The organism is Paenibacillus albicereus (genome assembly GCF_012676905.1).
Classification (GTDB): Bacteria; Bacillota; Bacilli; order Paenibacillales; family Paenibacillaceae; genus Paenibacillus_O; species Paenibacillus_O albicereus.
Window position 1 is genome coordinate 4733898 of record NZ_CP051428.1, and the last position, 230686, is coordinate 4964583.

At 63.4% G+C, this 230686-nt stretch carries 188 protein-coding genes, 3 pseudogenes and 2 riboswitches (2 of these 193 only partly in view); of the genes and pseudogenes, 54 read left to right on the forward strand and 137 right to left on the reverse strand.

The genetic code is table 11. The features are described 5' to 3' along the window. The 15 genes from HGI30_RS21185 to fabZ all read right to left on the reverse strand — a co-directional run. Positions 1 to 98: the start of a sigma-70 family RNA polymerase sigma factor gene (locus HGI30_RS21185; protein WP_168909319.1), read on the reverse strand. The gene continues 937 nt to the left of window position 1, outside the view; the window shows 98 of its 1035 coding nt (coding positions 1-98); its start codon is at positions 96 to 98; the stop codon falls past the left edge of the window. Between the two features lie 13 nt (positions 99 to 111). Continuing rightward, a complete protein-coding gene (locus tag HGI30_RS21190) occupies positions 112 to 594 on the reverse strand; it encodes a carboxymuconolactone decarboxylase family protein (RefSeq protein WP_168909320.1) in 483 nt (160 codons plus the stop codon). A gap of 133 nt (positions 595 to 727) precedes the next feature. Next, positions 728 to 5098 (reverse strand): Ig-like domain-containing protein, encoded by a 4371-nt coding sequence (locus HGI30_RS21195; protein ID WP_168909321.1) that lies wholly within the window; start codon positions 5096 to 5098, stop codon positions 728 to 730. A gap of 159 nt (positions 5099 to 5257) precedes the next feature. Continuing rightward, the gene (metK, locus tag HGI30_RS21200) at positions 5258 to 6463 is read right to left on the reverse strand and encodes a methionine adenosyltransferase (RefSeq protein ID WP_168909322.1); all 1206 of its coding nucleotides are present in this window, start codon (positions 6461 to 6463) and stop codon (positions 5258 to 5260) included. Positions 6464 to 6705: 242 nt separating this feature from the next. Then, positions 6706 to 6978 (reverse strand): alpha/beta-type small acid-soluble spore protein, encoded by a 273-nt coding sequence (locus HGI30_RS21205; RefSeq protein ID WP_168909323.1) that lies wholly within the window; start codon positions 6976 to 6978, stop codon positions 6706 to 6708. A 121-nt stretch (positions 6979 to 7099) separates the two neighbouring features. Then, on the reverse strand, positions 7100 to 7699 hold the full coding sequence (locus tag HGI30_RS21210) for a hypothetical protein (protein WP_168909324.1): 600 nt from the start codon (positions 7697 to 7699) through the stop codon (positions 7100 to 7102). Positions 7700 to 7822: 123 nt separating this feature from the next. Then, positions 7823 to 10372, reverse strand: a complete 2550-nt coding sequence (locus HGI30_RS21215; protein ID WP_168909325.1) for a hypothetical protein — start codon at positions 10370 to 10372, stop codon at positions 7823 to 7825. A 149-nt stretch (positions 10373 to 10521) separates the two neighbouring features. After that, positions 10522 to 13275, reverse strand: a complete 2754-nt coding sequence (locus HGI30_RS21220) for an S-layer homology domain-containing protein (RefSeq protein ID WP_168909326.1) — start codon at positions 13273 to 13275, stop codon at positions 10522 to 10524. 625 nt (positions 13276 to 13900) lie between these two features. Then, a complete protein-coding gene (locus HGI30_RS21225; protein ID WP_168909327.1) occupies positions 13901 to 17986 on the reverse strand; it encodes an S-layer homology domain-containing protein in 4086 nt (1361 codons plus the stop codon). 170 nt (positions 17987 to 18156) lie between these two features. Continuing rightward, positions 18157 to 19290, reverse strand: coding sequence for a glycosyltransferase family 4 protein (locus HGI30_RS21230; RefSeq protein WP_168909328.1), 1134 nt, complete (start codon positions 19288 to 19290; stop codon positions 18157 to 18159). Between the two features lie 102 nt (positions 19291 to 19392). Continuing rightward, the gene (locus HGI30_RS21235) at positions 19393 to 20187 is read right to left on the reverse strand and encodes a WecB/TagA/CpsF family glycosyltransferase (RefSeq protein ID WP_168910031.1); all 795 of its coding nucleotides are present in this window, start codon (positions 20185 to 20187) and stop codon (positions 19393 to 19395) included. Between the two features lie 140 nt (positions 20188 to 20327). After that, complete coding sequence (csaB, locus tag HGI30_RS21240) at positions 20328 to 21479, reverse strand: polysaccharide pyruvyl transferase CsaB (RefSeq protein ID WP_168909329.1); 1152 nt, start codon at positions 21477 to 21479, stop codon at positions 20328 to 20330. Beyond that, on the reverse strand, positions 21472 to 23649 hold the full coding sequence (locus HGI30_RS21245; RefSeq protein ID WP_168909330.1) for a DUF5693 family protein: 2178 nt from the start codon (positions 23647 to 23649) through the stop codon (positions 21472 to 21474). Before HGI30_RS21245 ends, csaB begins: the two co-directional genes overlap by 8 nt. Positions 23650 to 23740: 91 nt before the next feature. Next, positions 23741 to 25450, reverse strand: a complete 1710-nt coding sequence (locus tag HGI30_RS21250) for a phospho-sugar mutase (protein WP_168909331.1) — start codon at positions 25448 to 25450, stop codon at positions 23741 to 23743. 104 nt (positions 25451 to 25554) lie between these two features. Continuing rightward, positions 25555 to 25986 carry a 3-hydroxyacyl-ACP dehydratase FabZ gene (fabZ, locus tag HGI30_RS21255; RefSeq protein WP_168909332.1) on the reverse strand — a complete coding sequence of 144 codons (432 nt, stop codon included), beginning with the start codon at positions 25984 to 25986 and terminating at the stop codon, positions 25555 to 25557. A gap of 359 nt (positions 25987 to 26345) precedes the next feature. Between fabZ and HGI30_RS21260 the strand changes: the two genes are divergently transcribed. Then, the gene (locus HGI30_RS21260; RefSeq protein WP_168909333.1) at positions 26346 to 28511 is read left to right on the forward strand and encodes an Ig-like domain-containing protein; all 2166 of its coding nucleotides are present in this window, start codon (positions 26346 to 26348) and stop codon (positions 28509 to 28511) included. Between the two features lie 158 nt (positions 28512 to 28669). Here the strand turns inward: HGI30_RS21260 and HGI30_RS21265 are convergent, their stop codons facing one another. The 16 genes from HGI30_RS21265 to HGI30_RS21340 all read right to left on the reverse strand — a co-directional run bounded on the left by HGI30_RS21265 (position 28670) and on the right by HGI30_RS21340 (position 45787). Then, on the reverse strand, positions 28670 to 28990 hold the full coding sequence (locus tag HGI30_RS21265) for a DNA-directed RNA polymerase subunit beta (protein WP_168909334.1): 321 nt from the start codon (positions 28988 to 28990) through the stop codon (positions 28670 to 28672). A 63-nt stretch (positions 28991 to 29053) separates the two neighbouring features. Continuing rightward, positions 29054 to 29905, reverse strand: a complete 852-nt coding sequence (locus tag HGI30_RS21270) for a flagellar hook-basal body protein (protein ID WP_168909335.1) — start codon at positions 29903 to 29905, stop codon at positions 29054 to 29056. A 14-nt stretch (positions 29906 to 29919) separates the two neighbouring features. Beyond that, on the reverse strand, positions 29920 to 30780 hold the full coding sequence (locus tag HGI30_RS21275) for a flagellar hook-basal body protein (protein WP_168909336.1): 861 nt from the start codon (positions 30778 to 30780) through the stop codon (positions 29920 to 29922). 209 nt (positions 30781 to 30989) lie between these two features. Continuing rightward, a complete protein-coding gene (gene mreB / locus HGI30_RS21280) occupies positions 30990 to 31994 on the reverse strand; it encodes a rod shape-determining protein (protein ID WP_168909337.1) in 1005 nt (334 codons plus the stop codon). Between the two features lie 91 nt (positions 31995 to 32085). Then, positions 32086 to 32370: a sporulation transcriptional regulator SpoIIID gene (gene spoIIID, locus HGI30_RS21285; protein ID WP_021880270.1), complete on the reverse strand. Its 285-nt coding sequence runs from the start codon at positions 32368 to 32370 to the stop codon at positions 32086 to 32088. Between the two features lie 208 nt (positions 32371 to 32578). After that, entirely contained in the window at positions 32579 to 33463 is an 885-nt protein-coding gene (locus HGI30_RS21290) for a M23 family metallopeptidase (RefSeq protein WP_168909338.1), read from the reverse strand. A 118-nt stretch (positions 33464 to 33581) separates the two neighbouring features. Beyond that, positions 33582 to 34895 (reverse strand): stage II sporulation protein D, encoded by a 1314-nt coding sequence (spoIID, locus tag HGI30_RS21295; protein ID WP_235680234.1) that lies wholly within the window; start codon positions 34893 to 34895, stop codon positions 33582 to 33584. A 464-nt stretch (positions 34896 to 35359) separates the two neighbouring features. Next, positions 35360 to 36871, reverse strand: a complete 1512-nt coding sequence (locus HGI30_RS21300; protein WP_168909339.1) for a sensor histidine kinase — start codon at positions 36869 to 36871, stop codon at positions 35360 to 35362. Next, on the reverse strand, positions 36868 to 37551 hold the full coding sequence (locus tag HGI30_RS21305; RefSeq protein WP_168909340.1) for a response regulator transcription factor: 684 nt from the start codon (positions 37549 to 37551) through the stop codon (positions 36868 to 36870). The genes HGI30_RS21300 and HGI30_RS21305 overlap by 4 nt, the downstream gene beginning before the upstream one ends. Before the next feature lie 29 nt (positions 37552 to 37580). Next, on the reverse strand, positions 37581 to 38762 hold the full coding sequence (locus HGI30_RS21310) for an ABC transporter permease (protein WP_235680235.1): 1182 nt from the start codon (positions 38760 to 38762) through the stop codon (positions 37581 to 37583). Beyond that, a complete protein-coding gene (locus HGI30_RS21315; protein ID WP_168909341.1) occupies positions 38713 to 39492 on the reverse strand; it encodes an ABC transporter ATP-binding protein in 780 nt (259 codons plus the stop codon). Before HGI30_RS21315 ends, HGI30_RS21310 begins: the two co-directional genes overlap by 50 nt. After that, positions 39492 to 40949 carry an efflux RND transporter periplasmic adaptor subunit gene (locus tag HGI30_RS21320; RefSeq protein WP_168909342.1) on the reverse strand — a complete coding sequence of 486 codons (1458 nt, stop codon included), beginning with the start codon at positions 40947 to 40949 and terminating at the stop codon, positions 39492 to 39494. Before HGI30_RS21320 ends, HGI30_RS21315 begins: the two co-directional genes overlap by 1 nt. Positions 40950 to 41114: 165 nt before the next feature. Beyond that, positions 41115 to 42536: a UDP-N-acetylglucosamine 1-carboxyvinyltransferase gene (murA, locus tag HGI30_RS21325; protein WP_168909343.1), complete on the reverse strand. Its 1422-nt coding sequence runs from the start codon at positions 42534 to 42536 to the stop codon at positions 41115 to 41117. A 366-nt stretch (positions 42537 to 42902) separates the two neighbouring features. After that, positions 42903 to 43160 (reverse strand): DUF1146 domain-containing protein, encoded by a 258-nt coding sequence (locus tag HGI30_RS21330; protein WP_168909344.1) that lies wholly within the window; start codon positions 43158 to 43160, stop codon positions 42903 to 42905. A gap of 184 nt (positions 43161 to 43344) precedes the next feature. After that, positions 43345 to 45087, reverse strand: a complete 1743-nt coding sequence (locus HGI30_RS21335) for a S8 family peptidase (RefSeq protein WP_168909345.1) — start codon at positions 45085 to 45087, stop codon at positions 43345 to 43347. Positions 45088 to 45316: 229 nt separating this feature from the next. Next, positions 45317 to 45787 (reverse strand): Dps family protein, encoded by a 471-nt coding sequence (locus HGI30_RS21340; protein WP_168909346.1) that lies wholly within the window; start codon positions 45785 to 45787, stop codon positions 45317 to 45319. 238 nt (positions 45788 to 46025) lie between these two features. On the opposite strand from HGI30_RS21340, the gene HGI30_RS21345 reads away from it, so the two are divergent. Beyond that, positions 46026 to 46823 (forward strand): YheC/YheD family protein, encoded by a 798-nt coding sequence (locus HGI30_RS21345; protein WP_168909347.1) that lies wholly within the window; start codon positions 46026 to 46028, stop codon positions 46821 to 46823. Between the two features lie 139 nt (positions 46824 to 46962). Beyond that, on the forward strand, positions 46963 to 47316 hold the full coding sequence (locus HGI30_RS21350; RefSeq protein WP_168909348.1) for a protein YmzB: 354 nt from the start codon (positions 46963 to 46965) through the stop codon (positions 47314 to 47316). Here the strand turns inward: HGI30_RS21350 and HGI30_RS21355 are convergent. The 24 genes from HGI30_RS21355 to HGI30_RS21470 form a co-directional block, all read right to left on the reverse strand. Beyond that, positions 47313 to 48104 carry a tyrosine-protein phosphatase gene (locus HGI30_RS21355; protein WP_168909349.1) on the reverse strand — a complete coding sequence of 264 codons (792 nt, stop codon included), beginning with the start codon at positions 48102 to 48104 and terminating at the stop codon, positions 47313 to 47315. The genes HGI30_RS21350 and HGI30_RS21355 overlap by 4 nt on opposite strands. Before the next feature lie 284 nt (positions 48105 to 48388). After that, positions 48389 to 48784 (reverse strand): F0F1 ATP synthase subunit epsilon, encoded by a 396-nt coding sequence (locus HGI30_RS21360; RefSeq protein ID WP_168909350.1) that lies wholly within the window; start codon positions 48782 to 48784, stop codon positions 48389 to 48391. A gap of 23 nt (positions 48785 to 48807) precedes the next feature. After that, positions 48808 to 50226 carry a F0F1 ATP synthase subunit beta gene (gene atpD, locus HGI30_RS21365; RefSeq protein ID WP_168909351.1) on the reverse strand — a complete coding sequence of 473 codons (1419 nt, stop codon included), beginning with the start codon at positions 50224 to 50226 and terminating at the stop codon, positions 48808 to 48810. A 74-nt stretch (positions 50227 to 50300) separates the two neighbouring features. Further along, positions 50301 to 51161 (reverse strand): ATP synthase F1 subunit gamma, encoded by an 861-nt coding sequence (atpG, locus tag HGI30_RS21370; RefSeq protein WP_168909352.1) that lies wholly within the window; start codon positions 51159 to 51161, stop codon positions 50301 to 50303. A 73-nt stretch (positions 51162 to 51234) separates the two neighbouring features. Continuing rightward, positions 51235 to 52749 carry a F0F1 ATP synthase subunit alpha gene (gene atpA / locus HGI30_RS21375; RefSeq protein WP_168909353.1) on the reverse strand — a complete coding sequence of 505 codons (1515 nt, stop codon included), beginning with the start codon at positions 52747 to 52749 and terminating at the stop codon, positions 51235 to 51237. Between the two features lie 15 nt (positions 52750 to 52764). Continuing rightward, positions 52765 to 53313, reverse strand: a complete 549-nt coding sequence (locus HGI30_RS21380; protein WP_168909354.1) for a F0F1 ATP synthase subunit delta — start codon at positions 53311 to 53313, stop codon at positions 52765 to 52767. Then, complete coding sequence (gene atpF, locus HGI30_RS21385; protein WP_168909355.1) at positions 53310 to 53792, reverse strand: F0F1 ATP synthase subunit B; 483 nt, start codon at positions 53790 to 53792, stop codon at positions 53310 to 53312. Before atpF ends, HGI30_RS21380 begins: the two co-directional genes overlap by 4 nt. Before the next feature lie 123 nt (positions 53793 to 53915). Further along, entirely contained in the window at positions 53916 to 54128 is a 213-nt protein-coding gene (gene atpE, locus HGI30_RS21390) for a F0F1 ATP synthase subunit C (protein ID WP_168909356.1), read from the reverse strand. 98 nt (positions 54129 to 54226) lie between these two features. Continuing rightward, on the reverse strand, positions 54227 to 55003 hold the full coding sequence (atpB, locus tag HGI30_RS21395; protein WP_407944998.1) for a F0F1 ATP synthase subunit A: 777 nt from the start codon (positions 55001 to 55003) through the stop codon (positions 54227 to 54229). Further along, a complete protein-coding gene (locus HGI30_RS21400) occupies positions 55000 to 55380 on the reverse strand; it encodes an ATP synthase subunit I (protein ID WP_168909357.1) in 381 nt (126 codons plus the stop codon). Before HGI30_RS21400 ends, atpB begins: the two co-directional genes overlap by 4 nt. Next, positions 55373 to 55594, reverse strand: coding sequence for an AtpZ/AtpI family protein (locus HGI30_RS21405; protein ID WP_168909358.1), 222 nt, complete (start codon positions 55592 to 55594; stop codon positions 55373 to 55375). Before HGI30_RS21405 ends, HGI30_RS21400 begins: the two co-directional genes overlap by 8 nt. 186 nt (positions 55595 to 55780) lie before the next feature. After that, complete coding sequence (gene wecB, locus HGI30_RS21410) at positions 55781 to 56926, reverse strand: non-hydrolyzing UDP-N-acetylglucosamine 2-epimerase (protein ID WP_168909359.1); 1146 nt, start codon at positions 56924 to 56926, stop codon at positions 55781 to 55783. 22 nt (positions 56927 to 56948) lie between these two features. Next, positions 56949 to 57578, reverse strand: coding sequence for a uracil phosphoribosyltransferase (upp, locus tag HGI30_RS21415; RefSeq protein WP_168909360.1), 630 nt, complete (start codon positions 57576 to 57578; stop codon positions 56949 to 56951). Between the two features lie 244 nt (positions 57579 to 57822). Beyond that, positions 57823 to 59070: a serine hydroxymethyltransferase gene (locus HGI30_RS21420; RefSeq protein ID WP_168909361.1), complete on the reverse strand. Its 1248-nt coding sequence runs from the start codon at positions 59068 to 59070 to the stop codon at positions 57823 to 57825. 42 nt (positions 59071 to 59112) lie between these two features. After that, positions 59113 to 59709 (reverse strand): TIGR01440 family protein, encoded by a 597-nt coding sequence (locus tag HGI30_RS21425; protein WP_168909362.1) that lies wholly within the window; start codon positions 59707 to 59709, stop codon positions 59113 to 59115. A gap of 121 nt (positions 59710 to 59830) precedes the next feature. Then, positions 59831 to 59912: riboswitch (ZMP/ZTP riboswitch) on the reverse strand. Positions 59913 to 60107: 195 nt separating this feature from the next. After that, positions 60108 to 60689, reverse strand: coding sequence for a low molecular weight protein arginine phosphatase (locus HGI30_RS21430; RefSeq protein ID WP_168909363.1), 582 nt, complete (start codon positions 60687 to 60689; stop codon positions 60108 to 60110). 33 nt (positions 60690 to 60722) lie between these two features. Continuing rightward, positions 60723 to 61292, reverse strand: coding sequence for a manganese efflux pump MntP (locus HGI30_RS21435; RefSeq protein ID WP_168909364.1), 570 nt, complete (start codon positions 61290 to 61292; stop codon positions 60723 to 60725). A gap of 764 nt (positions 61293 to 62056) precedes the next feature. After that, positions 62057 to 63202, reverse strand: a complete 1146-nt coding sequence (locus tag HGI30_RS21440; protein WP_168909365.1) for an L-threonylcarbamoyladenylate synthase — start codon at positions 63200 to 63202, stop codon at positions 62057 to 62059. 225 nt (positions 63203 to 63427) lie between these two features. Further along, positions 63428 to 64192 (reverse strand): stage II sporulation protein R, encoded by a 765-nt coding sequence (gene spoIIR / locus HGI30_RS21445; protein ID WP_168909366.1) that lies wholly within the window; start codon positions 64190 to 64192, stop codon positions 63428 to 63430. Between the two features lie 169 nt (positions 64193 to 64361). Next, a complete protein-coding gene (gene prmC, locus HGI30_RS21450; RefSeq protein WP_168909367.1) occupies positions 64362 to 65432 on the reverse strand; it encodes a peptide chain release factor N(5)-glutamine methyltransferase in 1071 nt (356 codons plus the stop codon). 221 nt (positions 65433 to 65653) lie between these two features. Continuing rightward, positions 65654 to 66727 carry a peptide chain release factor 1 gene (prfA, locus tag HGI30_RS21455; protein ID WP_168909368.1) on the reverse strand — a complete coding sequence of 358 codons (1074 nt, stop codon included), beginning with the start codon at positions 66725 to 66727 and terminating at the stop codon, positions 65654 to 65656. A 165-nt stretch (positions 66728 to 66892) separates the two neighbouring features. Next, the gene (ychF, locus tag HGI30_RS21460) at positions 66893 to 67993 is read right to left on the reverse strand and encodes a redox-regulated ATPase YchF (protein WP_168909369.1); all 1101 of its coding nucleotides are present in this window, start codon (positions 67991 to 67993) and stop codon (positions 66893 to 66895) included. 78 nt (positions 67994 to 68071) lie between these two features. Beyond that, positions 68072 to 68293, reverse strand: coding sequence for a hypothetical protein (locus tag HGI30_RS21465; RefSeq protein WP_168909370.1), 222 nt, complete (start codon positions 68291 to 68293; stop codon positions 68072 to 68074). A gap of 89 nt (positions 68294 to 68382) precedes the next feature. Then, positions 68383 to 69411, reverse strand: a complete 1029-nt coding sequence (locus tag HGI30_RS21470; protein WP_168909371.1) for a DUF6612 family protein — start codon at positions 69409 to 69411, stop codon at positions 68383 to 68385. 365 nt (positions 69412 to 69776) lie between these two features. Here HGI30_RS21470 and HGI30_RS21475 point away from each other — a divergent pair, with 365 nt between their 5' ends. Beyond that, entirely contained in the window at positions 69777 to 70562 is a 786-nt protein-coding gene (locus HGI30_RS21475) for a YHYH domain-containing protein (protein WP_235680236.1), read from the forward strand. A 57-nt stretch (positions 70563 to 70619) separates the two neighbouring features. Here HGI30_RS21475 and HGI30_RS21480 read toward each other — a convergent pair whose 3' ends face one another. From HGI30_RS21480 to HGI30_RS21490, 3 genes are all read right to left on the reverse strand, one after another. Continuing rightward, positions 70620 to 71879 carry a molybdopterin-dependent oxidoreductase gene (locus HGI30_RS21480; RefSeq protein WP_168909372.1) on the reverse strand — a complete coding sequence of 420 codons (1260 nt, stop codon included), beginning with the start codon at positions 71877 to 71879 and terminating at the stop codon, positions 70620 to 70622. A 146-nt stretch (positions 71880 to 72025) separates the two neighbouring features. After that, positions 72026 to 73291, reverse strand: a complete 1266-nt coding sequence (locus HGI30_RS21485) for a stalk domain-containing protein (RefSeq protein ID WP_168909373.1) — start codon at positions 73289 to 73291, stop codon at positions 72026 to 72028. Positions 73292 to 73457: 166 nt separating this feature from the next. Further along, a complete protein-coding gene (locus tag HGI30_RS21490; RefSeq protein ID WP_168909374.1) occupies positions 73458 to 73619 on the reverse strand; it encodes a hypothetical protein in 162 nt (53 codons plus the stop codon). 212 nt (positions 73620 to 73831) lie between these two features. Between HGI30_RS21490 and HGI30_RS21495 the strand changes: the two genes are divergently transcribed. The 3 genes from HGI30_RS21495 to HGI30_RS21505 all read left to right on the forward strand — a co-directional run bounded on the left by HGI30_RS21495 (position 73832) and on the right by HGI30_RS21505 (position 77298). Next, entirely contained in the window at positions 73832 to 74959 is a 1128-nt protein-coding gene (locus HGI30_RS21495) for a hypothetical protein (protein ID WP_168909375.1), read from the forward strand. Beyond that, positions 74952 to 75050, forward strand: a riboswitch (purine riboswitch). Its footprint overlaps the gene before it by 8 nt. A 44-nt stretch (positions 75051 to 75094) precedes the next feature. Further along, positions 75095 to 76438, forward strand: coding sequence for a 5'-deoxyadenosine deaminase (locus tag HGI30_RS21500; RefSeq protein WP_168909376.1), 1344 nt, complete (start codon positions 75095 to 75097; stop codon positions 76436 to 76438). A gap of 326 nt (positions 76439 to 76764) precedes the next feature. Further along, positions 76765 to 77298 carry a DoxX family membrane protein gene (locus tag HGI30_RS21505; protein ID WP_168909377.1) on the forward strand — a complete coding sequence of 178 codons (534 nt, stop codon included), beginning with the start codon at positions 76765 to 76767 and terminating at the stop codon, positions 77296 to 77298. A gap of 178 nt (positions 77299 to 77476) precedes the next feature. Here the strand turns inward: HGI30_RS21505 and trxA are convergent, their stop codons facing one another. From trxA to HGI30_RS21570, 12 genes are all read right to left on the reverse strand, one after another. Then, complete coding sequence (gene trxA, locus HGI30_RS21510) at positions 77477 to 77788, reverse strand: thioredoxin (protein ID WP_028598946.1); 312 nt, start codon at positions 77786 to 77788, stop codon at positions 77477 to 77479. 46 nt (positions 77789 to 77834) lie between these two features. Further along, positions 77835 to 78260 (reverse strand): RrF2 family transcriptional regulator, encoded by a 426-nt coding sequence (locus HGI30_RS21515; RefSeq protein WP_168909378.1) that lies wholly within the window; start codon positions 78258 to 78260, stop codon positions 77835 to 77837. A gap of 141 nt (positions 78261 to 78401) precedes the next feature. Next, complete coding sequence (locus HGI30_RS21520) at positions 78402 to 79181, reverse strand: aldo/keto reductase (protein WP_168910036.1); 780 nt, start codon at positions 79179 to 79181, stop codon at positions 78402 to 78404. A 682-nt stretch (positions 79182 to 79863) separates the two neighbouring features. Beyond that, complete coding sequence (locus HGI30_RS21525) at positions 79864 to 81186, reverse strand: ABC transporter substrate-binding protein (protein WP_168909379.1); 1323 nt, start codon at positions 81184 to 81186, stop codon at positions 79864 to 79866. Positions 81187 to 81314: 128 nt separating this feature from the next. After that, a complete protein-coding gene (locus HGI30_RS21530; RefSeq protein WP_168909380.1) occupies positions 81315 to 82529 on the reverse strand; it encodes an AGE family epimerase/isomerase in 1215 nt (404 codons plus the stop codon). After that, on the reverse strand, positions 82530 to 83513 hold the full coding sequence (locus HGI30_RS21535) for a glycoside hydrolase family 113 (protein WP_168909381.1): 984 nt from the start codon (positions 83511 to 83513) through the stop codon (positions 82530 to 82532). A gap of 41 nt (positions 83514 to 83554) precedes the next feature. Next, positions 83555 to 84391: a carbohydrate ABC transporter permease gene (locus HGI30_RS21540; RefSeq protein ID WP_168909382.1), complete on the reverse strand. Its 837-nt coding sequence runs from the start codon at positions 84389 to 84391 to the stop codon at positions 83555 to 83557. 3 nt (positions 84392 to 84394) lie between these two features. Then, positions 84395 to 85273, reverse strand: a complete 879-nt coding sequence (locus tag HGI30_RS21545) for a carbohydrate ABC transporter permease (protein ID WP_168909383.1) — start codon at positions 85271 to 85273, stop codon at positions 84395 to 84397. 1228 nt (positions 85274 to 86501) lie between these two features. Further along, complete coding sequence (locus tag HGI30_RS21550) at positions 86502 to 88022, reverse strand: response regulator (protein ID WP_168909384.1); 1521 nt, start codon at positions 88020 to 88022, stop codon at positions 86502 to 86504. Further along, positions 88015 to 89928, reverse strand: coding sequence for a cache domain-containing sensor histidine kinase (locus HGI30_RS21555; protein WP_168909385.1), 1914 nt, complete (start codon positions 89926 to 89928; stop codon positions 88015 to 88017). The genes HGI30_RS21550 and HGI30_RS21555 overlap by 8 nt, the downstream gene beginning before the upstream one ends. Continuing rightward, positions 89921 to 91189, reverse strand: a complete 1269-nt coding sequence (locus HGI30_RS21560) for a LacI family DNA-binding transcriptional regulator (protein ID WP_235680237.1) — start codon at positions 91187 to 91189, stop codon at positions 89921 to 89923. The genes HGI30_RS21555 and HGI30_RS21560 overlap by 8 nt, the downstream gene beginning before the upstream one ends. A gap of 363 nt (positions 91190 to 91552) precedes the next feature. Continuing rightward, positions 91553 to 92425 carry a DUF72 domain-containing protein gene (locus HGI30_RS21570; protein WP_168909386.1) on the reverse strand — a complete coding sequence of 291 codons (873 nt, stop codon included), beginning with the start codon at positions 92423 to 92425 and terminating at the stop codon, positions 91553 to 91555. A gap of 116 nt (positions 92426 to 92541) precedes the next feature. Here HGI30_RS21570 and HGI30_RS21575 point away from each other — a divergent pair, with 116 nt between their 5' ends. After that, a complete protein-coding gene (locus HGI30_RS21575; protein ID WP_168909387.1) occupies positions 92542 to 92808 on the forward strand; it encodes a hypothetical protein in 267 nt (88 codons plus the stop codon). Between the two features lie 255 nt (positions 92809 to 93063). Next, positions 93064 to 93705: a DsbA family oxidoreductase gene (locus HGI30_RS21580; protein ID WP_168909388.1), complete on the forward strand. Its 642-nt coding sequence runs from the start codon at positions 93064 to 93066 to the stop codon at positions 93703 to 93705. A 4-nt stretch (positions 93706 to 93709) separates the two neighbouring features. Here the strand turns inward: HGI30_RS21580 and HGI30_RS21585 are convergent, their stop codons facing one another. The 6 genes from HGI30_RS21585 to HGI30_RS21610 form a co-directional block, all read right to left on the reverse strand. After that, a complete protein-coding gene (locus tag HGI30_RS21585; RefSeq protein ID WP_235680238.1) occupies positions 93710 to 94441 on the reverse strand; it encodes a serine/threonine protein kinase in 732 nt (243 codons plus the stop codon). Positions 94442 to 94499: 58 nt separating this feature from the next. Beyond that, positions 94500 to 95495: a glycosyltransferase family 2 protein gene (locus HGI30_RS21590; protein WP_168909389.1), complete on the reverse strand. Its 996-nt coding sequence runs from the start codon at positions 95493 to 95495 to the stop codon at positions 94500 to 94502. Next, positions 95485 to 96912: an undecaprenyl-phosphate glucose phosphotransferase gene (locus HGI30_RS21595; protein ID WP_168909390.1), complete on the reverse strand. Its 1428-nt coding sequence runs from the start codon at positions 96910 to 96912 to the stop codon at positions 95485 to 95487. The genes HGI30_RS21590 and HGI30_RS21595 overlap by 11 nt, the downstream gene beginning before the upstream one ends. Positions 96913 to 97032: 120 nt before the next feature. After that, the gene (locus tag HGI30_RS21600; protein ID WP_168909391.1) at positions 97033 to 98175 is read right to left on the reverse strand and encodes a glycosyltransferase family 2 protein; all 1143 of its coding nucleotides are present in this window, start codon (positions 98173 to 98175) and stop codon (positions 97033 to 97035) included. After that, on the reverse strand, positions 98176 to 99522 hold the full coding sequence (locus HGI30_RS21605) for a GH1 family beta-glucosidase (protein ID WP_168909392.1): 1347 nt from the start codon (positions 99520 to 99522) through the stop codon (positions 98176 to 98178). A gap of 75 nt (positions 99523 to 99597) precedes the next feature. Next, entirely contained in the window at positions 99598 to 100977 is a 1380-nt protein-coding gene (locus HGI30_RS21610; protein WP_235680239.1) for a glycoside hydrolase family 30 protein, read from the reverse strand. 348 nt (positions 100978 to 101325) lie between these two features. On the opposite strand from HGI30_RS21610, the gene HGI30_RS21615 reads away from it, so the two are divergent. Beyond that, positions 101326 to 102189 carry a helix-turn-helix transcriptional regulator gene (locus HGI30_RS21615; protein WP_168909394.1) on the forward strand — a complete coding sequence of 288 codons (864 nt, stop codon included), beginning with the start codon at positions 101326 to 101328 and terminating at the stop codon, positions 102187 to 102189. A 200-nt stretch (positions 102190 to 102389) separates the two neighbouring features. Next, positions 102390 to 103979: an ATP-dependent RNA helicase DeaD gene (locus HGI30_RS21620; RefSeq protein WP_168909395.1), complete on the forward strand. Its 1590-nt coding sequence runs from the start codon at positions 102390 to 102392 to the stop codon at positions 103977 to 103979. 18 nt (positions 103980 to 103997) lie between these two features. On the opposite strand, the gene rfbD is transcribed toward HGI30_RS21620, so the two are convergent. The 11 genes from rfbD to HGI30_RS21675 form a co-directional block, all read right to left on the reverse strand. Beyond that, positions 103998 to 104843, reverse strand: a complete 846-nt coding sequence (gene rfbD / locus HGI30_RS21625) for a dTDP-4-dehydrorhamnose reductase (RefSeq protein WP_168910038.1) — start codon at positions 104841 to 104843, stop codon at positions 103998 to 104000. Between the two features lie 11 nt (positions 104844 to 104854). Next, positions 104855 to 105883 (reverse strand): dTDP-glucose 4,6-dehydratase, encoded by a 1029-nt coding sequence (gene rfbB / locus HGI30_RS21630; RefSeq protein WP_168909396.1) that lies wholly within the window; start codon positions 105881 to 105883, stop codon positions 104855 to 104857. Positions 105884 to 105953: 70 nt separating this feature from the next. Continuing rightward, entirely contained in the window at positions 105954 to 106511 is a 558-nt protein-coding gene (rfbC, locus tag HGI30_RS21635; RefSeq protein ID WP_168909397.1) for a dTDP-4-dehydrorhamnose 3,5-epimerase, read from the reverse strand. Between the two features lie 57 nt (positions 106512 to 106568). Further along, positions 106569 to 107312, reverse strand: a complete 744-nt coding sequence (locus HGI30_RS21640) for a sugar phosphate nucleotidyltransferase (RefSeq protein ID WP_168909398.1) — start codon at positions 107310 to 107312, stop codon at positions 106569 to 106571. A gap of 415 nt (positions 107313 to 107727) precedes the next feature. Beyond that, positions 107728 to 108582 (reverse strand): hypothetical protein, encoded by an 855-nt coding sequence (locus HGI30_RS21645; RefSeq protein WP_168909399.1) that lies wholly within the window; start codon positions 108580 to 108582, stop codon positions 107728 to 107730. Then, positions 108554 to 109690 carry a glycosyltransferase gene (locus HGI30_RS21650; RefSeq protein WP_168909400.1) on the reverse strand — a complete coding sequence of 379 codons (1137 nt, stop codon included), beginning with the start codon at positions 109688 to 109690 and terminating at the stop codon, positions 108554 to 108556. Before HGI30_RS21650 ends, HGI30_RS21645 begins: the two co-directional genes overlap by 29 nt. Before the next feature lie 13 nt (positions 109691 to 109703). After that, the gene (locus HGI30_RS21655; protein WP_168909401.1) at positions 109704 to 110936 is read right to left on the reverse strand and encodes a glycosyltransferase family protein; all 1233 of its coding nucleotides are present in this window, start codon (positions 110934 to 110936) and stop codon (positions 109704 to 109706) included. Next, on the reverse strand, positions 110933 to 113614 hold the full coding sequence (locus HGI30_RS21660; RefSeq protein ID WP_168909402.1) for a glycosyltransferase: 2682 nt from the start codon (positions 113612 to 113614) through the stop codon (positions 110933 to 110935). The genes HGI30_RS21655 and HGI30_RS21660 overlap by 4 nt, the downstream gene beginning before the upstream one ends. Positions 113615 to 113640: 26 nt before the next feature. After that, positions 113641 to 114654, reverse strand: a complete 1014-nt coding sequence (locus tag HGI30_RS21665) for a class I SAM-dependent methyltransferase (RefSeq protein ID WP_168909403.1) — start codon at positions 114652 to 114654, stop codon at positions 113641 to 113643. 2 nt (positions 114655 to 114656) lie between these two features. Next, positions 114657 to 115913 (reverse strand): ABC transporter ATP-binding protein, encoded by a 1257-nt coding sequence (locus tag HGI30_RS21670; protein ID WP_168909404.1) that lies wholly within the window; start codon positions 115911 to 115913, stop codon positions 114657 to 114659. 27 nt (positions 115914 to 115940) lie between these two features. Continuing rightward, positions 115941 to 116750: an ABC transporter permease gene (locus tag HGI30_RS21675; RefSeq protein WP_168909405.1), complete on the reverse strand. Its 810-nt coding sequence runs from the start codon at positions 116748 to 116750 to the stop codon at positions 115941 to 115943. A 166-nt stretch (positions 116751 to 116916) separates the two neighbouring features. On the opposite strand from HGI30_RS21675, the gene HGI30_RS21680 reads away from it, so the two are divergent. Continuing rightward, a complete protein-coding gene (locus tag HGI30_RS21680; protein WP_168909406.1) occupies positions 116917 to 119403 on the forward strand; it encodes an O-antigen ligase family protein in 2487 nt (828 codons plus the stop codon). A gap of 263 nt (positions 119404 to 119666) precedes the next feature. Next, positions 119667 to 121322 carry an S-layer homology domain-containing protein gene (locus HGI30_RS21685; RefSeq protein WP_168909407.1) on the forward strand — a complete coding sequence of 552 codons (1656 nt, stop codon included), beginning with the start codon at positions 119667 to 119669 and terminating at the stop codon, positions 121320 to 121322. A gap of 229 nt (positions 121323 to 121551) precedes the next feature. Here HGI30_RS21685 and HGI30_RS21690 read toward each other — a convergent pair whose 3' ends face one another. The 3 genes from HGI30_RS21690 to HGI30_RS21700 form a co-directional block, all read right to left on the reverse strand. Further along, entirely contained in the window at positions 121552 to 123216 is a 1665-nt protein-coding gene (locus tag HGI30_RS21690; RefSeq protein WP_168909408.1) for a glutamine--tRNA ligase/YqeY domain fusion protein, read from the reverse strand. Between the two features lie 127 nt (positions 123217 to 123343). Continuing rightward, a complete protein-coding gene (locus HGI30_RS21695; protein WP_168909409.1) occupies positions 123344 to 123880 on the reverse strand; it encodes a glutathione peroxidase in 537 nt (178 codons plus the stop codon). Beyond that, complete coding sequence (locus HGI30_RS21700) at positions 123858 to 124418, reverse strand: MarR family winged helix-turn-helix transcriptional regulator (protein ID WP_168909410.1); 561 nt, start codon at positions 124416 to 124418, stop codon at positions 123858 to 123860. Before HGI30_RS21700 ends, HGI30_RS21695 begins: the two co-directional genes overlap by 23 nt. 178 nt (positions 124419 to 124596) lie before the next feature. Between HGI30_RS21700 and bioB the strand changes: the two genes are divergently transcribed. Then, positions 124597 to 125679: a biotin synthase BioB gene (gene bioB, locus HGI30_RS21705; RefSeq protein WP_168909411.1), complete on the forward strand. Its 1083-nt coding sequence runs from the start codon at positions 124597 to 124599 to the stop codon at positions 125677 to 125679. Between the two features lie 202 nt (positions 125680 to 125881). Here bioB and HGI30_RS21710 read toward each other — a convergent pair whose 3' ends face one another. After that, positions 125882 to 126379, reverse strand: a complete 498-nt coding sequence (locus HGI30_RS21710) for a CcdC family protein (RefSeq protein ID WP_168909412.1) — start codon at positions 126377 to 126379, stop codon at positions 125882 to 125884. A gap of 293 nt (positions 126380 to 126672) precedes the next feature. Further along, the gene (locus HGI30_RS21715) at positions 126673 to 127206 is read right to left on the reverse strand and encodes a type 1 glutamine amidotransferase domain-containing protein (protein WP_168909413.1); all 534 of its coding nucleotides are present in this window, start codon (positions 127204 to 127206) and stop codon (positions 126673 to 126675) included. A gap of 222 nt (positions 127207 to 127428) precedes the next feature. Here HGI30_RS21715 and HGI30_RS21720 point away from each other — a divergent pair, with 222 nt between their 5' ends. Continuing rightward, complete coding sequence (locus tag HGI30_RS21720) at positions 127429 to 128553, forward strand: stalk domain-containing protein (RefSeq protein ID WP_168909414.1); 1125 nt, start codon at positions 127429 to 127431, stop codon at positions 128551 to 128553. 129 nt (positions 128554 to 128682) lie between these two features. Here HGI30_RS21720 and HGI30_RS21725 read toward each other — a convergent pair whose 3' ends face one another. From HGI30_RS21725 to cls, 5 genes are all read right to left on the reverse strand, one after another. Continuing rightward, positions 128683 to 129111 carry a DUF2188 domain-containing protein gene (locus HGI30_RS21725; RefSeq protein ID WP_168909415.1) on the reverse strand — a complete coding sequence of 143 codons (429 nt, stop codon included), beginning with the start codon at positions 129109 to 129111 and terminating at the stop codon, positions 128683 to 128685. Between the two features lie 43 nt (positions 129112 to 129154). Then, on the reverse strand, positions 129155 to 129694 hold the full coding sequence (locus HGI30_RS21730; RefSeq protein WP_168909416.1) for a general stress protein: 540 nt from the start codon (positions 129692 to 129694) through the stop codon (positions 129155 to 129157). A gap of 67 nt (positions 129695 to 129761) precedes the next feature. After that, positions 129762 to 131858, reverse strand: a complete 2097-nt coding sequence (locus HGI30_RS21735) for an ATP-binding protein (RefSeq protein ID WP_168909417.1) — start codon at positions 131856 to 131858, stop codon at positions 129762 to 129764. A gap of 5 nt (positions 131859 to 131863) precedes the next feature. Next, the gene (locus HGI30_RS21740; RefSeq protein ID WP_168909418.1) at positions 131864 to 132931 is read right to left on the reverse strand and encodes a cobalamin B12-binding domain-containing protein; all 1068 of its coding nucleotides are present in this window, start codon (positions 132929 to 132931) and stop codon (positions 131864 to 131866) included. Between the two features lie 115 nt (positions 132932 to 133046). Further along, a complete protein-coding gene (gene cls / locus HGI30_RS21745; protein WP_235680240.1) occupies positions 133047 to 134492 on the reverse strand; it encodes a cardiolipin synthase in 1446 nt (481 codons plus the stop codon). A 274-nt stretch (positions 134493 to 134766) separates the two neighbouring features. Here cls and rpiA point away from each other — a divergent pair, with 274 nt between their 5' ends. The 3 genes and pseudogenes from rpiA to HGI30_RS23395 form a co-directional block, all read left to right on the forward strand. Next, positions 134767 to 135453: a ribose 5-phosphate isomerase A gene (rpiA, locus tag HGI30_RS21750; protein ID WP_168909419.1), complete on the forward strand. Its 687-nt coding sequence runs from the start codon at positions 134767 to 134769 to the stop codon at positions 135451 to 135453. Between the two features lie 3 nt (positions 135454 to 135456). Continuing rightward, positions 135457 to 136023 (forward strand): annotated as a pseudogene (locus HGI30_RS23715) (glycosyltransferase); the annotation flags it as partial. A 594-nt stretch (positions 136024 to 136617) separates the two neighbouring features. After that, positions 136618 to 136989, forward strand: a pseudogene (locus HGI30_RS23395) (glycosyltransferase); the annotation flags it as partial. A 357-nt stretch (positions 136990 to 137346) separates the two neighbouring features. Here the strand turns inward: HGI30_RS23395 and ptsP are convergent. The 5 genes from ptsP to HGI30_RS21780 are packed head-to-tail and all read right to left on the reverse strand — an operon-like array spanning position 137347 to position 142472. Continuing rightward, a complete protein-coding gene (gene ptsP / locus HGI30_RS21760) occupies positions 137347 to 139245 on the reverse strand; it encodes a phosphoenolpyruvate--protein phosphotransferase (RefSeq protein WP_168909420.1) in 1899 nt (632 codons plus the stop codon). 8 nt (positions 139246 to 139253) lie between these two features. Next, positions 139254 to 139514 carry an HPr family phosphocarrier protein gene (locus HGI30_RS21765; RefSeq protein WP_235680241.1) on the reverse strand — a complete coding sequence of 87 codons (261 nt, stop codon included), beginning with the start codon at positions 139512 to 139514 and terminating at the stop codon, positions 139254 to 139256. A 40-nt stretch (positions 139515 to 139554) separates the two neighbouring features. Continuing rightward, entirely contained in the window at positions 139555 to 141024 is a 1470-nt protein-coding gene (gene nagE / locus HGI30_RS21770; RefSeq protein ID WP_168909421.1) for an N-acetylglucosamine-specific PTS transporter subunit IIBC, read from the reverse strand. 28 nt (positions 141025 to 141052) lie between these two features. Then, on the reverse strand, positions 141053 to 141547 hold the full coding sequence (locus HGI30_RS21775; RefSeq protein WP_168909422.1) for a PTS sugar transporter subunit IIA: 495 nt from the start codon (positions 141545 to 141547) through the stop codon (positions 141053 to 141055). Between the two features lie 13 nt (positions 141548 to 141560). After that, on the reverse strand, positions 141561 to 142472 hold the full coding sequence (locus HGI30_RS21780) for a BglG family transcription antiterminator (RefSeq protein WP_168909423.1): 912 nt from the start codon (positions 142470 to 142472) through the stop codon (positions 141561 to 141563). A gap of 426 nt (positions 142473 to 142898) precedes the next feature. On the opposite strand from HGI30_RS21780, the gene HGI30_RS21785 reads away from it, so the two are divergent. Then, a complete protein-coding gene (locus HGI30_RS21785; RefSeq protein ID WP_168909424.1) occupies positions 142899 to 143852 on the forward strand; it encodes an L-lactate dehydrogenase in 954 nt (317 codons plus the stop codon). Positions 143853 to 144127: 275 nt separating this feature from the next. Further along, a complete protein-coding gene (locus HGI30_RS21790) occupies positions 144128 to 145438 on the forward strand; it encodes a deoxyguanosinetriphosphate triphosphohydrolase family protein (RefSeq protein ID WP_168909425.1) in 1311 nt (436 codons plus the stop codon). A gap of 1036 nt (positions 145439 to 146474) precedes the next feature. On the opposite strand, the gene HGI30_RS21795 is transcribed toward HGI30_RS21790, so the two are convergent. Continuing rightward, positions 146475 to 148745: an MMPL family transporter gene (locus HGI30_RS21795; protein WP_168909426.1), complete on the reverse strand. Its 2271-nt coding sequence runs from the start codon at positions 148743 to 148745 to the stop codon at positions 146475 to 146477. Between the two features lie 158 nt (positions 148746 to 148903). Here HGI30_RS21795 and HGI30_RS21800 point away from each other — a divergent pair, with 158 nt between their 5' ends. The 5 genes from HGI30_RS21800 to HGI30_RS21820 all read left to right on the forward strand — a co-directional run bounded on the left by HGI30_RS21800 (position 148904) and on the right by HGI30_RS21820 (position 155502). Continuing rightward, complete coding sequence (locus HGI30_RS21800) at positions 148904 to 149569, forward strand: TetR/AcrR family transcriptional regulator (protein WP_168909427.1); 666 nt, start codon at positions 148904 to 148906, stop codon at positions 149567 to 149569. Between the two features lie 64 nt (positions 149570 to 149633). After that, positions 149634 to 151928: an ATP-binding protein gene (locus HGI30_RS21805; RefSeq protein ID WP_168909428.1), complete on the forward strand. Its 2295-nt coding sequence runs from the start codon at positions 149634 to 149636 to the stop codon at positions 151926 to 151928. Between the two features lie 77 nt (positions 151929 to 152005). Further along, positions 152006 to 152197 carry a hypothetical protein gene (locus HGI30_RS21810; protein ID WP_168909429.1) on the forward strand — a complete coding sequence of 64 codons (192 nt, stop codon included), beginning with the start codon at positions 152006 to 152008 and terminating at the stop codon, positions 152195 to 152197. A 74-nt stretch (positions 152198 to 152271) separates the two neighbouring features. Continuing rightward, a complete protein-coding gene (locus HGI30_RS21815) occupies positions 152272 to 154095 on the forward strand; it encodes an ABC transporter ATP-binding protein (RefSeq protein WP_235680242.1) in 1824 nt (607 codons plus the stop codon). A gap of 96 nt (positions 154096 to 154191) precedes the next feature. Further along, positions 154192 to 155502: an MFS transporter gene (locus HGI30_RS21820; protein ID WP_235680243.1), complete on the forward strand. Its 1311-nt coding sequence runs from the start codon at positions 154192 to 154194 to the stop codon at positions 155500 to 155502. 203 nt (positions 155503 to 155705) lie between these two features. Here the strand turns inward: HGI30_RS21820 and HGI30_RS21825 are convergent, their stop codons facing one another. From HGI30_RS21825 to HGI30_RS21840, 4 genes are all read right to left on the reverse strand, one after another. Continuing rightward, complete coding sequence (locus HGI30_RS21825) at positions 155706 to 156767, reverse strand: oxidoreductase (RefSeq protein WP_168909430.1); 1062 nt, start codon at positions 156765 to 156767, stop codon at positions 155706 to 155708. Between the two features lie 241 nt (positions 156768 to 157008). After that, positions 157009 to 157938, reverse strand: a complete 930-nt coding sequence (locus tag HGI30_RS21830) for a winged helix-turn-helix domain-containing protein (protein ID WP_168909431.1) — start codon at positions 157936 to 157938, stop codon at positions 157009 to 157011. A gap of 260 nt (positions 157939 to 158198) precedes the next feature. Beyond that, positions 158199 to 159917 carry an ABC transporter ATP-binding protein gene (locus tag HGI30_RS21835; protein WP_235680474.1) on the reverse strand — a complete coding sequence of 573 codons (1719 nt, stop codon included), beginning with the start codon at positions 159915 to 159917 and terminating at the stop codon, positions 158199 to 158201. Positions 159918 to 161350: 1433 nt separating this feature from the next. Then, positions 161351 to 162991: a stalk domain-containing protein gene (locus tag HGI30_RS21840; RefSeq protein ID WP_168909433.1), complete on the reverse strand. Its 1641-nt coding sequence runs from the start codon at positions 162989 to 162991 to the stop codon at positions 161351 to 161353. A 409-nt stretch (positions 162992 to 163400) separates the two neighbouring features. On the opposite strand from HGI30_RS21840, the gene HGI30_RS21845 reads away from it, so the two are divergent. The 4 genes from HGI30_RS21845 (at position 163401) to HGI30_RS21860 (ending at position 171365) form a co-directional block, all read left to right on the forward strand. After that, positions 163401 to 168938, forward strand: a complete 5538-nt coding sequence (locus tag HGI30_RS21845; protein WP_168909434.1) for a DEAD/DEAH box helicase — start codon at positions 163401 to 163403, stop codon at positions 168936 to 168938. Positions 168939 to 169060: 122 nt separating this feature from the next. After that, on the forward strand, positions 169061 to 169846 hold the full coding sequence (locus tag HGI30_RS21850) for a helix-turn-helix transcriptional regulator (RefSeq protein WP_235680244.1): 786 nt from the start codon (positions 169061 to 169063) through the stop codon (positions 169844 to 169846). A gap of 661 nt (positions 169847 to 170507) precedes the next feature. After that, positions 170508 to 171152 (forward strand): hypothetical protein, encoded by a 645-nt coding sequence (locus tag HGI30_RS21855; protein ID WP_168909436.1) that lies wholly within the window; start codon positions 170508 to 170510, stop codon positions 171150 to 171152. A 51-nt stretch (positions 171153 to 171203) separates the two neighbouring features. After that, on the forward strand, positions 171204 to 171365 hold the full coding sequence (locus HGI30_RS21860; RefSeq protein ID WP_168909437.1) for a hypothetical protein: 162 nt from the start codon (positions 171204 to 171206) through the stop codon (positions 171363 to 171365). Between the two features lie 298 nt (positions 171366 to 171663). Here the strand turns inward: HGI30_RS21860 and HGI30_RS21865 are convergent, their stop codons facing one another. Further along, complete coding sequence (locus tag HGI30_RS21865; RefSeq protein WP_168909438.1) at positions 171664 to 174957, reverse strand: choice-of-anchor I family protein; 3294 nt, start codon at positions 174955 to 174957, stop codon at positions 171664 to 171666. Between the two features lie 160 nt (positions 174958 to 175117). Between HGI30_RS21865 and HGI30_RS21870 the strand changes: the two genes are divergently transcribed. Together HGI30_RS21870 and HGI30_RS21875 are read left to right on the forward strand one after the other, a co-directional pair. Next, positions 175118 to 175888, forward strand: a complete 771-nt coding sequence (locus HGI30_RS21870) for an ABC transporter ATP-binding protein (protein ID WP_168909439.1) — start codon at positions 175118 to 175120, stop codon at positions 175886 to 175888. Positions 175889 to 176272: 384 nt separating this feature from the next. Further along, complete coding sequence (locus HGI30_RS21875; protein ID WP_168909440.1) at positions 176273 to 176728, forward strand: hypothetical protein; 456 nt, start codon at positions 176273 to 176275, stop codon at positions 176726 to 176728. A 105-nt stretch (positions 176729 to 176833) separates the two neighbouring features. Here the strand turns inward: HGI30_RS21875 and yidC are convergent, their stop codons facing one another. Next, entirely contained in the window at positions 176834 to 177685 is an 852-nt protein-coding gene (gene yidC / locus HGI30_RS21880; protein WP_235680245.1) for a membrane protein insertase YidC, read from the reverse strand. A gap of 21 nt (positions 177686 to 177706) precedes the next feature. Beyond that, a complete protein-coding gene (locus HGI30_RS21885) occupies positions 177707 to 177970 on the reverse strand; it encodes a hypothetical protein (RefSeq protein WP_168909441.1) in 264 nt (87 codons plus the stop codon). 162 nt (positions 177971 to 178132) lie between these two features. On the opposite strand from HGI30_RS21885, the gene HGI30_RS21890 reads away from it, so the two are divergent. From HGI30_RS21890 to HGI30_RS21900, 3 genes are all read left to right on the forward strand, one after another. Further along, the gene (locus HGI30_RS21890; protein WP_168909442.1) at positions 178133 to 178978 is read left to right on the forward strand and encodes a phosphotransferase family protein; all 846 of its coding nucleotides are present in this window, start codon (positions 178133 to 178135) and stop codon (positions 178976 to 178978) included. Between the two features lie 81 nt (positions 178979 to 179059). Then, positions 179060 to 179248 (forward strand): hypothetical protein, encoded by a 189-nt coding sequence (locus HGI30_RS21895; RefSeq protein ID WP_168909443.1) that lies wholly within the window; start codon positions 179060 to 179062, stop codon positions 179246 to 179248. A 257-nt stretch (positions 179249 to 179505) separates the two neighbouring features. Further along, the gene (locus HGI30_RS21900; protein ID WP_168909444.1) at positions 179506 to 179658 is read left to right on the forward strand and encodes a hypothetical protein; all 153 of its coding nucleotides are present in this window, start codon (positions 179506 to 179508) and stop codon (positions 179656 to 179658) included. Between the two features lie 121 nt (positions 179659 to 179779). Here HGI30_RS21900 and HGI30_RS21905 read toward each other — a convergent pair whose 3' ends face one another. The 7 genes from HGI30_RS21905 to HGI30_RS21935 all read right to left on the reverse strand — a co-directional run bounded on the left by HGI30_RS21905 (position 179780) and on the right by HGI30_RS21935 (position 187191). After that, positions 179780 to 180202 carry an OsmC family protein gene (locus HGI30_RS21905; protein ID WP_168909445.1) on the reverse strand — a complete coding sequence of 141 codons (423 nt, stop codon included), beginning with the start codon at positions 180200 to 180202 and terminating at the stop codon, positions 179780 to 179782. A gap of 52 nt (positions 180203 to 180254) precedes the next feature. Further along, positions 180255 to 181004 (reverse strand): amino acid ABC transporter ATP-binding protein, encoded by a 750-nt coding sequence (locus tag HGI30_RS21910; protein ID WP_168909446.1) that lies wholly within the window; start codon positions 181002 to 181004, stop codon positions 180255 to 180257. Positions 181005 to 181029: 25 nt separating this feature from the next. Continuing rightward, positions 181030 to 181674, reverse strand: a complete 645-nt coding sequence (locus HGI30_RS21915; RefSeq protein ID WP_168909447.1) for an amino acid ABC transporter permease — start codon at positions 181672 to 181674, stop codon at positions 181030 to 181032. Between the two features lie 38 nt (positions 181675 to 181712). Continuing rightward, positions 181713 to 182582 (reverse strand): transporter substrate-binding domain-containing protein, encoded by an 870-nt coding sequence (locus HGI30_RS21920; RefSeq protein ID WP_168909448.1) that lies wholly within the window; start codon positions 182580 to 182582, stop codon positions 181713 to 181715. A gap of 143 nt (positions 182583 to 182725) precedes the next feature. Continuing rightward, positions 182726 to 183349 carry a TetR/AcrR family transcriptional regulator gene (locus tag HGI30_RS21925; RefSeq protein ID WP_168909449.1) on the reverse strand — a complete coding sequence of 208 codons (624 nt, stop codon included), beginning with the start codon at positions 183347 to 183349 and terminating at the stop codon, positions 182726 to 182728. 168 nt (positions 183350 to 183517) lie between these two features. Then, positions 183518 to 185470, reverse strand: a complete 1953-nt coding sequence (locus HGI30_RS21930; protein WP_168909450.1) for an ABC transporter ATP-binding protein — start codon at positions 185468 to 185470, stop codon at positions 183518 to 183520. Beyond that, positions 185467 to 187191, reverse strand: coding sequence for an ABC transporter ATP-binding protein (locus HGI30_RS21935; RefSeq protein ID WP_206110116.1), 1725 nt, complete (start codon positions 187189 to 187191; stop codon positions 185467 to 185469). The genes HGI30_RS21930 and HGI30_RS21935 overlap by 4 nt, the downstream gene beginning before the upstream one ends. A gap of 221 nt (positions 187192 to 187412) precedes the next feature. On the opposite strand from HGI30_RS21935, the gene HGI30_RS21940 reads away from it, so the two are divergent. The 3 genes from HGI30_RS21940 (at position 187413) to HGI30_RS21950 (ending at position 189278) form a co-directional block, all read left to right on the forward strand. Continuing rightward, complete coding sequence (locus HGI30_RS21940; RefSeq protein ID WP_168909452.1) at positions 187413 to 187895, forward strand: GAF domain-containing protein; 483 nt, start codon at positions 187413 to 187415, stop codon at positions 187893 to 187895. A 67-nt stretch (positions 187896 to 187962) separates the two neighbouring features. Continuing rightward, the gene (locus HGI30_RS21945) at positions 187963 to 188388 is read left to right on the forward strand and encodes a hypothetical protein (protein ID WP_168909453.1); all 426 of its coding nucleotides are present in this window, start codon (positions 187963 to 187965) and stop codon (positions 188386 to 188388) included. A 68-nt stretch (positions 188389 to 188456) separates the two neighbouring features. Then, positions 188457 to 189278, forward strand: a complete 822-nt coding sequence (locus HGI30_RS21950; protein WP_206109971.1) for a DUF817 domain-containing protein — start codon at positions 188457 to 188459, stop codon at positions 189276 to 189278. A gap of 146 nt (positions 189279 to 189424) precedes the next feature. Here HGI30_RS21950 and HGI30_RS21955 read toward each other — a convergent pair whose 3' ends face one another. The 4 genes from HGI30_RS21955 to HGI30_RS21970 form a co-directional block, all read right to left on the reverse strand. Beyond that, on the reverse strand, positions 189425 to 189943 hold the full coding sequence (locus tag HGI30_RS21955) for a DinB family protein (RefSeq protein ID WP_168909454.1): 519 nt from the start codon (positions 189941 to 189943) through the stop codon (positions 189425 to 189427). Between the two features lie 82 nt (positions 189944 to 190025). After that, positions 190026 to 190712: a queuosine precursor transporter gene (locus HGI30_RS21960; RefSeq protein WP_168909455.1), complete on the reverse strand. Its 687-nt coding sequence runs from the start codon at positions 190710 to 190712 to the stop codon at positions 190026 to 190028. A gap of 334 nt (positions 190713 to 191046) precedes the next feature. Further along, on the reverse strand, positions 191047 to 192678 hold the full coding sequence (locus HGI30_RS23400) for an exosporium glycoprotein BclB-related protein (protein WP_407944999.1): 1632 nt from the start codon (positions 192676 to 192678) through the stop codon (positions 191047 to 191049). Between the two features lie 179 nt (positions 192679 to 192857). Beyond that, positions 192858 to 193436 carry a class I SAM-dependent methyltransferase gene (locus HGI30_RS21970; RefSeq protein WP_168909457.1) on the reverse strand — a complete coding sequence of 193 codons (579 nt, stop codon included), beginning with the start codon at positions 193434 to 193436 and terminating at the stop codon, positions 192858 to 192860. Between the two features lie 183 nt (positions 193437 to 193619). On the opposite strand from HGI30_RS21970, the gene HGI30_RS21975 reads away from it, so the two are divergent. Both HGI30_RS21975 and HGI30_RS21980 read left to right on the forward strand, forming a co-directional pair. Next, a complete protein-coding gene (locus tag HGI30_RS21975; RefSeq protein ID WP_168909458.1) occupies positions 193620 to 194825 on the forward strand; it encodes a glycosyltransferase family 2 protein in 1206 nt (401 codons plus the stop codon). A gap of 108 nt (positions 194826 to 194933) precedes the next feature. Then, positions 194934 to 195407: an Lrp/AsnC family transcriptional regulator gene (locus HGI30_RS21980; protein WP_168909459.1), complete on the forward strand. Its 474-nt coding sequence runs from the start codon at positions 194934 to 194936 to the stop codon at positions 195405 to 195407. Between the two features lie 161 nt (positions 195408 to 195568). On the opposite strand, the gene HGI30_RS21985 is transcribed toward HGI30_RS21980, so the two are convergent. The 3 genes from HGI30_RS21985 to HGI30_RS21995 are packed head-to-tail and all read right to left on the reverse strand — an operon-like array spanning position 195569 to position 200836. Next, a complete protein-coding gene (locus tag HGI30_RS21985) occupies positions 195569 to 198499 on the reverse strand; it encodes a transglutaminase-like domain-containing protein (protein ID WP_168909460.1) in 2931 nt (976 codons plus the stop codon). Beyond that, positions 198496 to 199527, reverse strand: a complete 1032-nt coding sequence (locus HGI30_RS21990) for a carbohydrate-binding family 9-like protein (protein WP_168909461.1) — start codon at positions 199525 to 199527, stop codon at positions 198496 to 198498. Before HGI30_RS21990 ends, HGI30_RS21985 begins: the two co-directional genes overlap by 4 nt. A 22-nt stretch (positions 199528 to 199549) precedes the next feature. After that, positions 199550 to 200836: an alpha-L-fucosidase gene (locus HGI30_RS21995; protein ID WP_168909462.1), complete on the reverse strand. Its 1287-nt coding sequence runs from the start codon at positions 200834 to 200836 to the stop codon at positions 199550 to 199552. A gap of 508 nt (positions 200837 to 201344) precedes the next feature. Between HGI30_RS21995 and HGI30_RS22000 the strand changes: the two genes are divergently transcribed. From HGI30_RS22000 to HGI30_RS22010, 3 genes are read left to right on the forward strand one after another with little or no spacing between them, the layout of a single operon-like run. After that, a complete protein-coding gene (locus HGI30_RS22000) occupies positions 201345 to 202268 on the forward strand; it encodes an ABC transporter permease (RefSeq protein WP_407945049.1) in 924 nt (307 codons plus the stop codon). Between the two features lie 37 nt (positions 202269 to 202305). Beyond that, positions 202306 to 203220 (forward strand): carbohydrate ABC transporter permease, encoded by a 915-nt coding sequence (locus HGI30_RS22005; protein WP_168909464.1) that lies wholly within the window; start codon positions 202306 to 202308, stop codon positions 203218 to 203220. A 43-nt stretch (positions 203221 to 203263) separates the two neighbouring features. Beyond that, positions 203264 to 204913, forward strand: a complete 1650-nt coding sequence (locus HGI30_RS22010) for an extracellular solute-binding protein (RefSeq protein WP_235680246.1) — start codon at positions 203264 to 203266, stop codon at positions 204911 to 204913. Between the two features lie 1025 nt (positions 204914 to 205938). On the opposite strand, the gene HGI30_RS22015 is transcribed toward HGI30_RS22010, so the two are convergent. Further along, entirely contained in the window at positions 205939 to 208224 is a 2286-nt protein-coding gene (locus HGI30_RS22015; RefSeq protein ID WP_168909465.1) for an AraC family transcriptional regulator, read from the reverse strand. A 179-nt stretch (positions 208225 to 208403) separates the two neighbouring features. Here HGI30_RS22015 and HGI30_RS22020 point away from each other — a divergent pair, with 179 nt between their 5' ends. Genes HGI30_RS22020 through HGI30_RS22030 form a run of 3 tightly spaced genes read left to right on the forward strand, consistent with a single transcriptional unit; the run spans position 208404 to position 211934 of the window. Continuing rightward, a complete protein-coding gene (locus HGI30_RS22020) occupies positions 208404 to 210023 on the forward strand; it encodes an alpha-L-fucosidase (RefSeq protein WP_235680247.1) in 1620 nt (539 codons plus the stop codon). Position 210024: 1 nt separating this feature from the next. Then, on the forward strand, positions 210025 to 210903 hold the full coding sequence (locus tag HGI30_RS22025) for a sugar phosphate isomerase/epimerase family protein (protein ID WP_168909466.1): 879 nt from the start codon (positions 210025 to 210027) through the stop codon (positions 210901 to 210903). After that, positions 210900 to 211934 carry a glycoside hydrolase family 18 protein gene (locus HGI30_RS22030; protein WP_168909467.1) on the forward strand — a complete coding sequence of 345 codons (1035 nt, stop codon included), beginning with the start codon at positions 210900 to 210902 and terminating at the stop codon, positions 211932 to 211934. The genes HGI30_RS22025 and HGI30_RS22030 overlap by 4 nt, the downstream gene beginning before the upstream one ends. 207 nt (positions 211935 to 212141) lie before the next feature. Here HGI30_RS22030 and HGI30_RS22035 read toward each other — a convergent pair whose 3' ends face one another. Further along, positions 212142 to 213209, reverse strand: coding sequence for an amino acid dehydrogenase (locus HGI30_RS22035; protein WP_168909468.1), 1068 nt, complete (start codon positions 213207 to 213209; stop codon positions 212142 to 212144). Between the two features lie 423 nt (positions 213210 to 213632). Between HGI30_RS22035 and HGI30_RS22040 the strand changes: the two genes are divergently transcribed. From HGI30_RS22040 to HGI30_RS22050, 4 genes and pseudogenes are all read left to right on the forward strand, one after another. After that, positions 213633 to 213800, forward strand: coding sequence for a hypothetical protein (locus HGI30_RS22040; RefSeq protein ID WP_168909469.1), 168 nt, complete (start codon positions 213633 to 213635; stop codon positions 213798 to 213800). Between the two features lie 235 nt (positions 213801 to 214035). Then, positions 214036 to 214155: a YjcZ family sporulation protein gene (locus HGI30_RS23405; RefSeq protein ID WP_235680248.1), complete on the forward strand. Its 120-nt coding sequence runs from the start codon at positions 214036 to 214038 to the stop codon at positions 214153 to 214155. A 255-nt stretch (positions 214156 to 214410) separates the two neighbouring features. Next, positions 214411 to 214506 (forward strand): annotated as a pseudogene (locus HGI30_RS22045) (YjcZ family sporulation protein); the annotation flags it as partial. Positions 214507 to 214636: 130 nt separating this feature from the next. Next, positions 214637 to 214780: a hypothetical protein gene (locus HGI30_RS22050; RefSeq protein WP_168909471.1), complete on the forward strand. Its 144-nt coding sequence runs from the start codon at positions 214637 to 214639 to the stop codon at positions 214778 to 214780. A gap of 901 nt (positions 214781 to 215681) precedes the next feature. Here the strand turns inward: HGI30_RS22050 and HGI30_RS22055 are convergent. From HGI30_RS22055 to HGI30_RS22065, 3 genes are all read right to left on the reverse strand, one after another. Beyond that, the gene (locus tag HGI30_RS22055; RefSeq protein WP_168909472.1) at positions 215682 to 215855 is read right to left on the reverse strand and encodes a CsbD family protein; all 174 of its coding nucleotides are present in this window, start codon (positions 215853 to 215855) and stop codon (positions 215682 to 215684) included. Between the two features lie 196 nt (positions 215856 to 216051). Beyond that, the gene (locus HGI30_RS22060) at positions 216052 to 217230 is read right to left on the reverse strand and encodes an NAD(P)/FAD-dependent oxidoreductase (RefSeq protein ID WP_168909473.1); all 1179 of its coding nucleotides are present in this window, start codon (positions 217228 to 217230) and stop codon (positions 216052 to 216054) included. Between the two features lie 54 nt (positions 217231 to 217284). Beyond that, entirely contained in the window at positions 217285 to 217722 is a 438-nt protein-coding gene (locus HGI30_RS22065; RefSeq protein WP_168909474.1) for a DUF1641 domain-containing protein, read from the reverse strand. Between the two features lie 517 nt (positions 217723 to 218239). On the opposite strand from HGI30_RS22065, the gene HGI30_RS22070 reads away from it, so the two are divergent. Next, the gene (locus HGI30_RS22070) at positions 218240 to 219154 is read left to right on the forward strand and encodes a phosphotransferase (protein WP_168909475.1); all 915 of its coding nucleotides are present in this window, start codon (positions 218240 to 218242) and stop codon (positions 219152 to 219154) included. Positions 219155 to 219334: 180 nt separating this feature from the next. Here HGI30_RS22070 and HGI30_RS22075 read toward each other — a convergent pair whose 3' ends face one another. From HGI30_RS22075 to HGI30_RS22090, 4 genes are all read right to left on the reverse strand, one after another. Next, positions 219335 to 219817, reverse strand: coding sequence for a hypothetical protein (locus HGI30_RS22075; RefSeq protein ID WP_168909476.1), 483 nt, complete (start codon positions 219815 to 219817; stop codon positions 219335 to 219337). 46 nt (positions 219818 to 219863) lie between these two features. Beyond that, positions 219864 to 221066, reverse strand: a complete 1203-nt coding sequence (locus HGI30_RS22080) for a ParM/StbA family protein (RefSeq protein WP_028598869.1) — start codon at positions 221064 to 221066, stop codon at positions 219864 to 219866. A gap of 198 nt (positions 221067 to 221264) precedes the next feature. Continuing rightward, on the reverse strand, positions 221265 to 221519 hold the full coding sequence (locus HGI30_RS22085) for a hypothetical protein (RefSeq protein ID WP_168909477.1): 255 nt from the start codon (positions 221517 to 221519) through the stop codon (positions 221265 to 221267). 149 nt (positions 221520 to 221668) lie between these two features. Next, the gene (locus HGI30_RS22090) at positions 221669 to 221974 is read right to left on the reverse strand and encodes a hypothetical protein (protein WP_168909478.1); all 306 of its coding nucleotides are present in this window, start codon (positions 221972 to 221974) and stop codon (positions 221669 to 221671) included. 148 nt (positions 221975 to 222122) lie between these two features. On the opposite strand from HGI30_RS22090, the gene HGI30_RS22095 reads away from it, so the two are divergent. The 4 genes from HGI30_RS22095 (at position 222123) to HGI30_RS22110 (ending at position 226310) form a co-directional block, all read left to right on the forward strand. Further along, on the forward strand, positions 222123 to 223415 hold the full coding sequence (locus HGI30_RS22095) for an NAD(P)/FAD-dependent oxidoreductase (RefSeq protein WP_168909479.1): 1293 nt from the start codon (positions 222123 to 222125) through the stop codon (positions 223413 to 223415). Between the two features lie 350 nt (positions 223416 to 223765). After that, positions 223766 to 224422, forward strand: a complete 657-nt coding sequence (locus HGI30_RS22100; RefSeq protein ID WP_168909480.1) for a nucleotidyltransferase family protein — start codon at positions 223766 to 223768, stop codon at positions 224420 to 224422. A gap of 3 nt (positions 224423 to 224425) precedes the next feature. Continuing rightward, positions 224426 to 225271 carry a D-amino-acid transaminase gene (gene dat, locus HGI30_RS22105; RefSeq protein WP_168909481.1) on the forward strand — a complete coding sequence of 282 codons (846 nt, stop codon included), beginning with the start codon at positions 224426 to 224428 and terminating at the stop codon, positions 225269 to 225271. A gap of 115 nt (positions 225272 to 225386) precedes the next feature. Beyond that, positions 225387 to 226310: a methyl-accepting chemotaxis protein gene (locus HGI30_RS22110; RefSeq protein WP_168909482.1), complete on the forward strand. Its 924-nt coding sequence runs from the start codon at positions 225387 to 225389 to the stop codon at positions 226308 to 226310. A gap of 62 nt (positions 226311 to 226372) precedes the next feature. Here HGI30_RS22110 and HGI30_RS22115 read toward each other — a convergent pair whose 3' ends face one another. From HGI30_RS22115 to HGI30_RS22130, 4 genes are all read right to left on the reverse strand, one after another. Further along, complete coding sequence (locus HGI30_RS22115) at positions 226373 to 227140, reverse strand: sporulation protein (protein ID WP_168909483.1); 768 nt, start codon at positions 227138 to 227140, stop codon at positions 226373 to 226375. Between the two features lie 141 nt (positions 227141 to 227281). Then, the gene (locus HGI30_RS22120) at positions 227282 to 228865 is read right to left on the reverse strand and encodes a phytoene desaturase family protein (protein WP_168909484.1); all 1584 of its coding nucleotides are present in this window, start codon (positions 228863 to 228865) and stop codon (positions 227282 to 227284) included. Next, complete coding sequence (locus HGI30_RS22125; protein WP_328805193.1) at positions 228862 to 230133, reverse strand: glycosyltransferase family 2 protein; 1272 nt, start codon at positions 230131 to 230133, stop codon at positions 228862 to 228864. Before HGI30_RS22125 ends, HGI30_RS22120 begins: the two co-directional genes overlap by 4 nt. Next, positions 230100 to 230686, reverse strand: the 3' portion of a protein-coding gene (locus tag HGI30_RS22130) for a lysophospholipid acyltransferase family protein (protein WP_168909486.1). The gene runs 175 nt beyond the window's last position; the window shows 587 of its 762 coding nt (coding positions 176-762); the start codon falls outside the window, past its right edge; the stop codon is at positions 230100 to 230102. The genes HGI30_RS22125 and HGI30_RS22130 overlap by 34 nt, the downstream gene beginning before the upstream one ends.

Genomic DNA, 230686 nt, shown 5'->3' on the forward strand with positions numbered 1-230686 from the left:
TCCGTCCGGTACAAGCCCTCCAGCGCCAGCTCCCCTTCCCGGCCCTCCGCTCCATCCGTCCGCCGCTCCCGTCCACCGCCGGCTTCCTCCTTCTCCATCCCGCTCTCCTCCTTATCGATCCAGGCCGGAACCGTCTCCCTTCCCAATCGGTCCGTCGAAACACCCCGGGTACATGCCGGTCGCGATCGCGATCCGGTTCCACGCTCCGATCGTATTGACGACCAGCAGCAGATCCACGACGCCGGCCTCTCCGTACCAGCGGACCGCCTCTTCGTAAACGTCCTCCGGCATGCCGCCGTCCGCGATGAATGCCGCGCGCTCGGCAAAAGCCAGCGCCGCCCGCTCCGCCTCCGTGAACGCGGGGACCTCCCTCCATACCGGGAGGAGCAGCAGCCGCTCCGCCGGCTCGCCCTTTCCGAGCAGGTCCTTGCTGTGCATGTCGACGCAGAACGCGCACCCGTTCATCTGGGACACGCGAGTCTTGACCAGCTCCTTCAGGAGCGGGTCGAGGCCTCGTCCCGCTGCGGCCTCCAGCCCCTGCATGGCGCGGTAAGCCTCCGGCTTCGCCTCTCGGTAATTCATTCTCAGCTTCATGTCGAACTCCTCCTTTTCGCAGGCTCTGCCCGCGTCTAGGAATGAAGACCGAACAGCCCGAGCGAGTGTGACAGCAAGACGAAAAAAACCGGCCTGCTGCCAGGCCGGCGAAAATCAAGTCGGGCAAATATCCCTAGACGTCGATCATGTTCAAGTATTGCAGCATGCGCTTCATCATCACGACGGCCTCGGCCCTCGTCGCCTTGCCGGCGGGGACGAACTGATCGGCCTTCTGGCCGTTCAGCACGCCGATATAGACCGCCTTGGCCGCATAGCTCTTGGCCCAGCTCCCGATCTTGCCGCGGTCCTTGAATTTTTCCAGGTAGCTCAGCTCCTGCTGCGGCGGAACGATCTTCATCTCGGCCGCCTCGACAGCCCGGATAATCATGGCGGCCATCTCCTGGCGGGAGACGGGATCGTTCGGCCGGAACTGGCCGCCGCTGCCTTCGACGATGCCGGCGGCGGAGGCGGCGCCGATGTAGGCGGCGGCCGCTCCGAGACCGTTCGTATCGCGGTAGGCCGAGGAGGCGGCAGCCATGTTGCCCTTCAAGCCGAGCGCCCGCGAGATGAACTCGGCCAACTCCGCGCGGGTGATCGTCTTTTTCGGCTCGAACGAGCTGTTCGTGCGCGGACGCACGATCGCTTTGGCCGCCAACGCGGAAATGTCGTTCTTGGCCCAGTGGCCCGCGATGTCGCTCAGCACCGCACTGCCCCGGGCGATGGCGAAGACCCCGCCGTCCCGGTGCTTCAGCACGACCGCGGAGCCGCTGCCGGCGCTCTGCGTCTTGGTCGGCACGTAGCTCATCAGACTCGTCTCCGCATCGTAGAAGACGCCTGCCGCCTGCGCGGCTGGAATCGGGGAAGCGGAGCGGATCGTCGTCGTCATCATCCGCTTGAGGCCGCTGTAGGCGACCTTGGCCGCGCTGCTGCCGCTGACGAGCGATAGATCGATGCTGATCGGGCCGGCCAGCAGGCTGGCGCCCGCGCGGCTCATTGCGAATTGCAGCGTGCCGGCCAGCGAGCTCGCGCCCGAGTCGAGCGAGAGCAGCAGATAGCCGGTCGTGCCGCCCGCATTGAGCAGCTTGGCCGTTTTTTCATAGTCGATCGCCTGCAAAGGAAGCTCTACGGTCAGCGTATCGAACTGCACCTCGAACGAGGCGTTCCCGGCGCTGCCCATCGCCTGCTGCAGCGACGCGAGCGGAAGGGCGACCAGACCGGCCTTGTTCGCGTCCGGCACCTTGAAGCTCACCTTGGACTGGCCGGCGGCGCGCGCGGCCTGGAAGGCCGCCGCCAGCCGCTCGTTGAGCACCGTATAGCGGGTTGCGACGCGGCCGGCGGGAGAGACGTCCGAGCTCGTCGAGACGTCCATCTGCGTCAGCTGGCCCGGAGTCGCGCCGCTGGCGCCGCCTCCGGACCCGGTGCTGTCGCCTGCGGAAGCGTTGGCGATCGCGACGGAGGAAAGGGCAGGCGCCGCGTCGCCCCCTGAAAGCCGCAGCGCATTGTAGGTCGGAGGGCTGTACGTCAGCGTCAGCGTCTGTCCCGGCGCGACCGGGCTGCTCAGCTGCAGCGATACGGCGAGGCCGGAGATGCTCACGCTGGACACGGGAATGAGCGTGCCGTTCGCGCGGAACGAAAACTGCGCAGGCGACGGAACGGCTGTCGGATCGAGCGCCATGCTGTACAGCAGCGTGACGGCCGTGCCGGAGGCGCTGCCGGACAGGAATGCGGGATAGGTGCCGCTGACGCCAGCCTCGCGGTTGCTGAAGCTCTCGGCGGCATTGCCCGCCAGATCGGCGAGCGGCGGCACGCCCTGGACATAGCTTACCTTGACCGTCGTGCCGGTCGTCAGAGAGCCGGCCAGCGTCAGGATCAGCTTGTTGCCCTCGACGGTCACGCCGCTGATGCTCATCGAGCTCGAGCCGTTCAAGACGGCGAACTGGCTGCGCAGCGGCAGCAGCGTTCCGTTCAGCCCTTCATTGTACGTAAGGGTGACCTTGCTGCCGGAGGCTGTCACGTCGGTCAGCATGGGCCGGCTCGTGTCAAGCAGGTTCTGGATGTAGGCGCCGCTGAATGCCGCCAGCAGGTTGCCCGATTGGTCCATGACCGGGTTCGTGCCTGGCGCATAGTTGATGTAGGCACCGCCCGCTCCTCCTGCCGCCGAAGTCAGCTTGAACGTCAGCGCGTTGCCGCTGACGGACGGCTCGGCCAGCGTATGGTAGCGCCCGTCCACATAAAGCGAGAACTGCGAAGTCCACTCCGCCTTCGCCGGACCGAGCGCATCGCTGAACAGCAGCCTGAGCTGGCTGCCCGAAACGGTTCCGCCCGTCAGCTTGGGCTGAGCCGCCTGGGCGTCATAGGTCGCCTGGCGGCCGGAGAAGCCGGCTGCGCGGGCGCCGCCGAGACCGCGGATCGCGCGCATGCTGTCCGGGTCCGTCGGAGCGGTATAGGCGACCGTGACCTTTTGCCCGTTCAGGATGCCGCTGCGCAGCTCAAGCACGACCGTGTTGCCCGCCACGCTCGCCTGGCTGATTTCCCGCGCTGCGGAAGCATCGTTGACCGTCACGTAAAAGCTCGCCGGGTAAGGCACCGCGGCCGGGTCCAGCTCATTGTCGTAGGTGAGGCGGATTTTGGAGGGGCTGAGCATCTCCACCTTGCTCAGAGCGGGCGCTGCCGCCGTCGCGCGCAGCGTCTTGAACCGCCACTGATGCTCGTTGAGGATGCCGCCGAAGCCGTTGCCCGCGCCGTCGCGAATGCTGTTCACGCCGATCTCCATATAGTATTCCCCGCCGCCCGGCAGAGGTGCGTCCGGACGGATGACGACCGTATCCGGGCGATCCGCCGGCACGTGGGCCTGGACCGCATAGGTGTCGGACGAACCAGCCCTGCGGATTCGGATCTGATGGCCGTCGCTCAGCCGCACCGGCTCCGTGAATACCGCCTCGAACGAGGCGATCGTCGACACGGAATCGCTGCCGCTGGCGGGCCGCAGCATCAGGATGGACGGCGGCGTCCAATCGCGGGTCGCGGTGAAGCTCCAGGCCGAGCTGCCTGACAGGCCAGCGAAAGCGGTCCCGGCCGCGTCGCGGACAGCCTGCGTGCCGATCTCGACGTAATAGCGCGCTCCTTCCTGGAACGCGAAGCGCGGATTGATCTGGATCCGGCTGCTGCCGAAGCCCGTGACCTGGTCGGACGTGACCGGGATCGTCGCCGCGATCGCCGAATCCGGCAAGCTGCGCACGATGATGCTGCCCGATCCCGGATAGACGGCCCGGTCGAAGCTGATCGCCAGCTTGCTTTCGCCGGCCGCGATCGTCTCCCCGCCGCCCGGAGACAGGCCGGTCAGCGACGGCCCCTTGCTGTCGCTGACCGCGCGGGTCGCGAATGTCCAGGCCGCCGCGTCGCGGATGCCGGCGAACAGCAGGTCGCCGCTGCGGAATGCGGCGGCATCGACCAGCACATAATAAGCCGTGCTGCCGGCAAGGCCGTTATGCGGAAGCGCGACGCTCCTGCCGCCGTCGGCGTAGCTCAGCTGATCCGCGCTCCAGCTTTGGACCGTGCTGTTGTCGGATACTTTTTTCAGCTCGATGCGCTTCGGCGAGGCGGCGCTGCTGTTCGGGCCGACCGGCTTGTCGAACGTGAGCCGCAGCGCCGTCCCGACGTCGACGCCTTGACTGGCGTTGGCGGGGCTCATGCCTGTCACTCCAATCGGCGAAGCCGCCGTCTGGAAGCTCCAGCTCATCGGTCCGGACCGGTTGCCGGAGCCGTCCTGCACGAGGCCCGCCGGGGCGCTGACCGTGTACGACTGACTCGGCAGCAGGCCGCTCGGCGGCGCGATCGACAGCACAGTCGTCCCTCCGCCGCTGACCAGCGTCGAGGTGATGCCGATCGGCGCCGTGTCTCCGGTCGATGCGTTCGTCAGCTGGAGGAAGCCCTCGGCCGGAAAAACCGCTTCGTTGAAGGTGACGCGCAGCGCCGAGAACACCGATGCTGCCCCTTGGCCCGAATTCGGACTGTATTCCGTCGCATACGGCGCGGAGGTGTCCGGCTGAGCGGCGGTGAAGTTCCACTCTGTCGCGCTCGAAATGCCGGCAAAGGCTCCGCTGCCCGACTGGCTGACGAAGCTGCCGCCTTCGATGAGCACATAATAAGACTGCCCCGGCTCGAAGGGCCGATCCGGCTGGATCGTCACCCGCGACGCGTTCGAGGAGTCGACCGCCACCCGGCTTTCCGAAACGGCATAGCTCGCCCATACGGCGTTGTCCGAGACCTTGCGGATGGAGATCGCCGCGGCACCGTTGCCTTTTAGGACCGGCTCGTCGAAGAACAGCGAAAGCCAGACGTTCGCCGGTGCCGCCGCAGCGTCGTCAGCCGGATACTTGCCCGCTGCGACAGGCCCCCCTTGGGCCGCATAAACGGTTCCGGCCTTCCATCCGGCCGCAGGCAAAAGCGTATGGACGAGAACGAGCAAAGCGACAAATCCTTTCAACCACATTCGTTTTCCCACGATCATTCCTTCACTCCCCGAGTTGAACATTCGTAGTTACTTTGTCGGTCGCGGCGGAGGGAATGTTTAGGAAAAATGGGGAAAGCGATAGCAGCTGCACGCAAAAAAGCCCCTGTTCCATAAGGATGGAAACAGGGGCTTGCCATACGCTTCGATCGTTTAGACCAGTGCTTCCTGCTTGAGCAGGGAAGCCTTGTCCACGCGCTCCCACGGAAGATCCACGTCCGTACGGCCGAAGTGTCCGTAAGCGGCAGTCTTGCCGTAGATCGGGCGACGCAGGTCCAGCATCTTGATGATGCCGGCCGGACGCAGGTCGAAGTTGGCGCGGATGAGCTCGACGAGCTTCTCCTCGGCTACTTTGCCCGTGCCGTACGTGTCGACGTTGATCGAGACCGGATTGGCCACGCCGATCGCGTAGGCCAGCTGGATCTCGCACTTATCGGCGAGGCCAGCGGCCACGATGTTCTTGGCTACGTAGCGGGCTGCGTAAGCGGCAGAACGGTCGACCTTCGTCGGATCCTTGCCGGAGAACGCGCCGCCGCCATGGCGAGCGTAGCCGCCGTAGGTGTCGACGATGATCTTGCGGCCGGTCAGGCCTGCGTCGCCTTGCGGTCCGCCAATGACGAAGCGGCCGGTCGGGTTGATGAAGTATTTCGTTTCGGCGTCGAGCCACTCCGCCGGAACGGCAGGAGCGATGACATGCTCGCGGATGTCCTTCTGTATCTGCTCCAGCGTCGCCTTTTCGTCATGCTGCGTGGACACGACGATCGTATCGACGCGAACCGGCTTGCCGTTCTCGTCGTACTCGATCGTGACTTGCGTCTTGCCGTCCGGACGAAGGTAGTCCAGCGTGCCGTCCTTGCGCACTTCGGCCAGACGACGGGCGATGCGGTGCGACAGCGCGATCGGAAGCGGCATGAGCTCCGGCGTCTCGTTCGTCGCGAAGCCGAACATGAGGCCTTGGTCGCCGGCGCCGATGTCTTCGTTCTCTTGATGGACATCCTTGCCTTCGCGCGTCTCGATCGCAGCGTTGACGCCTTGAGCGATGTCGGCCGACTGCTCGTTGAGCGAGGTCAGCACGGCGCAGGTCGTGGAGTCGAAGCCATACTTGGCGCGGGTGTAGCCGATTTCCTTGATCGTGCGGCGCGCGATCGCGGAGATGTCGACGTAGTCCGCACGGCTGCTGATCTCGCCGATGACGAGCACGAGACCGGTCGCGACGGATACCTCGCAAGCTACGCGGGCATGGGGATCCACTTCAAGGAAAGCGTCGAGAACTGCGTCAGAAATCTGGTCGCATATTTTATCGGGATGGCCTTCCGTTACGGATTCCGAAGTAAACAGGTGTCTTCCTTTAAGGGACAAGCTGATCGACCTCCTAGAACCATGGAATGAGAAAAGGATGATGTCTTAACAAAAAATCAACCTTTTCCCATTGGAAAAGGTCGGGTAGACAACTCTTCTAGGACACTATGATAGCCCAACTGTCGGATCGTGTCAATGGACGGAATCCCTTGGCAGAAGGCGGCTTCCGGCAGTTTAGCGCCTAGTGCGGCAGAGGAGTTCATCGCAGGAAAAGAACGTGAACTCCTTCTGCTCGCGCTGCTTTATAGCCCGAGCATCGATTGCTCGGCTTTCGCGACCAGACGCTTCGTCATTTCGCCGCCGATCGAGCCGGCTTGACGGGTCGCAAGCGATTTCCAGTGGACCGTGCCATAGCTGGACGCGTGTCCGGCTGCCCCAAGCTCACCGGCAAATTCCGTATCGGCCGAGCCCGGAGCCGGAGCCGCATACAAGCCCAGTTCTCCGGCAATTTCATATTTCATCTGATTGAGCATTTCTTTGCATGCAGGGACGACGACGCGGTTCGATTTTGCCATTGGACCAAGCACCTCCAAAGGATTGGGATAAGATAAGGATGTGCTAGTAGCTTGCCGCCTTGCCGTGTCCGCTACGCGTATAACCTGTTGCCACTGCGGGAAAAATATCCCGGTGCTCGACTCACTTCTCGATGGTCTTGATTTCGTAAGCCCCGCGCACCATGACGGTGAGGCCGGTCTTCATGCCTTCGGCCGAGCCCACTCCTCGACCGCCTCGAGGGAAGAGGATCAGATGATTTTGCGGCACGCTCGCGCCGGACTTGATGTCCACTCCATCCGTCACGTCCGCGATGCCGTTGCTGTCGGGGCTGTAGGCGACCGCCTTGCCTCCCCGCACGACGACCTCCGCGCCGTCGGCGGCAATCAGCGTCTTGCCTGCCGGCACGTTGATGACCTTGATGCCTCCGTCGTCGGTGCTTCCGCCGGCTGATGAGCCCGGCGTTGCCGTCGGAGCCGAGGTTGGCGATTGCGTCGGCGAAGGCGTGCTGGTGGGAGCGACCGCTCCTCCCTTCAATGCCTCGGCGATCTTCTGATCGACGTAGCTCTTCGTGACGACCGGATCGTCAGCCGTTCCCGGAACGGTGCCGACCGAGGCGGTCGTGCCCGCGGACGAGGCATAGGCTTCCCCGCTCCATGTCGCTTGAATGGCTTGCCACTGGGTACCGACTCCAATTGCTGCTGCCAGCGCGATTACCGCTGCAGCTTGCTTCCCTTTTTTCATCAAGTATCTCCTCCTGAATCAGACTTGGTTGTCAATCACGACTCTACTAAAAGGGGTACGCATTGTCTAGCTGCTCCTCCCGCAAGCAGAAAAGCCGCGCGCTCAGGCACGGCCCTCCGACTATTAATTGTTGATCAAGAACCAATTCATTTCCTGGGAGGCAATAAGAATTGAAGATCCTTGGAAAACATCATAAAGATTCACCTTGAACTTGCTGTTGGTGCGGACTTTGTTTTGAATCTCTGGATCGTTGAACAACATTTTGAGCGGGATGTCTGTTCCTTCTTTTAAAACCTCATCTTGAGATCCTTCCAAAGCCGATGCGAGATCGAACGTTTTGGAATAAGTCAGCTGGTTCGTATCTTGATTGACAAATTCGACCTTTAGTTTGTGGGTTCCGGCAATCGCTTCATAAGTGGCATCTCGTTCAAGCGAATAGACCGTCTCCAGCTTGAGCCCCGCGACGCTGTACATGTCTTTGACGTCATAGAACGCGCTCGTCTTGGCCATCGAGATTCCGAACCCGCCGACTTGAAGCTCTTTTAATTGACTTGCGACACTCTCGCTGGTCTGACCCATCTGGTACGAAACCGGCTTGACCAGCAGTGGCGACGTGCCGCTGCTAGGACTCGAGTTTCCTCCGGTACCAGTCCCCGAACCTCCATTTTCGCCGGAAGGAGGATTTGTTGTTTCTGTGGCAATAGCCTGTCCCATCACCAGTTTGAAATCGCTGGCGTCAAAGGCGCGCGGAAGAGTGGTCCATGCCGATATCAGAGCTTTGCCTTTCGAACTGATGCGTTCTTTGACCTCGCCATAGGTAACGGGGACAATCAATCCGTTTTTGTCGACCAAATAACCACCAAGTTTCGCCATTCCGGCAGCTCGGGCTTCCTCATTAATTCCCTCAAACTCCGCATAGAACGTTTGAGTCCCTACGCCTTTATAGACGGCATTCCGCTTCAGCTTGAATGTCGCTTTCCGTCCGCTTCCCGCAATGACGTAATCGGTCAAATTGCCGAGAACGGGAATCTCGGATAACTGCTGACCTGTAAATTGATAAAGCATTTTGCCGGGCTTATCTGTCGCGGCTTCCGTGGCAACAAAGGCGATTTGGCTGATCGTCGTGCTATATGGAATATCCGCGGCTACGACAGCCTCATAACTGGCGCCTGGAGCAAGTACAAGTGCAGAATCCAGGCCAAGCGCTTTTTGCTCGCTGCCGATTTTGACGCCATTGACCATGAAGTATCCGCCAAGCGCCGGAACTTGCTTGGCAACGGCACTGTTGTTCGTTATGGCAATGCCTGCGACCAGCTTATCCTGATCGACTCCAGAGGTTCGTGTTACGGTTTTTAGTTGGATGCTATAGTCCTTGTAACTAAAAGCTGTTCCTAGTCCTCCTTCCAATGAAGCTGTCTTGACGATGTAGGAAGCAATGACATAGGATTTCTCTTTATCGGTCGCCTGAGATTTCATGACGAGCTCGGCTTTAGCCAGACTCGCGTCTGCAGGCAGTGTTCCCATTAGCGCCAGCGACTTCCCGATTCCCGGCAGTAAGCTTGAATTTTCTTCTTTGGCATAAGACAGCGCATAGCTCTTGCCGTTCTCGGTCACGAGATAGAAATCGAACGTTCCGGCCGCTACAGCTGTCGTTCCTGCATTGGTCAACGAAAAATCGAGCGCAACGGATTGCCCTTCCGCATCTTGACTGACGATGGCATTTCCGGCTTTCGTTGTAATCGGCTGTCCTTCTACGTAGATGCTCCGAGGCTGTCCTGCGGTTGAAGCCGCCTGTACTTTCAAGGATGGAAGTCGAAAGACGCCTGTCGGGAGCTTGATCTTTGTCGCCTCGTCATTCAAGGAAGGAACGAGCGTCAAAGGCTTTGCAACTACCGCTAACGGGAGCGTGGACCGAAGCGTAATGATCTTCCTCTCCCGCGGCTGGATCGTCATCGTTTCCAAGCTTGGAGAGGAAACATTATAGACGGAAAGGCTCTCGGTCTGAATATTGAACGACAGCTTAGACAAATCAATTACCTGCTGTCCGACATTCTCCAGCAAATAGTTGATGGTGACATAGCCATTGTCCTTGTCCTTGGATATGTAGGCTTGCTTGACCGCTCCTTTGAGCTTGCCGCTGCCGTAAACCATGATGCCTGGTTGAAAAGCGGCAATCTTATCGGTTCCTTGAGAAGGATAGGAGATTGTGCCCAGTCTCTTTTCATAGTTGGAAGAAGAGAAATCCCACTTGATGATATCAAAAGACAGGTCCGTGAGCTTGGTAGCGGAGTCGACTACCGCATAGTAAGTCAGATACTGTGTACTGTTGGCCGGAACGGATGTTTTCTCTTTGTCTCCTTCAATTACAGTCGCCTTGAACGATTTGCCCGATTTGGATTTGACTCGAATCCAGTAATCCAGCAGATCCATGGATCTCGAGCTTTTGTTTGTAATCATCACCGTATAAGCGAGAAGTTTCCCCTTGTCCTGCATAAGGAAATGCGCGTCTCTTATGCTTAGCGAGCCTCCCGTCAAGCCAACCGCTTGGCCCGACAGCGTCACGCTCTTTGCTGCATTTGCAACAGGCATTCCGTTTCCTGAGATCGTGCCCCCCAGCAGCAATCCTGCCGCAGTAAACGCAGTCAATCCCGTCTTCATCCAATTTCGCTTCACGACATACCCTCCTGAATCCATATAGCTCTTAGACGCAGAGAATCTCTCCTTTGTTTCTGTTATTTACCGGCTGCGCCAACTTTTGTGAACAACAAAAAAAAGAGCAAGCAGGAAATCCTGCTTGCTCTTTGGGGATGATGGCCGGTTGATTAGTTGACAACAACCGTCGTCGTAGCGGTTACGCCCGTGTTCGTTACGAACGTGATCGTAGCCGTTCCTTTTTTCTTGCCCGTAACAGCGCCTTCTTGATTAACGGTAGCGATGTCCGTGTTGGAAGAAGAGAAGTATCCGACTGGAGCTACTTCAACACCGTATTGGTCTTTGACCTTCACGGATACCGTAGTGGAACCAGTGAACTCGTACTCGGATTTACCGAATTCAACCGTTTTTGCAACCGGTGCGTCTTCGGAAACCGTCACTTCTTGCGTTGCAACAGCAGAGTTGCCAACGTAAGCCGTAATCGTAGCTTTACCTGCTTTTTTACCTACCACTTTGTTGCCGCTCACTCCAGCAACCGTGATGTCCGAGCTGGATACGAAGGCAGGAGCGGAGGATGCCAGAGCAACCGTAACGCCTGCGGACGTTTTACCGGTCAGGGTAACCGTCTTCGCATATGCAGCACGAGCGTCTTTGTCTGCGTAAGCCGTACCGACAGATTTGATCTCGTACGATTTAACAGCACTGGACTCTACTACATCAACGGTGAACGCGTAGGACTCAGCGTTAGCCGTCTTGGACTTAACCGTCACCGTTGCAGAGCCAGACTTGTCAGCTGCAGCGACCAGTTGACCGCCCGTGTAGTTCAGCAGGCCTTCAACATCGGATTTGACTTCAACCGTATAGGTATCAGCTGCAGCCGTGGAAGTGCGGCCGTAGTTATCAACCAGCGTGATGTTGTCTTTGCCGAAGTCGACTTTGGCGCCATCTTCGAGAGTCGTGATGACATCTTTAACGCCGTTCACGCCGGTCGTGTAAGATGCTTTTTGAATCTGTACAGACAGCGTGGAAGGAGCGGAAACGCTCGTTTTACCGCGTGCCACGATGTACGTGTAGCCTTCTTGCGTGAACTTCAGGACGAGTTCGCCTTTAGCATTCACTTTCGGGTAGTTTGCTTCCAGGTAGTTGGCGTTGAATTCCAGTTGGCTCAGGTCAAGAGCCGTACCTTTGATCTCGCCACCGAAGGAGTCGGAAGCTACGAACGGGAAGACCACTTCTTCGCCCGCTACCACGAGGGAGCTAGGAGCGCCGATTTGGAAATCTTTCACGACAGCAGCGCCAGCAACGTTAATGATGATGGACTTGGAGATGCCCGCGCTTGGGTTGCTGATCGTCAGCGTCGTGGATCCAGCAGCTTTCGCCGTGAATTTCAGTACGCCTTTGCTGTCAACGGTGATTTTCTCAACAACGCGGTTGTCGCTGTTGTAGAAGAACAGACCGTCTTTGTCTTTGTAGTTGCTGTATACGTTAGCAGCTACGCCGTCTTTGAAGTTGATGTCGCCAGCCGTCAGCGTAATTGCTTGGCCGTTAGCATCTTTCAGCGTCAGCGGGATGATGAGGCCCGTTTCGCCAGCGGAGATGCGGGATTTGCCAGCCAGCGGCTGAACTTCGCCCAGGTCAAGAACCGTAGCCGTGGAGCCCGTTACGACGTTCAGCGTTTTAGAAACGCTGAGGCCAGTGGATGGAGCAACAGCCGTTACGGCAATCTTGTCGTTCGGGTTAGCGCCGGAAGTTTTGAGGTTCACCTTGCCAGCAGAAACCGTGATCGTTTTCGAAGGTTGTGTCGTGTTGTAGGCTTGAACGTATGTGCTGTTTGTAGCCGTTACGTCTTCACCGAATTGGTTAAGAACTTTTACGCCCAGGTCTACGTTGTCCGCCAGTTGAAGAGCAGGGGCCGTAACGTCGATTTTTGTAGCTGCGCTTGCAGCGACTTTAACCGAGAACGGAGTGTCCGAGCCTTTAACCGTCAGCGTGTAGTCGCCTACAGGCAGGTATACAGCAGACAGGACAACGGATTTGTTGTCGTCAGCGTATTTAGCCGTTACAGGGAACGTAGACAGGTTGGATTTCAGCGTATAGCCGCCATCCATGTACGTTTTTTCAGTAGCCGTCAGCGCTCGGTTGAATTTAACCGTGATCGCTTTCGCGCCGGATTGAGCCGCTTCCGTAGCTTTAACGGCTTGCAGCGTCACTTTCACATCGTACGATTTGCCGTTGTAGGAAACCGCAACCGTCGTTTCTTTACCGACTTCCAGTGCCGTCGTCAGCGTTTGCTTCACGACTTGGTTGTCGGAGAAAGTAACCTCGATGTTCGTAGCGTCGACAGCAACAGCGGACTTGACGGATACAGCTGCATCCGACAGATCGTAGATTGCTTCAACAACTTGACCGCGGGTAGCGGCTACTTTGTAGGAAGCAGCGGAATCGATGAGGCCAGCGTCGATAGCGGCTGCTACGTAGCCTTTTGCCCAAGCGCTTACTGCTCCGGATACGGCGCCGTCAGCTTTAGGCTGCAGGCCAGCTGCGATAACGAGCGTTTTCGCAACTTGCTCAACCGTCAGGGACTGGGAAGGTCCGAACAGGTTGTTGCCGAGGCCGTTCAGGTAGCCGGCTTTCGTGCCAGCGCCGATGAAGCCTTTAGCCCAGTGAGTTGCCGATACGTCCTTGTAGTTTGCTGCAGCGGCGTCTTGCGTCAGGCCGTTGAGCAGTACGAGAACTTTGGAGAACTCAGCGCGCGTGATGTTCTTCGTCAGGCCAGCCGTACCGTCCGGATAGCCAGACAGGATTCCAGCTTGCTTCAGAGCATCGAATTTCTGTTGCGGGGACAGTTCAGCCGCGAAAGCGGAGCTTGCGAATACGGAAGTTACGAGTGCGCCTGTAACGACCAGGGATAAACTTTTCTTCATAACCTTTTTGTCTCCTCCTCTAACCTGCTTAAGTATGTGAGAGTGTTTGGTGGAACTATGAGTGCTCTTTGTACTCATCTGTTGTGTCACCCCCTTCCCAGAGTGTGGGAGCAGTATAATATAGAAAAATGTCTGCTTCATGCTGTAGACACGTGTGAAAACATGTCGCAGAAACTCGTAGAATCAAGTAGAAAATAATGGAAACCTGTCAAACCACTAAACCATTATACAATGGGCTAGTAGAGGCAGTAAAGAGGGAGATGAGAATATGTTCCATTTCCATCGGAGTTACCGGAGCAAGGGGATATAGCGCCCTGGGCCGGTTCCGCTGCCTTTCAGGATTCCGTTCTGCGCGACTCCATGTACTTAAACGCAGGGCATTTCGAAAAGTTGCGAGACGCCGGAACTTTTTTTTCTTAATCTTGCCTGTCATTTTGCTATGTATTACCTTCATGCGTACTTCTTGGCTGCAGTCCTAGTATAACTTGGTTAACCTGGCTCCGTCGACTCGAAACTTTTTCCAACGTTCGAATTTTGTCGAAGCAGGAAATTTCATACAAGTTTTGAGAAAGAGACTGCAAAGGGAACCCTTTTGCAGTCTCTTCTACTAATATTACGATAATTCTTAATTGATTTTAGGCAAGCGCTTCAGTCCGACCAGCACTTTTCCAAGAATGATGCCGGAGTCGGAACGAAGCAGGTTCGCCTTCGGCTCGAAGACATAGCCGTTCTTCGGATTGGAGCTGTCTACCGGAGAGCCTTGGATGTAGCCCTTCTGGTAGATCGCCAGCACCGAGGCACGGGCGTAGTAGTCGATGCCGCTGTAGTCCTTGAACGCTTTTTGCAGCGCCTTCTCGATCTTGGCCGGGTCTGTCTCCAGCTTAAGCTTGAGGGCCCGGGCCAGGATGACGGCCGCATCCTCGCGGGTCAAGTTGCTCGTCGGCTCGAAGGTTTTCGGCGCCTTGCCGCGGATATAGCCTTCATTGAACGCGGTCTCGATATAACGGTAGTCCCACAGCGCGGTGCTCTCGACGCCGACGTCGTTGAACAGCCGCTTTGACGGATCGGTGTTGTAGTTGAGCTGCGCGCCGAGAGCCTTGACCATCATCGTGGCGAACTCGCCGCGCGACGTGTACAGGCTGGATCCGAACTCATCGAGGCCTGCCGCGTTCATGAAGCCTTTGGCATACATCGCCTCAAGGTAGTTGCGCGCATAAGGATGCGACGTAATGTCGAGATAGGAATATTTCAACTGTCCCACGACATAATAACCGAACTCGCGGAACGGTACCGTAACAGTATTCTTCTTCGTGTCCACGACGCCGCCCAGGTTCACCCACTCCGGCTTTTTCGGATCGAAGTGGAACACGGTAATGAATGTTCCGTTCGCGTCGACGATATTGCTGTCGTAAGACAGCGTCAGCTTGGCTTCTTTCGAAGCAATAAGCTCACGATTAATGGGGCGATCTACGTAGGACGGAAGATCGGCCGTAGGATATTGATAAGGATCGATGCCGTACGTCAACGGATCATTGATGCTGTCCGTCTGCGGATTGTCCGCCATGCCCGCGTCAATCCAGAACACTTTGCCCGCCTTGTTGAAATTCGATGAGAACGTGTTCTCGAACATATTGCCGAGACTTTCGAGAATCAGGTCGAAGTTGGCCGGAGGCACTTCGAACTCATGCCGGTCGACGACGCCATCGGCCGGATTGGCGATGCCGAACAGCAGGCGGTGTCCGGTGAACACCTGGTTCTTGAGCTTCTCCGGCACGTTGTAGTCGCGGCGGATGAGCGTCGTCGATTTCGGGAAGGTCAGCTGCAGCTCGCCCTCGAACAGCTTGTGCGAACTCTTCATCTCTTCCATGAACCCTGCGCCTGGAATGTTGGTCGGCGCATAAGTGACGGTGATCGTGCCGTTGATCGAATCGTTGTCGTTGGCGATCGTGAACTTCAAGTCGTTCTTGCCCGCCTTGAGGCCGCTGATGACCACGCGATAGGCCGTCGTGTAGTCGACCGTGCCGTCGTTGTCGGCGTCATAAGCGATTTTTTCGCCGTTCAGTTTGTTCACCGTAACCGTCTTGGCGCTAGGCGCGTCGATGACGACCTCGACGAAGTTCTGGTTGACGATGCGCTTGCTGTTCAGCGGGCGCAGGATTTTGTACGGCAGCGCCGTAGGATCGACCTCCAGGCGGTAGCTGGCGCGCGCGCCGGCTTCGCCGTTGTTGTAGACGTAGAAGTTGTACACGCTGGACGTGCCGTCCTTGCTCAGGTACTGGTTGGACAGTACCCAGGAGAACGTCTGCGTCTTGAGATCATAAGTGACGACGAGCTTGGGAACGCGCTCACCCTGCTTTGGAATCTCCGGGAGGGTGCTGCCGGTATTAATCGTTCCGACGGATTGCTGGTCTTTGGGCAGTCCCGTATCAATGACGCGAAGCTCCTTTGCCAGCGTCCAAACGATAGGCGCCGTCATGTTGCTGCCTTCGATCTTCAGGATGAATTTGCTTTTGTCGATCGTGTTGCTGGTAATTGCAGTAGTAGCGGCTTCAATACTTGTGCCTAAATCAATGAAGTCGAACGTTCCGTGCACGTTCATATAAGGTTCCTTGGTCGTGAACACGCTGCCCGATTTCGGGAAGTTCGGATCGTTGGCCAGCGGAGCCGGCATATCGCTGCTGTACGGATAGATGCTGTCCGCCTCTACGGGAATGACCGGCAGGTTGACTTGGTTGAGGAAAATAGTGATTGAGTTCTCGTAGTTGTTCTTGCTTCCCTTGTAGACGAACTTCAGATTGAAGGCGCCAGCGGACTTCATGATCTCCTTGGCGGCTGCTAATCCTACTGTCGTCGCTTTAAACGAATTTATCGCTCCGTTCTGCTCAATAGCGATTGGCGCGTTGTTGATGTAGAAGAACATCGTCTGAGGCTTGCCGTCTCCTGACGGAGCATAGCGGACATCAGAGAGATCGTTCAAGTTGGTCAACGTTGCGGAGAAATTTTTGAATTTATCTGCAACGATCGTATCCAGCTGGGTTGCTTTCGTTGAGTCGTAGTCGATTTTCATCGTGTCGTAGATGCTGTCATATTTGAGGAACGGTCCGAACAGCATGTTGAACGTGACCGCACCCGATATTGAAGCGTTGTTGTCATACTGGAACGTCACCGTCTGCGTGCCCTCGTACGGCAGCTTCGTAAAGACGATGAGCTTGCGCACGAACGTCTTGTTGACGCCGTTGACCGTTTTGGTGACGGTTGTCGTATACGTCTGGCTGTCATCGATCGGTTGATTGGTCGAAGTATACGTCGTTTCCTTGCCGTTGATATCCGTTATCTTCGACACGGACAAGGGAGAAGTCGTGTCCGACGAGTTGCCGATCAGCACCTCGACCGCCAGCGGCGTATCGTAGATATTCACGCCGGTGAGCGGCTTGCTCTCGTTGTTGCGGTCCTGCGTCGTTTTATAATTCGGGATGTAATTGATTTCGCTGATGAACGGAGCCGTCGAATTGCGCAGCGTGAACTTGAGGTTGTACACGCCTTGGGACTCGTTCGCTACCGTGTTCAGCGTCTCCAGCGTCAGGAAATAGGCTTTGTCGTACGCATAGCTCGCAGCCGTCGTCAGCTGGCTGAGCTTGATGTCGACCTTGTAAATGAAGAAGGGGTCCTCCGGGCTGTAGCCGCCGGCGCTCACGGTCGGAATCGCATTGACCGGCGCCGCCGCCGTTCCGTCCAAGCGAGGCGTAATCTGGATCGGCTGCGTCGGGTCCGGGTTCGGGACCGTCACGCCGTTCACGACTTTTTTGTTGTTCGGCACGATGACCGTGCCGGTTACGCTGAGGTCCGAAGGCGTGCCGGCCTTGCTCGTCCCGAAGTCGGGCGAGTACTCCAGAGCGGCGCTGTTCTTGATCGCCCCGCTGTCCAGTTCGTTCAGGTTCAGGTCATAGAACGTCACTTCGCCGTTGTAGAACGCGATCTCTCGCGTCGTCTCGACGGTCTGGTTGTTGTTCGTCACCTTGATCGTCACGAGGTTCTTGCCTTTCTTGACGGTCAAAGGCGAAAGCGTGAACTCGTAGTTGTTCGTCGCGGAGACGTTGTAGGTGCGGCTTCCGCCGTTCACCTCGATCGTCACCTTCTGCGCGTTGGGCGCGTTGCCGGTGATGGCGATATCGGCCGAAGTCCGGCCGCGCGAGGCGCCGGAGGAGACGACGGTCGTCGCATTCTCCTTCATCGGGAACGCGTTGCCGTCCAGGCGTGCGGCCAGGTTGTAGAACACCGGACCGTCATGATACATGATATAAATGGAGGTCGACACTTCCGCGCCGCCTTGCAGCCCCTTGAACGTGATTCGGTTCAGGCCGGAGTACAGCTGCACGTTGTTCGCCGCCAGGTTGTAGCCGGTAAGGTAGATGCCGCCCTTGACGTTTTCGGTCTTGGATCCGGTCTGGTCGTCGGCCGGGTCTTCCGTATTGTTGTTGTTGACGATCTGGATGACGCTGTACGTGATGCTCGACGGATCGATGTTGCTGACCGAGCCCTCCAGATTGACCCGGCCGTTCGTCGTCACCCGGGGATTGAGCGAGCTGCTCGTCTCTTTGGGGAATGTGAAATAGCCGGTCGCGGCCGCATCGGCCGTCCGGGCCGGCAGTACCGGCAGCAGCTGGACCACGAGGGCCAGCATAAGGACCATGGCGCTGAGTCGTTTGAACACGGGAAGCCTCCTCCATACTGTTGCATAGGAATTTGTGTACGTTATTTATCGGAGCATGACTGGAAAATTGTTAGGAGTACGCCGGATTTACGATAACTTCTATTATCATGAAGATAGCAAAAAAGCCTGTCCCTCCATGTGGAAGGACAGGCTTGGAAGAAGGATCTGCTCTATTTGCCGCGCTGCTGATCGGGCTTGAGCCTCATGCGGGCCAGCAGGCTCAGCAGCGGCCGCTTGGACTTGTCGACGATGCCGATCAGCTCGGCGCCGATCTGCATGAAGAACACAAGCAGGCTGATGACGACGAACGTCACCCAGTTGGCCGCATGCGACTGCACGAAGATCGACTGTACGATCGCCGCGAGACCGAAGAAAGCGGCCACGCCGTAGATGATGAGCACCGTTTTGCGATGGCTGAAGCCGAGCTCGCGCAGGCAGTGGTGCAGATGGCCCTTGTCGGGCGCGAAGATCGGCCGCTTGTTGACCCAGCGGCGGATGATCGCGAAGAACGTGTCCGCGATCGGCACGCCGATGATGAGCAGAGGCGTGATGAGGGAGACGACGGTGACCTGCTTGAAGCCGATCATCGACAGCGTCGCCAGCATGAAGCCGAGGAACAGCGAGCCGGAGTCTCCCATGAAAATCTTGGCCGGATGGAAGTTGAATACCAGGAAGCCGAGGATGCCGCCGAGCAGCAGGCAGCTCATCAGGATGATCGGCTCGAAGCCGAGCACGAACGCCATGATGAGGATCGTCGTGATGGCGATGCCGGACACGCCTGCGGCCAGTCCGTCTAGGCCGTCGATCAGGTTGATCGCGTTCGTCACGCCGACGATCCAGAAGATCGTCAGCGGGATGCTGATCCAGCCCGATATCTCCTGCATGCTCTGGCCGAACGGGATGTTCAGCAGGTCGATCTTGACGCCGAAGCCGAAGACGACGACGCTGGCGGCGACAAGCTGCAGCAGTAGCTTGACCTTGGCCGACAGTTCGAATCGGTCATCGAGCGCGCCGGTCAGCACGATGATCGTGCCGCCCGCCAGCATGGCCCGGATCAGATTGCGGTCATACGCGCTCAGCAGGCCGTCCGGAATGAACGGCAGCACGACGAAGAACGAGCCGATAAAGGCCAGGAAGATGGCAAGGCCGCCCAGACGCGGCATGATGCGGGTATGGACCTTGCGGGCATTGGGCTTGTCGATCGCGCCGACCTTAAAGGCGAAGCGCTTGACGAGCGGCGTCAGTCCGAGCGCCAGGACAAGCGCGACGGCAAATCCGGTTATATAAAGCAATGTGGCATTCACTGGAATTCAACTCCCCTTAAGTTCACCGGAATGAATTATAACTCGCATGAAAAAGAAACACCAACCCCAATATTCGGTCATTTCACAGCGAATATCGGTGAATTATCGAAGATCGTAGGGTTTTGTCACCTTTTCCTTGTCCCGGATCACTTTTAGAGCGAATTGCGGCAAGACGAGCATTCTCCGGAACCGCGTCGGCTGCTGCAGCAGGCGATAGAACCATTCGAGGCGGAGCTTCTGCATGAAGACGGGAGCCCGCTTCAGCCTGCCGGCGATGATGTCGAAGCTGCCGCCTACGCCCATGACGAGCGGAACGCCGAGCTCCTGCTTGTAGCGGGCGATCCAGGGCTCCTGCGTCGTCGCCGAGCGGGCGACGAACAGCATATCCGGATGAGCTTCTCGGATGCGGGCGATAATCTCCGGATCGTCTTTTTCGCCGAAGAATCCGTGGTGGGTGCCGACGATGCGGGTGCCCGGGTACCTCTCCCCGAGCTTGGCCGCGGCTTCGTCGATGACCTCCTGCGTCGTGCCGAGCAGATAGGCCGTCCATCCCCGCTCTTCCCCTTCGAGGAAGAGCCGATGCATGAGGTCGAAGCCCGGCACCCGTTCCCGTACGGGCTGGCCGACATGGCCGGCCGCCCAGACGACGCCGGCGCCATCCGGCACGACGAGATCCGCCTCGCGGAGCATCCGATGGAATGCCGGATCTTCCAAGCCCATCATGACCATGATCGGATTGGCCGTCACGATCTGCGAAGGGCGGCCGGCTTCGATCCGATAGGTAAGGTATTCTACCGTCTCGTCCATCCCCATGCGGGAAAAGGGCACCCCGTAGATGGATACCTTCGGCACGAGCCGGCTCTCCAGCCATTCGGTCGCATCCGTGGCGTCCTCCATCGCTTCCGCGAGGCGAACCGCTTCGGGAGCGTCGGGGGAGGCCTCTCCGCCGTCCGTTCGGATTCCATCAGCCGTCCGAGCGGTGGAGCCTGCCGTTTCTTTGTTGTTGGAATTGATATTCGTCGACATGGGTCGAACCTTCACCTCTTCGCTTTTTGACGCAGCTGGCGGACGATATGTTGCGCGGGCTCGACCGCCTCCCGCTGCAGCCGGTCGATGAGCGGAGCCTTGTCGGCGCGCCAGGCGGCGGAGCCGTCCAGCAGCCTTTCAGCCGCATCCGCGAAGGCGGAGGCGTCCATCGCCTCGGTCGTCGCGGCCGCACGCTCCTGCAGCCTCGCCAGGAACTGATCGATCTTGGGATCGTAGCTGATGCCGAGCATCGGGACCCGCTGGCCGGCGGCATAGATGAGCGCGTGCAGCCTCATGCCGACCAGCAGGTCGCATCGGCTGACCTCCAGCAGCATTCGCTGCGGATCGTCGCCGGGCTCGGCAAGCTCGGCGCTGCTGCCCGGACCGAGCTCGCCGAGCCGCTCCATCGCCTCGCGCGATGCCTCCGCATCCGCCGGCGTATGGAACGGCAGGAAGCGCAGGCGCACCGGGCGGCGGCGCGCCAGCTCGCCCAGCGCCTCCGCGGCGCGGATCAGGTCGGCTCCGTCCTTGCGCCAGCGGCGCAGGGAGATGCCGACCACCGGCGTGCGATCTCGCGCATCGCCGGCCGTCGCCTCGGCGCCTTTGGGCAGCGGCAGGCCCATGACCGGATCCGGCACGACGCTGATCCGCTCCGACGGGACGCCCATCCGGCCGAGCAGCTCGGCGGATTCGGCGTCGCGCACCGATACATAGGCGCTGCGCGTCATGACATGGCGGATGAGGCCGTCCATGCAGCGGTTCAGCACCGGACCGACGCCTTGGGCATAGATGAACGTCGGCTTGCCGAGCAGCTGAGCCAGCTTGAGGATGCCGGCATAATAAGGGATCGTCTTGCTCCCCGTCACGTCCTGCAGCAGACTGCCTCCTCCGCTGATGAGCCCGTCGCAGCGGGCGATCGTCCGCAGCAGTCCTCCCGGACTCATCCTGCCGGCCGCCTGGACGCCGTACATCGACTCCGTCCAGGCCGGGTCGCCCGAGAGCACGATCGGCTCGATGCGGACGCCTTGAGCGCTGCCCTCGGCCTCCAGCGCGAGCAGAATCGACTTGAGCACCGCTTCGTCGCCGCTGTTGCGGAAGCCGTAGTAGCCGGAAATGGCGATCCGAAGCGCGCGCGGGGCGTTTGCATCGCGAGGCTCAGGCATGGACCGAGGCCTCCTTGAAGCGGCTGCGCAGCCTGCGGAACAGCGCCTCACCGATCTGCCAAGCGGCAATGAGCACGAGGCCGATGAGGAGGCCGAGGCCGAGGCCGAGCAGCACGCGGATAAGCGACATCGGCAGCGGCGTATGGATATGGGTAAATGTGCCCACCATCGACAGCTGGCCCATCGCTCCTACAACAAGCAATACCCAGGCCGCGCGATAGCGAAGCGCCAGGAACAGGCCGAGAAGCATAAGCGGATGCGCGAGCAGGAATTCCTTGGTCCGCGGTCGCACGCCGAACGTCGACTCCAGCAGGTTGCGGAAGACGAGTTCGAAGCCTGGCGCGGTGCCGCTGTTGCCCGTCCGCGACAGATAGTAGAGCCCGACGATCCCCAGCACGGCCGCCGCCGAGATCCAAAGAATCGTGATCTGCAGGCTGAGCACGCGTCGCAGGCTTGTCCAAAAGCTGCCGCCAGTGAACAGGAACAGATACACCGCCGCCAGTCCCATCGGGGCCAGCGCCAGCAGGTTGACGCCTCGGAACTGCTCCAGGACGAGGCTGTACGTGATGTTGTTGAGCAGCCCGACGACGATCGGTACGGCAAGCAGCGAGATGAGGGTCGTCACGATGAACATGACGAGCGCCATCGACAGCCTCCGTCCGGCGGATAAGCCATGGAACACCCAGCGGGTTCCAGGCTGGCTGAGGCCGCCGAGCATCGCGCTCCATGGCGAGACCTGGAACGTCGCCTCCGAGCCGGATGCGGTCCATTCGCCGCCTACGGCCCTGCGCGGTCCGTCGGTGTGGGCATAGATGCGGTTGATGACCCACACCATCGCCAGCGTCGGAGCCGCGATCGCCGCTCCGAGCGCCAGTCCCTGCTCCATCAGCGAGCTGTTCAGCACGTACAGGCCGGCGCTGCCGGCGAGGCCGAGCAGGAAGACCGGAAGGGTCAGTCCGCTGAAGAATGCGCCTGCAAGCAGCGCGATGAGGCTGACGGCTCCGAGCACGGCAGCGCCTTTGAGCGGCTTGTGCCACGACGGCTGGTCGCGCTCGAAGGCGGTCGCCTGTCCCGACGGGAAGCCGGCGCGGTCCAGCGTCTGGACCGCTCCGTCCTTGCCGCCGATCGAAGCGTACAGGTTGTCCATCGGATGGGTCACCATGCCTTTGTCCAGATTGGACGAGGGCGCGGCATTCAGATAGAACATCCGGATGTTGCGATCCTTGGCCGCCAGCAGGAAGCGGTCCACGATGACGTCGGGCTTGAGCGCAGCCGCATCCTTGTCGGACAGCGAGTACAGCCGCGCTACATTATAGTGCGTCTTATACGCAAGCGTATTCAGCCCTTCTTGAGGCTTTTTGAGGTTCTCGATCGCAGAAAGGCCGATGCCGTACTTGTTGAGCAGCTCGGCGAAGCCGTCCAGGCTGCGAAGGTTCGCCTGCTCCGCCGCCCCTTTGACGGCATTGCCGTCGAACAGGATGCGCGTGACGCCCAGCTCCTTGAAGCGGGCCAGCATGCCGTCGGCCTGCCGCTGATCGTACGGGATGCGGTCCGAGAGGCGGGGCAGCAGCTGGAAGCCGGCTTGGCTGAGCCGATCCAGCGCGAGCGGGTCCGGCTCCATCGTCTTGAGCACCGCATCGGACAACGGCGTCTCCAGCACGAGCCCCGCGAGGCCGTCGAACGACCAGTCCTCGACGCGGATGCCGGAGGCTTCGAAGCGGTCGCGGATGATCGGCTCCAGCGCCGCCTGCTCCGCTCCGCCTTCGAACAGCAGATATGTGAAGTTCCGATTGGCCGGAACCGGCTTGTTCTGCAGCAGCGCCGCTTCCGCTTCGCTGTACAGGCCGAGCCGGCCGGCCATCTCCAGCTCGTCGAGCCGGCTTTCGAACACGGACATCGTGCCTACGCCCGCGGCCTTGAGCTTTTCGAGCTCGGCGCCCAAGAACTCCTCCGGCTTGGCCTGATAAGAAGCCACGAGCACCAGATCGGAATAATCGAACACGTACTCCACCGTATCGGCGGTCTTCTCCATCTGCCACCGGCTTGCGCCGATCGGCATCGACAGGGCGACGCCTACGAGCGCCAGCACCCACAGCACCTTGCGGGCTCCCCGATTCCACTGCTGCCATTTTAACACTTGTCCACTCGCTCCCTTGACTGCATGTTCCATGATGGCGCGCAGGGCGGGGCGTCTCTCGCTCCCGCCCTGCGGCTGTTCGATCTATATCGGCCGCAACGTCTCCGTTCGAGAGGCAGCCGCCTTAGGCCAGCGCGTCGACGCGCTCCATGACGGAGGAGCGAAGCGCCTCCAGCGCCGCGCCTGCCGCTTGCTGCGAATCGCCGCGTACCGCGAAGTATACCTTGATCTTCGGCTCGGTGCCCGACGGACGCAGCGTGAACCAGGAGCCGTCCTCGAGCATGTACTTCAGCACGTTCTCCTTGGGCAGGCCGTCCAGGCCGAGGCTGTAGTCGAGCACCTCGGCGATCTTGACGCCGCCGGCTTCGGCCGGCGGGGAGTTGCGGAAGCTGTCCATGATAGCGTCGATCTTCTGCACGCCGTCCAGCCCCTTGAGAGTGCGCGATTCCAGCCCCTCCAGATAGGTGCCGTACTCGGCGTACAGCTCCAGCAGCACGTCGTACAGCGTCTTGCCTTGATGCTTGTAGAAAGCGGCCGCCTCGGCGATCAGCATCGCCGCGACGACGGCGTCCTTGTCGCGGGCGTACATGCCGGTCAGGTAGCCGTAGCTTTCCTCGTAGCCGAAAAGGAACGCATGCGACCCGGTCCGCTCGAACTCCGTCATCTTCTCGCCGATGTACTTGAAGCCGGTCAGCGTATTGATGACCTCCGCTCCGTGCGCCTTGGCGATGTCCGCCCCCATCTCGCTCGTCACGATCGTCTTGACGACGACTCCGTTCGCCGGCAGCTGGCCGCGCTCCTTGAGCTGGCTGAGCACGTAGTTCACCAGCAGCGCGCCGGACTGGTTGCCGGTGAGCACGACGAATTCGCCCTGGTTGTTCCTGACGACCGCGCCGACGCGGTCGGCGTCCGGATCGGTGCCGATGATGAGATCGGCATCCTGTTCCTGCGCCTGCCGGATCGCCAGCGTGAACGCCTCGCGTTCCTCCGGATTGGGGCTCTTGACCGTGCTGAAAAAGCCGTCCGGCTGCTCCTGCTCCTGGACGACGGACACGTTCGAGATGCCGATCTCCGCCAAGGCCTCCCGCACCGGATGGTTGCCCGTTCCGTGAAGCGGCGTGAAAATGACCTTGAGGTCGGCGCCCGCGCCGCGCTTCAGCAGATCGCGGTTCAGGCTCTGCGCCGCCACCGCCTCGATGAAGCGGCGGTCGTCCTCCTCGCCGAGCCAGACGAGCAGGCCCTTGGCCTCGGCCTCCTCGCGGCCGAGACGCTTGATCTCGGCGAAGCTTCCCACTCGGGCGATTGCCTCGATCGCCTGCTCGGCCTCATGCGGGACGAGCTGGCAGCCTTCGGGGCCGTAGGCCTTGTAGCCGTTGTACTCGGGCGGGTTGTGGCTGGCTGTGATGACGATGCCCCCGCTCGCCCCGAGCTCCCGCACCGCGAAGCTCAGCTGCGGAGTCGGGCGCAGCGAAGGGAACAGATACGTCTTGATGCCGTTGCCGGCCAGCACGAGCGCCGCGTCCAGCGAGAACTCCGGCGAGTTGTTGCGCGAGTCGTGCGCGATGACGACCGACGGGGAATCCGTCTGGGCGAGCAGCCAATGGGCCAGCCCTTGGGTCGCCTTGCCGACGGTGTAGGCGTTCAGCCGGTTCGTGCCGGCGCCCATGACGCCGCGCAAGCCGCCCGTGCCGAATTCGAGGTCGCGGTAGAAGCGGTCGGTGATTTCCTTCTCGTCGCCGGCGATGCCGCGCAGCTCTTCCTTCGTCGCCTCGTCGATGAGCGGATCGCTCAGCCAGGCTTGATAGCGTTCGGACGCGATTGCGGTTACGGACATCCGTTGATCTCTCCCTTGTCTCTGTATGGCGTCAGCGGGAGGAGCTGTCCTCCCGCTAAGACGATTTTGGTCTTGGAATGGTTTTGATCTCTTGCGCCCGGAAATCAGCTTGGATCCGTCAGCGCGAACATGATGCCGCCTTCGGCCACGACCTTGCCGTCGACGCTGGCGGTCGCCTTGCCTTTGCCGACGATGCCCTTCAGGCGCGTGATCTCCACCTCGAGCCGCAGCGTGTCGCCCGGCGTCACCTGCCCGCGGAAACGGAACTCGTCGATCCCCGCGAACATCGCGATCTTGCCGCGATTGGCCTCGACCTTGAGGATCGCGACCGCGCCGACCTGGGCGAGCGCCTCCACGATGAGCACGCCCGGCATGACCGGGAAGCCGGGGAAGTGCCCGGCGAAGAACGGTTCGTTCATCGTCACGTTTTTGATGCCGACGGCGCGCTGTCCCTCCTCGACCTCCAGGATGCGGTCGATCAGCAGGAAGGGCTGGCGATGCGGAATGATGTCCATGATTTCGTTGATATTCAGCAAGTTGTGGGTCTCCTCCCGGAGGAAATGGTATCGCCTTCCCGGACGCGCGTCCGCATGGATCGCTCGATCCCGGGCCAGACTAGGACTGTCCCCCGCGAGCCTGCAGGTCGCAGGGGTTGAGATAAGGGCAGGCCCGCGTCGGATGAACATCCGCGAAGGGCCTGTCCTTTTGTCGCTTCCCGAAGCGGCGGAATCCCTCTTGGGACCTATGTATGCCCCCGTTATTATACCTCCCGGCCGACGAAAAAAAAACCGCCGCCCTTCCTATTTTCCAGCGTTTGCCTACATTTTCCGCATCGATATGCCGTTAACTAGATTATTCCGACGAAAATCTCGACTCAAAAAAGGAGTGTCTCTCGTTGATCCGACACGCTACACCGCGCAGCCGTACGCTGCTGTCGCTGCTGCTGGCGGCCGTCCTGGCCCTTTCCCTGCTGGCTCCTGCGGCCCATGCCGAGGACGCCGTCGCCTCCGTCTCGCTCGATACCGGCTCCAGCCTGTCCCTGACCTACGGCGAGGATCCGTACGCGCTCGTGCTGTGGGCTTCCTATTCCGGCTCTTCCGCTAAAAAGGACGTCACGTCTTCGGCCGTCTGGACGACCTCGCTCTCGTCCGTCGTCAAGGTAAGCGGCGGTGTGCTGACGCCGGTCGCCGCCGGCAAGGCGACGATCACCGGCAAGTTCGGCGGCTACTCCGCCAGCGTGACCGTCACGGTCGCCTATCCGTACAGCAAGCTGCAGCTGCAGCGCGGCGGGGAAAATGCGCCGGCCAAGCTCGAGGCGAACGTCGGCGACAAGCTTCAGCTCGATGCGGTCGGCACCAAGGACGGACAGACGGCAGACCTGACCGAGGACGCCGACTGGACGAGCTCCAGCGCCGCCGTCGCTTCCGTCAAGGACGGCGAGATCGAGATCCTTGCCGCGGGCACGACGACGATCAAGGCCTCCTACCGGGGCGTATCCGCCTCGCTGACGCTGACCGCCGAATCGCCGTACGAGGCGCTTGAGCTCTCCGAATCGTCGCTCGTCGAGCTGGAGACCGGAGGCAGCGCGCTCCGGCTGACCGCCACCGCCCGGCCCAAGGACGGAGGAGCTAGCCTCGACGTTACGTCAAAGGCGGTCTGGAGCAGCTCTGCTCCCACGATCGTAAAGGCCGAGAAGGACGGCGTCCTCACGCCGGTCGGCCCCGGCACAGCGACGATCTCCGTCTCGCTGCACGGCGTGTCCGTAACGGTGCAGGCCGTCGTGCGCCAGCCCTATGAGGTGCTCAAGCTGTCTCCGTCCGCCGAGCTGCACCTGCTGCTCTCCGACTCGCCCGTGCAGCTGGCCGCCTCCATCCCGAGCGTGTCCGGCAGCGCGGAGGACGTGACGGCGCTCGCGGCATGGACGTCCTCCGATCTGTATGCGGCGACCGCGGAAGGCGGGCTCGTCACGCCGAAAGCGGCCGGATCCTCGACGATCAAGGCCGAATACAAGGGCGTCAGCCGCTCGCTCAAGGTGACGGTCTACCCGACCGCCGTACGCATCAAGGCGGCGGACGAGAAGCTGACGGCCATCGTCGACGAGACGCGCGACCTGCCGGCCATTACCGCCGTCGGCCTCGACGAGGCGGAATTCGCCGTCACGAAGCTCGTCAAGTGGACGTCCAGCGCCTCCGACGTCGTGGAGATCAAGGACGGCAAGTGGATCGCGCGCAAGAGCGGCAGCGCCGTGCTCAAGGCCGAGCTCGGCGACATGAAGGTCGAGCTGCCGTTCGAGGTGAACGCCAAGCCGCTCGCCCTGCTGTCCGAGACGAAGGCCCTATCGCTCGTCATCGGCAAGACGGCCGAGCTGCCCAAGCTGACCGTCACGTACACGACCGGAGAAGAAGAAGATGTCACCGCCAAAGCCGACTGGAAGGCTTCCGGCGGCAGCCTGCTCGTCCTGGAGGACTCGATGCGCGGCCTGGCCAGCGCCAAGGCGACGCTGACCGCCTCCTATCTCGGCAAGACCGTCACCTTCCCGGTCACGATCGAGGAGGAGATCGTCAAGCTGACCGTCGATCCGTCCTCCCTGACGCTCCATCCGAACCGCAGCAAGACCGTCAAGGTCACCGGCACGTATAAGAGCGGAGCCACGGTCTCGCTGGCGGCCAAAATGGACTGGAGCGTCGACGCTTCCGCTGTCGCAAGCGTGCAGCGCGGCACGATCAAGGCGCTCAAGCTCGGCAGCGCCAAGGTGACGGGCACGTACCAGGGCAAGAGCGTCACGGTAGCGCTGACCGTCAAGCCGAAGCTCAAGAGCCTCGTGCTCTCCGAAAAAAGCTTCCAGCTCGCTCCGGGAGCCTCGGCTCAGCTGAAGCTGAAGGCCTTCTACGACAACGGGACGTATGAAGAAGTGACCGCAGCCTCCCTCTGGTCCTCGAGCCGCGAGGGCGCCGCGACCGTCACGCAGGGCGGCGCGATCGCCGCTGTCGCCAAGGGCACGGCGACGATCAAGGCCGTCTTCGACGGCAAGTCGGTTACGGCGCGCGTGACGGTAAAGTAAACCGGCCGTGAGGCATGTCCGGCACAGGCCAGGCTGCCCTTCAGGCGAAAAATGAAAACGGGACGAAGCGGAGAGGATCTTGAAGATCCCCGCTTCGTCCCTTTCCCGTTTCGCTCGGCAATCGCAAAAAAACCGGCTCCGCGAAGGAACCGGTCACGCTAGGAATCGGAGAACACAAGGTCATAGACATGCTTGTAGGTCGCGACGTCGAACGCATCCGACATCGACCCGCCGCCCACGACGACAAAGCCGAGATAAAGTCCGCCTACGAGCGCCCCGGCGAACAGGGCGAGCACGATCAGCTTGCGTGCGAACCACCAGGCGGTGAAGCGGCTTTTCTTGCGCGGCTTGCCCGAGGAAGCCGCGGCTTGCTTCTCCTTGGGACGCGACGCGCCGCCTGAGGAGGCAGGCGAGCTCTGCCCGTTCTCCCGCGGGGACGGCGCCCCGCCCATCGACGAAGTCTGCGTATCGTTGGTCATGATCATCATCCTTGACGGCGCGGCAGAGCCCCTCTCCCGCCGTCAGGATGCAGGAGGAAAGGCTCAGGCGCGCATAGTGTTGGCCAGTCCGGCCATCGTGTCGGCGGAGGTCAGCGCCCGCGCGCTCAGCTGGTAAGCCCGCTGCACGCTCAGCAGCTCCGTCATCTCCTCCACGAGGTCTACGTTGGACTGCTCGATGAAGCCTTGGCGAACGGCGACGGCGCCGCCCTCGCCCGCCTGGGCCGGCGTCAGCACGTCGGCGGCATCGGTGCCGGCGGCGACGCCGAACAGGTTGTCCGCTACGGCGACGAGCGATTCGGGGCGAGTCGGCTGCACGAGCGCCAGCTGTCCGAGGCGAGTGCGGCTGCCGTCGGCGCGGACGCCGTCGACGATCCCCTCGGGGCTGATCTGCAGCGATACGCCCTCCGGCACGACAATCGGGCCCTCGCGCAAAACGACGCCGTTCGCCGTCTGCACGGGCACCTGACCCAGGACCGGATACCCGGTCTCTGTCGCGAGTATCGTATCACCCTGGCCGGTCACCGTCAACTGAAAGGCCCCGCTGCGGGTGTAGCCGCGGCCGCCGGCGTCATCCGACGCGACGACAAAAAGCGCGTTCCCCTCCAGCGCCAGATCGGTCGAAGTGCCTGTCTCCTTGAGGCTGCCCTGGGTCATGTCCGGGCCCATCTGGATGAAGCGGGCGCCCCAGCCTTGGTTGTAGCCGAGAGGACCGACGCGGCCCTCGCGGCGGAACGCCTCCGGCTGCTGCTTCGCGTTCGTGAGCAGATCCTGGAAGGTCGCTTCCTTGCGCTTGTATCCGGCCGTGTTCACGTTGGCCATATTCTCGGCGAGCAGGTCAAGCCGCTGCTGAAGCGCGCTCATCGACACCGTCGCATTGATGATGGAATTGTTCACCGGTCAATCCTCCTTTACACGCGGCCGATTTCGTTGACCGCTTTTTCCAAGCTTTTGTCATAGAATTGGATGACCTTCTGGTTGGCTTCGTAGGCGCGCATCGCCCCCATCAGATCGAGCATCGTCTGCGTCGGATCGACGTTGGAGCGCTCCGTATAGCCCTGGCGCACCTCGATGCCCGCTCCCGGCTGCGCCGCCGCGGCGCCGCCCTCGCCGTCAAGCCGCAGCTTGCCGTCGCCCTCTCGGACGAGATCGGCTACGCGGTCGACCCGCGTGATGAGCAGCGACTGGCCCGTCGGCGCGCCCGCGCCGTCCAGGAAGCGGAAGCTGCCGTCGAGCTTCAGCGAGTCGAGGCTCGTGCCCGGCGCGAAGGCGATCGGCTGTCCTCCTGCACCCAGCACGGAGGAGCCGTCGGCGGTCACCAGGGCGCCTTCTCCGGTCAGATGGAACTCGCCGCCGCGCGTGTAGCGCGTCTCTCCCTGCTCGTTCCGGACCGTGAAGTAAGCCTGCGGACGGAACGTCACCGTGCCGTCCTCGGCGATGGACTTGCCGGAGGCGTCGAACTCCACGCCGGGCACCTGGATTTCGGAGAGGATGGCGAAGTCGGACGGCTTGTCCGTCTTGTTCAGGTCGCCCTGGACCTGCAGCGAGATGCTCTCCTCGGCGAGCACCCCCGTGCTGAGCCGTCCGATGCGCCGCACCGGCTCGTCGTTCTTGCCGCTCATCGACAGGAGCATCTCGGGAAACGAGCGGTTCAGCGCATGGGAGGCCTTGTAGCCGGTCGTATTGAGGTTCGCGATATTGGTCGTTGCCGTGTCATGCACGCGCTGCTGGGCGATCATGCCCGCCGCGGCGGTATATAAGCCTCTAATCATGGAGGAGCCTCCTTGAGGGTGTTCTGCTGTCGTCTATATCGGCATGCCGCCAGGACTTGTGAATAGGCCTGGATGCCCACTCCCGGCCCTCGCGCCCGGCCGAGTCGCGGCCAGCGGCCGGACACGCCAAAAAAGCCGCTGCTCCCGGCAGCGGCCAAGCGAGCGCCTGCGCTGCCCTCCCGCCCGGGGCAGGGCGGGAGCGGCGGCGATTAAAGACGCACTTTTTTGCGCGACATGCGGTCGAGGTGGTCGAGCATGTAGCCCGTCCCTTTGACGACGCAGTGCATCGGATCCTCGGCGACCAGCACCGGCACCTTGAGCTCGTCCGCCATGAGCAGGTCGAGGCCTTCGAGCAGCGCTCCTCCGCCCGTCAGGATGACGCCGCGGTCGATGATGTCGGCCGACAGCTCCGGCGGCGTCTGCTCCAGCACCGTCTTGGCGGCGGCGACGATAGCGGCGACGGAGTCCGACAGCGCCTCGCGCACTTCCTCGGAGTGGATGCTGATCGTGCGCGGCAGTCCGGTGACCATGTCGCGGCCCCGGATGTCGATCGCGTCGTTGCGCGCGCCGGAGTGCACCGAGCCGATGCGGATCTTGATCTCCTCGCTTGTCCGCTCTCCGATCAGAAGCTTGTACTTCGCCTTGATGTAGCGGCTGATGTCCGAATCGAACGTATCGCCCGCTACCTTGATGGACGCCGACGTGACGATGTCGCCCATGGAAAGGACGGCGACGTCCGTCGTGCCGCCTCCGATATCGACGACCATGTTGCCGCTCGGCTGATAGATGTCCATGCCGGCGCCGATCGCCGCCGCCTTCGGCTCCTCCTCCATGTACACCTCGCGCGCGCCGCAGCGCTCCGCCGCCTCGCGGATCGCCTTTTGCTCGACGGACGTGATGTTGGTCGGAGCGCAGATGAGAATACGCGGGCGGCTGTACCAGCTCCGCCCGCCGATGCGGTCGATGAACGCCTTGAGCATCATTTCGGTAATCTCGAAGTCGGCGATGACGCCGTCGCGAAGCGGACGGATCGCCACGATGTTGCCCGGCGTCCGCCCGACCATCCGATAGGCTTCGTCGCCGACCGCCAGCACCCGGCGGGTGTCGGTCTCGACGGCGACGACAGAGGGCTCGTCAAGCACGACGCCCTTCCCTTTTACATGAATGGACACGTTGGCGGTGCCCAGATCGATTCCGATATCCTTGCTCAGCATAACGTCCGAAGTCCCCTAACGAATAGTGTGGAAGCCCATTACCCATTATTCGCTGAAAACCTCGTTTTTCCTCTGATTTTGTTGAAAAAAATTAGCGCTTTCCGGCGGCCAGCACCTCGCGCCGCTTGGTGCTTTTCTTATACTTGATCTTGGTGGCCTCGCCGCCTCGCAAGTGGCGGATCGACTTATGGTATTCGAGGATATGCTTCACCTGATCGGCCAGATCCGGATTGATTTCCGGCAGCCGCTCGGTCAGATCCTTGTGCACCGTGCTCTTGGACACCCCGAACTCTTTGGCGATCGTACGCACCGTATGTTTGGTCTCCACGATGCACCGGCCGATCTTGATGGTCCGCTCTTTGATGTAATCGTGCACGTTCCCGCCTCCTTGACTCGTTGTAAGTTTGGTACATTATATGAGGGGGTCGGGCAGATATTCTTTATGGCCAAGTCCTAAGCCGGAATTCCGTCCCAATTGGCTGAAAATAGGACTCCCGATGCTTCTAGAACCGGAATTCGCGCCGATCCGCAACCAAAAAAGCCGGCCTTCCCGAGAGGGAAGGCCGGCTGATGCGTCCACGTGCTTATTCGGCGTCGTCCGGCTGAGCGCCGTCCGCGGCGCCCGCGCTGTCTGTCGCTCCGGCGCTGTCTGGGGCACCGGCGCTGTCTGCGGCACCGGCGTCCGTCTGCTCGGCCGCTTCCGGAGTTTCGGAGCTGCCCGCCTCCGGCTGGGCCGCCGCCGTCTGCAGCTGCGGCGCTTCGGCCGGCAGCACCGAGGACGGATTGACGTGCTCGTCGTTCTTGATCAGGGCGAAGTGCAGATGCACGCCGAGCTCTTTTTGCAGGTCGTTGCGTCCGGCCTTGCCGATGACGGTCGACTGCTTGACCTCGTCGCCCGGCTTGACGGTGACGCCGCTCAGGCTCTGGTAGACGGAGACGAGTCCGCCTCCGTGGGCGATCTCGACGACCGTGCCATTCGTCGGCTGATCCTGGACGAGCGTGACCTTGCCGCTCAGGACGGCCTGCACGTCGAACGGCTGGTCATCCGCGCGGGCCAGGTCGATGCCGGTATTGCCTTTGTACGTATTGTTCTGCTCCACGAGCGAAGCTTCCTGCTCCGCCGCGCTGGCCGCGCTGTCGAAGTAGCCTCGCTTCACCAGCACGTCCTCTACGCTTGCGACCGGCCACAATGCCGTCTCGCCCGGAACCGGCTTGACCGTCTCCTGAATCGGCGTCTGTCCGCCTTGCTCCGTCTGGGCGCTCTCGGGAGTCTCGGTAGTCGAAGTCTTCTGCTCGTCTCCTTGATAGAGCCACATGACGGTTACGATGATGGCTGCCGCTGCGACAAAGATGGCCGGAGAGATCCATTTGCGCGACAGGGTCTTCTTGTAGGTTGATGCGGGCTTCCTTCCTCCCAGTTGGTTTTTAGGAGGATCTTGCTTGGCGTTCTTCTGATCTTGTTCATTCATCTTTCATCACCTCACTAGCCATTGTTGCCGGATCGGTTGGCTTTATACGTGAGGCGATAGAGAATTTGCAAGAGCGCGTGAGAGGGACGCTTCCGCTCCCGCGCAGGCCGTACGGGGCTTAGGCCGGGCGGCGGGGAAGGGAGTCGGTCCGCACGACCTCGGCGCCGGTGTAATAATGAGAGAGGATCTCGTAGGCCGAGCGGCCCGCCTTGGCCATGCCGTCCGCTCCCCACTGGCTCATGCCGACGCCGTGGCCGTAGCCGTACGTCGTAATTTCGATGTCGCCGCCTTCGACCTTCCAGGTGAACTGGGCGGACGGCAGCCCGAGCTTTTCGCGAACCTCCCGGCCCGTCAGCACCTGCCCGCCCGCCGCGAGCTTGCGGATGCGCCGGCCGTCGGTCGTATCGAGCACGCGCAGGCTGCGGGCGCTCGTCTTGGAGCTGATGCCGAGCTTGCGCCAGAACGCCGCCAGGCTCATCGTCGTCGTCTCCTTGTATTCCGGGCTGATCGTCTTGTCCCACGGGCTCGCCACGCTCCGCAGGTACGGCAGGCTCGCGTCCCAGTAATCCTCCGAGTTCTCCGTGTAGCCGTTGCTCGTGCTGAAGAAGAGCGCTTCGATCGGCTTCCCTTCATACGTGACGATCTGCCCTCTCGTCTGCTGCACCGCCGCGTTCAGCTTCGTCAGGTTGCGCTCGCGCTCCTCGCCGCTCCAGCGCTTCTGCAGCTTGGACAGCGGCACGTACACCTGATGCGCCGTCGTATCCGTCACGTCTGCGGCTTCGCCCGGCACGCCGGAGCGGTCTCCCGCGGCCAGCCGCTTCACGATGTAGGTGCGCGCGGCGATCGCCTGCGCCTTGAGCGCCTCCGGCTCGAAGCCGATCGGCATCTCCCCGGCGAGCACGCCCCGCACGTACAGCTCCATCGGCACCTTTTCCACCCGTTTTTCTACGGTCAAATACACCCGCACGAGCATCCGATCGAGTTCTCCGAGCGGCGGAATTCCGGCCGGCGCGGCGGAATCGGACCCGGATGAGGCCGCGGTCGGCGATTCGAGTCCGGCCTTGCCCGACAGGCCGGACCGGCCGGCGCCTGCTCCGGCCGGCGGCGCCTGGGCCGCCGGGGCTTGCGGATCCGGCGCTGCGGCGGCTGAGCCGGCCTGTCCGTCTGCGGCGGAGCTTGTCCCGCCAGCTCCGGCGGCCGGAACGTCCGGCGCGCCGCCCAGCAGCGGCACGATCTTGCCGCCGGAAGTCGTGAAGGCCGGCGGCCGTTCTTCGACCGCCGCCGCTGCCCCGTACCCGTAGCCGCTGCCCGGCTCGTCCGCGACCTTCCCCGGATCAGCCTGCCGGTGCGCGATCAGGCCCGGCAGCAGGATCGCCGCCGCCGTCAGCGCCGCGAGCGCCGACAGCGTCCAGGGCGATGGATTCTGCGGCATTCGGCGGATAGCGGCGGCGCCTTTGACGCCCGCTCTGCTGCACGGGCTTTCCGCTTCGCCGGATTCGGCCCTTTCTTGCCGCGCGGCGCGTTGCGATGATTCTCGTCGAGCCCTCTCTTCCTGCCTCTTATCCTGGCAGGGCGTTCTCTCGCTCTTCTTCCCGCCGTCCGGCAACGATCGATCGTTTCCCGCCGTCACTGGGCCTGATGCCTGCTGCCTTTCCTCGTCTTCCTGGACGGCCCCGCTCCCAGCCGGGCGCGCGTGCTCCCTCTCCTGCCGCATTGTCCGCATGTCCCCTTTCCCCCCGCTGCCGGCGTCTTCCGCCCGACTAGCGGCTCCTTCTACTTCCAGCTTGTTTTCTAAGACTATGAGAGGGGAATCATAGAATAGAACAGAGGAAGCGTCGTGGGAAACGAGGATGCATGCGATCCGCTCCGGCCGCCTTGGACGGAACCACCCGCCGTTTAGGTTTCCTCCGGACGGGTTCGGCTCTCGCTGTCTTCGTCGGGAGCGGCCGCATCCGCCCAAGCGAGGCAGAATCGGAACGCGCTGCCACGGCCCGGTTCGCTCCGCACCTCGATGCGCGAGCCGTGAGCGTCGAGGATATGCTTGACGATCGACAGGCCGATGCCCGTGCCGCCTCGCCCGCCACGGGCTTCGTCGCTTTTGTAGAAGCGGTCCCAGATGCGGCTCGCCTGCTCCGCGCTCATGCCGATGCCCTCGTCCCGCACCGTGACGCAGGCGCTGTCCGGCCCGCGCTCGAGCGTGACATGGACGGTCGAGCCCGGAGGCGAGAACGCCATCGCATTCTGCAGCAGGTTGACCATCACCTGCTCCAGCCGGTGCGGGTCGCCGACGACGCGCACCTCGGCCGGCAGCCCGTCGATCTCGTACCGGACGCTGTGATGGCGGAACGTCGACTCCATGCGCGAGAGCAGCAGGCGGATCATTTCCGCGAGATCGAACTCGGACGGCACGACGTCGAACTGGCCGGCTTCGATTTGGGACATGTCCAAGAGATCGCTGACGAGCTTCATGAGGCGTACCGTCTGGTCCTGCGTGATGCGCAGGTAGCGGTCCGCCTTCCCTTGCGGAACGGTGCCGTCGAGGATCGCCTCGACATAGCCGTGGATCGACGTGAGCGGCGAGCGCAGATCATGGGAGACATTGGCCAGAAAGTCCCGCCGCATCTGCTCCAGCGCCCCGAGGTCGTCGGCCATCCGGTTCAGCGAGCCGGCCAGCTGCCCGAGCTCGTCGGCGGAGCGGTCGGCGATCTTCGTCTCGAAGCGCCCTTTGGCGAACTGCTCCGCGCCGAGGCTCATCCGCCGGATGCGACGCGTCATGTAGCGAGAGAATCCCCACGAGACGAGCACCGACACGGCGATGGCGATGCCGACGGCGAGGGCGTTCAGATTCTGCACGCGCCGGAATTCGCGCTGGAAGCCGGTCGACAGCGAGACGACGTAGCGATTGAGCGAAGGCACATACTGGGAGCTGACGATGAACGTGCCCGAGTCGCTCTCGACCGTCTCGGTGCGGGCCTCCGCGCTCCGGCCGATGCCCGCCGAGGCGATCAGCTGGCGGATGTCCGACACCGGCAGCGGCACCTGCCCGATCTGCATGTAGCGTCCGCTGCGCTCGATGATGAGGATGCTCTTCATCTGCGGCGGGACGACGAGCTGGAGCGCAGACCGGATCGAGTCGTCGCTCCAGCCGTCCCGGGCGGCCGTCTCCAGCAGCGTAATCGTACGGCGCAGCTCGGCTCCTTCGAGCCCTTGCCTCCGGTCGAGCATGTCGCGGCCGACGAGCTGCGACGAGACGAGATTGTAGACGAGGAACGTGACCGCCAGCGTCGAGAGCGAAATGAGCAGCAGCTTGGCGAAAATGCCGCCGAGCCCGATACGCCGAGCGACAGCGGCGGCCCCGGCCTTGAGCCTCCCGCCCAAGCTCGCCGCCTTGGCGTCGACCGCGCTCATGACGCCCCGGTCTCGAAGCGGTAGCCGACGCCGCGCACCGTTCCGATCCGCCAGGCGGGATGCTCTCCGATGCGGTCGCGGATCCGCTTGACATGCACGTCGACCGTGTTGGAATCGCCGAAGTAGTCCATTCCCCACACCGCCTGCAGCAGCTCGTCCCGCGAAAACACTTTGCCCGGGCGAGAGGCGAGGCAATACAGCAGCTCGACCTCCTTCGGCGCGCAGCCGGCGTCCTTGCCGCGGACAAGCACCCGGTACTCGGTCGCGTCGACGACCAGATCGGGAAATTCGGCGCTGTCCTTGTACAGCGTCGGATGCGACCGCTTCAGCACCGCGCGGATGCGCGCGATGAGCTCCTTCGGATCGAACGGCTTGACCAGATAGTCGTCGGCCCCGAGGGAGAAGCCTTTCAGCTTGTCGTAGCCCTCGCCTTTGCCGGTGAGAAAGATGATCGGCACCTTGCTCGCGCCTCGGATCTCCTCGCAGACGCTCCAGCCGTCCCGGCCGGGCAGCATGACGTCAAGCACGACCAGATCGGGAATCCGGTCGTAGAACAGGGCGAGGCCCGACGCGCCGTCATGCGCGACCGCGAAGCGGAAGCCGTACCGATCCAGATAAAGCTCAAGCAGGCCGGTAATGAGCGGATCGTCCTCGATGAGCAGGATCGACGGGGATTTCATGCGCATACCTCCCGGTTTAGTTGAAGCCGTCAGTCATGGCGCAGCGCGTCGACCGGCTTGAGCGAGGCCGCCTTGTTGGCGGGGAACAGGCCGAACGCGACGCCGACTAGCGCGGAAAAAGCGAACGCATACAGCACGATGTCGGATTCGATCTGCGTCGCCGTGCCGGTCCGCTGCAGGATGGCGGCTGCGCCGAACGCCGCCGCGATGCCGAGCGCCCCGCCGAGGCTGCTGATCGAAGCGGCTTCGACGAGGAACTGGAACAGCACGTCCCGCTTGCGCGCGCCGAGAGCTTTGCGGATGCCGATCTCGCGCGTGCGCTCGGTGACGGACACGAGCATGATGTTCATGATGCCGATGCCCCCGACGAGCAGGGAGATGGCGGCCACGCCGGCCATCATCGTGGACATCGTTTTCGACACGGACGTAGCGGTCTCCTTCAGCTCCTCCGAGTTGGTGATGCGATAGCTGTTCGTATTGCCCCGGAATACATCCGACAGCTTCGCCTCCAGCGCCGCCGTCACCGCGTCCATCCTTTCCTCCGAGGCCGCCTTGACCGCGACGGTCCGCACGCCCTCCGACTGGAACAGCCGCTGCGCCGTCGTGATCGGAAGGAGGATCTTCTCGTCGTTGGACGCGCCGAGCGAGGTGCCCTTCGGCTCCAGCAGGCCGACGACCTTGACCTTCACGCCGCTGAGCAGGATCGTCTCGCCGATCGGACTGACGCCGGGGCCGAACAGCTCCTCCGCCGTATCGATGCCGAGCAGCGCCACCTTGCTGTAGGCCTCCAGGTCGAGCGGCGCGATGAACCGGCCCTCCTGCGGGTGAAAGTCCTGCACGTCCTCGTAATCGGGCGTCACGCCCTCGACGGTGACGGACGACTCCGTCTGAACGCTGCCGTAGCGCGCGGACGCGCTTGCGCTGACCGTCGGCGACAAGCCTTCGATTCCGTCGATTCCGTCGCCGAGCTTCTCCGCCTGCGGCAGCGTGAGCGTCGTGCTGCTGCCGCGTCCGGTGACGTTCACCGACAGCATGTTCGTGCCGAGCCCTTGCAGCTGCGCGCTCACCTCATTGGCCGAGCCTTGCCCCATCGCCACGAGCGAGATGACGGTCGCGACGCCGATGAGGATGCCGAGCATCGACAGCGACGTGCGGAGCTTGTTAGCGAGAATGCTGCTCCAGGCCATGCGGATGCCTTGCGAAAGCTTCACGAGCGTCTCCTCCTTCCTCGGTCAGCAGGCCGTCCTTCATGAAGGCGATGCGCCCGGCCTTGGCCGCGACGTCCAGATCGTGCGTGATGAGCACGATCGTATGGCCTTGGCGGTTCAGCTCCTGCACGAGGCCGAGCACCTCGGCGCCGGTCTTCGTGTCGAGCGCGCCGGTCGGCTCGTCGGCGAGCAGGATCGGCGGATGGCCGACCAGCGCCCTCGCGATCGCCACCCGCTGCATCTGGCCGCCGGACAGCTGGTTCGGACGGTGGTCCATCCGATCGGCGAGGCCGACCTTGGCCAGCGCCGCCTCGGCCGCTTCCCGCCTTTCCTTGCCGGACAGCCCTCGGTAGACGAGAGGCAGCTCCACGTTTTCGCGGGCCGTCAGGCGGGGAAGCAGGTGGAAGCTCTGGAAAATGAAGCCGATGCCCCGATTGCGCACCTCCGCCAGCCGATTCTCGCTCAAGCCTCCGACCTCCTGGCCGTCCAGCACATAGCTGCCGGACGTCGGCGCGTCGAGGCAGCCGATGACGTTCATGAGCGTCGATTTGCCGGAGCCGGATGGACCGATGATCGCGAGGAAATCGCCCGCCATCACTTCCAGATCGACTCCATTCAGGATCGGCACCTCCTCGCCGGCCATCCGGTAGCTTTTACGCACGTCGCGGATGGAGATGAGCGGAGCTTCCCCCAAGGCTGCGGTCGGCGTGCCGAGAGCTGGCCCGCGCCGCATCAGCTGCGCCCTCCGCTCATGCCGCCGCCGAAGCCTCCTCCGCCTCCGCCCATGCCGCCCGGCATGACGCCGCCAAAGCTGCCCGCTCCATCTCCGAAGCGGAAGCCGCCCTGCGTCGAGGACGATCCGGTCGAGCCGCCGACCGTGCCGGTCGGCAGCGGCACGAGCACCGAATCGCCGACGGACAGGCCGGAGACGATCTGGGCATAGTCTTCGCTGACGAGGCCGACCTCGACCTCCTTCAGCTGGCCGCCGAGAGCCATGCGCGAGGCGCGGGAGCTGCCGGACTGGCCCGCCGAGGCTCCAGGCTGTCCGGCCGCTTCCGGCTGTCCTTCAGCCCCCGGCTGGATCGCCGCCCCAGCTTGACCGGCTGCTTCCGGCTGTCCGGCCGTTCCTGCCTGAGCGGCGGCTTCCGTTCCCGGCATGCCTTCCCCGCTTCCGGCCGGGCGCTCTCCACGCTGCCCTTGCCGCTGGCCTGGGCCTTGGCCCGATGCTCCGTCGGCTGCCGGCGCATCCGCGCTGCCTGCGGCTGCTGCTTCCGCGCCGCTTGCCGGCACGCGCACGTACGATTTGCCGGCCATCGTCACGACCGCGTCCACCGGGACGAGCACGGCGTCCTCCGCCGATTCCGTCACGATCTTGACCGAGCCGGACATGCCGGCCAGCACGCCGTCCAGACGGCTCAAGCGGATCGTCACCGGGTACGAGGCGACGCCGTTGCTGGACGTGCCTTCGCGCGCGATTTCCGCAATCTCGCCCTCGAACGTCTCGTCCGGCAGCGCGTTCAGCACGATTTCCGCCGTCTGCCCCGCCTTCAGCTTGGGCACGTCGAGCTCATCCGCGTTCATCGTGAACGACAGCTCGCTGTAATCAGTGAGCGTCACGGCTTCGACGCTGCCGTTCAGCTCCTGCCCGGCCTCGACCGCGACCGCCGTCACCGTGCCTGCCGCCGGAGCGACGACTTTGCTTGCGGCATTCTGCTCCTCCCGCAGATCGGCGATCTCCGCCTCGAGCTGCTCCAGCGACAGCTTGGCGCTGTCGATCTGCAGCATCAGCTCGTCCTGTTTGTCCTCGTCGCTCTCCTGCCAATACTGCCTCTTGAGCTGCTGCAGCGACAGCTCCTGCTTCTCCTGCTCCAGCTGCTTCTGGCGGATGGCGAGCGCATTGTCCTTTTTCTCCAAGGTCAGCAGCGTCTGCCCGGCCTTCACCTCGTCGCCTTCCTTGACGAGCACCTCCTCGACGACGCCCTGACGGATGCTCCGTACGGCCGTCGCTTCCGCCGCGGCCACCGTGCCGCTGCCGGATACGCTCGACTCGATGCCGCCTTGCGTCGCCTGCACGGTCCGAGCCGTCGCCGCTGCCGCTGCCGGAGCCTCATCCTGGGAACGATAGGCGTAATACGCATACCCGCTCCCCGCCAGGATCAGCACTCCGAGCATCAGAATCCATTTTCTCACTTCGCCACTCCTCCCCTTCTTCACCACGGGAAGCGTAGCATAACGAAATGAACCGAAAATGAACATAAAAAAAGAGCCCCAGCAACCGGCGCTCCACTCCCTTTATCTCTGTCGGCCTCCAGCACCGCGCCTGCGAGAGGCGCTGTCCGTCAGCCCTGCAACTGATTAAGCCAACGTCGCTTCGACGTCCTCGATGGCGACTTCTTCCTCGGCCTTGTAGCTGTCTTCCTCCGAAGCGGCAGCCGCGGCGACATGCACTTCCTCCGCCTCGGACGGCTCGCGCAGCAACGGCAGGACGATCGGCTCCAGCGGCTCCTGAGCCGGCTCGGCCATCTCCGTCCGGCGAATGTCCGCGCCGAGCGCGGCCAGCTTGCCGGCGATGTCGACGTAGCCGCGATCCACATGATGCAGGCCGCCGACCTCCGTCTCGCCATCGGCGACGAGTCCGGCGCAGATAAGCGCCGCTCCGGCCCGCAGGTCGGTGGCCGTTACCTTGGCGCCGTACAGCGGCACGCCGCCGGTGATGATGGCCGAACGGCCCTCTACCTTGATATTGGCGTTCATCTTGCGGAATTCGTCCACATGCATGAAGCGGTTTTCGAACACCGTTTCCGTGACGACCGAGGTGCCTTCGGATACGAGCAGCAGCGCCATCATCTGAGACTGCATGTCGGTCGGGAAGCCCGGATGCGGGAGCGTCTTCACGTCGACGCCGCGCAGCGGACGGTCTGCGGTGACGCGGATGCCGGTATCTTCTTCGGTCAGCTGCACACCCATTTCCTGCAGCTTGGCGATGACCGGACCGAGATGGTCGCTGATGGCGCCTTCGACGAAGACGTCGCCGCCCGTGATCGCAGCCGCGATCAGGAACGTGCCGGCCTCGACGCGGTCGGGGATGACGTGATGGCGCGCGCCGACCAGCCGATCGACGCCCTCGATACGGATCATGCCCGTGCCGGCGCCGCGAACGCGCGCGCCCATGGCGTTGAGATAGTTCGCCAGATCGACGATTTCCGGTTCCTTGGCGGCATTCTCCAGCGTCGTCGTGCCCTCGGCGAGAGCCGCGGCCATCATGATGTTCTCCGTCGCCCCTACGCTGGCCACATCCAGGTAGATTTTGGCGCCCTTCAGACGGCCCGGTGCCGATGCTTCCACGAAGCCCTGTCCGATCGTAATCTCGGCTCCCATCGCTTCGAAGCCTTTGAGATGCTGGTCGATGGGACGCGTGCCGATGGCGCAGCCGCCAGGCATCGAGATGCGCACCTTGCCGAGGCGGGCGAGCAGCGGACCCATGACGAGGAACGAAGCCCTCATCTTGCTGACCCATTCATAGGGAGCCTCGCACGAGTCCAGGCGCTCGGCCGAGATCGTCATGCGGTCTTCTCCGATGACCGCTTCAGCCCCGAGCGTCTCCAGCACCTGACGGATCGTCAGGACATCATCAAGAAGGGGAACGTCGCAGATGACGCTTTCTCCTTCCGTGGCGAGCAGGGAGGCGGCCAAAATCGGCAGCACCGCGTTCTTCGCTCCGTGAACGCGCACCGTTCCCTCCAGCCTGCGGCCCCCTCTAACGACAATTTTGCTCATATACCGTTCCCTCCGGACGCTGCATTTTCTTCATGCATTTCTTCTATTTGGATCAGGATTAAAGGTTCGATTACAGTGACGGGCGTTGCTGATTCCGAGATGGAATTCAGAGGGAATTCGGGTCAAAAGGACAAGTATAACCCAGAATACCACAGACCATATTAACACTCGTCAACAGAAATCGACAAGGTTTAATTTGCAGCATGCCGCTCACGGCTCATTTCGCCGAACAAAATCGAATGATGTCGCTGCAGCTTATAGCATTCGGGAGCTGCTTTTCTTTTCGGACCGTCTTTTGAGCCTAGTGTCTGCATTCGACCCGCCGCTTATGCGACAGCCGATGCCGACAACGGCTGGAAAGGCTCTTTAGATCAGCTTGAGCACATTCGTCCAGGACCAATAGTCGAGGATGAAGCGGGCGAATAAATGGCCGAGGATGACGGCCAGCACCGCGATCAGCACGCGGGCCCTCGGGCTGCGCGGATGCTTGAACCAATGGTCGAGCTTCAGCTCCTGCAGGAGGTACCAGGCCAGCAGGATGCTGCAGATCGTGATGACGATGGAGAAAAGGCCGACGAGGCCGATCGAGGAGAACGCCTCTCCGATTCCCTGATTGCTGTTCATTTAATAACCCCGATTCCATACCGATAAACGGTAAAATATGCATCTTGACAAAACGATCGATAATGAACTAACGCCCGCGACCGAAGCCTCAACATGCAGCCTAGTTGCATCCTTCTCCATGTCCATCTCCTACATCCGCTCTTCCTAAGTCATCGGCAGCGGACAACGGTTCTTGAAGTCGGGCTCAGCCGCGCTCTACGGTCAGCGTATAAAAGCCTTCCGGCGGCGCATACGGAGGCTCCGCGGCATCCCAGACGCGCACGTAATAGGTGCCTGGCGTCACTTGGATCGAAGCGGAGGCTTCCGCCGCCCCCTCTCCCGCTTCGTCCACGGCCGTCTCCGGCGAACCCGCTCGACGGTAGGCGAAGGCAGCATCCATGCGCATCGTGCCCGGCTCCACTTGGAGGCGGAGCTTGCCCGCTTTTTTCACCTGAATCTTGTACCAGTCGAGGTCGTCCGTTTCATGAAATCCCGCTTTCAAGCTCTGGCTGCGGTCCGCGAGCGCGGTCGCCTCCTCGGCTCGGCCATTGGGCTCCCCGTCGTCCGGACGCATGGAAAAGACGCTGCTGAGCAAATAAGGGGCGGCTTTTGGCGCCCCTGCTCCCTGCAGCTGCAGGCGCAGGCGATTGGCTCCCTTCTTGACGCGCCAGACGACGACGTTGTTGCTCGCTTCCAGCTTTTTTTCGACCGATCCTTCGGCCTGCTCCAGCAGGAGGCCGAGCTTCGCGGGAGCCTGGCCAGGCGAGAGAAGCTGCTGCAGCCGCAGCTTGACGCTGCCGTCATGCGGGCAGTCCAGCACGAACCAGTCGCGATCGGCACCACCTGCCAGCACCGCGGACAGCTGCTTGCCGAGCGGCAGCGAGGCCGCTTGCCCGCGGCCGTCGTTCGGCTCATGCGGATCGGCCTTGTAGCGGCTGGAGAGCGCTTGCTCCATCCGCAGCAAGCCATAGCCCGTAGCCGGATCGAAGCCGGCGGGCGGCGTATCCTTCGTCGTCTGGCGAAGATAGGAACGAATTTCATAAGGCTTGAGCTTCGGATATTTGCTCCACAGCAGGGCAGCCGCGGCGGCTGCCTGCGGAGCGGCCATGGACGTTCCCTCCTCGAAGCGGTAGCCGCCGCCGAGCTGCGCCGTAAAAACGCGCCAAGACCCGGCGACATCGATCTCGCTCCCTTTGCTTGACCGCCGCTCCGGAGAGCCGTCCGCAGCGACGCCGCCGACGGCGAGCACGGTCGGATAGGCGGCCGGGTATTTCACCGTCGTCTTGCTGCCGAACCGCAGGGAGTCGTTGCCCGCAGCCGCGACGAGCAGCACGCCCTTCCGCTCGGCTTGGCCCACGATGTCGGCCATATAGGCCGAGGAGTGGTACAATCCGACGGACAGCACGATGATGCGCGCTCCTTTGTCCAGCGCTTTGCGGATCGCTTCGCCCAACCCCCGCTCCTCCGCATAGCCGTTCTCGTCGAGGGCCTTCACCGGCAGCAGCTTCGCCTGCGGAAGCAGCGCCGCCACGACCCCGGCGACGCTCGTGCCGTGACCGTTGTCGTCCTGCGGCGGCTTGCCGGGCTGCAGCAGGTTCGCCCCCGGCAGCAGCCGTCCCTTGAGCGCCGGATGCTGGAGATCGACGCCCGTGTCGACGATCGCGACCGTCATGCCGCTCGATTTCTTTCGATCGGCCAAAGCCTCCAGCGCTCCGATCTGCCGGAGATAAGCCTGCTGCTCTTTTTGCGCCGCACCGCCAGCCTGCGCAGCCGCTGCGACCGTCAGCCGAGAGGCGGGCTCCGGCGCGCTCCGCGCGTCAAGCACCCGAACCGGTTCGTTCGGGTGCGCAGGTCCGGCGACGAGCACGGACGCCAGAAAAACGGCCGCCGCCGCGGCGGCCAGCCGCTTGCGGCGATGACTCGCCGCGAGAATGAGCCGTCTTTTCATGAGCCTCAAATCCTTTGCTCTGTATCTATCCTATGACAAACCCGCGCTTCTATCCCTTCGCGCCTGCGGAGAAATCCATTCTTTACTCTTTCGCTTTCGCAGGGGCGATTCCCTCCCTGCGTGCCGCAACGAGCGGGCTTCCAGTCGACTGAGCCGGACGCGGACAAACCGAAGCAAGCCCCTGCGCTCAGGAGCGCAGGGGCTGCAGCGGCAATCGTCATGCGATGAATCAGCCGAGGAACTTTTCCAGCATCCAGCGATGCTTGTCCAGCTGCTCGACCATACCCGTCAAGATGTCCGCCGTCGCAGCATCGTCTTCTTGCTCCGCCGCTTCGGCCGCTTCCTTCATCTCCGAGGCGATCGTGCCGAAATCGTCGATGACGGCGCGCACCATCGCGTCCGCATCTTCCTTTTCCGTCGCTTCCTTGATCGAAGACAGGGACAGCATGCCCTTCATCGTCGACACCGGCTTTCCGCCGATCGCGATCAAGCGCTCCGCCGCTTCGTCGAACATGAGGGTGACGGCGTTGTAGAGCTCCTCGAATTTGACATGCAGCGTATAGAAGTTCGGTCCGGTCACGTTCCAGTGGAACGAATGAAGCTTCATATAAAGGACGCCGAGCGTAGCGACTTGCTTGTTCAGTCCCTCCTGCGTTTTGGCGGTCCCTTTCGCGGTACGGCTGGCAGATGAAGTAGCCATCGTTGTGATCCCCTTTCTTCATGTGGCGATAGACTGCATATGCGGTGCTGTTGCTGATTGCTGAACGTCTCTACTGCTTGTTTACCCTCGTCCGCGAAGAAGCAAACAGCGCGGAGAATCCCCTACAGGTTGCGCCTGCGCCTGCCCGCTTATGCGGCGGAAGCCCTTTTTCCAGCATTGCGCCATTCGCACAATTCTCCTCCGCCCGCCCTTCATAAGGTAAGGGGAGGTGACACGAATGCCATCCGTGAAAAAATACGTGAAACGATACAAATCCCGCTCCCTCTGGGGCAAGCTGAAGGTCGGCCGCATGCTGGAAAAGGATCCCGCGACAGCTTCCATGGTTCCGGCCGCGAAGGCTTTTTCGCTCAAGCAGCTGATCCGCATGGCGTCCCGCTATGACATGCTGTACATCAAGCCCAATATCGGATCGCTCGGCATGGGCGTCCATCGCCTGCGCCGCGTCGCAGACGATCGATACGAGCTTGCCTCGGTCATAACCCGCAAGCAGACGATGCGCAGCTTTCGCACGCTGGGAGCCGTCTACCGCCATCTGAAGCGGACTAAATCCAGCCGCAAGCTGCTGATCCAGCGCGGCATTCCGCTCGATCAGGTGGACGGCAGGCCTTACGATCTGCGTGCGATGGTCCAGCGCCGGCCGAAAGGCCCCTGGACGTGCACCGCCTTCACCGCCAAGCTCGCTTCTCCATCCAAGATCGTGACGAACGTCCACCAAGGAGCGAAGCTCGTCATGCTGCCCACTCTCTGGGAAATGCAAGGCTTAACCGCCTCCGCCGCCAAGGCGAATACTGACCTCATCGAGCGCAAGGCGCTGACGGTCAGCCGCTCCCTGTCTCGCCGTTACAAGGGCATGCATGAGATGGGCATCGACTTCGCCATCGACCGTTCCAAGAAGCTGTGGGTGCTCGAGGTCAATACGAATCATCCGCAGTTCCGTCCGGTGAAGAAGCTTGATCGGGCTGCCTACAATCGGATGGCGAGCTTCGCCCGCAGCTACGGACGCTACGACGACTAGCCGCAGTTGACGAGCCGAGCCGGCTTTCAATGCCCGGGGCAGCCCGGGTTTTCCTGCTTTCTTTTTTTGCGGTTGGGTAATGCTTGTATACGAACGACCCGGCAGGCATCCTATCCGATTTAGAAAGGGGAAATTGGAGATGGCGGAAGCGAGTCATGCGCAGCAGCTGCTGCAGCGTCTGGAGAGGCTCAAAAAGCAGAACGTAGAAATCGTGAAGGAAGAGGATGGCGATCTCGATCGGGTCGCCATGACGTTGGACGATGCGGAAGTTCTGCGCAATCCGACCGCCGATCCCTACGTGTCGGGGACGATCGTACTGTTGCATGGCGAAGCCGCCATCGTGACGGACGGCGGCAGGGAGCCGGTGCCCGGCGACTCGTACGAGATTCCGCTGCAAGCGGGAGCGGAGATCAGCGAAGAGCAGGATACGATTCGAGTCCAGACGGACCGGGCTCTGTATTCGATCCGTCCAACCGGATCCGGTTCGCTTTAGCCTCGGCGACGGAACCAGCTCCGCAGCAGCCCTTTGCCGGCAGACGGGGATCCGGAGAAAATTTCTTCGGCAGGGTCCAGTTCCTCTCCGGCGAGCAAGGCTCGGGCATTTCGCTCCAAATAAAGCCTTGCGGGCCGTCCGATCCGAGACTCCAGCAGCGCGTAGGCCTCGGCCAGCTTGAATCCGCGTCGCCGCGCATGATGGGCATCCGACGAGACGAGATGGATAAGGCCGCTGCGCACGAGCGACCAGCTTCCTTTTTCAAACGTCTTGCCGTAGAGGCCGAGCAGGGAATGCGTAGTCGCTTGTGTCCACGCCCCGAGCGCGATCAGCTCCTCCAGCTTGCCCGGCTCGCGCAGAACCTGTAAATTGCGTTCGGGATGGGCGATGACCGGACGGATGCCGAGCAGCGTCAGCTCGTACACCAGTTCCGGCATCTCCGTCGGCATCTCCTCGGCCGGCATTTCCAGCAGCAGGTAAGACGTGCCCGCAAGCGTCAGCAGCTCCCCGGCTTCAAGATGGTCAAGCAACTCGGCATAGACGCGGATCTCCTGCCCCGGATGAAGACGCAGCGGCAGTCCATGCTCGTCCAGCACGTTCTGGGACTCCGCAAGAAGCTTTTTCACGCGATCGGCAGGATTCCAGTAGACGCCGTTGGCATGATGGGGCGTTGCGATGATGTCCGTAATGCCTTCCTCCACCGCGGCAGCCGCCAGCTCCAGCAGATGTTCCCGGTGTCTGGCTCCATCATCGATTCCGGGCAGGATGTGCGTATGGATGTCGATCATCGGTTCATATTCCCGCCTTCCCATGGATTGGCTCCATTTTAATCGATCCGTTGACGATCGTCATCCGGCCTAGGCTTCATTTTGGAGGCCGTGATTCATATGCACATCTTATCCACAGGACTATCCCCAGTTTCTCCTGGGGATGCGAACAGCTTATACACATATCCACTACTTATCCCCATTTCGCCCCCAAAAACAGCGACTTATCCCCATCTCACATTGGTTGAGTAACGCCAAAGAGCCCCGCCTTTTTTAAAAGGCGGGGCTGTATTCGGTCTTTTGTCTCAGCCGCGCAGGCTGATTCGGTTCATCGCCCGTTGCAGAGCCATTTCGGCGCGGCGGAAATCCACCTCGTCCTTGCGGCCCTTGAGGCGATCCTCTGCGCGCTTTTTGGCCAGCTGGGCACGGTCGACGTCAATCTCCTCCGGAAGCTCGGCGCTTTCGGCAAGAATGACGACCTTTTCATGACGGACTTCGGCGAAGCCGCCGCTGACGGCGATCTTCTCTTCCTTGCCGCCGATTTTTGCCACGACTGCGGCGATCTTCAACGGGGTTACCGTCGGGATGTGGTTGGGCAGGATGCCCATCTCGCCCTCGACGCCGCGAAGAATCACCATGCTGACGTCCTTGGCGTAGACCGTGCGCTCCGGGGTGACGATTTCAAGCAGTAAGGTGCTCATACGATCCCTCCATCCGCCGAGGATTAAACCTCTTGAGCGAGTTTCTTCGCCTTGGCAACGGCGTCTTCGATCGTTCCGACGTTGTGGAAGGCCGGCTCAGGCAGATCGTCGTGCTTGCCTTCAAGGATTTCCTTGAAGCCGCGGACCGTATCCTGAATCCGTACCGAAAGGCCCGGAATGCCGTTGAACGCAGCAGCCACGTGAAGAGGCTGCGACAGGAACAGCTGGACGCGACGGGCACGAAGGACGACGAGCTTGTCTTCTTCGGACAGTTCGTCCATGCCGAGGATGGCGATAATATCAAGCAGCTCTTTGTAGCGCTGAAGAAGCTTCTTCACGCTTTGAGCGACTTGATAGTGCTCTTCGCCGACGATTTCCGGAGCGAGGACGCGCGAGGACGATGCCAGCGGGTCGACGGCCGGGAAGATGCCCATCGCGGCGATGTTCCGCTCCAGGTTGGTCGTGGAGTCCAAGTGGGCGAACGCCGTAGCCGGAGCCGGGTCGGTATAGTCATCGGCAGGAACGTAGATCGCTTGGATCGACGTTACGGAGCCGTTCTTGGTGGAGGTAATGCGCTCCTGCAGCTGGCCCATCTCGGTCGCCAGCGTCGGCTGGTAGCCTACCGCGGACGGCATGCGGCCGAGCAGGGCGGATACTTCGGAGCCCGCTTGCGTGAAGCGGAAGATATTGTCGACGAACAGAAGCACGTCGCGGTTCTCTTGATCGCGGAAGTATTCCGCCATCGTGAGGCCCGTCAGCGCTACGCGAAGACGCGCGCCCGGAGGCTCGTTCATCTGGCCGAATACCATGGCCGTCTTCTCGATGACGCCGGACTCGCTCATCTCGTGGTACAAGTCGTTGCCCTCGCGCGTACGCTCGCCGACGCCGGCGAAGACGGAGATGCCGCCGTGCTCGGACGCGATGTTGTGGATAAGCTCCTGCATCGTAACCGTCTTGCCTACGCCGGCGCCGCCGAACAGGCCGACCTTGCCGCCTTTGGCGTAAGGAGCCATCAGGTCGATGACCTTGATGCCGGTTTCCAGAATCTCCTGCTGGGTGGACAGCTCATCGAACTTAGGAGCGCTGCGGTGGATCGGCAGCGCTACGCTGCGGTCCACATCGCCGTTGCCGTCGATCGGATCGCCGACGACGCTGAAGACGCGGCCAAGGGTGGCCGGGCCTACCGGAACCGTGATCGGAGCTCCGGTGTCGATCGCCGCCGTGCCGCGCACGAGGCCGTCCGTCGAGGACATGGCGACGCAGCGGACCGAGTTGTTTCCGAGGTGAGTAGCCACTTCGAGAGTCAGCTTCACGTCCTGTTCGGTAGCGCTTTGGGCCTTTTGTTCAATCTTAATTGCGTTCAAGATTTCAGGCAGATGGCCGTTGTCGAACTCGACGTCGACAACCGGTCCCAGTACCTGGACAACGCGACCGTTGCTCATGGGGGTCCCTCCTGTAGTAAAGATAGTTGCATGCATATCCTTGAGGCAGGCCTCAGCCTGCCGTCTGCGTATCGTTATTGCTGGGCGCTGGCGCCGCCGACGATCTCCGCGATTTCCTGGGTGATCGCAGCCTGGCGGGCGCGGTTGTAGGAAAGCGTAAGCTCGCCGATGAGCTTCGTCGCGTTTTTCGTCGCATTGCCCATTGCCGTCATCCGGGCGCCGAACTCGCTCGCCTTGCCTTCGAGGATCGCGCTGTACACGACCGTCTCGGCATATTTGGGCAGCAGGACGCTGAGCACGGATTCCGCATCCGGCTCGTATTCGTACTGCGTCGCAGAGCCGCTGAACTCGTCGGAGCTGAGCGGAAGCAGCTTCTTCAGCGTCGGAACCTGGGAAATCGCGTTCAGGAAGCGGTTGTAGACGATATAGACCTCGTCGTACCGTCCCTCTTCGAATCCTTGGACCGCCTTATAGGCGACCGCCTTGATGTCGCCGTATTTCGGAGAGTCCGAAATTCCCGTCACTTCCTCGGCGATCGGAACGCCGCGGCGGTTCAGGTAGGCGCTGCCTTTGCGTCCCACGACAAGCACTTCGTACTCGTCGCTGGAGCGATGCTTCTCGGCGATGGTATTCGTCAGCTTGCGCAGCACGTTGATGTTGTAGCCGCCCGCGAGACCGCGGTCCGACGTCACGATCAGGTAAGCGGTGCGCTTCACTTCGCGGCTCTGCAGCATTGGATGACGGATGCTGCCGGCGCCGGATGCGATGCTGGATACGACCTCGCGGATCTTGTCCGTGTACGGACGAGCCGACAAGGCCGCTTCCTGCGCGCGGCGAAGCTTCGCCGCGGCGACCATTTCCATCGCCTTGGTGATCTGCTTCATGTTCTGCTTGCTCTTGAGCGAGCGCTTGATCTCCCGCATGCCTTTTGCCATTGGTAGTCACCACCTTACTTATCGGCCCCGTGCCCGCGATCGGGACGGGACCGGCATCATCGTTCCTTGTTATTTAGACCGAACGGGAGAAGCTTTTCTTGAACTCTTGGATGGCAGCGACAAGAGCTTTCTCGTTGTCGGAGGAGAGGTCTTTCGTATCACGGATGGAAGCCATGATTTCCGGCTTGTTGGCATCCACGAAGCTCAGCAGGTCGCCCTCGAAGCGGCGAACGTCCTGAACCGGAATGTCATCCACATGGCCGCGAGTTACCGCGTACAGCGACACGACTTGGCGTTCCAGAGGCATAGGCTGGTTGATGCCTTGCTTGAGGATTTCGAGCGTGCGCTCGCCGCGGTCGAGGCGGGATTTGGTGACTTTGTCCAGGTCGGAGCCGAATTGGGCGAATGCCGCCAGCTCGCGGTACTGGGCAAGGTCGAGCTTGAGCGTGCCGGCGACCTTCTTCATCGCCTTGGTCTGGGCGGAAGAGCCTACGCGGGATACCGAGTTACCGACGTTGACCGCCGGACGCTGGCCGGAGTAGAACAGATCCGACTCGAGGAAGATCTGGCCGTCCGTGATGGAGATGACGTTCGTCGGGATATAGGCGGAGATGTCGCCCGCTTGGGTCTCGATGAACGGCAGCGCCGTCAGGGAACCGCCGCCGAGCTCGTCGTTCAGCTTGGCCGCGCGCTCCAGCAGGCGGGAGTGCAGGTAGAAGACGTCGCCCGGGTATGCCTCGCGGCCCGGCGGGCGGCGAAGCAGCAAGGACAGCTCGCGGTAAGCCGCGGCTTGCTTGGACAGGTCATCGTAGATGACGAGGACGTGCTTGCCGTTGTACATGAAGTACTCGCCCATGGAGCAGCCCGTGTAAGGAGCGATGTAAAGGAGCGGGGACGGCTCGGACGCGCTCGCCGTAACGACGATCGTGTAGTCCAGCGCGCCTTGGCGGCGGAGGGATTCGACGACGGTACGCACGGTCGATTGCTTCTGGCCGATCGCGACGTAGATGCAGACGACGCCGTTGCCTTTTTGGTTCACGATCGTGTCGATCGCGATTTGCGTCTTGCCGGTCTGGCGGTCGCCGATGATGAGCTCGCGCTGGCCGCGGCCGATCGGAATCATCGCATCGATCGCTTTAATGCCGGTCTGCATCGGCTCGAAGACAGACTTACGGGCCATGACGCCCGGAGCCGGAGACTCGATCGGACGCGTAGCCGTCGTCGCGATCGGGCCGTTGCCGTCGAGCGGCTGGCCGAGCGCATTGACGACGCGGCCCAGAAGGGCATCGCCGACCGGTACTTCCATGATGCGTCCGGTACGCTTCACCGTGTCGCCTTCACGGATGTCCGTATAAGGTCCGAGGATGACGACGCCGACATTGCTTTCCTCGAGGTTGAGTGCCATGCCCACGACGCCGTTCGCGAACTCGAGAAGTTCGCCCGCCATCGCGTTCTCCAGGCCGTGGACGCGCGCGATGCCGTCGCCGACTTGGATGACCGTGCCGACTTCCGCTACCTGGATCTCGGATTTATATTGTTCGATCTGCTGCTTGATTAGCGTGCTGATTTCATCAGGTCTGATGCTCAACTTCTTCACCCCTGTCTACAGTGCTTGGGAATTCATTTGCTTGGTCAGCCGATCCAGCTTGCTGGAAAGCGACCCGTCGTAAATCTTGTCGCCGATGCGAACCTTCACGCCGCCGATCAGGGATGGATCCACGACTTGCTCGCCGATGATCTTTTTGCCCGTGATGGCGCTGAATTGCTGCACGACCTTGGACAGCTCCTCCGCCGTCAGCGGAAGCGCGGTAACGATCGTGGCGCGCGATTCGCCGGAAGCTTCGTCCGCGATCCGGCTATAAGCTGCATAGACGTCGCTCAGAGCGGAGTAGCGTCCGCGCTCGACAAGCAGCGTGATCGTATTCAGAACAATAGAGGACACGCGGTCCCCGATCGCTTTTTTGATGAGCTCCACCTTGGCCGAAGGCTCGATGCTCGGCGTGCTCAGGAAGCGCTGAACATCTCCGCCGGAGGACAATCCTTCGGAGACGAGCTGCAGCTGACCGCGCACTTCGGAGACGATGCCCTGAGCCGTCGCGACCTCGTACAGCGCCTGCGCATATCTTTTCGCGATGACGTTGTCGCGACTCATTTGCTGCCGACTTCTTTCAGGTAGCGATCGACGATCTGCTCCTGCGATTTCTCATCGATCTGCTTCTCGACGATCTTGGAAGCGATCGCGACGGAGATGCTGCCTACTTCGCTGCGCAGGGAAGCGATGGCCTTGTTCTTTTCGCTCTCGATGTCGCGTACGGCTTCTTCCTTGAGGCGGGCCGCTTCGGCACGGGCGGTATCGACGATGCCGTCGGCCTGCTTCGTGCTGGTGACGCGGGCTTTCTCGATGATGTCGGCAGCTTCCTGGCGTGCTTGCGCCAGCGCATGTTTTTGCGCTTCCATCTCGGCGGAAGCTTCCTTGCGGCTGTTCTCGGCGGCATTCATCTGATCAAGAACCATCTGGCGGCGCTGCTCCATGACGGCGAACAGCGGCTTGAAGGCGTAGCGGTTCAGCAGCCAGTAAAGAATGACGAACGCCAGAATCGCATATAAAAAAGACGTCCATTTCCAATCCATAACGGCACTCCTTTCACTTCCAGTTCATTCTCGACCGCGAAGGTCTAAGGTCTGACTTATAAACGATGGCGTGGAAGGCCTGAGCCTTCCCCGCCATACAGGTTTAGCCAAAGGTGGCCGATATTAGCTGAAGAACGCGAGGAAGCCGATGACGACACCGATGATCGGCACGACCTCGACGATGCCGACGCCGATGAACATCGTCGTTTGAAGCTTGCTTGCTGCTTCTGGATTGCGGGCGATGCCTTCTACCGTTTTGCTGACGATCATACCGTTACCGAAACCTGCGCCGATGGCGCCCAGACCTACTGCGATTGCTGCTGCCATAACTTCCATTTTTAGAAATCCTCCTCTGAGTTAGGTGAATGGATTGATATTTTCAAAACTGAACAAATCCTCGATTACGAAATTCGTTCAGCAAGAACTGCTGCGGATCAATGCGCGCCTTCTTCTTCGTCATGCACTGCGGCCTGAGAAATATAGACCATAGTCAGTACAGTGAAGAGGAAAGCCTGAATGGCTCCAACGAAAATGCTGAATCCTTGCCATACGATCAGGAATGGCGTGCCGGCGATGCCGAGCATCAGGATCGTAGTGATGAGGACCTCGCCCGCAAAGATGTTGGCGAATAGACGAAGGGCAAGCGTAAGCGGCCGAGCGATCGTCTCGATCAGATTCAGCGGCAGGAACACAGGGTAAGGCTTGACGTAGTGCAGGAAATAGTGCTTGGTATTCTTCGTCGCCCCGAGGTAATGGACCAGCAGGAAGACGATGAGCGCAAGTCCCGCCGTCACGGACAGATCCGCCGTCGGAGATTTCCACCAAGCCAGTTCCGCGTAGCCGCCATGACTTTCAATATACGCTTGGGTCACTCCCCACGCAGGCTCCGTGATCTTGGTCACGATAACGAGCGGAAGCCCGAGCAGGTTGGAAATAAAGATGAACAAGATGAGTGTCAGTCCCAAGCCAAGAAAAGGCTTCACCCGGCTGAGCGGCATCGTGCTGGCGATCGTGGAGTGGATGAAATCGACAATCCATTCCATGAAATTCTGTGCTTTGGAGGGGTTTTCAACTGACAATCTCAACGTAAGGAGCTTTACGACCGCGAATGTGATTATGACCGAGATCGTGATAGCCAGAATCGCAGCAAGATCGAAGACCATCCCGCCCAAAGTGAAAGTAGGAAATGCATGCATACTTTTGAGTTTCACCCCTTTCCACGGTTTTGTCGATTAATCGTCACGAAAGCGCATACCAATATGACAAAAGGCACCGCAAAACATGAAGCCAGAGCAGCGGGAAGACTGATGTCTTCGGGATAGCGGTAGGCGATCATGACGACGAGAAGCACCATCGCGAGCCTGCCTGCCATGCCCATGCCGGCACGACGGGGGTTGTCCCCTTGCGCCATGACACCGATCCATTCCACGCGCCTGCGCAGGAGAAAGGCGTTGAACGATCCTGCTGCGATGCCAAGCATGCATCCGGCCGCCGCCGCTCGCCACTCGGGAACGATGCCCCAGATGAGCAGGCTGACGGCGAAGAGCAGCAGGACGACGGACCTGGTCATCTTGAGCACTTCATTCATTGCTGTCCTCCAAAACCTTTTTCACAATCAAGACGACCGAAGCGATGCCGGCCGCAAGCCCTGTCAAAACCCCCGCGATGATCCATCCCGGAGTTCCTCCCAGCCTTGCCCCCAGCCAGTAGCCGATCAACGTACAGATCGCCACGTCGATTCCAAGAGCGCCGACAAGCGCAAGCGCCTTGAGCGGGTCCTCTCCCTTGCCCTTTTTGGCCATGAGTTTCCCCCATCAACCTTCATTATTTTATCCAAGCGGCCGAAGGTTTGTCAATTTTGATAATAGCAAACTTTCCGTGAACTTGGCATAAAAAACGTTGATTTGACGGGATTTGACGAACTTCCAAACCATACAGTAGAACTGTATGCTAGGCCGTTGTTGAAGTTGACCGCCGGCCCTCGGAAACTATGAACGTTGTGTGAACGACTCCGGCCGCTCGCCCCTCCCAAAATGATGCAGGATCGCGCGTACGATGCGTTCCGATGCCGCGCCGTCTCCATATGGGTTGGCCGCCTGGCTCATGCGCTCGTACGTTCCCCTGTCGGTCAGCAGCGCGCGCGTCCGCTCGTAGACGCGGGTCTCGTCCGAGCCGGCCAGCTCCAGGGTGCCCGCCTCGATGCCTTCCGGACGCTCCGTCGTATCGCGCAGCACGAGCGTAGGCACGCCGAAGCTCGGCGCCTCCTCCTGCATGCCGCCGGAATCCGTGAGGATCATGTACGCGTGGGGATAGAAGTTGTGGAACTCGAAGACGTCCAGCGGCTCGATCAGGCGGATGCGCTCATGGTCGCCGAGAATCTCCTGAGCGGGCTCGCGCACGGCCGGATTCGGATGCACGGCGTAGACGATCGCGATGTCGTCGAACTCGTCGGCGATGCGCTTGACGGCCCGGAAGATGTTGCGATGCGGCTCGCCGAGCGACTCGCGGCGATGCGCCGTCATGAGGATGAGGCGCTTGCCGGCCGCCCACTCCAGCATCGGATGGGTGAAGGCAGGATCGACCGTATACTGGAACACGTCGGTCGCCGTGTTGCCGGTGACATAAATCGATGCCTCGGATTTATTCTCCTTGCGAAGATTGCCCGCCGACCACTCGGTCGGCGCGAAGTGCACGTCCGAAAGCACTCCGGCCAGCTGCCGGTTCATCTCTTCCGGGTAAGGAGACATCTTGTTCCAGGTGCGCAGTCCCGCTTCGACATGGCCCACCTGGATCTGCTGCAGGAACGACGCGTAGCTGGCCAGGAACGTCGTCTGCGTGTCGCCATGGACAAGCACGATGTCCGGCTTGGCCTCGCGCAGCACCGGCTCCAGCCCCTCCAGCACCCGCACCGTCGTCTCCGTCAGCGTCTGCCGGTCCTTCATGACGTTGAGGTCATAGTCGGGCGCGATGCGGAACAGCTCCAGCACCTGGTCGAGCATCTGGCGATGCTGCGCGGTGACGCATACGATCGACTCGATCTGCTCGGGATGCTTCTGCAGCTCCAGTACGAGAGGCGCCATCTTGACAGCCTCGGGACGCGTCCCGAATATGGTCATCACTTTCAGCTTGTCCAACTTCTACCTCTCCCATCAGAAATTATTTCGTGCCGAACATCCGGTCTCCGGCGTCTCCGAGTCCCGGGATGATGTAGCCCAGCTCGTTGAGCTTCTCGTCGACGGCGGCGGCATAGATGTCCACGTCGGGATGAGCCTCCTGGACCGCGCGCACGCCTTCCGGCGAGGCGATGAGCACCATCAGCTTGATCTGCGTGCAGCCGCGCTTCTTGAGCGAGCCGATCGCCGCATTGGCCGAGCCACCCGTCGCCAGCATCGGATCGACGACGATGAGCAGCCGTTCCGTGGCGTCCGTCGGGAGGTTCATGTAATATTCGGTCGGCTGAAGCGTCTCGTGGTCGCGCGACAAGCCGATATGGCCCACCTTGGCGGCGGGAATCAGCTTCAGGATGCCGTCGACCATGCCGAGGCCGGCGCGCAGGATCGGCACGATGCCCAGCATGCGGCCGGACAGCACCTTGGACTGGGCGGTAGCGACCGGCGTCTCGACGGTGATCGTGTCAAGCGGCATGTCCCTCGTAATCTCGTACGCCATCAGGGTGGCGACTTCGTCGACAAGCTCGCGGAAGTCTTTTGTCTTGGTGTCCTTGTCGCGGATGAACGTCAGCTTGTGCTGAATGAGTGGATGGTCACAGACGACCAGATTGCTCATGGGGGTTGCCCTCCTGGTATTCGCTTGAATTTGCTTGTCCCCGGCATTTGCCAGGGGATAATCCCAACTATTATAGCATTCCCAGCAGGGCGGCGCATCAAGCATCGTCACGAAGCCTTAAAAAGAACCGCTGCCGTCCCCATGCCGAAGCAGCCCCTCCTACCTTCCGAGGAATCGGGAAGGGGATGGAGGGGCCTGCGGCAGGCGCAACCGCTGCCGGAGGGCAGCGGAGCGGCTTGAGCTTTTAGTATTGGATGCTCGGATAAAGCGGGAAGCGAGCCGTCAGGTCGCGCACGATGCCGCGAGCCTTGTCCAGCGTCGCCTCGTCCTGCGGGCTCCGCAGCGTCAGATCGATGACCTCGGCGATCGTGCGCATGGCGTCGGCGTCCATGCCCCGCGTCGTCGCCGCCGGCGTGCCGATGCGGATGCCGCTCGTGACGAACGGGCTTGTCGGATCGAACGGAATGGCGTTTTTGTTGACGGTGATGCCGACGGAGTCGAGCACATGCTCGGCTTCCTTGCCCGTGATGTTCAGGCCGCGCGTATCCAGCAGCATGAGGTGATTGTCCGTGCCGCCGGACACGATGTTGTGGCCGCGCGCGACCAGCTCCTCGGACAGCACCTTGGCGTTGGAGACGACGTTCTGCGCGTACGTCTTGAACTCCGGCTGCAGCGCCTCGCCCAGAGCGACGGCCTTGGCCGCGATGATGTGCATGAGCGGTCCGCCCTGGGAGCCCGGGAAGACCGCCTTGTCGATGGCCGCCGCCCAAGCCTTGGTCGTCAGGATGAGGCCGCCGCGCGGTCCGCGCAGCGTCTTGTGCGTCGTCGTCGTGACGAAGTGCGCATGCGGCACCGGGCTCGGATGCAGGCCTGCCGCCACGAGGCCGGCGATATGCGCCATGTCGACAAAGAACAGCGCGCCGACATCCTTGGCGATCTGGCCGATCTTCTCGAAGTCGATGATGCGCGGATAGGCGCTCGCGCCGGCGACGATCATGCGCGGACGATGCTTGAACGCCGCCTTGCGCAGGTCGTCGTAGTTGATCGTGAAGCTGTCTTCCTGGACGCCGTAGGCAACGAAGTTGTAGTAAAGGCCGGAGGCGTTGACCGGGCTGCCGTGGGTCAGGTGGCCGCCATGGGCGAGGTTCATGCCGAGCACGGTGTCGCCTGGCTTGAGGGCGGCGAGGTAGACGGCCATGTTGGCTTGCGCGCCGGAGTGCGGCTGTACGTTGGCATGCTCCGCGCCGAACAGCTCCTTCGCGCGGTCGCGCGCGATGTCCTCGACGATGTCGACATGCTCGCAGCCGCCATAGTAGCGCTTGCCCGGATAGCCTTCGGCGTACTTGTTAGTGAGCACGGTGCCCATCGCCTCGAGCACCGCCTCGCTGACGATGTTCTCGGATGCGATCAGCTCGATGTTGTCGCGCTGGCGCTGCAGCTCCAGTCCCATTGCCTGGAGCACTTCAGGGTCTTGCTTGCGGAGTTGGTCCATGATCGAAAAATCCTCCCTATGGTAAATGATGATTGCTTCCCTCTAGTCGCAGCTGCCTGTCTCCGGCCCGGTTAGCGCCGGAAGCTCGTAGACCGCGCGCGGTCCGCCGATGAGCTTGGGGCGAGCATAGGCCATCGTCACCCTCGCCTCGCCGATCGTCCGCACGGAAGGCCGAACCGGGACGGCGACACGCTTCAGATGCATGCCGATGAGCGTCTCGCCGATGTCGATGGCCGCCTGCGCCTGCACCGACTCGACCAGGCAGGCGTCCGCCAGCCGGCGATATGCGTGGGCCGCCATCGAGCCGCCCGCGCCGGGCACCGGCACGGCGTTCACCGGCTCCAGCCCGAGCTGCTCGGCGGCAGACCGCTCCACCACGAGCGCCCGGTTGAGATGCTCGCAGCATTGGAACGCCGGCACGAAGCCGAGGTCCGCCCGAGCTTTCTCCATGCCTGCGAAAATCGCCCGGGCCGCTTCGGCGCTGCCGGAAGTGCCGATCCTGCGGCCGAGCACCTCGCTCGTGCTGACGCCGAAGACGAGCAGCTGTCCCGGCAGCAGCCGCCCGCCGGCGGCCAGCTCGCGGATCAGCGTCTCGACGCCGGAAGCGATCGCCTCCGGCGATGCTGCATTGCTGTCCATGTCGCTTTCCCTCCTGACCGTGGTTGCCGTTCGTGTCCTATTATACCGAAACGGCTTCCCTTTAGACGAGAGGTCCGAAAAAAACGAAAAGAGAGCCCTGCGCGCGAAAAATCGCGCGCATGCTCTCTGCCCAGGCGACCGGCCGTATGTTCCGATGCTCCATCGTGGTTGGACCCACTTCGTCGCCAGTCACATCGGAAACCGTTGTTGCTTGCCCTCATCATAGCCTACCGCAAAGAAGGCTGTCAATCCTCGAAAGCTGCCTGCCATCGCCTTCCCGGGATATTGAAAAGAGCCGGAAGGCAAGGTTCATTTTCAAGCACAAGCCGGCTTTGCGGAGGAAGGGACCACGGCGAAAAGCAGCGCTGTGGGCGGGGACAAGCTCGGCCACGCCGGACTCAGTCCTTCGACCCGTCGCTCAGCCGCCGCAAGACGGCCCGCACCGCCTCCCGAATTTCCGCCGCGCTGGCCTCGTACTCCTCCAGCGGGCCTCCGAACGGATCGGCGATGTCGCCGCCGCCGCGCAGCGCCCGCTCCAGCTCGGCCAGCCGCAGCTCCAGCCCGGGATCGGGCTGCCGGCCGAGCGATCGCTCCATTTCGCGTTCCCCGTGCAGACGGTCCAGCTCCGCCAGACGGTCGCCCGCCGCATATTCGAGCAGCGTATGCAGCTTGCCCGCCGCCTCCGGATAGGCGCCCAGCAGCGCCCGGCGATGCGAGCCCGTCATCGCGAGAATGAGGTCCGCCCAGCGGACCTGGTCTTTGCTGACCGGCTTCGAGACGCCGTCATGCTCGATGCCGGAGCGTCGGAGCACCTCCCGCGCATGGCGGGATATCGGCATGCCCGCGGAAGCCGCCACGCCGGCAGAGCGCACCTCGAGCTCGACGCCTGCGGCCGCGGCCTCGGCGCGCAGCAGCGCTTCGGCCATCGGCGAACGGCATGTATTTCCTGTGCAGACGACCAGGATGCGTACCGGTTTCATCAGATCGAGCCTCCTTTTCCCCGGCACCCCCGACTAGAGCAGGAACAGGATGCCGAAGGTCATCAAAATCGCGCCGCCCGCAGCCTCCCCGTAGCTGCCGAGGCTGCGGCCGATGCGCCGGCCGGCCAGCAGCCCCAGCACGGACATCAGACCGCCGGCAAGGCCGAAAAGCAGAATGGTCATCAGCGCGTCGGCGGCGAACATGCCGAGCGAGATGCCGACGGAAAACGAGTCCACGCTCACGCTGAGCGCGAACAGCAGCAGGCCGCCCGCCTTGCGGTGGTCGGCGAAGGATGGGCCCAGCTCCTCCCCGCCCCGAAGCGATGCGAGCAGCATATGCCCTCCCAGCAGAAGCAGCAGCAGCCCGGCCACCAGCGTCGCCACATGGCCGAGCAGCAGGCTCATGTATTGTCCCGCTGCGATGCCGAGCAGCGGCATGAGGACGTGGAACAGTCCGATGACGGCGCTCAGCTTGAGGATGTCGAGCAGCCGGATGCCGCGCATGCCGATGCCGACTCCGAGCGAGAACGCGTCCATCCCGAGCGCGAGCGCCATGATGAGGAGCGTAAGCAGCTGTCCTTCGTGCAGAGTAGCTTCCAACATGGTCGCGATCTCCCCTTGTCCGATGGCTTGTTCTATCCAGCCTATGCGGACAAGGGAATGGAATATGATTAGCTTGGCCTGCGATTCCGCGCGCCGGTCCGAGGGGAGAAGACGAGGGCCGGATACGGATGCAGACGGGATCGGAAGCAAACTCAGCTCCGCGGACGGTTGCCGAGACCTTGCGCGATTGCCGCTCCGCGAAGAGTTGCCGAGACCTTGCGCAATTGCCGTTCCGCGAAGAGTTGCCGAGACCTTGCGCGATTGCCGCTCCGCGAAGAGTTGCCGAGACCTTGCGCAATTGCCGCTCCGTAAGGAGTTGCCGAGACCTTGCGCGATTGCCGCTCCGCGGACGGATCCACTTTCCGATTCCGCTGAAGCCCAGGTTCCTTTGATCTTGATTTCAAAATGGAAGGAACCCGGCCTTCAAGGGAACCGCTGACGCTTCTCCAAGTGGATTCCGTCCCCGTCCCCTCCGCTCACGCTCGCCTCCAGAGCCTGCTGCCTGCGGGACGTCAGTCGAGAAGCTCGACCCTGCCCCCCGCTGCCTCTTTTCGCCTTCGGCTGCCTGCGGGACGTCAGTCGAGAAGCTCGACCTTGCCCCCCGCAGCCTCTTTTCGCCTTCGGCTGCCTGCGGGACGTCAGTCGAGAAGCTCGACCCTGCCTCCCGCAGCCTTTTTTCGCCTTCGGCTGCCTGCGGGACGTCAGTCGAGAAGCTCGACCCTGCCCCCCGCTGCCTCTTTTCGCCTTCGGCTGCCTGCGGAACGTCAGTCGAGAAGCTCGACCCTGCCCCCCGCAGCCTTAGACAATCGATTCATCAACGCGAGGCCGATGCCGTCCGGCGGACAGCCCTCCGCCCAGATAAGCTCCGCGCCGCGCTCGTCGAACTCGCGCAGGACGGCGTACAGCGACTGCGCCGCCGTCTCCAGCGCCGCCAGCGAGCCGCAAGCGAGCACGATGTCGGCGCGGTAGGCGTCCGCCGTCTCCTCATAGGCAAGGATGCCGACCCGCCGGCCGTGGCCGCGCGCCTCGTCGGCCGCGGCCTGGATCGTTGCGCGCACCCGCTCGCGCGGACCGGCAACCAGCCGCATCTCCCCGCGCGGCGCGTAATGCGCGTACTTCATGCCGGGCGAGCGCGGAGCGGAGCCGGGCCCGCCCGCGCCCTCGAGAGCATCCCTGCCTGTCTGGAAGGCAAGCTCCGGATCCGCGTGTCCGCCCGCTGGAGCCGCCTCAAGCTGCACGTCGAACCCCGCCGCGCGCAGCTGTTCCGGCGTCACCCCGCCCGGCCGCAGGATGCGGACCGAGCCGGGGCCGGCGCATTCGGCGACGGTGGACTCCAGGCCGACGCCCGTCGGCCCGCCGTCCACGATGCCGGAGATGCGTCCGGCCAGGTCTTCCTGGACGTGCCGCGCCGCCGTCGGACTCGGCCGACCCGAACGGTTCGCACTCGGGGCCGCCACCGGACAGCCTGCCGCGCGGATGAGCCGCAACGCCACCTCATGGTCCGGCATGCGCACGGCGACCGTATCCAGTCCTGCGGTCACGCGAGGAGACACAGAGCCGGGCAAGGCGCGCAGGACGAGCGTAAGCGGGCCTGGCCAAAACCGCTCCGCCAGCCGGAGCTCGGTCTCGTTCAGCGGCCGGACCAGCCCTACGAGCTGCTCCATGCCGGCGATGTGCACGATGAGCGGGTTGTCGGACGGACGCCCTTTGGCCCGGAACACCTGCTCCACCGCCTCGGAGCTGCGGGCATCCGCCCCAAGCCCGTATACCGTCTCGGTCGGAAACGCGACCGTCCCGCCGGCGGCCAGCAGGGCGGCCGCCTCGTTCAGCTCGGCCTCCGTCAGCGCCGCCCCTTCCTGAGAGGGCCAGCGCTTCGTCGGCCGGATCGTTTCGTGAAGCTTGTCTGACATGCGATCATCCCATCCATCTGCTGCTTTTTTGCTTGCTATCAGTATACCCTTCCTCCACGGCTCCGTCCAAGGCCGCCATCGAAGGCCGCAGCGCTGCAACGCGCGAGGCCGAAGCGATCCGCTGCCTCGGCCCGCATAGGACGAAGCCAGGCTCGGCGTCCATTCGGGCCAAAAAAGAGACGGACACCGCGTTGGCGGTGCCCGTCTCTCCTCTCGATGACTGCCTTAGGCAAACAGGCCGCGCAGGAAGGAAAACAGCGACTCCAGCAGCTCCCAGACGAAAAACTTCGCCTGCGGTGCCTCGCCCGGCTCTGCTGCCGCCGCTGCGCCGTCCTGCACGGAATCGGTCGCCTGCACGGCTCCGCCCTTGGCAGCGGCCGCTTCCGCCTTCGGCACCGCCTCGCCGGAGTCCGAGTCGACGAAGCACAGCGGCGGGAACAGCACGCACCACCAGTTCTGTCCGGCGCCTTCGCCGAGCGTGATGCGCAGCGCTTCGTAATCGCCGGCGGGATAGACCTTCTCCCCATAAATCTTGGTCGGAAATTCCGCGAGTCCGAGCTCGGCCTTGAAGCCGTAGTCGAAGCCGCGCGCTTGCAGCTTCCGGGCCACGACCGCTTCGATGTCGCCCATGCGGGCCTGGAGCGCCGCGCGGGCTTGCTCGATCGTCTGCGGACCGGCGGCCCAGCCGTTCATCTCGGCTACGACCGCATCGCGGACGGCGCGCTTGACGGCTTGATCGACCGCCGAATCCGAATTGGCGAGAATGCGCAGGCGGATCGCTTCGTTCGGGATGCCGCCTGGCGCGATCGCCGCGTTTTCCCGCACGGACTCCCAGCTCATGAGCAGCACGGCCAGGCTGACGAGCAGATACAGATGGGAGAGGCGGAACGGGAAGCGGTACGCATGCGGCGCGGCGGCATAAGGACGACGGACGGAAGAATAGGAAGGAGTGCGAGAGACGGAAGAATAGGAAAGGGATGATCCAAGCATGACACAAGCTCCTCTCGGGCACCCGTCGGCACCGCCGCTTGCGTTCCGGAACGCTTTCTACCCCCAGTATGGTCCGTCTCCGACTCTTCTAAACGCGCCGGTCTGAAAAAAGAGAATGATAGACGAAAAGGTCCCGCTCTCGACCGTTCGAGAGCGGGACGCGGAGCTGCTAGCGGGTGCGCGTCGCGACGACGTGACGCTCGATCCCGCCGTAGTCGGTCACGATCCGGATGTCGTCCCACCCGCCGATCGCCTCCAGCAGTCCGGCGACCTGCCGGGACTGGCCGATGCCGAGCTCGAAGGCGACGAGGCGCGGCAGCTCGGCCATGGCGCGCAGCTGTTCCGCCATCCGGCGGTACGGATCGAGCCCGTCCGTCCCGCCGTCCAGCGCGAGACGGGGCTCGTAGTTCCGCACCTCCGGCTGCAGCCCAGCCAGGTCCGCGGCCGGAATGTAGGGCGGATTGGAGACGAGGATGTCGACCGCAAGCCCTTGGAAGGGCGAGCCGCTGTCCGGCAGGAAGGGAGCGAGCAGGTCCCCCTCCGCGAAACCGCGCATCGGGGCGGCAAGCCGCTGCGCATTGGCGCGAGCGACGGCCAGCGCGGCCGGCGACAGATCGGAGGCGTACACCTGCCAGCCCGGACGCTCGGCCGCCAGCGTCAGCGCGATCGCTCCGCTGCCGGTGCCGACATCGAGCGCAACCGGTCCGACGGCCGCCTCGGCGGGGGCCGTGCCGCGAGCGACGTTGTCCGCCGGGCCGCGCGGCCCAGCGTGCAGCGCCTGCTCGGCCGCGCGGGCAGAGCCTTTCGCCTCCGGCCACAACCGGTCGGCCGCCTGCAGCACGGCCTCGACGAGCAGCTCCGTCTCCGGACGAGGGATGAGCACGGCCGGCGACACGGCGAACGCCCGTCCGTAGAACCACTGCTCGCCGGCAATATACTGCGCCGGCTCTCCCCGGCCCTTGCGCCGGATCGCTTCGTTCCACGCCGCTTCCCGCTCGGCAGGGAAAGGCTCCCGCGCCCCGAGCATGAGCTCGGTCCGGCTGCGTCCGAGCACATGCTGCAGCAGCAGCGAGACGTTGTCCTCCGGCTCGTCTACGCCAAGCCCCGCCAGGTAAGCCGCCGCGCGGCGCTTCGCCTCGGCGATCGTCGCTCCCTCCGGCAGCTCGTGCTCCCGGGCCGTCTCCAGCGCCTCTCGACGCGCTGCGCCCTCCGCTGCGTCCGCCGGCCTCCCATGCTCCATGCTCCCCGCCCCTTTCGTTTTCGCTTGTCCATATGATCCGACTGCGGTTCCGCCCCATGAATTCCAAGAAGTCTGTCCGCCAAAAGAAGCTCCTCCCGGACGGGAGGAGCTTCTTCGCTTCGCTTGCGCGCCTGCTCGGGGCCGTCTCCGGCCGGCGTCGGCACGTCATGCCGGCACCGCCGCCGGCCTCCCCTTCACTCCGGGGCGCCCGGCGGCTTCGATCAGGCGAGGTTTTCCTTTTCGAGCAGCTCCGCTTGCTCCGCTACCGACAGAGAGTTGATGATCTCCGTCATGTCGCCGTTCATAACGGAGTCGAGCCGGTGCAGCGTCAGGCCGATGCGGTGATCGGTCACCCGGCTCTGCGGGAAGTTGTACGTGCGGATGCGCTCGCTGCGGTCGCCCGTGCCGACCTTGCTCTTGCGCTCGCCGGCGATCTTCGCTTCCTCTTCCTGGCGATGGATGTCGTAGATGCGGGCGCGCAGCACCTGCAGCGCCTTGGCCTTGTTCTCGTTCTGCGACTTGCCGTCCTGGCACGTCGCCACGATGCCGGTCGGCACGTGCGTGACGCGCACGGCGGACTTGGTCGTGTTGACGGACTGGCCGCCCGCGCCGCTGGAGCAGAACGTGTCGACGCGGATGTCCTTGTCGAGAATCTCGACCTCGACCTCCTCGACCTCCGGCATGACCGCCACCGTCGACGTCGACGTATGGATGCGGCCGCCGGACTCCGTGACCGGGATGCGCTGCACGCGATGGGCGCCGCTCTCGAACTTGAGCTTGCTGTAGGCGCCCTTGCCGGACACCTTGAAGATGACTTCCTTGAAGCCGCCGAGATCGCTCTCGCTCGCGTCCATCAGCTCGACGCGCCAGCCCTGGGACTCCGAGAAGCGGGTGTACATGCGGTACAGGTCCGACGCGAACAGCGCCGCCTCGTCGCCGCCGGCCGCGCCGCGGATCTCGACGATGACGTTCTTGTCGTCGTTGGGGTCCTTGGGCAGCAGCAGGACGCGCACTTCCTCCGCGAGCTCCTCGAGCCGCTCGCCGAGCTCCTCCAGCTCCATCTTGACCATCTCGCGCATCTCGTCGTCGAGCTTCTCCGCCTGCATCGCCTTGGCATCCTCGTACTGGGCATGCACTTGCTTGTATTCCGCATAAGCGTCGTATGCGCCCTGCAGATCCGACTGCTCCTTGGAAAGATCGCGCAGCCGCTTGGGATCGCTGGCGACATCCGGATCGCACAGCAGCTCGCTCAGCTTATCGTACCGGTCGGCCAGCGCCTGTAATCGGTCCAACACCAGACTTCACCTCTGTATGGAATTCGTATCGAATTGTTCTCGTAAAATGCCTTGCCCTTCATTATACCATATATGACAAGAGAACATAAACGGTCATGCGAAAAGCCCCGCGAGAGCCGGGGCTCCTGCAGGGCCTTGTCCCGTCCGGGCGCGGCACGGACCGTCCTAGACGTTGAAGCGGAAGTGCATGACGTCGCCGTCCTGCACGACGTACTCCTTGCCCTCGAGGCGCAGCTGGCCGCGCTCGCGGGCGACGTTCATCGAGCCGGCGGCGACCAGCTCGTCGTAGGCGACGACCTCGGCGCGGATGAAGCCGCGCTCGAAGTCGGTGTGGATGACGCCTGCCGCCTGCGGCGCCTTCATGCCTTTGCGGATCGTCCAGGCGCGCACTTCCTGCACGCCGGCCGTGAAGTACGTGTACAGGCCGAGCAGCTTGTACGCGCTGCGGATGAGACGGTTCAGGCCGGACTCCTGCATGCCGAGCTCCTCCAGGAACATCGCCTTGTCCTCGCCCTCGAGCTCGGCGATCTCGGCTTCGACCTTGGCGCTGATCGGCACGACCTCGGCATTCTCGGCCGCGGCGAACTCGCGCACGAGCTTGACGTACGGGTTGCCCTCGGCGTCCGCCACTTCTTCCTCGCTCACGTTGGCCGCGTACAGCACCGGCTTCATCGTCAGCAGATGCAGGTCGCGCACGAGCACGTGCTCCTCCTCGGTCAGCTCGACACTGCGCGCCGCGCGGTCCTCGTAGAGAGCGGCCTTGAGGCGCTCGAGCACCTCGACCTCCTGGGCGTACTGCTTGTTGCCGCCCTTCATGTTCTTGCGCGAGCGGTCGATGCGGCGGTCGACGGAGTCGATGTCCGCGAGGATCAGCTCGAGGTTGATCGTCTGGATGTCGCCCAGCGGATCGACCTTCCCGGAGACGTGGGTAATGTTCTCGTCCTGGAAGCAGCGCACGACGTGGACGATCGCGTCCACCTCGCGGATATGCGCGAGGAACTTGTTGCCCAGTCCCTCGCCCTTGCTCGCGCCGGCCACGAGGCCCGCGATGTCGACGAATTCAAAGGCGGTCGGCACGGTCTGCTTGGGCACGACCAGCTCGGTCAATTTATCGAGACGCTCGTCGGGCACTTCCACGACGCCGACGTTCGGATCGATCGTACAGAACGGATAGTTGGCGGACTCGGCTCCCGCCTGGGTGATAGCATTGAAAAGCGTCGACTTCCCGACGTTCGGGAGACCGACGATGCCGCATGAGAGCGCCAATGGGAACAACTCCTTCACATTCTCTGAATCATCTAGGTGCCATTATACATGACGCGGGCGCAATGATAAAGATAAGCGCTAGCCGAGCCGCCTCTGGGCCCGGCCCCCGGGGACGCCTGCCGGATGCGCGGCCAGGATGCCGTCGAGCCGGAACGTCCTCGGCAGGCGCTTCTCCCGATCGAAGCCATGCGCCCAGGCTTCGTCCACCCGCGTCAGCCGCACGATGCGGCGCGTCAGCCTGCCGTCCGCATCCGCATAGATCAATTCCACGTCGCGTCCGATCCATTTGCTTAGGTTCATCCCGGGCCGCTCCCTTCGCGAGTCAAAAAAAGAACATACATTCGTATATTTATTATATACGCGAATGTATGTTCTTATGCAAAGGGAATTTATGGCGCCGCCGGCTGCTCCTGCAGCCCTTCCAGCTCTTCCAGTCCTTCCTCGCCGAGAGCGTCCAGCAGGCCCTGGTCGGCCGGCATCACCTCGGGGGCATCCTTGGCCTCCTCCGGCACGACGACCGGCTCGGCCTCGTTCCAGCCGCCGTAATCGAGCGTGAACGTCTGGCTGAGGCGAGACGGATTGCCCGGATCGTACTCGATCGAGACGTCGGCCGTCGCTTCCAGCCGGATCAGCCGCCCCGTCGCTTCGTCGAAGCGGAGGCGGTAGTCGAGCGCGCTCACTTCGATGGAATCCCGCACGCGCGCCTCCATGTCGTCGAGCCCCATCGTGCTGCGCAGCAGGTCGCGCACGAGCGCCTCGGCCGCTTCGTCGCTGCCGCTGCCCGCGTAGAGAAGCACCTGCTCGCCGTTCTCCCGCCCGCTGCGGAACGCGGAAGCATGCTCGGCGATCTTCTCGATCTCCTTGGCGGGGGCGATCTGGAAGTCGGACAGCGTCGCCTTGATCTTGGGCACCTCGTCGGCGAGCATGCGGCTCCACGCTTCATTGGAATAATCGTACATATAATAGCCGCTGTCGGTCAGGTACGAGTCGAGCGTCGACGACTCGCCCATGTAGTCGTTCACCGTCTTCTGCATGAGCGCGAGCGGCTCGACGATGATGCGCCCCTCGTTGGTCATCGACATCGACGTCGTCTGCCCGTCCGTCTCCATGTCCTGCTTGAGCTCCATGGAGAGCTCGAGGCTCTTCGTATCCGCCATCGTCTCGGCCGCGCGCCCGAGCACCTGCTCGGCGCTCGGCGCTCCTTCCTCGGCGAGCGTCGAGGCGGCTTGCTTCGGCGCGCCGGCGCTCGGCTGCGGCGATGCCGTTCCGTCTTGACCGCCGCCCGCGCAGCCTGCCGCGAGCATCAGGGCGAGCAGTCCGCCGGCAAGCGCCGAACGGCGCAGCGGGTAGGCTGCCCGGCGGGCGGCCGTCCTCTCGTATAATGGTTCCTTGCGGAATGGGATCGGTGTCGGATTCATGCTGCATTCTCCTTTCCTGATGAAGCCTGCTCCAAGCCTGTCCCGCAAAGGGCCGTACGGCCTCGCCTGCATCTTCGTCCTCCCGCTGACCCATACTACCGGCAGGGGAGGTGAACAGCGATGGAGAACAAGACTCATCAAGGTAACTATAAAGGAACGGCCTCCATGCATGCAAAGAACCAAAGTATGGAATTCGTCAACGATGTCGTCGAGGACGCCAAGTCCGTGACCAACTTCACCGGCAAGAAAAAGAAGAAGACGGACTAGCATTCCCTCGTCCGCCCGAACCGGCGCAAGCCAAAAAACAGCGGCCGCTCCCGCGTGGAGCGGCCGCTATATTTGTCATAATTCCCTATTTGAGAGAAATGATATATGATCTACTAGAAAAACATAGAAAAGGGGTCTTTATAACTATGTACAAGTCTCGTGGACTCGCCGTTACAATGCTTCTCCTCCTCTCCCTGCTGTTGCTGCCCTTGTCCGCATCGGCTCACTCCGGAAGAACCGACGGCAGCGGAGGGCACAACTGCTCCGAGAAATCGATCGGAAAGGGATTGTGCACCGGGTACCATTACCATAACGGGGGCGGCTCCTCCGACAGCTCCTCCGGCAGCTCCTCGTCCTCTTCGACGGCTGCACCGTCCCAAAAAGCCCCGACGGTTATCCGCGTCATCGAAAACGAGGCCAAGCCCCAAGCGCACTGCACGAAGGTAAACGATGTGCTGACCTCCAGCTCATCGGAGTATCGCTACTATGAACGGATCTGGGACTGTCGGAAATCGACGGACAGCGGCGCCAAATATGAAGAGCCTTCCCTCTCTCTTTATGTGGACGGAAAACTCGCCTCCTTGGACAAAGGCATCGTCAGCCTCCAGCAGACGAACTACATTTCGCTGAGGGACTTCTCCCGCATCTTCGGACTCAGCCTTGATGTGTCCAAAACAAAAGTGGTCGTCATCAAGCAGAAGAAGGCGCTGTTCTCCATCGAGGCTCAGACCCGGAAGATCAATGGAAGCAAAGGATTCTCCGGATTCAAGGCCATCCAGATCGACGGAGCGTATTATCTGCCTCTTCGATATGCAGTCGGCATTGCCGGCGCAAGCATCGTTTCGGCCGACAGCTGGAGCATCGAGCTGTCCCTGAACCCATAAGATCTGAAGGCCTTATTCCGCCTTCCTGCACGGGACCTTCCCGTCAGGAGGGCTTTTTCATACCCAGGCGTCCTTGCTGTAGCCGCGCTCCTCCCAGTAGCCGGTATGGTCGCCGGGGATGAGCTCGATCCGGCTGAGCCACTTGACCGACTTGTAGGCGTACATGCGGGGGACGACGAGACGGACGGGACCGCCGAGCGGGCTCGGGATCGCGCGGCCGTCGTGGAGCACGGCGACGAGCACATCCGCCTCCATCGCCTGCTCCAGCGTCAGCGAGTCGGTGTAGACGCCGTCGCCGGAATAGAATTTCACCGTCCGCGCCCCGCTCCGCACGCCCGCCTGCTCCAGCAGCCGCCGCAGCGGAATGCCCTCCCACGTGTTGGAGTAGACCGACCATCCCGTCACGCAGTGGAAGTCGCTCACCTGCACGTCGCGCGGCAGCCGTACGAACTGCTCCCACGTCCAGCTCTCCGGCCGCTCGACGAGGCCGTCGACGCGGAACGACCAGTCCGCGTTGGAGAACGTCGGCAGCGGCGTGACGGTATAGACGCGGAAAGTCCCTTTCGCCCCGCCTCCGGGCAAAGGAATCGAGTCCGGCTGCGGCTGCGGCGCCGGCAGCAGCCGGTTGCCGTCCTGCGCGGCCAGCTCGGCCGACGAGCTTCCGCCGATGGCGCCGAGCGCGCGGCCGGCCCAGTGCAGGAACGACGGCCCTGCGGCGACCGCCAGTCCGGCCCCGATCGCCCCGCGCAGGAAGGCGCGACGGGTGAGCAGCGGCGACGGGGAAGCGGCGGGATGAAGGCCGCCGCGGCTAGCCGAGCCGCTCACGTCCGGCTTCACCGTGCGGCGGGCCGGCTCCTTGAGCCATTTGAGCCGCGTGATGGAGTGGTAAAGGATGTACGGCAAGCCGACCCACGTCAGCGCGTCATGGACGAGCAGGGCAGGGTTGGCCCAGCCCGGCCCGAACAGGCGATGCCCCCACAGCACGAGGCCGGAGACGATCCAGCCGGCCAGCAAGGCCAGCACGAACGCGACGTTGGCCCGCTGCCCGGGCTTGCCGCGCAGCTGCCGCCAGTGCTTGGGCAGCAGCAGCACATAGCCGAATATCGGCAGCAGCAGCGCGACGCCAGCCGCGATATGGACCCCCTTCAGCCAAACCCGGCCCTCGCCGAGCACGCCCCTCCACCAGCCTCCCAGCAGCATGAGCCCGCTCAAGGCGAGCAGCAGCACGAGCCAGCCGTTCCACGAGTGGAGCCAGGCGAGCTTCCGGCCGTGCTTCCTCCGCCAGGCGGCGAGCCATCCCTTTTCCGTTCCCGGCATGTCCACCCTCTCCTTCCGGCGCTTCCTCTTGTTCATGTTGGACAACGACGCGCGGCCCGAATCGGATCAGCCGTCAAAAAAAAGCCTGCCCCGCCTGGTCCGATGTCGGAGAGCGGGGCAGGCGGCTCGTCCTGGAGCCGATCGCGCTACGGGTTGATGAACACCGTCTTCAGCTTCGCGCTGTAGACGACGGAGAAGCCGAGCCCCTGGGCAACGGTCGCCAGCGGCACATACGTCTTGCCTTCGGCGCCGACCTTCTGCATGTAGGCAGGGGAGCTGACCGGCACGGCCGCGCCGTCTACGGTCACCGTAGGCGAGCCGAGCTTCACGCCGACCGTGCGGGAGCCGTACTTGATGGCGGCGGTCGACGTCTTGGCGTCCCATACGGTCTTCGCGCCGACGGCGTTCACGATGTCCTGGATGGCCACATAGTTGACGCTTTGCTTGAGCACCGGCTTGTACGGCGTGTTCAGGGCCTTGCCGGAGACGTAGATGCTCATCGGCGCGCCGGCCTCCGGAGCGGTCAGCTCCGCATAGGAGCCCCACACCGCCCGGCCGAACTCGGCGGCGATGACGCCGTAGCCGGCCTGGGTCGGATGGAAGTCGCGCGCCGACACCATATGCGTCAGCATGCCTTCGCGTCCGGCGAAGTCGTCCGCGACATGAACCGCCGTCACGTTCGACCCTTTGGCCTTGTAGCCGGCGGCCAGCTGGTCGAGGTTGGCGGTGAACGCGGCCGTCGCCTGGTTCAGCTTGGCGTACAGGTCCTTGCCCCCCAGCATCGGCACCGGCTGGTATTGATCCGCGATGAAGACGCGCAGCGACGGATTGACCGTCAGCAGCGCGTCGAGCGCGGCCGTGACGTTGGCGTTGTACTGCGCCAGCAGCTCGGCGACCTTGGCGCTCAGCGCCTCGTCCGTCATGGAGGCGGCATCGTTCAGCAGCGAGGAGACGTCATTGCCTCCGATCGTGACCGCGACCGCATCGGCGCCGGCCAGCTCGGCGCGGATGCCGGCCGCCTTCCGTCCGAACTCGTCCGCGCGATAGTCCGGCAGCCCGGCCTGGATCGCCTCTCCGGCGATCGCCTGGCCTGCGGCCACCGCCTGGGCGAACGCTTTCAGCCCCTCGGTCTTCAAGCCGACGATGCCGTAGTTGGACAGCGAGGCACGTCCATGAAGCAGCGACTGCTCGTACAGACGGTCCGCATAGCCGTAAGGCAGCTCCTTCGCATAATCGACCTTGGGCTCGAACCCGGCCGTAATGGAATCGCCCAGCGCCACCAGCTGGAAGGCTTCGCCCGCAGCCGGCTGCGCGGCCGATGCCGGGGCAGCTCCGGCAAGGCCGGGCGCGGCCAGCAGCAGGGCGGCCAGGCCCAGCTTCGCCGCCCAAGCGGCTTGTCCCTTTTGACTCATCTATGATCGGCTCCTCTCGTCTACCATCTTCCCTCCTATTCTATCATCGCGGATTTCGAGATGGATACATTGGATCGTCCTGGCAACAAAAAAAGCCGCCCGCGCCGTCAAAGCGGCGCAGGCGGCTTTTTTTTGCCGGGCGGTCCCAGGGAAGGGAGCAGCCGGGTCAGCTGCGGATCTTGCGGAGCAGCATCATGATGCCGCCGCCAAGGAAGAGGATGGCGATGACATAAAACACCAGCTTCAGCGAGCCGACGAACAGGTCGAACAGCCCGCCGATGCCGAAGAACAATCCGACGAGAATAAGAAGAACGGCCAGAAACGGCATGATGTGATTCCCCCTGTCTGAGATCAAGAATGCTTGTTGCTCCTCCTTACCCGCATCCCGCTGCCCTGACGCTCGAGCCGGAGGGGAAGATTTCACTCCATGAGGGTGTAAATATGTATGAACGAGCATCTTTATCCATTTCATGGTGATACAATGATCTCTGTTTGCCGATACTCTCGACTCATAAAGACGATATCGCAAAGGAGACCTGCATGCTTCCTACGATGGCTTTCGACCTCCTGCCGCCCTTCCTCCATGTCAAATGGTTCGCCTGCGGACAGGGTTCGCATCCGCTGCTGCCCCGAGCCGTGCTCACGCCTGCGTTCCTGGCCTGGTCGGCCTTCACCGCGGCCGTCCTGACCGCCTTGGCCGCGCTCAGCAGCCGGCTGGAGCGAGCCCGCCCGCGGCTGACTCCCGGGGAACGCTCGGCCGGCGGACCCTCCGCCTCCCAGCTCGCCGTCCTGCGCGCCGGCCTCGCCGCCGGCCTGCTGCTGCAACTGCTGTACGGCGTCTACCTCGTGCCGGTGTTCGTGCCCGGCTCTCCCTGGGTGCACGGCCTGACGGCGGCCGCGCTCGGCGGCCTCCTGCACCGGAGGCTCTTCCCGGCAAGCGCGGCGGCGCTGGCGGCGCTGTATGCGACGGCCGTCGCGCAATACGGCCTTTTCCACACGCTCGACTATGCATTCTACCTCGGCCTCATCTACGTCCTGATCGCCGTCAGCCCGCTCGGCAAGCGGCTCGTCCTGCCCCCGCTCCTGCCGCTTTACCTGACGACGGGGTTCTCGCTGTGCTGGCTCGCGATGGAAAAGCTGACGATGCCGGAGCTGAGCGAGTCGCTGCTGGCAGCCTACCGCTTGCCGACGTTCGGCTTCGCGCCCGGCGACTTCGTGCTCCTCAGCGCCCTCATCGAATTCGCGCTCGGCTGGGCTCTCCTAACCGGCCTGCTCAACCGCGCGGCCGCCCTGCTGCTGAGCGCGATCTTCGCGACGACGGCCTCGGTGTTCGGCGCCACGGAGGTCATCGGCCATCTGATCGTGCATGCCATCCTGATCGTCTTCCTGATGCGCGACACGCGCTCCTTCAAGCCGGCGTGGACGCCTCCCTCCTCCGCCTGGGCTTCTTCGCTCGCGGCGCGCTGCGCCCTGACGACGGCCAGCTTCTTCGCGCTGCTCGGGCTGCTGCTCGTCCTCTACGCCTGGGCGGGACGGGACGGCTATTCCGATGCTCCATCCGGCGCTTCCCGCCCCGACGCCGGAGCTCCCGCCATCAGCGTCAGCTTAGCTCACACTCCCTTGACAGCTGCCCTGCTCGTACAGTATCCTGGTTCCACAACCGCATAAATGCGCAACCTTTCGTATATCCTGAGCAATGGGGCTCAGGGTCTCTACCGGAAACCGTAAATTTCTAGCTACGAAAAATAGGCCCTTGGCGTATTTTTCGCGGCTATTTTTTATTTTGAAGGAGTGGGTAGAGCCATGTCCCATACGATCCTGATTCGCGACGCGCAGATCGTGACGATGAACCGGACCGAGGAAATCCTGCACGGCGATCTGCTGATTCGAGGCGACCGCATCGCGGCGATCGGCCATAACCTCGACGCGTCCCAGGCGGACCGCGTCATCGACGCGAGCGGCCGCGTCGTCATCCCCGGCTTCATCCAGACGCACATCCATCTGTGCCAGACGCTGTTCCGCGGCAAAGGCGACGACCTGGAGCTGCTCGACTGGCTGCGCAAGCGCATCTGGCCGCTCGAAGCGGCGCATGACGAGGATTCCATCTATTATTCCGCGATGCTCGGGCTCGGCGAGCTGCTGCAGAGCGGCACCACGACGATCGTCGACATGGAGACGGTCCATCATACGGACTCGGCGTTCCAGGCGATCGCGAAGAGCGGCATCCGCGCCCTCTCCGGCAAGGTGATGATGGACCGCAAAGGCGCCGACATCCCGCTGCCGCTGCAGGAGGAGACGGAAGCGTCGCTCCAGGAGAGCGTCGACCTCCTGGAAAAATGGCATGGCCACGACAACGGGCGCATCCGCTACGCGTTCTCGCCGCGCTTCGTCATCAGCTGCACCGACGAGCTGCTGCGCGAGGTCGCCCGCCTGTCGGATCAGTACAAGGTCAACGTGCATACGCACGCCTCGGAGAACCAGGGGGAGATCGAGCTCGTCGAGCAGATGACCGGCATGCGCAACATCGCCTACCTCGACCACATCGGGCTGGCGACGGACCGCCTCATCCTGGCCCACTGCATCTGGCTCGACGACAACGAGAAGCGCATCATCCGCGAGCGCGGCGTGCATGTGAGCCATTGTCCGGGCTCCAACATGAAGCTCGCCTCCGGCTTCGCCGACGTGCCGGAGATGATCGATACGAGCATCAGCGTCAGCCTCGGCGCCGACGGCGCTCCGTGCAACAACAACCTCGACATGTTCAACGAGATGCGCCTCGCGGCCCTCATCCACAAGCCGCGCCACGGCCCGACGGCGATGGACGCGCGCAGCGTGTTCCGCATGGCGACGATCGGCGGCGCGCGCGCCGTCGGCATGGCGGACGAGATCGGCAGCCTCGAGGTCGGCAAGAAGGCCGATCTGGCCATCCTCAACCTGAACCAGTTCCACACGTTCCCGTCGTTCGACGTCGATCCGATCTCCCGCATCGTCTACTCGGCGACCCGGGCGGACGTCGAGACGACGATCGTCGACGGCCGCATCGTCATGGACCGCGGCGTCATGCTGACGGTCGACAAGGACGTGACGCTGCTGGAGGCCGACCGCGCGATCAAGCGGCTGCTGAAGCGCAGCCCCATCCAGGCTTAGGAGCCGCCCGGCTTGAAGCCGGTCCAGGCTGCGGCGCCTGCTCGGGGTCGGATGAAGCTGAAGGATTTAAGGGCCCGCCCTAACGGCGGGCTTTTTGCGTCTTCGTGGATCAAATATCGCTATACACGGAGTCAATTTCGACAATTCTCGCACTTCCAACCGGCGATATGAATAAAATTCCACCCGAAATCCGAGCTTTTTCCCCGTCCTGTCTCCCTGCGCCTCGATGATACGATGAAGCCCATGGAGGTGAGGACCAGGGAGGCGGCCCTCCGGGGGTGAAAGACATCGCGGCTTGCTTGCCGCAGATCGAAAGGGGACTTTTCATGGCATTTCAATGGTGGAGAACCAATCTGGCGGCAGCTGCGGCGCTGCTGCTGCTGCGCCTGTACGCAGGATGGAAATGGACAAGCGCCGGTTGGGGCAAGCTGACCGGCGACGAAGCCTTCAGCGCCGGCGGCTTCGTGCAGAATGCGATCGCGAATCCCGTCTTGCGCAGCGGCACGAACGAGGCGCTTTATCCGACCTATGTCTCGTTCCTAAAACATTTCGTATCGCCGCAGATGGGGCTGTTCAGCCTGCTCGTCAGCTGGGGCGAGCTGCTCGTCGGCCTGTCGCTGCTGCTCGGCCTGTTCACGACGGCGGGGGCGTTTTTCGGCCTCGTCATGAATTTTTCGTTCTTGTTCGCCGGCGCGCTCAGCCTCAACCCATGGCTGATCCTGATCGGCTTCCTGATCTTGACGGGCGGCCGCAATGCCGGGCGCTTCGGCCTCGATCCGCTCGTCCTGCCGCGGCTCGCCGCGCTTCGGCCCGGCAAAGCCCGACCGTCGTCCGCCGCAGCGTCAGGCACGGCATCTTGAGCGCGGCGTTCTTTGCCGCTTAGCGGATCGAGCAGCTAAGCAAAGCAAAAAAAGCCCCTGCGGTCGCCTCAAGGCGTACCGCAGGGGCTTGGCATGTCGCAGGCGGAGCTTCCGTCCGCCGAGCTCGGCTGGAGCCGTCGCACGGCGGCGCTGCTGCCGCTTCACGATCCGAGGCTGCTTACAGCTGGCCTTGGATCTTGTTTTTCAGAGCGTCCTTGCTCTGCACGCCGACCATCTTGTCGACCGGCTGTCCGTCCTTGAACAGGATCAGCGTCGGGATGCTCATGACGCCGAATTGGGAAGCGAGCTCAGGCTGCTCGTCGACGTTGATCTTGGCGATCGTCGCTTTTCCTTCGAGCTCCGTGCTCAGCTCTTCGACGATCGGAAGCTGCATTTTGCAAGGTCCGCACCAAGGGGCCCAGAAGTCGACCAGCGCGACGCCGTTCTGCACGCTCTCGTTGAACGTTTCTTTCGTCAGGGCTACTGCCATGTTCAATCATCCTCTCGAATAAAAGATAAGAATCGGTGCTCCGTCCTCAGCAGGTCTCGCAGCGATGAATCCGCTCCAGCACGCTCGCGATCGTCAGTCCCTGGAAGTAGTCCTCCAGCCGCTGCTCGGCTCCGCAGAAGATGCCGTTCATGACCTCCTGCATGTTGGAGCCGACCAAGCATTCGCAATCGGGATCGCCCGAGCACCAGTTCGGCATGAGCGAGCCGCGCGCGATGGCCTGGTAGATGTCGTTCAGCGTCACTTGCGCCGGCTCCGCCGTCAGGCGGTAGCCACCGCCGGAGCCTTCCCTCGTCGCCACGTAGCCGCAGCGCTTCAGGTACCCCATCACCTTGCGCACCCTCGCCGGATTCGTGCAGACGTTCTCGGCGATCGCCTCGCTCGAGGCGCTGCGCTCCGGTACGTAAGCCAAGTAGACGAGGCTGTGGACGGCAATCGTAAATTCACTGTTCATCGAGACGGCCACCCCGTTTCGTACTGTAATAATACCAGTTACAGTTGGGGCTGTCAATAGGCCCTCCCTTTCCATTAGCATGCGCGCCGGAGGGCGCGGCTACTCCTCGAGCGGGAGTCCGCACGTCCGGCAGCCGCCGGGCTAGAAGTCGAAGTTGTCCGGGTCCGGGCCGAAGCGCTTGTCCTGATTGAGCCCGTCGAGCAGCGCCATGTCCTCGTGGGAAAGCTCGAAGTCGAACACGTCGGCGTTCTCGCGGATGCGCTTTTCATGGGTGGACTTCGGAATGGTGACGACGCCGTTCTGCAGGTCCCAGCGCAGCACGATCTGAGCCGGCGTCTTGCCGTGCTTCTCCGCCAGCTCCTGGATCTGAGGCACGTCGAGGTTGCCCTGCATGAGCGGGCTCCATGCCTCCAGCACGATGCCCTGATCCTGGCAGTACTGGCGCAGCTCGACCTGGCTCAGCAGCGGATGGTACTCGACCTGATTGACCATCGGCTTGATCTCGGCGTCCTGGAGCAGGTCTTCGAGATGATGGACGTGGAAGTTGCAGACGCCGATCGCCCGCACCTTGCCGTCCTTGTACAGCTGCTCCAGCGCGCGCCAGGTGTCCTTGTACTTGCCCTTGACCGGCCAGTGGATCAGGTACAGGTCGAGCGTGTCGAGGCCGAGCTTCTCCAGGCTGTCCTGGAACGCCTTCAGCGTGCTGTCGTAGCCTTGGTCGCTGTTCCACACCTTGGTCGTGACGAACAGCTCCTCGCGCGGCACGCCGCACTCGCGGATCGCCCGTCCGACGCCTTCCTCGTTGCCGTACGCCTTGGCCGTGTCGATGCTGCGGTAGCCGGCCTTGACCGCGTCCTGAATGGACTGCTCGACCTGGCCCTCCTCCGTCACCTTCCAGACGCCGAGGCCGAGCCTCGGCATCCGCACGCCGTTGTGCAGCTCGACGGTGTCGCCGAGCCCTTGAAGTGGTACCGTCACGATGGGAACGCCTCCTTGCGCATTGTTTTCCTGCCTTTTATCGCCTCTTTATTTTACCACCGAGAGAAGGAATCAAACAAATTCGGCTCGCTCCTCTTTTCAGGAAAAAGAAAAAGACTTCTCTAGTATACGAAGTCTAGAAGAGTTGCTATAATTAACCAAGCACAACACTTGGACGGAAAAGGTAGCCTCCAGTCAGGAGGTGATGCCTATGACATTTTCGCTTCAGGAAGTGACCATGCTGGGAGTGTTTTTCCTTGCTCTGCTCACCTACTTAAAACGAAAATAACCCGTCCAAGTTAGCGCCTGGTTAACGGGTTATTCTCTGGCGAGGCAGTTACTGGAGGATTTCCATCCAAGTTTGTGCAGGGAGAGAGCGTTGGCGCGCTCTCTCTTATTTTAGGTTACCTTTATTATACACAACTTCTTTCAACCGTATACTACTTTATTAAGCATTCTGCTGTGATTTGCAGTAAACTGCAGAGATTTCCCCGTAAGAAAAACTGGGGCACGAACGACAACCGTGTCCTCTTTTCGTCGGCCGCATGCTGACCAGATCCGAAACAAAAAGCAGCGGACCGCCCGGTCCGCTGCTTGCTTTTGGTTCCTTTTTTTCAGAGCTATCTTAGTACCCGAGGTCCGTCTTCGCCTTCGCCCATTTCTTGTTCAGCTCATCCAGTCCGGCCTTCAGGTCCTTGGAGAGGAGCAGGTCCTGGATGTAGTTGCCCGTGCCGATGCCGATCTGCGCCTTGTTGGCGATCTCGGCGAACTTGTCGTTGTTCGGCAGCCCTTCGATGAAGGTCGGGTTCGCGGCTTGGAACTCGGCCAGCTGCGGCGATTCCGCCTTCTCGGACTTGAGGATCGGCATGAAGCCGGAGTCGGCCACGTAGCCGGATTCCTTGACGAAGAAGTCCGTCCAGGCGATCGCGAGCTCCTTGTTCTTGCTGTTCGCGCTTACGCCGATCATGTAGTCGCCGCCGAGCGGAGCGTTCAGCTTGCCGCTGTTGTCGTACGGGAACGGCACGAAGCCGATGTCCTCGGCCGCCGCGCCGGCGCCGATGACCTGCGGGATGACCCAGTTGCCGAGGAAGTACATCGCCGCCTTGCCGGAAGCGACCTCGCCCTTGGACATCTCCCAGTTGTTCGTGTACAGGTCCTTCTCGACCCAGCCGTTCTCGATGAAGTCGCGGCCGATCTTGGCCAGGATGCCCCAGGCGTTGCCCTCCTGGAAAGGCGCCGGATCGGCGGCCATCTTGGTCGTCAGGTCGCCGTCGCCGGCCACGTAGAACGCCGAGCCGTCGCCCCAGGTGCCCATCGGCCACTGCGCGCCGAAGTTCATGTACAGCGGGATGATGCCGGCGTCCTTCAGCTTTTTCGCCGCGTCATACAGCTCGTCAAGCGTCGTCGGAGCCTTGGCGATGCCGGCTTTCTCGAACGCCTTCTTGTTGTAGACGATGCCCTGCGTGTTGACGCCGGTCGTGATGCCGTAGCGCTTGCCCTCGAACGCGGAGTTGTCGGCGAAGTAGACGTCGTCGAACATGCTGTCCGGCAGCGGCTCGAAGTATTTCGGCAGGTCGGAGGCCGGCATGCCGCTCGGAATCATGAGCACGTCGCCCGTCTCGCCCGTCGTCAGGCGGGTCTTGATGTCCGTCGCGTAGTTGGTGAGGCCTTCGAACTCGACTTTCGCGTCCGGGTTCGTTTCCTGGAACTTCTTCAGGTAGCGGTCCATCGTGCCGTCGTTGATGTAGTCCGTGCGGTGCGTCAGCACCTTGATCGAGCCGCTCAGCGCGGCCTCGCCGCCGGAGGCGCCTTCGTTCACGGCCGTATTCGCGCTGCCGGACGCATTGCCCGCCGTATTCTCGGCGCCTTCGTTGCCGTTGCTGCCGCAAGCGGCCAGCATGGACAGGGACAGGACAGCCGTCATCGTAGCCAGAAGCGGTTTTCTCATCTCGTTTTCCCCCTGAGTCGTACGGATTCGTGTGGATCGATCGGTTGGTTGTTATCGCTTACATGGTCTATTTTAGCGCCCGCCGCCGGGCCTTAAAAAGGAACTGAAATGCGATTTCTTGTTTCCGCTTATGCTAACGCGCCTTCCTTTGTTAGCGATTCCAGGCGATGCAGCGCCTCCAGGCAGGCGCGTCCGTTATGGTACGGGCATTTCCAGGCGCCGATCTTGACCTGGGTCCGGTCCGGCCGGCCGTCGCGGGAAACCTGCCAGTGCCATTCGCCGCCGTCCCCGTCCCGCACATGCTGCTGGATGAAGCGCCAGCTGCGCTCCGCCGCCTGCAGGTAGCGCTCCTCGCCGCTCAGCTGATAGGCGTTCAGGAAGCCGACCATCGCCTCCGCCTGCGGCCACCAGTCCTTGCTGTCGTCGAGCCGTCCGTCCTCGTGTAGCTCGTTGAAGACGCCGCCGTCCTCGTCCACGCCCTCGCGCAGCGTCGCCTCGGCCATCTGCAGCGCCGCGCGCTCCGTCTGCTCCAGCAGCTCCGGATCGCCAAGCGCCTCCGCCGCCTCGCACAGCAGCCAGCTGCCCTCGATGTCGTGGCCGTAGCTCACGTCGCGGGTCGCGGAGGTCCAGGCATCGTCGAAGAACAGCTTGAAATGTCCGGTCTCCCCGTCGAGGATGCGCTCCAGATGAAGCTCGATCAGCTCGCGCAGCCGGTCCCGCAGTCCATCCGAAGGCCAGACGCGATAAAGGTTCGTATAGCCTTCCAGCACGTGGAGATGGGTATTCATCGACTTGCGCTCGTTCAGGTCCTTGCCGCTCAGGCTGAGGTCGTCCGTCTCGCTCCAGTCGCGCGCGAGCGCCTCGATGTAGCCGCGGTGGACCGGATCATGCGCCCAGCGCTCCAGCAGGCGGTACGTCTCCTCGGCAAGCGCGAGCTCGGCCGAGCTCCCTGTCGCGAGCATGTACTCCGCCAGCGCGTACAGCACGAACGACTGGCCGTACACCTGCTTCTTGTCCTCGCTCGGCCGGCCGTCCGGCGTCGCCATCCAGTAGAAGCCGCCGTGCCGCTCGTCGTAGAACACTGTGCGCACCTGCTCCAGCGCCCGCTCGGCCAGCGCCAGATGGTCGGGATCGCCCGTGCGGCGGTAAGCCGCTGCGAACGTCCACAGGATGCGCGCGTTCAGCACGAGCGACTTGTCCGCCTCGGCATTCACGGTGCCGGAGCTGTCCATCTCGCCGATGAAGCCGCCTTGGCGCTCGTCGAGCGCATGGGCTTTCCAGAAGCCGAGGATGTTGTCCCGCAGCTCGCGGTCGAGCTCCTCCAGCCACGCTTGCTTGTCCATTCAGCCTTCCCTCCTGCTGCCGTAAAAGTCCTTCACCGTCTGCGCCGCCGGCTTGCCGTACATGCAGTAGTCGTCGTTCGCCGCCGCGTCCTCCGCCGCGTACAGCCGCGCCGGCCAGTCCCACAGCACGAAGCCGCGCACCCACCCGCGCCGGCCGCAAGCCTCGAACATCGCTTCGTAGTAGCCCTTCTGCGCCTCGCCGTCGGGCCTCCCGGCCAGCGACCAGTCGTTCGGCCGCGCCGGCGACGTGTCGCGGCTCGGGCAGCCCGCCTCCATGAAGAAGAACGGCTTGCCGTATGGCGCGATCGCCGCCTCGATGCGGTCCAGCTGCCGCTCCCACTGGTCGATCGGATAATAGCCGCTGGAGGAGATGAGGTCGACCGCGTCCCACCACTTCACGTGGCCTTCCTGGTACTTGTCGCAGTTGTAGGTGACGAGGCCGGAGTAGGCCTCGCGCACCTGGGCGATCAGCGTCCGCCACTCGGCCTCGCGCTTGTCCGCCTGCACCATCTCGCAGCCGATGCACAGCATCTCGCAGCCTTCCTCGCGGGCGATGTCCGCGTAGTGGAGGATGAAGCGCGTGTACGAGGCGAACCACTGGCCCCACGTCGGCTCGCCGGGGATGTCCATGTCGAAGAAATTGATGTGCGCCCGCCAGGTGCCGTCGGCGACGTTGACGACCGGCTTGAGGCACACCTTCTGCCCGAGCGCCTTGGCCCGCCGGATGGCGCTCCGCACCTCGTCGTCGGTGACCGTCGGCTCGTTCGCGTACTCGATTTCCGTCGATTGCGCGGTCGCCTGCAGGGCGCCGAGCGTGACGGCCGTCCAGCCGACGTTCAGCTTAACCATCTCGCTTAGGGAAAAGTCGGCCTCCGGTCCTTCCCACGTGCCTCGCACGCCGGTCCAGCCCCAGGTCATGCCGGCGATGAAGCCGAGCTCTGCCGCTGCGGCGGCCGTACCGGCCGCCTTCGCTTCTGTCGTCATCGGGTGAAGCCTCCTTGTCGCGCGGCCCGAGAGGCCGCTTCTTATTTCACCGCGCCGTTCGTGACGCCGGCGAAGATGTATTTTTGCAGGAACAGGAACAGCACGACGGTCGGGATGAAGATGATGAGGATGCCCGCCGAGATGACGTTGAGCTGCGCCGCGTTCGGTCCGACGAACGAATAGATCGCGGTCGAGACGACCTTGAGCTTCTGCGACGGCATGTACAGGTACGGCGTGTAGAAGTCGTTGTAGATCGAAATCGTCTTGAGGATGATGAGCGTCGCCGTCGCCGGCGCGAGCAGCGGGAAGATGATGGAGCGGTAGATGCGGAACAGCGACGCTCCCTCGATCATCGCGCTTTCGTCCAGGTCCCTCGGGATGCTGTTGACGAACTGCAGGTAGATGACGATCTGCAGCACGTCCGCGCCCAGGTAGAGCAGGATCGGCGCGCCCATCGTGTTGTACAGGCCGAGGTTCTGGATGATGCTGAACGTCGCGACCTGCGTCGTCACCATCGGGATGACCTGCGCGACGAGGTACATGCCCATGATCGGCTTCTTGAGCTTGAAGTCGAAGCGGCCGAGCGCATAGGCGACCATCGTGCCGAGCACGACGTTGCCCGCGACCGCGCAGACGAGGATGACCAGCGTGTTGCGGAAGCCGAGACCCAGATCGCCGACCTCATAGACGCGCTTGAAGTTGTCGAAGTGGAAGAAATCGGCCGGGAACGCCAGCGCGGAGCTTTGATAGAACTCCGCCTGGGTCTTGAACGCGCCGACGAACACCGAGTAGATTGGGAAGAAGACGACGAACAGCGCGAGCAGCAGCGTCAGGTACTTGAACGCGGTGAAGAGCGGCGGGCTTTTGGTCGTGTCCATGGGTTACCTCTCCTCCCGGAACAGCAGGTTGCGCTGGATGATGATGAAGAAGATGACGATGGCGAGCAGGACGACGGCCATCGCGGAGGCCAGGCCGAAGCTCTGGTACTTGAACGCCGTGTCGACGGTCTGCACGACGAAGGTCGAGGTGCCGTTCGCGCCGAGCATCATGATGTACGGGATGTCGAACGCCTCGAGCGCGCCGGTCAGCGTCAGCAGCAGCATGAGCGAGAGCACGCTCTTGATGCTGGGCACGGTGATGTAGCGGAACTTCTGCCAGCCGGAGGCGCCGTCGATCGAGCCGGCCTCGTACAGGTCGCTCGGGATCGACTGCAGCGCGCCGATGAAGATGACCATGTTGAGGCCCATGTACTTCCACATCGAGATGAACGCCAGGGAGACGTTGACCAGATGCGGGTTGCCGAGCCAGCTCTGCTGCCACGACTCCAAGCCGATCGTGCGCAGCAGGGAGTTGAGCGAGCCGTAGTCGAGGTGGTACACGTTCTTGAACATGATGACCGTCGCGACGCTGTGCAGCACGTACGGCAGGAACAGCATGACGCGGAAGCCGTAGCGGCCCTTGAGCCGGCTCGTCAGGATGACGGCGAACCAGAGCGACAGCGCCACCTGGACCAGACCGCCGACGAAGTAGTAGGCGTTGTTCTTGAGCGCCAGGAACACCTCGGGCTCCGTGAAGATCTGCTTGTAGTTGTCCAGGCCGACCCAGTTCATGTCCCAGCCGGTCCCCGTCCAGTCCGTGAAGCTGTAGTAGATCAGCGACGCGGCCGGATAATAGCTGAAGGTCAGGCACAGCGCCACGGGCACGGTCAGGAAGCCGATCAGGATCAGCAGCCGCTGCGCTTTATAGCTCAATTGGTTCATCGGGTTGTTCCTCGCTTTCCATCCGGTGTTGAGACCGCTTTCAGTGTGCTTATCATTATACGCCTCGTCGAGGCGGGTCCTGAATGGACGGCGTTTCGATTTGTTGTCTTGTATTGTGCTAACAGGTGCGGACGGTTAGCGGGCCGGAGATAGTTTGTTAGCTGCATGTCTGGACGGAGCGGATGCGGAAAGGGGGCGGCGGGAAGGCATTCGTTGACGGATTGGAGATGGAAGAGCCTATGCGGCGGGCGGGATCTTTCGAGATAGGCGCGTCAGACCCCTATTCGGCCATCGTTTGCTTGGAGGTCGACATCGAGTACGGCGTCATTCGGCATCGCAACGGCTCGTCGGGGGAGCCGAGACAGGCGTAAAGCTTCAAGCTCCTCTTGATTCGATCGCTTGCGGCCAGCATGGAACGAAAGGAAGGCATTTTCCCCAGCCGCTCCGGGGCAATCGCCCCGGTATCGGCGGCTGCGCAACGGGCGGCGCGGCGAGGGAGCTTCGGGGCAAGGGAACTTTGGGGCAAGCGCGGCAGCATCGGCGGTTGCTGAAGCTTACGACGAATCAGCTCGTCAGCAGCTCTAAAAATGCCGCTGGCAAAAGCTAACGACGCAGTAAACGCTTATAGGCGGAAAAAGGAGTCCATTCGGGGTTGACCACGTTCATCTTGACTTCTAAGCGCATGAGGAGTCGTTAGCAGGAAGAAACAAGGAAAAATGGGCTTCTAAGCATCTAGCGAGTCGTTCGATTCTTGAGGCATCATCCTACCGACAGCGTCCCCGAGCCGAGCCCGAGCCGAGCCCACGACAGGACGGCTTGCGGATGCGCCTGGGGCGGCAACCCATGCGGCTGATTCCGAAGCCCCTTCAAAAGCAAAAAGACCCTGGATGGGGAAAGGCTTCTCCTCCCCACCCAGGGTCTTTGCTTGATTAACCCGCCGCTTGCGGACGATTGACGCGGTGCCCCATCCGGTGCGACCGCCGTTTGCGATCGCTCGAAACGCTGCCTGCGGACGCGCGGCGACCGCCGATTGCGGACGATTGACGCGGTGACCCATACGGTGCGACCGCCGCTTGCGATCGCTCGAAACGCTGCCTGCGGACGCGCGGCGACCTCCGCTTGAAGACGATTGACGCGGCGACCCATCCGGTGCGACCGCCGCTTGCGATCGCTCGAAACGCTGCCTGCGGACAGTTGACGCGCAGCTCCCTTGCGCGGCAATCGCCGACTAGCGTACGCCGTCGCGATATTCCTTGGGCGTCTTGCCGGTGACGCGCTTGAACGCTTTGGTGAAATAAGCGGGGTCCGCGTAGCCGGAGCGCTCGCCCACCTCGTACGTCTTGAGCTCGGGATGGTCCTTGAGCAGCCGCTTGGCGACCTCGATCCGCACGGAGATCGCGTAGTCGGTAATCGTCTCGCCCGTCTCGCTGCGGAACAGCTTGCTTAGATAGCTCGGCGTCAAATGGACGAGCTCGGCCAGCCGCTGCAGGTCCAGCTCCTCGGCGTACCGCTCCTGCAGATAGGCTTTGACCGTCTCGACCGCCCGGCTCTGATGCCTCAGCTCGCGCAGCAGCGCCAGCCGCTGCTGCGCCTCCTGCCGCAGCGTGTCGGCGTAGGCGCTCCAGCTGCGGCTGCGGAGCGGCTGCGGCGGTCCGCTCGGCTGCGGAGCGGGCTGGCCCGCGAGGCTGTCGTCCAGCTGAGCAAGCAGCGCGGAGGCGGACGCGTCGAGGTCCGCCCAGGATAGGCGGCGCTGCTCGGCCGCATTCAGCCACTCCTCCACGATCACGGCGGCGCGTTCAAGATCGGCGGCTGGCAGGACGGCGCGCAGCTCCTGCTCGTCGGGACGCACGCCGGGAGCGGAGCCGAGCGCTGGCGCGGCCGCAGGGATGCGGCCCGGAGGCGGGGCGGCCGCGGAGACCGCCGTGCCGGCAGGACTGCCGGCATACCACGCCTGCAGCAGCGCCGCCTCCGCCTCGCCGTAGGCGCGCGCAAGCGCCGCGGCGCCGGAATGCACGCCGCTGATGCCGCCCCGCGGCTCGGCGGAGAGCGCCAGCCGGCCGAGCAGCGTGACGGCCAGCTCGCGCGGCGTGTCGGCATGGTCGCCATGGCGTAGCGCCAGCAGCACGGCCGGCGGTCCGTCCTCGCGCATCAGCACGCGATGCTCGCGGCGCAGCGCCGCCAGCGCCGCGGCGAGCTGCTCGCCGTCCGGCATCGGGGCGGCGTGCAGCACGACGAACGCGTACATGCCGCGGATGAAGCCGAGCTCGTCGAGCTGGTCGCAGGCCGACTGCATGACCGGCTGCGGGATGCGCTTCGCATCGGCGGCGAGCAGCAGCTCGATGAGCGATTCCGCCTGCAGCGGCTGACGGCTGCGCGACGCGCCGACCTTCTCCGCGATGCGTTCGAGCAGCCGCGCCAGCTCGTCCTGGTTGACCGGCTTGAGCAGGTAGTCCTCCACGCCCCCGCGCAGCGCCTCGCGCGCGTAGGCGAAGTCGTTGTAGCCGCTCAGCACGGCGACGGCGACCTGGCTGCCGCGCTCCCGCAGCTCTTGAATCAGCTGCAATCCGTCCATCTGCGGCATGCGGATGTCGGTCATGAGCAGCTCCGCCCCGGAGGCATCCAGGCTGCGGAGCGCCTCGCGCGCGCTCGCCCATACGCCGACGACTTCGTAAGGGCCGGTTCGCTCGATGATTTTGGCGAGGCCGAGGCGGATTTTCTCCTCATCGTCGACGACGGCAACTTTAAGCATCGGATCGCTCTCCTTTCTGGTCTTCCCTAGCCGCTCCGTCCATCGCCGAAACCTGGGGAATGCGCATCGTGACGGCCGTGCCGGCTCCCGGCTCGCTGGCCAGCTGCAGCCCGTAAGCCGGGCCGTAGCGCAGCTGAAGCCGCTCCTGCACGTTGCGCAGCCCGATGCCGCCGGACTCCTCGTCCGGAGCCGAAGCGGCCGACGCCAGGCCGGCGCGCACGCGGGACAGCTCCTCCGGCCGCATGCCGCGGCCGTCGTCCGCGATGCGAACGACCCGATCCTTGCCCTCGATCCAGCTGTCGATCTCGATCGTCAGCCGTTCGCGCGAGCCGTCGTAGCCGTGGAGCACGGCATTCTCCACGATCGGCTGGAAGATCAGCTTCATGACGCTCGCATCCGCTGCGCGCGCCTCGGCGCTCAGCGCCAGGCGGAAGCGCTCGCCCCCGTAGCGGTAATTCATCAGCTCGACGTACTGCTCCAGATGCTCCCACTCGCGCTGCGCCGGCACGGCGGCCGAGCCGGCATGCAGGCTGTAGCGCAGCTGCTCGCCCAGCAGCTGCACCATCCGCCCGACCTCGTCCGCGTCGCTCAGCACGGCCGTCATGCGGATCGACTCCAGCGTGTTGTAGATGAAATGCGGATTGATCTGGCGCTGCAGGTTCTCCAGCTGCACCTCGGTCTTGCGCTGCTCGATCCGATAGATGTTGTCGATCAGCTCCCGCGTGCGGGCGATCATGCGGTTGAAGGCATGGCCGGCCATGCCCGCCTCGTCCCGCCGGCGCACCGGGAAGCTGACCTCGAAGTTGCCTCCTTGCACCTGCTTCATGAGGCTGACGAGCGAGCGCAGCGGCTTGGTCAGCGCCAGGATAAGCACGACGGTCAGCGCCATCGCGGCCGCCATCGCGACGCCGGCGGCGATCAGGCTGTAGTTGCGGTTGCGCACCGCGTCCTCGACCAGATGCCGCTGCGGAATCGTGATGAGCAGCCTCCAGCCCGTATCCGGCGACTGCCGGAAGATGACAAGCTGCTCCTCGCCGTCGACCGAGGTGCGGTAGCTGCCCTCGCTGCCCCGCGCCTCGGCGAGCAGCGGCGCCGAGCCGAGGTTTTCCGCCAGGTAGCGCTTCTCGCTGTCGTAGATGACGGTGCCATCCTCGTCGGCGATGATCGTCGTGCCGCGCGTCGCCGCGTCCAGATCGCGCACCATGTCCTCGATGACGCTGATGTTGGCGTCGACGGCGATCAGCCCGACCGAGCGGAACGACGTCGTGATGATGTCGCGGACGACCGTGAACACGTATTGCTTGCTGCTGCTCGCGCTGCTCGTGACCGCTTGGGTGCTGACGAGCACGGGCGTGCCGTTTTTCGGCTCGGCCAGCTGGCGCCAGCGCTCGTACACCTCCTTGAGGTCGCTGCGCACGCCGCCGGACTTGACCGCCGTGTACGGATTGCCCCGCCGGTCGAACAGGTAGACGTTGCTGGAGCCTTTCTTGAGGTTGTTCATGAAATAGATGCTGCTCTCCACCTCGCGCTGGATGCTGAGCTTGAGCCCTGCTTCGAGCCATTGGTACTCCGGCTCCGAGCTGCCGCCCTCGCTGCCATGCGTGGCATAGAACTGGTTGGAGCGCTCCAGGCCGCTCTGGATCTCGTCGAGATAGGCGGGGATGATGGCGATCTGCTTCATGTCGTGGATGTAGTCGTCGAGCGAATTGAGCATCCGGTCCGACACCTGCGAGGCGTAGGTGACCGTGTTCTGCTCGATCGTCGCGAAGTTGTGGGAAGCCGACACGTAGGTGATGACGGCGATCGGCAGCAGCACGAGCAGGAAGTAGACGAGCAGCAGCCTCGTCTCTAGCCGGTGCAGCAGCGGCTCCAGCCGCTGGCGCAGCGCGCTCCCGAGCCTAGCCATCGTCGCGCGCCGCTCCCGTAGAGGCGCGGATGACGAGCTCGCCCGTCAGCAGCACCTTTTCGACCGGGCTTGCCGGCTGCTGCACCCGGCGCAGCAGCGCCTCGACCGCGCGCCGGCCCATGTCGTGCTTGTGCACATGCACCGTCGTCAGCGTCGGGCTCGACAGCGCCGCGTCCTCGATGTCGTCGAACCCGGCGACCGAGACGTCGCCCGGCACGGATACGCCCATGCGCGCAAGGATCGTCATGATGCAGATCGCGATGGAGTCGTTCGCGCAGGCGAACGCCGTCGGCAGCCGTTCCTCGCGCTGCAGCTCCTGCAGCATCGGCTCCAGCGCCTCGGTCATCTCCGAGCGATTGTGCCCGCGCACGGTGAGCAGGCCGTCATGCTGCCCGTCCGTGCTCAGGCCGTGCTCCTCCATCATGGCGCGGAAGCCGAACCAGCGGTCGTAGAAGCTGCGCGAATAGGTCAGGTTGCCGACGAACTGCAGCCGCCGATGGCCGAGTCCGATCAGATAGTTCGCGACGCGGCGCATCCATTCGAAGTTGTTCATCGACAGCACGTCCGTCGGCACGAGCGGCTCCTCGTGGTCGATGAGCACCGTCGGGATGCCGAGGTTGCGGATCTCCAGCAGCACCGGATAGGAGATGAACCCGACGCCGACGAGCCCCATGACGCCGCGCGGATTGATGAGCGAGGCGAAGCGCGTCGTGCCCTGCTCCGTGATGAGGATCGAGCCGATGCCCCGCTCCTCCAGCTCCTCCTGGACGCCCTCGATGATGCGTCCCCAGTAGTAGGACAGCCTCGTCTGGAAGCGCACGTTGGGCACGAGGATGATGACCTGGCTGCCCAGCTCGACGTCCGCTGCGCTCCCGGCCGGCCGGCCGGAGACGGCTGGGCGGCTCGCTTCCCCGTAGCTGCCGGAAGGCGGGACGCCGCCAGCGAGCCAAGCGCCAACGCCGCTTGGCTGGCCGATGGCGCCGGGGCCGCCCGCATGGCCGCTGGCGGAGGGGGCGCCGAACGCCCATCCCGCAGGCAAGCGCGTTCCTTCGCCCGTCTCTGCCGGGTCCGTCCGTCTCCCGGCCTCCGCCCCGTCCGCCGCTTTGGGCGGAAAGCGGTAGCCGAGCTGGATCGCCGCCTTGATGATCCGCTCCCGCGTCTCCGCCTTGACGCCGCTTTTGCCGGAAAGCGCCTTGGATACGGCGAACTTGGACATGCCGACGTGATCGGCGATGTCCTGCATCGTGACTCGCTCCGCCATGTTCATTCCTCCCGTGCTTCGTCTATCGTCGGATTATCTGTTAGGTCAGTTGTTAGTCATTGTTATCTCTGCAAGCGCTAACAAGTGGACCTAGAATAACATACGAAGGAGCGCTCGTACAGATGGGGCCGCTTGGGCCGCAGCGGCTGCCGGTTCCGACGGCAGCCTCGTTCAAGCAAGGAAAGGCTCTCGCCCTATCGGAGCGAGAGCCTTTCGGGTTCTATAGAGAAGGTGTCGCCAAGCCGCAGCGCTTCGGGCAGCCGCTAACGCAGCCGAAAAAGCCTTATGGAGCGGAAAGAGCTCCTTTGCCACGAAAATCTCGACGGGCCGGAGCTCAGCCTCTGAAGCTGCCGCGCCGCCGCCTCAGAACAGCTCCAGCTGCTCCACGCCGGGATCGCGCTCCGGCGGCTCCTCGGGTATCGGCGGCGGCGTCTGGCCGAGCAGCATCATCAGCTCCCGGGCGTTGTCCGCGGCGTCGCCCCCCGAGTTGTTGTTGAAAATGACCTCCACCGTCCGGCTCTGCGCCTCCAGCCGCCTCAGCCTCTCCGCCCACTCCTCCAGCTCCTGGCGGCTGTAGCGATACAGATACCGCACCTCGCGCCAGTTCGGCTGTCCGGAGGAGTGCCAGCCCTCCGCGTGGCGGCCGTGCATGCGGACGAGCGTATGGCTCTCGTCGGTGGCCGCCTCGACGATCGGGATCGAGCCCTCCCCCGCCTGAGGCTCGTCGCAGACGCTGTGACGCCAGCCCTCCTCGCGCATGAAGGCGAGCGTGCGCTCCCGCATCTGCGGCACGAACCAGCTCTGGTGGCGGAACTCGAGCGCGCACGGGATGTCCTCCATGAACCGCTTCGCCATGCGGAGCGTCTCGACGCTTTCGCGGGTGCAGGCGAACCACGGCGGGTACTGGAACAGCACGCAGCTCAGCTTGCCGCTCTCCCGCATCGGCGTCAGCGCCAGCTTGAAGTCGGCGAACATCGCCTCTTCGTCGGCATAGGGGATCGCGCCCCGGCTATGCCCGGTCATGCCCTGGTACGCCTTGACGACGAAGCGGAAGTCCTCCGGCGTCTCGGCGGTCCATTTTTCCATGTTGCGCTGCGGCTGGACCGCATAAAAGCTGCTGTCCACCTCGACCGTGCCGAACAGCCGGCTGTAGGCGGCCAGCTTGGCCTTGGCCGCCTGCCGCGTCCGGTACAGCGCATCATGATCGCCCCAGCCGGCGAGTCCGATCGTAATCATGGGCCGTTCCTCCTTCATCTCCGCCAGGGGCGGCAGAGCGTTGTCATGTCTGGACCCTCTACCCGAATAGAATAACCCTGTGAAAGAGATCCTTAACGATCGGGGTGGTGCATCGGATGACGTATGTATGGGCGGCGATCATCGTGCTGGCGGCAGGCGCGGTCGTGTACGCGGCCATCGCGTCCGGCAAGCGCTGGGCGCTGCTGCGCAGCGAGAGCAAGGCGAGGATCGACAAGCTGTACCGGCTGGAGGCGTATCTGAAGAGCAACGGCGTGCGGACCCGCACGGCGGAGGAGGACGGCCACCTGCGGCTGCTCGTCCTGCGCAAGCAGCTGGAGCAGGGCCGGGAGCTGCTGGAGGCGTACGAGGAAGAAGCCGGCTAAGCCCGGCACGCGAGAGCATGCGCAAGGCTCGGGAGCCGGCCCCTCCCGTGAACGCAGCCTTTTTCCCGGTTCGCCTTGTCGTCAAAAAGGACCTCGCCCGCCGCTTCGCAGCGTCGGGAATCGGGGTCCTTTTGCGCTTGCGGGGCAAGCCGCGCTCGATGCTCCGGCAGAGCCAAGCATTGAAGCCGCCTCCCGCTTGGTTCATACTAGAGGGAACGATCGCGGGCCGCCGGCCCAGAAAAGGAGGCCTCCCTCATGCTCATCGAAGTCTACCACGACCTGCTCTGCCCCTGGTGCCGCATCGGGCGCCGCCACCTGGAGCTGGCGCTGCGCGAATGGCAGCCTCCGGAAGGCCGGGAGGCGTCCGTACGCTTCAGCCCGTACCTGCTTCATCCCGACGTGCCGCCGGAGGGCTTGCCGTTCCGGGAGGCGATGGCGCGCCGCCTCGGCGGCGGACAGGCCGCCCTCGCCCGCACGCTGCGGCATGTCGCCCGCGACGGCCAGGCGGTCGGCCTCGACTTCCGCTTCGAGCGCATCGACACGCTGCCCTCCACGCGCCTCGCCCACCAAGCGCTGGCGCTGACGCCGGCGGCCGCGCAGGGCGCATTCGTGGACGAGCTGACCCGGCGCTACTTCGAGGAAGGCGAGAACATCGGCGAGCTGGAGACGATCCTTCACGCCGGAACATCCGCCGGATGGGAGGCCGCCGACCTGGCCGAACGGCTCGGACACGGCGACGGCCGGGTCGAGATGGAGGCGCTGCTGGAGCTCGGCCGCCGCATCGGACTGGACGGAGTGCCGCTGTTCGTGTTCGAAGGGCAGTATGCCCTGTCCGGCGCTTATCCCCCGAACGAGCTGCTGCTCCTGCTGCGGAGGCTCGGCCAGCTTCTCGGCTGACGCCTCAAGACTTCGACACGGCCCCTCCATCCGGAGGGGCCTTCGTTTCGTCCAGCACGTCGCGGCACGGCTGCTCCTTGCTCCGGCGGCGGACCCAGCGATAGGCGGAGCGCAGCCGATTCATCGCCCAGACCGGCACGGGGAACGGCTTGCGGCCGAGCAGCGGCTTGTACGCATAGCGGTAGGCCCGCTTCAGATCGCCCCACATCGAGCAGCTCTCCTGCTTGAGAAAATCCGAGACGTCGATGACGATGCCCCGCCCGTCCTGCACCATGACGTTCTTGCCGTGCACGTCGTGAGGACGGAGTCCCCGGCTGATCGCATAGTCGAGCGCGGCATCCACGTCGCGGATCGCTTGCTCCGGAATGGGCACGCCTTGGAGCAAGCAGTCGTACAGCGTCTTGCCGTGCAGCCGCCTCAGCAGCAGCCACCGCTTGCCGCCATGCTCGCCGGAGGCATAGCAGCGGCCGTACGCGGGATGCTCGCCGAGCTGACGGTACACCTGCCGCTCCGCTTCCCAGCCGTCGCGGCCGGGCGCGTACACCTTGACCGCGAGCCGGCTGTCGCCCGGGTAGGCGAAGACGGCGGCGTAATTGCCGCATCCGAGCGTCTTCCACCCTTGCGGCGCGCGCCGCACCTGCACCGGCTCCCAGCTCTTCACGCTGACGACATCCAGGCCGGGCAGCAGCTCGCCTTGGATGCGCGCCGCATGCCGCTCCCTCATCGCTTCCTCCATCGCTACGCTCCTTCTTTTCCACTGCCTGCGCCTCTCGCGGACGTCTCGGCGGCGGTCCTCACCCCGGACGGTACATGCTGAACGCCCGCCTCAGCCGCTCCGGCAGGCGCCGGTGCTGGATGCCGAGCTTGTAGCCGATCAGCTTGGCGGCGTTGTCCGCTACCAGCCGCGGCATTTTCCCCCACTGCCCTTCCTTCGCCAGCGCCCTCAGCTGCGCCTTGACGAGCGACGAGCCTTCCTTGCCGACGCCGGCATAAGGCAAGATCCACGCCTGCTCGGCCATCGACGTGCCGTTGTCGTAGAACCGCTTGAACTGCTGCCCCGGCGTATAGGCGTGGGAGTGGACGACCTGCGCCTCCGCGTTGTAGGCGATGCGGTAGCCTTCGAGCACCATGCGCCCGGCGAGGAACAGGTCCTCGTTGAAAAAGGTCGGCTCCGCGAACCCCCCCATCGCCCGGAACGTCTCGCGGCGCATCGCCGCGCAGACGTTGGAGCAGAAAAACGTCTTGAGCCCGAGCTCGGACAGATCCTCGCGGCTCTTGAGCCTCGACTGCGCCGGATAATTGTGCTCCCGCGACATGCGCTCCAGCAGATCGGCCTCCGGCCGGGCCAGCTGGCGGGCATAGGCGTAGCCGACGTCCGGATCCCCGACGGAGCGGGCGAGCTGCTCGACGAGCCGCTCGTCGGCGGGCATGGCATCCTGCGTCATGAACAGCAGGATGCAGCCGCTCGCCTGGGCGGCGGCTCGGTTGCGCGCCCCGCCGTGATCGAAGTCCGCGCGGGCGATCGACAGCAGCCGGGCGCCGGCGCGGATCGCCCGCTCGGGCGTGCCGTCGGTCGATTCCGTGTCGATGACGATGATCTCGTACGGCGGCAGCGTCTGCCGCGAGAGCCGCGACAGCAGCTGCTCGAGATCCGGTCCGGCATTGCGCGTCGGGATGATGACGGATACCCGGTCCCCTACAGAAGCAGCCGGCACGGGGCCGGCTGCTTCGGAACCAGGCGGCCCCGGAGAGCGGATGCCGTCCGGAGCCTTCTGGAAGTCAGTATGCATTTTTATGGATGAGTCCTTTCAGCACGGTCTTGAAAATGATCCGGATATCGAAGAAGAAGCTCCAGTTCTCGATGTAGAACAGGTCGTGCCGGATGCGCTCGTCGATCGACGTGTCGCCGCGCAGGCCGTTCGTCTGCGCCCAGCCCGTAATGCCCGGCCGGATATGGTGCTTGACCATGTAGCGCGGAATTTCCTCGCGGAACTGGTCGACGAAGAACGGGCGCTCCGGCCGAGGGCCGACGACGCTCATCTCGCCGCGCAGCACGTTGAGGAACTGCGGCAGCTCGTCGAGGCTCGTGCTGCGGAGGAACGTGCCGAAGCGCGTACGGCGCGGATCGTTCTCCACCGTCCAGGTGCGGCTCGCGTCCGCGTCCGTGCTCACGCGCATGGAGCGGAACTTGAGCATGTGGAACGTGCGCCGGTTGAGGCCGACCCGCTCCTGGCGGAACAGCACCGGCCCCGGCGACGTCAGCCGGATGCCGAACGCGATGAGCAGCATGACGGGCGAGAGCACGATGAGCGCCGCCAGGGAGAAGGCGATGTCGAACGTGCGCTTGGCGATCCGGTTGCCCATCTCGTCGAGCGGCACGTCGCGGATGTTGATGAGCGGCATGCCGGCGAAGTTGTCGAAAAACGGCTTGGCCGGCAGCAGGTCGAAGTAATCCGGGATGATGAGCGTCTTGACTCCGGCCTTCTCGCAGGCCTGGATGAGCTCGCCGTACTTGGAATGCGCCTCGAGCGGCAGCGCGAGGATGACCTCGTCGATCGTCGGATTGTCTGCAAGCATCTGCTCCAGCGCGTCCAGCCCGCCGACGATCGGGGCGAGCGGGCGGCCGGCGTACCGGCGCAGCACGTCCGCGTCATGATGCTCCTGAAAGTCGTCCAGGAAGCCGTACACCTCGTAGCCGAGGTCCGGATACAGGCTGAGCTGGTCATGGAAGCTGCGGCCGACGCTGCCCGCCCCGAGGATGAGCACGTACCGCTTGTTGAGGCCGCTGCGCCGCAGCACGGTCAGCGTCCGCTTGACCGCGTAGCGGTAGAGCGCGAGCCCGACGAGGTTGAAGGCGAAGAAGATCGCCAGGAACTCGCGGGAGATATGTACTTCCTTGGCGATGAACAGCAGGCTGAGCAGCAGCAGCAGGCTCAGCGTCTGCACCTGCAGGATCTTGAGCAGGTCATGGGAAAACTTCTTGCGCCTCTTAGGCGTGTAGAAGCTCGTATAGAAGCCGATCAGCACGGCTGCGAACGCATAGACGGTGCTCCATACCAGATAGGTTTTGAGAGGCACGGTATTGTAATAGACGAGCAGCCCGCTGTGGAATTTGATCCAGTAGGCGCCCAGGAACAGGCCGAGCATGACCGCCAGATCGGACAGCACGTACATTTGCGTCAGGAAACGCTGGTTTCTTCGAAGCATTCGCATCACCGTTCGTGCATTTATAGTCGTTCTCTTCTCTCACATTGTACCAAAAAAGGAGGCTCTCATCTATTCGTTAGACGCGATAGGCAACAAAATGTTGCTAGAAAAGATTGGATTTCATTCGCGAACCGGAAGGCTGCGCAGCTCCCGCCGCTTGGCCCGCATCTCCGGCAGCCTCCGCAGGATCTCCGGCCAGCAGCCGAGCAGGTCGCGCTCCTTGAGCAGGATATACCCCAATTTGACGATTTCGATCGCGGCGATCCCCGGGAGCCGCTTCCAGCCGCGCTCGTTCTTGACGAGCGTATAGAAGCGGTTCTGGTACGAGTGGCGCCGCACGAACGCCGACACCGACGATCGCCCGCCTTCCTTCCAGCCGCGCGCGTGCAAGGCGCGGGCATCCGGCGCGTAGAGCGCGGACCAGCCGAGCTGTCGGGCGCGCCAGGCGACGTCTACATCCTCCTTGTAGGCGAAAAACGTCTCGTCGAAAAATTCCCCTCCGAGGGAGGCATGCCGAATCATGCTTCGGCGGTACATCGCCGCCGCGCCGGAGACGCCGAACGTCTCGCCGGCCTCCAGCCAGGCGGACGCAGGCTCGCCTGCTCCTCGGTCGCGCGCCTGGCGCGCCGCATCCATCGTCAGCCCGGTGCTGTCGATGAGCGCCTCCGCCGGCAGGCGGTCCAGCCAGGCGCGGACCTCCAGCGGCGATGCCTCGGATGCCCCGGAGCCAGGCTCCTGCCCTTTCCGTCTCGCCGCGTCGGCGTTCTGTTCGTCCGTCTTTGTCGAGCCTGCCCCCCCGAGCCCCGCCGCCGGCTGCCGCACGAGCATGCCGGCCGCGCTGCCCGCCTCCGGACGGCGCTCCAGCTCCTCCACGAGCCGCCGCACGTAGTCCGGATGGAGCCGCACGTCCGGATTGAGCACGAGCGCGTAGTCGGCGTCCGACCTGGCGAGCGCCCGGTTCTGCCCTCCGGCGAACCCGGTGTTCTCCGAACTCAGCACGACGTCGAGCCCCTCGCCGATGCGGCCGAGGAGCTCCGGGGTGCCGTCGCCGGACGCGTTGTCCAGCACGACGATCCTTTGGATGGGATAGCTCTGGGCGCGGACGCAGGCCAGGCAGCCCTCGATGTCGTCCACGCTGTTGTACGTCACGATATGCACGCTCACTGTCGCCCGGACAGAAGCGGCAGCGGAGCCCTGCGAGGCCCCGCTGCCGCCCTTGTCCGGAGACGGCGACGCTTGCGCCGCCGAATCCTGGATGTTCATTTAAACGTCGAACCCGCCTTCCGAAATGACCTTCTGTATAAAATAATAACTGTCTTTCGGCGTGCGTTCCAGTGTTTCGTAATCGGTATGGACGATGCCGAAGCGCTTCGCGTAGCCCTCGGCCCATTCGAAGTTGTCAAGCAGCGACCAGGCATAGTAGCCCTTGAGCGGCACGCCGGAGTCGATGAGGCGCTGGCACTGGATGAAATGCTTGCGGTAGTAGTCGACGCGCTGAGCGTCGTGCACGCCGCCGTCCTCGGCGACATGGTCGTCGGTGCAGGCGCCGTTTTCGGTGATGTAGATCGGGATGTCGCCATACTCCTCATGCAGCCAGCTCAGCACCTTGTACAGCGCTTCGGGATACACGTTCCAGCCGATGAACGTCTGGTCGAAACCGACCTGCACGTCCTCGCTGTCGAACAGCCCGCTGTCTTTCTTGTAGCGCGTGCAGCCGCCGGTGTAGAAGTTCACGCCGATGAAGTCGATCGGCTGTCCGATCGTCTCCATGTCGCCTTCGAGGATGGGCACCTCGATGCCCTTGCCGCGGAACCAGTCGACCATGAACGACGGGTAGGAGCCCTTGAGCGTCGGCTCGAGGAACCACTCGTTGCCCCAGGCGCGCGAGCGGCGGGCCGCCTCCACGTCCTCCGGCCGCGTCGTATACGGCTCGGACCAGCTCAGGTTGTGCGTCGTGCCGATCTGGCCCGGCAGGTTCAAGCTGCGGTACAGCTGCACGGTCCGCCCGTGCGCCACGAGGCAATGATGCGCGACGTTCGTCGCCAGCTGCAGGTCGGTGTGGCCCGGCGCGTGCACGCCGATGAAGTTCGAGAGGAACGAGACGCACCACGTCTCGTTGAACGTGATCCACGACTTTACTTTGTCGCCGAATGCCTTGAACACGACCTCCGCATAGGCCAGGAAAGCGTCGATCGTCTCGCGATTGTCCCAGCCGCCCTTGTCCTGCAGCGCCTGCGGCAGGTCCCAGTGGTAGAGCGTCACGGCCGGCTCGATGCCGGCGGCGATCAGGCCATCGATGACGCGGCGGTAGTAGTCGAGGCCCTTTTCATTGACCTCGCCCGTGCCCTGCGGGATGATGCGCGGCCAGGCGATGGAGAAGCGGTAGGAGCTGACGCCGAGCTGCTTGAGCAGCGCGATGTCCTCCTCGTAGCGATGGTAGCTGTCGCAGGCGACGTCGCCGGTGTCCCCGTTCACGACCTTGCCGGGCGTGCGGGCGAACGTGTCCCAGATGGACAGGCCGCGGCCGTCCTCGTCATAAGCGCCTTCGATCTGGTACGAGGCGGTCGCCGTGCCCCAGACGAAGTCTTTCGGAAACGAAATGCGTGTCATATGAATTCCTCCTGATTGAGTGTAGGATGGATGGGTCTGCAGAGCCGGCTTCTTCTTCAGACGAAGCTCTCTCCATTAGCGGAACAGCAGCGTCTGGATCGCATGCGCCGGAATCGCGCTGTCGGCCAGCTGTCCGCGGTGGCGCACGACGTACGGCAGCTCGGCGTCCGTGCGGTTCAGCACGACGAGCGCGATCGTGCCGTCCGGGTTGCGGAACGCCGTCTGCTCCAGCTTGTCGGTGTAGCGGGAGCTGCCGATGCGGACCGCGCCGGGACGGATATAGCGGCTGAAATGCGCGATGTAGTAGAAGGAGCTTTCATAGATGACCTCGTCGGTCGTCGTGTCGGCGATGATCGGCGCGTCGCAGAAGTTGCCGACATGGTTCGGGCCGCCGCGCTCGTCGAGCACGATGTTCCAGTCGGTCCAGCCCGTCGTCCAGTGGTTGAGGTTGCCGAGGATGTCGTGGCCGTAGCGCTCGCCGGTCGCCCAGGAGCCGAGATGGACGCCGCCCTCCTGGCAGCCCTCGCTGAAGAACAGCGCCTTGTCCGGGAAGCGGTCATGGACGGCCGAGAGCGCCTCGAAGTGGTCGCCGGAGTACCAGTGGAAGCAGATGCCCCAGATATGCTTCGACGCTTCCGGGTCGGTGAACGCGGCGACCGCGCGCTCGTAGACGCGCTCCTTGTTGTGGTCCCAGACCATCACCTTGATGTGGCCGTAGCCCGCCTGCTCGAGCGCCGGACCGAGATGGTCGCGCACGAAGTCCTTCTCCTCCTCGGCCGTGTAGACGCAGGAATCCCAGGTCTGCACCGCCTTGGCTTCGTTCTGCACGCTGAGCGCCCAGATTTTCACGCCCTCCGCCTCGTACGCCTGCACGTACTTGACGAACATGTCGGCCCACGCCTGGCGGTACTCCGGCTTCAGCCGGCCGCCCTGGTTCATCTGGCCGTTCGTCTTCATGAACGGCGGCGGGCTCCACGGGGAGGAGAACAGCTTGAACTCGCTGCCGGCCTTCTGCGCGGCGCGCCGGATGAGCGGCAGGATCTGCTCGCGGTCATGCTCGACCGTGAACGTGGCCAGCTCATCGTCGCCGTCTTCCACGTAGGCATAGTTGCCGAGGGAGAAGTCGCAACTTTGGATATGCGAGCGGCAGAGCGTGTAGCCGATGCCCTTTTTCGGATCGAAGTAGGCGTCGATGATCTCCTGCTGGCGGGCCGGACTCATCTTGGCGATCGTCACGGCGGAAGCTTCGGTCAGCGCGCCGCCGAAGCCCTCGATCGTCTGGTAGGCGATATCGTCGTAGATGTTGATTAGGTGGTTCTCGTGGCCGCTCTCGTCATCGCGGAAGCTCAGCTCCGGCCGCTCGGCGAGCCGCTCGCCGGTGTCCTTCGCCGTCTGCACGAGGCGGATCGTTCCGGCTTCAGCGGCTTGGTATGCGCTTGCATCCTTTTCGTTCACGGGGCTCATCCCTTTCCTCAACCTATACGGCTATTATAAGAGGAGAGCCCTTGTGCTTTGTAGAAACAATATGGCTGGGAACCTCAACGATCTGGTCATGGCAGGTTATGTCGTTGTCCGTTCATGTTCGCTTCTTCTAGATCGGATAGGCTGAAGACGCCGGAATCCACAACAAACTCCCGGCTTGCGCCGTCTGGAAGGAGAGCGGAAGCCGGTAAGGCGAAGACCGCCGTTCACCGAGAGGGTCAATGGGATGATTCTGCGTTCCCGCCTCTGCCAACCTTCGCCTGACGCTTCTCGCTGTCCGCCACTCCAATCCATTCTCCCTGCGAAAGGAGGCTGTCCTCCATGTCCTGGTACAACGGACCGCTGCCTGCGCCCGGCTCGCCTGCCGTGAAGCCGCTGACGCCTGCGGATGCGCCCGAGGTGTCCATCATCCTATGCGATCATTCGCGGCATGAGCAGCCGTTCCAGCAGTCGATGCGCGGCGGGCTCGAATGCTATCTGTTCCGGCTGCAGACCGAAGGCCAGGCATCCGTGCTGCTGGACGGCCGGATGGAGAGCGTGCTGCCGGGGGAGCTGCTGCTCTTTCGGCCGGGCGAGGCGTACGAGATCGACATCATGCCGTCCGCCTATGACGGCCGCCACGGCGCGAGCGCGGATTATTACTTCATGGCGACAGGCGCATGGCTCGACCGCTGGTGGAAGCAGGAGGGGCGTCCGCGCCGCGCCCGGATCGCCGACGACGGCAAGATCCAGGCCATCTGGCATCAGCTCGCGCTGGAAAGCCGGCGGCTCGACGGGGGCAGTCCCGAGATCCTGTCGGCGCTGCTGCAAGCGCTCTGCCTGCTGCTGGAGCGCGCGATTCACGAGGCGCCGGCCAAGGGCGGCCCGGGCGCGCTGCTCGCGATGAAGCTCAAGCATTTCGTCGAAGCCCATGCGACGCGGGCGTTCACGCTCGACGAGGCGGCCGCCTCCGCCGGCATCAGCAAGACGCGCGCTGTGCATCTGTTCAAGCAGGAAACAGGCGGCTCGATCATGCAGTACGCGCAGCAGGTCCGGCTGGCGCTGGCGCTGCGGCTCATGGCGGGCAGCCAGCTCACGCTCGAGCAGATCGCCGACGAGTCGGGCTTCGGCAGCTACACCTACTTCCACCGGGTGTTCCGGGAGAGGTACGGCGTGCCGCCAGGGGCATATCGGAGGCGGGAGTAGGGCTGGGCTCGCCGAGATCGAGCCAGCCGGCCTTCTTCCAGCCCCCTTCATTGGTCCTATCTTTTGCGAAGAGACGCCTGGGCATCTTGTCCGAATCGGCCAGTCGGACTATCGCGCCAGAGCACGGATTCGTCCTCTCCTGCTCCTTGCTGCCCGCCGCTTAATTCGCGTCATTCTCTGACTGAAAGGAGGCCGATCCCTTGTCCGCGCCCGTATCCTCTATGCCGTCCGCCACCCCCATTCCCAATCGCCTATTCGTTCTCTGGGCAAGCGGACTGTTCGTAGCCGGTCTCGGCATTCGCCTGCTGCTCGGCATCTATACAATCGGGTATGTCGGCGATCAGATGTATTTCATCCGTTGGATGCAAGATGCGATGGAGCATGGCGTCCGCTTTTCCTACGTGCAAGCGGACATGCAGAACTACCCTCCCGTCTTCATTGCGATCCTGGAGGGCTACGGCCATATGCTGAGTGCGCTCGGACTGGAGATCAAGACCGCCCATCTGACCTCCAAAGCGCTTCCGATCCTGTTCGATCTGCTCGCGATGGCGCTTCTGCCATTCGCGCTGCGCCGCCGGCTGTCCCAGCGCGCTTTGCTGCTCCTGCTCGGGGCGCTGGCGCTGAACCCGGCGCTGCTCGCCGACGGGGCGATCTGGGGTCAGATCGACGTCTTCCATAGCCTGCTCATGGCGCTGGGCGTGCTCGCCCTCGTCGGCCAGCCGTTTCTGGCGGGAGCGCTTCTCGGCATCGCGCTGCTCAGCAAGTTCCAAGCGATCGTCGTCGCCCCTGTCATCGGAGCGTATGCGCTGCGCCGGCTGCTGCGGCGGGACTTCAAGCATCCGCTGCTTTTAGTCGCAGGATTCCTGGCTCCGCTTGCGTTGACAGCCTTCTCGTTCGGCGCGAACGGCACGCTGGACGACATGGTCAAGGCGGCCTACTTGAGCGCGACCGAAATGTACCCGCAGCTTTCGCTGAACGCGTTCAACCTCTGGTACCACCTGTTTACGGATCCGTCCGTGAACGATACCACCGTCTTCGTGGCCGGGATGAGCTACAAGACGTTCGGCTTCATCCTGCTCGGCTTGGCCTGCGCCTTCGTCGCCGCCTATGTCCTGCTGCTGAAGCAGCTTCGCACCGTACATCTGCTGATCGCGTCTGCCTTCATCAATCTTGCTTTCTTCATGCTCCCGACGGAGATTCACGAGCGGTATGGAGTGCCGGCGATGCTGTTTCTCGTGCTGGTTCCTTTCCTGCTGAAGCGGAAAACAGCAGCCTCGTTCGGCACTGTTGCAAATTCGAGGAAAGCCCCTGTCCCAGATTCAGCTGACGGCAGCGGTTCGCCTCGACTCTTCAACCGATGGACGCCGTGCCGCTTTTGGACGATTGCCGCAGGCTGGCTCACCCTCTCGACCGCGCTTAACATCTGGATGGTGCTGAACGGCGGGATGGGCGGGAGATGGCTGAGTGGCGACAGGGAACTAGGCCGTGGCATAGGAGGCATACGAAGCCGTCCTGGCTCAGACGACAGAGGAAGCTTCGGCGGCGATAGCACAGGGGCTGCAGGCGGCCCGCCTTGGCGCGATGCCGCGGCAGGCAGCCGACCTTGGCGAGGCGATGCTCCTGGCAACGCCGCCGGCTTCTCCGGCAGCGGCAGCTTCAGCAGCGGCTCTTTTGCCGGCTGGGAGCATGCGCTCGCGGTCGGCATCGGCGCAGCGAACCTGATCTTGCTGATCGGCATGGCCGTCTTCATGCTCCTCGAGATGAAGCAAAAAGAGAGGCCCGGAACCTGATCCGGCCTCTCTATTTTTCTATTCGTTCAGCTCCTGCAAAAAACGAACCAGCCCTTCCCGCCACTCGGGAAGATCGGCAAAACCATTGAAGCGTATCGCTCCATGCTCCATGACCGAAAACTTCGGCCTCGGCGCCGGGCGAGGGAATTCCTCCGTCGTGCACGGATCGGCCTGCGCCTTCAAGCCGGCTTCCTGGAAAATCGCTTGAGCGAATTCATGCCACGAGCAGCTGCCTGCATTGGAGGCATGGTAGATGCCGTAGGCTTCCGATTGGGCCAGCTTCAGCAGGAACGCGGCAAGATCCTTCGTGTACGTCGGCGAGCCGTACTGATCGCTCACGATGGATAGCCGATCCTTTTCCGCGCCTAGCTTCAGCATCGTCTTGACGAAGTTTGCGCCATGCTTGCCATACACCCACGATGTGCGAACGATAAACCAGCGGTCATGCAGCGACTGCACTAGCTGTTCCCCGGCCAGCTTGGACTTCCCGTATACGGTTTTGGGATTCGGAAGGTCATGCTCTTCGTAAGGCCGCTCTCCTCGGCCATCGAACACATAATCCGTGCTGACGTAGATGAGCTTGGCTCCCGCCTCCCTCGCGGCTACAGCCACGTTGCGAGTGCCTGCCGCATTGACCCGATAGGCGCCGTCTCGATCCGTCTCCGCCTGGTCGACGGCCGTGTACGCAGCACAGTGGATGACAACATCCGGATGGAAGTCGGCCATCGCCTTTCGGCACTGCTCCAAGGAAGTGATGTCCAACGCATCGCGGCCAAGACCGACGATGTTCCGTCCGCCCTCCGCGGGCCATAGCGTAATTTCTTTCCCCAGTTGTCCGTTCGCACCGGTGACGAGAATATTCACGGTGCTTCCGCTCATGGCTGATCCGGCTGCTGCAGCCGCTCTCCATATTGCGTATCGAAGTACTGCTGGTAGGCTCCGCTGAGCACGTCCTTCATCCATTGCTCGTTGTCCAGATACCAGCGGATCGTCTCGCGGATGCCAGATTCATAATCGTGCTTCGGCGTCCATCCGAGCTCATGGCGGATCTTGTCGGCATCGATTGCGTACCGGCGGTCATGTCCAAGACGATCCTTGACGAACTGAATGAGGCTCTCCGGCTTGCCCAGCTCCTGAAGAATCGTTCGGACGACCTGCAGGTTGTTCCGCTCGTTGCGTCCGCCGACGTTGTACACCTCGCCGTTCACGCCTTTGTGGATGACGAGATCGATCGCGCTGCAGTGGTCCTCCACATACAGCCAATCACGTACGTTGAGCCCGTCTCCGTACACCGGCAGCGGCTTGTCTTGTAGCGCGTTCTGGATCATGAGCGGGATCAGCTTCTCCGGGAACTGGAAAGGTCCGTAGTTGTTCGAGCAGCGCGTGATGTTCACCGGCAGACCGAACGTCTCGTGGTAGGCACGCACCAGAAGGTCGGCTCCCGCCTTGCTCGCCGAATACGGACTGTTGGCCGCCAGCGGAGTCTCCTCGGTAAACAGCCCGGTTTCTCCTAGCGTTCCGTATACTTCATCCGTCGAGACTTGCACGAACTTTTTGACGCCGTACTGCTTGGACAGCTCCAGCAGCGTCTGCGTGCCGAGCACGTTCGTCTTGACGAAGACATCGGGCTCAAGGATGCTGCGGTCGACATGGGACTCCGCGGCGAAGTTCGCCACGACATCCACTCCGGCCTGGAACAGCGGCTCCAGCTCCTCGCGCTTCGTGATGTCCGCTTTGACGAACCGGACCTTCGGATTTCCTTCGACCGCCTTCAGGTTCTCCAGATTACCGGCATATGTCAGAGCGTCCACATTCACAATCTCATAGTCGGGGTATTGTTCGGCCATATAGAGGACGAAGTTGCTCCCGATGAATCCGGCTCCGCCGGTAACAAGCAGCTTCACTTGGGCACCATTCCTTTCCGTGCTCGCCTGGTTTGATCTTACAGAGCCATGACGGCTTGTTGTTCGCGAATTACCCTTCGTAGGTGAAATTCATCTCGGCGTCCGCCAGCAGCGGATGCTTGCCATCCTTCTCCGAGAGGATCGGCTTGCCCGCCGGCCAATCGATGCCGAGTGCAGGATCGTTCCAAGCGATGCCCCGATCATGCTCGGCCGAGTAGAGCTCATCCACCTTGTATTGCACTTCCGAATTCGGCACGAGCGTGCAGAAGCCATGCGCGAAGCCCTTGGGGACGAGCAGTTGGCGATGGTTGGCGGCGCTCAGGATGAAGCCCTGCCACTGGCCGAACGTCGGCGATCCCTTGCGGATGTCGACGACGACATCGTAGATTGCGCCCGCGGTGCAGCGCACGAGCTTGGTTTGCGCCTTGGGATTCAGCTGGTAGTGCAGCCCTCGGAGCACGCCGGCCTCAACCGACAGCGAATGGTTGTCCTGAACGAACTTCGTCGTAATGCCCATATCGACATAACGCTGCTCGTTGTAGCTCTCCACAAAAAAGCCTCGGTGATCTCCATGCACGGTCGGCTCGATGAGCTTTAGACCGGGCAGGGAAGTTGCTTGAACGTTCATATCCATCCGCCTTTCTCTACTGGCAACTCGTCTAGCCGATTCGCCCGCTAGCCGCCCTTACAGCTTCAGCTTGCCGAATTCTTCCCCGAACACGATCTCCTTCGCCAGCTCGTTGGCATGGGTCAGCGAGGCATGCGTGCCCGCATCGGTCCACCAGCCTCTTAGAATATCATATGAGAGGGAGTTCGATTTGATATAGGCATTGTTGACATCGGTAATCTCCAGCTCCCCGCGACCGGATGGCCGGAGGGTCCGGACGATGTCGAACACCTTGCTGTCGTACATGTAAATCCCCGTCACCGCGTAGCTGCTCTTCGGCTGAGTCGGCTTTTCCTCGATCGAGAGGATCTTGTCGCCGTCCAGCTCCGGCACGCCGTATCGTTGCGGATCATGGACCTCCTGGATGAGAATCTTCGCGCCCTGGCCTTGCTTGCGGAAGTTGTCCGCATACGCCGCGATCGAATCGGAGAACACATTGTCCCCGAGGATGACGACCATCTGGTCATCGCCTGCGAATTGCTCGGCGAGTCCAAGCGCCTGGGCGATGCCTCCAGCCTGATCCTGCACCTTGTACGTGAAGTTTACGCCCATCTCATGACCGCTGCCAAGCAGATTGACGACATCTCCCATATGATCCTTGCCCGTCACGATGAGGATGTCGGTGATCCCCGCTTCTTTCAGCTTCGCGATAGAGTGGAAGATCATCGGGTACTTGCCTACGGGCAGCAAGTGTTTGTTGGTGACCTTGGTTAGGGGGTAGAGGCGGGAGCCTGTACCACCTGCAAGAATGATTCCTTTCATAGTGGCCTCCTAGCTATACGATGAAATAATAATCATTTCCATGTGCAATGAAGATGTTTAAAATTATAAACAAGCCAATGATGAATATTTTGTAATACTTACTTGATTGCGACAAATAGTACACGATAAAATACAACGGAATCGAGACCATGCAATATCGCACGATGCTGGTCAAGTAAACTTCACTGCTTGAAAAAGGAATTGCGATCATCATGAATCCATAGAGAAAAACAATCTACTTCAGAAGCTGTAAAATCCCTTCTCCTTAATCGTAGAATATCATAAACGACAAAGGAAGCGAGAATGACGCTGCCGAGGACAAACGAAATGGCCCCATTGTCCCAGCCGCCTGGTGCAATAAAGTAAGGATTTTTCAAATAGTTCACCAAATTGATAAAGGGGAAGGTCCCCCCTCTTACCCAATTGATACTATGCTCCTGAATTGGAGCGAGAAAATTCCCTGTAAGAGTATACATAGCTTAAATATGCAAGCAATGGAACGCCTGACAAGATCGCGCTTACCGCTTACCCACAAGCTTACTTCTCTCACTCTGATTTTGAAATCCTTGTCCATTAAAACAAACCCGCGTACGAGCAAGATATTCAAAAATCCAGGAACTCGTGTCACCATGGACAGACCCGCAATCAAAAACGCGATTTTGTATCGTTTGCTTAGGGAGAAGAAAATCACCATCGCAGAGAGCATCAAAAACAGACTTTCTGTGTAAGGAACAAAATAATAAATCGAACTTGGATAGATCAGCATCAATAGAATAATTGATTTCCAGTCGATATCTCCCCGAACCTTATTCATCATAGCAATGCAATGATAAATAAATACGAGAGCACCATACAAAAAAGCATAGGAAAGAAAAGTCGCAAAAAGCGCTAGATCTATTAAAAACACTTTTCCTAACGATATTAGAAGAGGGAACAGAGGGAATAATACCCGGTTAGCCGCTTCGTGCTTCTGATCAAAAACAAATGAATCATATCCATTCTGCGCAATATCCAAGTATAATGTAGAATCAAATTTATTCAAAATCAGTCTTGGTTTAATCGTGTGCTCGAGCTGGTCAGGAAGCTGCATCTGCGAGGATCCGGTCATATTTCGCTGTAGACAGGAGGATGGGTAGAGTTCGGAAACAAATTTAAAGACAAAAATGTTGTGTATATGGAGAGCACTTTTACAATTACCATTAGTGCAAGAATAACGAAATACGGGCTCCTGAATATTTTTCTCAAAAAAATCCTCCTTCAACACCATCACGCAATGACTCTCCGATAGGCTTCAATACCTGGTTCCAATCATACTTGTCTATAAATTCATTCGCTTGATTGGAATTGTTTTTATTCGCCTTACCTTCAAATAATTGAATTAGGCAGGTTTCGATTGATTTCACATCTTGGGGAGAACAGTAAAGCGCACGATGACCAAAGTATTCACGGACAGGCGATGTGTCTGAAACAGCAATTTCCTGCCCCAATGCATAAGCTTCCATAGAAGCAAGACCAGGCGTCTCGATCAAGCTCGGCTGAATATGCCCGCTGCTTTTTTTCATCACGGTAAAGATATCTCGTTGGGGCAGATGCGGGATGAACGTGACCTGACTACCTGCCATTTTCCTGGCATCACGCTCATATCGCCAATCCGAGGCACTAGCTTGTCCGACCAGGACAAGCGGGATTCCCGTAAGGTTCGAAGCTTCAATTAAACGGAGTTGGTTTTTCCTCGGCCCGATCGCCCCAATGCAACAGATAAAACGCTTTGGCAACGTATGGGAAGCCAATTCCGTTTGCTCGTGTCCCTTGATCAATTCCTTATTTATACCATTGTAAATAATTTTAAAGGGCAAATCCCCTTCGTCGTTTCTGCCCATGTATTGAATGAGGTGCTCTTGTTCAGCCCTTGAGTTTGGAAAAATCATCGCAGCATGATCCACAATCTCGTTTATCATCGATTTTCTCGATCTTAGTTTGAGCAAGTCGAACCTAACCATCTTGTTTTTCTTCAAATAACGGGCTGAACGAAGTAAAACTTTCACCCAATTCGGAATGAACCATCGCTTCAAGCTATCTTTGCGGGACCTGCTCAAAGGCAAGGAATCCAAATCCCAAAATACCGAAAAAACGACAAACGGAATGGAGGCTCGTTTGATTTGTCTATATTGCCAGTAAGCTTGTTCGGGCAGAGTCAAATTGAAGATAACTGCCGCTTGATAAGAAGCCAGGCTTTCATTCAATGATGAAGTTATCGTCACCTGATAGCCCTGCTCTCGTAAAACCCGAACAGTCTCCATGATCTGAATAGAATCCCCGCCCCGGCGAGTATCCCAGTCTGGACGAGTGTAGATTAATAAGCGCGTTACATGAGACATCCTGAATCCACCCTTATCCCTTAGAGTAGAGCCAACTGATTACCGGCTCCAATCGTCCTTCCCATGAATAGTGCTCCGAGTGGCTGCGGATTTTTTTCGCATAGCTTCGATCCAGACTTTCGCCGACGGCTAACGCCAACTGCTTGGAAAACTCCTTGGCATTATCGGCAAAGCGAATATAAGGCAATCCATCGATCTCAGGCAGCGGAGATGCTACCGTCACCTTGCCTCCAGCAGCATATTCGAACACTTTCACAGGCGAAGTATGATCGGTTATATCATTTTTAAGGAAGGGCAATACAGCAACATGGAATGAGTTTAAAAGATCGGGTATTTGCTCATAGCCCACTCGAGGTAAAAAAGTAACGTTCGCTCTTTTTGATAGTTGGTGAACCTGTTGCTGAACCTCGGGATAGACCTCACCTACAAATACAAACTCATAGGTAGGATTCATTTCTGCTGCATAATCCATCGCATCAAAATCGAACCACTCCGCAATGGCACCATAATATCCGACGCGAATCGGCTGCTTCGACGGGTTCGGATCCACATGTGTACTCATTTTAAAATCATTCACATGAACACCGTTCGGGACAAGTAAAACCTGCGCATCATATGTAGCTAGAGACTGCACTTCATCAAACAGCCTCTTTGCCGTACAAACGATCAGATCAGCACCCTTAATCGAAGTCTCATAGTCCTGTTCCATTTGAGGATACGAATCAAAAGTCGTCAAATGATCGATATAATCATAAATGAATCGAGAACGAATGGTGTGGGCATGTCGAATATGCTCAACGACCTGCGTTTGATGAGGCCAATATTGCCATACGCAGACCTGGTATCCGGATAAGATTGTACTTAATAATGCACCGTTTTGGTTATCATTATATAGATACAAATTCGCATCTAATTCATGGAGCCCTCTAACTGACCAATCCGGCTCATACGGGAAACTGGTATCCGTCATATAAATGACGGGATAACCCATTCTGGACAAAACTTTAGCTATTTGCTGCGGTCTTTGAAACATATACCCCCATGGACAACTGGGAAGTGGAAACAAAAAAACCGTATCCTTTTGCGCATCTTGAAGCATTTTTCTTGCTTCTGCGATTATTGCGGCGGAGGGGGGAAAGCCGAGCAACCGACCTCCCCCTATTTTTCTCAGCAACTTGTGTTCTGCTTTTCTCACTACGATTTTGGGGTCTGTAAAAAGAAGTTCGATGTTTTTCCTATAATTCATGATGTGGCGACCCGATCCGCAGCTTGAAGAAGTCCTCTTAAATCCACGGTTGCTGTAAGCTCCGATTGAGTTAAATAAACGACCTGCTTACTCTGGATGTGCTTGTTTTTGTCCGCTCGTTCTGCATAAAACGCCGCTTCAAATTCAACACCATCAAAAAGATCAGGCCGGTTGGACAAATAGAGTGAAGGTCCTAGCTTGCGGATCCCCGTCACAGGACTACCGTTGTATTGATGAGCATTCACAATAACCAATGCATCTTCACCCTTTGCAAACTCCGTCAATGAGGATTCAATCCCTTGACGACCAGAGATCCAATTGAGGCCTGCTTCAATGTAGTAAGTGTTTTGAGCAACAGCTTTTACTCGCTCATTAACCGTAACCGAGTCCAGTGCCTGGTAAAAAATCGATGCCGGAGGCTTAGGCATGGACCATGACTTCTTCCACTTTAACTCAAAATACTGCTTGTTCTTTTGGAAAGTATTTTGATAAATTTTATCATCCAGCTTTTTGAAACTAACACTGCCGTGATGATAGACAAAACAATCCTCAACAATGACAAGCCCGTATCCTGCACGCTGCACTCTTTCGCAGTAATCATCATCCTCAAACATCCCGATTCCATATCCTGTATCCAAATCTCCCACAGCTTCATAGGCTTTTCGAGAAATGGCTACACAATAAAAACCGAGCAATTCTGTCGAACGAGCTCTGCCGTTATATTGAGCGTAAAAATCATGCAGCCAGTTGGTATCCGGGCCATCGAATTCATTGCCGATGAAAAAATCGAGCATCTGGTCGTTCCCCACTGAATTCGACATCGGGCCAGACATTCCTAGTTGAGCGTTCTCCTTTAGAGGACGCAGTAATCGCTGGAGCCAGCCTTCCGGCACCATCGTATCATTATTTAGCAGAATGATGTACTCTCCGCTGGCCGCTTGGCAGCCAGCCGCATTGCCTCCTGCAAAACCTAGATTCTGCGGGGAGAGAATGACCTTGACTTGAGGATGAATCATCCTTGAAAGCTCGATCCTCGTTGAATCAGAGGACATATTATCCACAATAATAATTTCAAGATTTGAATATTTACTATTCTTGAATACACTATCCAAACATTGTTTTGTATAATTCCAATTATTATACGTAACAATTACAATGCTTACCTTGGGGTAATAATTGCGGTTAAGCTTGTCGCTCAAGCTCTCATACCTCGAAGACCAGCTATTTTGCTTAGCAAACTTCTTCCGCTTCTCCTGTAGAGCGACGTCACTTTCATCTAATGCTTCTTGAATATAATGCTCGAATTCAGAATAAGCGTTCGCTAAGTAGACCACTTCTTTCATGGCAACCAGCTCAGGGAGCGCTACCGATACGACCGGTTTTCCCGATGCTAAATACTCGTACACTTTAACCGGGTTCGTGGAAAGGGTAAGGTTGTTCACCAAAAAAGGAATCAAACAGACGTCGAACCGATCTAAATAATTCGGGAGAGAGGAGTACGGTTTTTCACCCAACAGATAGACATTTTTTAACTTCTCAACCTTGGAGATGTCACATCCGAACGTATCTCCGATTAAGACGAAGCTCCACTCCGGGTGGTTAGTTGCCAACCGCTCGATCAACTCAATGTCAAACCATTCCGAGATCGCTCCGTAATACCCAATGATACGACCTTTAATGGCCTTGATATCGTCTGGAGTCGGGCCTTCAGGGACACGAGAGAAATGATCATACTCCCCAGCATTTCGAATGAGAAGCGTATTGGGATTGTATTCAATCACTTTGTCGTACAAGAGCTGAGAAGTTGCGATGACGAGATCTGCTTTAGCAATTAAGTCATCTTCCTGGGTCAACATAAGCTGTGAGTTCGTGGAAAAGCCTGCATGATCGTCCATGCAATCATAGACAAGGACATTGTTCGGAATTACGCTTGCAAGCGGATACCAGAAAGGCAAATCCAGTATTGAAATGCTGTCCTGTATATTAAATTTACTTGAAATAAAGCGTAATGATTGTTCTAGATATTCTCGATCTTTTCCTTCAATTTGGTCTCTATACGCGTTAAGATCTTGAAGCGAGCATAACTTGATCCACCAAACATTTTTTTGCAACTCTCGAATTTGAACACGGTTCTCAAAATCGATCGCTACAGCATCCTGTTTTCCCAATCCGGTCGTTTCGATAGAGAAATAAAAAACTCGATGTCCATGATCTGCAAATTGAGAAGAGATTTGCTGTGGCCTTTGCCACCGGAAATCCCACTCAATAACAGGGAATCGGAACACATCAAATTTGGTTGCTGAAACATAGTGCTGATAAGCTTGATCAACTGGACTTGATAATGGAGCCTTGCCCTGAGTGAGCTGAAAATCATGTATTTTAAAATCCGACTTGATTGGGCTAAATCGTTTAGCGTCTTCCCGAACTCCGTCTTTGTTGGACAATGCAGCACGCAGCCATCTCCAAAATTGCTTTCGTTCAGACGAGTTCCCCTTCCGATACTGCTCATTAAACCTTCGCACAGCACACATAATTTTCCACGCTTTTGTATGTTCCGCTCTCATCAACTGGGAATTGAGATCCATTAATTGAGCTTTATTGAGTTCATGTATTCGAAGAATTGAATCTTGATCAAAGCCTTCTAGCTGATGCTTTACCATAGCTGATTTATGTTCCACTTAACGGATCCCTCCTCGTGATAGATTTATTTTTTCAATAGCTCAATATATCGATAGAGCTCTTTAATTTCGGCTCGTAAGCCATATACACTTTCGTCTCGTGCCAATGTTTCTTTACGCGCCAATTCCGCGGCCTCTTCCAAGAGCTTCTTCGTGTCCGCCCAATGTCGTTCTTGTTGCTGATAGAACTGAAGCTCCTCCATCAAACGCTTCTGATCTTCCTGAAGGGCAAGATTCCATTCCACTTGTTCTTGCTCACTTTTTTTAAAATGGGCAATAATGGAATCACGAGCCTGCACATCCTGCTTCAACACAGAGATATAGCGATCCTTTTCAGCAAGAATATTGTTCGAGCTCAACGGAAAAAGAACATCTCGTTCGATGGGCGGCAACTCATCATCCGAACAAATCGCAATGAAAAAAGACGAGTCTTCTTTCTGATAGGCATCGTCCAAATACACGACTTCCGCTAGCTCGTTTCCGTCCCTCACGCAGATCCCCTGCATGAAATCTTGTGTGAAAATCCGCACATAAGAAAAATGACGCTGCAACAATTCCACATATTCATCAAGGTAATATTCCCTTACATGATATGGATTTTCATATCCTTCTATTGCATCAGAATACATTTTTTTGTTCGGGGTGGAAATGATGAGTTTTCCTTTTTCTTTTAACAATGGCTTGATTGAAGCCAGGAAGCCATCCGTATCCTGGATATGTTCAATCACTTCAAAAGATACAACCGCGTCGAACTTAATATCCAATTCAAGGTTAGAACAATCTTGCGTTTCAAACCTCAGATTAGAGGAGGCATATCTTTTAGTGGCATATTCAACAGCCTCGCTGGAAATATCCACACCAAGAACTTGAAGTTGGTTCAGGCTGAGTTCATACGTTCCATACCCGGTTCCACATCCTGCATCCAAAACACTAGACCCTGGGGCAAGAAGTCGAGCTGCGAACTTGTACCTGCTGATGTGTTCATGGAATAAGTCTGCCGAAACTTCTCCTTCGATGACTCTTTCACCTGTAAACTCCATTCTCATCCCTCCAATCTGGTTTGAATCGCAACCGGGACTCTCATCATCCCATAAACCGTTTCTTTGTTGATTACTTCAAAGATATACGCATTGTCAATCCAATCACACATATCATGTTTCACTAGATCTCCATTGGCAATTGCGGGGGAAATCGTATAATTTCCTTTAAGGAGTTTAGGAACAGATAATTCAAAAAGAACCGTCTGTACGCTTTCTACGGCTCCTAGGGGCAATTTTATTTTTTCAAGCAACGTATTTGTTGTCGTAATGTCGTTTCCCAATCGGTCTCGCAATACAAATCCGATAATAGGATTTTTCAGTTCCTCGTTATATCGAACGGAGACTTTTACCTTCAAGATGCCGGTGTCATAAATCGTCTTTTCGTTTTCTTTATCTTCAACAATTAAAGTTGTCCCAATGATCTCGGCCGCTTTGGATCCAAAGCGGTTATCTCCCGTTGGATAATTTACAATCGGCGACAATTCATCCTGGGAAGCTTCATCCAGATCATCCGCGAGGCCTTCTTCCAATCCATCTAACGAATTCGTGTACACGATTTTCATGTACTGATTCACGATATCATCGGGTTCTCCCGCAGCTATAATTTGCCCATGCTGCATCAAAATCGCGTGATCACACAAGCTTTTTACCGCTGAAGTGTCATGCGAGACAAATAATATGGTCTTTCCAGCTTTTTGGAGTTGCCTGAGCTTGTTCATGCAACGCTGTTGAAAGGCCACGTCTCCGACAGCTAGCGCTTCATCGATGATAATAATATCGGGGTTTACGTTAATGGCTGTGGCAAAAGCCAGCCTGACAAACATGCCGCTGGAATACGTTTTGACAGGCTGATCAATAAACTCTCCTATGCCTGAAAAAGCCACGATAGCGTCAAATCGCTCCTCCGTCTCCTCGGTAGACAACCCAAGAATAGAAGCATTGAGGAATACATTCTCTCTTCCCGTAAACTCCGGATTGAAACCGGCCCCAAGCTCCAGCAGGGCCGATATTTTCCCCTCTATTTCCACTTCTCCACTCGTGGGATGTATGATTCCAGCAATTACTTGAAGAAGGGTACTTTTACCTGATCCATTGGGACCAAGAATCCCGACAGTCTGTCCTGGCTCGATGACCAGGTCGATCTCTTTTAAAGCCATAAAGCCCGCTTGCTCATTTTGAGCCAAAAAAAATTCTTTGAACCTTTTCGACGGATTTTCATAGGAAAGAAATCGTTTATTAAGCCCTCTTAATCTGATCATCAACAAACACCTTCTTACCGTTCTGAATTATAATACATCGGAAAAACCGATTTTTAATTTACGGAAAACATGAAACCCGATCATATACAGCACAATCGAACCGATATAAAATCCGCCTAAGAACAAGAAATTCAAATCGGAATGCCAAAAGAAAGCCGATCTCATCAAGTCCACAATTGAAGCCAACGGATTATATGTAAATAGGAATCGGAATTCTTCCGGTACCATGTCTGCGTTGTACATAATCGGAGTCGCATACATCCACAGCAACATGATCAGGCCGACCATTTGCGCAAGGTCCCTGAAGTATACGCCCATGGAAGCCACAATCATGGCCAGTCCGCTTACTCCTAAAAAAAGTGGAGGAACGAACAAGATAAACGACAGCATTTCCAGGTGTAGCCCCATTCCAAATACAATTGTACCGCCTAGTAGTAAAAGCACACCGATACTCATGTTGATAAAAGCGATGATTACGCTAACGATGGGCAGAATTTCTAGCGGGAATGCAATCTTTTTTACGAAATTCACTTTCGAAACGATATCTCTTACGGAAATCGTTAAGCTCTCATTAATAAAAAACCAAGGGAGTAAGCCGCAGTAAAGCCATAAGGCAAAATTGGAGCTCATATCACCTGAAGAAGAGCCAATTTTGGTTTTGAAAATGAACCCGAAAACAAACGAATATACCGCCAGTAATGCAAGCTGATTGACGATAATCCATACCCTACCTAAAACAGAACCTTTATATCTACCTTCCAGCTCTCTTCGGGTTAAATTCAAAATTAGCGCCCGATTCCGATATAGCAAAGCAAAAGGCTGTGTAAATAAATTCAAAATCACCACTCCATCGAGGTTCAATTCACGGAAATATATTCAAATATTCTATCAATGCGCCAGAAAAAATCTCCCTTATCTTGTTCTAGACATATAGCTTTGTCAGAACGGCCTTTTCCGATTAAAATAAAAGGAAAGTTTGAATCAGCCCAAAAAGGAGTTTACCATGAATCGACAACCTTCACCACCCAAGTACATCAAAAAGGAAGAATCTGACGTCTCCTTGCTAAAATGGTCAGCAATTGTCATGGCAGCTATCTTCTTCCTGATGTATACGTTCAAAGCCGGCCTATTCAATGGCTACGATTTCAACTTTGAAAAGAAGCTGATCGGCGCCTCAATTTACTCCCTCTGCTTTGTACTCCTCATGTCCGTGCATCTGTTCAAGGTCTGGGCCATGAACAGCTGGAAAGCTATCCTTTCCATCGCCATCTGGCTCCTCCCCCTCAGCTTCGCGATTTCGTCCATCGGAGCCGCCTCCGACAATACGGCCAACATCATAATGATGGTCAGCTGCCTGCTCGCTTCCTTTTTTGTCTTCGGTCTCTATTATAACGATAACCGCTTTACGAGAGTTGCGCTCGAGACCATTCTGATCCTGACCAGCTACGTGCTCGTCTGGTTCGGCATCCTCAATCTGTTTGGCCAATACTGGTACCCGGACGCGCTCTGGTTCCAGCTCGGTACTTATCGGATGACCTCCGTCTTTCAATATCCGAATACTTACGCCGCCTTGCTGATCGCCATCTTGCTGGCGGCAGCCTATTATACGACTCATGCCAAAAAACGCATCTGGATCGGAATCCATGCGTTCATGCTCGTTCCGGTATTCGTGTCGTTCATGCTGACCTACTCGCGCGCCGCTCTGGTCATCATCCCTGCCGCCGTTCTGCTGACGTTGCCATTCCTGAAGGTCAGCAAGCAGCTCATCTATATCCTGCATCTGTTCATCACGGTCGCCGTCTCTTTTGCGGTACTGAGCCTCGTCGAGACAAAAGCCTTCTCCATCGCCCAGAAAGTTCTCCGCTTCAACGAGGCTGGATCTCAAATTCCGCCGGAAAAACTGATGCCGCTCTTCAGCTCGGAAGCTTTATCCGGCTGGGGCATCCTCCTCGGAGCCTCCCTTGCCGCCATGCTTCTCGTTTTTGCCGTCAACCGTTGGCTGGATCCTGCGCTAGAGCGCGGTCTTGGATCATTCTCCAAGCGCAAGGTTTCTTATCTTGCCGCCCCGGCCGCGATGATCGTTCTTGCCGTTATCGGGGCAGCCCTGGTTCTTTCCAGCTCCGCTGTACGCGACCTGCTTCCATCCAATCTGGGCAACCGTCTTGAAAATATCAGCTTCAAGCAGCATAGCGTGCTCGAACGGGCGACTTTTTACAATAACGGTCTGGACATTGCTGCAGACTACCCGCTGTTCGGAGCAGGGGGCGGCGGCTGGAAAGCCCTCTATCAACAGTATCAATCTAATCCGTATACCAGCAACCAAGCTCACAGCTATCCGGTTCAATTGCTCGTCGAAACCGGTTGGATCGGCCTGCTTCTCCACATCGCCGTCTTCGCCCTAGCCTATTTCCTTTTTGTCCGCAATTGGATCCGTCATCCCGAAAAGCGGGGCAGTCAGCTCGTCTACTACATCTTCTCGATCTCCATACTGCTTCATAGCTTCTTCGACTTCGACATGAGCTATATTTCAATCGCGGCCATCGTTTTCTTCTCGCTCGGCAGCATGATTGGCGTGTACGACAAGGAACTGGCACTACCGAAGCTTACCCTAAAAAAGCCGGCTTTGAATCGGCTTTATCCATCCGTTCTCGCGGCCTTGATCGTTCTAGTCGGCGTATTCGCCTATCGTTCCTATGCCTCATATGTTCAATTTGACAAGGCTCGTGCTCTGGCTCAGCAACAAGCTTCTATCGATCAGATTTTCCCGGCATTGGACAAAGCGATTTCGCTGTCTCCGTCCAATTCCCAGTACTATCTGGTAAAAGCAGATTGGCTGACGCAAGTCTATCAACAGACGCAAAATGCCGACTATTTAGACCAAGCTAAAAAAATTCTTCAGAAAGCGCAACTTCATGACCCCTACGAACGTCAAATCATACAGGCTGAATACGACAACCGCTTAATGAGCGGAAATGCGAAAGAAGCCGTCGCCATTATCGAGGACGGACTGTCAAAGTTCCCCTGGGATATTACGCTCTACGAAATGGGAATTAAGCAGTACGCCGACATCGGCTTGAAAGAGCATGGAGAGGAAAATCCAGGATACGAGCAAAGCTGGAACCGAGCCTCCGAGCTTTATCAAGAAATCATCTCTCGCATGGACAAGCTCAAGGACCTTCCAAAAGAGCAGCTGCAGGGCCGTCGATTCGACATTTCTACAACCGTCCGCCAAGCAATGGGACAGATTGATTTCCATTCCGGACGCTATGCAGAAGCCGTTTCTATTCTTCAGCCATCTATTGGAGATGCTCTTGTTCCAGCCAATGAGTCTCAAGAAGCCCAGGCTGCAGCCGCTACCTCGCGTTCTGCTGTCCGTTATTACATTGCCTCCTTAGAGAAGCTCGGACAGAAAGATGACGCTCTCAAGCAAAGGTTGATTCAAGGCGATTCAAACGAGGAAAAGCTGGTTAATCAGCTTATAGCGTCTTGATTTAGACACCCGTCGACAGGATACTACCGATTACCCGATAGATTTACAAAACTACCACAAAGACCCTTTTCTTTCTCGGGATTCTTGCTTATAATAGCTTCTATGTTTGCAAGATCCTGAGAAAGAGTTTTGATTAAGAAGCAACAAGGAGGGAAACGAGTTGCATAGCTTTGCTTACAGCGGTCTGCAAACGCAGAATCGCACGATATCTTACTGCCTTAATAATTCCCAATTATTTTCTTGAAAGGAGGTGAAATGAAAATATGAAAAAGCTTGTAACGAAAAAGACTGCGGCTTTGCTCGTCTTCATGATGATGGTATCTGCTCTGTCTCCGATTCTTCTCTTCGCTGCTTCCGGCATTGATGGAAAAACGAAGTTCGTTACGGAATCGACTTATTACGACGGTAGCGGTACAATCGCTGGAAACGTGTATGTTGCCAAAGCGGTGTACGACGAGGAGCCTGTAACTTCCGGCGTCTACGCAACAGATAGCGTGTATAAGAATCGTGTCACGATTAACGTTTATGAGGCTGGTAAGGTCGCACCTCGCCTGACTGTGGATGCTACATACAGCCGCACATCTAATCTTGACGGATACTATGCATACGGCTATAGCTTTAACAACGTATCGACTTCGACCTACAGCTTCCCGTTGAAACTGCAATACACCTACGGTACGGATACGATTACGACCTTCGTGTATGAGCCAAGCAACAACGGTGGTGGCGGAAATCTCCCATGGTTCCCTGGCGTGCCAGGAACGGGCGGTGACATCGTAGGTGCAGACGGCAAAGTCAACCGCGATCTGTTGATCGCAGCTCTGAAAGCAGACGAAAACGCCCGTATCAAAACGACTACGGACACGGTTTATCTGCCTGCAGACGCACTGCTGAACGGCAAGACGCTGACCATCTTCAACGATGCCGGCGTATCCATCACGCTTCCACTTGCTGCGCTGAAACTGGCTGATCTGGCGAAATCCCTCGGGGTCGAGCTGAAGGATCTGGTCATCCGCGTAGAAATGAAGAAGCTGACGGGCGATGCGGCGAAAGCCGTCAACGATGCCGTGAAAGCAGTCGGAGCTACGCAGCTGGCTGACGCTTACGACTTCAAAGTTGTAGCTGTCGGCGGTGGCAAAGAGCTTCCGATCGAGAAGTTCGGACAACTCGTACAACGTACGATTCCTCTGACTTCGGCCGCTACTTCCAACGCAGCAGGCGTCCTGTTCAACCCGACCGCGAAAGAGCTGAGCTTCGTGCCTAGCACGTTCGCCAAGGTAGACGACAAGACGATCGCTACGCTGAAGCGTGACGGTTCCTCCATCTACACGGTGATCCAAGGCAAGACGGCTCGCTTCAACGACGCGCTGCCGTTCTGGTCCAAGAACGCAATCGAATCCCTCTCCGAGAAGCTGATCGTAGAAGGCACGGGCAAAAACCTGTTCGAGCCTAAACGCGGCATCACGCGTGCGGAATTCGCAGCGCTTGTCACCCGTTCGCTAGGAGTACAGCCTGTAACGTCGACGACCTACAAGTTCAACGACGTCGTCTCCACCAAATGGTATGCCGGTACGGTAGCTGCTGCTGCTGAAATCGGTCTGGTCATCGGTGATGACAAAGGCAACTTCAACCCGAACGCGCCAATCACTCGTAAAGAGGTCGCTGCTATCGTCGTTCGCGCGACGGAGTATGCCGGAAAATCCATCAAGCTGTCGGATGCTAATGCAAACGCAGCCCTGGCTGGATTCAAGGATACGGCAATCCTCGGATGGGCAAAAGCTGAAGTCGCCGCTGCAGTAAAAGCCGGCATCGTGAATGGCCAATCCTCGACCACCATCGCAGGAAACGCCTTTGCGAACCGCGCCGAAGCCGCAACGATGATCGCACGCTATCTGCCGATCGCTGGCCTCTCGAACTAATCCTTCCTTATGCCAGCAAAAAGCGGCCCTCCGGGGCCGCTTTTTCATGTTCCGAGTACGCTTAAAGATCGGTAAAGCGCGGACCGCTTTCTCCACGGAACCAAAAAACCGCCCGATTCCCCTGCCTGCTCACGTAGGGGGATCGGGCGGTTTCTATTCATAATAGGGCTGATCCAGAAGGAGTTCCCGGGAACCAGACTGGAATCTTCTCCTGAAACTCTCTGGACAATCAGGCTTGGCCCGGATGAAACGAGCTCTTCAGCGAAACGACACGGTTGAAGACAGGGCGCTCCGGAGCGGTCAGCTTCGGATCGACGCTGTAGTAGCCGTGGCGGAAAAATTGGAACTTGTCTCCGGCTGCCGCTCCCTTCATGCCAGGCTCAACGAACCCTTCCAGCACCTGCAACGAATCGGGATTGATACACTCCAGGAACGTCTTGTCGCTCTCTTCCGCTTCATTCGTGATGAGCGGCTCGAAGTGACGGAATTCCGCTGAAACGGCATGCGAGGCTTCGACCCAGTGGAGCGTGCCTTTGACCTTGCGTCCGGTGAAGCCGGTGCCGCTCTTGGTCTCCGGATCGTAGGTGCACCGCAGCTCGACGACTTCGCCGGCCTCATCCTTCACGATTTCCTCGCACTTGATGAAGTAGGCATGCTTGAGCCGGACTTCATTGCCGGGGAACAGGCGGAAGTATTTGGCCGGCGGATTTTCCATAAAGTCGTCCTGCTCGATGTAAAGCTCCCGAGAGAACGGAATCTGGCGCGTGCCCATCTCTTCGTTCTCGTTGTTGTTCTCCGCTTCGAGCCATTCGACTTGCCCCTCGGGGTAGTTCGTGATGACCACCTTGAGCGGCCGGACCACAGCCATCGTGCGCGGCGCCTTAAGCTTGAGATCCTCGCGGATGAAATGCTCCAGCATCTGCTCGTCGACAATGCTGTAGGCGCGGGCAACGCCGATCTCTCGGCAGAAGGTGCGGATCGACTCCGGCGTGAAGCCCTTGCGGCGCAGCGCGCTGATTGTCGGCATGCGCGGATCGTCCCAGCCGTCGACGACGCCTTCATCGACGAGCTGCTTGAGCTTGCGCTTGCTCATGACCGTATTGGTCAGGTTGAGGCGGCCGAACTCGTATTGGCGCGGACGAGAATCCATCTCGCATTGCTCGATCGCCCAATCGTACAGCGGACGGTGATCCTCGAACTCCAGCGTGCAGATCGAGTGCGTGATGCCCTCGATCGCATCGCTGAGCGGATGGGCGAAGTCGTACATCGGGTAGATGCACCACGCATCCCCGGTCCGGTGGTGATGCGCATGGGAAATTCGGTACAGAACCGGGTCCCGCATCGTGATGTTCGGCGAGCCCATATCGATCTTGGCGCGCAGCACTCGAGCTCCGTTCGGGAATTCGCCGGCCCTCATGCGGCCGAACAGATCGAGATTCTCTTCGACACTGCGGTCGCGGTAAGGGCTGTTGCGCCCTGGCTGGGTCAGCGTGCCGCGCAGCTCCCGCATTTCTTCCGGAGTCGAGTCGTCGACATAGGCCAATCCTTTGCGGATGAGCAGCAGCGCCCTCTCGTAGAATTCCTCGAAGTAGTCGGACGCGAACCGAAGCTCCTCCCACTCGAAGCCGAGCCAACGAACGTCTTCCTGGATGGACTCGACATACTCCGTGTCTTCCTTGACCGGATTCGTATCGTCGAACCGCAGGTTCGTACGGCCCTTGAACTCGTCGGCGACCTCGAAGTTCAGGCAGATGGACTTGGCGTGTCCGATATGAAGGTAGCCGTTCGGCTCCGGCGGAAATCGGGTCGCGACCTGCTGCGTGCGGCCGCTCTCCACGTCGTCAGCGACGATTGCGCGTATGAAATTAGAAATCGGAGGATTTTTCGGATCCATGCGACCACCCAGCCTCTCTAAAAGATATATCCTACTATTGTACACAAAAAGCCCCCCTGATATAAGGGGGGCCAGCGGGCGCTGTCATGGCCGCCGATAGAGGCAAACGTTTCGATCTCTTGTCCGTCTACAGCAGCTTTTCAATGGCTGCGGCGATCTCCTGCGGCTGCACGTTCGGCTCGAAGCGGCCGGCAATAGAGCCGTCGCGTCCGATCAGGAATTTGGTGAAGTTCCATTTGACATCGTTGCTCCCCAGCTGCGCCGGACTGAACATGCCCGCGAAGCGCTGCCCGCTTGCCGAATCGTCGAAGCCTTGGAACGGAGCTTCCGTCGTCAGCTGCCGGAACAACGGATGCGCGTTCGCGCCATTGACGTCCGTCTTGGCGAACAGGGGGAAGCTGACGCCGTAATTCACCTTGCAGAAGCCCTCGATCTCTTCCGAAGACCCCGGCTCCTGAGCGGCGAATTGGTTGCTCGGAAAGCCGAGAACGACCAGGCCTTGATCCTTATAGGTTTCGTACAGCGCCTGCAGTCCCTCGTACTGCGGCGTCAAGCCGCACTTGCTGGCCGTATTGACGACCAGCAGCACCTTGCCTTCGTAGTCGGACAGCTGCGCCGGCTCTCCTCCGAGCGTCTCCAGCTTATGATTCGTGACGATCGCCATCTGAATCCTCCTCCTTGACCTGTTGATGAATCCGTCCATGAAGCGACTGCAAGCGAACCCTCAAGTCCTCCAGCTCCTGCAGATCGATGCCGGGCACGCAGCACAGCGCTCGTGGAATGTCCGCGGCCTGACGCTGCAAAGCCCGTCCCGCCTCGGTCAAGTACACCCGCAGCACCCTCTCGTCCGCTCCGTCCCGCACCCGATTCACGAGCCCGGCCGCCTCCAGCTTCTTGAGCAGCGGGGTGAGCGTTCCAGAGTCCAGATAAAGCCGGCTGCCCAAGCCTTTGACCGGCAGTCCGTCTCGTTCCCACAGCGCCAGCAGCGTCACATATTGGGTGTACGTAATGCCCAGCTCCTGCAGGATCGGGCGGTATAGCCTCGTCACCTCTTTGGAACAGGCGTAAAGGGCGAAGCAGAGCTGCAGGTCCAGCGGGAGGGCTTCTTCTCCACGATCGGGCCCTGATGGAAAAGGACCCTTGGCCTGATCCGCCGTGCCCGCTGAAGGAACGTCCCGCCGAGACGAACGTGAAGATGTCATGGGATGAAATCCCCCTCTATACATTGCATACAATCTAAACACGTTGGTATCAGCTTACCATTCCGCCTATTGAAAGTCAATCGAAGCCTTTACAGCTTATGGAAGATGCTGCTACAATAGCTCCTATTAGTAAACTCAATTCAATGTATATTTGGTTAACAAAAGAGGAGGCCCAACGATGCCGCATTCCCCCGTATCCGCTCCCGACCGCCCTTTCCTCTGGGAAACTCTTGCCGACCAAGCGCTTGCCGGTCACCCTCTTACACGGGAGGAGGCCCGGCTTGTCCTGGAATCGGACGAGCTGGAGCTGCTTCCGCTGCTCCAGGCCGCTTTCCGCGTCAGGCGCCATTTTTTCGGACGCAAGGTGAAGCTGAACCGCATCTTGAACGCAAAAAGCGGCCTTTGTCCGGAGGACTGCAGCTACTGCTCCCAGTCCATCGTCTCCACCGCCGACATCGCCAGCTACGCGATGCTTCGTCCTGAGGCGATGCTGGAAGCCGCCCGCAAAGCATATGCCCAAGGCGTCGGCACGTTCTGCATCGTCGCCTCCGGCCGTGGCCCGAGCCGCCGCGAGACGGCGCGGGTCGCCGAAGCGGTCCGCGCCATCCAGGCGGAACTGCCGCTCAAAATCTGCGCCTGTCTCGGCCAGCTGACGGCCGAGCAGGCGGTAGAGCTGCGAGAGGCGGGCGTGCAGCGGTACAACCATAATCTGAATACGAGCGCCGTGCATCACGATCAGATCGTATCGACGCACCGCTATGAGGACCGCCTGCAGACGCTTGATCGCGCCCGGGAGGCAGGGCTGTCCCCCTGCTCGGGAGTCATCGCCGGCCTGGGCGAGACGATCGACGACCGGATCGAGATGGCTTTCGCCCTGCGCGAGCTTGGCGCGGACTCGATTCCCGTCAATTTCCTCCATCCGGTCAAAGGAACGCCCTTGGGCGAGAGAGAGCGCGTCTCTCCGGCGGATGCGCTGCGTCTGCTGGCGCTGCTCCGCTTCGTCTGCCCGGACAAAGAAATCCGCGTCGCCGGAGGACGCGAGCTGACGCTCCGTTCGCTCCAGCCGCTGGCTCTGTACGCGGCCAACTCGATCTTCCTCGGCGACTACTTGACGACGGCCGGCCAAGAATGGAGCCGCGACCTGGACATGCTCGAGGATCTCGGCTTCGAGCCCGAGCGCATCGCGCCGGATGTCGAAGCCGCATGGCTCGCCCAAGGGAAGCCTTTGCCCGCTGTCCCGAGCGGCGATGTCCCGCGATGAAAAAAAACCGCGCCCCTCTGGCTATCCAGAGGAGCGCGGCAAAAAGTATAGGCCCAAGGCGGTCGGCGCCTCAAGCGGTCGGACCGGGCGCGGGCATGCGCAGCGTTCGGCTCGCCTTGGTGATCGAGGCATCCGGCTCGCCTTGGTGCTCGAGACGATGCCGCACCCAGCCCGGGCCTTTGCCCAAAAGCAAGCCCTGCCGTCAGGACAGCGCGGCTCCGCTGCGCTGCCGATGGAGCTGGCGGAACTTGTACGCCATCGCGAGCCTCCATGGCACGAGCATGCCGAACGCAAGGAGGAAGAACAGGGAAGCCGTCTGAAGCACCGATACGTACTGCTCGACGACGTCATGAAGCAGCAGGCGGATGCCCAGCAGGATGAGGATCAGGAAGAAAAACGCCTTGGATCGGCGCAGGTAGACGTCTTCTCCGACGAACTCCATCTTGGAGGTCAGGATGAGCGGGATGGAGAAAAGCAGCGCGCCTACGGCGAAAGCGCCGAGCGCCCATGCGAGCGGAATATGCGTCTCCGGCACGACGAACATGAGAAAACCGGTCGCCATGCCGAGGGGCGGAATGAGAATTTTGCGAAGCGTCGTCGGCTTGCGGGTGGAACGCACGCGCACGAGAATGACCGCCAGCCCTCCGAGCAGCGGAATGAGCAAGGACCATAGCGGCGAAATTTGGATCGACAGGTTCATACGTTTCGGCACTCCCCTTGGAGATTAAGCGCGTCTTAGGCTTGCGTCGCAGCCGCGCCTCTACAGCTGTCTCCATCGTACCCAAAATGCACCTCTCATGCAAATGGGCGCGCAGAAACCGCCGGTTCGGCAGCGGATGCTGCCGAACCGGCGGTCTCGGAAGATGGCTCCTAGGCGGAAGGGCGCCAAGGCGCGGCCAGAAAAGCATGCTCGCACGGCCGAATCGGAGGCAAACGTTCAGATAGCTTCCTTGGAGGAGGCATTGAACCGTCGGCCAGCATCGAAGCTCGTTCTCAGCGGGATGCTTGCTTGACGCGCTTCTCGATGCTTTTCAATGTCTCGCGGATGAAGGCCGGCTCGTCCTTGGGCGTGCGGGAGCTGACGAAGTTGCCTTCGACGACGACTTCCTGGTCGACGTAATTCGCGCCTGCATTGGCCAAGTCGTCGCGAAGCGGCGGGTAGCAAGTCAGCGTCCGTCCCTTGGCCAGTCCAGCGCTGATGAGCAGCTGCGGACCGTGGCAGATCGCCGCGATCGTCTTCTTCTCCTCGTCGAGCCGCTGGACGAACGACTGGATCGCGGGATCGTTGCGGAGCGCTTCCGGCGAGGAGCCGCCGGGGATGACCGCCGCGTCGAACTGCTCCGGCTTCGCGTCGGCAATGCCGAGCTCCGTCGTATAGCTCGCCTTGCCTTGCTTGCCCTCGAGCTTTTCACCGGCCTTGAGGCCGATAATCACCGTCTCGTGACCTTCCGCGCGGATCGCCTCATAGGGCGCCTGCATCTCGCTGTCCTCGAACTGGGGTCCGAGCAAAAACGCTACTTTTGCCATGATGATTCTCTCCTTTGCCTGAAGGGTCCTAAGATACAGGTATACTTACCCTTCCGCCCTGCGTCTGAACCGACGGAAGCCGGGCCCGTCACCTGCGGCACGATCCGATCGTGGACGGCTTTCGACAAAACGTTACCCTTCTGTAACCTTCTGACGGCCGAAGCAGTCTAGGATAAGAGTGGCGAAAGCAAGGGCAAACCACGGTTGGAGGAGGAATTCATCATGAACGATCGTACCCATAGAGGGCGGCATGTCCGGCGGCTGATGCTGGCCGTGGCCGGAGGGGTCCTGCTTGGCGGCTCGACGCTCGGCTCTCCCGCTCCGTTCGCCGCCGCCGCAGCCGCGACGCCGGCGCCGGCGGAGAACGCGGTCCATCCGGCCGTCGCCGTCAAGAAAATCGTCCGCAGCACGAAAGCCTACGAGGCGGCCCTGTCCATCCCTGTCGTGAGCGGCCTGAAGGACGCCAAGTACCAGCAGCGGCTCAACGGCATCCTGGAAAGCTCCGCGTTGCAGGAGCTGGAGACGGCGGCCAAGCAGGCGGAGGAGGATCTGGCCTCTTCGCTGAAAGAAAAGGTCCCTTTCCGCAAGCATGAAATCAAGCTGCAGTTCTCCGCCGCCCGCAGCGGGACGCTCGTAGGCGGCGGCTTCCTGTCCCTGAAGCTCAACACGTACCTCTACAGCGGAGGCGCCCACGGCATCAGCCGCATCGACACGTACAACATCGCGAACGGTCCGCAAGCCTCGCCCCTGACGCTCGAGACCCTTTATGGCGAAGCTTATGCCGAGCGGATCGACAAGGAGATCAAGCGCCAGATCCAGGCTCATCCCGAGCTGTACTTCGAAGACGGGTTCACGGGCGTGAAGGAGGACCAGCCGTTCTACATCTCGGGCGGCAAAATCCGGATCGTGTTCCAGCCCTACGAGATCGCTCCGTATGCGACCGGAGCGCCGGAGTTCCCGATCGCGCTGCCGGAAGCCGGCTCGGCTGAGCCGATGCTCGCCGTTCAAGTGCAGGGCCAGACGCTCGACGGCATCGGCGTAACCCAGAGCAAGGACGGCGTGGCGATGATACCGGTCCGCCAAGTCGCCGAAGCGCTCGGCTACAAGACGAAATGGACCGCCAAGACGAGCACGCTCGAGCTGAGCAAGGGAGACACGTGGACCGCCGTCTCCAAAGGTCTCGACAGCTATAGCGTGGACAAGTCGGCTCCCGTGCGGCTCGGGGCGGCCCCGGCCCTTGACGGCAAAGGCCGGCTGACCGTGCCGCTTGCGCTGTTCACCGAGCTGCTTCAGGCGACCGTATCCTACAGCGGTGACGTCGTGAACCTGGAAGCGCCGAAAACGTAAAGATCAGGCAGGGGGAGCAGCTGCGGCTAAGCCGCTTTCCCGGCTTCACGAGCTCAACAAACAGGGCAGTCTCCCGTCCATGAAAGGGACGGAAAGACTGCCCTGCTCTGCTTGCTCCGCATGCTTGCGTCAGCGATAGTTATGCGTCGTCTCGACCGTTCCGTCGGCGCGGTGGATGACTGCGATGCCGCCGCGGCCGGAGGCGTCCTCCTTCGCTTGGCGGACCGCCTCCTCCTTGGTTCCGTAGGCCTGGCCGTCCTCGGCGCCTTCGTCCTTGACGAGCCAGCCGCCCTCATGCGGCACGACATGCTGCGTGCCTCCGCCGGTGCCGGAGCCGCGCTTGCGGCCGCCTTCGCCGCCCGAGCTCTCCCCGTCGCCCATGTCCCGGCCGGGATGGTCCTCCGCCCATTTTTCGGCTTGAGCGGTCGCGATGGCGATGGCCCGGCCTTCCTCATAGCCGTCCTCCAGCAGCGCGTTGGCGATTTCCACCGCCTTGCCGCGCGTCCGCTCGTCCAGGTTCTTCATGGACGGCGGATAGTCGTTTTTCTTCCATGGCATGCGCATCTCCTCCTTGGCACAGGCATCGCTCCGATCGGGCGGGTCAGAGCAGCGTCACGTCTCTTCCAGCGCGGGGCTCCTCGTCATCGACATGTTCGGTGCGCAGCGCTCCGGCTCCGGCCAAGATGCGGAGCGCGTCGCGGGCATCGCCCGGCGCCGCTTCGACGAAGACGAGGATGCGTCCGTCCTGCACCTCTTTCTCGTACCGCTTGGCGTCGCTCTCGGCGAAGCCCAACCCGACGAGCCCGCCGACGATGCCGAGCGTGCTCGCGCCGATGGCCGCCCCGCCGAGCGCGGCGACGATCGGACCCGCGGCGAGGATCGGCCCAATGCCCGGGATGGCGAGCGCGCCGAGGCCGGCCAGCAGGCCGACCGTGCCGCCGGCGAGGCCGCCGGTCGTCACGCCCGCGGCGATGCCCTCCGGCGCCATCGTTCCGGACTCGTCCAGCACGCCGTCGTACCTCTCCCGATCCCGCGTCAGCACGGACAGCTCGTCCCGGCTGAAGCCCGCTTGCTGCAGCTCGCGGAGCGCCTGCTCCGCCTGAGCGTCCCGTTCATATACCCCTACATATCGAATCGCCATGAAAAAACGCCTCCTTGTCGGGTCTCTTGGTAGAGACTTACCCCGACAGGCGGCGTCGCAATCGTTTTTAGACTTCTTCCAATAGACTCCGGCAAGCCGAGCACGACTCTCCGTAGCGCTGCCTCAACAGCTCCAGCTCCGACTCGTAGCCGCCGGCTCCGTACTTGGCCTTCTGCTCCAGCTCCAGAGCCAGCTTGGCCACGGCGGCGAAGCCGATGCTGAGCGAGGCCGACTTGACGTTGTGCGCCAGCCGCTCCATAAGGCCGTGCTGCTGCGCAGCGGAAGCCTCCAGCATCTGATGCAGCTTGGCCGGCGCGTCCTGCTCGTAGAGCGCGAGCAGATGCTCCAGCATGGAGCGGTCGTCCGCGCTCCACGGCCGCGGAGCGATGTCCTCGAGCGTCGCGACATGAATCAGCGGCTCCGCCTCCACCTCCTCCCCGCCCGCCCCAGGCTGCCGCAGCTCGCGGTGCCCCTGGGCGTCGGGCAGCCATTCCAGCAGCGCGGCGGCCAGCTTGTCGAGCGTGACCGGCTTCGTCAGGAAAGCGTCCATGCCGGCCTCGAACGCCTTGCTGCGCTCGCCAGCGAGCGCGCCGGCGGTCAGCGCGACGATCGGGACGCGGGGCATGCCCTGCCGCAACTCCTCCTCGCGGATAGCCTTCGCGGACTCCAAGCCGCCCATGACCGGCATCTGGTTGTCCATCAGGATGAGGCTCGGCTCATGCTTGCGCCACAGCTCGATCGCCTCCGCGCCGTTCGCCGCCACGACGACCGCCTCGAACCCGAGGTTGCGCAGCTGAAGGGAGGCGACATGCTGGTTGACGGGATTGTCCTCGGCCAGCAAGATGACGGAACGGGCGTCCTTGGCCAAGAGCCGGCTGCGCGCCGCCGAGCGTCCGCTGTCCGCGGACGGCGCCGGGGCGTCGGCCTGCTCCAGCTCGAGCTCGATGCCGAACACCGAGCCTTCGCCGAGCTTGCTTTCGACCGTGATCTGTCCGCCCATCAGCTCCACGAGATGCTTGGTGATGGAGAGACCCAGCCCCGTGCTGCTGAAGCGCTGGGTGAGGGAGCTGTCCACCTGGTAAAAGGGCGTGAACAGCTGAGCGGTGTCGGCTTCGGATATCCCGATCCCGGTATCCCGCACCTCGAGCCGCAGCCGCTGCCGGCCGCCGCTGCGCGACAGCAGGAACAGGCGCGTCTCCACCTCGCCGTCCTGCGTGAACTTGACCGCGTTGCCGACGAGATTGATGAGGATCTGGCGGAATCGCCCGCCGTCCCCGATCACTTCCGGATGGATGCGCGGATCGATATAGGTCTGCAGCGTCGTCCGCTGCAGCTGCGCCCGGGACTGCAGCAGTCCCAGCGTATGGCGGACGGCCGAGCGCAGGTCGAACTCCGAGCGCTCGAGGCGCATCTCGCCGGCTTCGATCTTGGACAGGTCGAGGATGTCGTTGATGATCGTCAGCAGCAGCTGGCCCGAATCGAGGATGATCGAGACCGAGTCGCGCTGCTGCTCGCTGAGCTCGGACTGAGCCAGCAGCTCGCTCATGGCGATGATGCCGTTCATCGGCGACCGGATCTCGTGGCTCATCGTCGCGAGGAACACGCTTTTGGAGCGGTTCGCCTGCTCGGCGCTCTCCTTGGCGAGCTTCAGCTCGATGTTCGTCTTGGCGAGCTGCCGCTGCACCGACACGAGCTCGTTGTTGAGCGCGGAGAACTCGTCGAAGGCGCGCAGCTCCTGCTCCATCTTCTCCACGACCTGGGCGGACAGCTTCTTGATCGTCTGCCGCAGCGTCACCATCTGCTGGTTGTTGATCTTGGTCAGCTCGTCGTAGAAATAAGAGTAGCCCGGATGATAGGTCGCGCCGACGACGAGCAGGCGGTCGTCCACGATGCCGCCGTTGAAATAGAACAGCTCCGTGCGCCCATCGAGCGTCAGGTTCAGCTCCCAGTTGTAGACGGCCTTCTCCCGCTCCAGCCGGAGCAGGAAGTCCCGGAACTTGATCCGGTTCAGCTCGTCCATCAAGGAAAAGACGCTGCTTCCCCCATCCAGATGGGGGGTCAGGCCGAAGTCGTCCCGAATGATCTGCGCGATCTCTCCGCTGCGCTTGCAGAGCAGGGAGACGACCCGATGATCCTGCGGCGGAGCCGCATGGTTGCCTTGCATGCGCCTCATCGCCCCTTTCGGCCGGCCAGCTCCGTCGCGACGCGCACGGATTCCTCGGCGTCGCGGCCATATCCGTCCGCGCCGACGGCGCGCCACAGCTTAGGGTCCGTGTTGAACGGGTAGCCCCCGACCAGGATGACGATGCCGCCGAGGTCCGGATCTTGGCGGACGGCGGCGATCATCTCCTTGACCAGGCTGACGTGGTACGTCATCGTGCAGGACAGAGCCAGAACGTCGGCCTTGTAGTCCTTGAGCAGGCGCAGAAGCGAGCGCGCCGGCACATTGGCCCCGACGTAGTAGGTATCCCAGCCGTTCATCTCGAAGATGTCCGTCACCATGCGCAGGCCGATCTCGTGCAGCTCGCCGCCGACGCAGGCCGAGACGAGCTTCATGCCCTTGCGGGAATGGTTGAACAGGTACGGGAACAGCTGGGACATGACCAGCTGCGTAGCCGCGCTGCAATAATGCTCTTGCGCGACCGTGATGCGGCCCGTCTGCCACAGACGGCCGATTTCGTATTGCGATTGCTGGAAAATATGCAGGTAGATCGATTGCAGCGGCGTGCCGGAGTCGACCAGGTCCATGACGAGGCGGCTCGCTTCGGCCCGCCGGCCTTCCAGCAGCAGCTCGGTATAGGCGGTGGCCTCGGCGGCCATGCCGCTTTCGTCCAGATGCGATCCTTGCTGCTCCGCCTCCGTGCTGAGCTGACGGAGCGCCGCATCCAGGTGCTGGCATACCATCACGTACTGGTCCGGCTCCAGCTCGGCGCGAAGCGCCTCTTGGAAGCAGAGGATGTTGATGTACAAGTCTTCCGTCGAGACCTCATATTGCTGCAGCAGCACGCGCAGCCAGGTCATATAGTTCGAGAACAGCAGCGGGCTTTCCAGATGGATGCTCTCGGCTAAATATTTGAGCGTGTAGATCGTGTCCTGCTTCGTCTTGATCCAGCCGATCTCGCCGAACTTCTCCTGAAGCTCGGGCTGGCGCTCGTACTGCAGACGGGTGATGTTCTCGGCCAGGCGGTCCTCTTGATCCAGGATCGCCTTGCCTACGGCGGAAACGTCCAGGGACATAAAAACCATCCTTTCCGACGCCGGAGCGGACTTCTTCATGATCCTCGGGCCGCGCCGGTCCAATTTTGAAATGATCCTGTTTTGAAATGATCCTATCTAGTATAGCATATCTTGCTTAGAGGATCGGAGACAGCAGCCGGCTGACCGATTCCTTGAACTTGTTCCAGAGGGAGCGGGAATCGTAATCCTCGAGCGACAGCTCCCGGCAATGGAGCAGGTCGTCGTGAAAGATCCGCTGCAGCCTCGTCGCGGTCGCGGAGTCGTAGATGAACGCGTTGACCTCGAAATTCAGCTTGAAGCTGCGGATGTCGATGTTCGCCGTGCCGACGGAGGCGATGTTGCCGTCGACGACGAGCGTCTTGGCGTGCAGGAAGCCGTTTTCGTACAGGTAGCACTTCACGCCTGCCGAGAGCAGCTCGCCGAAGTACGAGTGCGACGCCCAGTAGACGAAAAAGTGGTCGGGCTTGCTCGGCAGCATCACCTTGACGTCGACTCCGGACAAGGCGGCCATCTTGAGCGCGTTCAGCAGGCTGTCGTCCGGCACGAAGTAAGGCGTCTGCAGCAGGATCGACATCTTGGCCGAGTTGATCATCTTGATGTAGCCGTTCTTGATGTGCTGCCACTCGGAGTCGGGCCCGCTGGAGATGATCTGCATGCCGACGCTGCCGCCGGAGTCCGGCGCGGGGTAGTAGCGGCTGTCGGTCAGGAAGGGCTGCGTCGAAGCGAGGCTCCAGTCGAGCAGGAACCGGCCCTGCAGCTGCGCCACGGCCCCGCCCTGGATGCGCAGATGCGTATCGCGCCAAAAGCCGAAGCGCTTCACCTTGCCGACGTACTCGTCGCCGATGTTGAATCCGCCCACATAGCCGATCTTGCCGTCGATGACGACGATCTTGCGATGGTTGCGGTAATTGAGCCGAGGATTGATGAAAAAGATTTTCGACGGGAAGAAGGCGCCCACTTGTCCGCCGGCCTTCAGCAGCATGCGCAAATACTTCTTGTTCAGCCGGATGCTGCCGATGTCGTCGTAGATGAGCCTCACCTCGACGCCCTCCTCCGCCTTGCGGCAAAGCGTGTGCAGCACGCGCTTGCCGAGCTTGTCCGCGCGGATGATGTAGTACATCAGATGGATGTGGTGCGTCGCCGCCTCGATGTCGCGGATCAGCGAGTCGAACTTGCGCTCGCCGTCGGTGAACACCTCCACCTCGTTGTCCTGGGTGAACAGCGCGTCGCTCGACACCAGATTCATGTAAACCATATCCTGGTAATACGTCATGAGCGGATCGTTGAACGAATACAAGCCCTTCTCCACGATGCGCTGCTGCGTCTTCAGCCGCTGGCGCGCGTTTTTGAGCTGGCTCAGCTTGAACTTGTAGATCTTGCGGCGGCTGAGGTTCTGCCCGAGCAGCAGGTAGAGCACGAAGCCGATGCCGGGCAGGAAATAAAGAACCATCAGCCACGCCCATGTCGAGGCGATGTTGCGCCGCTCGAGGAAGATGACGGCGATGGCGAGGAGGATATTGAGCACATAAAAAATGGAATAGGCCTGCTGGAAGTAGATCAACTCGGCACCCGCCCTGTCTGGAGATTCAAGTGGCGGCCGCAGCCCGCGGATGGCGGAAGCGGCCGGCCTCTTCAAGTATACCAGACTTGGCCGGCCGGATAGCAGGGGCCGCGCGCCGGCGCGCCGAGAAAAAGTTCCCGCAAGCGGCCGCCGTGCGGCCCGGCCGGATTTGACAAGGCTTTCGGAACCGTCTAATGTGCGAATGAGACGATGGCCGCGCGGCAAGCTCGCTTCCGCGCGGACCGACATCAAGGAAGCGGGAGGAAACGAAACGATGAACTTCAAGCAGGCGGCGGGCATCCAGGCGGCCGAAGCGGTCGCGAGCGGGATGAAGGTCGGGCTCGGTACGGGATCGACCGTCTACTACACCATTCTGGAGCTGGGACGGCGGATGAAGGAAGAGGGCTTGCGCTTCACGGGCGTGCCGACCTCGGAGGCGACCGAGAAGCTCGCGCTGGAGCTCGGCATTCCGCTCGCGGAGCTGTCGGAGCTCGAGCCGCTCGACGTCACGATCGACGGTGCGGACGAGGTTACGCAAGGGCTTGACCTCATCAAGGGCGGCGGAGCGGCTCATTTTCGCGAGAAGATGGTGGCGGCCGTATCCAAGCGACTCGTCATCGTCGCCGACGAGTCCAAGGCCGTCGGCAAGCTCGGCGCGTTCACCGTGCCGGTCGAGATCGCCGCTTACGGCTGGCGCTCGACCGCGAAGCGCGTCGAAGCCGCCGGCTGCCGCGCCGTGCGCCGCGAGCGGGAAGGACAGCCGATCGTGACCGACAACGGCAATTACGTGCTCGACTGCGACTTCGGCCTGATCGACGACCCCGGCGCGCTCGACCGCCAGCTCAAAGGACTGCTCGGCGTGCTGGAAACCGGCCTGTTCGTCGGCATGGCCGACGCCGCCTACGTCGCCGGACCGGAGGGCGTGCGCGTCATGCGGCGCGAGGCCGGGGAACGGAGCTAGCCCATGGAGGAGAACTGGAAGCAAGCGGCAGAAACGGGACAGGAGAGCCGAACGGCGAAGCATGCGGCCGGCGGCTCCGACACGGGACGCGAGGCGGCCGAGCGCGAGGTCAAGGTGGCGGCGGCGGCAGGACGCGCCTTGCCGAGCCGCGTCAAGCGCAAGCGCATCGTACTCACCGGCGGCGGCACGACGGGCCATGTGAGCGTCAATCTGGCGCTCATCCCCGGCCTGCTCGAGGACGGCTGGAGCGTGCATTATATCGGCTCGCGGGACGGCATCGAGCGCTCCCTGATCGAGCCGATCGAGGGCGTGACGTACCATTGCGTCTCCACCGGCAAGCTGCGGCGCTACTGGGACCGCAAGAATGTCACCGACGCGCTGCGCGTCGGCAAAGGGCTGCTCCAGGCCGCCTCGCTCATCCGGAAGCTGAAGCCGGACGTCGTCTTCTCCAAGGGCGGCTTCGTCAGCGTGCCGGTCGTGCTCGCGGCCAAGCTGAACCGCGTGCCGGCGATCATCCACGAATCCGACGTGACGCCGGGCCTCGCCAACCGGATCGCGATCCCGTGCGCGACGGCCGTCTGCACGACGTTCCCGGAGACGGCGGCCTATATCAAAGGCGCCAAGGTCGTGCAGGCCGGGCCGCTCGTGCGGCCGGAGCTGTACCAAGGCGACGCCGAGCGCGGCCGGCAGCTGTGCGGCTTCGACCGCAGCCGCCCCGTGCTGCTCGTCATGGGCGGCAGCCTCGGCTCGCGCCGGCTCAACGAGGCGATAAGCGAGGCGCTGCCGGAGCTGCTGCCGCGCTGGCAGGTCGTGCATCTGCGCGGCAAAGGCCAGGCGAGCCCGGCGGCGGTCGAGGATGGCGGCAAGCAAGCGCCGCATAGCGCCAGCGGCGCCGAAGGCGCGGCAGGCGGCTCGGCTCCATCCGGGACGGACGCCACCGCGAAAAGACCGCTTGCGCCGACGGGGTCTGGATCGTCCGCATCGGCAGCCGGCCATCGGGACGCTGGCCTTCAGCCGGGCGGTCCGCTCGTCCGCATCGGCGGCGTGCCCGTCGACCCGGCTGCGGAGCGGCTAGCGGCGGGCGGCCCGGGCGGGTCCGACGGGCTCGTGCCGCTCGCTCCCGAAGGAGAGGAGGCCGGCCACAAGCTGATCGAGCCGATGGGCGGCTACCGCTCCTTCGAGTACTTGTCCGAAGAGCTGCCGGATGTGCTCGCGATGGCCGATGCCGTGCTCTCGCGAGCCGGCGCGAACGCGATCTTCGAGCTGCTGGCGCTGCGCAAGCCGATGCTGCTCGTGCCGCTGACGCTCGCGCAGAGCCGCGGCGACCAGATCCGCAACGCCGCCTCGTTCGAGGCGGCGGGGCTGGCGCGCGTGCTGCCGGAGGAGAAGCTCTCCACCGTCACGCTGCTGCAGGAGCTGCGCGCGCTCGCGGACAGCGGCCCGGAGCTCGACGCCCGCATGGCGGAGGCCGCTCCGGCCGATCCGCTTCCGCTGCTGCATCGGCTGATCCGCGAGGCGGCGGAAGGCCGGGGATAGCTAGCGGTCCCGGCAGCAGTCCGGTTTTTCGGGCCGCAACGGCTGGGGAGGGCGTTTCTTCTGCCTGCAGCCGGATTTTGCAAGCGTTCGAGGACGCCCGCACGCGGACGACGTCGGCAGCGCATAGGGAATCAACATCAAAAAGGCATCTCTCGCGTCGAGTCGACGTGGGAGATGCCTTTTTGGAGCGTGCTAGCTGCGGCATGACTGCCGGCGGGCACGACAAGGGAGCCGATCGATTCATGGCCGGCTCGATGCGCAGCGCATCGGATCGCGACGAGGGAGTCGAAATGCCTTGGCTGGCGGAGAGCGAGCACCTTGTACCGACGAGGGGTGGCCATCAGGCAGAGCTGCGCTCTAGGCGCGCGCGGCCGCCTCCGGCACGCGCGCGGCGACCAGCGCGCGCACCTCGTCCGCGCTGTCCAGGTCGAGCGCAGCGGCGGCCAGCCCCGCCAGCTCGGTGCGGCTCAGGCGCGAGAGCAGCGCCCGCGTGCCGAGGATGGCGGACGAGCTCATGCTGAACTCGTCCAGCCCCATGCCGAGCAGCAGCGGCACCGCCAGCGGCTGCCCGGCCATCTCGCCGCACATGCCGACCCATTTGCCTTCGGCGTGGGCGGCGCGGATGACGCGGTCGATGAGCCGCAGCACCGGCGGGTGCAGCGGATCGCCAAGCGCGCCGAGCTTCGGATGCATCCGGTCCGCCGCCATCGCGTACTGCACGAGGTCGTTCGTGCCGATGCTGAAGAAGTCGACCTCGCGCGCCAGCCGGTCGGCCATCATGGCCGCGGCGGGAATCTCGATCATGATGCCGGCCTCCATCGGGCCGCCGAGCTCCCGCCCCTCGGCGAGCAGCTCCGCGCGCGCCTCGTCCAGCAGCGCCTTGGCGCGCCGCCACTCGCCGATCGTCGCGACCATCGGGAACATGACCTTGACGTTCCCGTGCGCTCCCGCCCGCAAGATCGCCCGCAGCTGCGTCTTGAACAGCTCCGGCCGGTCGAGGCTGATACGCAGCGCCCGATAGCCGAGGAACGGATTGTCCTCGCGGGGCAGCTCCAGCAGCGGCAGCTCCTTGTCGCCGCCGATGTCCATCGTGCGGATGACGACAGGGCGATCCGACCCCATCGCCTCCGCCGCGGCGCGGTAGGCGCCGTACTGCTCGTCCTCGCTCGGCAGCGAGCTCCGGCCCATGTACAGGAACTCCGTGCGGAACAGCCCGACACCCTCGGCGTCGTGGCGGCGCGCCTGCTGGGCATCCTCGGCCGATCCGATGTTGGCGGCGAGCTCGACCGCCGCGCCGTCCGCCGTCACCGACGGCCGGCCGCGGTACGCCTCGTTCTCCGCGAGCGCGCGGCGATGCCGCTCCTGCAGCGCCCGGTACCGCTCAAGCTGCTCTGGTGAAGGATTCATCACGATCTCGCCGCTGAACCCATCGACGACGACGGTCTGCCCGTCGCGGATGTCCGCCAGCGCCTCGCCCGCGCCGACCGCCGCCGCGACGCCGACCGAGCGGGCGATGATCGCGCTGTGCGACGTGCGGCCGCCCGCTGCCGTGGCGAAGCCCGCCACCTCCGCCGGATCGAGCGCCGCCGTATCCGACGGCGTCAAGTCCTCGGCGATCAGCACGTACGGAAGGCTCGCTCCAGTCCCGGCATGGGAGGAACGACCCCGTGCCGGGGCATCTGCGGACGGGGACAGGGCGTCTTCCTCTGCATCCGCCGCGCCTGGCTCGGAAGCAGCCGTTTCAGACATCGGTTTCTCCGACGCCGCTCCCCTGCCTTCCGCCTCTGCCGCTCCGACGGCATCTCCGGCGCCTGCCGGCGCGTCATCCTGCAGCAGCCGGATGACGCGCCGGCTCACGTCCCGCACGTCCGCCGCGCGCTCGCGCAAGTACGGATCGTCCAGCGCCGCGATGATCGCCGCGACCTCCTCCGCCGTGCGCCACAGCGCGGCGTCCGCGGCCAGCCGCTCCTGGGCGACGAGCTCCCGGGCCACGCCGACGAGCTCCTCGTCCTCGAGCAGCAGCGCATGCGCCTCGAAAATCTCGGCTTCCTTGTCCCGGCCGTCGGCGGCCATCCGCGCCCGCAGCGCTTCCAGCTCGGCAGCCGCCCGCGCGACGGCGGCGTCCAGCCGCGTCGCCTCGCGCTCCGCCTCCTCCGCCGCGACATGCCGCTCCGCGACGGCGACGTCCGCCCCGAGACGCTTCGCGATGCCGATCGCGTAGCCCGGAGCGGCGCCGATGCCTTGAATCGTCCGCATCGCCGCCCCTACTCCGCCTCGGCGGCGCTCAGCACCGCGCCGATCGCGTCGACGACGGCCTCCGCGCCGTCGCCCTCGGCCGCTACCGTGATCGAGTCGCCCTGCTTGGCGCCGATCGACAGCACCTTCACGAGGCTTTTCGCGCTGCCGCGCGTCTCGCCCTTGACGAGATGCACGTCGCCGGCGAAGCCTTTGGCCGCCTCGACGATCTTGCGCGCCGGACGGGCATGGATACCCGTCGGGTTGGCGATGATGAATGTCTTTTCCATGATGGAATCTCTCCTCTCGAATGAAAAGCCGGAATTCTTCCTACAGCTTCTTCTTGATCTCATCCTTGAGCTGCTCGGACGACGTGCCGAAGATCGCCTGCACCGCGCCCTTGCCCAGGCGGATGACGCCGGAGGAGCCGAGCTTCTTGAGCTCCGCGTCCTTCACCTGCGTGTCGTCCTTCACGACGAGCCGCAGCCGGGTGATGCACGCGTCGACGCTCTCGATGTTGCCGGGGCCGCCCAGCGCGGCGAGCACCTGCGACGCCTTGTCGTTCGAGCCGAGCTCCTGGCTGCCGGCGACGTCGTCCGGATTGGCGCTCGTGCCCGTCTCCGACGGGTCCTCGTCCTCGCGTCCCGGCGTCTTCAGGTTAAGCTTGACGATGAGCACGCGGAACAGCACGTAGTACACGGCCGCGAACGCCAGGCCGACCGGAATGAGCATGAGCGGGTTCGTCGACAGCTGGTAGTTGATGAGGTAGTCGAGCAGGCCCGCCGAGAAGCCGAAGCCGAGCTTCACGTCCAGCTCGTACATGATCCAGCCGCTGACGCCGGCGAGGATCGCATGCACGACATACAGCAGCGGCGCGACGAACATGAACGCGAATTCGAGCGGCTCCGTGATGCCCGTCAGGAACGAGGCGACGGCGGCGCCGACGAAGATCGAGGCGACCGTCTTGCGCCGCTCGGGGCGCGCCGTGTGGATGATCGCGAACGCCGCTGCCGGCAGCGCGAACATCATGATCGGGAAGAAGCCGGTCATGAACATGCCCGCCGTCGGGTCCTCCGCGAAGAAGCGGTGCAGGTCGCCGGTGACGAGCTTGCCGTCCTCGCCGGTGAACGAGCCGATCTGGAACCAGGCGATGCTGTTGATGATGTGGTGCAGGCCGAACGGCAGCAGCAGCCGGTTGGCGACCATGTAGATAAACGCGCCGACGCCGCCGAGGCTGACGACCCAGTTGCCGAACGCGTCGAGCCAGCCCTGGACCGGTCCCCACACGAGCGCGCAGACGAGGCCGACGAGAATCATCGACGCCGACGTCACGATCGGCACGAAGCGTTTGCCGCCGAAGAAGCCGAGCCAGTCCGGCAGCTTGATCTTATGGAAGCGGTTGTACATGTACGCCGCCACGAGGCCGGACAGGATGCCGCCGAGCACGCCCATGTTCAGCACCGTGTCTTTGCCGATGATGCCGGGGAAGACGCCCGGACCGGCCTTGAGCACGTTCGTGAGCACGAAGTAGGCGATGACCGCCGCGAGCGTCGCGACCGCGTCGCCCGCCATGCCGATGGCGACGCCGACCGCGAAGATCATCGGCAGGTTGTCGAAGATGGCGTTGCCGCCGGCGGCCAGGAACGGAGCGATGTACGTATTGAGCCATTCGCCGGCGGAGCCCCAGCCGAAGTCCTTGACGTAGTCGATGTTGCCGAAGCGCAGCAGGATCGCCGCCGCCGGCAGCGCCGCGACCGGCAGCATGAGCGATTTACCGATTTTCTGCAGAAATGCGAGCATATCGTGTTCTCCTTTACGTTTTGAGTCGTTACGCCTGCTTGAGCGTCACGGCGTACTTGCCGGCTTCGCCTGCGCGCACGGCGCCGGGCGTGATGTCGACCTTCTCCGCCGCGTCCTCTTCGGCGACGATGACCGGCGAGATCGCCGGATGGCCCGCCGCGCGGATCGCCTCGAGGTCGAACTCGATCAGCGGCTGCCCGGCCTTGACGGCGTCGCCGGTCTGGACGAGCGCCTTGAAGCCCGCGCCTTTCATCGCCACCGTATTGATGCCGATATGGATGAGCAGCTGCAGGCCGGACTCATGCTCGACGATGACGGCGTGATGCGTATCGATCAGATGCGCGACCGTGCCGTCGAACGGAGCGACCGCGACGCCCTCCGACGGCTCGATTGCCGCTCCTGGCCCCATCAGTCCCTGCGCGAACGCCTCGTCCGGCACGTCCGCCAGCGGAGCGAGCCTCCCCGTCATCGGTGCCAGCACCTCTACCTGCTTCTTGCCGCTTCCGAAAAGCTTCTTGAACATGATCGATCTCTCCTTATCGTGGTCGATTTTCCGAGCGAGGCGAGGCCGGTGCGGCGCTCCCGCCGCCCTTCCCCGCGCAGGCTTCCAGCAACCGATGCACATGCATCGCCAGGAAGCCGATTTCATGGTTGCTGACCGGCAGTTCAAGCTCGGTCTTCATCTTTTCCGCCGCGGCGGCGGCGATCCGGTGCACCTCGGGATACTTGCCGGCGATCTCCTCGGCGAACGGATGGGTCGCGCTCCGCCCCTCGGCCAACCGGTCCACCGCATGATGGAGGTGCATGACGAGCCGGGCGTAGTCGCTGCCGGAGCGGGGGATGGCGAGGCCGCCCTCCCGCTCGATGACGTCGATCATGTCGGCGACGAGGCGCGTGCGCCGGGCCAGCTGGCCTGCGGACAGCTCGCCGGCGGCAGAGTGCACGTGGAACGTCAGGAAGCCGACCTCCTCCTCGGGGAGCGAGACGCCGAACGCCTCCTCCACCATGCGGGCCGCCTCCTCGGCGATCTGGTACTCCTGAGGCAGCGCGAGCTTGGTCTCCTCCAGGAACGGATTGTGGATGTCCATGCCCCGCTTGAGCCGATACACCGCGAACTGGATATGGCTCGGCAAGGCGAAGTAGACGTTCGGATGGACCGGGATGCCCATGTCGCGGCGGATGCGCTCGACGATCCGCTCGGCGATCGCGAGCGTCTGCGGCTCGATCTCCTCGAGCAGCGTCCGATAGCGCTCCGCGGCCTCCTCGTCGTCCAGCCGATAGCGCTTCTCGATGCGCGGGTCGTCCTTGGCGATGCCGTCGCCGGCCTTCGCCCCGAAGCCGATGCCTTTGCCGAACAGCACGACCTCCCGGCCCCCGGCCTCGCTTACCGCCAAGATGACGTTGCTGCCGACCGGACGCTCGATCCGGTACCGGTCGCTTTCGCTCATCGGACCTCCTCCTTCCCCCTGCCTGCTGCCCTTACCATTCCCCGGAAACGCAAAAAAACCAAGGGCAGCGGGCGAAATCAAGCCGAAGCCTCCCCTTGGCAGGGAATCTTCCGCATCAACTTCGCGCCGCTTTCCTTGGCTCATGCCTAATTGAATAGTAACACGCCTGGTAACGGGCCTATTGGGTTTTGTGGATCACTCCTCCCTGCCCGGGATTTCGGGGCCACGGGAAAAACGTCACGGGACAAACTATAGCGCATCTAAAGCGCTTCCGTCAACGGTAAGTTGAGCCATCCGGCGCCGCTCTCAAACTCGATGTAATCTATGCTTACATTTGATTGACAATGGACAACGCATCCGGCATATTTTGTTCCATACCGGCGAATCGGAGCCAGGCTTCGAAGCCGCGCGAAGGAGCGGATGGACATGACGGGGAAACTGCGCAAGGCCGCCATCATCGGTGCCGGACAGGTCGGGGCGAGCTGCGCCTACGCCATGCTGAACCAATCGGTATGCGACGAGATCCTGCTCGTCGGCCGCAGCGAGAAGCGCACGCAGGCGCAGGCGCTCGACCTGTCCCACTGCGTCGACTTCAGCCACTCCCGCACGAAGGTGCGGGCCGGCGCGCTGGACGAATGCTGCGACATGGACCTCATCCTCCTGTGCGCGGGGGAGAATCCGGGCGACGGCCGCACGCGGCTCGACCTGCTCGACTCCTCCTACGAGCTGTACAAGGACATGATCGGCCGCCTCATGCAGACCGGCTTCGACGGCATCTTCCTCGTCGCCGCCAATCCGGTCGACATCGTCACCCATCTCGTCTGGAAGCTGTCAGGGCTGCCCCGCGAGCGCGTCATCGGCAGCGGCACCTCGATCGACACCGCCCGGCTGAAGACGCTGCTCTCCGAGCATCTGCCGGTCGACCCGCGCAGCGTGCACGGCTACGTCATGGGCGAGCACGGGGAGTCTCAGTTCCCCGTCTGGTCGCATGTGACGGTCGGCGGCAAGCCGCTCGGCGACATCCTCGCCCAGCATCCCGAGCGGTTCCGGAGCCTCAGCCTCGACGAGATCGCGCTGCGCACGCGCAACGCAGGCTGGGAGATCCTCCTCGGCAAAGGCTCCACCCACTACGGCATCGCCGCCGCGCTCACCGCGATCGCGCGCTCGATCCTGAACAACGACCACCGCATCATGGCCGTATCGGCCATTCTCGACGGGGAGTACGGGCAGCGGGACATCGGCATCGGCGTGCCGGCCATCCTGTCGCGCGGCGGCATCCAGGAGGTGCTGGAGCTGCGGCTCAGCGAGGCGGAGCGGGAGCTGTTCGAGCGCTCCTGCGCGATCGTGCGGCAGACGATGGCGAAGCTGCCGGCGCTGTAAGGCAGGGCGGCCATCGTGGAGCCCAGCCTGCTCTGCTGGCGGAACAGGCATCACGAGGCCGAGCCTGCTCCACTGGCGGAGCAGGCATCATCACGCAGGCCGAGCCTGCACCGCTGGCGGAGCAGGCATCATTACGCAGGCCGCCGGGCCGCCGCTGGCATGGCTCCGCTTCCGCAGGGCGCTTGTTCTGCGGGACAGCTTCCTCTACCGGAGCGCCCGCGCTTCATGCTACAATTTGCAAAATACTCGGCACGCCAAGGGGGACGCGGCAACAGATGGACATTCGGCATAGAAGACTCGACGAACCGGCCCTCGGCACCTTCAGCGAGGAACGGGAAGAATACGAGCGCGACTACGCGCGGCTCATCCAATCGCCGGCGTTCCGCCGGCTGCAAGGCAAGTCGCAGGTGTTCGGCGCCGGTTCCGGCGACTACTACCGCACGCGGCTGACGCATTCCCTCGAGGTGTCGCAGATCGCCCGCGAGGCGGCGCGGCGCTTGGCCAAGCACTATCCGTTCGTCGAGCAGGGCGAGCATCCGGGACTGGTCGTCGATCCGGCCGTCGTGGAATGCGCGGCGCTCGCGCATGACCTAGGCCATCCTCCCTTCGGCCATCGGGGCGAAGAGGTGCTGAACCGGCTCCTGCAGGAGCAATTCGGCATGAAGTACGAGGGCAATGCCCAGAACTTCCGCATCCTCATGTTCCTCGAGAAGCGCGCCGGCAGCGGCAGCGGGCTCGACCTGACCGCCGCCGTCCTGCTCGCCATCAACAAGTACCCGTACAACCTCGACGAGCCGGGCCGCATCAAGGGCGCCTACGCGCCGGAGTGGGAGGTCATCCGCGAGCTGCGCGAGCGCTGGCAGATGCCGGACGGCGCGCGCACGCTGGAGACGCAGCTGATGGACCTGTGCGACGACATCGCCTACTCCACGCATGACATCGAGGACGGCATCCGCGCGGGCAAGATCGACATGAACCGCAGCTTCTTCGAGAGCGAGTTCCTGCAGACGCATCTCGTCCAGGAGATCGTCGACGACGAGGGCAACCAGGACTTCCACTGGGAGGAAGTGGACATCCCCGTGATGGTGCGGCGCGTGCTGGACGCCTTCATCGGCCAGTGGGAGGCGATCTACCTCGCCTGCGGCCGCGAGTCGTCCCGGACGCGGCGGGAGATCAAGGCGCGCTGGGTGAGCACGTTCGCCGGGCGGATCGGCATCATCGACGAGGGCGGCTGGAAGCGCGTTACGTTCGTGCGGGACGGAGCGTGCGACTACGAGCTGCTGCGGACGATGGAGATTTTGAAAAAGCTCGCCTGGGTGACGCTCATCAAGGACTTCCGCGTCCAGCGGCTGCAGATGCGCAGCGAGATCATGATCCAGCGGCTGTGGGACAGCTTCATCCAGCCGGAGACCGGCCGGCTCATCATCCCCTCCGACTGGCTGCAGAACTACGAGCGCCACAGCGCCAAGTGGAGCTGGCCGCGCTTCGTCGCCGACTACATCGCCGGCATGACCGACGCCTATGCGGAAAAGGTCTACGCCGAGCTGTTCGCGAGCAAGTCGGGTTCGATCTATGAGATGGACTAGCAGCGTGACGGACGCGAGCAGGGCGAGATAGCCGATTTCTTCGGCGTTCTCGTCCGTTTCGCGGGCCGGCGCCGCGAGATAGCCGACTTTTTCGGCGTTCTCGTCCGTTTCGCAGGCCGGAGTTGGGTTGCGTCTGTTCGCTGCTGGCTGCACACGCCCTCCCCGAGCTGCTCGGTTTTTCCGCGCAACTCCCTGCTGGATCGCCTCTTCATGCCGAGCTGCTCGGTTTTTCCGCGCAATCCCCTGCTGAATCGCCTCTTCGTGCCGAGTTGCTCCGTTTTTCCGCGCAATCCCCTGCTGGATCGCCTCTTCGTGCCGAGCTGCTCGGTTTTTCCGCGCAACTCCCCCGCTGGATCGCCTCTTCGTGCCGAGTTACTCGGTTTTTCCGCGCAATCCCCTGCTGGATCGCCTCTTCGTGCCGAGTTGCTCGGTTTTTCCGCGCAATCCCCTGCTGGATCGCCTCTTCATGCCGAGTTGCTCGGTTTTTCCGCGCAACTCCCCCGCTGGATCGCCTCTTCGTGCCGAGCTGCTCGGTTTTTCCGCGCAACTCCCTGCTGGATCGTCTCTTCGTACCGAGCTGCTCGGTTTTTCCGCGCAACTCCCCCGCTGGATCGCCTCTTCGTACCGAGCTGCTCGGTTTTTCCGCGCAACTCCCCCGCTGGATCGCCTCTTCGTGCCGAGCTGCTCGGTTTTTCCGCGCAACTCCCCCGCTGGATCGCCTCTTCGTGCCGAGTTGCTCGGTTTTTCCGCGCAACTTCCCTCGAGCGCACATGTTTCACGCCCCATTCATCCATAAAATTTCAAGGAGCGGCCGGCCGCTGCTGGCGTCGAATTGGCAATGGGCGGCATCCTGTTGCAACGATAAAAACCCCGCTCGGTGACTCCCGAGCGGGTAGGCGAAAAGATACGGCCAGCACCAGCAACTGAACCGGCCGTAGACCCGTGCCGACTCAGCAGCGGCCGCAGCGGGCCCGTCGCGCTTCAGCGACGAGTCAGTCGCGCTTCAGCGACGAGTCAGTCGCGCTTCAGCGACGAGTCAGCCGCGCTCCGGCGCGGCGGAACGGCCGGCTGAAGCCACGCCCGCGCCCGCGCCGCCTGCCGGAACTTCCTCCTCCGGCACGCGCGACAGCTCGCCGGGCCAGAAGGCGCGGCGGCCGAGCAGCGCGGTGAGCGCCGGCACGAGGTACGGCCGCACGATGAACGTGTCGAGCAGCACGCCGAGCGCGGTGATGAGGCCGAACTGCAGCAGCACCTGGATCGGCAGCGTCGCCAGCACGGCGAACGTGCCCGCCAGGATGAGGCCGGCCGAGGTGATGACCGGGCCGGTCTCGCTCACGCCTTCGGCGATCGCCTGCTTGAGCGGCATCCGCCGCCGCTTCTTCCAGATGCTCGACACCATGAAGATGTTGTAGTCCTCGCCCAGCGCGACGAGGAACACGAAGGCGTACAGCGGGATCGATCCCTGGATCGCGTCGACGCCCATGAGCTCGTGCAGCACGAGCCAGCCGAGGCCGAGCGCGGCGAAGTACGACAGGATAACGGTGCCGATCAGATAGACCATCGCCGTCACCGAGCGCAGGTAGATCAGCAGCAGCGCGGCGATGAGGGCGACGACGACGGGGATGATGACCCGCTGGTCGACCGCCTCGGCCTCGCGCGTGTCATATTGGACGGCGGTCTGGCCAGCCAGCCAGACGCGGTCCGAAGCATCCGCGCCGCCGATCGCCTGCTCCGCCGCCTGGCGGATGCCGGGCAGCGCGTCCATCGCCTCCTGCGAGTACGGGTTCACCGCGAGCTCGACCTTCCAGGCGCGCAGGCCCGGCTGCGAGGAGGCTTCCGTCGGCTCGGAGACCTTGGCGACCGTGCCGAGCGCCTGCAGCTTGTCGGCGACCGGCGGCATCCCCTCGTCTCCGGCTTGCGCCATGACCGTCACCGGAGCGAGCGCGCCTTCCGTGAAATTGTCCCCGATCAAGGCGAAGCCTTGGCGCGACTCCATCTCCTCCGGGAACGAAGACAGGATGTCGAACGTGAACTTCACCTGCGTGCTGAGCGAGGCGAGCGCCCCGAGCAGCGCGATCGAGACGAGCGCGACCGTCCACGGACGGCGGACGACGAGGCGGCCGGTGAAGCCCGGCCCATTGCGCCCGGTCCGCTTCGGAGCGGGCTTGCCCTTGCGGCGCGCCCGCTCCTCGGCCATCTCCGGCGTGCGCGGCACGAACGGCCAGAACGAGCCGCGGCCGAAGATCGAGAGCAGCGCCGGCAGCAGCGTCAGGCTCGACAGCGCCATCACGAGGATCGACAGGCTGAACGGCACGGCGAAGCGCTTGACGACGCCGTACTGCGCGAGCAGCAGCGTCAGCAGCGCGATGACGACCGTCAGGCCGCTCATCGCGATCGCGCCGCCGGAGCTCGTCAGCGCCGCGCGCAGCGCGGCCGCCGGACTGCGCTCCTCCGCCAGCAGCTCGCGGTAGCGGCTGACGAGGAACAGGCAGTAATCGGTGCCCGCCCCGAACAGCAGCACCGTCATGATCGCCACCGCCTGAGAGTCGACGTCGATCCAGCCCTGGGACGCCATGTAGCCGAGCAGCGGATCGGTGACGGCGTAAGCGAAGCCGACCGCCACGAGCGGGATGAGCGCCAGCACCGGCGAGCGGTAGATCGCGAGCAGGAAGACGAGCACGAGCACGACCGTGGCGATCATGAGCGACACGTCCGCGCTGCCGAACAGCTCGGTCGCGTCGACGGAGATGCCGGCCGGGCCGGTGACGCGGGCGCTCAGCTCCGCCCCGCCCGCAGTGTCCGCCTCGAACGCCGGGGTGCCGGCGAGCTGCTCGGTCCGCTCCTTCAGCTGCTCCAGGCCTTGCTTGATCTCATCCGTCGGCGCGCCCGGCTGGAACACCACCGGCCACACGAGCGTGCTGCCGTCCTCCGACAGCTGCGCCGCCAGCGCCGGCGGCGGCAGCTCATGCAGAGGCAGCGCCGAGCGCTGCCCCGGCAGCGGCGAGGCGGCCACGTCGGCCGAGACGGCCGCGACCGCCTTCAGATCGTCCGGCGACAGTCCGCCCTCGCGGTGCCACACGACGAGCGCCGGCGTTCCTTCCTCCGTGCGGAATTGCTCGGCGAGCAGCCTCTCGGCCTGCACCGAAGGCTTGTCGTCGCTGAAGTTGGGCGCGTTGTCATCCGCCTGCGACCGTACTCCCGGCAGCAGCAGCATGAGCAGCGCGGCCGCCGCCACCCATGCCGCCAGCGTCATCCAGCGCCCCCTGCGGGTCGTCGTCCAAGCCATCCACGATCCGGACCTTGCCATCTTCCATCTCTCCCTCGCACGGCTTCCCTTCATCCATTTCAGCCGCATTCATGGTAAAATATCATATCGAGCACAAGAAGCCGATCCACCCAAGCCAACTGAGTTCATTATATATACCGAGTGGTTAATATTCAACAGACGAGAAGGAGGACGAGCCCATGCCCCATCCCCATGATTCCGCGCCTGGCGGAGCCGGCCGTCCCGGCGACGGGCGGCAGGAGCCGAAGCGCCGCTCCCCCGGACGTCCCCGCCGCGAGGACCGCATGCCGGTGCGGGACGAAATCCTGAAGACCGCTTCCGTCCTGTTCATGGAGCAGGGCTATGAAGCGGTCTCGCTGAGCGGCATCGCCGAGCGCTGCGGCGTGACGAAGGCTTCCGTCTATTATCATTTCGAGGGCAAGCCGGCGCTGTTCACGGCGGCCGTCATCCGCATGCTGCAGCTCGCCTTCGCCGGAACGCTGCGCGTGCTGGACCAGCAGGGCAAGAGCTTGCGCCTGCGCCTCCTGGAGGTCGCCGAGCGGCGGCTGGCGCGGATTCAGCACATCGAGTTCGAGGCGCTCATGCGCGAGGCGTCGCATTATCTCGACGAGGAGCAGCGGACGGCCATTCGGGATGCCGAGCAGGAGCTGCACGATTTGCTTGCCGTCCATTTCGGCCAAGCGATCGCGGTCGGAGAGATCCGACAAGGAAATCCGATGCTCATGGCCCACTCCTACACGGCCTTGCTCATGATCGGCAATCGCCAGGCCGCCAAGAGCATCTCTGCCTCGCCGGCAGACTTGGCCGCCCAGATCATGGACATGTTCTGGACCGGAGTCGGCTAGCGGCAGGGCGCCCACGATGAACGGATTGATTCCTGAAGCCCCAGCCGAAGAGAGGGAAACCGGCATGTCCATCAAACTCAAGCTGTCCGCGCTGATCTTTGCCGTCGTGACGATCATGCTGAGCCTCAATCTCCTCGTCTTCTACCTGTATACCGGCAATCAGAGCCGCCATGCGGCCGAGCGTCAGCTGCACGCGGTCGGAGACCAGATTCGAGGCTCGATCACGCCCGTGCTCAAAGACAGCTATCACCTGGAGCTCGGGCAGTCGGAGCGTCTTCGCGTCGCTTCGATCGCGGTCCGCGCCTTGGTCGGCGGCAAGGCCGGAGCCGTCGACAGCGGCCGCCTGGAGGAGCTGCGCGGCAAGCTCGGCCTCGACAGCATCGCGCTCATCCGACCCGTGGACGGAGAGATGGCGATCGAGAAAAGCACGCGGCCGAACGAGGCCGGAACGGTGCTGTCCGCCGTCGCTCCGCCTTACGACGCGCTGCGGCAGCTGTACCGCAGCCGCTACGTCACGCTGCCCGGCGGCACGAGCCTCCAGGACTTCTGGGCGAGCGGAGCGACCGTCCGGGACGAGGGGAGGAGCGTCATGACGAGCTACTATTACGACGGCTCGATGGACTACCTCGTTCGCCTCACCCTCGAAAGCTCGTCGAGCGTGCGCAGCGGCCAACAGGAAGGCGAGCTTCAGGTCGGCGCCTCGGTCCTGCGCATCCCCGGCCTGATGGAGCTGAGCGGCTTCAACTACAGCCTCATGCCCGCGCCCGGAGCGGAGGGGGTTCCCGACGAAGCGAGCATCCTGCCGCATTCCGGCGCGCTGGAATTCGGCAGCTACCGGCTGGCCGAGGCAGACGACTACGGCCGCATCCGCCAAGCGGTGCGCGCCGGAAAGACGCTCACGGTCGACACGACGATCGACGGCGTGCCGGCGCTGCGCGGCTACATCCCGTATTCGGTCGACAACATCCGGGACTACGCGCTCGTCGTCACGATCGACAAGACGGTATTCAGCCGCGACCTTCGCCAGCAGCTGATCCTGCTGCTCGCCATCTCCGTCATGCTCGTCGTCATGACCGTCATCGTGAGCTACGGGCTGGCCGGCGTCGCCGTGCGCAGCCTCAAGCTCGTCGTGCGCCGCGTCAACCAGCTGGCCGCGGGCAACTTCAGCCAGCCGGTGACGGTCCGTTCCAACGACGAGATCGGCGAGCTGGCCTTCAGCGTCAACGTCATGGCGACGAACCTGGACTCCTATACGAACCGGCTCAAGGAATCGGCGGAGGAGCTGCGCCGCACGAAGGAATACCTGGAATCGCTCGTCGTCCACACGCGCGACGCCATCCACAGCTATGACCTGAAGGGCGGGCTCATCAGCGCGAACCGGGCCTTCGAGACGATGTTCGGCTGGTCCGAGGCCGAGCTCAAGGCTCCGGGCGGGATGGACGTCCTGCCGCAGGAGCAGCGCTGGAATCTCGAGCGCATGATCGAGAGCGTGCTGCTCGGCGTGCCGTGGATCGATGCGGAGACATGGATGCAGTCGCGCGAAGGCCTCCGCATCGACGTCAGCACGACCGCCTCGCCGATCCGCGACCAGCACGGCGAGATCATCGCCGTCTCCTGCATCACCCGCAACATGACGAGCCGCAAGCAGACGGAGGAGCTGCTGCGGCGCACCGAGAAGCTGACGATCGTCGGCCAGCTCGCGGCCGGCGTCGCCCATGAGATCCGCAACCCGCTGACGACGCTGCGCGGCTTCGTGCAGATGCAGCTCAAGGGCAAGGCGCTCGCGCCCTATTACCAGACGATCATGCTCGGGGAGCTCGACCGCATCAACTTCATCGTCAGCGAGTTCCTCGTGCTCGCCAAGCCGCAGGCCGACCGCTTCCAGGACTGCCGGCTGAAGGCCATTCTGGAAGACATGGCCGCCTTGATCGAGCCGGAAGCGCTGCTGAACGACGTGCGGGTGCGGATGGAGCTCGGAGGCGGCGATCCCATCGTCGCCGGCGAGCCCAACCAGCTCAAGCAGGTGTTCCTCAACCTGATGAAAAACGGGATCGAGGCGATGTCGGAGCGCGGCGGAAGGCTGAGCGTGACGCTCGTCTCCGTGCCGGGCCAGGTGGTCGTCCAGCTCCGAGACGAAGGCGTCGGCATCTCCGAGGAGCAGCTCGCGCGGCTCGGCGAGCCTTTCTTCACGAGCAAGGAGAAGGGCAACGGCCTCGGGCTCATGGTCAGCCAGCGGATCGTCAACAACCACGGCGGCTCGCTCGTCGTGCGGAGCAAGGTCGGCGAGGGCACCGAAGTGTCCGTCTCGCTCCCCGCGAAGGAGCGGGAAGCCGGCCTGTCGCAGCCGAACTCGGGCTAGAGCCGGCAAGCCTACATGTTTCCGGCCGCGACCTGGCATGCTAACCCGGAACCCCCATCCGGGAGGCGAATCCGCCCATGAAGCAAGCCTGGCGCATCACAGCGGCCGACCGGAGCCGCATCGGCCGCAGCTGGAGCGCCTGCCCCATCATCGCCGGACTGGCGCTGCTGCCGTCTCTGTACGGGTGGTTCAACATCCTGACCTCCTCGGCCCCGATGGCCATGTGGACCGGCTGCACCCTGCCTTCGTCGACCTCGCTCATCCACTAACGCCGCGCAAGCAGCCGCCTTCGCTCCTCCTCTCGATGGCGCGAAGGCGGCTGCTGCGCAGACAGGAGGCTGTCATGAGCCAAGCCGTCCCATCCGCGCCGAAGCGTCCGCGTGCCGAAGCGGCGGCCAAAGCGCCCCTCTGGCCGATGTTCCGCCGGCTGTACCTGTCCATCAAGGGCCAATGGCCGCTGCTGCTGGCCGCCTGGACGGCCACCGCCTGCATCGCGGCGCTGCAGTTCGTCATTCCGCGGCTGACGCAGCATGCGATCGACCGGGTCATTCCCGAGCGGGACTTCTCCATGCTGCTGCCGCTCGCCGGCGGCATCATGGGGACGGCCGTGCTGCTCGGCGTCTTCGGCTACGTCAGCAGCTATGCGTTCGCCAAGGCCGGGCAGCGCACCGTGCTGGACATCCGCACTTCGCTGTTCCGCCATCTGCAAAGCCTCGACATCGCCTACTTCGACCGGCGGCGTACCGGCGAGCTCATGTCCCGGCTGACGAGCGACGTGAACCAGCTGCAGCAGATGGTCAGCGCCGGCACGATGGGCATCCTCACCGACGCCGTCACGTTCGCCGCCGTCGCGGCGTTCATGCTGTGGCAGAACTGGCAGCTGACCGCCGCGCTGCTCGCCCTGTTCCCGCTCATGCTGCTCGCGGCGCGCATGTACGGCGGCCGGCTGCGCCGCAGCTACCGCCGCGTGCAGGACACCGTCGCGGACATGAGCGGCCAGCTGCAGGACAGCCTTTCGCAGATCCGTCTGGTCAAGGCGTTCGCCGCGGAGGAGCGCGAGAACGAGCGCTTCGCCGAGCTCGGCCGGGCCAATCAGGAGGCCAATCTGGCCGCCACCCGCTTCTCGGCCCTGTTCGGGCCGGCGATCGACCTGCTCCAGTATGCCGGCATGGCGTTCGTGCTCGCCTTCGGCTCCTGGCAGGCGATGCGCGGCGACATGACGGCCGGCGAGGTCGTCGCCTTCCTCGCTTACTTGCGGCTGCTGCAAAATCCGGTCCGCCGCTTCAGCCGTCTCATGAGCACGGTGCAGCAGTCGGCGGCCGCCTACGACCGAATCGTCGAGACGATGAGCGCCGAGCCCGACGTCTCCGACCGTCCCGGCGCCGGCGAGCTTCGGCTGGCAGCAGGCGAGGTCCGCTTCGAGCGGATCCGCTTCGGCTACGGCAACCCCGAGGCTGACGCGCCTCTGCTGGACGGCTTCAGCCTGCGCCTCGAGCCGGGACGGACGACCGCGCTCGTCGGCTCCTCCGGCGCGGGCAAGTCTACGATCGCCCATCTGCTGCTGCGCTACTACGAGGTCTGGGACGGCCGCATCGCCATCGACGGCCAGGACGTGCGGGACGTGACGCAGGCGTCGCTGCGCCGACAGATCGGCATCGTGACGCAGGAGACGATGCTCCGCAGCGGAACGGTGCGCGACAACCTGCTGTACGGCCGGCCGGACGCCGGCGAGCGCGAGATGGTCGCAGCCGCCGAGGCCGCCTTCGCCCACGGCTTCATCGAGGCGCTGCCGCAAGGCTACGACACCGAGATCGGCGAGCGCGGCGTGCGCCTCTCCGGCGGCCAGAAGCAGCGGCTCGCGATCGCGCGGACGCTGCTCGCGGACCCGCGCCTCGTCGTGCTCGACGAGGCGACCGCCTCGCTCGACACGGAGTCCGAGGCGCTCATCCAGGAGGCGCTCGGCGCGCTGCTGAAGGACCGCACCTGCCTCGTCATCGCGCACCGGCTGTCGACGGTCCGCAGCGCGAGCCGGATCGTCGTGCTGGAGGCGGGACGCATCGTGGAGAGCGGCGCTCACGACGAGCTGATGGCCTGTCCCGCAGGCCGCTACCGCAGCCTGTACGAGCGCCAATTCCCCCAAGCTTCGGCAGACGGCGAGGCCGTATGAAACGGGGCCGCGAGCCGCATAGTAAGCAAGGCGTTCCTTGCCTCGTCGCGACTCGCGGGCAAGCATTATTGGACGAGAAAGGTGCCGGTGGCTCGCTTGAAACGTCTGTCTTCCCGAGCGCGGGGGCAGAAGGCCGCTCTGCTGGCCCTCGCCTCCGTGCCGCTCATCATGACGCTCGGCAACTCCATGCTCATCCCGGTGCTGCCCGGCATCCAAGCCGCTCTCGGCATCACGCCTCTGCAATCGAGCCTGCTCATCACCGTCTACTCCGTCATGGCGATCCTGCTCATCCCGATCGCCGGCTATCTGTCCGACCGCGTCGGCCGGCGCAAGGTCATCGTCCCGAGCCTCGTCCTGGCGGGCGCGGGAGGGGCGATCTGCGGCTGGGCGGGCGGCTGGGAAGGCGTTTGGACCGGCGCGGGCGACGGCGCCTACGGCTGGATTCTCGCCGGCCGGCTGCTGCAGGGCATGGGCGCGGCCGGCGCGATGCCGATCGTGCTGCCGCTCGTCGGCGACATGTTCCGCAGCGAGGCGCAGGTCAGCGCCGGCCTCGGCCTGATCGAGACGGCCAACACGTTCGGCAAGGTGCTGAGCCCGATTCTCGGCTCGGCGCTGGCGATCCTTGCCTGGCAGGCGCCGTTCTGGTCGATTCCGGCGCTGTGCGCCGTCTCCCTGCTCCTGCTGCTGACGCTCGTGCGCGTGCCCGCCCGCCCGTCGGAGCCGCCCCCGCCCGCCGGCGAGTTCCTGGCCAAGGCGTGGCGGCTGTACCGTTCCAATGCGCGCTGGCTGACCGCGCTGTTCCTGATCGGCGGCCTTGCCATGTTCATCCTGTTCGGCCTGCTGTTCTACCTGTCGGAGACGCTGGAAAAAGAACACGGCCTGCACGGCATCCGCAAGGGCCTCGTGCTGGCCATCCCTTTGGCCGTGCTGTGCACGGCCTCGTTCGCCGCCGGCAAGGCGATCGGCAAGCATAAGCCGGCGATGAAATGGACGATCGCCGGCGGCTGCGCGCTGGCCGCGGCGGGCATCGCCGCCTGCCTGCCGCTGGAGGCGACGGCCGCGCGCGTCGCTTGCCTGAGCGTCGCCGGACTCGGCATCGGCGCCGCCCTGCCCTGCCTCGATGCCTTCCTCACCGAAGGCATCGCCAAAGAAGAGCGCGGCACGATCACCTCGCTCTACAGCAGCATGCGCTTCGTCGGCGTAGCGGCCGGGCCGCCCGTCGCCTCGCTGCTGCTGCGCGGCTCCGTGCCGCTGCTGCTCGGCGTCATGGCCGCCTGCGCCGCGGCGGCCGGCGCGCTGGCGCTGCTGCTGCGCGCCCGCCAGACGCAGCGGCAGCCAGACGCGCCGCGCGCCAAGCTGCTCGCCGCCCGCGAGCGCGCGCGGCGGCGCGGGGCGGGAGCCCGCTAGGCGGCAGGAGGGCCCAGTCCGCCGGTGGGCAGCTCTGCGGCCTTTCGGTCCGACGAGCGACTTTGCGGGGCATCTGCCGCCGAGACCATCTCAACGGCCCTCCCGCCCAAGACGCCCACGACAGAAAAAAGGACGGAGGCTCCCCTCCGTCCTTTTTTCTTGGCACTTGTGCTGCGTCTGCCGCCCGCCCGCGCCCGAGCCGCCTAAGCCATGACCGCGTCCGCGGCCAGCTCGATGACGCGCTTCTCCTTGGCGCTGCGGCGCGCCGCCTCGATCAGCCGGATGACGCCGAGCGCGTCCTCCGGCGGCACCGGCGCCGGAGCGCCGCTTCGGATCGCCTCGGCGATGCCGCGGTAGAAGTCCTCGTAGCGGCCGGGCAGCGTATCGACCTTGGTGCGCACGGTCAGCTCGCCGACAGCCGTCGTAAGCTCGCCGTAGCACTCCGGCTTGTCGGCGCCCCAGCCTTCGTCCCCGGGACGCTTGCCGCTCTTGAGCTGGTCCTCCTGCGGATCGAGCCCGTACTTGATGTAGCTGCCTCTCTCCCCATGCACCATGTAGCGCGGACCCGCCTGGCGCACGAGCGTGCCGGCGCGCAGGATCGCCCGCGACTGGGGATAGCCGAGCACGAGGTGGAAATAATCGACCGTCACCGCGCCCTCCCGGTCTAGCCGCAGATCGGCCCAGATCGTCTCCGGCATGCCGAGCAGCTGCACCGTCTGGTCGATCAGATGCGAGCCGAGATCGTACAGGATGCCCGAGCCCGGCAGCGGCTGGTCGCGCCACGCCGTCTCGACCTCCACCTCGGGCGCGTAGCGGTCATAATGCGCCTCATAGACGGAGATCCGCCCGATGCCCCCGGAGGCCAGCACCTGCTGCACGGTCAGGAAGTCGTTGTCCCAGCGGCGATTGTGGAACACGCTCAGCTGAACGCCTTTCTCGCGCGCAAGCGCGATCAGCTCCTCCGCTTCCTTGGACGTGTTGGTGAAAGGCTTCTCCACGACGACATGCTTGCCGGCAAGGATGGCGCTGCGGGCATGCTCGTAGTGGAACGTATTCGGACTCGCCACGACGACCAGCTCGACGCCGCTCGCGAGCAGCGACTCGACATCGTCATGGACCTGCACGTCCGGGTAGTCCTCCAGCACCCGCTCCCTCTGCGAGGTGACGACGCCGGTCAGCGTCAAGCCCTCCTCGGCCGCGATCAGCGGCGCATGGAAAACCGCGCCGGACAGCCCGTAGCCGATCAATCCCGTTGGAATCCCCATCTGATTTCCCTCCGCTTCCGTGTCTCGCATGGGCTCGTGCTTCGCAGCCACGCGCGCAGCCGGCCCCGAGCAGTGTCTCTTTATTACCCCTCTTTCCGCCTGCGAAAACGAACCGGCGCTCCCTGGGCGACCCGAGCCGAGGCAAGGAAGGCCCGGAAGGCGCAAAAAACGGCCGCTGCGCCGCATCCCGGGACTCGGATGGTCCGGGACTTGCGCAACGGCCGTTCGGACGAGCTCGGGCCTAATCGGCGAGCCGGTAGCCGACGCCGCGTACGGTCTCGATGTAGCTCGGGCGGACGGCGCTGTCGCCGAGCTTGCGCCGCAAGCTTTTGACATGCACGTCGACGACGTTGCTGTTGCCGAAAAACGCCGCGCCCCAAATCTCCTCCATGAGGTGGTCGCGGGTGAGCACCGCGCCCTCGGCCCGGATGAAGTGGAGCAGCAGCTCGTATTCCGTCTTGGTCAGGTCGACCCGGGAGCCGGAGCGGAAGACCGCCATGCGCTTCGTATCGACGACCAGATCCTTGAAGCCCGCCACGCCCTCGTCCGCCGCGGCGTCCGCGGCCAGCTCCCGCAGCAGGTGCTGGCCGACGCGCTCGAGCATCTCGTGCGGCGCAGCGGAGGCGAGCTGCCAGGCCTCCGCCGCCTGGCGGGCGGACTTGCCGCCGTACGCCGCCTGGCCCCGCTGCGGCTTGATGGCGAGCGCCCGGCGGCGCTTGGCCGGATCGGCGATGAATGTGCGGAAGCCGGGGTCCGAGCCGAGCACGTTGGCCGCCCCGGCGTCGAGCAGGTACAGGTCGGCCTGCAGGCTGTGCAGGACGAGATCGTCCACGCGGTGGAACACGAGCACGTCGTAGCAGGCGGCCGACAGGTCGCGGATCAGCTCATGCAGCAGGTTGGGATACGGGCTGATGAGCACGATGCGGCGGGTCGAGGCGCATAGGATCGGCTCCGCTTCGACCGCCGCCTCGTCAGGGTCGCGCTCGTCCCGCGCGCCGCGCGCGGGCGACGGCTCGGAGCGCGGCCATGCGGACGGAGCCTCCGCAGCCATGCCGGCGGAGCCTCCGCGGAGCGCATCCGGGCCCGCCTCCGCCAACCCGGCCGCACCATGCCCATGCAGATGCGTCTCCGCGATCCGCTGCAGGTCCTCCTCGCTGAATATCGTCTGCATATCCATTCTCCTCCCCTCTCCCTCCGACAATCGGAGATGAGTCCTCTCTATCCATCCCGGGGTCCGGGTCTCTCTTTTCTTTTGGCGGTTCGCGCCGCCACAGCAGGGTTCCGGCAAGTTGCCGTGCCCAGGCCTTCCTCCTCGGCCTGACGGCGATGCCCTAAGTATAGATTCTTGTTGAAAAAGGGTCAACCGGGCCGCAGCCCCCGCTTGCGGGACCGCTTGCTCCTCTCCGGCGGCCGTTCAGGCGCGCCTCGAAGCTACGGCTGCCGCTCGCCGCCCGCATCGGCTGCGCTGCGCAGCTGGCGCTCGGCGAACTCGCGGTACAGCTCATGCGAGGCGAGCAGCTCCTCATGCGTGCCTCGCCCGGTGATCCGGCCCTTTTCGACGAACAGGATCTGATCCGCATCCACGACCGTCGACAGGCGATGCGCGATGACGACCGTCGTCCGGCCCTCCATCAGGTTGCCGAGCGCCTGCTGCACGACGATCTCCGACTGGCTGTCGAGCGCGCTCGTCGCCTCGTCGAGCAGCAGCAGATCCGGCGCGCGCAGCAGCGCCCGGGCGATGCCGATGCGCTGGCGCTGGCCTCCGGACAGCTTGATGCCGCGCTCGCCCACCTGCGTGTCGTAGCCTTCCGGCAGCCCGTCGATGAACTCGTCGGCATAGGCGAGGCGGGCCGCCTCGCGCAGCTCCTCCTCCGAGGGCTCGCGCTCGATGCCGTAGGTCATGTTGTCGCGGATCGTGCCGGCCATGAGCGGGCTTTCCTGCGCGACGTACCCGATGCGCGCGCGCCAGCTCGCCAGCGAGTACGACTCGATCGGCTCCTCCCCGAGCCGCAGCCTTCCTTCGGTCGGCTCGTAATAGCGCTCGAGCAGCGAGAACAGCGTCGTCTTGCCGCCGCCGCTCGGCCCGACGATCGCCGTCACCTGCCCCGGCTGCAGCGTGAAGCCGACGCCCTTGAGGATCGGCTCGCCTCCGGCGTAGGCGAAGCCGAGCCCTTCGGCGACGATCGGCCGGTCGGCCCGCGCCAGCTCCGCGCCTTGGCCGAACCGCTCCTCCGGCTCCGCGAGCATGACGTTGATGCGCTCGGTCGCGCCCATCGCCTTGTTGAACTGGGTGAAGAAGACGGCGACCTGGCTGAGCGGCAGGATGATCTGCATCAGGTATAGGATGAAGGCGACGAGGTCGCCCGCCGTGATCGCGCCTGAGGAGACGCGCACGCCGCCGCAGCCGATGATGACGACGAGCATCGTCATGATCGTCAGCGAGATCGACGGCCCGACCAGCGCGGCCGTCGCGCCTTCGCGCACGCCGAGCGCCTGCAGGCGGCGGATGCCGGCCATTCCCTCGCCCAGCTCGCGCTCCTCCGCGCCGGAAGCCTTTACGAGCCGCACCTCGGAGACGACGTTGTTGAGGTGGCCGGAGAAGCCGGCCGTCTCGTCCTGCGTCGCCTTGGCGATGCGGTGCATGCGGATGCCCAGCGGCACCATGATGGCGGCGAGCAGCGGAATCGCGACGAGCAGGATGAGCGTCATCCGCCAGTCGAGCAGCAGCAGCAGGACGAGCGCGCCGGCCGCCGAGATGAGGCCGGTGACGAAGCCGACGAGATGGTCCGTGATGAGGCCGCGCACGACGAGCGTGTCGCTCGTCATGCGGCTGACCGTCTCGCCGGTCTGGTGGCGGTCGTAGTACGGCACGGGCAGCGCCATCAGCTTGCGCCAGAGCCGCTCGCGCAGCTGGGCGACGACATGCTGGCCGATGCGCGCGAGCAGGTAGCTGGAGTACGCCCCGCCGGCGGCCTGCAGCAGGAAAAAGACGGCCAGCAGCGCGATATGCCCGCCTGTCAGCTGGCTCAGGCTGAAGCCGTCGATGAACTGCTTGGTCGCGAGCGGCACGACGAGCCCGGCGACCGTGGCCACCAGGCTGAGCGCCAGCGCGGCCGCGGACAGCCCGCGCGGCGGCTTCGTCTCGGCGATGAGCCGGACGAAGTCGCGCCAGCCGGCTCGCGGCGCGGCCGGGGCCGGCGCGGCGGCGGCGGCGCCAAGGGAGCCGTCAGTGCCGGCGGGAGCGCTAGCTGCGGCACCGTCAGCTCCGGCGGGAGCGCCGGGGGCGCCCGCAATGGCGCTAGCTGGGGTGCTGCCAGCGCTGGCGGGGGCGCCATCAGCTCCGGCAGGGGCGCCAGCCGTGCCGGCGGAAGCGCTGGCTGCGGCACCGTCAGCTCCGTCGGGAGCGCCGGGGGCGCCCGCAATGGCGCTAGTTGGAGCGCTGACAGCTCCGGCAGGGACGCCGGGGGCGTTCGCAATGGCGCTAGTTGGAGCGCTGACAGCTCCAGCAGGAGCTCCGGGGGCGCTCGCAATGGCGCTGACAGCTCCGGCAGGAGCGCCGGCGGGGGCGCCGGCCGCGAGCTGCTCCCGCTCCTCGGATGAGACACTCTCCGCCTGGGCTGCTGCCTGGGCGGGCTCTCCGGCCGCGAAGCGGCCTCTCGCGGAGGGGCGACGCGCCGAAGCGCCTGAAGTCGAATCGGACATGTTCGATGTCTCCTTTCACGGGACAAAACCATTCCCTACATTATACGGCACGCGTAGACAAGCTAGCCAATGCACGTCGGCGGCTGGGATACGTGCCCGTTAGACCCGTGTGCGCTCGACCGAGAGCGAGCCTTCCGCTTCCGCTTGCTTGAATCAACCCGCGAAAAAGGCTCCTCCGCTCAGCTTTCGCTGCGGGAGGAGCCTTTGGGTGAAGCTGCGGCTGCGGTTCAAGTTACTTCATGGTCAGTAGGCAGTCTGGACTCCTTCATCGCTCGCCGACCCGCTCCGTTCGCCCCATGAAGGCAGTCTCGACCCCTTCATCGCACGTCGACCCGCTCCGTTCGACGCATGAAGGCAGTCTGGACTCCTTCATCGCACGTCGACCTGCTCCGTTCGACGCATGAAGGCAGTCTCGACCCCTTCATCGCTCGCCGACCCGCTCCGTTCGACGCATGAAGGCAGTCTCGACCCCTTCATCGCTCGTCGGCCCGCTCCGTTCGACGCATGAAGGCCGTCTCGACCCCTTCATCGCACGTCGACTCGCTCCGTTCGACGCATGAAGGCAGTCTGGACTCCTTCATCGCACGTCGACCTGCTCCGTTCGCCCCAGGAAGGCAGTCTCGACCCCTTCATCGCTCGCCGACCCGCTCCGTTCGCCGCATGAAAGCAGTCTGGATTCCTTCATCGCACGGATACGGGGGTGGACGCTTCACAGTCAAAGGCCGTCGACCGGCTGGACGGAGCTGCTCGGACCTTCCTAGCGGAACGCTCGCCTCCGAGCGAGGGGACACCCTTCACTCGGAAAAAGGCTCGCGAAGCGCTCGCCGCCGGCGCAAAGGGACGAAGCTATTCAATGCCTACTTAGTAGAATGGTTAAAGTACTAGCCCTCCACCGGCTTGCGCAGCTGAACGGTTCCTTCGAGCGCCTTGAGCGAGCTCGCGTCGACGAGTCCGGCGCCGAGACGCCAGAGCGCGATGCCCTTGAGGCCGTAGCGCTTGGCGAGCCCGGCCGGACCGCGCAGCGAGGCGGCCGTCTCGCTGCCCATCGAGATGCCGAGCAGCAGCTTGCTGCGATCGGTCTCCTTCAGCGCCAGCCGGATCGCCTCGTCCACGCGGACGAGCGGCTCCGGACCTTTTTCCCCCTCGTATGCATAGGCCATGATGACGATCTCGTCCGACTGCTGGGCGAGCGCCTTGTAGTCATACCCGCCGAAGGCTCCGTTGAGCGGATGGAGCGCCAGCGACAAGCCGAGCCCCGCTGCCTTGGAAGCGGTCCGGAGCTCGGTGACGAAGCGCGTGAACGACTGCTTGGCCGCCGCCTTGTCCCCCGTCAGCCCGAGCCCCTCGAAGTCGAGCGCGATGCTGCGGAAGCCGCCGATCGATGCCGTCGACACGATGCTCTGGATCGCTTCCGTCCGCAGCGCCGGGTCGCCGAGCAGCTTGGTCAGCTCGCCGCGCCCGTCGACGCCGAACACCATGAACTGCGTGTTCACGCCCGCCGCCGTCGCGTCGGCGACGATGCTCTCCGGCGTCGTGGCGCCGCTCGCGCTCGGCCAGTAGAAGTCCTTGCCGCTGAGCGTCAGCTTGCCGTCCTCGCCGATCCGTCCCCAGCCGAAGGACACCGAGTCGAAGCGGTCGAGATACTTCACCTGCGAGAACGAGCTGATCGCATAATAGCCCTTGACGTAGACGCGCTCGGCCGGCGACTGGATGCGCACCGTCTTGACCGCGCCGTCCCAGCTCACCCGAGCGCCGAAGGCGCTGCTGAAAAAGCTCAGCGGCACGAGCACGCTGCCGCCGCTCTGCACCGGAGCCTGGGCGAGCGCGGCCGCCTGGCCGTCCAGCTGCGCCTGCTTGCTGCCTACGCGCAGCAGCACGGAGCGCCGGCTGCCGTCCGCGAGCGGCTTGTTCGCGGTGACCGTCCTCGCCTTGGCGTCCCAGACGACCGGCACGTTCAGGGCTTCGGCGATGGCGCGGAACGGCACCATCGTCGTGCCCCGGACGAGCTGGGGCGCCGCAGGAAAAGCGAGCGGGAAGCCGTCGAGCAGAATGGTCGCCGAGGCGGCAGCAGAGGCATACGGCACCGCAGCCGCAGGCGCGGCCAGCGGCACGGACGCGTACAGCTTGGCCGCGAGCGGAGCCGGAGCGGCAGCGGAGGAGGCTCCAACGGGCGCGGCGGCGGACGCCAGCGGGAACAGCTTCGGCGCAGGCGAAGCGGCGGCGTCCATCCCGGCCGCCAGCGGCAGCGGCAGCGGGAACGGCTTTGCCGGGGCCGCTGCCGAGAGCTCGGGCGCAGCGGCGGCGGAAGGAGCAGCGGCAGAAGGGGCGGCCGATACGCCGGCAGGGGCCGCCGCAAGCAGGCTTGGCGCCGATGTAGCGCCCGCGCCAGCGGAGGGAGGCGGCGACGCAGCCGGGCCGATCGGCGAGGCGCTCGCTGCCGCCGGGCCGGACAGGGCGGCTCCAGCCAGCAGGACAGAGGCGAGCGCGGCAGCGGTCAGACGGCGGGATGGGACAACGGACATGGATGGAGTTCCTCCTTCGGGATATGCCGGCCGCTGGCCGGCGGAGTGCGGTTTCCGGAATTTTTTACCTACTCTCTTAGACGAATGGAAGATAGATAGAGTTGCGGGGAGGCGAAATCTCGCGCGCCTGGTCTTTCAAGGAAACCGCAGCGCTTGCCGCCATGGCGGAAGGGCTTCCCCTTGGCTGCCGGGCATCGTTTGGGCCAATGGTGTATGCTAATGGAAAATGGCGTCGATCGGCGTACGAGGAGGCTTTGAACGTATGGATGCTTCAGGAGAAAAAGGCGGCCCGGGCCAGGGGCAAGAAGAACGGCGGCAAGCTGGAGACGGCATTCGTCCGAGCAGTCAGGCGGGAGGCCGCGATCGAAGATCAGCCTCGGCCGCCGGCGCCAGCGAGGGGACGGAATCCATGTCCGAGGGCGGAGACGGCGCGGCGACGGAAGCGATGCCGGCAGGAGACAGCATGCGATCCGTCGCTTTCGCCGGGGAAGGCGACGCAGGAAGCACGCGCGGCCAAGCCGAAGCAAGGACGCCGAACCATGCCCGGAGCGAGAACGTCCTCGATCCGGCGCTCAAGCCGTTTCATCCCGTGCTGGCCGAGTGGTTCGAAGGCACGTTCGGGACGCCGACCGACGCGCAGCGCCGCGCCTGGTCGTCCATTCTGGGCGGAGCCCATACGCTGCTCGCGGCGCCGACAGGCTCCGGCAAGACGCTCGCGGCCTTGCTCCCCTGCCTCGACCGCGTGCTGCGGGCCAAGGAGGCGGCCTTCGCGCCGGAAGCAAGGGCGGAAGACTCGGCTACCGCAGCCGGGCCTGAGCAGGCGGCATCCCCTTCATCAGATGGGCGCGCGCGTGGAGACGAGCCTGAATCGGCAGCGGCACCCGAGCCTGCGCTTGAGGGCGGCTCCTCGGGCGCCGTCTGGCGGCCGGGCGTGCGCGTCCTTTACGTAACGCCGCTCAAAGCGCTCAACAACGATATCTATGACCACGTGACGGAGTTCGTCGCGCAGATCGCCGAGCGGATGGAACGTCGGTCACACCAAGGAGTGCCGGGTATTACTTGCGCGGTCCGGACCGGGGATACACCCTCCTCGAAACGCGCCGCGATGCTGCGCCGTCCGCCCGACGTGCTGGTGACGACGCCGGAATCATTGTTCATCCTGCTCGGCTCCGACAAAGGACGCCTCATGCTGCGGACGGCGGAGCAGATCATCGTCGACGAAATCCACGATCTGGCGGCGGACAAGCGGGGCTCCCACCTGTCGCTGACGCTCGAGCGGCTGGAAGCTTGGCGAGGCGGCCCGCTGCAGCGCATCGGCCTGTCGGCGACGCAAAAGCCGATGGAGCGCGTGGCGCGCTTCCTCGGCGGCTGGGCGCCTCCGGATTCCGCTGATGCGCCCCGCCCGGTGGCGCGCTTCCTTGGCGGCTGGGCGCCTCCGGATTCCGCTGATGCGCCCCGCCCGGTGGCGCGCTTCCTCGGCGGCTGGGCGCCTCCGGATTCCGCTGATGCGCCCCGCCCGGTGGCGCGCTTCCTCGGCGGCTGGGCGCCTCCGGATTCCGTCGATGCGCCCCGCCCGGTGGCGCCCTTCCTCGGCAGCTGGGCGCCTCCGGATTCCGTCGATGCGCAAGCTCCACGTGCCGATTCCGAATCCGTATCCGGCCGGCTTGCAGCCTCCGCCTCTTCTCCCGACGCCCGATCCTCCGCTGCGAAGCGGTCCAAGTCCGCCACGGAACGGAGCGGCGAAGCGGACGACGGCCGCCAAGCCCGTCTCGAAGCGGAGGCGGCCGAGCCAGCCGAGGCGCTGCCTGCGCACCCGCTCGGCTTCCTCCCACGACCGGTCGCCATTCTGGAAAGCTCGATGGCCAAGACGATGGACGTCCGCGTCACGATGCCCGGGCGCGTCCGGCTCGGCAACAGCCGCGACTCCGTCTGGTTCCCGATCCTGGACCGGCTGCTGCAGCTGATGGAGGGCTGCCGCTCCGTGCTCGTCTTCGTCAACAGCCGCCGCATGGCGGAGCGGCTGTGCCTGCGCCTCAACGACTACACCGGCCAGGAGATGTGCCGCGCCCACCACGGCAGCATGGACCGGGGGCGGAGGCTCGAGGTGGAGCGGCTGCTCAAGGAAGGACGGCTCCGCTGCATCGTCGCCACCTCCTCGCTGGAGCTCGGCATCGACGTCGGCCATGTCGACCTCGTCGTGCAGCTCGACTCGCCTCTGTCCGCCGCGGCCGGCATCCAGCGCATCGGGCGCGCCGGCCACGCCGTCGGCGAGGCGAGCCGCGGCGTCATCCTCGCCCGCCAGCGCGGCTCGCTGCCGGAGATCGCGGTGCTCGGGCGCATGATCGCCGAGCGGGACATCGACCCGATCGAGGTGCCGCGCGATGCGCTCGACGTGCTGTCGCAGCAGGCGGTGGCGGTCGCTTCCCTCGATACGGTTCCGGTCGAGCGGCTGTACCGGCTCATCCTCGGCAGCGACAGCTACCGGACGTTTCCGCGCCAGCGGCTGCTCGACATGCTCGCGGTGCTGGCCGGACTGTACCCGTTCGCCCGCCCGCTGCTGGAGTGGGACCGCGAGAAGGACGCCATCGGACCGCGCTCCAATACCCGCATGGCCGCCGTCACGGGAGCCGGCACGATTCCGCAGAGCGGAGCCTATCCCGTCCACCACGCCGACAGCCGCTCCCATGTCGGGGAGCTGGACGAGGAGTTCGTGCAGGAGAGCCGCGTCGGCGACGTATTCCAGCTCGGCACGAGCTCCTGGATGATCTCCGGCATCAGCAAGGACCGCGTCTATGTCAAGGAAACGGGCAACCGCTTCAGCGAGATTCCGTTCTGGCGCAACGAGGCCGGCTCCCGCTCCTATCGGCTCGGCGAGCGCGTCGCGCAGCTGTGGACGGAGCTCATGGAGCGGCTGGAGGCCGCCGACGCGGCGCATGGCGATACGGCCATCGAAGGAGCGGCCTCGCCGGCATCCGATGCGGCGGATGTCGAAGGAGCATCCCCGGCAGCTCCGTCCGACGAGCCGGAAGCTCCATTCAGCGCGGCGGAGGAAGCGGTCATCCGCGACCTCCAGGAGCCGTACCGCCTCGACGACCGGGCTGCGCGCAGCCTCGTCTCCCTTATCCGCGCGCAGCGGGCGACGGGCGTCGTGCCGACCGCTTCGCGCCTGGCGGTGGAGGTATACAAGGACATCGCCGGCCAGACCCATATCGTCATCCACAACGCCTGGGGCCGCCGCGTGAACCGGACCTGGCAGCTGGCGATCGAGCGGAAGTTCGAGACGAGCCTGCCGCATCGCCTGTACGGCAACGCCAAAGACAACGGCATCGAGTTCGTGCTGCCGGAGTGGGACCCGTCCTGGCTGCAGGCGGTCCGTTCCGTGACGCCGGACAACCTGCGCGAGCTGCTCGTCGAGGCGTTGCCCGGCTCGCCCCTGCTCTCCGTGGCGTTCCGTCGGATCGCCGAGACGTCGCTGCTGCTGAAGCGCAGCTTCGGCCGCACGCCGATGTGGCAGCTGCGCTTGCGCGGGGAGGAGCTGCTGCGGGCCGCGCTTCCTTATGCGGACCGCTTTCCCTATCTGAACGAGGCGATGCGCGAATGCCTGCGGGACTACCTCGACGAGCCGCGTCTGAGGGAGCTGCTCGGCCGGATGCAGGAAGGACGGATCGCGATGGCCGTCCATTACCGGGACCTGCCTTCCCCGCTCGCCTCGCAGTTCGCCGCCGACTACGTCAACATGCGCATCTATGAGGGGGACGGCCTCGACCGCGCCGTCCAGGCGCAGCTGCTGCAGATGAGCCGCGAGCTCGCCGGCGAGCTGTTCGGCCAGGAAGCGCTGCGCGGCGCCGTCGATCCGCAGGTGCTCGCAGCGGAGCGGCGGCGCCTCGAGACGCCGGCCGCCGGAGCGCCGGACAGCGCGGACGAGCTGTACCGGCTGCTCAAGCAGCGCGGCGATCTGGCCGAGCCGGAGCTGCTCGCCGCCGTACGGGCAGCCGCCCGGGCCGAGGCGGCCGCAGGCGGAGATGCCTCGCAGGCGAATGCCGACGCCGACGGCGCTCGGCCCGCCGCTAGCGGCGGCTTCGGCTCCGGCAGAAGCTTCGGCTCCGCGGGGAAAGAGGTTGCCCGGGAGTCGCCGGATGCCGCTGCGGCCGCCGAAGCCGCCGTAGAAGCGGCGGCCGGCTGGCTGCGCCAGCTGCGGGAGCAGCGGCGCGTCGCTGTCTACGAGCCGGGCGGCGGGCTCGCGGGGCGCCTCGTCTGCGCGGACGAGGCCGAGCTGTACGGCCGCTTCCCGCAGGAGGACGACGCCTCATCCTTCGTCGTCGAGCGCTGGATCGCCGGCCGGCTCGCCTTCACGCCGGAGGAGCTGGCCGCCCGCTACCCGGCGCTCGATACGAACGGCGCCCAGCTGTTGATCTCGCGGCTGCTGGAGGCGGACCGCATCCAGCTCGCGCCTTTTGCCGAGGAGGACGAGCTCCTCTTCACATCGGCGCTCACCGCCGCGCGCGTCGTCCGGCTGTCCGTGCAGGCGGCGCGCGGGCGCAGCGAGGCGGCGGACGCCGTCCGCTGGTGCCGCCTCCTCGCCGGCAGGCAGCACGCGCTCCACGGCACGCAGCTGCAAGGAGAACATGGCCTGCTGCGAGTGCTGGAGCAGCTGCAGGGCTTCTTTTTCCCGCTGTCGTACTGGGAGTCGTTCCTGCTGCCGTCGCGGCTCGCCTCCTACCGGCCCGAGGAGCTCGACCTGCTCTGCGCCTCCGGCGAGGTGCTGTGGCTCGGACGCAAGAACGAGGGGGAAAAAGAAGGCAAGGTCGCCTTCTTCCTCCCGGAATCCCGCGACCTGATCGCTTCGTGGCTGCCTGCGGACGATGCGCCGCCCGCTCATCCGCAGCTGCTGGAGCGCCTGAAGCGCGGCGGCGCGATGTTCCTCGCTCCGCTCGCCCGCGAGCTCGGCCGCCAGCCGTCCGACGTGCAGGCCGAGCTGCTCGAGCTCGTCTGGCAAGGCCATGTGTCGAACGACCAGTTCGCCCCGCTGCGCGGCCCGGCTCCGGCTTCCCGCTCGCGCGGCTCCCGGACCGGCCGGGGCGCATGGGGCGGCTCCGGGCTCGGCCGCTGGTTCTGGACCGGCTCGCTGCGTCCGGAGGCGGAAAGCGGCTCGCCGCGGACCGCTGCAAGCACGGGACGGCCGGAGCGGACCGCTGCCGCCGAGCCCAGCGCGGAGATGGAAACCGGCTTGACGGCACTTCTTTCAGGAAGGTCCGCCTCCAGCCTGCTCGGCGCGAGCGCCGCTGCGCTCGCCGCAGGATCCTTCCCCCAGGACGGATCGCCGGCGCTGCGCTGGATCGACCGGCTGCTCGACGTCTACGGCATCGTGTCGCGCGACCTGGCGGCCGCGATGTCGCCGTACGCTTGGGACGAGCTGCTGCCCGTGCTGAAGCGGCTCGAGGAATGGGGCGTGCTCGTGCGCGGCCAGCTGATCGAGGGCGTCCCGGCGATGCAGTTCACGACCCGGGAGATCGCCGAGTCGCTGCGCCTGCCGCTGCCCGGCGAGGACGACGGCCTGACCGTGCTGAGCGCCGCTGATCCGGCCAATCCGTTCGGCCTGCTGGCCGACTGGCCCGGCGAGGGCGAAGGCGGCTTCGCCCGCAAGCCCGGCAACTTCCTCGTGCTGGAGGACGGGGAGTGGCGCTACTGGGTGGAAAGCAACGGCCGCCGCATCCGCAGCCTCGGCCCGAAGGGAGAGGCGCGGGACGAGGCGCCGGCCGCCGCGTCGCTGCAGCAGGCGCTCGCGTCGATCGCCTCCCGCCAGGGGCTGGCCAAGATCGCCGTCGAGCAGTGGAACGGCCGCCCGGTGGACGAGTCGCCGGCGGCCGACGCGCTGCGCGGCATCGGAGCGGAGCGCGACCGGCATCGCTTCGTGCTGTGGAAAAGCCAGCTGAACGCGCGGCGCTGAGAGGAGCCCGGCCGACAATCCGTTCTTGCCAATCGTATCCATACTGGCTATAATAAGAACGAATGTTCTTATCGGAGAGCTCGACGCCCGCAGGACGGCGCTTCGGGCAAAGGAGGAGCCTCGTGCCGCAAGACGAGCTGGATCAAGTCATCGACTACATCCAAGGCCATCTGTTCGACCCCTTGCCTCTGGAACGGCTGGCCAGGCAGATCTCGTACAGCCCTTCCCACTTCGCACGCCTGTTCAAGGAGCGCACCGGGCTGACGCCGCTCTACTACGTCTCCTCGCTGCGGCTCAGCCGGGCCAAGGACCTGCTGCTCAAGACGGACTACACGATCCGCGACATCAGCCTCGAGGTCGGCCAGCAGAGCCTCGGCACGTTCACGACGCGGTTCACCCAGCGGGTCGGGCAGACGCCGTCGGAGTTCCGCCAGTCCCGCTCCGACGTCGGCGACCAGGCGCGGCGGCTGCAGGCGCTGGACAGCTGGGACGACCCGACGGTCCACGCCTCGGCGTCTCCGCCCTGGTCGGAGGTGAGCGGGATCATCGAGCCGGTCCGGCCGTTCGACGGATTCGTGCTGCTCGGCCTGTTCGCCAAGCCGATTCCCGAGGGCATGCCGATCCACGGAACGCTGCTGCCGCGTCCTGGTCCCTTCCGCCTGACAGGGGTCCGGCCGGGCACTTACTATCTGATGGCGACGACGCTGTCCTGGCAAATGGGAGCGATGGACATGCTGCTGCCGCAGACGACGCTGCGCACCCGCGCCCGGCTGCCGATCGAGGTCGGCCCGTCCTTGCCCTCGCCTTTTCAGCACGCCCTGCTGCACGAGCCGCGTCCCGACGATCCTCCGATCCTCGTCTCGCTGCCGCTGCTCATGAACCAGTTCCTCTCGCGCATGCGAGGGTAGCTGGACTCTACGGACGAGAGCGTTCCTTTTGATTGCTGGTCGACTGGTTCTGTAACCCATTCGCGATCATCAGGCGTGGCCAAGTTCCAATGCACGACAAGAGCGGCAAACTGCGCCTCCTCATTATCGCGGTTTGTTCTAGACGGTAGTGGGTTTCTGGAAGGATACTAGTATTTCAGCAACAAGGCTCCGACACCCGATAGGACAATATGACTCAGGCAAACTGGAACGATTCGGTTGGCTTGAGTTTTTTCGTATGCACAAAAAAGGGATGCAGACTCGCCTCGGGTAACGCCGTCGTCGAAAAAAAGGAGGGCATCATGCTCTTCGCATATGCTTTGTTGGATCGATGGATGAGAGATCGGCCCTTAACCTCTGCCATCGTTTGCACGTATAAAGTCGTCTCCATATACGCTTTATCTCCCTCAGCACGCTCATCGCTCCATCTGCTCAGAGCTGCAAACTTTATTCCGATAAAGTTGATTTGATATTAAGGATATTATATACTGATTCCGAGGATAGGTAATAATATCCTTTTTTTTCTATTCGATAACAAAGGAGGCGAGGGCAATTCAATCTATATAAAACAGAATATTTTGTCTACTCTGTTTGAGGTGATGATTAGCTCGGGCCCATTCTGACTTTAAAGGAGGATTTTAAATTGAAAAAATTCATCATTTTATTGACAGGTGTGCTTTTGTTTCCTTTAATCTTCACAAAAACCTCATATGCCCAAAACGAAGAGAGTACACACTATGTTAAAAACCAATTGATAAATGAAGCTACTATTGAAGCGACGATTAAAAGCAGGAATTCACATGAACAGGTGAAGGCAGTTATAGAAGAATTGCACACGCAAAATAATTCATTTTCCGGTACTAGCTATACATCAAAAGCCTATAAGGTTTCTTTTTATTTCCCCAAGCATGATGGCTCGTTCATCACTCCTCAAACCGATCAAGGAGGCAGTAAAACGGAAGTTGGGGCAACAGCCACGATTAACGTAGTCTATAACAAAAAAGGAGAATTAATTGATTTGCAGCGTGTTTATGGAGGATGGAAACCTGAAAATTCTTTATACTATATTACGGATAGAGAAGTAATCTACCGAGCTGATTCTATTACGGCAGGCAAGACCGCAAAAAAGAATCCTACATCCAACTCGTTCAGCTATAACCCTGGTTGGGGCTATATTCAGTACTTCCCGAGTTCAGCATACTCTGGGACAGGCGCTGATTCTTGGGCGACGATACGGGTAAGTGGAATGGCTGCGACTTATGAGATTCAACTAAGTGTAAGAGTTTGATTTCTGGAGGCAGGACTTTTGAATAACCGGGATAAGCAGGAGACGAAGCAGATGGAAGAATATAAAAAAAAGCCATTTATAACTTTTTCAGATGCTTTCAACCGCGCCACAATCGGTGATTGGAATGCTTTGACCAAAGGCAGCTGCCTGTTCAGGATCATAACAACCCTCGTCATTATCGGAGGATTGGCTGCTTTATTGTATTTTAAATAGCTATACCATGTTGCTCTTTCCTGTAGGAACGCGGCCGCTCGGCGAGCAGCTTATCTTGCGCTTGGCGGTGCGCTAGGCTCTCCGCGTGTATTCATTCATGGAGCAGGGGCCGCCCACCGTTCCTGTCCGCTCCACGAATGACGCCGGGACGCCAAGAAGACCGGAACAGATGCTCAAAACGCCAAGAAGACCTTGATTCGGCATCGCTGCCGGATCAAGGTCTTTTCTTGCTGCGTGGCGGAAAGGGCGATCCATACGCCGCTTGCGAGCGGCCTGGATGGACCTGGCTCGGCCGCGTCTAGCGGACGGAAGCCTGGACGAACGAAGCGAGCATCGCCACCGCCTCGCCTCGCGTGGCGGTCGCTTGCGGCGCGAAGAACGCTTGGCCGCCCGCGCCCGGGCGTCCGTTCACGATGCCGGCTGCGGCCAGAGCGTGCACCGCCTCGCGGGCATAGGGCGAGATGGACGCGGCGTCCGCGAAGGCGCTCGCGCCTGCGGACGGCAGCGCCCAGCCGGCGCGGTCCGCGAAGCGGACGAGCATCGCGGCCAGCTGCTCGCGCGTCACTGCGGCGAGCGGCTCGAACCGTCCGCCGCCCGTGCCGCCCGCGATGCCCTCGGCCCCCGCCCAGGCGACCGCCGGCGCATAGTACGCGCCGGTCGGCACGTCCGCGAAGCCGCCGCTGGCAGCGGACGCCGCCGGTGCTTCGGCACGGCCGTTGCTGCTGGCCGCAGCGGAGGCGCCTCCCGTCTCGCCGCTGGCGCCCGCTCCGGCCATGCGGCTCAGCATGACCGCCAGATCCGCGCGGGTCAGCGTGCGCTGCGGCGAGAAGACGCCGGCAGCCGTGCCCTGCACGATGCCGCGGGCCGTCAGGAACGCCGCCGGCGCTTCCATATACTTGCCGGCGGTGTCGCCGTAAGCCTCCGCCTCACACGACATCCGGTACACGCCGGTGCCGCTGCCGGCCAGCACGAGCCGGCCGTCCCGGTACACGCTGCGGAGGATCGGCTTGCCTGCCGCATCAAGCGCCACGATTGCTTCCGGCCGTGCCGCCTCCTCCGCCGACAGCGTATATGGCAAGCTCAGCCGCACGGCTGCGGCATCCGCTCCGCGCAGCTCCTTGCCTGCGGCAATCAGCGTCACGCTCACCGCGCCGCTGCCGCTCTTCGCCTCCAGCGACCATGCGCCCGCTCCGGCGGTGCGCGCAGCCGCTGCGAACGCTTCGCCGCTCCACTCGGCGGTAGCCAGTCCAGCCGCGCTCAGCCGCACGCGCTCCAGGCCGGCCGCCGCCAGCTTCGCGGCCGCCTCGGCCGTCAGCCGCAGCGCGGCCGCGGATGGCGTGCCTGCTGCCGCGCGCAGCTCCAGCTCGCGGCGGTCCGCTCCGGCGGCCCGCAGCCGCTCGAGCGCCTGTTCGGCCGCTGCCGCGCTGACCTCGACGAAGCCGTCCGCTCCGGCAGCCAGCTCCAGCACGCCGCTCGCGACGCCGCCGCTTACGTTCACCTGCACGGCCGCGCCGGCAGGCGCTGGCGTCGGACTCGGCGAGGCGCTCGGACTCGACGTTGGCACGACGATGCCCCCGCCTCCCCCACCGCCTGGCGTCGGCTGCGGCGTCGGACTCGGAGTCGGATTTGGCGAGACGCTCGGCTCGGCCGCCGCCTTCACCGTCACGTTCAGCTCGGCGACGCCGTAGCCGTCGGCGCTCACGACGCGGATGACGGCGCTTCCTGCCCGGAGCGGCTTCACCTTTCCATCCGCATCCACCGATGCGACATCCGGCCGGCTGGACGAATAGGTCAGCGCAGCGACCGTCGGGACTCCCGCTCCAGACACGGCTTTGGCCTCCAGCTGCACCGCCGCCTCCCCTGCTGTCAGCACCAGCTCCGGCCGAGCCAGCTCCACGCGCGTCGTCTCCAGCTGCAGGACGGCGACCGTGCCGCTCACCTCATGAGCGACGAGCAGCAGCGGCTGTCCCGTCGGGCTGTCCGAGGCTGCGATGAACTCCAGCCCCTCCGGCGCGGAATCGGTGTTCATCGCGTTCTCGCCGCCGCTCTCGCCGAAGTCGCGGGTATTGACGTAGCTGACGAACCGGGCTTCCGCCGGGGAAGTCACGTCGTACGCCATGACACCGCCGATCCGCTCCAGGCCGGTGAACGCCAGCGTCCGCTCGCCGATGCGCCCGATCCGCACGTCCTCGGGCTCGGGTCCCTTTTTCGTGCTGCGGGAATCGAACTTCTTGTTCGTGTTGGAAGCGTTGAATACGTCCGGCAATCGCGTGGCGGTGATCGCCTCGAAGGCGTTTCCGCTGTCGTACACCTGCTTGAGGTCCGCCGCGTCCCAGATCGAGAACGAGCGACCGCCGTACAGATAGACGGCTTCCGCGCCCCAATCGCTCATCGCCTCGACGTCGTCATACGCGCTGGTCGCCCCGAAAAACGCCGCCGCGGCCGAGCCCGGCGCCAGCAAGCCCTTGAGATTCTTCACCTTGGTCGCGTTCGTCATGCCCGGCCACTCCGTCGCATCGCCTTCATTGGCCGTCACCAGATACTGGCGCCCGCCCGATTCATAGGAAGCGATGCCGTCCGGCATGTAGACGCCGTAGGCGTTTGCCGTCACCGGCGCGTACTTCTTGTCCTTGCCGTCGAGATCGAGCGCATTCGCGGGCAGGCTCAGGTCCTTGAGGCCGAGGCCGCGTACGGCCGTGAAGCGTCCCGCCGCGAGGTCGAGCTCGGCGACGGCGTTGTTTTCCTGCAGCGAGACATACGCGGTCCGTCCGTCCGCCGACAGCGCGATGTACTCCGGCTCCAGGTCGGTGACGGCTTTGGCCTTCGGCCCTTTGCCGATGATCTGGCCGTTCCCGTCGACCCCGCCCCGAATATGGACCCCGTCGCCGATGATCGACTCGTCGTCGAACCCGATCTGCCGCGACAAGCCTGTACTGCGGTCGATGATCGTCACGGTGCCCTCCGGATCGGGCGCGCCGGCGCCGTCGCGCGGCTCGCCTTCGTCCGCGGTCAGCACGTAGCGGCCGTCCGGCGTCGATTTCACCATGTCCGGCTGCTTGCCGGCCGGATAGGCGCGCACGAGCTTCCCGTCATAATCAAGCTCCAGCACCAGGCCCGCGTCGTTCGCTCCTGCCGCCTGGACGGCGACGAACACGCGCTTCGCCGCCTTGTTGACGTCGACGCTCGTCAGATCGCCGAACGCGAAGCCGCTTTCCGACTCGGCCAGCAGCTTCGCGTCGATCTTGCGCTCCAGCTGCATCGCGCCGGCCTTCAGCTCGACGATGTCGAGGCTCGGCGGAACAGCGGAGCCGTTCACGACGTAGAACCGTCCGTTGTCGCGGTTGTATTTGACGATCTCGGCTACGCCGCCGTCCTCGCTCGCCATGCCGACGCGGTACTCGCCGATCTTGGTCATGGCGAACGCGTCCGCGTACGTCTGTCCCGTTACCGTCGGCGCCAAAGCGCTCGCCGCACCCGCGCCGGCAGCCTCGGCCGCCGAAGCGAACGCCGGACCTCCGGCCGGCACCAGGCCGGCCGACGCCGTCGTCAGGGTCAGCCCCAGCCCGGCCATGCGCATCCATTTTCGTTTCATCTCGTTAATCCCCCTCGTCTGCTTGTCCTGGTCCCGAGCTTATCAAGGCGATGTAAAGGCCCCGTCACCGAATCCTAAAGATTTTGTATAGGCCTGCCGCAGGAAAATCCTTTAGAATAAAACGATATCCAGGTCAATCAGATGGAGAGGGGAACGATTCATGATCGAGCTGAAGCAAGTCACCTGGAAAAGGGAGCGCCTGACGCTCCTCGACGAGGTGAGCTGGCGCGTGCGTCCCGGCGAGCATTGGGCGCTGCTCGGCCTGAACGGCTCCGGCAAGACGACGCTGCTGAACATCGTCTGCGGCTACATCTGGCCGACGTCGGGCGAGGTGTCGGTGCTCGGGCGCAAGTACGGCGAAGTCGACCTGCGCGAGCTGCGCAAGTCGATCGGCTGGGTGAGCAACTCCTTGCAGGACAAGCTGTACAAGACCGATCGCGCCCAATACGTCGTCCTGAGCGGCATCCATGCGACGATCGGCCTCTACGATGCCGTATCCGACGAGGACGAGACGCGGGCGCGGGGACAGATGGAGTCGCTCGGCTGCCTCCATCTGTGGGACCGGGAGTACGGCACCTGCTCGCAGGGCGAAAAGCAGAAGCTGCTCCTCGCGCGCGCCCTCATGGCTTCGCCGCAGGTGCTCATCCTAGACGAGCCGTGCAACGGGCTCGACCTGTTCTCGCGCGAGCGGCTGCTGGAGAGCATCTCCGAGCTGGCACGCCGTCCCGACGCGCCGACGCTCATCTACGTCACGCATCATACCGAGGAGATCGTGCCGGAGCTCGGCCATGCGCTGCTGCTCCGACGGGGGCAGGTGTTCCGCAGCGGACCGGTGGCCGACGTGCTCGACTCGGCGACGCTGACCGAATTTTTCGAGGCGCCGGTCGCGGCCGAGACGCACGGCGGGAGAGTGTACGTGCGGGCGCTTTGAGCTTTGCCCGTGCGTTGGCCTCGTGCTTGAGAGCGCTGTAAAGGATTCGGATCAAGCGAGGCTGGCATTTTCGTTTTTCATGATTCAACCCTTCCCTCCCCTCTTTCGTCGAGGTCATGCATCGGAGCGCAGACAGCTCTCGTCGGCGCGTCAAGGCCGCTTCTGTGCCATCACAGCCCCTTCCCGCTCATGAACCGCCCTCCCTTTGGGAAGGCTATGCCAGGACATCCTCCTTCTCCCTGCTCCGCCAGTCATTCGGCCGGACGCCGCCGCAATTGTCACGGAATGTCCTTTGCTCCGGCAAGCGCCGTTCTCTACAATGGAGGAAAGGGCTGTCTTCCGTGCGGCTGCCCGACTTTCGCGTACAAGGAGCTGTCGCCCGAAATGAACATCTCGCTGGGCCGCCTGCCGGCCGGCCGTTCGATGAAGCTGCTCTCGCTGCTCGTCCTGATCTCCGCGCTGCTGCTCGGCGGCTGCAATTTCACCTCTCCCGTGACCGACGGCTGGAAGTCGCGCGTCGCCAGCGAAGGTCTCGAGCTCGTGTCCGGCAAGGAGAACTGGAAAAAGCTCATCTATCGCGTCACGCTCGAAAACGTCAGCGGCTCGCCGCAAGAGGTCGAATGGGTCGAGCCCATCCTCAAGAGCAACCTGCTGCTGAACGATCCCGACCGTTCTCTGCGCAAGACGATCAACAAGACCGTCGAGGACGGAGGACGCCTCGAGGTGCAGGACGAGATCGAGTTCGACTCCAAGAACGTCAACCTCGGCAGCTCGCAAAACGTGGAGTATATGCTGGTGAAGCTCAAGGACAAGGACGAGCCGATCGAGATCAATGTCTAGGCTTCGTCCCTCGCACTTCCCGTACCAAAAAAGCCATTCCGATCGCCTCGGGCGATCGGAATGGCTTTTTTTTGAATCAAGTCAGTCTGCTGTCGCCGAGCGGCGTCAGCGGGCGCTCTTGGCGGCAGCCCCGCCCGTAAGGCCGCTTGGCGGCGCAGGCTCCTCGCCCTCGGCCAAGTGCCGGTACAGCCGCTGCCCCAGCAGCGTCTGCACGAGAAGGATGAGGCCGCCTGCCGTCCAGTAGAGCGGCAGCGCCGCCGGAGCGGAGAAGGAGAACAGGCCCATCATGACCGGCGACAGGTAGACCATCCAAGCCATCTGCTTCTGCATGTCGGTCTGCTCCATGCCCCGCTGCGACAGCTTGGCCTGCACGAAGTAGACGGCCGCCGCGAGCAGCGGCAGGACGAGGTCCGGCTGCCCGAGCTGGAACCAGAGGAAGCTGTGGCTCGACAGCTCCGGGCTCATGCGGATCGCATAGTAGAGCCCCGTCAGGATCGGCAGCTGGATGAGCAGCGGCAGGCAGCCGATCGCGAGCGGATTGTAGCCGTGCTTGCTGTACAGCTCCATCGTTTCCTTCTGCTGCTTCTGCATCGCTTCCGGCGTCTTGTCCCCGCCCGCATGGCGCTCCTTGAGCGCCTCGAGCTCCGGCTGCATGCGCTTCATCTTGCCCTTCATCACCTGCTGGCCGCGATACTGCCGCAGCATGAGCGGCATGAGCGCGAGCCGCACGAGCAGCGTCACGAGGATAAGCGCGATGCCGTAATTGTCGTGCAGGCCTCCGGCCAGGACGCGCAGCAGCCAGGCCAGCGGAAAGACGACGTAATGGTTGAACAGCCCCGGCGTGTCGGCATCGATCGTGCCGTTCGCGCCGCATCCGGCGAGCAGCAGCAGGGCGATCGCTGCAAGCGCGCCCTTGGACAACGTTCCAAGCCTCGGCTTGGGAATCATGGCAAACATCTTGTTCCTCCCTTGTGTTGTCTAAGCGACAGCGACAAGGGACGGGCAGGCGGAGGCGTCGTCATCGGGCGATTCCTTGCGCTTCCTCAGCCGGACCAGCTTCTGGCCGATCGGACGGCTGACGGCAGCGGGCCGGATCACGCAAGGTCGTCCGAGCTCGGCTGCCGCAGGCAGCATGGAAGCGCTGCGCGATCCGGAATGCAGCCAGGCCAGATAGTAGTACGCGGCCGAGCAGGCAAGGCCGACCGACCAGATCCAGGACAGCAGCTCATGCACGTCCAGCATGATCTCACCTCCTCCGCTTCATCTGGGATCAGCGTACCACAGCGCGCCTGCGCGCGCCAGCGGCATGCGATGCGCGGCCTCGGCAGGATTTTTGGCACCGCTTGCAGAAATAGGATATCATGCCAGACGAGGAACCATTCGAGAACGGAGTGAGCCGACATCATGGAACATGCTCCAGGTCCGGTCGCGGCCCAGGGCCGTACCGCTCAGATATGCAGCTATGGCGACGACCAGGTTCTGAAATGGTTCAAGGAAAGCATTCCCCGTCTCGCCGCCGAGCAGGAGCTCGCGGCATCCCGGGTCGCCGCCTCGGCCGGGCTGCCCGTGCCGAAGGCCTATTTCCTGGCGGAGTGGCAGGGCCGTCCCGCCATCGCCTTCGAGCGGATCGCCGGATCGACGATGCTCGCCGTTCTATACCGGCAGCCATGGCGCATCGTCGCCTGCGGCGCCCGCATGGCGCGGCTCCACATCGACATTCACCGCACCGGCGCCGGGCCGGACTCCGGGATGCCTTGCCTGATCGACTCGCTCAAGCGCCGGATCCAGGCCGCGCCGCTGCTGGCCGAGTCCGAGAAGGAGGCCGCGATCGCGGCTCTCCTCAAGCTGCCGGCCGGACGGCAGCTGCTGCACGGGGACTTCCATCCCGGCAACGTCATTCTTGGCGGCGGCAAGGCCTGGGTCGTCGACTGGATGACGGCCGTATCCGGCCATCCGGCCGCGGACGCCGCGCGCACCGTGCTGCTGCTCCGCACCGCCATGCTGCCGGAGGAGCTGTCCCGTCTTTCGTCCTTTGTCTTCAACCGCGTCCGGGCCATGCTCCTCTGCCAGTACCGTCGCACCTACCTGCGGCTCAGCGGACTGGAGCAGGAAGAGCTCGAGGCCTGGATGCTGCCGCTCGCGGCGGCGCGCCTCTGCGAGCAGCTGCCGCCGGAGGAGAAGCTGCTGCTGCATAAGCTCGTGCAGAGCGAGCTGCGGCGCCAGCCTCCGCTGCCTGCCGCCTCGTTCTGAATCAGTCTTAGCGGAAACGGTTACAATGGAATCGACAGCCTTCGCCGGAAGGCGAACGAAGCCTACATGGAGGGATCAAGCATGTCGACCTGGACCTTGCGCTATGCAAGCGGCGACGAGGAGCGGCAGGAGCTGGTGTTCCGACGCCAGTCGGAGCTCAACGAATACCTGCACTCGCTGAAGGTGAGCGAGCTGCTGCGCATCCGCGTGTACGACGCCGACGAGCGCCATATGTGCGGCAAGACGTATATCTATACCTATCTGCATTGAAGCGGTGCGAGCGCCGCAGCGCCAGGCGGCCGGGAGGAGAAGCGCGTCATGGATGACGATCGGCAAGGAGAAGAAGGACAGCGGCTGCTCGACGAGCTGCGGGAGGAGCTGCGGCAGCGCTTCTCGATGACCGTGCGCGCCGCGCGCCCGGTGCCGTTGGGCTGGATGAACCGCAAGTGGAGGGTGGAGACCGAGCAGGGCGGCTACCTGCTCAAGCAGTTCCACTCCCAGCGCTATCGCGATGGGCAGTCCACCCCGTGCGGGTCGACCTCCAGCGATCGCTGCGCATGCTGTACATGCTGGAGAGCCCGTGGTGGATCCATGCCTCGATGGACGAAGAGGCTGCCGCTCCGCCCCGCCGCTTCCAGCGCGAGATGCGCTGGCTCGCCGAGCGCATGCTCCAGGCTTGAATCCAAAAAAACTCCCTGCCGCAAGCCGAGTCGGCTTGCGGACAGGGAGTTTTTTCAGCATGTCAAGGCAAGCCGGACGGCCCTCCGTCGATTCACGCGGTCCAGCCGGACGCGTGCCGCATCAGGCGCGCTCCTGCGGCTCGCCGTTCAGCACGAGCCGGTACTCGATCTCGGCCTTGAGCGAATCGGAGACCGCGCAGTATTTCTTGCTGCCGAGCTCGATCGCCTTCCAGATCCGGTAGTCCGGGATCCGGCCGTCGACGTGGAACGTGAGCGCGATGTGCGTGAAGCCCGTCGGCGTCTCTGTCTTGCGCGTCCCGTCGGCGATGATGTCGAGCCGGTCGATTTGATCCAGGAAGTGGTCGAGGATCATCGTCACGTCGATGCCGATGCAGCCGGCCAGGCCGGCCAGCAGCAGCTCCATCGGCGTCGCTCCCTTGCCCTCGCCGCCGTAAGCGGGCGTGGCGTCCATGCCGATCGCATAGCCGGAATCCCCCTCGGAGGTAAACGCGCGTTTTCCCTGCCAGGTTGTCGTTACGATCACGTCGATCCGCCTTCTTTCCCTCAAAGTAGTCTTGCCTCGTGCCCTCAGCGCTCTAGCGCTCTCCTTGCAGCTGCCGGATGAACCGCTGCGCGCGTTCGTGACGCGGCGACGCGAAGAAAGCCTCCGGAGCGGCCTCCTCCACGATGCGGCCGCCGTCCAGGAAGACGACGCGGCTCGCCGCCTCGCGGGCGAACTTCATCTCATGCGTGACGACGACCATCGTCATGCCCTCGCGGGCCAGCTCCCGCATGACGGCAAGCACCTCGCCGACAAGCTCCGGATCGAGCGCCGACGTCGGCTCGTCGAACAGCAGGACGGCCGGCTCCGTCGCCAGCGCCCGCGCGATCGCCACGCGCTGCTGCTGGCCGCCCGACAGCCGGGACGGGTAGGCGTCGCGCTTGTCCGACAGGCCGACCCGCGCGAGCAGCCGCTCGCCGATCCGGTCCGCCTCCGCGGCCGCCAGGCCGCGCACGACGCGCAGCGCCTCCGTCACGTTGCCGAGCGCCGTCTTGTGCGGATACAGATTGAACTGCTGGAACACCATCCCTGTCCGCTGCCGGATGCTCCGGAACCGCGCCTCCCGGTCGCGCGGCTTCAGGCCGGCATCGACGATGACGCCTGCCACCTCCACGGTGCCGGAGGTTGGCGTCTCCAGCCCGTTCAGGCAGCGCAGCAGCGTGCTTTTGCCGGATCCGCTCGGGCCGAGCAGCACGACGATCTCGCCTTCCTCCACCTTCAGGTCGATCCCGTCCAGCACGCGCTGCGGACCGAACTGCTTCACCAGCTCCCGCGCCTCGATCATGTCGATCCCTTCCTCCGCTGTCTCTTCAGTACGCCCGCGCCAGGCGGCGCTCCATCGCATGCAGCAGCGTCGTGAACGCCGTGCTCATGACCCAGTACATGACGGCGATGCCGATGTAGAACGGCATGTTCACGTAATACTGGGCGATCAGCAGCTGCGCCGAGCGCAGCAGCTCGGTCACCGTGATGACCGAGACGAGCGACGTCTCCTTCAGCATGCCGACAAACGTATTGCCCATCGGCGGCAGCGCGATGCGCGCGGCCTGAGGCAGGATGATGCGCCGCATGGCCTGCCCCGTCGTCATGCCGGTCGCGTACGCCGCCTCGAGCTGCCCTTTGGGCACCGCCTGGATCGCCCCGCGGAACGTCTCCGACAGGAACGCGCCGACGTTGATGCTGAGCGCGATGACGGCCGCCGTAATCGGGCCGAGCGTGATGCCGTAGTCCACCAGTCCGTAGTAAACGATGACGATCTGCACGAGCGCCGGCGTCCCCCGGATGATCGAGACGTAGACGCGGGCCAGCGCCCGCAGCGGCCACGGCCCCCGCAGCCGCATGAGCGCGACGGCGAGCCCGATCAGCAGGCCGAAAACCATCGACAGCAGCGTGATGAGCAGCGTGTAATACGCGCCCCGGAGCAGGAAGCCGGCGTTGTCGAACACCAGATCCATTCGTCATTCCTCCCGTCGCGGCCGGCTCCGGCCGCGCGTCATTCCGCCGGCGGCTCCTCGCCGAACCATTTGACGAAGATCGTCTTGTACGTTCCGTCTTCCTTGATGCCCGTCAGCGCCTCGTCGATCGCCGCGAGCAGGTCCGGGTTGTCCTTGCGCAGCGCCACTCCCGCCCGATCGGACTTGATCGGCTCGCCGACCGCCTTGATCTGGAAGCCGTTCTTCTCGACGACCGGCTTCAGCGCGTACAGGTTGTTGATCGTGGCGTCGATGCGGCCGGCGTTCAGGTCCTGCAGCGTCGTGATGACGTCGTCGTACGTCATGATCTGGAACTCGCCCACTTCCGGCAGCACGGTCGTGCGCAGGTACGTCTCGTCGTTCGTGCCGAGGCCGACGCCGATCTTGTTCCCTTTGAAGTCCGCCAGCTGCGTGATGGAGTCGTTCTTCTCCTGCACGATCACCTTCACCTGATTGGTGATGTAAGGCTGGGAGAAGTCGATCGCCTTCTTGCGCTCGTCGGTGATCGTCACCTGGCTGATGATGACGTCGATCTTCTTGGCCTGGAGGCTCGGGATGAGGCCCGAGAATTCCTGCGGCGCGAATTCCGCCTGCACGCCGAGGCGCTTCGCGATCTCCTTGGCGATATCGGCGTCGAAGCCGTCGATTTCCTTGTTGTCGTTCAGAAAATTGTACGGCGCATACGTTCCCATCAGGCCGACCTTGAGCACGCCGGCTTTCTTGATGTCGGCGAGCAGGCCGCCATCGGCAGCCGGCTGCTCCGCGCCGGGGCTCGCGGACGGAGCCGGCGAGGCCGCCGGGGCATTGCCGTTCGCGCCGCCGCAGGCCGCCAGCACGGCGGTGGTCGAGATGAGGGCGATCAGCCCGAGCTTCTTGGTCCATTTGGTCATTCGTTCACACACTCCCATAGTCAGGTAAGTTTGGTTCCTTTTCTCTATAAGCTGTCCGACCGTACCGGAATCATGCGCCGGCCGGGCGGATCGAGACGGCCGGCCCTGCCCTGCGCCCGCCAAGCGGCGAACCAGGCCAGCGGCTAGACGCCTCCCGGCAGGCCGTAGAACTCGAATCGCGCCGTCTCGGCGGCAAGCTGCTCGGCCGTGCGGCCGGCGACGCCGCTGCCGGGCAGGCGCGGCGACAGCAGCCAGCGGCCGATCAGCCCCTCCACGAGGCTCATCAGCATCGCCGCCCGCAGCGCCGCATCCATGTCCCTCGGCAGCATGCCGAGCTCCACCGCCCGCTCGATGTTGGCGACGAACGCCTGTTCCAGCGCGAGCCTCGTCTCCGCGATCGCCGCGGACACCGCCTCGCTGCCCTGCAGCCCGCCGAGCAGCAGCTCCATCCATTGGCGGTTGCCCTCCGCGAACCGGTACAGATCCGCGAACAGCTGCTCCGACGCCCGCACCATGTCGGGCAGCGTGCCGCCGCTGCGGCGGTAGCCCTGCGCGATCACTTCGGTCAGCTGGCGGCGCCCTTCGGCGACGAGCTCCAGCGCGACCGCTTCCTTGCTCTTGAAGTGCCAGTAGAACGTGCCCTGCGCGACGCCCGCATCGGCGACGATGTCGGAAATCTTGGCCGCATGGTAGCCATGCCGGGCGAACCGCTGCAGCGCGCAAGCCATCAGCTGCCGACGCCTCTCCGTCTCCACGCCGTGGGACATCCTTCCCCGCCTCCCGATTGACTGGTCAGTCAGTTGATGGTTAAATCCTATAGACAAAGTGGGGTATTGTCAAGGCAAGGACAGAAAAAAACCGTCAGGATCGATATCCTGACGGTCCGTTCCTGCGGCCCTAGCCGCGATGTCCGGCCGCTGCGCCATCGTCCGGCATCAGCCGGTCTCCTCGCCATGCCATAGCTGGCGGAAGCTCTCGCTCGTGCGCAGCAGCTCCTCGGCGCTGCCCTCGGCCTCGATGCGGCCGCCATGCAGCACGATGATATGGTCGGCATGCGCGAGCGCCGCCTTGCGGTGGGAGACGACGAGGCAGGCCGCGTCGCCGCGCTGCCGGAACAACCGCTCCCAAAGGCGGCGCTCCGTCTCGACGTCAAGCGCGCTCGACAGGTCGTCGAACACGTACAGCTGCGCGTCGCGCACGAGCATGCGGGCCGCGGCCGTACGCTGCGCCTGGCCGCCGGACAGCTTGACGCCGCGCGGGCCGACCATCGTGTCGAGGCCGTGCTCCAGCCCGCCGATGTCCTCCTCCATGACGGCGGCATGGAGCGCCCCCGCCACGCTGCCGGGACGCTCGGGCTCTCCGAGCAGGATGTTGTTGCGGAGCCGGTCGCTGTACAGGCGCGGAATCTGCGCCGTGTACGCGCTCTGCGGCGGCACGAAGAAGTCGGCCGGCCGCTCGACGGTCTCGCCGTTCCAGCGGACCTCGCCCGCCTCAGCCGGCAGCAGGCCGAGCAGCGTCCGCACGAGCGTCGTCTTGCCGCTGCCGATCATGCCCGTCACGACGGTGAACGAACCGGCCCGCAGCGTCAGGTCGATGCCCTCGATGCCTCGTCCCGTCTCCGGGAACCGGTAGGTCAGGCCGCGCGCCTCCAGCACCTGCAGCGGCGGAGCCTGGACGGGCGGCGCGAAGTCGTCGTCGAGCCGCACGGAAAGGTCCGATTCCCGGACCGAGGCCGGCGGCGGGCCTGAATTCGGCTCCGCGGCGGCAGCGGCTGCGGTCGGCCGGCTCTCCGATGCTCCCGAAGCGCCGCCGCCCGCCGACGATTCTGCCGGCCCGCTCGGACCCGCCTGCGCGGCGCGCGCCTCTTGCGCCTGCCCGCCGCGCCCCGGCTTGCGGCGGCCGAGCCCGATGTAGGCGGGCTTCGTCAGCAGCTGCGCCGGCGCGCCTTGCAGCATCGACTTGATGCGGCCGAAGCTGACGGCCATCTGCTTGTAATAGGTCATGAAGTTGCCGACGTTGCCGATGAGCTGCGTCACGAACGTCAGGTAGTAGACGAACAGCGCCAGGTCGCCGACCGAGAAGCCGCCGGCGCGCATCTTGTAGCCGGCGAGCAGCAGGATGAGGCCGGTGCCGAGGTTGACGGAGTTGGCGAAGACGGAGGACAGCGCCTCGGTCATCAGCTTGTCCTTGACCATCGTCTGGCGGCGGCGCTCGCTCAGCTGCACGAACCGTCCGACGACGCGCTTCTCCGCGCCTGCGACCTGGATCGCCTGCACGTTGCCGAACATCTCGCTGATCGCTCCGGTCACCTTGGCCGTCGCCTCGCGGCTGGCGGCGCGGTACTTCTGGATGCGGGCGGTCGCGACCTGGGCGGCCGTGACGACGAGGATGAGCGGCACGAACACGAGCACCGTCATCTGCGCGTCGATGGAGATCAGGATCCAGCTCGCCACGCCGACGAAGCCGATGAGGCCGAGCATGTCGACCGACCAGCTGACCGCCTCCTCGGTATGGTCGACGTCGTCGCGGAAGTTGCTGATCGCCTCGCCCGGCGATACCGGAATCGCCCTCGCTCCCGGCTCCTTGAGCACGTGGGCGAGCATGTTGCGGCGCAGCAGCATGCTGATCCGGTAGCGGACGTTGACGTCGGTCAGGAAGCCGACGTAGATGAGGCCGATCCGTCCGAGCGCGGCGGCGACGAGCAGCGCGGCGATCGCGGCGACGCCGTACGGGAAGTCGTAGCTGCCCTCCAGATCGTCGAAGAACGCCTTGGTGAGCAGGCCCGGCACGAGCGGAGCCATATGGATGAGCGACCAGAAAATGAGGTTGAGCGCGTACAGCCCCGGCCGATAGCGGATCAGCGACCAGAAGAAGCTTCTTGTCTTCATGCCAGCACCTCCTCCATTCCGACGGCGAGCATCCGGCTGAAGCGCGATTCCGGGTCGCCGGCCAGCTGCTCGCGTCCGCCGCTCTCCAGCACCCGTCCGTTCTCCAGGATGAGGATGCGGTCGGCGCGCTGCACGGTCGCGAGCCGATGCGCGATGATGATGCACGTCTTCTCCTGCAGCAGGCGGGTGATCGCCAGCTCGATGCGCGTCTCCGTCAGCGGGTCGAGCCGCGAGCTCGCCTCGTCGAGGATGACGAGCCCCGGATCGGTCAGGAACACGCGGGCGAACGCGAGCAGCTGCCCCTCGCCGGCCGACAGGCTGCCTCCGCCGGAGGCGAGCACGGTGTCCAGGCCGTCCGGCAGCGAGTCGTGCCAGGCGCCCAGCCCGAGCTCATGCAGCACCTCGGAAATCCGGGCGTCGGGGATCGAGTCGTCGAACAGCGTCAGGTTGTCGCGTACGCTGCCCTCGAGGATCTCGATGTTCTGCGTGACGAGCGCGACCTTGCGCCGCAGCTCGTGCAGCTTGAGCTCGCGCAGGTCGACGCCGCCGAGGCGGATGCCGCCGGCCTGCGGATCATAGAAGCGCAGCAGCAGCCGGGCAAGCGTCGTCTTGCCGCTGCCGGTGCGTCCGAGCAGGCCGAGCGTCTGGCCGGGCTCGAGCCGCAGCTGCAGGCGGTGCAGCGTATTGCGGCCGCCTTGCTCGTACGCGAATTCCATGTCGTGGAATTCGACGGACAACGGCCCGGCCGGCAGCTCCGCGCCGGGGCCGTCCTGGATCTTGGGCTGGGTCGCCAGCAGCTCCCGCACGCGCAGCAGGCTGGCGTCGGCCTTTTGCAGATCCTCGAGCTGGGTGCGGATCTTCTCGATCGGCTTGGCGAGCTGCTCGGTATAGTAGAACACGAGATAGATCGAGCCGATCGTCAGCCCTCCTTGACCGCTCTTCCAGAGCCAGGCGCAGACGAGGAACGCGGCGGCGTTGCCGAGCGCGAAGACGAGGATCGTCGTGCTCCACATCATGCAGAAGCCGAGAAACGCCCGCAGCCGGACAGGCAGCATGCGTCGGGTCAGGTCGTAGAACCGGTTCATGACGTAGCCGGCCGCGCCGTTGGCGCGCGTGTCCTCCGTTCCCTCCAGATGCTCGCCGATGAAGCCGTAGAGCTCGGCGTTCATCTCGCGCCAGCGCTTCCAGACCGGCACGGCGAAGCGGCGGATCCACTGGATGACGTACACCGCCCCGATGACGAAGGCGGTCATGACGAGCCCGATCCACATGTTCTCGCGGAACAGCAGCGCCAGGATGCCGACCATGAGCACGAGGTTGCCGGCGAGGTGGATGATGAAGCTGGAGAAGAAGTTCGCCAGCGCGTTCACGTCTCCGTCCACCCGCTCGATGAGCGAGCCGGACGTCTGCGTCTTGTGGAAGCTCATGTCGAGCGACAGGCAGTGCTCCGCGAGCTCCGCGCGCAGCTGGTTCGTCGTCGACCAGCCGAGATTCTCGCTGAAATAAGCCGCCGCCACCGATACGCCCTGCTGCACGAGGGAGAACAGGATGAAGAAGCCGGCCGCCCAATACAGCGCCGTCAGCTTTCCGTCCCCCTGGGCGGCATCGATGAAGTAGCGGATGATCTGCGGATTGACCAGCTGCAGGCCGATCGACAGCAGCAGCAGCGCGGCCAGCCAGCCGAGCAGCCGCTTCTGCGGCAGCACGTAGCGCCCCAGCATCTCGCGGTAGACGCGCCAGCCGCCGATGCTCCGCCCTTCCTTCTGTTCCCCTTTCACACGAACACTTCCTTCCATTCCGTAACTCTACTTCAGCCGCTCTGGGGCCGTCAATGCCTAAATCGGCCTAAACAAAACTGGCGGATTACCCCGTCCGACGACGGATATGGTATCGTAGGAAAAACCAGACCCAACAAGCCCTATTAAGAGGAAGGAAGATTCCCATGTTCCATACGACGGCCTATGAAGGCACGCGCGAGCAGCAATACGAAACGGTCACCCGCCAGCTGCAGGCGCTCATCGAAGACGAGCCGAGCCTGATCGCCAACCTGGCCAACGCCTCGGCGCTGCTCGGCCAGTTCCTGACCGAGATCAACTGGGTCGGGTTCTACCTGCTGGACGACAAAGGCCTCGTGCTCGGTCCGTTCCAGGGCCTGCCGGCCTGCGTCCGCATCCCGGTCGGCCGCGGCGTCTGCGGGACGGCGGCCGAGCGCAAGGAGACGGTCGTCGTGCCCGACGTGCACGCTTTCCCCGGCCATATCGCCTGCGACGCCGCCTCCCGCTCGGAGATCGTCGTGCCGCTGCTCGCGGAGGACGGCAGTCTGATCGGCGTGCTCGACATCGACAGCCCCGTCACGGACCGGTTCGACGAAACCGACCGCGTCCATCTGGAGCGCTTCGCGGCCTTGCTGACAGCGGGGCGCTGAATCCGGAGCCCCGACCCCGCCGGCGAAGCCATCGTCGGCTGGACCTTCCTACAAGAGGTGACTTCAGATGTCTGTTCTCGTAGATGCCTTGAATTCAAGCAAAAAGCTGGAAATCAACTGCCGAAGCCCTTACCGGTCTCCGAACCAAAGCTGCTATCTCGACCTGTCCTACTCTATGGATGACGGCGCCAGCTGGACATCCACGTCCATTCTCTGGACCGTCCATACGTGGACGAGCTTCCTGGAAATGCTTGAGAAATTTCCCTTCGAAAAATACGACGGCTATTTCTCGCACTACGAAGAAACGTTCGAATGGCATTGGGTTCAGGAAGAGGCATCCGATCGCTATTCCATCTTCATCTTTCTGAAAGGCATGAACTCGACCTTCAAGGCGGCGCCGCAGCAGCTGCACGAGCTGGCCGCCGGCTTGAAGAGAGACTGGAAGCTCGCCCGCAAAGCCGCGATGCCGGCGGAGAAGCCCCGCTCCTCCTGACGCCCCAGCCTTTTTCGGCGCTCGCTCGTTCAGAGGGATAGATTGCACCTGACAAGGAGCGTGCGAAAATGGAAGATACGTGGTCCGGCCCGAAGCGGCCGCTGCGGCTCAAGGCGGCGATGCTGCTCGATTTCGGACGGAAGCAGGCGCTCAGCTGCGTGTTCCCCGTGCTGATCTTCGCCTCGCTCGGCTTCACGAAGCTCGTCGACGTGCCGGGCATCGCCCGCTACGACCTGCTGCTCCTGCTCTGCCTGGCGATCCAGGCGGCCATGCTGCTGCTGCGGCTGGAGACGGCGCGCGAGCTGCAGGTCGTGCTGCTGTTCCATCTCATCGGGCTCGCGCTCGAGCTGTTCAAGGTGCGGATGGGCTCGTGGAGCTACCCGGGCGAAGCGTGGAGCAAGGTCGGCGGCGTGCCGCTGTACAGCGGCTTCATGTATGCCAGCGTCGCCAGCTACATGTGCCAGGCGTGGCGCAGGCTGGACCTGAGCTTCCGCGGCTGGCCCGACCTGCGGCTGTCGACGGGGCTGGCGCTGCTCGCCTATGCGAACTTCTTCACGCATCACTGGCTGCCGGATCTGCGGTGGTGGCTGACGGCGATGATCTTCGCCGCGTTCTGGCGAGCGAGCGTGTCCTATACGGCAGGCGGACAAAGGCTGAAGATGCCGGTGCTGGCGAGCTTCGCCCTCATCGCCCTGTTCATCTGGCTGGCCGAAAACGTCTCGACGTTCCTCGGCGCGTGGGCCTATCCCGATCAGCGGCTCGGCTGGAGCCTCGTCCACTGGGGCAAGCTGAGCAGCTGGTTCCTGCTCGTCATCCTCAGCCTGCTGCTGGTGTACGCGCTGAAGCGGCGCTTCCCGCCCGCTGCGGACAACCGATCGGAGCCGAGGTGACGAAGCGCATGACGGCCTTCGCCGTCATGCGCCGTAGGCTGCGGCTGCGCGGACCGTCGACGGCAGGGCACGGCCTGGCAGCGGAAAGCCGGCAAAAAAAGGACGGAAGCGGCATTCGCCCGCTTCCGTCCTTTTTGCATGCGCCCCTAGGCGATGCCGTAGCGCTCCGTCAGCACATGGAGATGATGCAGCTCGTGCCCGGCGATGACGCAGGCGACCAGCAGCGCGGTGTGCGGAATCCCGTTGGCCGTGCCCGCGCGCTCCCAGTCGCCCGGCGCCAGTCCCCGCAGCAGCGACAGCGTCGCCTCGCGCACTGCCGCGTAGTCGGCGAGCGCCTGCGGCAGCGTCCACGATTCGAATGGAGCCGCCGCGACATACGCGTCCTCCTCGAAGCCCGGCAGCGGCGCCTTCTCTCCTCGCGCGATGGACAGCAGCCGGAAGCCCAGGATGCGCTCGGTATCGGCCAGATGGCCGACGATCTGGCGCACGCTCCACTTCTCCGGAGCGTAGCGATGGTCCGCCTGCTCCTCGCTCAGCGCGCCGAGCCGCGCCAGCGTCCGCTCCCTCTGCTCCGCGAGAAGCTTCACGAGATCGCCTTGAGGCACGCGAGCCAGATAAGGTACTTCATAAGCCGGCACGGTGGCCGGATCGGGTCTTTTGTCCATGAAAAAAACCGCCCTTCGCAAAAGAAAGTTCCCTTTCTTTTCGCCGGACGGCTTGAAAAATCCTGCATGACGGCTCAGCCGCTCACTCGTCCTTGAAGCGGAACGAGCGGGCCAGGTACAGCACCGGCGTGGAAGCGACGGAGATGACGAACTTGAGCACGTACGTCGTCAGGAAGATCTGGATCCAGATTTCCCATGGGTATTCCGGATGGAAGGCGAACGCGATCGTGCAGAATACGAGCGAGTCGACGAACTGGCTCAGGATCGTGCTGCCGTTGATCCGGATCCAGAACTGGCTGCGGCCGCCGAAGCGGCGCTTCAGCGCCGAGAATACCCGCACGTCGAGGAACTGGCTGACCAGATACGCGCTGAGCGAGGCGAGCGCCAGCCGGGGCATCAGGCCGAAGATGACGCTCAGCGGCTCATGGGCGAAGTCGCCCTCCGCCGGATCGAACGCCAGCACCATCTGCATGAGCACCGTCGTGGCGAGCAGCGTGAAGAAGCCGAACCAGACCGCCTTGCGCGCCTCCGAGCCGCCGTAGCGCTCGTTGATGAGGTCGGTCGTCATGTAGAGCGACGCATAGATCGTATTGCCGAGCGTCATGACGATGCCGAACATCTGGATCGTCTCGGTCACCTGGATGTTGGCGATGACGGTCGCGAAGCCGATCCAGGCGTACAGGCCCATTTTCCCGAACAGCCGGAAGCAGGCCAGAAACAGCACGAAGTTGACGAGGACGAAGAAGACGCCCCAATAGAAATTGAACATGATTCCTCCCTAGTTTTGGTTACGCGGGATGGTCTCGAACCGCGTCCGGCAGCGGTAGTCGCGTGCGCAGCCGGCATTGCTCATGCCGATCACCGCCTTGCGCCTGCCGAAAAAACCTGGTCTATCATAGCACAGCCGAAGCGCGTCAAAAAGAGGGAGGCTGAAATTCCCTCCCTCTGCGTCGCCAGCCAGATCGCCCACGAATCGCGCGTGCAGCCTGACAAAGTAATGCTCGGTATGACTATATTCCGGATCGAGCTTCAACAGATGGCCGACCGGGTTGCCCGGGAACGCCGGCCGAGTAGGCAGGGCTCGACTCCTCTCGACTCCCGTTTTACGAGATGGACAGACCGGCGCTGGCATACCCCGCCACCGTGTTGACGAGGGTGAGGCCTGCGGCCGTCGCGCTGAAGACGAGCAGCAGCCGTTCCTGCGGCGTGACCGGGATCGCCAGTCCGGTGACGATGCCGTTCGAGATCGAGCCGAGCGAGATCACGCCGGTTAATGCCGGTGCGAGGGTCACGGTGGTCCCTGCGACCGGATTGAAGATGTTGTCCGGCGTCGTGGAGCTGTACAGCGTCGCCGTGATGGTAATCGTCGTTCCGACCAGGCTGAGGGCGGCTGTCGTGCTGAAGTAAGCCGACAATGCCGTGATCGTCCCGGCGCGCGGGACGGAAAAGGCGAAGTTGAGCAGCGTGCCCGCCGCCCCGGTCAGGTCGATCGTGGTGCCGACGAGGCTCACGCCCGTGGCGGAGCTGCCGAAGCCGACAAGCGAAGCCGTTCCGGCGAGTCCGCCGAGGACCGTCGTCAGCACCGCAGGCAGGCCGGAGGCGAACGGAATGATCGCCCCGGAACCGGCGACGCCCGTCGTGCCGGTGACGCCTGTCGTGCCGGTGACGCCTGTCGTGCCGGTGACGCCCGTCGTCCCGGTGACGCCTGTCGTACCGGTCGCTCCGATCAATCCGACGGCTCCTGTCACGCCGGTCGGGCCGGTCGGGCCGGTCACCGATAGTCCTGCCGCCCCTGTCACGCCGGTCGCGCCGGTCGCGCCGGTCGCGCCGGTCGTGCCGGTCGCGCCGGTCACCGACAACCCCGCCGCTCCTGTCGCGCCGGTAAGGCCGATCGCCCCCGCGACTCCTGTCGCTCCTGTCGGTCCGGTCGGCCCGGTCGGGCCGGCCAGTCCGATCGCACCTGCCGCGCCTGTCGGACCGGTCGGTCCAGTTGCTCCTGTCGAGCTGGCCGTGCCCGCCGGTCCCGTGGGACCGGTCGCGCCCGCAGCGCCGGTCGCTCCTGCGGCACCGGTCGTCCCTGCGGCGCCGGTCGCCCCTGCGGCGCCGGTCGTCCCTGTGGCGCCCGAGCTGCCCGCCGCTCCTGCCGGACCGACCGCTCCGGCTGCGCCAGCCTGGCCTGCAGCGCCTTGCGGGCCGGCGATGCCCGGAGGACCCGGCGGTCCCGGCGGGCCGGGCGGTCCCGGCGGTCCCGATCCGCCCGCTCCGCCGGTCGGAATGGAAGCCGCCTCAATGCCGGCTAGCCGCAGCCGCGACACCCACCCGTCCTTGACCGCATTCGTCACGCAGCTGAGCAGCACGACCGCGAGCAGCTGCTCCAGCAGCTGCTGCACCGCTGCGATGACAGCGGCCGTCCAGCTCCCGGCGCGTGCCGTCGTCTCGACCGCCAGCTCCGCGGCGGCAAGCAGATGAGCCTTCTCCCGTCGCGGCATCGTCAGGTCGATCGCCAGCTGTTGCAGCTGCCTGAGCTCCGTGGTCAGCCGACCGGACGGCGGCGATGCTGCCGGCGACGCCAGCGCGGCGTCGATGCCTTCCAGGATCGCCTCCAGCCGGTCGGCCTGCTCCGGCCGAATCGGCACGATGCATGTGGTTCCCGACTTCCGCGAAGCCTTGCAGTCGGACACCTTATGCGGCCTCCGAGAACGGATGGAAGACCGTCCGTCGTTTGCATTCCCCATTTTACACGCTCCCCTCCCGTTATTCTGCTCATAGGTATGCGCCCCGCGCCGGTTCGAGAATCGCTTCTTGCCGCCGCTTGTCCGCATGCAAAAAAATCCGTCCGCTCCCTTGGCCGGGCAAGGGAGCGGACGGACGGGCAAGCGACGCGGTCGGAGGACGCCCCTCCGCCTACGCTGCATCAGATGAGGCTCTTGATCGCCATCATCGCGTCGATCGGCGGATGCTCGGCCCCGAACGCGTCGACGAAGGCGATGTTGGAGCCGTCGTGAAAGCCTTCCATGAGCAGAATCTCGTAGCCGAGCGCCTCGAGCTCCTCCGGCTCCCAGCCGCTGCGATGGGTTTGGTAATGCTCGCCGTTCAGACCGTAGTGGTCGATGCTCTCCTGCGGGAAAAAGCCGCGCGGAGTGAACAGGATGACCCGCTCGCGAGCGACCGACTCCGCCTGCCGGATCAGCTCGTAGCCGTCCCTTTTGTCCAGATGCTCCAGCACGTCGACCATCGTCACCGCCGTGAATGAGTTCGGAACGAACAGGCGGCCGATCTCGAGCGCATCGGCGTGGAGCGGCACGACAAGGGGCAGGCGGGCGGCCACGTGCTCCAGGTAAGGCCGATGAACGTCGAGCGCGACGATCTTGCGCGCGTCCATCGAGCCCAGCAGGATGCCGGGTCCGCAGCCGATGTCGAGCAGCGTCTCCGCGCCCGCGATCATGCCGTTCAAAAACCCGAGAAAATCCTTGCTTGCCGTTCGTTGAATCATGATGGCTCCTCCTTCGGCCGGTCCGGCTCCGTCTCCTTCATCCTATGCAGGCCAAAGCCTCCAGGAGCGGCAAGCGCCTCCGCCGGAGCCAAATCAGGCGATCGCCCCCAGGCTGGCGGCCAGCCCCGACGGCAGCTCGCTCCATAGACTGATAGGACTAGAATTCGATAGGAGGCGAAAGCGATGCATTTCCGGGCGAGCATCATCCTTCCGAGCCGCGACAAGCATCCGCTCGTGCTGCTGACGCTGTTCGCGCTGGAAAGGCAGAGCGTGCCTCCCGACCGGTACGAGGTCATCGTGGTGGACGACGCCTCGTCGGACCTGACATCGGGCATTCCGGCCGCTTGGAGCTTTCCCTACCGGCTGCGCCTGCTGCGGTCGGAAGCCGTCCTCGGACGGCCCGCCGCCCGCAACGCGGGCATAAGCGTCGCCGAGGGAGAGGTGCTGATCTTCCTCGATGCCGAGGTTCTCGTCGGACCGGGCTTCGTGGAATCCCATCTGCGGCTGCATGAGCAGGACGGGCAGCTGCTCGCCTCCGGCGTACTGACGATGAAGAGCGCCTATACCTATCTGCATCCCGGCTTCTCCGCCGCGCAGGTGCAGCAGGCGTACGGCCTGATTCATCCCCGTCCCCGCCACCATGCCGCCTGGGAGGCGTTCATGGCCGGCGGCGGGCCGCAGCTGCTGTTCAGCCGGGAGGACATCCACGCCGAGGCGTACCGGGAGCTGGCGTTCGCGAAGCCGATGGAGGCCGTATACGAAGCCGAGATCCTGCAGCGGTTCGGCGATCGGCTGGCCGGCTTCCATCTGCCCTGGCTCATCAGCCACACCGGCAATCTGTCGGTGCGCCGGTCCGCGTTCGAGCTCCATGGGCGGTTCGAGGAGTACGAGGGCTACGGCTGGGACGATCTGGAGCTCGGCTACCGGCTCTATCGCCAGGGCTACCGCTTCGCGCATATCCGCGAGCCGGCCGTCTATCATCAGGAGCATCCCGTAGCGCCTTCCGTCGCCGGGGAGGCGCAGGAGAACTTCTTCCGCTTCCAGCAGAAATACCGGGAGCTCAGCCTGCTCGTCCTGCTGCTCCTCTATCTGTCGGCTCCGATGAGCTTCAGCTTCCATCAGGCGCATCTCGTGCTGGACGAGGCGTACCGGCTCGACGCCGAGAGCGCCGGCCTTTACCTGCCGATGCTCGGCACGCTGCGCTCGATGCTGGAAGCGGCCGGCTACCTGCTGCGCCACGGACAGACGCCCTCCCATCTGGCGGCCCATGCGGGCTGCCCCCCCGGCAGCCCGGCGCGGGCGCATTTCGAGGCGCAGCGCTCCGCCATCGCCGCTTCCGGGCGATGGCCGATGCTGGTCGAGGCGCTCGCCCGGCTGACATCCTTGTAGCGGCCGCATCCGGCATTGCCACGGGGACGGATTCGAGCTATCATTTAGGGAATACTGCCAGGCTCTTCCATGCCGATGATGACCGCCTGCCCAAAGGAGACGATCGCCATGACATCCCAGCCCGAGCGGCCTCGATTCCCCATTCCGGCGACGCGGCTCGACGAGATCGACCGCTGCATCATGGAGCTGCTGCGCGCCAACTCGCGCATGTCCTATACCGATATCAGCAAGGAAGTCGGCATCTCGCGCGTCGGCGTCCAGGCCCGCGTGAACGCGCTGTCCGAATCCGGCGTCATCGAGCGCTTCACGCTTGCGCTGCGGCACGACAAGATCGGCCTCGGCACGAGCGCGTTCTTCCTCGTCGAGGTGGAGCCGCGGCGGCTGCACGAAGCGGCGGAGCGGCTCGCGGCCGAGCCGCAGGTGACGGAGGTGTGCCGGCTGACCGGTCCGAACGCCTTGCATGTGCGGGCGCTGTTCGCCGATCTGGACGAGATGGAGCGATTCCTCCATGACAAGCTGTACCCGATCCCGGGCGTAACCGGCGTCGACAGCCAGCTGCTCGCCAAGCGCTACAAATCCTGAACCGAAAGAAGCCCCGAGGTCCGGCCACAGCCGGATGCTCGGGGCTTCTTTTCTCGGAGGACGGCGATTCGCTCAACCGGATGCTGAACGAGGGCCGAAAGGCATCGGGCCGGAGGCCGCTTGGCGCAGGCCGCTTGGCGGAGGCAACTTGGCGGAGGCCGCTACCGCCGCAGCGCCTCGAGCGTCTGCAGCGCCTCCTTGACCGCGCCGATGCGATAGCCGGAGCTGGCATAGCGGATGCGCCGCTCGGCATCGACGACGAACAGATGCGGATGGCCCGCCTCGGCCGCCGACGCCGTCCGCGCCAGCGCCGGCAGCGACGTGCCGCCGAGCTCGCGGGCCAGCCGCACGCCCGCCGGCGCAGCGACGGCCTGCGGCCGAGCCGCCTCCGCGCGCGGACCGCCGTCGGCAGCTTCCGGCGCGAGCAGCAGGAGCGCCTCCGCGCCGGATGCCCGCAGCGGCTCGGCCAGCTCGGCCAGCTCGCGCAGCAGATGGCGGCTCGGCTCGCGCTCCGGCTCGAGCCAGGCGACGAGCGCCGCGCCTGCGCCGAGCGCTTGCGTCCAGGCGAGCGGAGCGCCGCCCTCCAGCGGCGACAGCCCGCTGTCCGGCCGCAGCTCGCCCAGCAGCGGCGCCGCCTCATCCGCTTGCCGGAACGCCAGCTTCAGCTCGGACCTCTCGCCGGCACGCAGCTCGGCATAGCTCAGCCGCGCCAGCACCGTTCCGTCCTTGAGCCGCGTCCCGGTCGTGAGCCGGTAAGCTCCGGGCTCCAGCTGCAGCGTCCGCCCTTCGTAGCCCGTGCCGCCATGAGGGTAGGCGAGCGTCCGGTAGACGCCGTCCTGCAGCCGCGCCAGCGTCATCGTCACGCCGTAGACGGCTTCCGGAGCGCCCGCAGCGGCGGCGAGGCGAAGCTCCGCCGGCAAGCTGCCCGCGCTGCGAGCCGCCCCGCCCGCCGCTGACGAAGCGGCAGCGGCCGACGTCTCCCTAGCTCCCGGCGCGAGGTCGCGCTCGTCCGCGAACGACGCCGGCTGCCAGCCGTTCTGCCAGAAAGCCGGCCGCTGCGAGCCCGGCTGCAGCCGGGCGGGAATGCCGAGGCTGCGGTACAGCGCGACGAGCAGGATGTCCCTCGCCTGGCGATCGCCCCGGCCCAGCCTCCATGCGCCGGCCGGCGTGCTCTTGCCGCGCAGGTTCGGCACCGTATCGACAAGCGCGAAGCGCCGCTCCAGCAGCGCGGGCAGCCCGCTCGGACGGCGGCGCAGCGCGTCCCGCTCGGCGGCGGAGAAGGCGGCTCTCAGCTCGCTGCGATACGGAGCCAGCTGTTCATGCAGCACGCGAGGGCAGAGCACCCAGGAGACGAACCGCTCCCGCTCGCCGTCCGCAGCGGATTCCGCTTCGCCGCCTGCGCCTGCCGAGGAGGCTGCCTCCGCCTGGCCGTCCGCTTCTCCGTCTCCCTCCCCGCCCGCGCCTGTCGAGGCCGGAGCCGCTTCGCCGCCCTTGGCGCGGTTCGCGATGCCGTCCGGGCGTCCGCTCCGTCCAGCCGCCGTCTCCTCCAGCGCCGCCAGCGCGCCGAGCAGATGGTCTTCCAGCGTCGGCCGCATCGCGTCCGTCCAATCCTTGGCGCTCAGCGTCTCGACGAGGCGCAGCGCCCAGTCGCCGCGGCCGGCGCGCGCCTGCTCGCCGAGGAACGCGGCGATCTCGGCGCCATGGCCCCGCGCGCCGGCAAGCAGCGGCAGCAGCCGCTCCGCCGGCAGTCCGCTCGCGCGCGCCAGCTCCGCCGCCTCCGGCTCGCCGAGGAAGCCCGCCTCGAACGCGGCGCGCCGCGACGAGCCCTCGCGCAGCCGTTCCTCGTGGCGGCGCAGCGCCGCCTCCGGCAGCTCCGGCAGCGGCTCGCCGTCCCGCACGGGCGGCGGCGCGAAGTCGAGCTCCGCCGGCGCCTGCGGCTGCCCGCGCCGCGCGAGCCGCAGCTCCAGCGCAGCCGGCGAGTCCGCATGGACGAGCCGCTCGTCCCAGCGGCCGCGGCTGCCGACCGCCCGCACGAGCAGCGTGCCGAGCCCCGCGCGCAGCGAGGCCCGCCCGCCGGCATCCGCCGTCAGCACGGCGATCGGATACAGCTCGGCCATGTTGTACAGCTCGAAGCGCACCTGCGCTCCGGCCGCCGGCGAGCCGTCCTCCTCCCGCACGGACACGTCCAGGACCCGCGTCGGCGCGTAGCCCTGGAGCAGGTTCAGCTCGGCATAGCCGTCCTGCTGCAGCGTCGTCTCCTCCGATCCGGCATAGCCGCCGAATACGCGCGTGTCGACGAGCATCGCCCGCCGCGCTGGCGGCGTGAACCAGCCCTGGTCGAGCCGCGCTTCCGGCTCGCAAGCCCCGAAGTAGCGCCAGCGGCCGTCCGCCCAAGCCTCGACCCAAGCGTGATTGTCGTCGCAATGCGCCCAGCGCGGCGTGTACACCTGGCGGGCGGGGATGCCGATGCTGCGCAGCGCCGCCACCGCCAGCGTCGACTCCTCGCCGCAACGGCCGCGGGCGGCGCGGATCGTCGTGAGCGGCGACGCCGTGCGCAGGTCGCTGCCGGCGTACGTCGCCTTTTCATGGCACCAGTAGTTGGCCTCCAGGATCGCCTCCTCCATCGTCATCCCCTGCACCCGCGGGGCCAGCTCCGCATGGAGCCAGCCGCGCGAGCCGTCGATGTCCTCGGTGTTGATGCGATACGGCAGGACGAAGTGCGCGAACAATTCGTCCGGCACGTCGCCGCCCCACGGCATCGCGCGGCGGACCGCCAGCGACTGCCGGGCATGCTCCAGCAGCAGCGCGCCGTCATAGTCGCCCAGGTCGCCGATCGGCATCGAGGCGAGCAGCAGCTTGAGCGCCCAGCCCTCCTCCTCGCCTTGCGCCTCGCCGAGCGCGCCGAACAGCTCCCGCTCCCGCGCCGCCGCCAGCTCCCGGCGCTCGGCCAGACGGCGCTCGATGCCGGCCTTCTCCCCCTCCGCCGGCGACCAGGGCGCCGGTTCCTCCTTCCGCTCCCGGCCCGGCCGAGTATCGGCGCCCGCTTGCCCGGCCGCTTGCGGCGGCCGCAGATCGCGCTCCTCGCCTGTCATCGCAGCTCCTCCTTCCAGAATCGGCCGTCCTCGCGGATGCACAGCCGCGACCGCCCGTCCTCCGACGGCGCCGACAGCTGGAACAGCCCGCTCGTCGTCTCGGCCTGCGGCGAGATCGTCCAGCCCTCGCCGGTCATGAGCTCGGCCGCGTCGGAGGCGAACCGGCCCTGCGCTTCATAATAATTGCGCTGCCGGTAGTACAGCCGCCTCAGCTGCCATTTGATCCGCTCGTCCTCGGTCAGCTCGAACGCCGGCGTGTCCGCCTCCGCGAACTGCACGTAGCCCCACAGCTCCGGGTAGTGCATGTTGACGAGGCCCATCGGCGACCATACCCAGTTGTCCTCGGGACAAGGCCGCCCGGTCTCCGGGTCGAGCCGCTTGACGTAGCGGCCGTCCACGACGTCGACCTGCCACTGCACCCGCGAGAAGTTGACCCGCCAGCACTCGCCCGCAGCCGGCGGACGGCCTTCCGCCGCGCACTCCTTCAGGCTCGCCCACGGCATCGCGACCTCGACGCTCCACCGCCGGCTGTCCGCGCCGGGACGGTTCAGCTCGCCCTCGACATGCACCGCCGTGCGCAGCCCCGCGATATCCCAGCCGTTCACCGGCGGCCCGCCGTCGCGGTACGGCCTCGGCAGCAGCAGGTCCCACACCGTGCCGAGCGCGTTGATCTCAAGCTCGTAGTAGCCATGGGAGCTTCCATTCGCATCGATGAAGATTTCGAAGTCGTTGTCCTGAAAAATGACCGAGTCCCGCTCCGTCAGCGTCGCCCAGACCTCATCGTCCTCAAGCTCCGCTCCGACATAGAAGAACTCGTCGTCCCACCGCATCTTGGCCCGCGTCCGCTTCGCCGGACGGGGACGGAGGTCCCCCTCGATGTCGACGAAGTCGTCCGTCCACGCCGCCGCTGCCCAAAACGGCTTGTCGAGCCGCCCGTCCAGCTCCAGCGGGCCGCTCGCCCGCTCGCAGCGGTAGCTCTTGGGCTCATACCGTTCGATCGCCGGCTCCGGCACTCCGCTCCGGTTCATCCGCTCCACTCTCCCTGCCCCTTCAATTATGGGTGACGACGGCGCCCGAGCCGCCGTATAGGTCGATCTCTTCGTCGAACTCCAGCTTGATGACCGTCACCTGCTCATGCGTGTGCTCCGGCTTCAGGCCGATCCACGTCGTGCCCGGAATGTCGAACCACGGCACGCCGCCGTGGATGTCCCACTCCAGCTCCTGGCCGCTGTGCAGCACGCTCGCCCGGCGGATCGGATTGCACAGCCCTTTCAGGCAGACGCCTTCCTTGGGCGTGTCGCGCACGAACAGGTAGAGCGTCCGCCGGTCCGCGGACAGCGTGCTGCCGCCCGGATAATAGCGCGTCATGACGCCTTCCCCGGTGCCGAACACCGCCTCCTCATGGTCGCGGATCCAGCCCCCGAGGCCGAGCAGCACCGCTTCCTGCCGCTCGTCGATCGTGCCGTCCTCGCGCGGCCCGATGTTGAGCAGCATGTTGCCGCCCATCGCGATGCAGTCGCAGAACATGCGGATGATCTGGCCGAGCGACTTGTACTTGCAGTCCGTCGGCACGTAGCCCCAGGACGTGTTGATCGTCGTGCAGAATTCCCACGGCCCCTCCGGTCGCGTAATCGGCAGGCCCTGCTCCGGCGTCTTGTAGTCGCCGTGGCCCTGCAGCCGGGAGTTGACGATGAGCTCCGGCCGCAGCTCCAGCAGCCGCTGCTTGAATTCCGGCAGCCCCCACTGCTCCGCGCTGCGCTCCCAGTCCCCGTCGAACCAGAGCAGGTCGACCGGACCGTAGTCCGTCAGCAGCTCCCGCAGCTGGGCGTCGTTGAACGCCAGGAACCGCTCCCAGGCCTGCGGCCGCTGCACGCCGTCCGCCGGCGAGGAGAAGCGGTTCGCCGCGGACGGGTCGTCCGGCGCGCGCCCTCCCTCGAAGACGCTCGGATAATCCGGATGCGACCAGTCGATCAGCGAATAGTACAGGCCGCAGCGGATACCCCGCCCGCGGATCGCATCCGCATACTCGCGGACGAGGTCCTTTCCCGCCGGGGTCTTCTTCACGACGCTCAGCTCGCTCTGCTTCGTGTCCCACAGCGCGACGCCGTCGTGATGCTTCGTCGTCAGCACGGCGTATTTCGCGCCGGAGCGCTCGATCAGCTCCGCCCAGCGCTCCGCGTCGAACCTGGACGCCGTGAAGCCGTCCAGCTGCTTCATATAATCCTCGTACGACAGCCGCCCGTTGTAGAACGACCACGACTCCGCCACTCCGTCCACGGCATAGATGCCGTAATGAATGAAGATGCCGAGCTTTGCTTCCTCAAACCATTTCTGCATGCCCTTCCCGCCTTTCGGTTCGGTTTACCGCTTTCATTCTAGAAGCGGCCTTCTGCCGCGTAAAGATGTCATTCCTTGCCTTGCGTCATGCTTGCTGTCACGGCATTCTCTCGTGTTGACGCAAAACTGACATTCATGTAAGCGCTTTTCTTTTGGGACGCTTCGACGATAGTCATTTCTGCTCCGCCGCGTCGGCCAAGCTCGGGGCAGAAATGACATCTTGCACGCGAAACCCTTGCCTGCAGTGGAATCGGCGCATTTTTCCGGAGCAGATTTCGCCCATCCGGGACTTGAAGACGCCGTTGCCGAAACGACATATTTACGCTTTCTCCGGCGTCCGGCTATGCTGATGCAAACGCTTCATTTCCGGAGCGCTGCCGATCGAGCGACAGCTTTTGCCCGTTCCGGCTCCGCTAGCTCCGGCATTTGGCGTCATCTTTTCTCCCCTTTATTCCACACGAAAGGAGGTGCAACGATGGGAACGACGAATACAGCCGCCGGCGCGCAGATGCAAGTCCTGCCGCAGAAGCGCCGAGGCTGGAGACGGATTCTGCGCAACTGGGAGCTGTACGTCTTCATCGCCCCGGCTTTCTTCTACTTCCTGATCTTCGCCTACGGGCCGATGTACGGCATCCAGATCGCGTTCAAGAACTACGTGCCGACGCTCGGGTTCGCCGGCAGTCCGTGGGTCGGGTTCGACCATTTCACCCGCTTCTTTGATTCCTATTACTTCTGGGATCTGATCTGGAACACGCTCAGCATCAGCCTGTACGAGCTGGCCGTCGGGTTCCCGATCCCGATCATCCTGGCGCTCGCGTTCAACGAGGTGAAGAACGGCTGGTTCAAGAAGACCGTGCAGACCGTCACCTATGCGCCGCACTTCATCTCCGTCGTCGTCATGGCGGGCATGATCATCACGTTCCTGTCGCCGTCGACCGGCATCATCACCCACATGCTCGAGTGGATCGGGATCGATCCGCCCGACTTCCTGACCGATCCGCGCTGGTTCAAGACGATGTACGTGCTCTCCGGCGTCTGGCAAGGCGCGGGCTGGGGCACGATCATCTACCTGGCCGCCCTGTCGGGCGTCGATCCCGGCCTGCACGAGGCCGCGATCATCGACGGCGCGAGCCGCTTCCAGCGCCTGCGGCACATCAACATCCCGACACTCGTGCCGACGATGACGATCCTGCTCATCCTGAACATCGGCAGCCTGCTCAGCGTCGGCTTCGAGAAGATCCTGCTGCTGCAGAATCCGCTCAACATGGAAGCCTCGAACATCATCGCCACGTTCGTCTACAAGGCGGGCCTCGTCGACGCCCAGTACAGCTTCTCGACGGCCGTCGGCCTGTTCAACTCCGTCATCAACTGCATCCTGCTCGTCGCCATCAACCAGATCGTGCGGCGCACGAGCGAGAACAGCCTATGGTGACCCGAATCCGATTCCGCCGAAAGGAGGGCTGCCGCCCATGGCCAGCCAAGCGATCCGCGAATCGCGCGGGGACCGCATCTTCCTCGCCGTCAACTATGTCTACCTGCTGATCGCGCTCGTCATCGTCGCCTATCCGGTGCTCTACATGCTGAGCGCCTCGATCAGCAGTCCGCAGGCGGTCGGCTCGGGCGAGATGTGGCTCTTTCCGAAGGGCATCACCTTCGAAGGCTACGAGCGGGTGTTCCAGGACAACCGGATCTGGAGCGGCTACGCCAACACGATCCTCTACACCGTCGCCGGCACGCTCGTCAGCCTCGCGGTGACGCTGCCCGCGGCCTACGCCCTCGCCCGCCGCGACTTCGTCGGAAGGAACTTCTTCATGGCCATGTTCATGGTCACGATGTTTTTCGGAGGCGGACTCGTCCCCTCCTACCTGCTGGTGAAGGACCTCGGCATGATTAACACGATCTGGGCGATCATCCTGCCCGGCGCCGCCTCGATCTACAACATCATCGTCACCCGGACGTTCTTCATGTCCACCATCCCGAGGGAGCTCGAGGAGGCAGCCCAGATCGACGGCGCTTCGACGACGCGCCTGTTCCTCACCGTCGTGCTGCCGCTGTCGATGCCGATCGTCGCCGTCATGGCGCTGTTCTACGGCGTCGGCCAATGGAACAGCTACTTCTCGGCGCTGATCTACCTCAACGACGAGACGAAGTACCCGCTGCAGATCATCCTGCGCCAGATCCTCGTCCTGCAGGAGATGTCCGCCCAGACGGGCGGCGGGATGATCGACGCCTCCACCGCCTCGGCGCTCAACAACAAGGCCGAGATCGCCGCGCTCGTCAAGTATGCGGTCATCATCGTCGCCACGCTGCCGGTCATCGTCATCTACCCGTTCCTGCAGCGCTACTTCGTGCAAGGAGTCATGATCGGCTCCGTCAAAGGCTGAGCCGCAAGAAAGCGTTATACTAGATCCAAGGGGGAATACGAAGATGTCGACGAAACCTCGCACCAACCTCAGCAAGCTGCTGACGGCCGCCATCGGCATGAGCCTGCTGGCAGGCGCCTTGGCCGGCTGCTCCGGCACGAACTCCGGCGCGGACCCTGGCCCGGCCAGCCCGGGCGGCTCCGCCGGCAACGCCGGCGCGGCCGATTCGAACGTCGCCAAGGAAGGCATGCCGATCGTCAAGGACCCGCTCACGCTCACGCTGATGGCGCCGGACGTCGGCCATGCCAAGTGGGAGGACATGGCGGTGCTCAAGGAAATGGAGAAGCTGACGAACATCAAGCTGACGTTCCAGAACGCGCCTCAGGACAGCTTCGAGACGAAGAAGAACCTCGTCTTCGCGAGCGGCAGCTACCCGGACATCTTCTATGCGGCCGACCTCAAGCCGGCGGAGCAGGTGACGTACGGCTCCCAGGGCGTGCTCCTCCCGCTCGAAGGGCTGATCGACGGCGGCTACGCGCCTAATCTGAAGAAGATCCTCGACGAGAATCCGCAGATCCGCAAGAACATCACGACGCCGGACGGCCACATCTACGCGCTGCCGAACGTCGACCTGACGGCCGTCTGGTACCGGAGCCCGATGTGGTACAACGGCGGCTTCCTCAAGAAGCTCGGCGTCACGGAGCTGCCCAAGACGACCGAAGAGTTCCACGCCTATCTCAAGCGCGTGAAGGCGGAGGACGCGAACGGCAACGGCAAGGCCGACGAGATTCCGCTGACGAGCACGAAGCTCGACGACCTGCGCATGTTCTTCTTCGGCTTCTGGGGCATGTATGACGAAGTCATCTACGCCGACAAGGACGGCAAGGTCCACTACTCCCCGCAGGAGGAAGGCTACAAGGGCTACCTGACGTTCCTGAACCAGCTGTGGAGCGAGGAGCTGCTCGACCACGAGACGTTCTCCCAGACCGACGAGCAGAAGAAGGCCAAGGGCAAGAACAATCAGGTCGCCGTGTTCAACGATTATTTCCCGTACTTCACGATGGGCGGCGAGCCGAGCCGGGAGCACCCGATGATGCAGCCGCTGCAGAGCGAGATCGCCGGCACGCCGGTCTACGGCAAGCATCCGGGCCAGTCGGCCAACGGCGTGTTCGCCATCTCCAAGACCAACCCGAACCCCGAGGCGACGATGCGCTGGGCCGACTACCAGTACGGCTACGAGGGCTCGCTGCTGTTCAGCCAGGGACCGGAGAACGTGCTGTGGAAATACAGCGACAAGGCGTCCCTGACGAAAGAGCCGCTGGACGTGCCGGGCGGCGGCAGCCGCGACGACTACAAGGGCACGCTGACGCCGAACTACGGCATCCTGCCTCCGGGCGTCAACCTGCCGGAGAACAGCAAGGGGCTGCAGTCGGACTTCGACGCCTTCATCAACGAGGAGAACGAGAAGAAGCTCGTGCCGATCGGCAAGATTCCGTTCCCGAACGTGTTCCTGACGCCGGAGGAGCAGTCCGAGGTGACCGCGATGCTGTCCGACATGAACCCGTACGTCGAGCAGATGGAAGCGAAGTTCATCACCGGCCAGGAGCCGCTCTCCGGCTGGGACAAATACGCCGCCCAGCTGAAGAAGATGGGCAGCAACCGCATCGTCGAGATCTACCAGGCGGCCTACGACCGCTGGAACGGCTCGAAGTAAGGCGCTAGGCGCGCGGCGGGGCCGGAGCGCGTGCGCCGGAGTGGCGGGCGGGCGGCGAGCTCCGGTTCGCAGGCGCGGCGGGCGCGGCGGGGCCGGAGCGCGGGCGCGGCAGGGCCGGAGCGCGGGAGCGGCCGGCTCCGGCTCGCGGGCGCGGCGGGCTCCGGTTCGCAGCCCCTCCTATGAATGGGAAGAAGAAGCTCCTTTCCCGCCATTTCCCGCCATCGCTGGCCATTCCCATCAGGATTTCCGCGTTGCTCTATACGGAGCCCGCATCCGCTTGAGGCTTCGTGCGCTAACGAAACAATAGGACGCTATTTGCTCGAAATCGGTCGAATGAAATGGCTAACGAAACTCACAAGCGCTATGGGTCGATAAATCGCTGGAAATACCGCTTTATCAACTGAATAACGCTTGTGGGTTTCGTTAAAAAAATTTGAACGACGATTTTCAGCGAAATAGCGCCGCTCTGTTTCGTTAGAAAAGCGACTCGAATGGATGGGCGGCCTACCACTCCGAGAGAGAATCAAAACGAGCCGAAAAGCCGCCAGACGAGTAAGGTGAAAAGCGGAGAAATTCGTTTTCGCCAAACACGTTCATAAGCCTGCGGTTCTCCGTACCAAGAACATGCTGCCAGCGCGCGCATGAACGCAAACAAACCCGGAGGGACCAAGCAGCGGCTGCTCCTGCTTCGTTCGTCCGGGCTTGCATGTTCGGATCGGGCTTCATGCCCTATCGAGAGGCGCCCCGACAAGGGAGCTTCTTCTCTCGTTCAAGGTCGCCAGCGCGCAATAGCGCCCCGACAAGAGTGCTTCCTCCCATGTTCATGCCGCCGGCGCGCAATGGCGCCCCGACAAGAGTGCTTCCTCCCATGTTCATGCCGCCGGCGCGCAATGACGCCCCGCCGGCGCGCAATGCCGCTCCGACAAGGACATTCTCCCCTTGTCGCAACTGCTCTCGCGCAATGGCTCCAGCAAGGGAGCTTCTTCCCTTGCCCCACCGCCCGCGCGCTCGCCTGCTTCGGCCGCCTACTCCGCGCCGGAGCCGCCTCCCGGCTCGCCGCGCTTGCGGTACTGGCCCGGCGTCATGCCGGTCTCCTTCTTGAACTTGCGGATGAAGTTCGGCGTATCCAGATAGCCGACCCGCTGGATGATGTCCTTGAGCGGATCGGACGTAGCGTCGAGCTGGCGCTTGACCTCGTCGATGCGCAGCTGCCAGACGTAGGCGGTGAAGTTGAGGCCCGTCTTCTCCTTGAAGGAGCGGCTGAAATGCGAGGGCGAGATGCCGTGCTCGTCGGCGACCGCCTCGAGGCTCAGCGAGTGGTCGGCGTAGCGCTCGTGGATGTGCTGCAGCGCGCGGTCCATCAGCGAGCGCTCCTCCGTGAGCGAGCGGGAGTCCGCCTGGGTGCAGATCAGCGCGGCGAGGCCGAGCAGCGCCTGCTCCAGCGCATCCGGAGAGCGGAACGCCGCCGGCGGAGGCAGCTCGCGAGCCAGCGGGCCGAGCTCGGGCGCCGCGCGCAGCATCGTGCCCTGCACCTCGTAGCCCATCGCCCGCAGCAGCGGAGCGGAAGCGCCGCTCGCGCGGATCGCGGCCACGCACTCGGCGATCGTCGCGGCGGCCACCTCGTAGCTGCCTTGCTTGAGCGCCTGCGCCAGCTTGAGCAGCGGCCCTGCCGGCAGCCAGCTCGCTTCCTCGCGCAGCTCGCGGATCGCGTCGAAGCGCCGCGCCGTGCCGGCTCCGGCCGCCTGCGCCGATTCGAAAGCGGACAGCGCCTCGATATAGGATTGGCTGAGCGAGCCCGAGCCTTCATACAGGCGGCCCGCGCCGATCGTGGCCCGAATCGCTCCCGCATCCGCCAAGCAGGCCTGCAGCTTCTCCAGAACGCCGCCGAGCCGGTCGGTCGCGCCATCGCCTTCGCTTCGGGCCCCGTCGGGAGCGGAGGCGCCTGCGACTCCGTCGTCCTCGCCCCTCATGCCGACGATGAACGCCATGCGCCGCGGCTCGGGCAGCTCGACGCCATAGACGGCCGCTTCCGCTTCCGGGATGCCAAGCCGGTGCAGCCGACCGTAGACGGAGCCTGCCTCGGGCCGCTCCTCCTCCTCCCACCCGGCGACGAGCACCGCGTAGCGGTCCTGCTCGAACCCAAGTTGAAGCGCTTGCAGCAGCTCGGACGAGACGCTGCCGGAGCCGCCGTATTTCAGCAGCATGAGGAGGAAATGGTTGCGCGCGTACGGCTCCTGCAAATCCGCCATGCGGCTGGAATACTGCAGGACGCTGCGGATCCGGCTCAACTCGTCCGCTGCCTTGGCGGCGCCGGGCTGGCGCGCGCTGGAGCTGGCGTAGGCGGCCAGATCGGAGATCGGGCCGTAGTGGCGCCGCGCCATGAGCAGCGCGAGGCCCGCTCCGCCCGCTGCGACCGCGCCGAGCAGGAGCACCAGAATGTTGCGCAGCTCCACGACGCCGGAGAAGAACTGGCGGCTCGGCACCGCCGTCACGTAGGTCCATCCGTTCTGCTCCGACTTGACCGAGACGACGGAGTGCTCCGTGTCGTTCAGCTCGAGGCTGTGCGTGCCCTCCGGCTGGCGGAACAGACGGCGGATGTCCTCCTGGCCGAGCGACTCTCCTCGCCTCGTCGCCGTCAGCACCTGGCCCTTGTCGTCGAACACGTAGGTCGAGCCCTGGTAGCTGCCGAGGATCGAGGCGATCAGATCGCCGACCTGCGATTCTTCGATGAGATACAGCACGGTGGCATGCGGATTGGGACTGTTCGGCGTAATCGGCACCATGTACGCGAGCATCGACTGCTGGAGGCCTGCGGTGCGCTGAACGAGGTCCGCCGGACGCATCGCCGGGAATTTCGCCTGGTCGAGGTCCTTCTCCACCGTGCCTGGCGGCCAGTTGTGGAAGGCATAGCGTTCGTGAAAGACATCCAGTCCCGACATGCCTTTGGAGGAGAAGATGCGGTCGTCGCCATGAAAATACAGGAACAGCTCGCCGATCATGGCGCTCGTGGCCAGATATTGGTCCAGCGCCTGGATCGCCTCGCTGCTGGAATAAGGGTCATGCGTCCGATAGTCGGTCAGCCGGGTATCGTACGCGATGCGGGTGGCGATCATCGACAGCTCCCCCATCCGCGAATCCACGGAATGGCGCGCCTGCGCGAGCTGGTTGTAGTGGGCCCGCTCCACTTCCCGCTGCAGGTTGCCCGTCGCGCTCTGCGAGATGGCTCCCGCGAACAGCAGCAGCGGCACGAGCAGGATGAGCAGATAGGACAAGGCATAATTGAGGAACAAACGCGATTTCAGGTAGCTCATGGATGTCCGCCCTCCTGGTTGCAGATTGCTTTCCGCCGGCTTCTCCCTTTCCAACGTTTCCAGCCTAACCGCCTAACCGAGCCAAACTTGGCTTGCCGTATCATCATAGCAGAGCCGTATTCCGATTTGAACGCTCTTTCCGCCACGCCGATCCGAATGAACCGAAGGAGGACCCTCCCATGAACGACATGCAAGCCGAAGCCGCTGCGGCCCGACAGGCCGGTCCGACCGCCATTCCCGGCGCCGCGGGAGCTCCCCATCCGACCTGCAATCCCATCGCTGCGGGAGCATTCGATCCGGACGCCGCGGACGTCTTCGCCGGCTCGGACGATGCGCCTGATTCCGCCTCTGCAAGCCTGTCCGAAGCAGACGGAGACGTCCAAGAGGGCGTCCACACCTACAGCCGCGAGGAGGACTACGTCTGGCCGGAGGAACCGCTGCTGCGCGAGCGGCTGGAGTGGTTCCGCGACCAGAAGCTCGGCCTGATGATGCACTGGGGACCCTACTCCCAGCTCGGCATCGTGGAGTCGTGGGCGCTCGACGACGTCGACGAGGAATGGTCCCGCGATGGCATCGACTGGACCGACGATCCCGCGCGCATCAAGCGCGAGGTCGCGGGGCTGAACCGCACGTTCAACCCGCTCCGCTTCCAGCCGGAGCGGTGGGCGGAGCTCGCCGCGGAGAGCGGCTTCCGCTACCTGAACTTCACGACCAAGCATCACGACGGGTTCTGCATGTGGGACACCAAGACGACCGGCTACTCCGTCACCGGACGCGATACCCCGTTCCACTCGCATCCGCACGCCGACGTCTGCCGCGCGCTGTTCGACGCCTTCCGCGCCCGCGGGCTGGCGATCAGCGCCTACTTCTCCAAGGCCGACTGGCATACGCCGTCCTACTGGTCGCCCGATATGCCGCGCGAGCGCACGAGCCGCGGGCCTTCCTACGATCCCGCCGAGCACCCCTCGCTATGGGAAAAGTTCGTCTCGTACACGCATGAGCAGCTGGATGAGCTGCTGACGCATTACGGCCGCATCGACATGCTCTGGCTGGACGCCGGCTGGGTCGGTCCGCGCAGCGGCCAGGACATCCGGCTCGGCGAGGCCGTCGAGCGGGCGCGGCTGCGGCAGCCGTGGCTGCTGTCGGCGGACCGCACGATCGGCGGGCCCTACGAGAACGTCGTCACGCCCGAGCAGACGCTGCCGGAGCGCCCGATGCTCGTTCCTTGGGAGAGCTGCATCACGATGGGCACGGCGTTCAGCTTCCGCTACGAGGAGGAGTACAAAAGCGTCCGCGAGCTCGTGCATCTGCTCGTCGAGATCGTCGCCAAGGGCGGCAATCTGGCGCTCAACGTCGCTCCGCAGCCGGACGGCAGGCTGCCGCGCTCCGCGATCGAGCGCATGAAAGGGCTCGGCGCGTGGCTTCGCGCGAATGGCGAGGCGATCTACGGCACGCGCCCGATCGCGCCATTCGGAGACGGCCAGTGGTTCTTCACCGCGAAGGACGGCAACGTCTACGCGATCCGCCTCTATGCCGAGGGAGAGGCGGTCCAGGAGCGGCTGGAGCTGCCGCTTGCCGCAGGCCTTGCAGACGGGATCAGCCAAGGCATGGACGGCGTGCCGCCCGGCAGCTTCGCGCGGGCCGAGGCGCTTGCCGGTCCGGACGGAGCCGCGATCCCCGCGCTGCTGGAGCGCAGCGGCGCAGGCTTGGCGCTGACGGTGCCCGAGCCTCTGCGCGCGGAGCCGAATCCGCTCGCGCTTGCTTTTCGATTGACCAAGGCTCAAGAAGGAGGACGATAGGATGAAGCTGGGACTGAGCACGTACAGCCTGCTGAACGCGATCAAGGCGGGGGAGATGACTGTGCTGGACGCGATCGACTGGATCGCGGACAACGGAGGCGAGCATATGGAGATGGTGCCCTACGGCTATACGCTCGTGGACGACCCGGAGCTGGCGGACGCCGTCCGCGAGAAGGCCGCGGCGCGCGGCATCGAGCTGTCCAACTACTGCCTGCCGGCCAATTTCGTGCAGGAGACGCCGGCGGCGTTCGAGGAGGAGGTGCGCCGCGTGCAGCGGCATGTCGACCTGTGCGCCCGGCTCGGCGTGCGGCACATGCGGCATGACGTGACCGCGTTCACGATCCCGGCGGAGCAGATGGGGATCGGCTGGTTCGACGACCATCTCGAGAAGATGGTCGAGGGCTCTCGGCGCATCGCCGACTATGCCGCTCCGCTCGGCATCACGACGACGATCGAGAACCACGGCTTCAGCGCCCAGGCGAGCGACCGCGTGCAGCGCATCCTGCGGGCGGTGGACCGCCCGAACTTCCGCACGACGCTCGACGTCGGCAACTTCCTGTGCGTCGACGAGGACCCGGTCGTCGGCGTCATGAACAACCTGCCCTACGCCTCGTTCGTGCATCTCAAAGACTTCTACATCCGTCCCGAAGACGAGAATCCGGGCGGCGGCGTCTGGTTCCGCAGCTCGCACGGCAAGCATCTGCGGGGCGCGATCGTCGGCCACGGCGACCTGCCGATCCGCAAGCTGATCCGCCTTATCCGCGCTTCGGGCTACGACGGCTACGTGACCGTGGAGTTCGAAGGCATGGAGGAGTGCCGCGAGGCGTCGCGGATCGCGATGGACAACGCGCGCCGGCTGTGGGAGGAGTGCGGCGCATGACCGAAGCCTATATCCGCGCGGGATACGTGAACGACCACCACCTGCCGTTGATGACGGACCGCGACCTGGCGCGGCTGACGCATCTCAACCTGGCCTTCGGCCATGTCCGGGAGGACGCGATCCAGATCGCGCATCTGCGCCACATGGACGTGCTGCGGCGCATCCGCTCCGACTACCCCGCGCTCAAGCTCATCCTCTCCGTCGGCGGCTGGAGCGCCGGCGGCTTCTCCGAAGCCGCCGGCACGGCCGAAGGCCGCGCCCGCATGGCCGCCTCCGCCCTGACGGTGCTCGAGCAGCTGCCGCTGGACGGCATCGACCTCGACTGGGAGTATCCGAGCTACGGCACGGCCGGCATCGCGAGCAGCCCGGACGATAAGAAGACATTCACGCTGCTGCTGCGGGAGCTGCGCGAGGCGCTCGACGCCAAGGGACGGGCGGACGGACGGCCTTACCTGCTGACGATCGCCGCTGGAGCCGACCAGTACTACCTGGATGGCACGGACATGGGCGAGGTCCATCCTTTGCTGGACTTCATCCAGCTCATGACCTACGACATGCGCGGCGGCTTCCAGGTGCTGACCGGGCACCACTCGAACCTGTACACGCCGCCGGGCGACCTGTTCCGCATCAGCGCCGACGCCTCGGCGAGGCTGTTTGAAGCCGCCGGCGTGCCGCGAGGGAAGCTCGTGCTCGGTGCGGCCTTCTACTCCCGCCTCTGGCGCGGCGTGCCGGACCGGCAGCACGGCTTGCACCAGATGGCGGCCACGACGGGCGGATACGGCCCCGACTTCACCGAGCTCGATGCGGCATATATCGGAAAGAACGGCTTCAAGCGCTACTGGGACGAGGAGGCCCAGGCGCCGTACCTGTTCGACGGCGAGACGTTCATCTCCTATGACGACGAGACGTCCATCGCAGCCAAGTGCGCTTATATCCAGGAGCGCGGGCTCGGCGGGCTCATGTTCTGGGAGTACGGCCTCGACCGGACCGGACGGCTGATCGCCGCGATGGCCCGCGGCCTCGGCGGCTGAAGCGGATTTCTACGCCCCCGATCGCCCGAACTCCCCTCTTGCCGCCCCGCTGCTGGCCCGCTGCCGCCGCCCTGCCGTTCGTCGGCCGAGCGGCGGGGCGCAAGGCCTCCTTGCCCCATGCCTCTCGGCCTGCATGCGGCATGACCGGCCCTATTCCCCTGCCGCATGCAGGCCCTCCTTTCGCTCCTTTCGCTCCTCTCTCTCTCCTCACCCGCCCCCCAGCCTTGCTTCGGCCAGCCGCAGCGCGGCTTCTGATGCCGGGATGTTCCGCGCCTCGGCCAGATCCAGCACCTCCAGCAGCATGGGGCCGACCGCCTCTACGCTCCGCACCAGCTCCTCCCGGCCGAGTCCTTGCAGCTCTCCCGCCGTGATGATGATGCCTCCGGCGTTCACGATGAAGTCCGGCGCATACCGGATGCCCCGCTCTTCCAGCAGCTCGCCGTGGCGCTCCAGGAGCAGCTGGTTGTTGGCCGCTCCGATCACCATCCGGCATTTCAGCCGAGGGATCGTCCGGTCGTTCAGGACGCCGCCCGCCGCGCAGGGCGCGAAGATATCGCAAGCCGTCCCGGCGGCAAGATCAGGCCTCACCCTTCTCGCTCCGAAAAGCCGAATCGCCTCCGCTTCCGCTTTTGGATTCAGATCGGACACAAGCAGCCGCGCTCCGTCTTCGTAGAGATAGCGGCATAGCCGGCGGCCGACCTTGCCGAGTCCTTGCACGAGCACCTTCAGATCGTACAGCGTCGGCAGGTTCAGCTCCCTCTTCGCCGCAGCGCGCATCGCCAGATAGACGCCGTACGCGGTCATCTCCGCCGTGAACTCTTCCGTCGCCATGATCGTGCCGGTCGTATCGGTCACATGCTTCGTCCGTGTCCGGATCGCGTCCATGTCGCGGATCGTCGTGCCGAGATCAAGACCCGCGACATACCGTCCGCCGAGCTGCTCGATCCGGGTGCCGAGCGCTTGAAAAAGCCGCGTCCGCGCCGCTTCGTCCCTCTCCCCTGACGTCGGAAACTCCTCGTCCTGCCAGATGACGGCCTTTCCCCCGCCGTACGGCAGCCGGTAGGCCGCGTTTTTATACGTCATGCCCTGCGCCAGCCTCATCGCATCCTGAAGCGCCGCCTCCTCGGAGGCGTAGCGCTTCATCCGGCAGCCGCCCAGCGCCGGACCGAGCCTCGTGTCGTGCAGGACGATGACGGCCTTCAGGCCCGTTTCGGCATCATGGCACAGCACGACCTGCTCGTGCGAGCCTCGGATTATTTCCCGGAAAATACTCAAGCCTCGTCGCCCCCCTTGTCCTTCGCGGACTACAGTCTATGCGGGGGCATGCCTCCGATATGCGGCCGGGCTCGATGGCGCATCAAGCCCGAGCTGCGGCGTCGCCTCGAGAGGCCTTGAAAGGCGCAGCCCCGCGCGCTGGCGTCCCGTCGGCAGCCCCGTGGCGCTGCCGACGGGTGACGGAACGCCGCCGATGGATGACGGAACGCCGCCAATGGGTGACGGAACGCTACCGCGACCGGCCGCCCTCCGGCCGCCTTTCCCGGGGAATCCGGCGCCTCGGCCAAGCTCCTATGCCGATGCGGCTTGACCGGAATGGGCGACAGCTGAAATTGCGCTCCTGCACATTTGTACCGGCCGCCCAAACGCCCTGCCCTCCCTCTTCGTATGATGTGGCATACCACAAGAAAGGGGATTGACACCATGTCTTATGGAGTTGGCGGTGTTGGTGGTGTCGGCGCTGGCTACGGCGTTGGCGGCGTTGGCTACGGCGGCGGCTGCGGCGGCGGCTTTGGCTACTCGAGCATCGGAGCCATTCTGGTTCTCTTCATCCTGCTGGTCATCATCAGCCGCGCGTTTCTGTGGTACTAATACCTGACCGAATCGCGGCTTGATCCACCTTGAAGCGAAGTTCCCCCACGGCAGCCGCCGCGGGGGATTTTGCCCTTTTCTTCTGGATTTCGGCCCGCCTCGCAAGCCAGCCCTTCCTCCAGACGGGCCGTTTCCGAGGGCATGGCGGCAGGCGCACATTTGTCCGCCCTGTCCGAACGTCCCGAGCGAGTCTCACATATGCTGAGTCAACTTGAGAGAAAAGGAGATTTGCCAGATGTCCGACTATGTCGAAGGCGTCGGAGCCGCTTCGGCTTCGCGCGGAGCTTCCTCGACCAGCATCATTCTCGTCCTGTTCATCCTGCTGGTCGTCATTTCCGGCGTTTTCTTCGTCTAAGCCGAAATGACGTTCAGCCGCGAGCCGGCTGCGGCAAGCGCGGGCCTTGGAAAGAGGAACGGAGGCTTTCTGCCGAACCTCCTTCCTTTCCCGCGCCGCAGCCGGCCATCCCGGCGGAAGCCCATTTATGCGCGCATGCCCTCCCTGCCCAAACATCCCGGCCTCCCCATGCGTATGATGTCTTATCTCAAGCGAAAGGGGATTTGACAAATGTCATACGGCGTTGGCGGTGTAGGTGGAGTCGGAGCAGGCTGTGGCGGAGTCGGTTACGGCGGCCTCTGGACGAACACGGGAGCGATTCTCGTCCTGTTCATTCTGCTGGTAATCATCAGCCGGGCGTTCCTCTACTAGTTCGCATGGAAGGAGCCCGCTCGGCAAGAGCGGATCGCGGACTCCCGCGAGCGGCTTCCCGCCGGTTCTTTCGAGAAACCGCAAACGATTCAACTTAAATAATCCATTCCATTCGAAAGGGGATTTGCACATGTCTTACGGTGTAGGCGGCGGAGTTGTAGGAGGAGCAGGCGTCGGCCCAGGCTGCGGAGGCGGCTTCGGCTACTCCAGCACGGGCGCTATTCTGGTTCTCTTCATCCTGCTGGTCATCATCAGCCGCGCGTTCCTGTACTAGTATCCCGCTCGACTCTTCGCAGCAGCGATCGAACTCGATTCCGACGAACGCCCTCTTCCGGGCGTTCGTTTTTGACGTTTTCCAACCTTGGATTCGGAGAATCGCAGCGATGAATTCCAATTCCGGAATGTTTATTTTGTGCATTTTTATAATGGTTAATTCTAAATATAAAGCCGATACTATCCGTATTTTAAGGTTGAATTGATGCCTCGTGATACGGCAGATTGCAATGACGGAACACGGGGACAATTGAGGCAGGAGGAAAGCCAGGGGCCGGAGGCAAGGCCAAGGTCTGGAGGCAAGGCCAAGGTCCGGTGGAAAGCCAGAGGCAGGAGGCACTAACGGCTCGGAGGCAAGCCGACGGCCACAAGATGACGACGAATCGACCTTATGGACGACGGCCGGGAACTTGGGCAGAAGGGCGAAATTTGGCTACTCGCACACGAAATCCGCATAAAATGGCGAACAGCGGCGAAAACGAACGGGTAAAACCGCCCATCTGGGCTTTTCTGGTCAGAAACGAGCACAAAAAGAGGGAGAGGTTGGTTGAAAAACGAACATTATTCATAACCCCTATGTTAATAATCCGGAATATCCGCGTATGGAAACATCGTTTGAAACGAAATTCGAATCTTTGCCTCTCCCTCCCGAACGATCTTAGCCCGCCGGTCCGCAGCACCAGCGCCGTTTGCCGAGTCCTCGGCGCCATACGAATTCAAAAAAAGACAAGCTCCGCCGCGCTGCTGACGCAGCCGGGGAGCTTGTCCGATATCGCATGTCAAGGATGGCTCTTCTGCCGAGACCGACAGGCGAGCCATCCTTGACGCTTGTGCATCTTCTGTGCCGTTTGTTGAACAAGACGTAATCGTGAGTGCTTGCCGATGGTCGGCCGACCGCCGCTTTAGTGGCGATCCTTGAACTCGCCGACTTTCTCCTGCACTTCGCCCTTCGCCTTGTCGACTTTGCCCTCCGCCTGCAGGCGACGGTTGTCCGTAGCGTTGCCCCATTGATCCTTAGCCTCGCCCTTCACCTTGTTGACGGCGCCTTTGACTTTGTCGCTGAGTCCTTCTGCCATGTCCGATCGCTCCTTTTGGGGATGTAGTGGCGTTGCTGTTCTAGTTCTTCTTACCCGATCCCCAAGCGGAATAAACGAAGCCCGCACAGAGAGGGCGTCCGCCGGCATCGGACGCGGCGACGACAGAAGACGAAAAAGCCGCGCGGCAGGAATCGGAATTCCTGTCCGCGCGGCTGCGCGTTCTTGCCGGGAAAGCTTAGTAGGCCAGAGAGAACAGGCCGTTGATGTGCGACAGGTAGCGGATGTTGGAGGCTTCCTTCATCAGCGTCGCCGGCAGGCCCTTGAGACGGGTCTGGTTGCCGCCGATCGTGCCGATCGCGTCCTTGCGGCCGAGCGAGCCCAGCGTGCCGGAGAATACCGGCTGGAACGTATCGAGCGTGTACCCGTTGAAGTACGCATGCAGGTTGTAACCGATGAGCTCGCCCATCTGCCAAGCCAGCTGAGCCGTCGGAGGGAACGGACGGCCTTCCGGACCCATGACGACGGCGCTGTCGCCGGCGATGAACACATCCGGGTGGGACGTCGACTGCAGGCCTTCCGTTACCGTCGCGCGGCCGCGGTTTACTTCAATGCCGCAGTTCGCTACGACAGCCGTGCCTTGCACGCCGCCGGTCCAGATGACGGTGCTCGACTCGATCGTGCTGCCGTCCTTGAGGGAAACGGTCTTGCCCTTCATCTCGGTGATCGGCAGGCCCGTCTTGAAGACGACGCCGCGCTTCTCGAGGGAAGCCGTCGCGCGCTCGACCAGCTCGGCCGGGAAGCCCGGGAGGATCGTCGGAGCGGCTTCGACGCAGTATAGGGATACGTCGTCATAGCTGATGCCGTGCTGCTTGACGAGGCCCGGCAGCATGTCGGCGAACTCGCCGACGAGCTCGATGCCCGTCAGGCCGCCGCCGCCGACGACGACGGTCAGGTCGGCCTTGTCGCCGGATTGCTTGTACTTCGCCACGGAAGCTTCGACATGGGCCTTCAGCTTGTTGGCGTCAGCGACGGATTTCAGCGTGAAGCTGTGCTCCTGCAGGCCCGGGATGCCGAAGAAGGCCGTCTCGGTGCCGAGGGCGATGACGAGCGCGTCATACGTCAGGGTCGTGCCCGTGCCGAGCTTGACGGTCTTTTCGTCCGGCTTGATCTCGGTTACTTCGCCGATCTTGAGGTCGATGTCCTTGCCGCGCAGCAGCTTGTCGAGCGGCAGCGCGACGTTGCCCTCGGACAGGTTGCCGACGGCCAGACGGTGCAGCTCGGTGATGATTTGGTGCGCGTTGATGCGGTTGACGACTGTAATCTGGGCTTGTGCCGGCGTGAAGTGCTTGCGCGCTGTCGTAGCGGCCAGAAGTCCGCCGTAGCCGCCGCCCAGAATGAGAATATGCTTGGCCATGTTCATCCTCCGTTCACGTTCTATCGGCCTCCGCGCGGGAGGACGGGATTCGTGCTAGTTCTTCTGCTTTTCCTTTTCGCCGAGCGCTTCGAGGAAAGCCTGCGTGAAGCGCAGCGTACGCTGCACGTTCGGATCCTTGAGCATGCGGAGCATGCCGAACAGGCCGACCGTGCTGGACTCGTTGGCCGCATGGTCGCCCGCCTCGATAGCGGCTTGAGCGACCGTTTTTGTCTTGTCGACGATCGGCTTGACCATCTCGCCGAGGCCGCCGCCGAAGTCGCTCAGCAGCACCTTGTCGGTCGCGAGGGACTTGGCTACGTCGTAGGAGCTGGTCATGAGGGTCACGATTTCGGCCAGCTTCGGAAGATTGTCGACGAGCACCGTAAGGGACTGCTGCACTTCCGGCTTCATGAGCTGGTCGAGGATGTCGCGCTGCTGCACGGAGGCCGGCTCTTGCGTCGCCACCGCTGGAGTGGTTTGGTTGTCGGACATGAAAAATACTTCCTCCTTTACTCTGGAAATGCGGTTCCGCCCCCATGCGGCCGCGGGACGGCCGGTCGGGGAGGCAATTCGCTTCGCTTCGGGATGCGGCAGGACGGCGGGCGCGGACGGCTTTGTACCAAATTTCACAAAACAAGGCGCCATGCGCCGAATCGCCTGCTGCACCCGGCCGCGAACGACGAGGGTCGGTCGCTTTCCCGGTCTTTGCGTTGTCGGCCCGTAGACGGCCCGGAACTTCTACACGTAAGTTTACAACTTAAACGTCGGAACTGCAAAAGAAAATTGAGGATTCCTTCGACAGAATTTGCATGCCGAGCTCCTTTTATGCGCCCCCGCAGAAGCTATCCGGATAAATGGGGCCATTTCCCGGCGGACGGCAGATTTGCGCGAGGCGGCTGACGGCGCGGACACGGCTCGAGGCCGCTTGTTAAATTAACGGGCCGTCATGCGTAACTTTCAGGGAATGTAGACATCTAAATAACATAAGGAACGAGGAGGCGGATCATTCATGGGAGGAACGAATGTATGGGATGCGGAGTGGGAGGTGGACGAGGAGCAGGCGCGGACGCTGATCGGCAAACAATTCCCTCAGCTGTCATCGAAGCAAGTGAAGCGTTTGGACTCGGGCTGGGACAATACGGTTTTTCTCATCGGAGATGAGTACGTGTTCCGGTTTCCAAGAAGAACGTTTGCAATTGGCACGATTCGTACCGAAGGGAGGCTGCTGCCGGAGCTGGAGCCCTTTATGACCCTCCCTTATCCAATACCGTTGTTTTACGGCGAAGCAAGCGACGAATACCCGGCGCCATTTCTTGGCTATGCCTACGTGCCAGGAGATTTCCCCATCGGTTTGACGGAAGAACGCCGGGCTTTGTCGGCAGAGAAGCTGGCGAAATTTTTGCGCAGATTGCATGAGTTTCCCGTGCAGGCGGCGCTGAAGGGCGGTGTTAAGCAAGATCATCGGAACTTGACGGACATAGCGTCGCGCAAAGTGCAAATGACGGGATTTCTATCGAAGGTGGTTGACCACTTGTCGCCGGAGGAGTCCGGCGCGATCGAAACGTATATGGGCAGGCTGCAAAAGGACCGTGTCGAGGCGGTGAATGTACTGCTGCATGGCGATCTTCATTTCAAAAATATACTTGTGAACGAGAACGGGATCGTTTCCGGCATCATTGATTGGGGCGATCTGAGCGTAGGCCATCCGGCATGCGATTTGAGCGTTGCGTATAGCTTTTTGCCGCCTTTCGCTCGCGGCGCGTTTTTCGAAACGTACGGAGGAGCGGACGAGGAAACGAAGCTGCTGGCACGCCTGATCGCGGTATACATCCCCATCCTGATCTTGATGCAAGCAGTCGATGACGGAAATGAAGCGATTGCGGCAGAGGCGAAATTCAACATCATGCGGGCCTTGTCGGATTAGGCTCATGAAATGCCGCTTTATGTTGAGGAACACCGCCTTTCAACGACTTCGGGTCAAAGATCAACATTAGAATTCAACCTAGCCATTAAAAAAAGCGCATGGAACCGCCGGAGCGGTTCCATGCGCTAAAACCATAGGCGAGCCGGCGAAGCCGGCTCCTGGTCGGAGAACAGCCGGCTGCTACATCCAACTGTCGATATCGTCATCGTCGATATCGTCTCCCTCAAGATCGACGCCGGTACTCGCGGCGCCAGCCACGTCGCCTTCCCCGCCATCATCTTCAGCGTCAGCGTAGCGATTTTGCTCGATCTCAACCTCAGCGGCCGCAGCCGCCTCGCCCGCGGCGGCCGACGCTTCGCCGGCCGCCGCGACCTCGTCCGCTGCCACAGCGGCTTCGCGCACCGCCTCCGGCTGCGCCGTCGCACCTGCGGCGGCGACCAGCGCCGCAGCGCCGCCCGCCGTTCCGGCCACGAGGATGCCCCTCTCGGCCGGAATGAACAATTGCAGATTCCGCACGCCGTTCGCGCGGATCTCGTTTTCAACCAGGTAACGGATCGAGTCCATCAGGTTCGACTGGCCGTTGATCCAGTCCATCACCTCGGGCGACTCGTTCTTTTTCGTCTTCAGGCTGATATTCTCTCCGGGCTGCTTGATCTTCTTCACCCGGCCTCACCCCCTGTGCGCCTTCGCCTGCTGTCTTGTCCCGGCCTCAGGCCGGCTGCTTCGGGCCCTTGGCCTTGAGCGCCTCGAAAATCTTGCCCCGCACGAAGGCGTCAAGCCCCTCGGCGTTCATCGTCACCGCATGTTCGGCCGGGATGTAGAGCAGCTTGATCTCGCGCTCCTCGCACAGCTCCTGGAGCATCGGCTGCAGGATCGGCTTCATGAGGACGCTGCCCCCGCCGTACACGCAGATGACGTCGATCTCGTTGCGCGCCTTGGTCAGCTGCTTGCGCAGGTTCTGCACGATGTGGCGGGCTTGTCCCTCCAGCGGGCGGCGCAGCGTCTGGATCGCGCGGCTGTGGTACTTGTGCTGCGGGTTCTTGATGACGTCGCTGAAAAACTGGCGAGGGCTGTCCGGCAGATGCACGAGGCGGTTGAAGTCGTCGAGCGCCTCCTCGATGGCGTAGCCGGCGCCGTGATGGCTGCCGTGCACGAACTGGCGCAGGAACTTGTTGCCCTCGGTGATCGGATATTCCGTCGATCCGTCGCCGATGTCCGTGTGCAGCACGCGCTTGTCCTTGAAATACGAGCCGTTGAACTTGGAGCCCAGCTCATACGCTTCCACGAACTCGGCGAAGATGTCGCCGGAGCGCCATGCGCCTTCGCGGTCCTTCTGCAGGGCGAACACGACCGGCGTCGCTTCCGGAATCGCCTTGACATAGTCGAAGACGATGCTGACCGGCACTCGCATCTTGTTGAGATGGACGGTGACGCGGTGCGTGCCTTCGGTGAACTTGGCTTCGAACTTGGCGGCGTTCTCGTCGGTATGCTGCGTGACCGGCAGCGCCGTCGCCATGTCGACCGTCACTTCGATCGGCTCGCTCGGCACGCCCTTGGCTTCGTCGTAGGCGCGCTGGACCGCGACCGCCGCCACTTGCGCGAGCGTGTTGATGATCGGCAGATCCATGTCGGCCTTGTTGTCGATGCCGATCTGCAGGTTCTCCAGCAGCTCGCCGCTCATCAGGGCGAACTTGCCGATATAGTACATGCCCGGACGCGCCGCCGGGGAATCGATCGTGACGATCAGCTGGTCCTGCAGGTTGCGGATGAAGCTCTCCGGCGGCAGCTCGTCGCTCCACGGAAGCTTGTCCACCCGGCAGCAGACGTTCGGCTGGCGGATCATCTTGCCGTCGACGAACAGGTCATGCTCGCTGTTGCCGTTGTCGTTGCCTACCTGAAAATGTACCTTCATGTTTCGGTTCCTCCTCGTCTCTCGGCTCGGGAGAGCGGATGCTGGCCGGCCTGGGCCGGTCGGACGCGGGCGCGCCTTCGAATCCGGCCAGGCGGTATTGCCTGGTAATATCATTCGACAGGGGCGGCGGTTTTCCTTCCGTAGTCCGGCAAGTTCACATCTTGTTCCCCATTCAGGGGAATATTTCCTGGGCAATGGTCATGGCTGTCCGCGCTGCCGGGCCTTGTCCGCCAGCAGCCAGCCGGCCGCGAACAGTACGGCTATCGCCGCTCCCAGCACCGTCTTGAGCGCGGCTGTTCCGTTCAGGAGGAGCAACTGGAGCAGCACGAGCGCGACGAGTCCGGCGTTTTCCTTGCGCAAGCGTCGGAACGTGCCTTTGCGCATGCGGTAGACCAATACCCCGGCGACCAAAGCATAGATGAGAAAGAACAGCGATGCGGCAAGCGTTTCCATCGGCTTCCCCCTTCCGAGACGAAAGCAGGCGAACGGCGGTCAAGCGCTTCTTTTCGCCTGCGGATGCCGGGCATCGAGGTACAGGCATACCCAGTGTAACCCAGTCCCCGTGTCGAAGTAAGGGGAAACCTGCCCGCGCGCGGCGGGGTTTATTTTTCCTCGACGATGACGGTGGCGTTGTAGATCACGATGCGCTTGCCGTTCAAGTCGAACAGCACCTTGTTGCCGAACTCCGTATCCTGAATGTCGATCCGTCCGTCATACTGCTGCAGCAGATTGCCCCCCTGGTCGTAGACCTTGACCGTCCGCTCCAGGCCGCCGGCATTGTTCGACTTCCAGGTCTTCAGCTGCCTGGACCCGCCCTCCGTGCTCAAATACCATGCGGTGCAGCCTCCGATCACGGCGAGCAGGGCGAGCGTTGCCGCCAGCCATATCCAGCGTCCGCGTTTTTTCATCGTTTCTCCTCCTTTTCGCGTTTCGTTTGCCTAGGGTTGGGTACGCGCCGCAAGCCCGTCCGGCTTCGTTTCTTTCTCTGGTTCAACCGCTCCGGGCAGCGGTTATCCCATAGGTACCAAGACCGACACGACCCGGGAGGAACCCAACATGGAAAAGAAGACCGCAACCCGCAAGCTGTTTGACGGAACGCTCTACTGGCCCTCGACGCTGACGCCCTCGGACGGACTGGACGCCCATCCTTCCTTGCGGGAAAAGGTCGTCACCCGGGTCGCGATCATCGGCGGCGGCATGACCGGCGCCATCCTGGCCGCCTCGCTCACGCGTGCCGGCATCCCTTCGGTCATCCTCGAAAGCGGCCGCGCCGCCTCCGCGAGCACGGCCGCGAGCACGGGCCTGCTGCAGTTTTCCAACGACATCATGCTGTGCGAGCTGGCCGAGAGGATCGGCGAGGCGCAGGCGGTCGGCTTCTACGAGCAATGCCGCCAGTCGGTCGCGATGCTCGGCCTGCTCGCGGAGGCGGCCGGGTCCAAGGGAGCCGCTCTCCAGCCCGCGACGAGCCTGTACGCCGCCTCCTCGGACGAGGACGAGAAGCGGCTGCTGTGCGAATACAAGCTGCTGGAGCGCAATGGCTTCCCCGTCTCCTGGGGGATGCCGAAGTCCGTTCCCGCCAGCCTCTCCGCCTATAAGCCGGTCGCGATGACCGCCTACGGCGACGCGCTCGCCAATCCGCCCCTCCTGGCGCGCACTCTGCTGCGCGCTGCTGTCGCCGGCGGCTGCTCTCTCTATGAGAACTCGCCGGTGCGCGAGGTCAAGCGGCGCGGCGGCAAATGGACGATCCTCGCCGGAGAAGGCGAGGTGACCGCCTCGCATGTCGTCGTCGCCACCGGCTATGTGCCGGGAGTCGCGGCGGCGGCGCAGCTGAAGCCGATCCTGCGCCGCACGTATGCGCTGGCGACGCAGCCGGGCAGCGTGCCGGCGGACTTTCCGGCGGACACGATGCTGTGGGAGACAGCGCGTCCGTACTTCTACTTCCGCACGACGCCGGACGGGCGCATCGTGGCCGGCGGGCTGGACGAGGACCGTCCGGACCCGACCGGCGACGAGACGTTCCTCGCCGACCGCTCCGCGATGCTGATCGCAGACCTGAGCCGCTATTTCCCCAATGCGGAATTCCGGGCGGACTACGCGTGGTGCGGCATGTTCGGCGAATCGGCGGACGACCTGCCCTTCATCGGCGAGGATCGCGAGCAGCCGGGCCTGTTCCACGCGCTCGGCTGCGGCGGCAACGGCACCGTCTACAGCACGCTCGCGGCCCGCATGCTGCTGGCGTCGATCGCCGGCGAGAAGCATCCGCTGGCCTCCCTGCTCGACCCGCGCCGGGATGCGGCTTCCAGCGGCAGCCCTTCCAGCGCTCCTGCAACCCGCACACGGCTCGCTTGAGACGACGCGCCATCCGCTCCTCCTTGCCAGGCGAAAGGGATCGATCTGGATCGGTCCCTTTCGCCTTTTCTTGCCTTTCATCTAGTCATCAGCCAGCGCCGCAGATGCGTCTTCAGCCGCTCTTGTTCCCAAGCGCATCTGCAATAGGTTGATCGGATAGGAATCGAGCGCGCGGCCGACCGATAATCGGCTTTTCTTTTCGCTGCCTCTGCCGCAGGCTCGCCTTCGTCCGAGAGACAACCCGTCCAGCGGCTGCCTCCGGTTGTGCCTCCTGCTGCACGGGAGTATGCTGGAAGCAGCGCCGATATGCTTTCCGGGCAGCTCCACGTCAAGGAGGAGGAACGATTCGGATGACAAAACCTTCGTCCGGCCGCTCTGCCGAGCTTCGGAACTCGCCAAGCGAAGCCGACCTGCTGCGCCGCCTGCTGGACCTCGCCGCCGCCGAACCGGAGCTGATGGCCGACCTCGGGCATGTGCGCGAGCACGGACCGCCCGGAGCTTGGCTGGCGGCCGGCTACATCCGCAATCTCGTCTGGGACCGGCTGCACGGCCGCGCCGAGCGCACGCCCTTGGACGATGCCGATGTGGTCTACCATGATCCCCGCTGTACGGACGAGGCCGCCGAAAAGCCGTGGGAGCAGGCGCTCGCCGGGGCGCGTCCCGGCCTGCGCTGGTCGGTGAAGAACCAGGCGCGCATGCACCATAAGAACGGCGACGAGCCGTTCCGCGGCGTCGCGGACGCGATGAGCCGGTGGCCGGAGACGGCGACAGCCGTCGGACTGCGCCTGACGCAGGACGGACGGCTGGAGGCGATCGCGCCGCATGGGCTGAGCGACTTGCTGGCGATGCGGCTGCGGCCGAGCCCGCTGCAGCGCGACGAGTCGCTGTTCGGACGGCGGGTGGCGGCCAAGGGCTGGCTGGAGCGCTGGCCGCTCGTCCGCCTGGCGGATGAGCGGATCGCGGATAGCGTTCCGAAGGAAAAAGCACTCCATCGAAAAGGGGAATGACCCATGACAAGTCTCGGATACATCAACGGACGCTTCGTGTCGCTGGAGGAGCTGGTGCTGCCGATCGAGGAGCGCGGCCATCAGTTCGGCGACGGCGTCTATGAATTTTTTCGCGTGTATGAAGGAAATCCGTTCATGCTGGAGGAACATCTGGACCGGCTGTACCGCAGCGCCGACCTGATCCGCATCGACATCGCGCCGGACCGGGACGAGCTGCGCGCGATCATGGACGAGCTGATCTCGCGCAGCGGCCTGGCGAACGGCGACATCTACCTGCAGGTGACGCGGGGCATGGCGCCGCGCAACCATGCGTTCCCGTCCGTGCCGTCCTCGCTGACGATGACGATCAAGCCGTGGCGCGAGCTCGCCCCCGCCGTGCGCGAGCAAGGCGTGCAGGTGCTGCTTCATCCGGACGAGCGCTGGCTGAACTGCCATATCAAGTCGCTCAACCTGCTGCCCAACCTGCTCGCCAAGCAGGCGGCCGTGGAGGAAGGCTGCTTCGAGGCGGTGCTCGTGCGGGACGGCTTCGTGACCGAGGGCTCGAGCTCCAACGCCTATCTCGTCAAGGACGGCGCGATCCGCACGCATCCGGCGACCAACCATATCCTCGGCGGCATCGCCCGCATCGCCGTGCGCCGCATCGCCGAGGAGCAAGGCATCCCGTTCCTCGAAGAAGCGTTCGGACCGGAGGAGCTGCTCGCCGCCGACGAGGCGTTTCTGACGAGCAGCGGCATCGAGCTCGTGCCGATCGCCGGCGTGCATGGCCGAGGAGCGATCGGCTCCGGACGGCCGGGACCGGTCGCGCGCGCGATCCACGCCCGCTATGCCGAGCTGACGCGCCAGCGCTGACCGAGGGCCGGACGGACGCTCCATCTTCTCGGCTTCCCCTCTTGTCATCCTTGCAGGCAACCGATATAAAGCTGGGGCAGCATTGGAGTCGGGGGAAAGCAGAGGAGGACAACCTATGACCAACATCACGGGACAAAAACGGAGCACGCATGTGCTGGAGGACGCGGCGGTCGTAGCCGCGATGGAGCAGTCGCTGGCGATGATCGAGTTCACGCCCGACGGCGAAGTTCTCTGGGCGAACGAGCTGTTCGCGAGCACGCTCGGCTACGGCGTTTCGGAGGTGCGGGGGCTGCATCACCGCGCCTTTTGCCTGCCCGACTATACCAAGAGCGAGGAATATGAGTCGCTGTGGAGCAGCCTGCGGCGCGGCGAGAAGTTCCAGGAGAAGATCGAGCGCGTCGCCAAAGACGGCCGCCTGCTGCTGCTGGAGGCGACCTACATGCCCGTGAACGATGCGACCGGACAGGTCGCCGCCGTGCTCAAGACGGCGACGGACATCACGCATCGGGAGCGTGCCGCCCGCGCCATCTCGGACGAGCTCGGCCGCATGTCCCGGCAGATGCTGGATCGGGCCCGCGACGGCATCCGGCAGAGCGGCCAGGTGGCGGAAGCGATCGAGCTGTCCGCCGAGGAGAACGCCGACAGCCTTGAGGCGCTGGACCGGATGGAGGGGCGCGCCGACGAGCTGAGGCGCATTCTCGACACGATCGAGGAGATCGCTTCCCGCACGCAGCTGCTCTCGCTCAACGCAGCTCTGGAGGCCGCTCGCGCAGGCGAGCATGGACGCGGCTTCGACGTGATCGCCACCGAGATCCGCCGGCTGTCTGCGCTCGTGCAGTCGGCGACCGCCCAAAGTCGCGACTCGATCCGCAGCTTGTCCGAGGAGGTCGAACGCACGAGCCGGGAAACGAAGGCGTCCCAGCAGACCGTTCTTCAAAGCCGCGACCGGATGCAGGAAGCGCTGGAGCTGTTCGAGCTCATCGGCGACTCCGCCGGCGATCTCGACCGGCAGGCCCAAGCTCTCCAGAACCGCCTGTGACCTCGTTCGGCCCGCACGAAAAAGCCTCTTTCCGACCGAATCGGAAAGAGGCTTTTGACGTTCTACATGAAGCTGCGGATGCGGGCTCCGAGCTCCCGCGCCAGCGACTCGGGGCCGCGCCGGACGTCCGCCTCGTGCAGACGGAACGAAGCGCGCGTCTCGTCGGTGCCGAGCCATTCGGAGAAGGCGCCGCCGCGGCGGTCGACCTCCATGAGCACATCCACGTAGCCCGGCGACGGAAGGAACACCATCTCCAGCTCGTCGAGCCGGCCGAACTCGCGCGTGCGGGGCACGAACTCGAATTCCTGCAGCACGGGCGCTCCGTAGCGAGAATGCCCCACATACTTGCACTCTACCTCGCGGGTGCGGAAGCCGAGCCGCTCGACGGCGTCCAGCACTTCGGCGACGAGCGGATGCGGCAGCACCTTGATATAGTCGTTGTCCGCCGCATCGAGAGCGCTCGCGATGTCGAGCGACGTCTTGATCCACACCTGCGTGCCGCCCGCCGTCACCGGCGTATGCTGCGGCAGCACCCAGCGGAAGTCGAATTCCTCGCGGCTGCCGGCGCCGATCTGGAACGACTCGCGCAGCGGCAGGCGGGCCAGCGCCACGTTCTCCCTCACCTTGCTGTCGTTCACTTCCTTGATGTAGCTCGTCATGAGCACGAGCTCGATGCCGTTGATCTGCTGCGGAACCGCTCCGCCCTCGACCATGATCCGTCCGGAGATTTCGTCTCCGGGACGGACGCCGGTGTACGGCACCTCGAGCACCGTTTCGACCTTGGCCCCCCCGACTCCCATCGAAGCCATCATGTTCTTGAAAAATGACATGCCGCCCACGCTCCCTGACCGATAGTTGCCCATTCCGCTCGCCGCGAGTCCGCTGCCTCGGGACTGCCGGCCGGGGAATGACGCTGGAGCTAGATACGGCCGCATCTGGAAAAAAGTTTCATCCGGATCTTGGAATCGGTCCTAGCCGTCCAGCTCCTCCAGGAGCCGCTCGGCGACGAGCCGTCCGCCGATCGTGACGATCGGCGTGCCTCCGCCGGGATGGGTGGAGCCGCCTGCATACCAGAGGCCGCGGATGTCGCGGTCCCGGCTCGGGAAGCGGAAGAACGCCTGGCTCGGCCGGTTCGACGACATGCCGTAGATCGCTCCGCGCCAGGCTCCCGTGCGCCGCGCCAGATCGTCCGGCGTCAGCACGCGGCGCAGGCCGCCCGCCTCCGTCGCCGTCCGCTCGGCGATGCCGCTCAGGCCGTGCGCTTCCAGCCGGTCGAGAACGCGCTGGGCATAGGAGTGCCGGAGCGCTTCATAGTCCAGCCCGTCCCGCTGGGCCGGGGCGTTCACGAGCGCGAACAGGCTCGTCCGCCCGTTGCCAGGGCCCGCTTCCGCAGCCCCGCCTGCGCCCGACCGGCACACGTAGACAGCCGGATCGGCCGGCAGCTCCCGCCGCCGGAACAGATCGTCGAATTCCGCCTCATAGTCGTCCGGAAAAAATACGTTGTGATGCAGCAGGCCGTCCAGCTCGCCGCGCACTCCGAGCAGCAGCACGAAGCCGGCCACCGACGGCTCCGGCCGGTCAAGGCGCCGATCGGGCATCGACGGGCGATGGAGCTCCGGCACGAGCCGGCGCAGCGCCTGCAGCGGATCGGCGTTCAGGACGACGGCGTCGGCCCGCACGAAGCCGCTGTCCGTCTCGACGCCGGCGGCGCGGCCGTGCAGGACGGCGATGCGCCGGACCTCGGCGCCCGTGCGGATGTCCACGCCGAGCTCGCGGGCGAGCCGCGCGTACGCCTCCACGATCGCGTAGCTGCCGCCCTCGGCGGCGAACACGCCGCCTCCGCCGCCCGCCTCGATATGCGCCATCATGTTGAAGACGGCGGGCGTCTGCCGCGGAGCCGAGCCGACATACGTCGCGTAGCGGCCGAACATCGCCAGCGTGTTCGGATGGCGGAAGTAGCTCCGCAGCGTCCGCTCCATCGAGGCGAGCGGACGGATGCGGGCGAAGCCGGCCAGCAGCGACGGGCGCAGCCGGTCTTTCCAGTCGAGGATGAGCCCGCTTAGGAATTCCCGCTCGGCGAGCGCGTGCAGCCGCGCGCTCTCCCGCATGTAGGCGCGGTAATTCCGCGCGTCCTCCGGACTGTACGCCGCGATCTGCGCCTCCATCCGCTCCGCGTCGGAGGTCAGGTCGACGACCGTGCCGTCCGCGAAGCGGTTGCGCGCGATCGGATCGAGCGGCCGGAAGCGCACGTAGTCCTCGCGCCGCCGCCCGGCCGCCTCGAAGACAGCATCGAACACGGGCTGCATCGTCAGCGTGCTCGGCCCGTTGTCGAAGCGGTAGCCGTCCGCCTCGACGCGCTGCAGCTTGCCGCCGAGCTCCGGCTCCTTCTCCAGCAGCGTCACCCGGCAGCCTTGGGCCGCCAGATGGATCGCGCAGGACAGCCCGCCGAGTCCGCCTCCGACGACGGCGATGCGGCGCCCCGCTCGGCGGCTTCCGGCTGCGGCGCGGGCGGCCGCCGGCTCGGGGCCGCGGCCGAGTCTCGCCCGGTCGTTCATGCGTATCGCCTTCCTTTCCATTCGTAGCCCCGCTTGCGGTAATGGCAGCGGGCCGAGTCGGCCCCGATCAGCAGGACGAGCGCGATGCTTGCCGGCAGCAGCAGGCACTGCCAGGCCGGCGCCCTTCCGCTGCGGTCCACCGCGAGCTTGACGAGCGCGCCGAGCGCCCAGGCCGCCGCAGCCGCAGGCAGCCACGCCGGCGGATGTCCGGCGGCCGCCCACGCCGCGAGCCCCGCCAGCACCCCCGCCGCAGGCAGCAGGTACAGCGCCGCATAGGCCGCGCTGACGAAGAGCAGCAGCGGCAGGCTCCGGCCGAGGCCGGGGAACAGGTTCTTGCGGTAGCCGGCCCACACCTCGGCGGCGCTGCGGTACATGCGGCTGGAGGCGAAGCCGTCGATGCGGGCGAGCCGCGCCGGCTCGCCGCCGCGCTTGGCGAGGCGGATCAGCTCCATGTCGTCGAGCAGCGAGGAACGGACCGCGGCATGCCCGCCGATGCGGCGGTAGCTGTCCGAGGCGATCAGGATAAACGCGCCGTTCGCCGCCGCGAAGCGCGGGGAGCGAGAGCGGCTCACGAGCCGCAGCGGCAAATGGCAGAGGATCGTGAACAGCATCATCGGCACGACGAGCTTTTCCATCCAGGTGCCGGTCTCCTGACGGGGGAAGCCGCTGACGAGCCCGCTTCCCTGCGAGGATGCCTCGCGGGCCGCCGCCTCCAGCGCGCCCGGCTCGAGCGCGACGTCGGCGTCGAGGAACAGCAGCCAGCGGCCGGACGCCTCCGCCGCCAGCTGGGCGCAGGCATGCGATTTGCCCATCCAGCCGTCCGGCAGCTCACGGCCCCGCAGCAGCCGCACGCGCGAGCCCGGTCGCCCCGCCGCTCGCTCCGCGATCCGCGCTGTCGCGTCGCCCGAGCGATCATCCAGGACCAGAATCTCCCGTGGCGGGACTCGCTGCGCCAGCAGGCTGTCCAAGCAGCGCGGCAGGTTCCGCTCTTCGTTCCGGGCCGGGATGAGCACGGATATATCATCGGGTAATATAAAGTAATCCTTAGAGTTACTTTCGATGAATATGGAAGAACGAGGGAGATTGGTGGCGTTGGAAGAAGAACCGTCCTTTCCACTCCGACGCGCTTGGGTCGCCGGAGCGCCTCGGGAAGACGATGTTCCCCCGCTGCCCAGATCCCGGTAATACCGAGTGTTCCATCCCACGAATGCAAGCTGGAGCAGAAGCAAGGCCGCTAGGATCGAGAAAACGGCTTCCATCCGCGCCATCCCTCCTTCCACCCGCGATAGCGGTCCGAGGTCGACCGGCCGCCCCGCAGCGCGAGCCGGAAGCGCCCCCCGTCCGGAAGCGGACGGTCGGTCAGCTCCTGCCGATGCGCCTCGAGCTGGCGCTGCAGCAGGTCGGCGACGAGCGCCGACGCCTCGTCCCGGCTCATGCCGGACCAGTCGCGGACCGCAGGCTCGCCGGCCATGACGGTCGCCGCCGGCTTCTGGTGGTCGCCGAGCATGTAATGCAGCGTCACCGGGCGCAGCTCGGCCTCGCCGAGGCGCCGCAGCAGATGGCCGATGCCGCCGAGCGCCTCGATCGGCCGATCGGGCGGCGTGATCGCCCCTTGCGGGAAAATCCACACCGGATGGCCGGCGCGCAGCTTGGCCTCCGCGTAAGCGAGCGAGGCGAGCGTGTCGCGAGGCTGCTCCCGGTTGACCGAGAACGCGCCGAGGCGGCGGAAGAACGGATACTGCCTCAGGCCTTTTTCGTCCATCAGAATATAAGGGTCGGACTGCGTCAGCCGCTCCGTCAGCTGGAACAGGATGAGCCCGT

Excerpts from the sequence above, each read along its gene's own strand:
- HGI30_RS21955 (WP_168909454.1), bottom strand. The coding sequence starts at position 189,943 with ATGGACAAAAGACCCGATCCGGCCACCGTGCCGGCTTATGAAGTACCT.
- HGI30_RS22065 (WP_168909474.1), bottom strand. The coding sequence starts at position 217,722 with ATGTCCGACAACCAAACCACTCCAGCGGTGGCGACGCAAGAGCCGGCC.
- rfbC (WP_168909397.1), bottom strand. The coding sequence starts at position 106,511 with ATGAACGTTCAAGCAACTTCCCTGCCCGGTCTAAAGCTCATCGAGCCG.
- HGI30_RS21580 (WP_168909388.1), top strand. The coding sequence starts at position 93,064 with ATGCTCATCGAAGTCTACCACGACCTGCTCTGCCCCTGGTGCCGCATC.
- murA (WP_168909343.1), bottom strand. The coding sequence starts at position 42,536 with ATGAGCAAAATTGTCGTTAGAGGGGGCCGCAGGCTGGAGGGAACGGTG.
- prmC (WP_168909367.1), bottom strand. The coding sequence starts at position 65,432 with ATGGAGCATGGGAGGCCGGCGGACGCAGCGGAGGGCGCAGCGCGTCGA.
- HGI30_RS21735 (WP_168909417.1), bottom strand. The coding sequence starts at position 131,858 with ATGCAAGGCAACCATGCGGCTCCGCCGCAGGATCATCGGGTCGTCTCC.
- HGI30_RS21555 (WP_168909385.1), bottom strand. The coding sequence starts at position 89,928 with ATGGCTAGGCTCGGGAGCGCGCTGCGCCAGCGGCTGGAGCCGCTGCTG.
- HGI30_RS21590 (WP_168909389.1), bottom strand. The coding sequence starts at position 95,495 with ATGCATACTGACTTCCAGAAGGCTCCGGACGGCATCCGCTCTCCGGGG.
- HGI30_RS21815 (WP_235680242.1), top strand. The coding sequence starts at position 152,272 with ATGAGCCAAGCCGTCCCATCCGCGCCGAAGCGTCCGCGTGCCGAAGCG.
- HGI30_RS21710 (WP_168909412.1), bottom strand. The coding sequence starts at position 126,379 with ATGAACCTGTCGATCCAAATTTCGCCGCTATGGTCCTTGCTCATTCCG.
- HGI30_RS21740 (WP_168909418.1), bottom strand. The coding sequence starts at position 132,931 with ATGTCCCTGGACGTTTCCGCCGTAGGCAAGGCGATCCTGGATCAAGAG.
- HGI30_RS21540 (WP_168909382.1), bottom strand. The coding sequence starts at position 84,391 with ATGGACACGACCAAAAGCCCGCCGCTCTTCACCGCGTTCAAGTACCTG.
- rpiA (WP_168909419.1), top strand. The coding sequence starts at position 134,767 with ATGAACTTCAAGCAGGCGGCGGGCATCCAGGCGGCCGAAGCGGTCGCG.
- HGI30_RS21655 (WP_168909401.1), bottom strand. The coding sequence starts at position 110,936 with ATGAATTATAGGAAAAACATCGAACTTCTTTTTACAGACCCCAAAATC.
- HGI30_RS21960 (WP_168909455.1), bottom strand. The coding sequence starts at position 190,712 with ATGTTCAATTTCTATTGGGGCGTCTTCTTCGTCCTCGTCAACTTCGTG.
- HGI30_RS21945 (WP_168909453.1), top strand. The coding sequence starts at position 187,963 with ATGTCTGTTCTCGTAGATGCCTTGAATTCAAGCAAAAAGCTGGAAATC.
- HGI30_RS21340 (WP_168909346.1), bottom strand. The coding sequence starts at position 45,787 with ATGGCTACTTCATCTGCCAGCCGTACCGCGAAAGGGACCGCCAAAACG.
- HGI30_RS22085 (WP_168909477.1), bottom strand. The coding sequence starts at position 221,519 with ATGGAAACGCTTGCCGCATCGCTGTTCTTTCTCATCTATGCTTTGGTC.
- HGI30_RS21485 (WP_168909373.1), bottom strand. The coding sequence starts at position 73,291 with ATGAGTCAAAAGGGACAAGCCGCTTGGGCGGCGAAGCTGGGCCTGGCC.
- HGI30_RS22060 (WP_168909473.1), bottom strand. The coding sequence starts at position 217,230 with ATGGCCAAGCATATTCTCATTCTGGGCGGCGGCTACGGCGGACTTCTG.
- HGI30_RS21550 (WP_168909384.1), bottom strand. The coding sequence starts at position 88,022 with ATGCTTAAAGTTGCCGTCGTCGACGATGAGGAGAAAATCCGCCTCGGC.
- HGI30_RS22110 (WP_168909482.1), top strand. The coding sequence starts at position 225,387 with ATGACCAACATCACGGGACAAAAACGGAGCACGCATGTGCTGGAGGAC.
- HGI30_RS21930 (WP_168909450.1), bottom strand. The coding sequence starts at position 185,470 with ATGAAGACAAGAAGCTTCTTCTGGTCGCTGATCCGCTATCGGCCGGGG.
- mreB (WP_168909337.1), bottom strand. The coding sequence starts at position 31,994 with ATGCTGAGCAAGGATATCGGAATCGATCTGGGCACCGCCAACGTGTCC.
- HGI30_RS21845 (WP_168909434.1), top strand. The coding sequence starts at position 163,401 with ATGTCCGAGGGCGGAGACGGCGCGGCGACGGAAGCGATGCCGGCAGGA.
- HGI30_RS22050 (WP_168909471.1), top strand. The coding sequence starts at position 214,637 with ATGTCTTACGGTGTAGGCGGCGGAGTTGTAGGAGGAGCAGGCGTCGGC.
- HGI30_RS21925 (WP_168909449.1), bottom strand. The coding sequence starts at position 183,349 with ATGTCCCACGGCGTGGAGACGGAGAGGCGTCGGCAGCTGATGGCTTGC.
- HGI30_RS22095 (WP_168909479.1), top strand. The coding sequence starts at position 222,123 with ATGGAAAAGAAGACCGCAACCCGCAAGCTGTTTGACGGAACGCTCTAC.
- HGI30_RS21220 (WP_168909326.1), bottom strand. The coding sequence starts at position 13,275 with ATGAAGAAAAGTTTATCCCTGGTCGTTACAGGCGCACTCGTAACTTCC.
- HGI30_RS21250 (WP_168909331.1), bottom strand. The coding sequence starts at position 25,450 with ATGTCCGTAACCGCAATCGCGTCCGAACGCTATCAAGCCTGGCTGAGC.
- HGI30_RS22020 (WP_235680247.1), top strand. The coding sequence starts at position 208,404 with ATGAACGACATGCAAGCCGAAGCCGCTGCGGCCCGACAGGCCGGTCCG.
- HGI30_RS21245 (WP_168909330.1), bottom strand. The coding sequence starts at position 23,649 with ATGGAACATGCAGTCAAGGGAGCGAGTGGACAAGTGTTAAAATGGCAG.
- HGI30_RS21360 (WP_168909350.1), bottom strand. The coding sequence starts at position 48,784 with ATGAGCACCTTACTGCTTGAAATCGTCACCCCGGAGCGCACGGTCTAC.
- HGI30_RS22015 (WP_168909465.1), bottom strand. The coding sequence starts at position 208,224 with ATGAGCTACCTGAAATCGCGTTTGTTCCTCAATTATGCCTTGTCCTAT.
- upp (WP_168909360.1), bottom strand. The coding sequence starts at position 57,578 with ATGAGCAATCTGGTCGTCTGTGACCATCCACTCATTCAGCACAAGCTG.
- HGI30_RS21690 (WP_168909408.1), bottom strand. The coding sequence starts at position 123,216 with ATGGATCCGAAAAATCCTCCGATTTCTAATTTCATACGCGCAATCGTC.
- HGI30_RS22030 (WP_168909467.1), top strand. The coding sequence starts at position 210,900 with ATGACCGAAGCCTATATCCGCGCGGGATACGTGAACGACCACCACCTG.
- HGI30_RS22115 (WP_168909483.1), bottom strand. The coding sequence starts at position 227,140 with ATGTCATTTTTCAAGAACATGATGGCTTCGATGGGAGTCGGGGGGGCC.
- HGI30_RS21980 (WP_168909459.1), top strand. The coding sequence starts at position 194,934 with ATGACATCCCAGCCCGAGCGGCCTCGATTCCCCATTCCGGCGACGCGG.
- HGI30_RS21840 (WP_168909433.1), bottom strand. The coding sequence starts at position 162,991 with ATGTCCGTTGTCCCATCCCGCCGTCTGACCGCTGCCGCGCTCGCCTCT.
- HGI30_RS21810 (WP_168909429.1), top strand. The coding sequence starts at position 152,006 with ATGAAGCAAGCCTGGCGCATCACAGCGGCCGACCGGAGCCGCATCGGC.
- HGI30_RS21995 (WP_168909462.1), bottom strand. The coding sequence starts at position 200,836 with ATGCAGAAATGGTTTGAGGAAGCAAAGCTCGGCATCTTCATTCATTAC.
- HGI30_RS22120 (WP_168909484.1), bottom strand. The coding sequence starts at position 228,865 with ATGAACGACCGGGCGAGACTCGGCCGCGGCCCCGAGCCGGCGGCCGCC.
- trxA (WP_028598946.1), bottom strand. The coding sequence starts at position 77,788 with ATGGCAGTAGCCCTGACGAAAGAAACGTTCAACGAGAGCGTGCAGAAC.
- HGI30_RS21335 (WP_168909345.1), bottom strand. The coding sequence starts at position 45,087 with ATGAAAAGACGGCTCATTCTCGCGGCGAGTCATCGCCGCAAGCGGCTG.
- HGI30_RS21825 (WP_168909430.1), bottom strand. The coding sequence starts at position 156,767 with ATGGGGATTCCAACGGGATTGATCGGCTACGGGCTGTCCGGCGCGGTT.
- nagE (WP_168909421.1), bottom strand. The coding sequence starts at position 141,024 with ATGCTCGCATTTCTGCAGAAAATCGGTAAATCGCTCATGCTGCCGGTC.
- HGI30_RS21685 (WP_168909407.1), top strand. The coding sequence starts at position 119,667 with ATGAAAAAGCTTGTAACGAAAAAGACTGCGGCTTTGCTCGTCTTCATG.
- HGI30_RS21515 (WP_168909378.1), bottom strand. The coding sequence starts at position 78,260 with ATGAACAGTGAATTTACGATTGCCGTCCACAGCCTCGTCTACTTGGCT.
- atpG (WP_168909352.1), bottom strand. The coding sequence starts at position 51,161 with ATGGCAAAAGGCATGCGGGAGATCAAGCGCTCGCTCAAGAGCAAGCAG.
- HGI30_RS21570 (WP_168909386.1), bottom strand. The coding sequence starts at position 92,425 with ATGATTACGATCGGACTCGCCGGCTGGGGCGATCATGATGCGCTGTAC.
- HGI30_RS21470 (WP_168909371.1), bottom strand. The coding sequence starts at position 69,411 with ATGAATCCGACACCGATCCCATTCCGCAAGGAACCATTATACGAGAGG.
- HGI30_RS21640 (WP_168909398.1), bottom strand. The coding sequence starts at position 107,312 with ATGAAAGGAATCATTCTTGCAGGTGGTACAGGCTCCCGCCTCTACCCC.
- HGI30_RS21330 (WP_168909344.1), bottom strand. The coding sequence starts at position 43,160 with ATGAACAGCAATCAGGGAATCGGAGAGGCGTTCTCCTCGATCGGCCTC.
- HGI30_RS21935 (WP_206110116.1), bottom strand. The coding sequence starts at position 187,191 with ATGCTGGGGCGCTACGTGCTGCCGCAGAAGCGGCTGCTCGGCTGGCTG.
- HGI30_RS21290 (WP_168909338.1), bottom strand. The coding sequence starts at position 33,463 with ATGAATGAACAAGATCAGAAGAACGCCAAGCAAGATCCTCCTAAAAAC.
- HGI30_RS21895 (WP_168909443.1), top strand. The coding sequence starts at position 179,060 with ATGTCGACCTGGACCTTGCGCTATGCAAGCGGCGACGAGGAGCGGCAG.
- HGI30_RS21560 (WP_235680237.1), bottom strand. The coding sequence starts at position 91,189 with ATGGCGGAGCGAGTCACGATGCAGGACATCGCCGATCACGTCGGCATG.
- HGI30_RS21500 (WP_168909376.1), top strand. The coding sequence starts at position 75,095 with ATGTCCCATACGATCCTGATTCGCGACGCGCAGATCGTGACGATGAAC.
- HGI30_RS21910 (WP_168909446.1), bottom strand. The coding sequence starts at position 181,004 with ATGATCGAGGCGCGGGAGCTGGTGAAGCAGTTCGGTCCGCAGCGCGTG.
- HGI30_RS23400 (WP_407944999.1), bottom strand. The coding sequence starts at position 192,678 with ATGGGGAATGCAAACGACGGACGGTCTTCCATCCGTTCTCGGAGGCCG.
- HGI30_RS21940 (WP_168909452.1), top strand. The coding sequence starts at position 187,413 with ATGTTCCATACGACGGCCTATGAAGGCACGCGCGAGCAGCAATACGAA.
- HGI30_RS21530 (WP_168909380.1), bottom strand. The coding sequence starts at position 82,529 with ATGGACAAGCAAGCGTGGCTGGAGGAGCTCGACCGCGAGCTGCGGGAC.
- HGI30_RS21205 (WP_168909323.1), bottom strand. The coding sequence starts at position 6,978 with ATGGCAAAATCGAACCGCGTCGTCGTCCCTGCATGCAAAGAAATGCTC.
- HGI30_RS21890 (WP_168909442.1), top strand. The coding sequence starts at position 178,133 with ATGGAACATGCTCCAGGTCCGGTCGCGGCCCAGGGCCGTACCGCTCAG.
- HGI30_RS21405 (WP_168909358.1), bottom strand. The coding sequence starts at position 55,594 with ATGGCCAAAAAGGGCAAGGGAGAGGACCCGCTCAAGGCGCTTGCGCTT.
- HGI30_RS21505 (WP_168909377.1), top strand. The coding sequence starts at position 76,765 with ATGGCATTTCAATGGTGGAGAACCAATCTGGCGGCAGCTGCGGCGCTG.
- HGI30_RS21785 (WP_168909424.1), top strand. The coding sequence starts at position 142,899 with ATGACGGGGAAACTGCGCAAGGCCGCCATCATCGGTGCCGGACAGGTC.
- HGI30_RS21425 (WP_168909362.1), bottom strand. The coding sequence starts at position 59,709 with ATGGACAGCAATGCAGCATCGCCGGAGGCGATCGCTTCCGGCGTCGAG.
- HGI30_RS21600 (WP_168909391.1), bottom strand. The coding sequence starts at position 98,175 with ATGAACATCCAGGATTCGGCGGCGCAAGCGTCGCCGTCTCCGGACAAG.
- HGI30_RS21665 (WP_168909403.1), bottom strand. The coding sequence starts at position 114,654 with ATGGAGTTTACAGGTGAAAGAGTCATCGAAGGAGAAGTTTCGGCAGAC.
- HGI30_RS22080 (WP_028598869.1), bottom strand. The coding sequence starts at position 221,066 with ATGAAGGTACATTTTCAGGTAGGCAACGACAACGGCAACAGCGAGCAT.
- spoIID (WP_235680234.1), bottom strand. The coding sequence starts at position 34,895 with ATGCCGCAGAATCCATCGCCCTGGACGCTGTCGGCGCTCGCGGCGCTG.
- HGI30_RS21575 (WP_168909387.1), top strand. The coding sequence starts at position 92,542 with ATGACGTATGTATGGGCGGCGATCATCGTGCTGGCGGCAGGCGCGGTC.
- HGI30_RS21950 (WP_206109971.1), top strand. The coding sequence starts at position 188,457 with ATGGAAGATACGTGGTCCGGCCCGAAGCGGCCGCTGCGGCTCAAGGCG.
- HGI30_RS21495 (WP_168909375.1), top strand. The coding sequence starts at position 73,832 with ATGCTTCCTACGATGGCTTTCGACCTCCTGCCGCCCTTCCTCCATGTC.
- HGI30_RS21725 (WP_168909415.1), bottom strand. The coding sequence starts at position 129,111 with ATGCCATGGAAGAAAAACGACTATCCGCCGTCCATGAAGAACCTGGAC.
- dat (WP_168909481.1), top strand. The coding sequence starts at position 224,426 with ATGACAAGTCTCGGATACATCAACGGACGCTTCGTGTCGCTGGAGGAG.
- HGI30_RS22025 (WP_168909466.1), top strand. The coding sequence starts at position 210,025 with ATGAAGCTGGGACTGAGCACGTACAGCCTGCTGAACGCGATCAAGGCG.
- atpE (WP_168909356.1), bottom strand. The coding sequence starts at position 54,128 with ATGGAAGTTATGGCAGCAGCAATCGCAGTAGGTCTGGGCGCCATCGGC.
- HGI30_RS21465 (WP_168909370.1), bottom strand. The coding sequence starts at position 68,293 with ATGAACCTAAGCAAATGGATCGGACGCGACGTGGAATTGATCTATGCG.
- HGI30_RS21915 (WP_168909447.1), bottom strand. The coding sequence starts at position 181,674 with ATGGATCTGGTGTTCGACAACGCCGGCTTCCTGCTCCGGGGCGCGTAT.
- HGI30_RS21715 (WP_168909413.1), bottom strand. The coding sequence starts at position 127,206 with ATGGCAAAAGTAGCGTTTTTGCTCGGACCCCAGTTCGAGGACAGCGAG.
- HGI30_RS21700 (WP_168909410.1), bottom strand. The coding sequence starts at position 124,418 with ATGACATCTTCACGTTCGTCTCGGCGGGACGTTCCTTCAGCGGGCACG.
- HGI30_RS21300 (WP_168909339.1), bottom strand. The coding sequence starts at position 36,871 with ATGAGCGCGGTCGACGCCAAGGCGGCGAGCTTGGGCGGGAGGCTCAAG.
- HGI30_RS21440 (WP_168909365.1), bottom strand. The coding sequence starts at position 63,202 with ATGTCAGACAAGCTTCACGAAACGATCCGGCCGACGAAGCGCTGGCCC.
- HGI30_RS21535 (WP_168909381.1), bottom strand. The coding sequence starts at position 83,513 with ATGACGACAGAAGCGAAGGCGGCCGGTACGGCCGCCGCAGCGGCAGAG.
- HGI30_RS21595 (WP_168909390.1), bottom strand. The coding sequence starts at position 96,912 with ATGCTTCGAAGAAACCAGCGTTTCCTGACGCAAATGTACGTGCTGTCC.
- HGI30_RS21435 (WP_168909364.1), bottom strand. The coding sequence starts at position 61,292 with ATGTTGGAAGCTACTCTGCACGAAGGACAGCTGCTTACGCTCCTCATC.
- HGI30_RS21420 (WP_168909361.1), bottom strand. The coding sequence starts at position 59,070 with ATGGACCAACTCCGCAAGCAAGACCCTGAAGTGCTCCAGGCAATGGGA.
- HGI30_RS21790 (WP_168909425.1), top strand. The coding sequence starts at position 144,128 with ATGGACATTCGGCATAGAAGACTCGACGAACCGGCCCTCGGCACCTTC.
- HGI30_RS22055 (WP_168909472.1), bottom strand. The coding sequence starts at position 215,855 with ATGGCAGAAGGACTCAGCGACAAAGTCAAAGGCGCCGTCAACAAGGTG.
- HGI30_RS22005 (WP_168909464.1), top strand. The coding sequence starts at position 202,306 with ATGGCCAGCCAAGCGATCCGCGAATCGCGCGGGGACCGCATCTTCCTC.
- HGI30_RS22125 (WP_328805193.1), bottom strand. The coding sequence starts at position 230,133 with ATGGCGCGGATGGAAGCCGTTTTCTCGATCCTAGCGGCCTTGCTTCTG.
- HGI30_RS21775 (WP_168909422.1), bottom strand. The coding sequence starts at position 141,547 with ATGTTCAAGAAGCTTTTCGGAAGCGGCAAGAAGCAGGTAGAGGTGCTG.
- HGI30_RS21480 (WP_168909372.1), bottom strand. The coding sequence starts at position 71,879 with ATGCCGGGAACGGAAAAGGGATGGCTCGCCGCCTGGCGGAGGAAGCAC.
- HGI30_RS21985 (WP_168909460.1), bottom strand. The coding sequence starts at position 198,499 with ATGACAGGCGAGGAGCGCGATCTGCGGCCGCCGCAAGCGGCCGGGCAA.
- HGI30_RS21525 (WP_168909379.1), bottom strand. The coding sequence starts at position 81,186 with ATGAGAAAACCGCTTCTGGCTACGATGACGGCTGTCCTGTCCCTGTCC.
- HGI30_RS21875 (WP_168909440.1), top strand. The coding sequence starts at position 176,273 with ATGAACATCTCGCTGGGCCGCCTGCCGGCCGGCCGTTCGATGAAGCTG.
- HGI30_RS21920 (WP_168909448.1), bottom strand. The coding sequence starts at position 182,582 with ATGACCAAATGGACCAAGAAGCTCGGGCTGATCGCCCTCATCTCGACC.
- HGI30_RS21585 (WP_235680238.1), bottom strand. The coding sequence starts at position 94,441 with ATGGAGGAAGCGATGAGGGAGCGGCATGCGGCGCGCATCCAAGGCGAG.
- atpF (WP_168909355.1), bottom strand. The coding sequence starts at position 53,792 with ATGGATTGGAAATGGACGTCTTTTTTATATGCGATTCTGGCGTTCGTC.
- HGI30_RS21975 (WP_168909458.1), top strand. The coding sequence starts at position 193,620 with ATGCATTTCCGGGCGAGCATCATCCTTCCGAGCCGCGACAAGCATCCG.
- HGI30_RS21865 (WP_168909438.1), bottom strand. The coding sequence starts at position 174,957 with ATGAAACGAAAATGGATGCGCATGGCCGGGCTGGGGCTGACCCTGACG.
- HGI30_RS21520 (WP_168910036.1), bottom strand. The coding sequence starts at position 79,181 with ATGCCGAGGCTCGGCCTCGGCGTCTGGAAGGTGACGGAGGAGGGCCAG.
- HGI30_RS21210 (WP_168909324.1), bottom strand. The coding sequence starts at position 7,699 with ATGAAAAAAGGGAAGCAAGCTGCAGCGGTAATCGCGCTGGCAGCAGCA.
- HGI30_RS22010 (WP_235680246.1), top strand. The coding sequence starts at position 203,264 with ATGTCGACGAAACCTCGCACCAACCTCAGCAAGCTGCTGACGGCCGCC.
- HGI30_RS21805 (WP_168909428.1), top strand. The coding sequence starts at position 149,634 with ATGTCCATCAAACTCAAGCTGTCCGCGCTGATCTTTGCCGTCGTGACG.
- HGI30_RS21970 (WP_168909457.1), bottom strand. The coding sequence starts at position 193,436 with ATGATTCAACGAACGGCAAGCAAGGATTTTCTCGGGTTTTTGAACGGC.
- HGI30_RS21190 (WP_168909320.1), bottom strand. The coding sequence starts at position 594 with ATGAAGCTGAGAATGAATTACCGAGAGGCGAAGCCGGAGGCTTACCGC.
- yidC (WP_235680245.1), bottom strand. The coding sequence starts at position 177,685 with ATGTTTGCCATGATTCCCAAGCCGAGGCTTGGAACGTTGTCCAAGGGC.
- HGI30_RS21315 (WP_168909341.1), bottom strand. The coding sequence starts at position 39,492 with ATGCGGCGCGGGCCAGCTCTCGGCACGCCGACCGCAGCCTTGGGGGAA.
- HGI30_RS21830 (WP_168909431.1), bottom strand. The coding sequence starts at position 157,938 with ATGCAGACGATATTCAGCGAGGAGGACCTGCAGCGGATCGCGGAGACG.
- HGI30_RS21650 (WP_168909400.1), bottom strand. The coding sequence starts at position 109,690 with ATGTCTCATGTAACGCGCTTATTAATCTACACTCGTCCAGACTGGGAT.
- HGI30_RS21605 (WP_168909392.1), bottom strand. The coding sequence starts at position 99,522 with ATGACACGCATTTCGTTTCCGAAAGACTTCGTCTGGGGCACGGCGACC.
- HGI30_RS22040 (WP_168909469.1), top strand. The coding sequence starts at position 213,633 with ATGTCTTATGGAGTTGGCGGTGTTGGTGGTGTCGGCGCTGGCTACGGC.
- HGI30_RS21670 (WP_168909404.1), bottom strand. The coding sequence starts at position 115,913 with ATGATCAGATTAAGAGGGCTTAATAAACGATTTCTTTCCTATGAAAAT.
- HGI30_RS21885 (WP_168909441.1), bottom strand. The coding sequence starts at position 177,970 with ATGCTGGACGTGCATGAGCTGCTGTCCTGGATCTGGTCGGTCGGCCTT.
- HGI30_RS22070 (WP_168909475.1), top strand. The coding sequence starts at position 218,240 with ATGGGAGGAACGAATGTATGGGATGCGGAGTGGGAGGTGGACGAGGAG.
- HGI30_RS21355 (WP_168909349.1), bottom strand. The coding sequence starts at position 48,104 with ATGATCGACATCCATACGCACATCCTGCCCGGAATCGATGATGGAGCC.
- HGI30_RS22100 (WP_168909480.1), top strand. The coding sequence starts at position 223,766 with ATGACAAAACCTTCGTCCGGCCGCTCTGCCGAGCTTCGGAACTCGCCA.
- HGI30_RS21430 (WP_168909363.1), bottom strand. The coding sequence starts at position 60,689 with ATGAAACCGGTACGCATCCTGGTCGTCTGCACAGGAAATACATGCCGT.
- HGI30_RS21990 (WP_168909461.1), bottom strand. The coding sequence starts at position 199,527 with ATGAACCGGAGCGGAGTGCCGGAGCCGGCGATCGAACGGTATGAGCCC.
- HGI30_RS21265 (WP_168909334.1), bottom strand. The coding sequence starts at position 28,990 with ATGACCAACGATACGCAGACTTCGTCGATGGGCGGGGCGCCGTCCCCG.
- HGI30_RS21720 (WP_168909414.1), top strand. The coding sequence starts at position 127,429 with ATGAACGATCGTACCCATAGAGGGCGGCATGTCCGGCGGCTGATGCTG.
- HGI30_RS21400 (WP_168909357.1), bottom strand. The coding sequence starts at position 55,380 with ATGAATGAAGTGCTCAAGATGACCAGGTCCGTCGTCCTGCTGCTCTTC.
- HGI30_RS21780 (WP_168909423.1), bottom strand. The coding sequence starts at position 142,472 with ATGAGCGAAAGCGACCGGTACCGGATCGAGCGTCCGGTCGGCAGCAAC.
- HGI30_RS21545 (WP_168909383.1), bottom strand. The coding sequence starts at position 85,273 with ATGAACCAATTGAGCTATAAAGCGCAGCGGCTGCTGATCCTGATCGGC.
- csaB (WP_168909329.1), bottom strand. The coding sequence starts at position 21,479 with ATGCCTGAGCCTCGCGATGCAAACGCCCCGCGCGCGCTTCGGATCGCC.
- HGI30_RS21800 (WP_168909427.1), top strand. The coding sequence starts at position 148,904 with ATGCCCCATCCCCATGATTCCGCGCCTGGCGGAGCCGGCCGTCCCGGC.
- HGI30_RS21490 (WP_168909374.1), bottom strand. The coding sequence starts at position 73,619 with ATGCCGTTTCTGGCCGTTCTTCTTATTCTCGTCGGATTGTTCTTCGGC.
- HGI30_RS21345 (WP_168909347.1), top strand. The coding sequence starts at position 46,026 with ATGCCATCCGTGAAAAAATACGTGAAACGATACAAATCCCGCTCCCTC.
- HGI30_RS21305 (WP_168909340.1), bottom strand. The coding sequence starts at position 37,551 with ATGAAATCCCCGTCGATCCTGCTCATCGAGGACGATCCGCTCATTACC.
- ptsP (WP_168909420.1), bottom strand. The coding sequence starts at position 139,245 with ATGCGGACGATTCAAGGCATCGGCGCCGCTCCGGGCTACGCGATCGGC.
- spoIIR (WP_168909366.1), bottom strand. The coding sequence starts at position 64,192 with ATGCTTGGATCATCCCTTTCCTATTCTTCCGTCTCTCGCACTCCTTCC.
- HGI30_RS21795 (WP_168909426.1), bottom strand. The coding sequence starts at position 148,745 with ATGGCAAGGTCCGGATCGTGGATGGCTTGGACGACGACCCGCAGGGGG.
- atpD (WP_168909351.1), bottom strand. The coding sequence starts at position 50,226 with ATGAGCAACGGTCGCGTTGTCCAGGTACTGGGACCGGTTGTCGACGTC.
- HGI30_RS21860 (WP_168909437.1), top strand. The coding sequence starts at position 171,204 with ATGGAAGAATATAAAAAAAAGCCATTTATAACTTTTTCAGATGCTTTC.
- HGI30_RS21615 (WP_168909394.1), top strand. The coding sequence starts at position 101,326 with ATGTCCTGGTACAACGGACCGCTGCCTGCGCCCGGCTCGCCTGCCGTG.
- HGI30_RS21730 (WP_168909416.1), bottom strand. The coding sequence starts at position 129,694 with ATGGCGATTCGATATGTAGGGGTATATGAACGGGACGCTCAGGCGGAG.
- HGI30_RS21695 (WP_168909409.1), bottom strand. The coding sequence starts at position 123,880 with ATGGCGATCGTCACGAATCATAAGCTGGAGACGCTCGGAGGAGAGCCG.
- HGI30_RS21235 (WP_168910031.1), bottom strand. The coding sequence starts at position 20,187 with ATGGAGGACGCCACGGATGCGACCGAATGGCTGGAGAGCCGGCTCGTG.
- HGI30_RS21680 (WP_168909406.1), top strand. The coding sequence starts at position 116,917 with ATGAATCGACAACCTTCACCACCCAAGTACATCAAAAAGGAAGAATCT.
- HGI30_RS22000 (WP_407945049.1), top strand. The coding sequence starts at position 201,345 with ATGCAAGTCCTGCCGCAGAAGCGCCGAGGCTGGAGACGGATTCTGCGC.
- HGI30_RS21765 (WP_235680241.1), bottom strand. The coding sequence starts at position 139,514 with ATGGAAAAGACATTCATCATCGCCAACCCGACGGGTATCCATGCCCGT.
- HGI30_RS22090 (WP_168909478.1), bottom strand. The coding sequence starts at position 221,974 with ATGAAAAAACGCGGACGCTGGATATGGCTGGCGGCAACGCTCGCCCTG.
- HGI30_RS21380 (WP_168909354.1), bottom strand. The coding sequence starts at position 53,313 with ATGAGTCGCGACAACGTCATCGCGAAAAGATATGCGCAGGCGCTGTAC.
- HGI30_RS21475 (WP_235680236.1), top strand. The coding sequence starts at position 69,777 with ATGATATATGATCTACTAGAAAAACATAGAAAAGGGGTCTTTATAACT.
- HGI30_RS23405 (WP_235680248.1), top strand. The coding sequence starts at position 214,036 with ATGTCCGACTATGTCGAAGGCGTCGGAGCCGCTTCGGCTTCGCGCGGA.
- HGI30_RS21350 (WP_168909348.1), top strand. The coding sequence starts at position 46,963 with ATGGCGGAAGCGAGTCATGCGCAGCAGCTGCTGCAGCGTCTGGAGAGG.
- HGI30_RS21870 (WP_168909439.1), top strand. The coding sequence starts at position 175,118 with ATGATCGAGCTGAAGCAAGTCACCTGGAAAAGGGAGCGCCTGACGCTC.
- HGI30_RS21275 (WP_168909336.1), bottom strand. The coding sequence starts at position 30,780 with ATGATTAGAGGCTTATATACCGCCGCGGCGGGCATGATCGCCCAGCAG.
- bioB (WP_168909411.1), top strand. The coding sequence starts at position 124,597 with ATGCCGCATTCCCCCGTATCCGCTCCCGACCGCCCTTTCCTCTGGGAA.